Origin of the sequence: Streptomyces sp. NPDC059866 (genome assembly GCF_042731325.1) — a bacterium.
Classification (GTDB): domain Bacteria; phylum Actinomycetota; class Actinomycetes; order Streptomycetales; family Streptomycetaceae; genus Streptomyces; species Streptomyces flavusporus.
In genome coordinates, this window is the sequence record NZ_JBHWJT010000018.1 from 1 (window position 1) to 218730 (window position 218730).

Below are 218730 nucleotides of genomic sequence, written 5' to 3' on the forward strand. Positions count from 1 at the left end.
TCTTCGAGCAGGTGCAGGCGGCGGGACTTGGCGAACCACTCCTGCCGTGTGCGGTAACCGCCCGGCGCCTGCTTGGTGCCCCTCGCTCCCACGGGAACAGACAGCCGATGCGTGATCGTCGCAATCCCGGCCTGAAGGCCCTGGATGTGCGCGAGCTGACCACGCCGGGCGAGCGCCCACTGATCGTGCGTGGCCTTCGTGATCGACCCGGCCCAGCGCGAGGAGGACTCCTCTGTGAGAGTGCGCTTGCGCTCGGCCCACTGCTCACTGTCGTGCTCCAGCCCGGCCGCGCACCGCGCCTTCAGATCACGGGAGGCGAGCGAACCGAGCAGGTCACCGACCAGGCGAAGCACCTTCTCGTCCCCGGCGCTCAGGTGCTTGAGCCGGGTACGGATCGCCACCCCCGAAGGGCCCGGCACCACGAACGGCGCCGCCACCTCCCGCAGTCCCCCCACCCCTTCACCCCCGGCCCGCATCGAAGAAATCCGTCACCGCACTCAACGACCACCACCGGCGAAGGTCACGCATTCGACGCAAGAACTCTCGTTCCCCGCCAGGGAGTGGGCCTGCCGCCGCCCGGAGGCTCACTCATGCGTACCAGAACACGCTCAAGTGCCGTCCATCGCCACCTGTTCACAACCCCTCGACCTGCAGGACGCCGTCGACGAGCGGACCTATGACGACACCCTGGACGAGGGCTACTCGCCGCCGGAGAAGCCGCTCGGCGTCACCCGGCATGGCACCACGGCCGCGGAACAGTACGCCGGCGAGAGCCTCGACCAACGGCTCGCCCAGGAACGGCCCGACGTGGACGAACCCGCCGGGGACGACATCGGCGACCTCCCGGGCGGAGAGGGCGAACCGGTCGACCCGGAGTCCGGCACCGAACGCGCCGGCCGCCTGGTGGCCCCGGACGAGGGCCTGCGCTCCGACACCATGAAGGAAGCGGTCGCCGACGACCGGGGCGTCGACGCCGGCGCCGCGGGCGCCGAGGAGGCCGCCGTGCACGTCGTCGACGAGGACACGACCTGACCCGGTGCCCCCTCAGTCCGCGATCCGGTCGATCTGCCGGAGCTTGTTGGTGGCGTCCAGGGCGGCCACCTTGTAGGACTCCGCGAGCGTCGGATAGTTGAATACCGCATTGACCAGATAGTCGACCGTGCCGCCGCACCCCATCACGGACTGACCGATGTGGATCAGCTCGGTCGCCCCGCTGCCGAAGCAGTGCACACCCAGCAGGGTGCGGTCCTCGGGAGAGACCAGCAGCTTGAGCATCCCGTGCGAGTCCCCGACGATCTGCCCCCGGGCCAGCTCCCGGTAGCGGGAGATCCCGACCTCGAACGGCACCCGGTCCTCGGTGAGCTGATCCTCCGTCCGCCCCACGAAGCTGATCTCCGGGATGGTGTAGATGCCGATCGGCTGGAGGTTGTGCATCCGGCCCACCGGCTCCCCGCAGGCGTGGTACGCCGCCGCCCGCCCCTGCTCCATCGACGTGGCGGCCAGGGCCGGATAGCCGATGACGTCACCCACGGCGTAGATGTGCGGCACCTGGGTGCGGTAGTGCTCGTCGACCGTGATCCGGCCGCGCGCGTCCGCCGACAGGCCGGCCTTGTCAAGGTCGAGGTCGTCGGTCAGACCCTGCCGGCCCGCGGAGTACATCACCGCGTCGGCCGGGATCTTCTTGCCGCTCTCCAGCACGGTGAGGGCGCCCCGGGGATGACGCTCGACGGCGGCGACGGTCTCCCCGAAGCGGAACGTCACCGCGAGGTCCCGCAGGTGGTACTTGAGCGACTCGACGACCTCCACGTCGCACATGTCGAGCATCCCGGCCCGCTTCTCGACCACCGTCACCCTGCTGCCGAGCGCGGCGAACATCGAGGCGTACTCCATGCCGATCACGCCGGCACCGACGATGACCATGGAGCGCGGGACTCGTTCGAGGGCGAGGACATTGTCCGAGTCCATGATCGTCCGCCCGTCGAACTCGACGCTGGCGGGCCGGGCGGGCCGGGTGCCGGTGGCGATCACGATGTGCTCGGCGCCGATCAGCCGCTCATGGCCGGTGACCTCGCGCAGCGCCACGGTGTGCGGGTCGGCGAAGCGGCCGGTGCCGGCGAACACGGCGACGTGGTTGCGGGACAGCTGGCTGCGGACGACGTCGACCTCGCGGCCGACCACGTGCTGGGTGCGGGCGGTCAGATCGGCGACGGTGATGTCCTCCTTCAGGCGGTAGCTCTGCCCGTAGAGGTCGCGCTGGGTGAGGCCGGTCAGATAGAGCACCGCCTCGCGCAGCGTCTTGGAGGGAATGGTGCCGGTGTGGATGGAGACCCCGCCGACCATGTCGGGGCGGTCGACGACGGCGACCCGGCGGCCCAGCTTGGCCGCGGCGATGGCGGCCTTCTGGCCACCCGGGCCGGATCCGAGGACGAGCATGTCGTAGTCGGGCACCCTCCGGAGTCTGACAGCCCGGACACCTCTCCGACAGGGTGAACGGTCAACCGGCTGTACGGTCAACTGCCCGAAGGCACACGTGAGTCGGTGCCCACGCCTCACCGGGAACGCGTCCGGTGTCCCCCGGAAGCCCCTAGGGCAGCAGCTTGTCGATGGCCGCCGGTCCCTCCCGGTCCAGCTTGCGCCGGGCCCATTCAAGGTTCTTCGGGGTGAGGTCCTTGCCCGAGGCAAGCACCACGTCCTCCGGCGACACATCCGTGCCGGTGCGGGTGTGGAGCAGGGCATCCGGGGTGACGCGGTCCGTGACCGGCTTGGACGCGTCGGGCTGTGGCGTCGACATGATCTCTGCTCCTCCGGTCCGGGGTTGTGCTGCGAACCCGGTGCGGTCATCGGGTCCACTAACACCATTCAACGTCGGAGCGCACACTGCATCCGGAGCGGGTGATGCCGAGGTCAGAGGGCCGGCGGCCGAGGAGCGAGCACGAGCATCGTGACGTCGTCGCGTATGACCCGGCTGTGCCGCAGCAGGTCCGCCCACACCCGGTCCGTCAGGGCGGCGGGGTCGTGCTCGGCCAGGACGGTCAGCCGCTCGGTCAGCGGGTAGAAGGCGCCGGTCCGGTCACGGGCCTCGAGGACGCCGTCGGAGACCAGGACCAGTGTGTCGCCGGGCTCCAGGAAGACGGAGAGCGCGCCTTGCGGGGTGCCGTCGGCAAGGCCGAGACCGAGCGGCATCGACGGCTCGACCCCGAGGTCCGTGGCCGTTCCCGCCCGCAGCAGCACCGGGGGCGGATGGCCGCACGTCACGATCCGCACCGCACGCGCGTCGCGGGAGAATTCGAGCAGCAGGGCGGTCGCGAACAGCTCGGCGTGCCGGGCGCTCGCCGAGTCCACCCGCAGCCGTCGGTCGAGGCGGCCGGCGACCGCCTCCAGATCCGGCTGATCGAGCACCGCCTCCCGGAAGGCGCCCAGCAGGGAGGCGACCGTGCCCACGGCCGCCAGACCATGCCCCTGGACGTCGCCCAGCACGGCGCGGACCCCGTACGGGCCGTCGCGCACGTCGTAGAAGTCACCGCCGACCAGCGTCCCGCGCTGCGCCGCCCGGTACAGGCCCCAGCAGCGCACCGGGCCGACCCCCTCGGGCAGCGGCGGCATCAGCGCCCGCTGTGCGGCCTCGGCGGTGGTGCGTTCGATGTCGAGCTGGGCGTCGCGGTGACTGCGGACGAAGGCCACGAACACGCTCATCGCGGAGACGAAGACGATGGTCCACAGGTCGGTGTCGCCGGGCCGGTTCAGCTGGAGGGCCGGGATGTGCAGCAGCGTGATCGTCAGCGCGCCGAGGACGGCGGTCCCCAGCGGTCCGTACGACAGGATGGCCAGCGGCGGGATGGCGCCCAGCAGGAAGCCGACGTCGAGGGCATCGTCGCTGAGAGCCGTGGCCACGCCCACGCCCACGATCAGCGCGGCCGGCAGCACCCGCACCCAGCGTGGCGGTGGCGCGCCCCTGAGCCAGCTCTGCCGGTCCCGGTGCCGGAGAGGTGACAGGACGGAGGCCTTCTCCACACCACCACGCTGCTACGCCGGGGCGCGCGCCGCACGCCGAGCTGTGCCGGCGCCCCCACCGTCACCGGGTGCCGAGCGTGTCCTCGACCGAGGCGAGGATCTCGGTGACCCGCAGTCCGAATGCCGCGTCGCAGGGGTGCGGCCGGCCGGAGCCGGCGGCGGCGAGGAGGGCGTCGGCGGCGCGGGCGAACGCGGGAAGCGCCCCCTCGGAGCCCGCCGGAAGGGCCGTCACCCCCGCCGTGCCGCGCAGTTCTACGGTGGCCCCCGCCGCCGCGGGCGGAGCGGTGAGGCTGAGGGTCAGGGTGCTGGACGCGCCGGTGGCGTGGTGGAGGACCGCGTGAACGGTGTCCTCGGGACCGCGTGCCGCGGCCGCCACGCCGGTCACGTCCCCGAGGACCGGCAGCAGCACGGACAGGGCATGCGGACCGACGTCCCACAGGGCACCCTTCTCCCGCCGCCACGGCGAGGTCGCGAACGGGCTGTCCCCGGAGAACACCGCGCCCAGCCACTGCGCCCGCGCCACGAACCAGCCGTCCCGTCCGGCCTGTTCGGTGATCCAGGCCTCGGGGGCGGACTGGAAGCGCGTGGTGAAGAACACGACCGAGGCGACACCGGCGCCGCGCGCCGCCTCGACCACGGCACGGCCGTCGTCGACCGTCGTGGCGACGGGCTTGTCCAGCAGCAGATGGCATCCCGCCCGGGCGGCATGCGCCGCGAGCTCCGCCTGTACCGCCGGCGGCAGCGCCACGGCGACGGCGTCCACCTCCGCGAGCAGGGCGTCGACGTCGTCGTAGGCGCGGATGGAATGACGGTCGGCCAGTTCCTTCGCCGCCGCCGGGCGGCGCCCCCACACGCCGACGAAGTCCAGTTCGTTGTGCGCGCCCAGGGCGGGGGCATGCACCATCTGCGCCCACGGGCCGGTGCCGAGCAGTCCGATACGCATACGGGTCGCCTCTCCAACGCTGCCGAATCTCGCGACGACCGGCGCCACGAGGCCGGCCGGGTGCGAGCGTGTCACACGAACGGCGGACCCGGACACCAGGCCCGCCCTCGACGGGCTCGAAGAGGCGCCCGGGCCGCGGATCACCGCCGGCTGCGGCACGAGGGGGCGGCTGCTGTTCGCCGCCCGGGTCGACGGGCGGCCCCGCCAAGGGGTGCGCACGGACCGGCCCGAGCCGCCACGGCTCTCGCCATTCAGCACTCCGGCCACTGAATCCGTTCGCTTTCCTCTGTTGGACCGCCGGCCGCAAGCCCAGCCAGGCTGGGACATCTCCCGTACGACCGCCCCCCGGCCGTACGGACTCCATCGGTTCTGCGCGACAGGCGAAAGAGGTCATGAACCCATGCACACTCGCCGCATCGGTGACGTCGAAGTCAGTGCGATCGGCCTGGGCGCCATGCCCATGTCGATCGAGGGCCGGCCGGACGAGGCACGTTCCCTCGCCACCGTCCACGCCGCCCTGGACGCCGGCGTGACGCTGATCGACACCGCTGACGCCTACCACCGGGACGCCGACGAGGTGGGGCACAACGAGACCCTGATCGCCAAGGCCCTCGCCACCCACGACCGGGGCAAGGACGTCCTGGTCGCCACCAAGGGCGGCCATCTGCGCCCCGGCGACGGCAGTTGGACGCTGGACGGCAGCCCCGCCCATCTCAAGGCGGCCTGCGAGGAGTCGCTGCGCCGGCTCGGCGTCGAGGCGATCGGCCTCTACCAGTTCCACCGCCCCGACCCCCGCGTGCCCTACGAGGAGTCCGTCGGCGCGCTCCGCGACCTGCTGGACGAGGGCAAGATCCGTATGGCGGGCATCTCCAACGCGAACCCGGACCAGATCAGGCTGGCGGGCGACATCCTGGGCGGCCGACTGGTCTCCGTGCAGAACCAGTTCTCGCCCGCCTTCCGTTCCAGCGAGCCGGAGCTGCGTCTGTGCGACGAGCTCGGCATCGCGTTCCTGCCCTGGAGCCCGCTCGGCGGTATCCCCCGGGCCGGTGAACTCGGCTCGGCCCACGCCCCGTTCGCGAGGATCGCCGACGCCCACGGGGTGAGCCCACAGCGCGTCTGCCTGGCCTGGATGCTCGCCAAGTCGCCGGTGGTCGTCCCCATTCCGGGGGCCAGCCGGCCGGAGACGATCCGCGACTCCGCCGCCGCACCCGGCCTCGTGCTCACCGCCGGGGAACTGGCGGAGCTGGACGCCGCCTGAGCTCCCTCCGGTGCGGGCCGGGCAGCCCCATGCCGGGCCTGCACCATGCACACAGGCCCTTCTTCCCCCGACGATTCGCGCATGCACTGGCACGGGGAGTCACGCACTCCCTAGGATGTATTCCCTGTCAGGCCAGTCGAGTTGGCGCTCGGCACGAAGCAGGGGGATCGATGCACACCGACAAGCCGCTGTCCACGGAGATCGACGCCAACGTGCCGACGGCCGCGCGCATGTACGACCACTACCTCGGCGGCAAGGACAACTACGCCGCGGACCGCGCCGCCTGCGAGGAACTCGACAAGGTCGTTCCCAGCACGCGCCGGCTCGCGGTGAACAACCGCCGTTTCCTCCAGCGCGTCGTCCGCACGCTCGCCGCGGAGTACGGCATCCGGCAGTTCCTCGACCACGGATCCGGCCTGCCCACCCAGGACAACGTGCACCAGGTCGCACAGCGCCACGACCCCACCGCCCACGTCGTCTACGTCGACAACGATCCCATGGTGCTGGTGCACGGCCGGGCCCTGCTGGAGCAGGACGAGCGCACCTGCGTCATCCACGCCGACATGCGGGACACCGACGCGATCTTCTCGCACCCCGACACGCAGCGCCTGATCGACTTCTCGCAGCCGGTCGCCGTGCTGTTCAACTCGGTCTTCCACTGCATTCCCGACAGCGAGACCGACGGCCCGAAGGCGGTGGCCCGCCGGGTCGCCGAGCGGCTCGCACCGGGCAGCTACCTGGTGATGTGCCAGCTGGTCAGCGAGGACGCCGAGGTGCGTGCGTTCGTCACCGACTTCATGGACAAGGCGACGCAGGGACACTGGGGCCGGGTGCGGCAGGAGAAGGACGTCGCCGAGTTCTTCGAGGGCCTGGAGATCCTCGAACCGGGCCTGGTGGAGGTGTCCACCTGGCGCCCCGACTCCGAGGTGGTGCCCCGTCAGCTCACCCACGAGTGGATCGAGTTCGGCGGCGTCGGCCGCCTCCCGTAGGTTCGTCCGGGGTATCCGGTGACTCAGCCGGCGGGATAGCGATTCGCCATCGTCTCCTGGAGCAGTTCCAGGGAGGCCCGCGGTGTGAGTGCCTCGTCGGCCAGCCGGTCCAGGGCGACGCGGTACTCCTCCGTCTCGTCCCGGTCCTCGAGGAAGTTCGCGCTCCGGATGTGCTCCAGGTAGACGACGTCGGGCAGATCGAGACCGTCGAAGCGGAGATAGGTGACCGGGATCGCCGGGGCCGACGCGTTGGTCACGTCCAACGGCACGATCTGCACGCTGACATGGGGACGCTGGGCCATCTCGACCAGATGCCCGAGCTGCTCGCGCATCACCGCACGGCTGCCGAGCACGCGCAACAGCACGGACTCGTCGATGATCGCCCACAGTTGCGGAGGGTCCGCCCGGTGCAGCAACTGAGCCCGCCGGGTGCGCAGTTCGACCCGGCGTCGCACCTCGTGCGACGGTGCCACCGGCAGCCCGCGCTCCACGACCGCCCGGGTGTAGTCCGGGGTCTGCAGCAGGCCCGGCACGTACTGGATCTCGAACGTACGGATCGCGGCAGCCGCTTCCTGCAGCCCGACCAGCCGGTCGAACCACTCGGGCATCAGCCGCTTGTCGTAACGCTGCCACCAGCCGGGCTCCCCGGCCCGCCGGAGCAACTGCAGCAGTACCGACGCCTCGTACTCCTCCGCGTCGTACAGCTTCAACAGTGCGCGGACATCGCCCTCGGTCGGAGGCCTGCGGCCCTTGCCCGACTCGATGCGCGACAGCTTGGCGGGGCTGAATCCCAGGGCGCGTGCCGCCTGTTCCTGGGCCAGCCCGGCATCCTCGCGCAGGCCCGCCAGCTGGACGCCGACCAGCATCTTCAGCAGAGTCGGAGCGGGCTCCGCCCGGTCGAGATAGGGTCGGAGGCGGGACACACGCTGTGGCTCGGCGGACATCCTGGCTCCCTGCAGACCGGCAGAAGTGACTATCACGCTACCGCACTTGGCCGGTCTGCAGCAGGCGGGACGGCTCACATCAGATGGTCGAACTCGCCTTCCTTGGCGCCGGCCAGGAACGCAGCCACCTCGGCTGCGGTGTACACGAGCGCGGGCCCGTCGGGATCACGGGAGTTGCGCATCGCGACGCCTCCGTCGCCCAGGGCGGCGACCTCGACGCAGTTGCCCTCGGCGTTGCTGTGCCGGCTCTTGATCCACCGGGCGTCCAACGAACTCGCCCGCACTCCGTTCGGCATCACTGGCACCGCGACCTCCCTCAGTTCACGTTGCTGACTCCCTACCCGGATTCTCGTGCAATTTCTCGTGCAATTGCACGGAGGTGGGGTCGGTGTGGATAATAGCTACGGCGTCAACCCCCGTGGAGGCGCCCGATCATGACGCCGCATCAGGGAAAAGGCCAGGTCGTCGACCTGTCACCCGTACCGACATGACTGCCGCGGAAAGGCCCGACGCCATGCGCACCGCTTCGACGGGACAGCAGAGCACCGAGCGCACAGACCGCGAGACGCGGCCGGCGGGAGCTCCCCGCGCCACGCCCCTGAGAGCGCTGGGCGAGGTGCCGTGGCAGGAGATCCGGGACTCCACCGGCTGCGCGGCCGGCATCCCGCTGCTGCTCAACAAGATCGCCTGGGGCGGCGCCGACACCGCCGGGGCGGCACTCGACGAACTGCGCGACCGTGTCTGCCAGTACGGCTTCGTGGTGGAGCAGGCGACGGCCGCGACGGTCCCCTTCCTGTGGGAACTTGCCCAGCTTCCCCATGTGACCTGCCGTGCCCGGATCATCGAGCTGCTGAAGAACATCGCCGACGCCCGGCAGTGGGAGAACACCGCGACGGCGTATCCCAAGCTGCTCAACCACCGTGAGAACCACGTGGTCTGGGAGCGCGCCGCTCGTCAGGCCGTCCGTGCCCGGCGGGGCGTCGTCCGGCAGCTCCAGGCCGAGCAGGACGCCGAGATCGCCCGCGTGTCCACCGAACTCGCCCGGTCCCTCGGCGATTGAAGTGCTCTTCCGGATGAATCCGGGAGATTCCTGCCTACCTTGCGGTGGCGGGTTTGACGCCTCGAGTGCGCCTGACGACTGCCCTCCCGGCAGCCGGGATGAGTGCGTGGCCCATCCGGTACAGGTGCAAGAGGTTTCGGGCCGCGTTGTAGTCGGCGTTGCCCGACCAGCCGCAGTCCGGACTCTTGCATACGAACGTGGCCTGGTCCTCGCGGCTCCCCGGTGTGATGAAGCCACATGCGGAGCAGCGTCGGGAGGTGTTCGGGGCGGGGACCTTGTGCACAGTGCCGCCGTTGCGGGCAGCCTTGTACGTCAGCATGGTCACAGTGCGGCCCCGTGCCTCCTGGCTGATGGCACGGTTGAGGCCGGCCTTCTGGGCGACGTGCTTCCCCGGTTCCTCGATGGTGCCCTTTGCGGACTTGACCATGTTCGGGATGTGGAGTTGTTCCACCACGAGCGTGCCGTAGATGCGGGCGAGGGCCGTGGTGGTCTGGTGCTGCCAGTCAGTGGCCCGTCGCGTGGCTCTGGCGCGGAGCGTCCTGATCTGGTCGTAGGTATTCCGCAGCCGGTTGGAGGTGCGTTCCTTCGGTTTGCGGAAGCTCTTGCGGTGCGCGGCCCGCCGTTCCAGGCAAAGAAGCTTGGCCTTCTCCTCAGCGGTCAGCCACTTGTCGCGGTCGGCGGTGCCGTTTTCAGTGCGGGTGGGACGGCCGTGGTCCTGGTGGTTTCCGTCCGACAGGGCCAGGGGCAGGTTCACCCCGGCGTCGATGCCGACCTCGGGCCCCGCGTGCGGCTCCGGCTTGGCTTGGAGGGTCTGCACGCGGAAGGCGATGTGCCAGCCGAGGGCGTCCTTGACCAGCCGTGCCCCGGTGATCCGGTTCTCCTTGTTGGCGCGCTTGCCGACGGGGAGATCTTTGGTCCAGCGGAATCGGACCCGGCCGATCTCAGGAATGTTGACCATGCCCCAGCGGCGGTGCACGCGGGTGATGTTCAGGTCCCGTCCCTGCGGGATGTCCACGGACATCACCGTGCGGACACGGGCCTTGAAGTTCGGCTTGTCCGCCCGGCCGTCCCAGCAGTTCTTCCACGCTTGAAGGTAGGTCTTGAGGACCGCCTGGGCGGCCTGCGCCGGCAGCACCGCCAGCCAGTCGATGTCCTTGCGGGCCTGCCACTTCACCCAACGGAGTTCACTGCTGATGCGATCACTCTGTCCTTCGGTTTATGTCACCTCGCTGGAACCCTGTTACCTGTGAGACGGACACTTCTGGTCCGGCTCGTACTTCGCTGCGTCCTGCGGCGGGGCACCGCTGACCGTCGTACGCCAGTACATCGAGAATCAACAGCGTGCCATGTACTCGGCTCAGCCCCACAGTGCAGATCCACACTTACGCGCAGGTCAGAGCAGCTTTGGGATGCGCTTCACCTCCCTCGTGAACGACTCTGTTGAGGAATGCGGATTTCGGCTCGCGTGGCCGGGTCATGCTGCGAGGGCAAGCCGGGTGAGGTGCGATGCGGGGGTCGGGCCGAGTGGTGTGCTGTTCAGCCAGGCGTCGGTGCGGATGATGTTGAGTACGGTGGCGGACAGGACGTTCGCGAGGTGGGTCTTGGCATGCCCTCGGTAGGGGGTGCGACGTAGGCGGGTGCGGCGCACGGCCTGGGAGATGGTGCCCTCCACCCCAGCGTGCACGTCATACCGCTTCTTCCAGGCGTCGATCTCCTGCTCGGCTCGTTGGTGTTCCAAGATCTCTTGCTGCTTCCGGGGCAGGAGGGTCGGGCTGCGGCCGCAGCGGCCGGTCGCTGATGCCCTGGTGCAGTGTTCACGCAGAGGGCATGGACGGCAGTCCGCGGCGGAGAACTGCACCTTGGTGACCGGGTTCCGCTGGGCTTGACCTGACCGGACCAGCTGATACTGACCGCGCCCCCTGGGCAGGTCACCTTCTTTCGCTCCCAGTCGACGCGGAAGGCACGCTGGGACAGGCCCAGCCCCACCCCTACTACTTGTCCAGACCAAGTGGCGCACCCGGTCACCCGGTGTGGATGACCGTGACGAGGACGGTGACTGGTGCGCGTGAGCCGTGCTGGGCCAGGAAGGCAGACACGGCGGCGCGGACGTCTTCGCGTACCTGCTGGGCGACGTCCAGAACTCGGCGGCTTTCCTGTGTGGCGCAGCGTACTTCCACATGCCAGCCGTCTTCGGCTGTGCGTTCGATGCGGACGCCGGCCTCGGCTGGGAGGGTCGCGGCTCCGACCATGGCACGCCACGCGCGGGGAGCCGCGGCGGCCAGGTGGTCGGCGAGGGTCGGCTGTAGTCCGGCCACGCCGGAAACGTCGAGGGCCGCCCGAGCGGCGATCTGGCGGACGTCCCGGTCTGTGGTGGCGGAGGTCATCGCTGTTCGCTTCGTTCGGACGTCTCGCCACGGAGTGTGTCGGCAGGGTCCAACACAGTGTCGATCATCAGATCGACGCCGGTGACTGCCAGGCCCAGCTCGTGGTCTGCGGCATGCAGCACGGCGCGGCGTACCTGGGCGGCCCGGTCGGGCAGTGGCTGGTCGAGTGTGGTGGCCAGGGTCATGGTGACGTGGATGGCGGTGCCGTCTCCCATGGGGACGAGGCGGCAGCTGGCGGCTCGGGCACCGGGGACGCTGTCGGCGGCGCGGCGCAGTACTCTCGCGGCGGCACGCTCAGCGATCCGCAGGTCCTCGGCGGGGTCGTCCAGCGGCAGCATCGCGCCGAGACGGGCCTCTGCCCGTACGGCTTTCATGACCCGGTCGGCGAGGCTGTGACCGTCGGGGCGATCTTTGGCGCGGAGGGCGCGGGTGGCCCGGTCCAGGGCGGCCAGCCCTTCGACGGCCTGTTGGCAGTGTGGGCAGCGGGTCGTATGCGGGTCTGCCATGGCCTCGCTGTCGCGTGCCTGCTCCCAGGCGCGGCTGAGTGAGCGCCCACAGGGCAGCTGCTCGTCGCCCGCCAGCAGCTGCGCTTCGAGCAGCGGCGGAGTGCCGACCAGCCGGGCCTCGGCCGGCGGTTCGCCTCGGACGGGGTGCGGATCGTCTAGCGCCATGGGCCCATCGCCTCCTGCAACGCGCGTCGTGCGCGAAACAGCCTGCCGCGCACCGTCTGTTCACTGGTCCCGGTCACGTGTGCGATCTCCTCGTAGTGCAGGCCGTGCAGTTCCCGTAGGACCCAGCAGACCCGCTGATCGGGGTTGAGTGCGCGAAGTGCTTGGGACAGGGCGGCTGTGACCGCGTCCGCCTCGGCAGCGGCCTGCGGTGTGGCGGAGGCGTCGCGAGCGACGGGCTCGGGAACCTTTTCCAAGGGGACGGCACGGGGGCGGCGCAGGATGTTGAGACAGCGATTGGTGACGATGCGGTACATCCAGGTGCCGAACGAAGCCCCGTGGCGGAACTCCGGCAGCCGCCGCCAGGCGCTGAGAAAGGCGTCCTGGACGACGTCCTCCGCATCGGTCCGGTTGCCGAGAAGGTGACGGGCGAGTGCGAGCAGTGGACTGCTGTGACGACGGACCAAGACGGCGAACGCGTCATCATCCCCTTCGGAAGCCCGTACCGCGAGCACCCGGTCAGGGACCGCTGACGGGGCAGGAGCGCGCGGTCCGCAGCCAGCAGAGGCGCGGGGCCGGTCTGCTCGCCTTCCACCGCGGGCCTCCTGCCAGGGGCCGTTGCCCTGACATCCGCACACACCCATACATTCTATGTGACACACATCACATGAAAGGCGTGAGGAGTGCGGTTCCGATGTGTCTAATCCTTCGACGGGCACCACCCCGGTGCGCGCATGGACGCCTTCGGGAGGTCCTCATGTCCGACACCCTCAGCAGCCCCCTGGCAAGTGAGAGTCAGCCCAGCACCGCAGGCAAGGCACTGCGGGACCGCAGCGGCGTCGGCACCGCGCCCGAGACGCGGGGGCGCACGACCATCGCCGACAGCGTGGTGGAGAAGATCGCAGGAATGGCCGCTCGCGAGGTACCGGGCATTCACAGCCTCGGCGCCGGGATGGCCCGCACCTTCGGAGCCGTCCGCGACCGGGTCCCCGGCGGACACCCCAGTGTGACCCGCGGCGTGAGCGTCGAGGTGGGCGAACGCCAGGCGGCCGTGGACCTCGATGTGGTAGTCGAGTACGGCGTGTCCATCGTGGACGTCGCCGGCGACGTCCGCACCAACGTCATCACGGCAGTCGAACGTATGACAGGCCTGGAAGTCGTGGAGGTGAACATCGCCGTCGACGACGTCCACCTGCCCGACGAGGAAGAGCGGGAGGAAGCCGAGGCCCGCGTGAAGTGAACGCGGCAGCCTGCCGCCCAGGACTCGCGGCGGGCGGGGAACGCGGATCGACAGGGATTCGGGTGAGTGAGATGACCAGAGCGACGGTCGGGTTGCTGGCAGGTTTGGCCCTGGGCTTCGCCGCCTACTTTGGCGGCTTCTGGGCCTTCCTGCTTGTGGCCGCCCTGGGAGCGGTCGGTTTCGTCATCGGCCGCATCCTGGACGGTGACCTGGAGATGTCCGACTTTGTTCGAACCCGGCAACGGCGATGACCACGCGCCCTGCATCACCCCAGCCCAGCGGGCCGACGGACGCAACCCCGCCCCGTGTTCCGGCTGCCGAGCGCGGCGCGACCGTGATCCCCGACAAGGTGGTCGCCCGTATCACGGCCCGCGCCGCACACGAGGCGCTGGCCGGTCAGACGGGTACGAGCCTCGCCCACCTGGGGCTCACTCCGCCCCGTTCCACGGTCGCGGTCAGCGGCGGAACGGCCCGGCTGAGCCTGCTCCTGGATCTGCCCTACCCGACCGACATCGCGGGTGCCTCGCGCGAGGTGCAGCACTACGTCGGCCAGCGGGTGGCCCGGCTGACCGGCATGCGCGTCACCGAGGTCACCCTGACCATCCAGCACCTGGTTCCTTCCGGCGGCCTGGAGCACAGACGAGTGCGATGAACGGGTCGGCCCCGCCGGAAAGGAGGGCCCGACATGACACAGGACGGGGAGTCCTCCGCCGAGCCGGAGCAGCTCGTCAGAACCGATGAGGTCACATCCGTGACGGCGGGATTGCTGGCCCATCAAGGGCCAGACGCCGCGCGGCCCCAGTCAAGCAGCGTGGCCGACGGCACACGTGCATCGCGCCGTCTGTGGTCTACGCGCCGGATACCCACGGCGCTGACGGCCCTCGTCATCGTGGCCGGCGCCGGGATCTTGCTGTTCGACGTCGCCAGAGTGCGCACCGGCCACAGGGCTGCCGCCTGGCGCACCCGCCTGGCCCACGAACTGGCCACCCGGCCCCTGGACGACGTCTGGATGCTCACCGGCGCGGCTCTGACCGCAGCCCTCGGCCTGTGGCTGATCATCCTGGCGCTCACCCCGGGACTTCGCCACCAACTGCCACTCAACACGCCTGCCGGCCCGAACCCGGTGCGCGCCGTGCTGGACCGCGACGCAGCCGCCCTCCTGCTGCGAGACGCCGCCATGCGCGTCCCCGGAGTCAGCCGAGCCAGGATCCGGGTACGCCGACACCGCATCAAGGCCCGCGCGGACATACGCTTCCGCGACCCCGGCGACGTCGAGACCGATCTCACCGCCGCTCTGCACGAGCAACGCGACCGGCTCCCGCTGGTTCACCCGCCCCGGATCACCGTCCGCGTACGGCAACGCCGCAGCTGACCCGCCAGAGGACGCTGGAAACGGGTCGGAAGGAGGCAGGAGAACCATGATGAGGCAGTCCACGGTCAACCGGGCCCTGCTGGCTCTGGCCGGCCTCGTCCTGCTCGGCGGAGGCCTGCTGGTCCTCGTCGGCGGCTTCGACCTCTACCGGCGCTGGCACCTGTCGCCACCCGACGGCTGGCCCCTGGCCACCCCGCACGCCGTTCTGCTCAGCGCCGAAGACCGTACTCGCTGGACCGACGAGGCCTGGTGGTGGCCGGTGGTGATCGCCACCCTGGTCGTCATCGTCCTGCTCGCCCTGTGGTGGCTGTCGGCACAACTGCGCCGACCCCGCCCAGGCCGCATGCTCATCGGGGGAACAGCCCCTGCGGACGGTGTGGAACTGCACGACCACGCCCTCAGCGACGCCATCGCCACCGAGGCTCGCCAACTGCCCGGAGTCCAGCGCGCGAAGGTACGGATGGTCGGCCGCGTCCGCCGCCCCCAGGCACGCATCACCCTCACGCTCACCCCCGACAGCGAGCCCGGGCCTGTCCTGTGGGCCCTGTGCCACGGCCCTCTGGAACGCGCTCGCCAGTCCACCGGCTGGACCCAGCTTCCCGCCCAGGCGCGATTGCGCATTGCCACACACAAACCCCAGCGCGCCGAGTAGCAGCCCTGACTGGGGAATCGGGCCAGGTCCCCTTTTGTCGTCAACCGATCTCCAGGGACTGAACGCTGCCGGAGGAACTACTAGGTGGCTCGGCGGAGGCGATCGGCGACGGCGTGGCCAACGACGAGGTACACGAGGGCGGGTAGGCCGTAGTTGAGCAGTACCCGGAGCCATTCGGTGTCCATGGTGAAGAGGTCATGAGACCAGCCGGCCAGTAAGCGGCGTCCTCCACAAAGCTCACCAAGCCGTTCGACCGATTGGTATCGAGCAGAAACATCAGGATCCACAGGCCGAGGATCGCGGCGGTGATGTGAGCTGTGCCTGGGATCTGCGACGCGCGACCGTCCGTTTCGAGAGCTGGCAGGCTTCTCGCCTGTGGTGACCCCCGCCCGTCACTGAGCGGTCAGGTGAGAGCGGAGCCTGGCCAGGATCCGGCCGAGCAGGCGGGAGACGTGCGTCTGAGTGATTCCGAATTCGGTACCGATCTGGTGCTGGGTCATCTCACGGCCGAACCGCATGGCGAGAATCTGACGGTCACGCTCCGGCAGCCTTGCGATCACTGGTTGCAGGGCGGTCAGCTCTTCGACCAGTTCGAGGTCGTGCTCCTCGAAGCCGAGGAGGTCGGCCAGTTCGTCATCGGGCTCGGTTCCGTCGAGGGGAGCGTTCAGCGAGGCGGTGTTGTAGCTGTTGGCGGCCTCCAGCCCCTCCAGCACCTCTTCGGCATCCAGGTCCAGGTGTGCGGCCAGTTCGGCGACGGTTGGCGGACGGCCGAGGTCCTGTTCCAGGGCCACAGTCGCGGCGCGCAGAGTAAGGCGCAGCTCACGCAGTCGGCGCGGGACTCGCACGGCCCAGGTGGTGTCACGGAAGAACCGCTTGATCTCTCCCACGATGGTTGGCATTGCGAAGGTCGGGAACTCGACGCCGCGCGAGGGATCGAACCGGTTGATCACCTTGATCAGACCGATGCTGCCGGCCTGGATGACCGACTCGGCCCGCGAGTTGAAGCGACGGGCCGCGAAGTATGTTCTTCTCCAAGACCCGCGGCCTGCCCGTGATCACCGCCGGCGAGGCGGCATCCCTGGGCACCGTCGCGGACCTGACCATCGATGCGCACACCGCCAGCGTCGCGTACCTGCGCCTGTCCGGAACGTCAGGTCATGCGGATGCCCTTGCTTGGAACGCGGTGGAAGCGGTGGGGCCCGACGCGGTCATCGTGCACTCCCGCATTGCCGCCGAAGCAGCGCCGGACAAGGCTCCTGTCCACCATGAGGCCCTGGGCATCCGGGTGTTGACCGAGCATGGCGTCGAACACGGCACCGTCAAGGACATCGCCTTCGCCCCCACGTCCGGCCGCATCCTCACCCTCTACACGGCCCTCGGCGAGATTTCCGGAGACCGTCTGCTGGGTCTCGGCTCCTACGCCCTTGTGGTACGTGCTCCACGCTCCTGAGGTTGCGCGAGCCCTGGTTACGTGGCGGGCAGCACCGCGCGCACCGTCTTGCCGCCGCCGGAATCACACGCCACCGAAAGTCGACGGGACACCGCCCGCACCAGCGCGATGCCACGCCCGCTCTCCGCGGACAGAGACTGCTCCCGCAGGCACGGCCGGAGCGGGCTGTCGTCGTGGACCTCGATGGTGAGCTCGTTGGCGTCATCCACCGACAACCGCAACCGGCAGCAACTACGGCCGTGCCGAGTGGCGTTGGCCACCAGCTCCGAGGCCACCAGCACGGCATCGTCCACATCGGCGGAGTGCACGGCGGCTTGGTCCCGGGTGAGGAACTCCTGAGTCAGCCGACGGGCGCAGCAAGCGGAGTCCTCCTCACACGGCAGGTGGTATTCGACGCGTGCGGTACGCCGTCGGGCGCGCCAGTGCGCACGCATGGTGCTCACTTCCCCTCCGCAGAGGATGGCCGAAGCACCGCGGGGTGCGGCGCCGGGCGGGGGTGACAAGAGCGGCACATCCTTTGTTCCGCCCTTTCCCTTACCCGGTGCCCCGCAACCTGGTCATCGGACATTGTCCACGCGCGACGTACCGCACTTGACGTACGCATGCGACAACCTCACCGACCACCAGTATCCCGTGCGTCGCCCCGGCCCCCTCAGCGTGAGGCACCTCGGTCACGGGTCTGCCCGTCCCCGCGGTTGCGCCTTCCCCAGCTGCGACTGCTCCTGGCTCAGCGGGTCATGTCCCGCGGGGTGGTGTAGTCACGGCAGCTGTTTCGGTTCCGGTTGTGGGGTGATCTGCGGTTCGGGTGTGGTCGGCTTGTCGGTGAACAGCTCTGCCATGGACCTCCAGGGCGTGGTGGTGTCCGTGGACCCGGCGACCAAGAGTCACGAGAACGCGAACATGACGGCGTTCACGGTGGCGGGGCGCGGGTTCCCGGTGGAGACGATGTTCGGGGATGACCGGCCTCGCGGGTATCTGCTGCACTGCGAGCAGGACCGGTACACGCCGACACAGGCGATGAAGCGCGCCGCCACGCTGTACCACGAGCACCGCGCGGACTGCGTGGCCATCGAGGCGAACAACGGCGGCGACTACCTGCCCGCGCTCCTGGAGCAGGTGGACCCGACGGTGAACTGGCGGATCGTTCACGCCACGCGCGGGAAGCGTGCGCGGGCGGCCCCGGCGGCGCAGCTGTACGAGCAGACCAGGGTGTCGCATGTCGGTCCGGCTCGGCGGTTCGCGGAGCTGGAGGAGCAGATGACCACGTTCGTCGGCCAGGGCGGGACGGAGGACTCGCCGGACCTGCTGGACTCGGCCGTGTGGGCGCTTTGGGACCTATTCCTCGACCCGACCATCGCCGCCGCCGCGCGGCGGCGATGACCAGCGGCTGAGCGGTCGGCGCTGACGGAGGGCGGCATCGGGTCTGGGACGGGCGATTTTCGGTCGCTGTCGCTGCGTGTTGGGGCAAGCGTGGCGTGTGCGCACGCCGTGGTGGCGACACTGCGCCGTCGTATCAACGGCCCAGCGAGGACGTTCGCGCGGGCTTACGGCGGCCTGGTCCGCTGGCGGTCGGTGTTCACCTCAGGCCGGGCATCCTGGTCAGGCTGAGGTCTTCGGCTGTGACTCGCCGCTTTGGGCGCGCAGTTGCTCGTTGATGCGTTGGGCTTCCTCGAGTTGGTCTTCGAGGATGATGATGCGGCAGGCGGCCTCGATGGCGGTGCCCTGGTCGACGAGTTCGCGGGCGCGGGCGGCGATGCGTAGCTGGTATCGGGAGTAGCGGCGGTGGCCGCCTTCGGAGCGCAGGGGGGTGATCAGGCGGTGCTCGCCGAGGGCGCGGAGGAAGGCGGGGGTGGTGCCGAGCATCTCGGCGGCCCGGCCCATGGTGTAGGCGGGGTAGTCGTCGTCGTCGAGGTTGTCGGCGGGACGGGTATTGCGAGGGGGCATAGACCTCTTCTTTCGGGGGACGCGTCGGGGGGCCCGGGTGCCGTACGGCACCCGGGCCCCGAGCTTTCAACACCATCTACCGGCAAACTGCGCCGGCCTTCTGTGTCCGCAGGTTCCGCCTGGGAGGGCGGGGCTGCGGGGATCGCGGATGCGTGACCGGGGACCACCTTCCAATCCGGGGCCTGCGGTACCCGAGCGGACTTCTTTCTCGCCCGGGCGATCCTGATGGCGTCTGCTCCTTACCTTCGGTTACTCGGTTGTACTGCTGGATACCGCGGGTACTGCTCGCGGCCCCTGGGGCCGCGTCCTGCTTGACCTGCATGCACGGCAGTTCATCTCTGCCGCGCCCTCATCGACTTCCTGGGTACGACGGAAACAGTAACCCCGCAACAAGCCAATGTCTACTGTGGCCACGACAGGTTTTCTTCAGAGTCGATGCACGGAGTTCTGTCGCAAATACACCCAGAAGAGTGCTGTCCCGGGTTGAAGCCCCGCCCGGCGGGCACACGCTGAGCCTGGCGGCACAACCGATCCAGGGCCGGGTGGTAGCACATGACCGACACGAAGACGACGAGCTCGGAACCCCCAAGGCGCCTGTGGTTCTTGAGGGCGACAGCCCCGCCGGTATCGCTCGCGCCCGTTACGTCGCCCGCGCCTTCGCCGATGGCCTGGAACCGGCTCCGGCCCCCGGAACGGCGGAAACCCTCGCCCTCGTGGTCTCCGAGCTCGCCACCAACGCCCTGCGCCACGGCGGCGGCCGATACACCCTCGAACTCGCGGCCACCGCCGATGCGGTAAACGTCGCCGTCAGCGCCCTCAGCCCCGCACCCCCGCGGGAACGCGCCCCCGACCTCAACGGTGGTGCCGGCGGGTTCGTCGGGTCAGACCGGCGATGGAGTCGCCCTCGTCGACATAACGGCGAAAGAGCTCAGCCACCACGGCAGCCTCGGCATCATTGATCTCGTAGCGGGCCGCACACTCCGGGCTCTTGCGTACGAAGCGGTAGCCGAACGGCGCCCCGGACAGCACGTTCACCGATCCGGCCCGGGCCCGGTAGGTCTTCCCACGCCGGTAGCGCTCCATCGGCTGGGCCTTTTCGTACTCGGCGAACATGCCCTGGAACCGGACCAGCAGTTGGTCCTCGGGGCTGTCTCCGCGCGGCCCGCGTACGAACTCCACCCGCGTCCCCCCTCGGTGAACTCCTCGATCAGCAGGGCCTCGTCCTCGAAGACCCACTCCTGGGGCACCTCAAGCCGCATCCGCTCGGCGTACGCGCGCAGCGCTGCCGTCTGCGAGGCGATCGTCTGGTCCTTCTTCTGCCGCTGCGAGGACACCCTCCCGTAGATCGCCGCCGCGGTCACCGCCCACTCCTTCCTGCACCTGTGGTAGCTGCTGATCGCCTCGGATGCGGGCACGGCGCTGAGGCACCAACACCTCGTAGGTCGCACGCAGCTCCGCACCGGCATGCCGGGAGAAGACCCACTCCAGCTCCACCATCGGACGGTTCACGGCCCCGGCCGCCGTCCGGCGGCATCGTTGCGGAGGTAGTCGGCCATCGCCCGGGCCACCACCGAGGAGACGGTCGCCTCACTCCCACGGGCATGCTCACGGACCCGCTCGGCCAGCGAGCCGGGCAGCTTGACGGTGAACACCACAAGCGCCTCGGGGACGGCGACTCGACCTTGCGCCACGGCCTGCTCCGCATACCGGTGTGCCTGACGCACCGACACCCCGAAACGGGCAGCCGGCACACGCGCCGCCTCCGCGACAGATACCTCCACCGCGAGCAGGTCCGCGGCAGCGTTGACCCGCCGCGCGTACTCGATGCTGTCGACACGATCCCCCCGCACCATGTCATGAACGTACTACCCGTCATGACGCTGCCTCCTCTCGCCACGAGGCAGCTTCTCCAACCTTCGGTGACGCAACGTCACTTCGAAGACAAAGTTGCCCATTGCGTTGGAGGTGTGGCCGGGGGAGCACTGCGCAAAATCAGAGGTAGACACTCCACGTTTTCAACGCCTGCCGGTCTCACGCTGCGGACGCCCCGACATTCCTGCCGTCACCTGGTGTACCCCTGGCCGAACTGGGCAGAAAGCGCTTCCTGCCTCCTTGGCCCGGCTGACGGAGAGGACCACCGCGGATGGCGTCGTCGCACGAGAGACCGCTCGACCACCGCTACCGGGGCGAACACCCGATACGCACCCTCGCCTACCTGTTCCACGCCGACCGATGGCGACTGGCCGCCGCGGTCGGCGTCTTCACGGTCAAGCACAGCCCGGTCTGGCTGCTGCCGCTGATCACCGCGTCCATCATCGACACCGTCGTCCAGCACCAGCCGATCAGCAGGCTCTGGACCAGCACCGGGATCATCATGTTCATCCTGGTGGTCAACTACCCGCTGCACGTGCTGTACGTCCGCCTCCTGTACGGCAGCGTGCGCCGCATGGGCACCGCCCTGCGCTCCGCGCTCTGCACCCGGATGCAGCAGCTCTCCATCGGCTACCACTCCCGGGTCAGCGCCGGAGTGCTGCAGGCCAAGGTGGTGCGCGACGTCGAGACCGTCGAGCAGATGGTGCAACAGACCGCCGAAACGGGACTCGGCGCGATCACCGTCCTCACCGGAGGACTCGTCATCATCGCCATCCGCACTCCCGAGTTCGTCCCCGTCTTCCTCGTCGTCGTGCCCGCCGCCGCACTCCTCGTGGCCCGCCTCAGGGCCCGGCTGCGCACCCACAACGAGCACTTCCGCCACGAGGTCGAGACGCTCTCCTCGCGTGTGACGGAGATGACCCGCCTGATCCCGGTGACCCGCGCGCACGGCCTGGAGGGCAAGGCGCTGCGCCGCATGGACGGCACCCTGCGCCGGCTGCTGACCTCGGGGATGCGCCTGGACCTGGTCAACGGCCGGTTCGGCTCACTCGCCTGGGTGGTCCTCAACGTGGTCGGTGTCCTCGTTCTCGCCGGCGCCGCGCTGATCTCGTACTACGACGTCTGGGGCGTCACCGCCGGCGATGTCGTCATGCTCAGCGCCTTCCTGACCACCCTCACCAACTCCACGACGACCCTCACCGGCCTGGCGCCGGTCATCACCAAGGGCCTCGAATCCGTCCGCTCGGTCGGTGAGGTGCTCCAGGCTCCCGAGCTCGAGGGCAACGAGGGCAAGGCCGAACTCACCGCGCTGCGCGGCGCCGTCACCTTCGAGCACGTCTCTCACGCGTACGAGGACGGCGGCCGGGCCGCCGTACGCGACTTCAGTCTCTCGGTGACACCGGGCGAGACGATCGCCCTGGTGGGCGCGTCCGGCGCCGGGAAATCCACCGTGCTCAACCTCGTCATCGGCTTCATCCGCCCCACCTCGGGCCGGCTGCTGCTCGACGGGACCGACATGAACACCCTCGACCTGCGCACCTACCGGCGCTTCGTGTCGGTCGTGCCGCAGGAGTCGGTCCTCTTCGACGGAACGGTCCGCGAGAACGTCGCCTACGGGATGGACGACGCCGACGAGGAGACGGTCCGGGCGGCGCTGCGGGACGCCAACGCGCTGGAGTTCGTCGACGGGCTGCCGCAGGGACTCGACACCCTGGTCGGCGAGCGTGGGGCGCGGCTGTCCGGCGGGCAGCGGCAGCGGCTGGCCATCGCCCGCGCCCTGATCAGGGACCCCAGGGTGCTGGTGCTGGACGAGGCGACCTCGGCGCTGGACACCCGTTCCGAGGCGCTCGTCCAACAGGCCCTCGCCCGGCTGCTGCACGGACGCACCACGTTCGTGGTCGCGCACCGGCTGTCCACCGTGCGGGGCGCCGACCGGATCGTCGTGATGGCCGACGGCCGCATCCAGGAGATCGGCACGCACGAGGAACTGCTGCGCCGGGGCGGCGCCTACGCGGCACTGCACAACGGCCAGGCCGCCTGACCGTCCGCCGGAAGGGCCGGACACCTGTGCGGTAGGCGACGGTTCTGCGTCAAATGGGTGCCGGGTACCCAAGAAGACGAATGGTCCGGCTCCGTCCGGGCATACGGTGCGCAAAAGTCGAGAGAGGGGCGCCCTGTGCTTGTTCCGGACCCGAAGGTCGTCAGGAGGCTGCTGACCAGGTACGCATCGCTGCGCATCGCTCAGGCGGAGAGGGAGACGCCGACGAGGGCACGGGAGTTGGCGGACGTCAGTCACACCCTGTGCGTCCTGACGGGTGCGACCAGCATCCGCGAGGCGATCGCCCGGGCGGACGCCCTGCTGGCCGGCGGGAGCGCGCCGGACCCGGACGGGGAGAGCGGTCTGTCGCTGGCCGGGTGACGCCGTCCGCGGAACCGCTCGCAGCGTCAAGGAACCCTGGTGCCCGTGCCGTTGACCCGGTCCGGCCGGTCCGCGGCGGGCCGGGCCAGCCACTCCGCGATGGTGCGGGCGATCGGCTGGCCCGTGTCCACCTCCACGAAGCCGAACTGTCCGGACTGGTTGCACTCCAGGAACCACCACGTCCCGTCGGCGTCCTCCACGAAGTCGAAGGCGCCGTAGGACAGTTCCGCGTCCCGGACGTAGGTACGGACGCCGTCGGCAATGCACGTGGGGACGTCGGAGGGACGCCAGGGCAGGTCGTCCGTGGCGAAACGGACGTCGACCTCGTCCGGGTCGGCGTCGGGGGCGATCGCCTTGCGGGCGGCCAGCATCCGCTCGCCGACCACGGTGAGCCGGATGTCGGCCCGCTTGGCGATCCGCCGTTGCAGCAGGGTCGGGCCGAAGGCGACCGCGGCGAAGTCGGTGTCCGGCGCCACCCGGCTGGTCGGCACCGCCCTCGGCGGCTCCTGGGGATGCGCGCCGGAGACGGGTTTGACGACGAGGTCGGGGAAGCGTGCGGCGAAATCCCGGGCGGCCTGCGGGAAGGTCGTGATCAGGGTGGCCGGCACGGGCAGTCCGCTGCGCTGGGCGAGGCGGAGCTGCCAGGGCTTGTACCGGGCGCGGCGGGCCGCGTCCGGATGGTTCATCCAGCGGGCGGTTGAGCTGCGCAGCATGCCGTACAGCGCCTGCGAGGACTCCTCGGTGAGCCACGCGGACGGCTCGGCCACCCGCGTGGCCGGAGTTCCCGGCCGGCGCACCCACACGGACCGCAGCCCGTCCATGCTCACCAGCCGGCCCGCGGACCACAGATGCCCGCGGAAGGCGCCGTGCACATACTCGCCCGACAGCGCGGCTCCGCCGGTCAGGTCGGCGGGATCGAGGCGGACCACCGGGACTCCGGACGCGTTCAGGTGGACGACCACCATGTCTGCCGTCACGTCCTGGTCACACGTCAGGATCAGTACGGTCATCGTCGACGGTCCGTGTTCAGTCGTCGAAGTGCGTCTTCGAGCCTGCGGTGGACGTCGTCGTCCCCAGCTCCCTCAGCAACGCGAGATCGGTGGCGGCGATCCGGCCGTCGAACAGCACGTTCAACTGCAGGCCGGGATCGTAGGCGTACGGAGTGGCGACATCCAACTCAGCCGCCGGGCGTGCGTAGTTGAGCGCGAACGGTTGCATCGTCTCTCCCTCTTCGGTGCTGCCCCGGCCAGGCGTCGGCCTGCCGTGTCGTCGCTTAGCCCGTGGATCTCCGGGGCTTTCCATGGACTTATACGAATCGAACGGGTGATTGGTTTCCTTACGCTCCGTAGTGGTGGGCGAGTTGGCCGCTCTGAACCTGAGACGGAGGACGGCGCCTTCCGGTTGACTGATCGTGATGCACAGCACGGTGCACCCCGGGCGGCCGGGGGAGCACAGGGGGGTGATGGCGGGCGCGCGGGCCCGGTGTCGCCCCGAGCGGCCGCAACGGGGCGTGGATCCGTCGTGGAACGTGGGCGGTTGGAGGTCAGACGGGGTCGGCCGGGCGTCGTGCCGGGGCGGTGCGGTGGTCTCGTGCGGTCAGGGGCGTGCGCAGGGTGCGCAGGGCCAGGAGCAGTGCGCCGACGTCGTCGAGGTACACCGGATCGGGCAGCAGGTCGGCCGGGAGCACGAAGTACAGAACGGCCCCCCAGAACACCCAGGGCGGCCCGGTCGGCAGCCCGGCGCGCCGCAGTCCGCGCCGGGCCCGGACCAGCCGCACCAGCAGCCCGACGGCCACGGCGAGCACGACGGCGAGGATCACGGCGATGACGGCGAGCACTGCTGTGGTGGAATCCACGGGCCCTCCTCGGTCCGGTGCGCCGCCGGTGGACGCGCCTTTCCTTGAATTCCCGGATTCCGCCCTGATATTGCCTCCGTTATGCCGTTTGTGACCTATCGGCACACCCCGTACGACTATGCCGGTGACCGGAGTGCGCCGGTGACTGCTCCTCAGCCGCCGGAACCGCCCTCGGTACCGTCCGGTTCCGCGGACGACGCCGGACGCCGGAACTTCGCGGTCGCCTTGAAACGTCCGAAAGAGCGCGTCAACTGCTGGAGCGGGGAACCGGAGGACACCTCCTGCGGTGGCTCCGCCGTCGGCGGTTCCGGCAGTGCGGCGGACGACTCGCGGTACACGGCCAGCGCCTCGTTGGCCCGCTCGGCGGCCTCCCGGTACAGGTCCCGGGACCTCGTCATCGCCTCCAGGGCCTCGGCGTACATGGCCACCAGCGCCCGCTCGCGGGCGAGCTCCTCCTCCAGGGTCAGCAGGTGCCAGTCCTCCCGCAGCGAGGTGAGGACGCCGTCGGCACCCTCCGGCAGCGGCCGCGGCGAGGCGGCGTAACGGGTCAGCGCGTCGATGAGCTCGCTCGGTTCGCTGCCGTCCAGGAAGACACTGCGTACGGAGCAGGCGTCGACGTCGTAGTCGTCCGGGGCCGGCGAGCCGGGCAGCACCACGGCTCCGCCGCGCGGCACCTGCACACCGAACTCGCGCAGGGCCCAGTTCACGGCCCGCAGCTGGTGCGGCGCGGCGCGGTGCTCCACCACGCGGTGCCGCAGCCCCGGCGGCAGCAGCCGGGCCAGCGGCAGGCGTCCCAGCGCGTCGGGCGTCATGGCCTCGTGGACGACGACGTGGACGGACCACGCGCTGCGCGCGGCGCCCCTGAGCACGCGCCGCAGGTCCTTGTCGTCCGGGGGCAGGGGGTTGATGTCCCGCAGGCGCAGGTCCGCGTCGGCCTCGTGGTCCCAGGCGGCGTCGGGATCGTCCGGCCAGAACATGGTGGTGGGGGACGGCCAGCGCAGGTCCCACGGACGCTCCGCCTCGGCCGCCAGCACCCACTCCTGCCCGGCGGCCGAGCCGTGGGCGAGAGCCAGCCTGGCCCGCACGGTCACCGTCCCGTCCACCTCCCAGCGGGCCTCGAAGACGCGTTCGTGGGCGCCCTCGGACTCGGGCAGCTCCAGATGGTCGCGGATGACGCCGCTGTCCTTGAGGTGCTGGAGGTTGCGCCGGAGGACGTCTTCCGCGGCGGGCCCGACATGGCGGCCGCGAGCCAGCCAGACCGTGGGGGGAGTCATGGGGCGGACGGTGGTGGAAGGCATGGGGTCCATCTGTAACGGGGGCGTGGTGCGACTGCCAGTATCGTCGCCGCAGGTGGACGGGATCATCCCGGGGGTCACCCGGAACGGCCGTGTCGAGGACGGCGGCCGTCCGCCTGCGGCCGGGTGCATCGTCGGCGATCGTGGGCAGGAGGACATCGGCCGACCGCACTGCGACAAGGAGTGACCCATGAACGTGGACCTCGATGGGCGAACCGCGCTGGTGACCGGCTCCTCCCAGGGCATCGGAGCGGCGATCGCCGTGGGACTGGCCCGCGCCGGAGCACGCGTGGGCGTCAACGGACGCAACGCCGAACGCCTCGAACGGAGCATCGAGAAACTGCGGGCCGAGGCGCCGGAGGGAGACTTCGTGCCCGTAGCGGCTGACCTGGGCACCGAGGAGGGCGCCGCACGTGCGGTGGAGACGCTGCCCGACACGGACATCCTGGTCAACAACCTCGGCATCTTCGGCCCGGTGCCCGCCCTGGACATCACCGACGACGAGTGGCGCCGCTACTTCGAGATCAATGTGCTCTCGGGCGTCCGGCTGATCCGCTCGTACCTTCCGCGGATGATGCGGCAGGGGTGGGGCCGGGTGCTGAACATCGCGAGCGACTCGGCCGTCGTGATCCCCGCCGAGATGATCCACTACGGCATGTCGAAGACCGCCCTGCTCGCGGTGAGCCGCGGTTTCGCGAAGGAGGCGGCCGGCAGCGGTGTCACGGTGAACTCCGTCATCGCCGGTCCCACCCACACCGAGGGCGTCGAGGACTTCGTCTATCAGCTGGTGGACCGCGACCTGCCCTGGGAGGAGGCGCAGCGCGCGTTCATGCGGGACCACCGCCCGCAGTCACTGCTCCAGCGCCTCATCGAGCCCGAGGAGATCGCGAACCTCGTGGTGTACCTGAGCTCCCCGCTGGCGTCCGCCACGACCGGTGCCGCCGTGCGTGTGGACGGGGGATACGTCGACTCGATCCTGCCGTAGGCACGGGCGGACCGCTCACCAGCCGGTCCACAGCAGGTGGTTGACGAGCAACGCGACCACGGCCTGCGCCGCCAGCCAGATGCGGGGGCGGGGCAGGAACGCACAGGCGGCGAGGAGCCAGAGGGCGAAGGGCAGCCAGATACGCTCCGTCTCCGCCTTGCTCATCCCGGACAGGTCGGCGGCGAGCAGGGCGAGAAAGGCGCCGAGCAGAAGCACCGCGAGGCGGCCCTCGGCGACCGGCCCCTCCGCGTCACCCGGCCGGATCGGCAGACGGCGGCGCTGCCCGACGAGCGTGCCGCCCGCCCGTGCCAGCCCCGCCACCGTCGCGAGGCCCACGACGAGGACGGTGCACGCCGGGTTGGCCCACACCCAGTACCCGTACGGCCGGACGCCCCCGGCACCCTGGTTGTAGCGCTCGACCAGCAGGTGGTACGCCTCCCAGTAGTTGAACCCCGCAAGGGTGAAGACCAGCGGGAACACGGCCAGCCCGGCCAGGAGCGGCAGCATCACCGCGCGCCGGTTCCGGCCGAGGACGAACACCGCCAGACCGATGATCCCGATCAGCGTGAGCCCGTACGACAGATAGCAGGTCAGCCCGTACAGCAGTCCCGCCCCGCCCGCCGCGATCCGTGACCGGGCCCCCGGCGGCCTCGTCACCGCGAGCGCCAGCAGCGCCACCGACCAGGCGGCGACCGCCGTGAAGTACCCGTCGGCCGACGTGCCCATCCACACCGCGCCCGGCGCCAGTACCAGAAACGGCGCCGCCCGCCGCGCGAGCCCCTCCCCGGTCAGCACCCGCACCGTCACCAGTACGGCGATCACCGCCGTGGCCCCGACGGTGATGCACCAGACCCCGGCCCAGGCCCCGCCGCCGAGGCCGATCCGGTCGAGCAGCACGAAGGTGAGCGTGGCCGCCGGAGGGTGCCCGGCGATGTGCGCGGGCCAGTGGTCGGGGCCCTGGATCACGATGTACTCGGTGAAGTCCCGCAGTGTGGCGGGGATGTCCTGGAAGCGGTCGATGACCTGGAGGTACTCGTACCGCGTGGTGAGCCGCTGCGCGACACCCCGGTGCCAGCCGTCGACCAGGGCCAGCGACCAGGTCCAGGCCATGGCGGTGCCGCAGGCCACAGCCAGGAGCGCGCGCCACGGCAGCCGCGCGGCGAGGCCGGGCCCGTACGCCACCACGGCGATCGCCACCACGATCGCGGCCGGGGTGCCCGGCCCCGCGTGCGGCCCCCAGGAGGCGAGCAGCGGAGGCCAGTTGACGAACAGCGTGCCGTCGGTGTCCTCGATGTGGCGGCCGACCAGGACCGCCGCGACGACGAGCAGGACGGCGGCCAGGGCGGCGCCCAGGTCACGGAGAGGGGAGCGGATCACACGCAGGACGCTAGGCCGCCGACGCACCCACCAGGGCGTCCTGCACCCCGATGTCAGCGTTTCGTCATGAGTTGCGCGGTCTCTTCGGACGGGACGCGACCTACCGTCGAACCATGCACGACCAACGGCTTCCCTCGTCGCCCGGCTTCTGGCGCAGCCCCCTGCGCGGCCCCCGGTTCACCGCCGTGTTCGGTGTCGTGCTGCTCGTCGGCATCACCCTGCTGTTCGTGACCGGCCTGCTGTCGTACGCCGCCTACAACCCCGACCTGTCGCCGGTCAACGACCAGACACCGGACAAGGGGCTCCTCGGCTTCTACCTCTTCTCCTGGCCGACCGACCCGTACTGGCTGTACCGGCTCACCCAGGGCGTCCACGTCACCCTGGGGCTCACCCTCATTCCCGTCCTGCTGGCCAAGCTGTGGTCGGTGGTGCCCCGGCTGTTCGCGCTGCCGCCGGCCCGTTCGGTGGCGCACGCGCTGGAGCGGATCTCGCTGATCCTGCTGGTCGGGGGCGCCCTGTTCCAGTTCACGACCGGCGTGCTCAACGTCCAGGTGGACTACGTCTTTCCCGGCTCGTTCTACACGCTGCACTTCTACGGCGCCTGGGTGTTCTTCGCCGCGTTCGTCGTGCACGCCGCCCTGAAGCTCCCCACGGCCGTGCGCAATCTGCGCGGGCTGCGCGCGGAGGAGGGCGATCTGGTGTCCCCGCGGCTGGCCGAGCCGACCGTGTCCCGCCGCGGCGCCTTCGGGCTGGTCGGCGGTGCCTCGCTGCTGATGTTCGTCACGACGGCGGGCCGCAGCTTCGACGGGCCGCTGCGCGAGACGGCCGTCCTCGCACCGCGCGGGGGACCCCAGCCGGGCAGCGGCCCTGGCGGCTTCCAGATCAACAAGACGGCCGCGTACGCCGGAATCGACCGCCGGGAGACGGGTGACGAGGCGTGGCGGCTGGTCGTCACCGGCCGCTTTGGCGTCGTCCGGCTGAGCCGGGACGAGCTGCTGGGCCTCCCGCTGCACAGCGCCGCGCTGCCGATCGCCTGTGTGGAGGGCTGGTCGACCTCCGACCAGTGGTGGCGCGGCGTACGGCTGCGGGACCTCGCCGCCCTCGTCGGCCACGACGAGCCGACCGACGTGCTCGTGGAGTCCCTGCAACGGCAGGGCGCCTTCCGCCATGCCGCGATGCGCGCCAACCAGGTGGCCGCCCCGCGCTCCCTGCTCGCCCTGGACGTCAACGGCGAGCCGCTGACCCTCGACCACGGCTACCCGGCCCGGATCATCGTGCCCGCAGCGCCGGGCGTGCTGAACACCAAGTGGGTGACACGGATGACGTTCGGAGACCTGTGATGCGCCGCCCCACCCTCGTCCGACCGCACCTCGTTCTCGGCAGCCCGCTGCAACTGCTGCTGCTCGCCGCTTCGTTCGCGCTCGCCGGATACGCGGGCGTGCGGCTGCTCGCGGGCGACTGGCTGCGGGTGGCGCTGTGGTTCGTGGGCGCGGCCCTCGTCCACGACCTGGTGCTCCTGCCGCTGTACGCGGCCGCGGACCGGGCGGTCACCGGCGCGCTCGGCGCGGTGCGGCGCCGGGAGTGGATCCCGTACGTCCGTGTCCCGGCCGCCCTGTCCGGCCTGTTGTTGCTGGTGTGGTTTCCGCTGATCAGCGGTCGGGTCGACGAGCGCTACCGGCTGGTCTCCGGGCTGTCGGCGGACGGCTTCCTGGCCCGCTGGCTGCTGATCACCGCCGTTCTGTTCGGCGGTTCGGCACTGCTGCTGGTGCTCCGGCTGCGCAGGGCGACGAAGCAGCGTCCGCCGGCCGCCCACTGACCCTCCACGTCGAGCCACAGCGCGCGGGCGTACCGCAGCAGGGCCGGGGTGCCGAGCCGGGCCCACGGGAAGGGGACGCCGGCGGTGCCCCGCCCGTCGGTGACATGGACCTGGACCCGCTCGTCCACGTCCGCGGGAACCGTCTCGACGATCACCAGACCGCCCGGGGCGAGGAGCCGGGACACCCGGTCCAGCAGCGCGGGCGGGTCGCCTCCGATGCCGACGTTGCCGTCCATCAGCAGCGCGGTGCCCCAGCGCCGCTCCGCGGGCAGCGGCTGGAAGACCGACCGCCGCAGGACCCGGCCGCCCAGCCGTGCGGTGTGCGCGACCGCGGCCTCGCTGACGTCGATGCCGAGCGCGGTCCGGCCCCGGGCGGCGAGTTCCGCGACCAGCCGGCCCGGGCCGCAGCCCACGTCGAGCACGGCACCCTCGCAGCGGTCCAGGACGGTCAGATCCGCGTCGTCCGGGCGCGCACACCACCGCTCCACGTCCAGCGGGAGCAGCCAGCCGTCGGTGCGGCGCAGGAACAGCGGTCCGCGGCCGGTGCGCAGGGCGTGCGCATAAGGATCGGCCGACCAGGGGAGCAGGGCGGGCTGTTCGGTGTCGTCGGGCCGGGCGATCTCGTACGGGGCGGTCATCGGCCGGTGGCCGCATGCAGTCGGGCCAGCTCCGCGGCGAACCGGCCGTGCGGTGCCAGCGCGGCCACCGCTTCGGCGTCGGCTGCCGTGTCGACGTCCCGCAGCGGGGGCAGATCCCGCACCCGGAGCCCGGCGGCGACGAGCCGGTCGCGCTGTACGGCGCCGGTGGCCGGCGTCGACATCGGGACACCGCGCAGCAGCTCCGGGGCCGGCTCGGCGAGGCCGAGCGCCCAGAAGCCCCCGTCCTCGGCCGGACCGAAGTACGCGTCGCCGGCGGCGAAGTCCACGGTCAGCAGCTGCGGCGTCACCTGTGGGGTGTCCATCCCGATCAGCAGGGCAGGGCCGTCGCACCCGGCGAAGGCGTCCGCGAGCCGCTCGTCCAGGCCGCCCGCGCACTGCGGTACGACGTCGAAGCCGGACGGCAGCCAGGCACCGGGGGTCCCGTCGAGCACCAGGACCCGCCGCCGGGCCGGCGCGGAGGCCACCGCACGCAGGGTGTCCGCCAGGGCCGCCTCGGCCAGCACGGCCGCCTGAGCGGGGGTGAACGGGGGCGTCAGCCGCGTCTTGACCCGGCCGGGCCGCGGCTCCTTGGCGATGACGAGCAGCGTGGTCAACGGGGGGTCCCTCCCTGCGCGGACGGGGTGGTGCGCCCCTGCGTCGCGGGGGGTTCGGCCAGGACGCGGCGCATGTCCCGTACCGCCTGCCAGGTGCCCCGCCAGGTGCCCGTGACCTTGGACGCCCCGGTGCGGGGCAGGTAGGGCACGTCGTGTTCGGCGATGCGCCAGCCCGCGTCGGCGGCGCGCACCACCATCTGGAGCGGATAGCCGCTGCGCCGGTCGGTGAGCCGGAGGCCGAGCAGCGCCTCGCGCCGGGCGGCGCGCAGCGGGCCCAGGTCGTGCAGCCGCAGGCCCGTGCGGCGGCGCAGCATCAGCGCAAGCGCGATGTTTCCCGCCCGGGCGTGTACCGGCCAGGCGCCCCGGCCGTGTGGTCGGCGCCGGCCGAGCACCAGGTCGGCCGCACCGTCGTGCACCTCGCGTACGAACGGGACGAGGAGCGAGGGATCGAGCGAGGCGTCGCAGTCGCAGAAGCACACGATGTCGGCACCGGCGGCGGTCAGTCCCGCGTGGCACGCGGCCCCGAACCCGCGTCGCGGTTCGTGGACGACGGTCGCGCCGAGGGCGCGGGCGAGGTCGGCCGAGCCGTCGGTGGAGCCGTTGTCCACGACGAGGGCACGCCATCCGGCAGGGATGCGCTCCAGGACCCAGGGCAGTGCGTCGGCCTCGTCGAGACAGGGGAGGACAACGTCGACGGTCGGTGAGGGGGGAGGGGTCGTCACGGCTTTCACCCTACGAAGAGAAAACGGGCATATCGGGCTTCTGTTTCTTACGAAACGCGGACCTCGGGTCGCTGCCGCGGGGCGGGCCGCTCACCGGCCGCGCAGCCCGGAGCGCGCGAACTCCCGTATGCCGTCGGCGAATCCGACCTCGGGCTTCCAGCCGAGCTCGGACCGCAGTCGCGAGGAGTCCGCGGTGATGTGGCGGACGTCCCCCAGCCGGTACTCCCCGGTCACCACGGGCTCGGGCCCGCCGTACGCCGCGGCCAGCGCCCGCGCCATCTCCCCGACCGTGTGCGGTTCTCCGCTGCCGGTGTTGTACGCCACGAGCGCGCCCGGCGGGCAAGCCGCCTGAAGCGCCGCCACGTTGGCCGCCGCCACGTCCCGGACGTGGACGAAGTCCCGCCGCTGGCGGCCGTCCTCGAACACGCGCGGGGCCTCGCCCCGGGCGAGCGCCGAGCGGAAGAAGGAGGCGACCCCGGCGTACGGGGTGTCGCGGGGCATCCGGGGCCCGTACACGTTGTGGTACCGCAGGGACACCGCCGACCCGCCCGTGACCCGCGCCCACGCCGCCGCCAGATGTTCCTGGGCGAGCTTCGTCGTCGCGTAGACATTGCGCGGATCGACCGGTGCGTCCTCGCCGACCAGCCCGGGTGACAACTCCGCACCGCACGTGGGGCACCGGGGTTCGAAGCGTCCCGCCGTCAGGTCGGCGACCGCCCGGGGCCCGGGCCGCACCACTCCGTGCCGGGCGCAGTCGTACCGTCCCTCGCCGTACACCACCATCGATCCCGCCAGGACGATCCGCGGGACGCCCGCGTCGGCCATGGCCGTCAGCAGTACGGCCGTACCGAGGTCGTTGCGCGAGACGTACTCCACGGCGTCGGCGAACCCGGACCCCAGCCCGACCATCGCGGCCTGATGGCACACGGCGTCGACACCGGACAGGGCGCGGCGTACCGCGTCGATGTCCCGCACGTCCGAAGCGGGGTCGGCACGCACGTCGTACACGACGGGTTCGTGCCCGCCCGCCGCCAGTGCCTCGACCACATGGGACCCGATGAACCCGGCACCGCCGGTGACCAGTACTCGCATGGTCACACGCTAGGTCGACACGATGCCCGCACCGTCGCTCCGCGCCCGGCACGTCACAGGTCCGTAAGACCCCGGTGGCGCAGCTCGTCGTGGTGCCGGCGGCAAAGGTGAGGGGCCCGGCGGCACAGTCGCCGGGCCCCTCACACCGGGTTCGCCTCCGCGCTTACGCGCCGCTCTCCCGCAGCATGTCCTCACGCTCGACGATCTTCACGCGCTCCCGGCCCTGCGGCTCGCCCAGGGCCTTCTCCGCGGCGTCCAGCTTGTACCAGCCCTCCCACGTCGTGAAGCGGATGTTCCGCTCGGCGAGGAACGCGTCCACGGCCTCGGGCGCCGGCGCCGACGGGGTGTGCAGACGGCTGTTGGCGAAGTCGTCCAGCAGGTTGGACACCGTCTCGTTGGCGTCGCCCTTGGTGTGGCCGATGAGGCCGACCGGGCCGCGCCGGATCCAGCCGGTCACGTACACCGACTGCAGATGCGAGCCGCTCTCCTCGATGACCCGGCCGCCCTCGTCCGGGACCGTGCCCGAGTCGATGTCCCAGGGCAGCTTGGGCAGCTTGTCCGACAGGTAGCCGACCGCGCGGTAGACCGCGGTGACGTCCCAGTCGGTGAACTTGCCGGTGCCCTTGACGTTGCCGGTGCCGTCGAGTTCGGTGCGCTCGGTGCGCAGGCCGACGACCTTGCCGTCCTCGCCCAGGACCTCCGTCGGCGACTCGAAGAAGTGCAGGAACAGCTTGTGCGGGCGGTCGCCGACGTCGCGGATCGCCCAGTTCTCCAGGGTCTTGGCGACCATGTCGGCCTGCTTGTTGCCGCGCCGGGTCTCGATCGAGCCCTCGTCGTAGTCGATGTCCTCGGGGTCGACGATGACCTCGATGTTGGGGGAGTGGTCCAGCTCGCGCAGCTCCATCGGGCTGAACTTCGCCTGCGCCGGGCCGCGGCGGCCGAAGACGTGGATCTCCTTGGCCCGGTTGGCCTTGAGGCCGTCGTGGACGTTCGCCGGTATCTCGGTGGGCAGCAGCTCGTCCGCGGTCTTGGCGAGGATGCGCGCGACGTCGAGGGCGACGTTGCCGACGCCCAGCACGGCGACCTTCTCCGCCTGAAGCGGCCAGGTGCGCGGCACGTCCGGGTGACCGTCGTACCAGGAGACGAAGTCCGCGGCGCCGTAGGAGCCGTCCAGCTCGATGCCCGGGACGGGCAGGGCCCGGTCGGCCGTGGCGCCGGTGGAGAAGACCACGGCGTCGTAGAACGAGCGCAGGTCGTCCAGGTTGATGTCGGTGGGGTAGTCGACGTTGCCGAAGAGACGGATCTGCGGCTTGTCGAGCACCTGGTGGAGGGCGGTGACGATGCCCTTGATTCTGGGGTGGTCGGGGGCGACGCCGTAACGGATCAGTCCGAACGGCGCGGGCATCCGCTCGAAGAGGTCGATGGACACACCGGGTTCGGCGGCCACCTCGGACTTGAGCAGGGCGTCGGCGGCGTAGATCCCGGCGGGGCCGGCTCCGACAATGGCTACCCGCAGAGGGCGGGGCATGATCAGGTTCCCTTCGAGCGGTGACGTGCGACTCGAGGGGAAGCCTAAACTGAGGCAAGCCTAACCTGGTACGCGGGTCCGTTCTATGAGCTCATAAGCTGACCTTATGGGTCTCATAAGGTCTCCTCGGGGCTGTCGAGGCGCCCCCGCGCCGCCGGTCCGCGCCGACCCACCGTAGTGTTTTGCTTCTGCCTGTGGTGGTGAAGGAGAGTCGCGGTGGCATGCCGCATCTTGATCTGTTGTCGACGTTCCTGGAGATCTACCGGGCGGGATCGCTGTCCGCGGCGGCTCAGCGGCTCGGGGTGACCCAGCCGGCCGTCACCGGTCAGCTCGCCCGGCTCGAGGAGCAGATCGGCGAGCCCCTGTTCGTCCGTACGCACAAGGGCGTCACCCCGACCCAGCGGGCCGCCGCGCTGGCGTCCCGCATCGGTGTGCACGTCGACGGGCTGCGCGAGGCCCTGCACCCGGCCGATGCCGAGCCGCCCCTGCGGGGCACCGTGCGGATCGGCGGAGCGGCCGAGGTGATGACGCTGCGTGTGCTGCCGGTGCTGGCCGGGCTGGCCCGGCGCGGTGTGACCGTCCACGTGACCCTCGGGCTGGCCGACGACCTGCTCTCCCAGCTGGTCAACGACCGGCTCGACCTGGTCGTCTCGGCGGTACGGCCCGCCCGCGCCGCGGTGCTCGCGGTGCCGCTCGTGGACGAGGAGTTCGTCCTGGTCGCACCGCCCGCGATGGCCCACACGATCGATGCCGGCCGCCTGAGAACCGAGCCGGTGGCCGCACTGGCGCATCTGCCGCTGGTCGCGTACGCCGAGGAACTGCCCATCGTGCGCCGCTACTGGCGCAGCGAGTTCGGGCGGCGGCCGCCGAATCCCGTGGCCATGGTCGTCGCCGACCTCAGGGCCGTCCTCGCGGCAGTGGTCGCGGGTGCCGGAATCTCCGTGCTGCCGCGGTACATCGCCGCACCGGCCCTCGCTGCCGGGGAGGTGGTGCAGCTGCACCACCCGGAGGTGGCGCCGCTCAACACCCTGTACCTGGCGGTACGGCGGGGCGCTCCGGCGGGCCCCGCCGTCACCGTGCTGCGCGACCGTCTCCAGCAGGCCGCGCGCCGGTGGAACACCCTGTGACCGCTACTCGGCCACGCCGTCCGGGCCGAGCACGACCTTGCCGACGACGGTGCCGGACTCGGCGTGCCGCAGCGCGGCGGCCGCCTGCCGGAGCGGGTAGACCCGGTCGATCCTGGCCTCGATCGCCCCGGACCTGAGCAGGCCGAAGATCTGCGTGAGGTCTTCGCGCAGCTCCGCCCGGTACTGCCGCGGATGCCGCGCCTTGCCGGCCCACAGGTTGAAGAAGTGCGCGCTGCGGCCGTTGGGCAGCGCGTTCCACATCGCGAGCCGGGCGACGAGCTTCAGGACCGTGATCGTCCCGTTGCCGGCCTGGTCGCGGGTCGAGGCGCTGCCGTAGGAGACGAGGGTGCCGCCGGGGGCGAGCATCCGCCAGGAGTCCTCGATGCCCTTGCCGCCCACGTGGTCGAAGACGGCGGCCACGCCGTCGGGCGCCAGCTCGCGGACGCGGGCGGGGACGTCGCCGCGGTAGTCCACGGGGAGGGCCCCCATGCCGGCGACGGCCTGCTGGTTGCGGGCCGAGGCGGTGCCGATGACGGTGATGCCGTTGCTGCGGGCGAGCTGCACCAGCACGCTGCCGACGCCGCCGTTGGCCCCGTGCACCACGATGGTGTCGCCCGGGCGGACCTTCGCCGTGCGGTAGAGCATGCGCCAGGCCGTCGCGCCGTTGGTGACCAGTGTCTCGGCCTCCGCCGCGGTCACCCCGTCGGGGACCGGCACCAGATCCGCCGCGTCCAGCAGGACGTGGTCGGCCCATCCGCCGGTCTTGGTGAGAGCGGCGACCCGCTGCCCGACGGACAGCCCGGGTCGGCCGGGCGCCGGTGGGCCCAGCTGCTCGACGACGCCGACCAGGTCGTAGCCGGGCACGAAGGGGAACTTCGGCATGTCGTAGTACTTGCCGCGCCGCATCTGCTGCTCGGCGAAGGTCACGCCGCTGGCCTCCATCCGGACCACGGCCTGGCCGGGGCCGGGCTGGGGCAGCTCTCGTACCCGGAGTTCGAGGCTCTCGGGCTCTCCGACGGCGGGCAGGACGACTTCGGTGGCTTGCACGACTGGCTCCTTCTGTAGATGCACGGTAGATGTGTGGTCAACCACTCACTGACGAGGCCCGGGAAAGGGCGACTGTCGGTCCGCAGGGACCGGACGGCCGCCCGGGCGGGGTCGGTCAGTAGTGCGTGATGCCCGCCGCCAGGGTGCGGGTCCAGGGCGCGTCGACGGACTCGGCGTCGATGGAGACGATCAGATGGCAGAGCATGCCGGTGGCGAAGAACTGCTGGACCTGCTCCTCGCTGCCGCCGGACGCGCCCCGGACGTACTCGACCGCGCGGGCGTACCCGGCCCTGACCGCCTCCCTGACGGCGGGCTCGGAGACGGCCGCCGCCTGGGCGTGCAGCTGCACCAGCAGCAGGTCGTTGTCGCTGATGAGGCGGGCGTAGGCATCACCCATCGACTCGAGCACGGCCTCGGGGGCGCTGCTGCGGGCCTCGGCCGCTCCGCCTTCGAGGGCTGTGCGCACCTGGGTGAAGCAGTGCTCGACGACTGCGGTGAACAGCGCCTCCTTGTTCGGGAAGAGCCGGTAGACGTAGGCCTGCGAGATGCCGGCCGCCTTGGCCACTTCCGTGGTGGTGGTGCCGAAGTAGCCGCGGGCCGCGAACGCGCCGATGGCGGTGCGCAGGACCGTCTCACGGCGTTCCTCGGCGGTGGAGAGTCGGCGCTGTTCCGTCTTCATGTGAGTACTTAATCACTCACACTTGAGGAGTGTCAATGGTCCTTGGTCAGCCGTCTCGCTCGGGGCAAGGGGAAGGCCATAATTTTCCTAATGGCTTCCGTGTGCAACGAAAAATTCCCTGATGGACCATGGTCCGCATGTCGAAGATTCTGATGGTCATTTCGAGCGCGAACAGCATGCAGCTGGCCGACGGCTCCACCCACCCCACCGGTTACTGGGCAGAGGAGGTCGCCGCATCCCACGAGGTGCTCACCGCCGCCGGTGCCGAGGTTTCGATCGCCACGCCGGGCGGCGTCCGGCCGACGGTCGATGCCCTCAGCCTGGACGAGCGCGGCGGGGTGGCGGAGGCCGACGCGCAGCGGCTGCGTGCCTACCTCGACGGCATCGCCGACCAGCTGTCCGCGCCGCTCTCCCTCGCCGAGGTGCGGGCCGGCGACTACGACGCGATCTACATCCCCGGCGGCCACGCCCCGATGGCCGACCTCGCCACGGACGCCGACCTCGGCCGGCTGCTCGACGAGGCCGACGCCTCGGGCCGAACGGTGGCGGCCCTGTGCCACGGCGTGGCCGCGCTGCTCAGCGCCGGACGGCCGGACGGCGGCTTCACGTTCGCCGGCCGCACCCTGACCTCGTTCACCGACGAGGAGGAGCGCCAGGGCGGTCTGGGCGACAACACGCCCTACTACGTGGAGAGCAGGCTGCGTGAGCGCGGTGCCGTGGTCGAGGCCGGGCCCGCGTGGAGCAACACGGTGGTGCAGGACGGCAACCTGATCACCGGTCAGAACCCCCAGTCCAGCAAGGCCACGGCCGAGGCCGTACTGAAGACCCTCGCCGACTGACCGCCGGGCCGCGCCCACCCGGGCGCGGTTCAGCCCTGCACCGGCGTTCGGGCCGACAGTCCTCGGTTCAGGCACTGGGTCAGACGGGCCGCGATACTTCCGTCGGGATCCAGGCGGGGGTTGAAGATCGTGACGTCGATCCCGGTGGCCCGTTCGTCGGCCAGGGCCGTGTGCAGCACCTGCTCCAGCTCCGCCCAGCTCAGCCCGCCGGGCAGCCGGTAGTCGACGGCAGGCATGACCGCGTCGTCCAGAACGTCGACGTCGAGGTGGATCCAGTAGCCGGGGCCGGGAACGCCGGTGAGCCGGTCGACGGCCTCGCGAGCGGCCGTGGCAGCGCCCGCCGCACGCACGCCGTCGAAGTCGATCGCGTACAGCGAGGGCGGCAGCGGCTGCATCCCGAACACGGCGGCCTCGGTGGCATCACGGAAGCCGAAGGCGACGACGTCCTCGTCCCGCACCAGCGGTCCGCGGTCCTCGAGGTCGGCGAGCGGCCGGGGCCCGCGGCCCGTGGCCAGGGCGAGGTCCATCGAGGCCGCCTCGCCCACCGGTTCCGCTTCCGGCTGGTAGAAGTCGCTGTGGCCGTCGAGGAACAGCAGCCCGTGGCGTCCGCGCCGCTTGAGGGCGAGGAGCGCGCCGAGCAGGATGCTGCAGTCGCCGCCGAGGACGACGGGGAAGCGACCGGTGTCGAGAACGCCGGCGACCGCGTCGGCGAGCCGGACGGAGTACTCCGCGATTCCGGCACTGTTCAGGACCCCGGTGTCGGGATCCCGCCCAGGCGTGTAGGCCGGCGGTTCGACCCGGCCGGCCCGCACCGCCCCGGGCCGGTCCAGCAGACCGGCATCGAGCAGGGCCGCCGGCAGCTCCTGCACGCCGGTGGGTCGCAGTCCCAGCACGGACGGCGCCTCGATGATCGCCAGTTCCTGCACGTCACAGCCCCTTCGCCGATGGGCGGTGGCTCCACAGCCCATCGTCCCGCAGAACGCGGCCCACGCCCAGCCGACCCAGGTCAGCCGCCCCGTCCGGTCGGCAGTGCAGGAACAACCGGGGCTCCGGTACGGCATCGGGGTGAGCGGGAGTGAACAGCGCCTCGTCCTGCCGGAGCACCCGTGCGCAGCTTGCGGCCGTACCCGGGGGCACGGCAGGGTTCGGTGGCGTGACCACCTTGCTGATCGTGCATCACACGCCGTCGCCCAACTGTCAGGCGATGCTCGAGGCCGTCATCTCCGGTGCGACGACCCCGGAGATCGAGAACGTCCGGGTCGAGCGACGGGCGGCACTGTCCGCGACGGCGTCCGACGTACTGGCCGCCGACGGGTATCTGCTGGGTACACCGGCGAACCTCGGCTACCTGTCCGGCGCCCTCAAGCACTTCTTCGACCAGGTCTACTACCCTTGCCTCGACGAGACACGGGGGAGGCCCTTCGGCTACTACGTGCACGGCGGCAGCGATGTCACCGGAGCGGTGCGCGGCATCGAGTCGATCACGACCGGCCTGGGCTGGCGGCGTACCGCCGAGGCGGTGACCGTGACGGGAGAGCCGGACCGGGCCGACATCCAGGCGTGCTGGGAACTGGGGGCGACGGTGGCCGCCGGACTCATGGAGCCGTGACGATCGGCCACCCCTCAGCTGCCAGGTCATTCCGTGACCCGACTCGCCTCGGCCACCGGTCGCGGCGCCGGGTACCGGTCCGCCATCTGCACCATCAACAGCAGGAGCAGCGCGGCGAGCGAGGCCAGCGACGCGCACACCGCGGTGAGACCGGCGCTCCAGGGCGGCGCCACTGTGATGTGCAGGGCCCGGGACAGCCCGGCCGAGTGGATCCTGCCCTCGAGCAGCCCGGCCGCCGCCAGCGTCGCAGGCAGGGCCACACCCGCCATCAGCATCGGCACCGTGGTCCGAAGAGCCAGCAGGACAGCCAGCACCACGCACGCGCCGGACGCCCCGAGTGTGGCGACGTAGATGCTGGAGGTCGTGCCCTGACGGTGCAGCGGGAAGCATGCGGCGCCGCACACGACGAGGGCTGCAGCGGCCAGCCAACTCGGCCAGAACACAGGTCGCTTGGGCGGGGCAGGGGGGCGGTCACGCCGTATGCGGACGGTTCGCCTTCCGCGAAGCCCGAGGATGAGTTTGCTGTCCGCCACCGTGAACACCTCGGGGACGGGCGCGAGGGCGGCGCTCGGCATCGCGTCCTGTGCGGCGGGCCCGGATATCAGCTCCGGCCGAACCCCGTACGGTTCCCGCACCTGTTGCTGGGCCAGCCGTCCGATGAGCTCCACGAGCTCCTCGACCGGCCGACCCGTGGCGGCCGCCCGCACCGCTGCCTGTCCGCAGTGCGGCTCCAACGGCGTCTGGTGCAGCAACGCCATCAGACGTGTGACGTCCTCGACGCACCGGCCCTCGACCGCCGCGCGGATGGTTTCGTCCGCGCTGTCGGCCCCACGCGGCGGCCGGGTCAGTTCGGCGACCAGATGGGCGACGTCGTCCACCGGGCGGGTCACCGCGACGGCCCTCAGGACGGCGACGACCGTCTGTGCGTACTCGGGTGACTCCTCCATCAGCGTGACGAGCCGGACGACTTCCTCCAGCGGCCGAGCACTGACAGCGGCATGGACGAGGTCGAAGCCCGGATCGCCGTACGAGCCTCCGCCCGCAGCGCCCTCCTCGGGCCGGGGTGCCGTGGGGAGTTGGGGAGTGCTGTCGTCGGAGTGTCCCGGGGGACCGGCGTGCCCGGTGTTCTCCTCGGGTCCTGGGCCGATGGCCGAGGCCGGGCCGATCGCCGGGATGGTCCCGGACAGCGGTTCCGCCGAGGGGATGGCCTGGGTGAAGGCTATGGCGGGCTGATTCGACTGGGATGGTGAAGAGCGGGTGGTCATCCTGGGCTCCATGGGAGAGGTGCGGCCGCTCCTGCGCTGCCGAAGCGCGACGCGCGTTGTTCCGTCCCATTCCTAAGGCCCCGTCGGCTGCCTCGCCACCTGGGTACAGCGACCGTGTGATGTCCCGGTGGGGAGTTCGGTCGTCCTGCATGCCGGGCCGGATCTGTGGCCGAGGCCACGCCGCAGATGAGATCCGGGCCATGTGGGGCCGGCCCGGCCGCGGGCTACCGTTTGCACACCCCTGCTTCCCGCAAACACCTCGGACGGCCCGGCAGTGCTCGTAGACCTCTCCCCGCTCATCGCGGCGACCACCCAATGGCTGACGCGCGCCTACCCGGCGTCCGGCGGTGCCCTCGCCTCCGCCCTGTGCGAGGTGCAGGCACGGCAGGCCGTGACGGTCGCGGCGTGGCTGCGGTATCCGACGCAGATGGACGCCGCGCTGGTCGGGATGGCCGGGCCCGGAGGCTCGGCGCGACTCGACTGGATCACCGGCGCGGACTCGGACGGGGGACAGGACCCGGAGGGTGATGCCTGGCGGACCTGGGTGGACGAGGTCGTGGCGAGCTGGGCGGCCTGCCTGCTCACGGACGCCGAGCTGGCCGGCCTTGCGGTGACCGCGCTCGCCGACGGCGGACACACCGGGGGCACACCGGTCGAGTTCCGGCGCCTGATCGCACCCGACGAGCAGGACCGGCAGGCCGCTGCCCTGCTCCGACACCCCGACCTGCTCGCACCCGTGGCCGAGCTGCACCAGACCCTCCTTCTGGACCGCCTGGGGCCGGGACAGGCACTCACCGCCTGAGGCCGACGTGGCGGTGACGCCGGGGGCGGGCGTCCGGGGCCGGTCCTGAGGCGACGCAGGCGCTCCGGTGCCGAGACTGCGGCGGGTCCGCCGCCTGCGGGACGGCCGGGGCAGGTGTTCCGGCGTCCGGCCCGGCCGTGACGCCGTGCGGGGGACGGCCGGGGCAGGCGCTCGGCGGCCGAGGCCCACCCCGTGTGACGACGCCTGTGAGGCGACCCGCGTCGTCAGTCCGGCTTGCCGCGTCCCGTCAGTGCGTCGCGCAGCCGGTCGACCAGTCCGGTCCCCGGCGCCAGCAGCTTGTTCAGCGGAGGCGTGTCCGGGGCCGACGGATGCGGACGGGTCGGCGCCAGCATCTTCGCCTGGCGGACCTTGTCGCCCAGGTCGTCGAGCGCCTGCGGTGAACATGCGGCGCGCAGCTTGGGGAACAGGTTCTGTTCCTCGTCGGCCACGTGCGTGCGGATCTCACTCATCAGCAGGCCGATGAGGCGGTTGAACTCCGGATCGTCCGCATCACAGCTCTCCAGGTCCTTCATCAGCTGCTCGGCCCTGGAATGGTCCTCGATCTCCTTGTCGGCCAGGGCGTTTCCGTCCGGTACGTGCTCCCGGACCGCGGGGTAGAGATAGGCTTCCTCGGCCACCGAGTGCCGTACCAGCTCCATCGTGACCTGGTCGGCGTGGAGCTTGCGGTCCTTGTCACCGGGCGGCAGCCCCTCGATCCGGCCGAAGAGCTCCTCCACCTCCCGGTGATCGGTCACCAGCTCGTCGATGACGTTTCCCTCATGTGGCATGTCCATCGCCTCCAGCGTGGCTTCGGCGGTTCCGGATGACTCCCGCCGCTGCCTCCGAGTGCCCTGCCCCCGGAGGGCCAACCCGCTCGGGTGCGCGCCTCACGCCCGCCAGCTGTACCGCCGCTCGGGCCGCCCTGCCACCCCGTACCGCAGCGACACCTCGGCGTTGCCGGTCGTGTGGAAGTACTCCAGATAACGGCGCGCGCTCACCCGGGAGACGCCGGTCAGGGAGGCGCACTCGGTGGCCGAGAGCGTGCCGTCGGCGGAGCGCAGGGCGCGTTCGACCAGCTCGGCGGTCTCGACGCTCATCCCCTTGGGCAGCGCACCGCCGGCCGGCACCGGTGCGCTCGCCCCGGCCAGGACCCGGTCCACATCGGCCTGACCGCGTACGACGGTGGCCAGCAGGCGCCCGCGCTGGGCGACGTAGCGCTCCAGGCGGGCCCGCAGGTCCTCGAACTCGAAGGGCTTGAGGAGGTAGTCGACCACGCCGTGCCGTACGGCGCCGCGCACCGTGTCCGCCTCCCGCGCGGCGCTGATGACCATGACGTCGCAGTCGTGGCCGGCGGTGCGCAGCCGTGGGATGACGTCCAGGCCGAAGACGTCCGGCAGGTACAGGTCGAGCAGCACGAGGTCGGGGCGCAGTTCGTCGACGGCGTCGACGGCCTGCTCGCCGCTGCTGGCGACGCCGACGACCCGGAACGGCGGGATCCGTTCGACGAAGGTGCGATGGACCCGGGCCACCATGAAGTCGTCGTCGACCACGAGGACGTCGATCGCGTCCGCCGCACCGGACGATTCCGTCGTACTGGTCATCGGCCCGCTCCTTCCGCCACCGCGTCGGTGAGGTGGCTGACGGTCATGCGTGCGGTGAACAGGGCACCGTCGGGGGTGTTGGTCACCGAGATCTCGCCGCCGTGCCGCTCGCAGACCAGCCGGGTCAGCGCCAGGCCGATGCCGCGCTCGCCCTTCTGGGCGGCCTTGGTGGTGAAACCGTGCGAGAACACCTCCCGCGCGAGGTCGGGCGCAACACCGGGCCCGGAGTCACGGACCGCGATCTCGACGGTGGAGGCGTCCTGCCGCAGTTCGACCTCGACCCAGGCCCCGCGGTCACCGCCGTCGCCCGCCGCGGCCGCGTCCACGGCGTTGTCGACGAGGTTGCCGACCACCGTGGCCACATCGGCGGCGTCCTCCGGGGCGAGCCGGCCGAGTGCGGTGTCGTCCGAGATCCGCAGGCGGACCTTGCGTTCGGCGGCCTGCGATGACTTGGCCATGAGCAGGGCGGCCACGGCCGTGTCGCGTACGCGTCGGCTGAGCGTGACGTCCAGCGACTGGCGGCGCTGGTTCAGCGCGCGGATGTAGCGCACCACCTCGTCCTGTTCCCCGATCTGGATCAGCCCGGAGATGGTGTGCAGCTGGTTGGCGAACTCGTGCGCCTGCGCGCGCAGCAACTCCGAGGAACTGCGGAAGGAGCCGATCTCCCGCTCCAGCCGGGCCAGTTCGGTGCGGTCCCGCAGCGTGGTGACCGAGCCGAGGAGCCGGCCGTCCTTGGTCACCGTCATCCGGTTCATCACCAGGACCCGGTCGTGCCGGATGACGACCTCGTCGCGCTTGTCGGCCGGGCCCTGAAGGTCTCCGGCCAGCACGTCCCGCAGCCGCCCCTCGATGCCCAGGTCGGCCAGGCTCCGGCCCACGCAGTCCTCGGGCAGGCCGAGCAGGCGCCGGCCCATCTCGTTCACCAGGGTGAGCCGGTGCTGCGGGTCCAGGGCGACGACGCCCTCGGCGATCCCGTACAGCATCGCCTCACGATGCTCGGCCAGCCCGGTGATCTCGCGCGGCTCCAGGCCGAGGGTCTGCCGTTTGACCCGCCGGGCCAGCAACAAGGAGCCGGCCAGACCGAGACCGCTGGCGACGCCCAGGTAGGCGAGCAGATAGGAGGAGGCGCCGCTGAGCCGCTGCCACACCGTCAAAGAGGCCTCGCCGATCATCACCGTGCCCAGCTGCCGCCCGAGGCTCTCCCGCGCGGCCCCGAGCACCGGCACCTGCGCCACGAGTTCCCGTACGCCGTCCACCTCCAGCTCCCCCGACCAGCCGCGCCCCACGACGGCGCCCTCGCCCAGCGGCAGCGCGTCGCCGATCACGGTGGGATTCGTGGAGCTGACGATCCGGCCGTCCGCGTCGGCCACCGTCACCGAGGTCACCCCGGACTGGGACTGAGCGGAGTTGACCAGCGGCGCCAGGGCCTCCCGCGGCAGCGGCGCCACGAGCTGGCTGCGCACCAGGGGATTGGCGGCCAACTGCTCGGCCAGCGCGCTCACCCGGCGGCCCTCGACCCGGTTGAAGGTCGCCTCCGACTGGGCGAGCGAGACCGCGGCGACCGCCAGCAGCACCACCACGACGATGGCGAGCTGAAGCACCAGCATCTCGCCTGCAAGGGTCTGGCGACGGAAGGTGGCGACCACGACGGACTCGATCTCTGACAGCGGGGGCTCACGGACGGGGCTGCCTCATCATGGCGTCCACCTGCGCCGGAGGAAAGAGATCGGTCGGCAACCCGGCTGCTGACACAAAGACCAAAACCTCCGTTGGTTCCGGAAGCGAGACAGGCCGTCGACACGCAGGCACCATGTGGCCCACATCACCCTCCCCCACAGGGCCTTCCCGAACCGCATCCACGAACCGACAGGTGGTGGCACCAGTGCGCCTGCGCACCCCCCTCGCCCTGCTCGGGGCCGCCGTACTCCTGCTCCTGGGACCGCCCCTGCTGAGCACCGGCAGCGGCGCCGAGACCGGCACACAGATCCCGGGACTGCGCTTCATGGTCCCCAACACGCCCGGCGGCGGCTACGACATCACGGCCCGCACGGCCGCGAAGAACGCCGAGGACGCCGGGCTCACGCCCAACGTCGAGGTGTTCAACCTGCCCGGAGCCGGCGGCACCGTGGGCCTGACCCGCCTGGTGAGCGAGCACGGCAACGGCAAGCTCGCGATGTCGATGGGGCTCGGCGTCGTCGGCGCCGTCCGCTCCAACCACGCGCCCAAGACCCTCGCCGACACCACCCCGATCGCCCGGCTCACCGAGGAGCAGGACGTCGTCGTGGTCGCCAAGGACTCCCCGTACAAGACGATCGACGACCTCGTCGACGCCTGGAAGGCCGACCCCGGCAAGCTCCCCGTCGGTGGCGGATCCTCGCCGGGCGGACCTGACCATCTCGCGCCGATGCTGATGGCGCGGGCCGCCGGCATCGCCCCGAAGGAGGTCAATTACATCCCCTTCGACGGCGGCGGTGAACTGCTCGCCTCGATCCTCGGCAACAAGGTCGCCTTCGGTGTCTCCGGCGTCGGCGAGTACCTCGACCAGATCAGGGCGGGGGAGCTGCGGCTGCTCGCGGTCACCGGCCCCGAGCGCGTCGACGGCCTCGACGCGCCCACACTCCAGGAGGCGGGCTACGACGTGAACTTCACCAACTGGCGCGGCATCGTCGCACCGCCCGGTCTCTCCGACGCCGAGCGCGACAAGCTCGTCCGGCTGATCGAGGAACTCCACGACTCGCCCGAGTGGCAGAAGTCCCTGAAGCAGAACGGCTGGGACGACGCCTTCCTCACCGGCGAGAAGTTCGGCGCGTTCCTGGACGCCCAGGACCAGCGCGTGGTCTCGGTACTGAAGGAGCTGGGACTGTGACGACACAGACCACCGACACCCCTCCGGCGCCCGCGCCGGCGCACCGCTCCTGGCTGCGCGAGCACTCCGAACTCGGCGTCTGCGTCCTGCTGCTGGCCCTCGGCGTGCTGGTGCTGACCGACGCCCTCACCATGGACGTCGACATCGCCCAGCGCGGACCCGTCGGACCGAAGACCGTACCGATCGTCGTGGGCGCCGGACTGCTGCTCATCGCCGCCCTGCTCGCCGTGGACGTCCTGCGCGGCGGCCGCGGTCAGGCAGAGACCGGCGAGGACATCGACCTGTCCGAACCCGCCGACTGGCGCACCGTGCTGCTGCTCGCCGGAGTCTTCCTGGGCGCCGCCGTCCTGATCGAACCCCTCGGCTTCCCCATCGCGGGCGCCCTCCTCTTCTGGGGAGCCGCCTTCGCGCTCGGCAGCCGCCACACCGACCGTGACCCGCTCATCGCGGCCGGCCTCTCCCTCGTCACCTACGTCGTGTTCAACAACCTGCTCGGAGTGCCGCTGCCCGGCGGCCCCCTGATGGGAGTGCTCTGAGATGAACGCCCTCGACTCCCTGCTGGACGGCTTCGGTACGGCACTGACCCCGCTCAACCTCCTCTGGGCCGCCCTCGGCGTGCTCCTCGGCACCGCGATCGGCGTACTGCCCGGCATCGGACCGGCCATGGCGGTGGCGCTGCTGCTGCCGGTGACGTACGGGCTGGATCCCATCGGCGCGTTCATCATGTTCGCGGGCATCTACTACGGCGCCATGTTCGGCGGTTCGACGACGTCGATCCTGCTCAACACCCCCGGAGAGAGCGCCGCCGTGGTCGCCGCCATGGAAGGCAACCCGATGGCCAAGGCAGGGCGCGGCGCACAGGCGCTGGCGGCCGCCGCCATCGGCCACTTCGCCGGCGGCATGGTCGGCACGATCCTGCTGGTCGCGCTCGCCCCCACGGTCGCCGAACTCGCCGTCGACATCGGCGCCCCGGACTACTTCGCCATCATGGTCCTCGCCTTCATCGCGGTGACCTCCGTGCTCGGCTCGTCCCGCATCCGCGGGCTCGCCTCTCTGCTGATCGGCCTCACCCTCGGCCTGGTCGGCCTGGACCAGATGACCGGGCAGCAGCGGCTCACCTTCGGATCGCTCCAACTCGCCGACGGCATCGACGTCGTGATCGTCGCGGTCGGCCTCTTCGCCATCGGCGAGGCCCTGTGGGTCGCCGCCCACCTGCGGCGCAGGCCCGGCGAGGCGATCCCGGTCGGCCGCCCCTGGCTGGGACGCGGCGATGTGCAGCGGACCTGGAAGTCCTGGCTGCGCGGCCCGTTCATCGGCTTCCCCTTCGGGGCGATCCCGGCGGGCGGCGCGGAGATCCCCACCTTCCTGTCGTACGTCACGGAGAAGCGCCTGTCGAAGCACAAGGACGAGTGGGGCAAGGGCGCGATCGAGGGCGTTGCCGGACCGGAGTCCGCCGCGTCGGCCTCGGCGGCGGGGACGCTGGTGTCGATGCTGACGCTGGGCCTGCCCACCACCGCGGTCGCGGCGGTCATGCTCGCCGCGTTCCAGCAGTACGGCATCCAGCCCGGCCCGCTGCTGTTCGAACGCGAACCCGAGCTGGTGTGGGGCCTGATCGCCTCCCTGTTCGTCGGCATGGTGCTGCTGCTCGCCCTGAACCTGCCGCTCGCGCCGGTCTGGGCGAAACTGCTGCGCATTCCGCGGCCGTACCTCTACGCGGGGATCCTGTTCTTCGCCGCGGTCGGCGCCTACGCGGTGGGCGGCGAGGTCGTGGACCTGGTGATCCTGCTGGTCATCGGCCTGATCGGATTCGGTATGCGCCGCTACGGCCTCCCCGTGCTGCCCGCCGTCATCGGGGTCATCCTCGGCCCGAACGCCGAGCAGCAGCTCCGGCGCGCCCTGCAGATCAGCGACGGCAGCGTCTCCGGCCTGGTCGACACGCCGTTCGCGGTGACGGTGTACGCGGTGGTCGTCGTACTGCTGGCCTGGCCGCTGCTGAAGCGCTTCGTGCGCCGTCCGGGCACGTCCTGATGCGTGGCCGGGGGCCGCGAGTATGCGAGTGCGGCCCCTGGCCACCGCCGATCATGTGTCGTCCACCCGGCGCCGGTCCGCCTCGTCCCAGGCGCGGGTGTCGCGTGGCTCGATGTAGGGCTCGGCGTCGGGCGGGTGCCCGCCGACGATGGCCCGCTGGCGTGCGATCTCGGCATCGAACTCCAGGCCCAGCAGGATCGCCAGATTGGAGATCCACAGCCAGATCAGGAAGACGATGACGCCGGCCATGGTCCCGTACGTCTGGTTGTACGAGCCGAAGTTGGCGACGTAGAACGCGAAGCCGGCGGAGGCGATCAGCCAGATCACGAGGGCGAGGAAGCTGCCCGGGGTGATCCACCGCCAGCCCTTCACCTTGGCGTTGGGGCTCGCCCGGTACAGGATCGCGATCATGAACGTGACCAGGAGGACCAGCACGGGCCACTTGGCGATCGACCACACCGTCAAGGCGGTGTCCCCGATGCCGATGATGTCCCCGGCCCGGCGGGCCAGACCGCCGGTGAAGACCACGATCAGCGAGCTGATCATGGCCAGCACCATCAGGACGACGGTCAGTGTCACGCGGATGGGCAGGACCTTCCACGCCGGACGTCCCTCGGGAATGTCGTAGACGGCGTTCGCTGCACGCATGAACGCCGCCACATAGCCCGACGCGGACCACACCGCCAGCACCAGGCCGATGACGGCCACGATGGTGCCGGTGCCGGCGGTGTTCTGCAGTTGTTCCACGGCCCGGACGATGATGTCCCGGGCCGGCCCCGGCGCGAGCTGCCGGACGTTGTCCAGCACCTTGTCCGTGACCGAGGGACCGGCGATGCCCAGCAGTGACACCAGCACCAGCAGCGCCGGGAACAGCGACAGCACGCCGTAGTAGGTCAGCGCCGCCGCGCGGTCGGTCAGCTCGTCGTCCTTGAACTCCCGCAGGCTTCCCTTCAGCACCGCACCCCACGACCGCTTCGGCAGGTGCGTCGGCGTATCCGGTGCTGCCCGGTCCACCTCCGGCCCCGGCCCGGCCTCCTCCGGCGCCGGACTCCGGTCGCCGTGATCCTTCCGCCCAGGAAGATGGAGCTTCGTCATGCGTGCCGAGTAACCCTCGGCCCCGTACTTCAGTCGGCCGTCGCATGGGCTGCGGAGAGTGACGGACGATGGCAAGCCGTGGCGTCGGCGCCGAGCGGTGCCGTGGCTCTGGTCCGAACCACGACACCTCACGAAGCCGAATCCGCGGCGCCGGCTTCGTGTTCCATCCGCGTACCCCCGATGAAAGGTCGCCGATCGGGCTGGGTCAGCTTTCCGGGACGGCCTTGGCGCGGATGGTCTGGGCCACGTCGCGGAGCTTGACGTTGTGTGTCTGGGAGATGCGGCGCAGCACGTCGAAGGCCTCTTCCTCGCTGAGGTGATGGCGCTCCCGCAGGATGCCCATCGCCTCACCGATCGCATGACGGGTGTCCAGGGCGTGTTCCAGCTGGTCCACCGCGCGGGCACTGGCCAGGGCGACGGCGGCATGGGAGGCGAGCAGCCAGCCGGCCGTCTCGCTCTCCGGACCGAAGGCTCCCGGGCGGGAGGAGTAGAAGTTCAGGGCGCCGAAGTCCTCCTCCTGCGTGTAGAGCAGGAAGCCCATCATGCTGCCCACGCCCAGCTGCCGGGCCGCCGGCGCGAAACGCGGCCAGTGCGGCTGCGGCTTCGTCATGTCGGTGATGCGGAACAACCGCTCGCCGTCGGTACGCCGGGCGGCGTCAAAACAGGGGCCCTCACCCAGTTCGCCCTGCAGCCGGTCGGACTCCTTCCCCATCTCCCCGCACGAGGAGAGGGTCACCGCGCGCCCCTTGCGCAGGGTAAGGACACCCGCCGCCTCGCACCCCTCGATCAGCTCGACGGCACTCGAGGCGATTTCGTCCAGCGTGTCCTGCGGGGAGCTCTGCGCCAGCAGGTGCCGGGCGAGCCCCGCCATCTGTTCGGCGAACTCACGCCACTCCATCGCCCACCGTCCGCTCCTCGTACCTTCGCTGCGGAAGGAGGCCGAAGGTCGATCGTCGGGCCCGGCCCCCGCAACCCAACTGCTCACGCCGACCAGAGCGCCGACCCAGCCGCCCTCAGCCTACCGCTCGGCCGCGGCCCTGGAATCCGTGCACGACTCTGGGAACCTTTGCGCCGACTCGTTACCCTCCGCCCATGATTTCCACGGTTGTGTGGGGTACGGGGAATGTCGGCCGTGCGGCCATCCGCGCGGTCGACGCGCATCCGGCGCTGGATCTTGCGGCCGTGCTGGTGGCCGACCCCGCCAAGGTCGGCCGGGACGCGGGCGATCTGGGCGGGCTGGGGCGGCGCCTCGGGGTGTCGGCGACCGATGACGTGACGTCGGTTCTCGCGGCCGGGCCGCGTGCCGTGGTGTACGCGGCGTCGGGTGACATACGGCCGGACGGGGCGCTGGCGGACATCGGTCGAGCCGTTCGGGCCGGGGCGGTGGTCGTCACTGCGTCGGTGTACGGGATGTACGACGTGCGGGGCGCCCCGCCCGAGATCAGGGACCCGCTGCTGGAGGCCGTCTCGGCCGGCGGCGGGTCGCTGTTCGTGTCCGGGGTGGACCCCGGCTGGGCCAACGACACGTTGCCCCTGCTGATCAGCGGACTCGGCTCGCGCATCGACGCGGTCCGCTGCCAGGAGATCTTCGACTACTCCACCTACGAACAAGAGGAATCCGTACGGAATCTGGTGGGCATGGGCCGCCCGATGGACTACCAGCCGCTCATGCTCGCCGAGAGCGTGCCGACGATGGTGTGGGGCGGGCAGATCCGCATGATGGCCAAGGCGCTCGGCGTCGAACTCGACGAGATGCGCGAGACGCTGGAGCGACGCGCGCTCGAAACCACCGTCACCACCCCGACGATGGGGGAGTTCGAGGCCGGTACCCAGGGCGCGGTGCGCTTCGAGGTGCAGGGCATCGTCGACGGCCGGCCCCGTATCGTCGTCGAACACATCACCCGCATCCACGCCTCCTGCGCCCCGGACTGGCCCGCACCCCCCGACGGCGGTGCGGGAGCACACCGGGTGATCATCGAGGGCCGGCCCCGCATCGAGGTCACCGTCACGGCGACCGACGAGGGCGAGAACCGGTCGGCGGGCGGCAACGCCACCGCCGTCGGCCGGCTGGTGAACGCCATCGACTGGCTCACCGAGGCCAAACCCGGCCTCTATGACGCACTCGACGTCCCGCTGCGCCCGGCAGCCGGCCGACTGGGAAGGACCTGAGCGGTGACCCTGCGCATCGACATCCCCGACGGAGCGGACCCCATCCCGTACGTGTGGGGCGCGATGGTCCCCGACATCGGCACGGCCGCATCGAACTTCTCGCTGGCCGTGTACGCCCACACGACCCTGGGCCTGAACGAGTTCGAGGCCGCGCGGCTGCGCATCGCGCAGATCAACGGCTGCGCCTTCTGCCTGGACTGGCGCACCGAGCGGGACGGACGGAAGGTCGGCGAGGACTTCGCCGAGGCTGTCGCCTCCTGGCGCACCACGGACGCCTTCGACGAACGGACCCGGCTGGCCGCCGAGTACGCCGAACGCTACGCCGTGGACCATCACCACCTCGACGAGGAGTTCTGGAGCCGGATGACGGCGCACTACAGCCAGGCCGAGATCGTGGAGTTGAGCATGAGCATCGGGTCGTGGCTGGCGTTCGGCCGGCTCAACCATGTGCTCGGGCTCGACACGGTCTGCGTCCTGCCCCGGCCGTGAGGCGGGCCGAGGCCACGCGGAGACCTCGGCCCGCCGGAAGCGGGACGATCACAGATCAGCGGCGATGATCTCTTCGATGTTCCGTTCGGCGAGCGCCGTGATGGTGACGAAGGGATTCACGCTGGCGTTGCCGGGGATCAGCGAACCGTCGATGACGTAGAGACCCGAATGGCCGTGCAGACGGCCGTAGTTGTCCGTCGCCTTGCTGAGCACCGCACCGCCCAGAGGGTGGTACGTGAGGTGGTCGCCCCAGATCTTGTACGCGCCGAAGAGATCGGTCCGGTAGATCGTCCCCTCTTTGGCGTTGATCCGGTCGAATATGGACTTGGCCATGTCGATGGACGGCTGTTTCCAGGCCGTCTGCCAGTTCAGCTCCACTTTCCCGCTCGCCGCGTTCCAGGAGAACTGGGCGCGGTGCGGGTTCTTGGTGATCGACAGATAGAACGAGGCGTAGGTCTCGATTCCCGTGGGCAGCGGGGCGACTTCCGCGAATGCTCCGCCCGTGGCCCAGTTGTCGATTCCGGCGGTGGGAATGGCGGACTGCAGGGCGCCGGTCGGATCCCACATGTGGTTGGCGCGTCCGCACATGACGTTGCCGTTGTCGCCCCAGCCCTTGCCGACCTCGCCGTTCAGCCCCGGCAGCGCCCCGGTTGCCTTCAGCCGGACCAGCAGTTTGCTGGTTCCCACGCTGCCGGCGGCGAAGAAGACGCGGTCCGCGGTCACCGTCTTCGTCGCCGTGACGGCGCCGGTGGTGTCGAGTTGCTCGATGCCGACCAGATAGCCGCCGGTGCCCGCGGGAGTGACCGTCGTGACGCGGTGCAGGGGCGAGACGGTGACCTTTCCCGTGGCTCTGGCCTGGGCGAGATAGGTCTTCTGCAGGGTTTTCTTCCCGTGGTTGTTGCCGTACAGGATCTCTCCGGCCAGCGCCGACCTGGGGACCGTACCGGCGGCTTCCTGCTTCATGTACTCCCAGTCGTAGACGTCGGGCACGAAAAGGAAAGGGAAACCGGAACGCTCGGCGTGCTTTCGGCCGACGCGGGCGTACTGGTAGCACGCGGCGGTCTCGAACCACGCCGGGTCGATGGTGCTGACGCCGAGGCCGGTGTTGGCGCGCGGGTAGTACACGTCGTACATCTCGTCGGCGTCGACCGAGGGCAGGACGGCACCGAAGTTCTCCCGTTTCGGCGTGACGGCCATACCGCCGTTGACCAGTGACCCGCCACCGACACCACGTCCCTGATAGACGATGATCCCGCCCATGTCCTCGGCGTCCAGGATTCCGGTGTAGCGGGGTACGTCCTTGTCGAGCGGATAGCCCAGGAAGTTGCTCAGGGGTTGTCGGGTGCGGGTGCGCAGCCAGAAGGACCGGTAGTCGGGACGGGTGGTGTTGGCGAAGATCCTGCCGTCCGGGCCCGGGGTGTCCCAGGCCATTCCCATCTCGACGACGTGGACGTCGACGCCCGCCTGAGCGAGCCGCAGTGCGGCGACCGAGCCGCCGTATCCGCTGCCGATCACCAGGGCGGGAACGCGGGCATCCGGTGCGATGACGGCGCTGCTGCTTCGGGACGCAGCCGCCGAGGCGGAAGTGGGAATGTTGCTGCTCCCGATCGCAGCCGCACCAAGAACAGAACTGGTTCCAATGATGAATCGACGGCGGGAACTCCCTCTGTGATGGCCTCTGTTCTGGAGGTCAGCGCTCATACAGCACTCCTCTGCTTCGAGTGGTCGAAGCGGGTTTTACTGCCACTTGCGCGATAAGTCACGACACACCCGGAGGTAACTTGCTTTCTTTCTTCACCCCTTGACGAGGGGTTGGTCCGTACCTATGGTCTCGGCAGCGCGCGTGTTCAGTCCCCCACCTGTCGTTCACATAGAAGAACGGACTCGTATGGCACACGCCCCCGCCCGACACCGCCGCAAGTCCCGTGCGTCCCTCCTCACCCTGGGAGCCACCACCGCCGCTCTCGTGGCGGGACTGCTCACCTGGCCCGGCGCACCTCACGCCGACGCAGCCCCGGCCACCTTCGTCCACCCCGGAGTGACCGTCTCCCGGAGCCAGTTGGACTTCACCCGAAACAAAGTCAACTCCGGCGCCCAGCCCTGGAAGGGTGCCTTCGACCGGATGACGGCGAGCAAGTACGCCGACCTGAACCGCACACCCAGACCCCGCGCGATCGTCGAGTGCGGCTCGTACTCCAACCCCAACAACGGCTGCACCGACGAGCGCGAGGACGCGATCGCCGCCTACACCCACGCGCTCGCCTGGTACATCACCCGCGACGAGCGGCACGCGAAGAAGGCCATCGAGCTGATGGACGCCTGGTCGGCCGTGATCCGGGACCACACCAACAGCAACGCACCCCTGCAGACCGGCTGGGCCGGCTCCTCCTGGCCGAAGGCCGCCGAGATCATCAAGTACACGTACACCGGCACCTGGGCCAACTCCGGCCGCTTCGCCACCATGCTCCGCACCGTCTACCTGCCCGAGATCATCAACGGGTCCAACTCCAACGGGAACTGGGAACTGTCGATGATGGAGGCCGCGATCGGCATCTCCGTCTTCCTCGAGGACAAGGCGTCGTACGACAAGGCGATGGCGAAGTTCCGCACCCGCACGGCCGCCTACGTCTACCTCGCCTCCGACGGGGAACTGCCGAAGACCGTCCCCAGCCAGAACCTCGACACCCGCGAGAAGATCGTCAACTACTGGCAGGGCCAGTCCACCTTCGTCACCGGCCTCACCCAGGAGACCTGCCGGGACTTCACGCACACGGGATACGGCATCTCCGCGATCTCGCACGTCGCCGAGACCAGCCGGATCCAGGGCCAGGACCTGTACGGCACCGACGTGGGCGAACGGCTGCGGCACGCGCTCGGCTTCCAGGCCAAGTACGAACTGGGCGCGGCCGTCCCGGCCTGGCTGTGCCGCGGTTCCCTGCACCTCGGACTCGGCCCGGTGACCGAGGTCGGCTACAACGCGATGCACAACCGGCTCGGCCACGCCATGACCAACACCCAGGCGCTGACCGAGCGGAACCGCCCGGCCGGCAGCAACAACCTGTTCGTGGCCTGGGAGACGCTCACCCACGGCGACAACCCCGACTGAAGCGGTCAGGTCAGGTGATGTGGTGCACCACCTGGCTGGTCAGCTCGTAGCGGGCACCGACGATGGCGAGTTGACCGGCGCTCACCTTGGCGGCGAGGTCGGGCTCGGCCGCCAGCCGCGAACGGACGAGCCGTACGTTCGCGTCGATCGCCGCGTCGACGCGGGCGTCGCCCTCCTCGGTGTGGTCTATGGCCGGTGCTATCTGGTCGGCGAGGTACTGGATGTGGGCGGGCAGCGGCTCCCCGGACTCGTCGGCGTCCACGGCGGCCCGCACGGCACCGCACGACTGGTGCCCGAGCACCAGGACCAGCGGTATCGCCAGTTCGAGCACCCCGTACGCGATGCTGCCGAGCACGGCCTCGTCCAGCACCTCACCGGCCGTGCGCACGGTGAGCAGGTCCCCTAGCCCCTGGTCGAAGACCAGCTCCGGAGGAACACGGGAATCGACACACCCGAGCACCACCGCGAAGGGATGCTGACCCGACGTCAGCGCCTGACGGACGGCGGGCGTCTCGTCCGGATGCTGCTCACGATAGGTGCGCCACCGCACATTGCCCGCCGCCAGCTCCCGCAGGGCCTGGCCGGGAGTACTGGGACGCGGTCGCGCGGTCGAGGATGCGGCGGATGCGGGGGAGGCCACGGCGAAGCCTGCACCGAGGGCGGCGGCACCGGTCAGTGCGGTGCGCAGGAGAGCACGGCGGGCGGGAGTCACCGCGGCGGCTCTGCGGGGAGTGGAATCGGAGTTCACGGCGCAGAACGTATGCCCGAGTCCGGCGCCCGCTCGTTCACGCTACTGAATCATGAACCGGCATGGAGATTTCTTGGCCGCGGGTTGGTCTGTGTTTGGTGGGGTGCAGGGGTTGTCTTGTAACTCGGACGATCGGAGCCTGTTGTTCCTGTCAGGCCCCGGGGAGCGCGGCGTCCGGCGGGACCGTACGGCATCGCGCGCCTCGGTGAAGCGGCGGTCGAACGGCAGCGGCAGTCGCTCGATCCAGTCGGGCAGCATGATGCGCACGCCGACGCCGTTCATCACCACGGACAGGTCCTGGCGCAGCCGACGGAACGTCTGCTCGTCAAGGCTGCCCGAGAAGACGGTCTTGGCGAGCATGTCGAGCGAGAGCTTGACCATCGCCTCGCGCACCTCGAGGGTTTGGCCCGGCGCCCGGGCGTCGACGGCGGTGGTCGTCTCGCCGCGCATGATGTCGGCGTAGCGGGCGATCTCGGGACGGGCGAAGGCCGGCTGCAGCTGCCGTCGTTTGTGAACGTGTTCCTGCCCGGCGGCGGTGACCACGGAGTCGCCCAGCAGTTGGCCCGTCTTCTCGAAGAAGCGGCCCTTGGCGAGGCCGGAGCCGAGGTCGACGAGCATGGTGCGGATGAGTGCAGGATCCTGCACGATCAGCGTGCGGGTCCCTGGCTGGAGGGTGATCTCTACGAGTGGGCCGTAGTTCTCGCCGCTTTGGGTATGGGGGAGGCGCTACGAGCGTCACGGGTCGTGCTCTCTTCGAAATGATCACGAGCGCCCGTATCACTCCCTGATCACTACCCTGCGCAATCCAGCATCGGCGCGTGTCCTCCGCCACGCGGCTGCTCAGTCGATGACCGCCGTGGCCTCGACCTCGACCAAATGGTCGGGTACGTCCAGTGCTGCCACGCCCAGCAGCGTGCCCGGCGGTACCGGGGTGACTCCCAGCTTCGCGGCCGCGCGTGCGGCCCCTTCCAGGAAGAGGGGCATCTTGTCGGGGGTCCAGTCGACGACGTAGACGGTCAGCTTCGCCACGTCGTCGAAGGAAGCACCGACCTCGGCCAGAGCGGTGCCGATGTTGAGGTAGCACTGCTCGACCTGAGCGGCGAGGTCACCTTCGCCGACCGTGACCCCGTCGGCATCCCAGGCGACCTGCCCGGCGATGAAGACCAGCTTCGATCCGGTCGCGATCGACACCTGCCGGTAGGCATCGATCTCGGGCAGTCCGCTGGGGTTCACCAGGGTGATGGACATGCTGTCTGCCTCCTTGGCATGAGAGCCCGTGGGCTCGCTTCCACCGATCCAGGAAGCGTGTGCTCTCTTGTGGTTACTCAGGAACCGTAGGAGAGTTGCCGCTGACATGGAAGAACGCACTTTTCAGTGACTGGGGAACCGGATGGTGACCAAGCAGTTCAGGGGCTCGCCCGCGGATGCAGACCTGACGCGCGCGGACTCCTTGGCGCGGGAGATCTTCTCGGACGTGGCCAACAAGTGGGCGCTCCTGATCATCGACGCCCTGGGTGACCGCACGCTGCGCTTCAGCGAGCTGCGGAACGAGATCGAGGGCGTCAGCCACAAGATGCTCACCCAGAACCTGCGCATGCTGGAGCGCAACGGCCTGGTCGAGCGGTGCGTGTACCCCACCGTGCCGCCGCGGGTCGAGTACACCCTCACCGAGCCGGGCCGAGCCCTGCGAGAGCTGGTCCATGGGATGTGCGACTGGACCCACCAGTACCTCGGTCACATCGAGGCCTCCCGCCGCCGCTTCGAGGCCTGATGTGTGCAGGGAAGCGGCAGGGCCGCGGTGGCCGGAAGGGCGGGAGAGCTCGATGAGGCGCCGGTGCGGTGGGGCGTGGATGAAGAATTCCTCATCCGGCGCTCATCCTGCCCGCCCGGTGCCGACCGCAGGATCGGACGCATGGTCTTCTCTCGTCGGTTGGCGGCCCTCGCCGCGGTTGTGGTGATTCCCGTCGGTATCGCCGCGACCAGTTTCGCTCTCGCAGACAGCCCGCGCCCTTTGGAGGTTCCCTCCCAGGTGGACCTGGACAGTGGTTCCCCCATGGCCACGCCCACACCCACGCGGCCCGGGCCGACCCCGAGTGACGAGGCGGTCCCGAGGCCCGAAGTGACCGACAGCCCCCCGGATGACGACGATGACGATGACGACCGCAGCCGGCCCTCCGCAGACCACCCGGCCGGGGACGACGGAGCCGACGACGGAGCCGACGACGGCTGACGGACGGCGCAGGCGGGTCTCCGCCCGCCTCCGGATCGTGCTGTGGCTGCTGCTCGTCATGGCGGTCGCGCTGGCCTCGGTCGCCACGACCACGCGCTCGATCCTGCTGCGGGACGCACACCACCGGATCAACGGTCTGCTGGCCCAGGAGGCGGGTGAGTTCACCAACTTCGTGGACCGGGGCGTCGATCCGGCGACCGGCCGCCCGTTCACCGATCCGGCCCGGCTGCTGCGGGTCTTCCTGGAACGGCAGAACGCCGACCCCGACGAGGAACTGATCGGGCTGGTGGGCCGGTCGGACCGCGGCCCCGCGCAGATCTTCCAGCCGCGGGACATTCCCGTCGCCGTGCCCCTGTACGAGGACGCAGGCGCCCGGCGCCGGATCTTCGAGGCGCCCGGCTCCACCGGCACCCTGCACCGGCCGTCGGGCGAGATCCGCTGGGCCAAGGTCGCCGTCGCCCGGCCCGGCAGCGAACCGGACGCCGCGTTCGTCGTCGCCTTCCACCCCGAGCGCGAACGGCAGCGCGCGAACGCGGTGTTCCGCATACTGCTCGCGATCTCCGGAGTCGCCCTCGTACTGACCACCGGCATCGGCTGGGTCGTCGCCGGACGGATCCTGAAACCCGTACGACTGGTCCGTACGGCTGCCGCGCAGCTCACCGAGCAGGACCTCACCCGGCGTATCCCGGTGCGCGGCCGGGACGACGTGGCCGCGCTCGCCGAGACGTTCAACGCGATGCTCGACCGGCTGGAGCGCGCCTTCGCGGCCCAGCGCGAGTTCGTCGACGACGCCGGGCACGAGCTGCGCACGCCGATCACCATCGTGCGCGGGCACCTGGAACTGATGGGCAACGACCCGGCCGAGCGTGAGGAGACCCTGCGTCTGGTCACCGACGAGCTGGACCGGATGAGCCGCATCGTGGAGGACCTGCTGCTCCTCGCCAAGGCCGAGCGCCCCGACTTCGTCACCCCCGAGCCGGTCCAGCTGGCCGAGCTCACCGCCGACGTCTACGTCAAGGCCCGCACGCTCGGCGACCGCGACTGGCAGCTCGCCGAGGTCGCCGACCGCGAGGCCGAACTGGACCCCCAGCGCATCACGCAGGCGATGGTGCAGCTCGCGCAGAACGCCGTGCAGCACACCGCGCCCGGTCAGACCATCCGCATCGGCTCGCGCACCGACGGCCCGCGCGTGGAGCTGTATGTCGCCGACTCCGGACCCGGCGTCCAGTCGCAGGACACCAAGGTCATCTTCGAACGGTTCCGGCGCGGCACCGCCCGCCGCGGCGCCCGCGGCTCCGGTGCCGGGCTCGGACTGTCCATCGTCCGCGCGATCGCCGAGGCGCACGGCGGCCGCGTGCGCCTGCACGCCACCGAGGGCGGCGGCGCCACCTTCGTACTCACCCTGGAAGAGACACGCCCGTGAACAGGACCCGGAAAGCGGCAGAGGTACGCACGTGAACCGCATTCTCATCGTCGAGGACGAGGAACGCATCGCCTCCTTCGTCGAGAAGGGCCTGCGCGCAGGCGGCTTCACCACCACCGTCGTCGGCGACGGCGACACGGCCTACGAGTACGCCCTGACCGGCGGCTTCGACCTGGTCGTCCTCGACATCGGCCTGCCCGGCCGGGACGGCTTCACCGTCCTGCGCGAGCTGCGCGAAGCCCGGGTGACGGTCCCGGTGATCGTGCTGACCGCGCGGGACTCCGTACGCGACACCGTGGCCGGTCTGGAGGGCGGCGCCGACGACTGGATGACCAAGCCGTTCCGCTTCGAGGAGCTGCTCGCACGGGTGCGGCTCAGGCTGCGTACGGCGGCCAGGGCACCCGAGGTGACGGTGCTGCGCTCGGGCTCGCTCACCCTGGACCTGCGTACCCGCCGGGCCCGGGCGGGGGAGCGGACCGTCGACCTGACGGCCCGTGAGTTCGTGCTGCTGGAGCTGTTCCTGAGGCATCCGGGGCAGGTCCTGTCCCGCGAGCAGATCCTGTCCCACGTGTGGGGGTACGACTTCGATCCCGGGTCCAACATCGTGGACGTGTACGTACGGGCGCTGCGCAAGAAGCTGGGTGCGCAAGCGGTGGAGACGGTCCGCGGGATGGGGTACCGACTGCCGGTATGAGGCCGGCGTGTGCGTGAGGTTTCCTTCATCCGAGGCTCATTGCTCACTCACCGGCCGCGTGAATTCTCGATGACGTGACCCTGAACCTCCGTACGACCGCAGCACTGTGCGTGGCGCTGTCCCTGTGCGCGCTGCTCGCGGTCCCCGACAACTTCCCCGGCATGAGCGGGCAGGCCCGCCTCACCCTCGCCGTGTTCGCCCTGGCGACCTGCGCCTGGATCGGTACGCCGGTCGACGACACCTACATCGCGCTGGGTGCCGGGCTCGCGCTGACGGTGACCGGGGTGATCAGCAGCGCCACGTTGTTCGGCACGCTCGGTGACCCGACCGTGTGGCTGCTGATCTGTGCCTTCGTCCTGGCCGCCGCGGTGACCCGGACCGGGATCGCGGGCCGGGCGGCGGTGTTCCTGGTGGGCGGGGCGCGCACCGTGCGCCAGTTGGTGCACCTGACGACGGCGGCGCTGGTCGTCACGGCGTTCGCGGTGCCGGCCACCTCGGGCCGGGCCGCGCTCGCCCTGCCGGTGTTCCTCGCCCTCGCCAAGGCGTTCGCCGACCGCAGGCGCCTGGTCGTGATGCTGGCGTTGCTGTTCCCCACGGTGATCCTGCTGTCGGCGGTGGCGACGCTGATCGGTGCCGGAGCACACCTGATCACCGTGTCGGTGCTGTGGGAGGCGGCCGGCGAGCGGATCGGCTTCACCCAGTGGCTGCTGCTCGGGCTGCCCCTGGCCGTGGCCTCCTCCCACCTCGCCGCCGAAGCCGTGCTGCTGACCACCACGCGGCGTGCGGACCGCCGGGCTGCCGTGCACATCACCGCCGAGGAGATCCAGGAGCACAGCAAGAGCCCGGTCACCGGGCCCTGGACACAGGCCGAGAAGCGCTGTGCCCTGCTGCTGGGCACGGTGGTCGTCCTGTGGTGCAGCGAGTCGCTGCACCAAGTTCCGCCTGCGGTCGTCGCGTTGATCGGCGCGGTCGTGGCGTCCTCGCCCGCCCTCGGCACCGTACGGCTGAAGGACGCTCTGAAGACGGTGCCCTGGTCACTGCTGCTGTTCATGGCCGCGACCATGGCCATGGGCGTGGCGCTCGCCGACTCGGGCGCGGCGCGGTGGGTGGTCTCCGGCCTGCCCGCGGACGTCACCCCGGTGGTGTTCCTGACCGTCGTGGTCGTGGTCAGCACGGCGGCCCATCTGGTGCTGCAGTCCCGCTCCGCCCGCTCCTCGGTGCTGGTTCCGCTGGTGGTGGCAGCCGCCGTCGGCGCCGGAGTCAACCCGGTCGCGGCCGCGCTCGCCTCCACCGCAGCCGCCGGCTTCTGCCACACGCTTCCGGCCTCCGCGAAGCCGGTCACCCTCTTCGCCGACATCCCCGGTGCTCCCACCTACACCCCACGCGACCTGCTGCGGCTGTCCGCCGTCCTGGCACCGCTGACCGCCGCGCTCGTCCTGCTCTTCGCCGTCGCGGTGTGGCCGCTGCTCGGCGTCCCCGTCGTCCGTTAGGAGCTGGTCCCATGCTGACCCGTGTCGTCGTCGCCCCCAGCGGCTTCAAGGAGTCCCTGTCCGCCGAGGCCGCCGCCGACGCCATCGCGGCAGGCGTGCGCCGGGTCCTGCCGGACGCCTGGATCGACCGGATTCCCCTGGTCGACGGCGGCGAGGGCACGGCCGCCGCACTGTCGGCCGCGACCGGCGGACGGCTCGTCGCACTGCCCGCCACGGGCCCGGTCGGCGAGCCGGTCGACACACACTTCGCGCTGCTCGGATCCCGGGACACGGCGGTCGTGGAGATGGCCGCGGTCGCCGGCCTGAGCCTCGTCCCCCTGGCCCGCCGCGATCCCGGTGCCACCACGACGTACGGCGTCGGCGAGCTGATCCGCGCCGCACTCGACACCGGCGTACGGCGGATCCTCATCGGCTGCGGCGACTCGGGGACGTCCGACGGGGGCGCCGGCGTGCTGCAGGCGCTCGGCGCCCGGCTGCTGGACGCCGACGGCTGCGAACTCCCATACGGGGGAGGGGAGTTGACGCGGCTGAGCCGTATCGACCCGTCCGGACTGGACCCCCGCGTGAGAGAGGTGGAACTCCTCGTCGCCTGCAACCCGTACAACGTGCTGTGCGGTGAGCGGGGCGTGGCCCGTGTCTTCGGACCGCAGAAAGGGGCGACGCCCGCGCAGGTCGAGCAGTTGTCGGCCGGCCTGGAGAACTGGGCGGACGTCCTCACCCGCGACCTCGCCGTCACCACCACCGACCTCCACCACGGCCCCGGCACCGGCGCCTCGGGCGGCCTGGGCGCCGGCCTCGCCGCACTCGGCGCCCGGCTGCTGCCCCGCTTCGACGTGCTGCTGGACCACCTCGACCTGGACGCCCGCCTCGCCCGCGCCGACCTGGTCGTCACCGCCGAGGGCGCCCTGGACCACCAGACGCCCCGCGGCAAGGTCCCCGCCGAGGTGGCGCGCCGCGCCAAACTGCACGGACGTCCGGTGCTCGCCCTGGCGGGAACCCTCGGCGAGGGCGCCGACGACGTGCCCGGCGTGGACGCCTACAGCGCGATCCTCCCGGCACCGATGGCCCTCGCCGAGGCACTGGCAAGGGCCTCGGAACTCCTCACCGACGCCACCGAGCGCGCCCTGCGGATGATCCTGCTGGGGGCCCGGCTACCGGTTCACACGCGAGCGTCCGGGGGTGAAGCCACGGCCCATGGCTCCGATGACCTCAGTCACATTCGCTTCACGTGCGGCGATCCGCTCTGGTAGACGTGGCTCGGCCAGTACGTTCCCTGCGAAAGCACCGCACCATGAGTGACCGCTCCGACCCCGACCTCGTGACCTTCACGCTGGACCTCACCGTGGAGGAGGCCCGGCGGCGGGCGGAGGTGGTGGCGGCGCTCGGGCCCCACTGGGATCCCGTCGCCGCGCTGCGGTCGGAGGAGGCGGCCCGTTCCCTGCTGTACTCCGGTCTGGACGCCGAGCAGGAGCGGATGTACGCCATGCTCGTGGAGGCCGGCGTGCTGCCGGGACGGGACACGGGCGATGCGGCTCCCCATTGACCCGCAGGCGGACCGGGCCCGGCGGGCCTGGGTGCCCTGTCCCGGTTGTGACGACGCGCGCGACTGCGCCGCATGCGCCGGGGGCAGCAACTGCCTGGTGCACTGGCGCTACCTCATAGCGAACGAGGGCGCGCGAGTACACCTCCAGTGCCCGAACTGCACGCACACCTGGACCCTGGACACCCGCCCCGGCAGGCGCGGCAGACCCTTCTGAGGTGCATGCGCGGAAGGGGAACCGACACCACTCGGATCCGCGGTGGGCGAGGCCTGACCGTCCGTCGGGCGTCTATGTTGGGGCCCGTGTACTCCACGCAGGTCTCGTGGCATGTGAACGCCTCGCGTGCGGCCGTGTATCGGGCGCTCGTGGACGCTGACGCCGTCGCCCAGTGGCGGGTGCCGGACGGAATGAGCAGTCAGGTGCACGAGTTCGACGCCCGCGAAGGCGGAGCGTTCCGCATCTCGCTCACCTACGACATGCCGGTCGGCGCCGGCAAGACGGATCCGCACACCGACACTTACCACGGCCACTTCGCGAGGCTCGTGCCCGGCGAGCAGGTGGTCGAGGTCATGGAGTTCGAGACCGCGGACCTCGCACTGCGCGGCACGATGACGATGACCACCACGCTCACCGACGCGGACGGCGGGACGGACGTCCTCGTGGTGCACGAGGGCATTCCCGATGCAGTGCCCGCCGCCGACAACGAGACGGGCACCCGCATGGCCCTGGCACGACTCGCCCGGCTCGTGGAGGCGGGTGAGCGTCGTCCGGGCTGAGCCTCCGTGGCAGGGAACCTTCAGCGCGTGCCGGTCCAGTTGTGAGCCACGTCCACCACGACGCGATCGTTCAGCACCAGCACCCGGAAGGGCAGCCGCGCACGCACTCCGAGCCCGATCTGCGTCTCGCCCTCGAAGCTGCCGGCGAACCGTGCGTCCCTGAAAGTGCGGTACCCGGTGAGATCCACGCCCGGCAGCGGACGCCCCGCCCGGCCGGGATACGCCGGTGCGCCGGTTTCGGGATCGTAGCTGGGCGCGGCCACCCGCACCTCGAGCACGGCTTGCCCTCCGACGGGTATGGGGCGACCTGATCCGTCCTGGTGAAGGCGGTCGACGTACCTGACTGTGTAGCCGAGAGCGCTGCTGCCCGCGCCCGGGACATCGACGACCATACGGTCGTAGCAGGCCTGGCGGCCGGTCCTGACGTTCGTGACCGGCGCCGTCGTGGCGGAGGCGCGAGCCTTGTCCAGGCTGCCCCATCCGGTGGGGCACGCCGTGGCCGATGCGGTGACGGCCGGGGCGGCTGCGACCGGAGCCGCCGCCACCACCGACGTGGCGCCCATGAGCGCGAGTGTTACCCATGCTGTCGTTGTTCGCGCCATTGTGTTCCCCAAGGTGCGCATATGACTGTTATCAGATACGACACCCCAGATAGCCGAATGGTTGCGCCTTCTTGGGCGCGCCCTCGATCGCAGGAATGCACGAACGATCGTCTCGTCGAGTCATACGATCACGCGCTGTCAAGTCCCGGAGGGATGGAGTGAGCGTGACCGACCTGTCCAGCGCGTCCAAGACCGTCCGCGTTCTCGAATTGCTGGCACATCTGGACCCCCGGCTGTGGGAGATCGTCAATCCGCGCCAGCCCGTGTTCAGCGACGCCGTGGGTGTCCGCTCGACGGAAGCCGGCCGGCTGGGCCTCAACCCGCAGCCGCTGCCGCCCCGCGAGGCCATGCTGTTCGCCATCCGTGACATGTCCTTGGCGGTGGCGGAAGCCACCATCGCCGCCAGCATGGCCGGCGGCGATCCTTCCGAAATTCTCAGGGAGGTCGGGGACGACCTGTGCCCTGAGCCGCCCAGGATTCCCTGGCCGAGGAAGTGGCCGGTGCCGGTTCAGATGCAAGGACCGTTCCCCATCGACGCGACGCGCGTCAGGCCCGTGGTCCAGGCGACGGCTGCCCTGGTCTTCCAGACCTACGCCGACCGCACCACGGACGAGGTACTGAGCACCTCTTTTGCCCGGCTGGCCGACCGCCTGCTGGAGACTGCCGTGAAGGCAGCACCGCCGACCCCGACACCGTGACCTGACACAGGGTCCGTGTCAGGAGGGTCCGGGCTTGATGCGTCCGCGCCAGGCTCCCGATTCACTTCCGCGGTGCTCGATGTAGTCCTTGAAGCGCCGCATGTCTCCCTTGATGCGGCGATCGATCACTCCAGTCATGTCGGCGGCCTTCTCGGCGGCTCCGCTGGGTTCGACGTCCATCACCAGCTCCACGCGGGTGTGCGTGTCGTCGAGGCGCTGGAAGCGGACGGAGCCCTTCTGCTTGGTGTCGCCGCTTGTGGTACGCCAGGTGATCCGGTCGTCGGGTACCTGGTCGACGATTTCGGTGTCGAACTCTCGCCGTACGCCACCGATCTTGGTGATCCAGTGGTTGTGGCGGTCATCGAGCTGCCTGACCTCCTCCACTCCCTCCATGAAGTTGGGGAATTCCTCGAACTGGGTCCACTGGTTGTAGGCGGTGCCGAGGGGGACCTCGACCTCGACAGATTCCTTGACGGCGCTCATCTCGTGCCTCCTTGGCAATCGATGGCGGCAGGCTGCCGACGCCCGCCGCGCAGATCTCGGCACAGCATGCGAGTACCCGAGGATCACGGCTTCACCGCAGTGCGGTCGACTGAATGAGCGCCTGGTGCCGGACGGTCCGCTGCGCGGCGAGGCGGGCCTTGAGCAGACAGAACTCGTTGCCTTCGGGATCGGCGAGGACGTGCCAGGACTCCTGCCCGGTCTGACCGATGTCGGCGAGTTCGGCCCCGGCGGCCAGGAGGCGATCGAGCACTGTGAAGTCCAGGACCTCGCCCCAGAACCGCGCCAGTACCTCGGGGTCCCGGCAAGCGAGCACGAGCTCACTGATACGGCATGCCGTTGACGAAACCTGCCCTCAGCGTGGGAACTGCCGGGGGCCGCGCGCGGGTCTCGTGGGCTCCCGCAGCGAGAACACCCTCGCGACCGTACCGGGCGGGGCGAGCAGGGGCGAAGTGATTGCAGGCCCTCGCCCGGCCGGGCCCGCCAGGCAAGGGCCGTAGGCCGCGCAGTAGGGCAGCTGGCTTTGCGACACGTCCTAGAGGGCGCGAAGCCCGCTGAGCACCCGTTCGAGCAGCGTGACATCGGGCCCGCCGTCGCCGGACTGCGTACCGCCGGGCTGGTGGACAGCCACGAGTCCGGCCTCGGCCAGGTCCGCGACGAGAACGCGGGCGACACCGAGAGGAACGGGCAGCAGTGCGGAGATCTCCGCGACGGACCGCACCTCCCGGCACAGCTGGCAGATCCTGCGATGCTCGGGCAGCTGGTCGTTGAGCTGCGCAGGTTCCGCCGTGGTGTGTACCAGGGTCTCGATGGCCAGGTCATAGCGAGTCCGGGTCCGGCCGCGGGTCATGGCGTAGGGGCGCACCAAGGGGCTGCGTCCATGGCCCGCAGGGTTGCCCCGGCTGGACGGGGCGGGGCGGGACGCGTGACCGTCGGCCCCGTCGGCGTCGTGTGGCGACGGCATCAGATCGTCCTGCTCGAGGTGGTGCGGGAGGATGCCGGGGAGCCGCCGTGCGCCCCTGGCGCGGTCCTGCCACTACAACGTCTTGTCATCCCGCTCTTCTCCATCCGGACCGGTTCTCGTCCGAGGCTTGCTTGCCGGCGCCACCCGGCAGCAGCCACCCGCCGATCCCTCGCCCTCGAAAGGGACCCGGACTTCCTCATGCACGGTTCAGCCGCGCAGCGATTCCGTGGCCGATCAGCAAATACATGACGGCCGGAAGACCGTAATTGAGGATGGTGCGTAGGCCTTCTGTGTCCATTGTGAAAATATCCTGTGACCACCAGGCCAGCCAATCGGCCGTTCCGTGCACAAACTCGACGAAGACATTGGACTGATTGGCGTCGAGCAGGTGGAGCAGGACCCACAGGAGCAGGAATCCGGCGGCGATGTCGACGACGGTGCAGACGGCCAGGGCCACCCGCCGTGCGGTGGCCTCACCTTGGTCGGGGCGGCTTGAGCCGCCCTGCTGCTGGTCGTAGGTCTGGTATCCGGGAACCGGGTCAGTACTGCGCACAAGAAGTCCCATCCGACGTATTGCTGAGGGAAAACGCCCCGACCGACACGATGTCCCGCTTGCGGAGAAACGCGATCGACCGGGGGGCGGACGGGCTGTTTGCCCGCCCCCGTACGTCTGCGCCATACCGGCCCCGCCGTGTTACTCGCCCGCCCCGATATCCCAATTATGGGTACCTGTTCCGGCACTTCCCTAAATACTTGTGCCCGTTATCAATTTTGCGGATGGCTGTTGCCGGTGGCCCGCGCTGCGAGAAACCGCTGCTGGATTCGGCGGCCGTGCCGGGACAGGTCGGCACTCCCCTGCGGGGGGCTTGTGCGGCGGAAGGTCAGCCGTCGATGCCGACGTCCTGCGCGAAGGTGACGACATTGCCGGCGGGGTCGGCGATGGCTGCGACGCGGAATCCACCGGGGGTGTCCCGGACGGGCCCCATGTCCAGACCGCGCTCCGCGACGGCGGCAGCCTGAGCGTCGGTGTCGTCGACTCCCACCGTCAGCATGGCGGAGCCGGCGCGGTCGGGGTCGCGGAGCAACTGGATGGCCCCACCCTCGATGACCTGCCACTCCGCCAGGCCGTCCATGGGGTTGCGGTCGGCGGGGCGTCCCCAGAGGCGTTCGTACCAGCCGCGCGCGGATTCAAAGTCCACGACGGGCATAACCGCGTAGACGTTCCTGATTGCCATGGTGAGCACCCCTTTGTCCGCCTCGAACCATATGATGACTTGTCACACAATCACAGCCCTCCATGCCGTGAGTTCACAGATGTTCGCCGGGGCGGTGGACACGGCCCTCGCCGTCACGGCAACCCGTGCCCGCAACCGCGTGGGACACCTTCCAGACGTCGCCTCGACGGTACGAACGGGCTGCACGACAGTGCTGCGTACGACGACCGGATGGAGGAACAGCCCGGGCGGAGGCGGGGAAACGCGGCGAGGATCCTTCCGGGCATCGACCGAACTGACGACACTGCCGGGTCATGGACATTCTCCTCGTCGCGAGCACGTTCAACAGCCTGTCCCAGCGCGTGTACGCCGAACTGTCCGGCCTGGGGCACAGGGTGGACGCCGTACTCGCCTCCCACGGCGCGGCCGCGATCCGCACCGCCGTGCGTGAGGTACGCCCGGAGCTGGTCATTGCGCCGATGCTCAGGACGGCACTGCCCGAGGACGTCTGGCGCGAGCACATCTGCCTCATCGTGCACCCGGGGCCGCCCGGGGACCGCGGCCCGTCGTCCCTGGACTGGGCCATCGCCGAGGAGGCACCGCGGTGGGGGGTGACGGTCCTGCAGGCCGAGGCGGCGATGGACGCGGGCCCTGTCTGGGCGGCAGTGCCGTTCGAGGTGCCGCCGGTGGGCAAGAGCGACCTGTACCGCAACGAGGTCTCCGATGCGGCCGTCGCTGCGCTCCTGCTGGCCGTGCGGCGGTACGGTGACAGCTCGTTCAAACCGCAGCCGCAGAGCGACCCGTCGGTCCACGTGGTCCGGCGCGACCCCTTCCGCCAGGAGCTGCGGCGGATCGACTGGGAGGGCGACAGCACCGAGACAGTGCTGCGCAAGCTGCGCGGGGCCGACTCGCAGCCCGGGGTGCTCGACGAACTCCTCGGCCGGGAGGTGTTCCTGCACGGCGGGTACATCGAGGACGAACTGCGCGGACGCCCTGGGGAACTGCTCGCCACGCGTGCGGGCGCGGTGTGCCGGGCCACTCGGGACGGCGCGGTCTGGATCCCCGAGCTCAGACCGCGCAAGGCCTCCGGTGATCCGGCGCCCTTCCGCCGCCCGGCGGCCTCCGTGCTCGCCTCGATCCCGGTTCCGCCCCCTTCGCAGGGCGGCATCCCCGGCGTCCGGTCGCCGGAGGACGGCCTCTTCCGGCATGCCGGTGACCGGCCGCCGTGGCTTCCGGAGGTCGCGGCCCCGCTCGAGCACGTCCCCGGACGGCGAACCTGGACCGACATCCGCTACCGGCAGCGCGGCGACATCGGGTTCCTGGCTTTCTCGTTCCCCGGCGGGGCCATGAGCACCGACCAGTGCCGCAGGCTGCTCGCCGCATACCGGTACGCGCTCACACGTCCCACCTCGGTGCTGGTGCTCGGTGGTGCGCGCGACTTCTTCTGCAACGGCATCCACCTGAACGTCATCGAGGCATCCGCCGACCCGGCCGCGGAGTCCTGGACCAATCTCATCGCCATGAACGACCTGGTCGAGGCGGTGCTACGTACCACCGACCGGCTGGTGGTCGCGGCACTCGGCGGCAACGCGGCCGCGGGCGGTGCCATGTTCGCCCTCGCCGCCGACGAGGTGTGGTGCCGCACCGGCGCCGTCCTCAATCCGCATTACCGGAGGATGGGCCTGTACGGATCGGAGTTCTGGACGTACACGCTGCCGCGTCGGGTGGGCCCCGAGACGGCCGAGTGGCTGACGACCCAGGCCCTGCCGGTGAGCGCCGCGACGGCCGCCGACATCGGGCTGGTGGACCGTCTGGTACCGGTCTGCGCGCAGGACTTCACCGCCGAGGTGGCCCGGCTGGCGACGGCGCTCGCCGCCGCCCCGGACCTCGGACGGCGGATCGCGGCAAAGACGGTGGCACGCCGACGCGACGAGGCGGCACAGCCGCTCGCCGAGTACCGGCAGGAGGAACTGACCCGTATGCACGGCATCTTCTTCGATCCCGCCGCCCCTTACCACGCGTTGCGCTCCGCCTTCGTCCGGAAGACGCCGAGCGGCTCGGCCCGGCCGCTGGATCTGGCCGGCGAACCGGTCAACGGAGGCAGCCGGTGAGCCCGCACCCCGCCCGCCTCCTGGTGGCGGGCATCGGCAACATCTTTCTCGCGGACGACGCCTTCGGCCCCGAGGTGATCCGCGCCCTCGACAGGCGCCCGCTGCCGCCCGGCGTACGTGTCAAGGACTTCGGCATCCGCGGCCTGGACCTCGCCTACGAACTGCTGGACGGGTACCGCACCGCGGTCCTGGTCGACGCGGCTCCGCGCGGACACCGGCCCGGAACCCTGTCCCTGATCGAACCGGACCTCCCGGACGTCACGGCCCCGCCCGAAGCCCACGGCATGGACCCGGCCCGGGTGCTGGCCCTGGCCGCGCACCTGGGCGACGGGCCGCTGCCCCGCGTTCTGCTGCTGGCCTGCGAACCCCAGGTACGGCCGACCGGCGACGAGGACGTCGTCCCGGGGCTCAGCGCGCCCGTCCGGGAGGCGGTCGAGCCGGCCGTCACGGCGCTGCACACGATGGTCCCGGCTCTGCTCGCCGACCCCGCGGCCACACCGCCGTTGGGCCGCCCGGAGGAATCCGCCGAGCCGCGCACGGCCGGTCTCCCACGGGGGGCGGCCGGCGGCACGCAGGATCGGTAACGGTCCGCGGCTGTACCGTCCCGGTCCGCACCGAACCGCCCGGCCCGTCTGCGGTCGGGGGCCACGCCCACCACCGAAGCCCGACCCGCAGCCCGGTCCGTGCCCCTCCAGTCCTGTCCCGACCCTGAGGAGCGGCCGCATGTGTCAGTCCACCGACGTCAGACAGGCCGTCCTCGCGAAGAACGACGGCCTGGCCACCGCCCTGCGCGACGACCTCACGCGACGGGGAGTGATCGTGGTCAACCTGCTCTCCAGCCCCGGCAGCGGCAAGACGGAGTTGCTCGGGCGGGTGCTGGCCCGGGCGGTGCAGCGGGGCATCCCGGTAGCCGCGCTCACCGCCGACCTCGCCACGGAGAACGACGCCCGCCGGCTGGCCCGTTCGGGGGCTCCGGCGAAGCAGCTTCTGACCGACGGGCTGTGCCATCTGGAGGCCCGTCAGGTACGCGGCCACCTCGAGGGATGGCTGCCCGAGGACACCGAACTGCTCTTCGTGGAGAACGTCGGCAACCTCGTGTGCCCGGCGTCGTACGACCTCGGTGAAACCCTGCGGATCGTGCTGATGGCGGTGACCGAGGGCGAGGACAAGCCCCTGAAGTACCCGACTGCCTTCGGCTCCGCTCACCTGGTGGTGCTCACCAAGACCGACCTGGCCGAGGCCGCCGGTTTCGACGAGGACGCCTTCCACGCCCATGTGCACCGGGTCAACCCGGGCGTGGAGCTCGTACGGTCCTGCGCGCGCACCGGCGACGGCGTCGACACCGTCCTGGAACGTGTCCTCGCCGCACGGGACGGTGCGCCCGTGCACCGGCCTCCCCTCATGCCCCAGCCGCAGGGTCACGCCCACGAGCCCGGTGAAGGCCACGTCGTCCCGGGACATCCGCAACCGCACGCCACGTCCGCCCCCGCCTCATGACCGCTCCCGCCGCCGAGGCGGTGCGCCGCCGCATCACCGTGCGGGGCACCGTGCAGGGCGTGGGGTTCCGCCCGTACGTGCACCGGCTGGCCGCCGACCTCGCACTGGCCGGTTTCGTCAGCAACACCGCACAGGGCGTGCTCATCGAGGTGGAGGGGCCGCCCACGGGCGTCGCGCGGTTCTGCTCCCGGCTGGCCCAGGAGCCGCCGCCGCTGGCCGCCGTGACCGGTATCGGCGTGCAGGACGTCCCCGCAACAGGTGCCGCCGAAGGCTTCACGATCCGTCCCTCGGAGCAGTCCCGGGGACGCACCCAGCTCCCGCCCGACACGGCGACCTGCGCCGACTGCCTGCGTGAGCTGGCCGACCCGGCCGACCGCCGCCACCGGCACCCGTTCGTCACCTGCACCCACTGTGGTCCGCGCTTCACCATCGCCACGGCCATGCCGTACGACCGGACCGCCACGACCATGGCGGACTTCCCGATGTGCGCTGCCTGCGCGGGGGAGTACGCCGCCCCCGGCGACCGGCGTTTCCACGCCCAGCCCGTGGCCTGCCGGGACTGCGGGCCCCGGCTGCGCCTGGTGCCCGCGGCCGGCACCGATGTCCGCCCGGCGCGGGACGCGGATGCACTGGCGGCGGCCCGCGGGCTGCTGGCCGCCGGGCGGATCGTCGCCGTCAAGGGCGTCGGCGGCTACCACCTGGCATGCGACGCCGCCGATGCGCAGGCCGTCGCCGCCCTGCGCACCCGCAAGGCGCGGGGCGGCAAGCCGTTCGCGGTGATGTGCGCCGACCTGCCGACCGTGCAGCGGATCGCCCTGCTCTCCGGCGGCGAACGGGCCGCGCTCACCAGCCCTCGCCGCCCCATCGTGCTGCTGCGCCGACGCGCCGAGCCGGACGGCCTCCGGCTCGCGCCAGGAGTGTGCCCGGGCAGCCCGCACCTCGGCGTGCTGCTGCCCTACACCCCGGTGCACACTCTGCTATTCGGACTGCCCGGCGATCCTCTGGGCCCCCGCGTGCTCGTCATGACCAGCGGCAACCGCTCCGGCGAGCCGATCGTCACCGACGACGACGAGGCCCTGACCCGGCTGGCGGAGATGGCCGACGCCTGGCTCGTCCACGACCGCGGCATCGTCTCGCCCTGCGACGACTCGCTGCTGCGGGTGCGCCCCGACGGCACCGAGCAGGTGCTGCGCCGCTCCCGCGGATACGTCCCCCGACCGCTGCGGCTCCCGCTGACGGTCCGCCCCGCGCTGGCGGTGGGCGGCGACCTGAAGAACGCGCTCTGCGTCGGCGACGGCGACCACGCCTGGTTCGGCCCCCACATCGGTGACATGGGAGACCTGGCCGGCCTGGAGGCCGCCGCGCGCGCGGAGCGGCACATGCGGCACCTGACCGGCGTCACGCCCGCACTCGTCGCCGCCGACCGGCACCCGGGCTACCACTCCACCCGGTGGGCCCGCCGCCGCGCCGCCGGGCTGGCGCAGGCGCGGCCCGTACTCGTGCAGCACCACCACGCGCACATCACCTCGGCGATGGCGGAAGCCGGCCTCGACGGCACCATGCCCGTGATCGGCGTCGCGTTCGACGGCACCGGCCACGGCGACGACGGCACGGTCTGGGGCGGCGAGGTCCTGCTCGCGGACTATGCCGGATACCGGCGATTCGCTCATCTGACCCCCGCCCCGCTGCCCGGCGGGGACGCGGCTGTTGCCAACCCCTGCCGCACGGCACTGGCGCGGCTGTGGGCCGCGGGCCTGCCGTGGGATCCTCGACTGCCCAGTGTCGCTGCCTGCTCGCGCGACGAACTGACCCTGTTGGAACGGCAGCTGGCGAGCGGGTTCGGCTGCGTGCCCACGTCGAGCATGGGACGGCTCTTCGATGCCGTGTCCTCCCTGGCGGGTGTGTGCCACCGCGCGGGATACGAGGCGCAGGCCGCGCTGGAGCTGGAGGCCGCGGCCGCCGCGGCGTGGGACGCGGACACGGCAGCGTACGCCTTCGGGTTCGCGGCCGGAGCCGCCCCCGTGAGATGCGATCCCGTTCCGGTGCTACGAGCTCTCGTCGCCGACCTGCGCCGCGGCACCCCCGCCCCCGTGCTCGCGGCCCGGTTCCACCGGGGCGTCGCCGGGGCTGTCGCCGAGATCTGCCGCAGGGCGCGCTGCGCCACCGGACTGGCCGCCGTCGCCCTGAGCGGCGGCGTGTTCGCCAACAGCCTGCTGGAGCAGGAGTGCACGACGCTGCTGGCCGCGGACGGCTTCACCGTGCTGCGCCACGGCGAGGTACCGCCCGGCGACGGGGGACTGGCCCTCGGGCAGCTCGTGGTCGCGGCCCGGGAGCGGGACCGAAAGGAGCACGCGACGGCCGTGCCGTGAGGCCGTGCCTGACCGGCCCGATCAGGCCGCCGTACGACCGCAGAGCGCGGACGGCAGGCCGCAGACCGCACACAGCGACGAGACGGAGTGACCCATGTGTCTGGCAGTGCCCGGCAGAGTCGTGGCCATCGACGACCGTGCCGACCCGCTCACCGGGATGATCGACTTCGGGGGTGTGCAGAAGCAGGTGTGCCTGGAGTACGTGCCCGACGTGCGGATCGGGGAGTACGTCATCGTCCACGTCGGGTTCGCCCTGCAGAAGCTCGACGAGGAGTCGGCCCGGGCGTCCCTGGAGCTCTTCGAGCAACTGGGGCTGCTGGAGGAGGAGTTCGGCGACGCCTGGCAACAGGCGGCGCAGCAGGCCGGGAGCGACGCCCCGCACGTCCCCGCCACCGTCGAGCGCGGGGAGAGCGGGAGCGGGACCCGATGAAGTACATCGACGAGTTCAACGACCCGGATCTGGCGCGGCGGCTGCTGGACGAGATCCGCGCGACGGTCACCCGGCCGTGGGCGCTGATGGAGGTGTGCGGCGGCCAGACGCACTCGATCATCCGGCACGGCATCGACCAGTTGCTGCCGGACGACGTGGAACTGATCCACGGCCCCGGCTGCCCGGTGTGCGTCACCCCGCTGGAGATGATCGACAAAGCGCTGGAGATCGCCTCCCGGCCCGAGGTGATCTTCTGCTCGTTCGGGGACATGCTGCGGGTGCCGGGTACCGACCGGGACCTGTTCCGGGTCAAGGGCGAGGGCGCAGACGTCCGCGTGGTGTACTCCCCGCTCGACGCTCTCCGGCTCGCCCGCCGGTACCCGGACCGCGAGGTGGTGTTCTTCGCCATCGGCTTCGAGACCACCGCGCCCGCCAATGCGATGGCCGTCCACCAGGCCCGCCGGCTCGGGATCGACAACTTCAGCCTGCTGGTGTCCCACGTGCGGGTGCCGCCCGCCGTCGAGGCCATCATGACGGCCCCCGCCTGCCGGGTGCAGGGCTTCCTGGCCGCCGGGCACGTGTGCAGCGTGATGGGCACGGCCGAATACCCGGACCTGGCCGAACGCCATCGGGTACCGATCGTGGTGACCGGCTTCGAACCGCTGGACATCCTCGAAGGCATCCGCCTCGCCGTCCACCAGCTGGAGCGGGGCGAGCACCGCGTGGAGAACGCCTACGCCCGCGCCGTGCGCGAGGAGGGCAACCCGGCCGCGTTGCGCATGATCGAGGAGGTCTTCGAGGTCACCGACCGGTCCTGGCGAGGCATCGGGAGCATCCCCGCCAGCGGCTGGCGGCTGGCGGACGCCTACCGCGCCTTCGACGCCGAGCACCGCTTCGACGTCACCGGCATCCGCACCGAGGAGCTCGCGGTGTGCCGCAGCGGCGAGGTGCTGCAGGGCCTGATCAAGCCCACCGAGTGCCCCGCGTTCGGCATCGACTGCACCCCACGCACCCCGCTCGGCGCCACCATGGTCTCCAGCGAGGGTGCCTGCGCGGCCTACTACCTGTACCGCCGGATGGACGGCCCGGCCCCGCAGGGCTCCCGGGTCCCGCAGGAGGAGATGAACCCCGTTGGCTGAACTCGCCGATCCGTCGACCGTCGTCGACCCCGCGAACTGGACCTGCCCGGCCCCCCTGCGCGATCAGCCGATCGTGGTGATGGGACACGGAGGCGGCGGCACCCTCTCCGCCGAACTCGTCGAGCAGGTCTTCACCCCCGCGTACGGCAACGCCACCCTCGCCGGACTCGCCGACTCCGCCGTCCTCGACCTCGGTGGCGCCCGGCTGGCGTTCTCCACCGACTCCTACGTCGTCAGGCCGCTGTTCTTCCCCGGCGGCAGCCTCGGCGACCTGGCGGTCAACGGCACCGTCAACGACCTGGCGATGAGCGGCGCCCGGCCCGCCCACCTGTCCGCCGCGTTCGTCCTGGAGGAGGGCGTGGAGCTGGCCGTGGTCGAGCGGATCGCGCGCGCCCTCGGCACCGCCGCAGAGGCGGCCGGGGTCACGGTGGTCACGGGAGACACCAAGGTGGTGGAGGCGGGGCACGGCGACGGCGTGTACGTCACCACCGCCGGGATCGGCCTCGTCCGCGACGGCGTGGACATCCGCCCGCAGCGCGCACGGCCGGGCGACGCCGTCATCGTCAGCGGCCCGATCGGCCTGCACGGCGTGGCGATCATGAGCGTACGGGAAGGCCTGGACTTCGGCGTCGAGGTGGCCAGCGACACCGCACCCCTCGCCGACCTGGTGGCGGCCATGCTCGCGGTCACCCCCGACGTCCATGTGCTCCGCGACCCCACCCGGGGTGGGCTCGCCGCGTCGCTCAACGAGATCGCCCGCGCCTCCGGCACCGGCGTGCGGCTGCGCGAGCGGGACATCCCGGTGCCGGACGCCGTCGCCAACGCCTGCGGTTTCCTGGGCCTCGACCCGCTGTACGTGGCCAACGAGGGCCGCCTGGTCGCCTTCGTACCCCGCCCGGCGGCCGAGGAGGTGCTGGCCGCGATGCGCGCCCACCCGCAGGGCACGGGCGCCGCGCTCATCGGCGAGTGCGTCGCCGAGCACTCCGGCATGGTGGTGGTCTCCACCGGCCTGGGCGGTACCCGGGTTGTGGACATGCCTCTCGGGGAGCAACTGCCGCGCATCTGCTGACGCGTCCGGAACACGCCGAACGGCCCTGACGGCAGGGTGACTCCACCCCTGCCACCAGGGCCGTACCGTCGTGCGTCAGCTGTGGGCCGGTTCGATTCCGGTGATCTGAAGTTCCCGGCCGCTGCGCAGCGTCGGGGCGGGCCGGTCGCAGGCCGGGCACCAGAAGAACGGTGGCATGCCCACCGCGAACTCCTCGGCGCACGGCTCGCACCAGGCGCGGGCGGGCACCTGCTCGACGACCAGCCGCGCCGCGGCGAGGGCGGTGCCGTCGCGGGCCACCTCGAAGGCGAAGTCGAGGGCCTCGGGCACGACGCCCGCCAGCTCGCCGACCCGTACGGTCACCGCCGAGACGGAATGTGTCCCGTCCGCCCGCGCCAGTTCCCTGGCCTGTTCGACGATCGCGGTCGCGATCGACAGCTCATGCATGCGTGGCCCGGAGGCGGTTGCGGGGCCCGGGGCGGAAGCCGGCCATGCGCCACAGCCGGACCTCCCGCACGATTCCCGGGAACTCCGCGATCAGCAGTGCCAGGGCCGCTCCGCCCAGCACCGCCGCCTCCGCGATCAGAATCCGTTTGGCGTTCATCGCCGCTCCCTGCTCGCTCGTGTTCCTCGTGCCGTACCCGTCCGCGGGGCTCAGCCCGGGGAGATGCTCGGCATGCTCTCCATGACCCTGTTGTGCCGCTTCCAGTGGACCCCGGTGGAGCGGCGCGCGTCGGCCGTGCCGTCCGGGTGATGCCCGGCCTGGTGGTGACGCGGGCCCCGGTTGCCTTGGTGGAGGCCTCTCACGTGAGTGGGCGTACTGGGCTTCGCCTGGGGCCTGCCGACCTTGATCGTCCCCATGCCGTGCTCCTTTCCCTGGTGTTCCGCCGCCGCGTCGCGGTGGCGGCTCCTCTCGCCGCGCCGGTCACGGTCGTTCGGCCAGCCCGGCGAAGAACTCCTCGACGGCGGGCCAGACCCGGCCGCCGCCGGACAGCCCCCGCCACTCCCGGCGGACGAGCGCGACCAGCCGGAAGCACTCGTCGACCGGCACGATCCAGTGGTGCCGCAGGTTCCGGGCGGTGTTCACCAGCAGCGCCTCGACCTCGGGTACCACGCCCGCGAGATCCGGACACCGCCCCACCGCCTCCCGCCACGCCGAGGCGTCCACCTCCCACCGGGTGGCTCCCGCCGGACTCGGGTAGTGCGCGACGACCGTGCCGTCCTCCCGGGGCACGAAGAACGCCAGCCCGACCGGCACCCCGAGCGGCCCCGTCTCGACCGGCGGCAGCTTCACCCGCCGCTGCGGGACCAGCCGGTACTGGCCGTCGCCCGCCCCGTGCTCCGCGAACAGGATCGAGCACGCCGGGCAGGCGCACAACGCCTCCTCGCGGCCGGTGTCGTACAGGTGCCGGTGGTCGCCCGCGAGCGGCGCGGCGCACAACTCGCACCGCTCCTGCGGGCCGCCCGCCCGCCGGTCGGCGGAGGAGCGGATCAGCGCGGCCAGGGCACCGCCGGCGGTCACGTCGCCCCCTGCGACTGGGCGGGCCGACGCAGCAGCGAGTCGACGGGGACGAACGCGGGCGGCCGGGACTGCGTCTCCGGCACGGCCTCGACCGCCGTCAGCTCCGGCGCCGCAGCGAGCACGGCCTCCCGTACGGCTTCCTCGACGCCGGAGGACGCCGAGCCGCACCCGGAGCCGCAGCCGCCGGTACGCAGCCGCACGCGGGCGACCGGCCCCTCGACCCCGTCCAGGGCCACGTCGCCGCCGCGCTCCTGCACGGCGGGCCGCAGTCGCTCGACGGCGCGGGCGGCGCGGCGCTCGGGTGGCTCGGGGTGCAGATCGTGCAGCACCAGCAGGTGGCCGAGGAGTTCGTCCTCGGCCAGGCGCCGGGCCACGGCGGCGTCCGCGTGGTCCAGGACCCGGGCCAGCGCCTCGCCGTAGACCTCGGTGAGCGTGCGGACGGCGTCGACGGCCGTCTGCGCCATCGGACCGGGCGCGATCTGCACTTTCTCCAGCAGCTCGTCGATGCGGGCGATCCGCGCCGCCACCTCGCCGTCGTCCAGCCGTGGGGCCGGCCCGGCGCCGTCCCGCGGTGCCGCGACCGCCGCGCGGCCGGGCTCAGCCATGGGACGCCCCGTAGGTGGGGGAGTGCATCGTGGTGAGCGTCTTCCCCTTGCCCAGGTACATGTGCACACCGCAGGGCAGACAGGGGTCGAAGCTGCGCACGGTGCGCATGATGTCGACGCCTTTGAAGTCCTCCGGCCCGTTCTCCTCGAAGATGGGCTGGCCCTGGACGGCGTCCTCGTACGGGCCGGGGGTGCCGTAGCTGTCGCGCGGGCTGGCGTTCCAGGGGGTCGGCGGGTACGGGTGGTAGTTGGCGATCTTCTTGTCCTTGATCACCAGATGGTGCGAGAGGACCCCGCGCACCGCCTCGTGGAAGCCGACGCCGATGGCCTCGTCGGGCACCTCGAAGTCCTGGAACACCTTCGTCTCGCCGGCGCGCATCATCTGCATCGCCTCCTCCAGGAACTGGAAGGCCATGGCCGCGGCGTAGGCGACGAAGTAGGGCCGGGCGCGGTCCCGTTCGATGGTGTTGTTCCACTTCGGGATGTGCCACTCCAGTGTCGTCTCCGGCAGCTTCTCGCTCTTCGGCAGCGAGATCCGCACGCTGTGCCCGGTGGCCTTCACGTACGGGGTGTCGACCAGGCCGCTCAGGGCCGTGGACCACAACCGGGCGAGCGGGCCGCCGCCGGTGTCGAGGGCGAGGTGGGAGTCGCTGTCCTTGTGGTACCAGCGCGGGCTCATCACCCAGCTGTACTTGGCGTCGAAGTCGCGCTTCTGGGGCACCGGCACGGTGGTCTGGTTCCACGGGTGGCGCATGTCGACCGGGTTGCCGAGCGGGTCGTGGGTGACGAACGGCTCCTGGCCCTCCCAGTCCTCGTAGTAGGAACTGCCCAGCAGGATGCGCATGCCGAGGTTGATGTCGACGAGGTTGTTGGTGACCAGTTCGCCGTCGACGATGATGCCCGGGGTGACGTACATCGCCTTGCCCCAGTCGTTCATGTTCTCGTAGCGGTAGTCGACGACGGCCGGGTCCTGCCAGGCGCCCCAGCAGCCGAGCAGCGTGCGGCGGCGGCCCACCTCCTCGTAGCCGGGCAGCGCCTCGTAGAAGAAGTCGAAGACGTCGTCGTTCAGCGCCACCGCCTCCTTGACGAAGTCGATGACCCTCGTCAGGCGCGACAGATAGTCGGTGAAGGTGTTCGGCTGCGGCATCGTGCCGACGCCGGCGGGGTACATCGTCGACGGATGGACGTGGCGCCCCTCCATCAGGCAGAACATCTCGCGGGTGATGCGGCTGACCTTCAGGGCCTCCCTGTACACCTCACCCTCGAAGGGGTTGAAGGCGCGCATGACGTCGGCGATGGTCCGGTAGCCGTGGATGTCCCCGCGGGGCGCTCCGGTCCGCTCGGCGCGGGCCAGAAGGCTCGGGTTGGTCGCCTTGACCATCGCCTCGCAGAAGTCGACGAAGACGAGGTTGTCCTGGAAGATCGTGTGGTCGAACATGTACTCGGCGGCCTCGCCGAGGTTCACGATGTGCTCGGCCAGCGGCGGCGTCTTCACGCCGTAGGCCATCTGCTGGGCGTAGTTGGAGCACGTGGTGTGGTTGTCGCCGCAGATCCCGCAGATGCGGGAGGTGATGAAGCCCGCGTCGCGCGGATCCTTGCCCTTCATGAACACCGAGTAGCCGCGGAAGAGGGACGAGGTGCTGTGGCACTCCACCACTTCCTGGTTGGCGAAGTCGATCTTCGTGTAGATGCCGAGGTTGCCGATGATCCGGGTGATCGGGTCCCAGGACATGTCCACGATCTGTGGAGGTTTCCGCTCGGCGGCCCGGGTCCGGTCCTCGGTTGTGGTCATGTGCGTTCCTGTTCTCGCTGCTCGATGCGTCGGACGGGGGTGAGTGCCACGAGGGCTGTGGCCCGGCACGGGGTGCCGGGCCCCATGTCACGGGCGCCAGTAGGGGTCGTAACCGGACGTGAGCACCGGCTTGTTGTGGTGCCACTTCGGCTCGCGGTTGACGACGGCGTTGGTGATGCCGCGCATCCGCCGGATGAAGGCCCCGTAGGGCTTGACCATGAGGGAGGAGAAGCTGCCGCCGGGCGGCTCGTCCATGAACGGCATGAACGCGTCGGGGAAGCCGGGCATGGTGCAGCCGATGCAGATGCCGCCGACGTTCGGGCATCCGCCGATCCCCGCCATCCAGCCGCGCTTGGGCACGTTGCAGTTGACGACGGGACCCCAACAGCCCACCTTCACCTGGCACTTGGGGGAGTTGTAGTCCCGGGCGAAGTCGGCCTGCTCGTAGTACGCCGCGCGGTCGCAGCCCTCGTGCACGGTTTTCCCGAACAGCCACTGCGGGCGCAGCATCTGGTCCAGCGGGGGCGGCGGGGCGGCCCCGGCCGCGTGGTAGAGCACCCAGACCAGGGTCTCCATGAAGTTCTCCGGCTGGATCGGGCAGCCGGGGACGTTGACGATCGGGAGGCCGCCCTGCGACAGGAAGTCCCAGCCGAGGTAGTCGGCCAGGCCCATGCTGCCGGTGGGGTTGCCCGCCATCGCATGGATGCCGCCGTACGTGGCGCAGGTGCCGGCGGCGACCACCGCCCACGCCTTCGGGGCCAGCTGGTCGATCCACCAGTTGAGGGTCAGCGGTTCACCGGTCTGCGGGTCGTTGCCGAACGACGTCCAGTACCCGTCGCCCTCGATGATGTTCTGGTTGGGGACCGAGCCCTCGATGACCAGGATGAACGGCGAGATCTCGCCGCGGATCGCGGCACGGTACGGAGCGAGGAAGTCCTCGCCGCCGAGGCTCGGCGACAGCACCTTGTTGTGCAGGTTCACCTTCGGCAGGCCCGGGATGAGTCCCAGGACCAGGTCCTCGATCGCGGGCTGGCCGGCCGCGGTGAACGACACCGAGTCGCCGTCGCAGCTCATCCCCTCGGAAATCCAGAGGATGGTGATCTCGTCGAAGCCTTCGCGCGCCTCGGGGCGGCTCGGCTCGGTGGCAACGTCGTGCGTGCCGCTGTCGATGGTCATGTCGTGGGCCTCCGGTGCAGTCGGTCCCCGAGTCGGTTGGGCGCCGCGGCCACCGGCCCGGCGAGCGCGGGCGGACGGTCCTGGGCGTGAGGGTGCGGCCGGGCCGGTGCGGCCCGTCCGCCGCCGAGGCGGTCGTCGATCAACTCCTCGCCGTCGGGCAGCAGCTGCGCGGCGACCGGCGGATCGTCCGCTTCGCCGGCGTCGCACGGTCGGACAGCCCGGGGAACAGCCGGTCGGCGGTCCGCCGGTCCTGTGCCGGCATCTCAGGCCCGTCCATCGGACCCTCCTGTTCCCGGCCCGCCGGCCGGCCGTTCGGGCCGCTCCTGCGGCGGCCGTGATGGCTCGAGCGGCTCCGCCCGGCCCGCGGCGTCGGGGGGCACCAGGGGCTCCACGGGCTTGAGTTCGTCGGGCCGGAAGTAGTGGAAGCGGCCGTACCAGCCGTTCAGCTCGGCCGCGGGATCGTCGTCCAGCGTCACGGCGAGGTGGACGCTGCCGTCGACGTCCTGGAAGACGGCCGCGACCCGTGCGGTCCGCCCGGCCAGGAACATGTCCTGGGCGTCGGCACCCCGGCTGCGCGGGCGGAGCCGTACCCGGCTGCCGCCGCCCACTGGTACGCCGTCGACCGGCACCGTGTCGGTCGTAGGGGACACACCGTCTTCGGCGCCCTCCTGCCACCATGCGGGCCGGTCGGCCGTGGGGGCGGAGGCGAGCCCGGGGGAAGTCGTGGGTGCGGCGGCCGACGACAGCGGGGCGGGCTCCGGCGGCCCGGCCGGGGTCAGCGAGCGGATGGTGCCGTGCAGCCGGGCGAAGACCTCCGGCGGCATGGTCTCCACCCGGTCCAGGATCTGGGCGGCACGCGGGTCGGTGGCCCGCGCCTCGCGCTTCTCCTGGTCGGTCAGCAACAGCGTGCGCAGCGTCAGGATCTCGTCGATCTCCGCGGCGTCGTGCAGGTCGCCCGGGCTCTCCGGTGCCACCTGAGGGTGGTCGGGCAGGATGATCGGCGAGGAGATGAGGGAGGGGCCGCAGGCCCCGTCCCGGGCGCCTGCGGCGGTCTCGGGCGGTGGTCCGCCGAGGACGGGGAACGTGAACGCGTTCTGGCACGCTCGGGCGTGTCCGAGCAGGTCCGCCGGCGGGTCGATCAGCGAGACGAACTCCACGCCGTCGCCGCCGACGAGCGTGTGTGTGGCGATGAGCGCGCCACGCAGCGCCTCGTCGCGAACGGCCCGCGGGTCCGGCGCCGGTCCCGTGTTCTCGGTACGGATCCGAAGACGGCAGACCTCGTCCCCGATCCGCTCGGCGACGACGGTTGTGCTCGCCCGCACGGCGGCGCGCTGCCGCACTACGCGCCCAGCGCCCCCGAGGAGCCCTTCCCTCTCCTCTCCGCCGGGCGCACCGACCGGAAAGACGGACTCCTGCCCCAACAGGTCCTGCAGGCGTACGACGAGGTCCGTCTCGCGCGGTACCGCCTCGTCGAACGTCAGGTGCACCGTGCTGTCGTCCGTGCGCAGCGACTCGACAGGACGGTTCCTGCCGTCCCGGTCGGCCTCCTCCACCTGCTTGTGCTGCATCTGCAGGTACCGCACCCGCACGCGCACCACCGCTTCCGGCTGCCGGACCCGCAGCAGGCACTCGGTCTGCTGGTACCACGAGTCGGCAGATCCCGAGAGCCCGGGAGTGACGGGGCCCTCCCGCTCCACCCACTCACGGGGGAAGAGCACGCCGAACTGCCAGCGCACCCGGTTCTTGGACGACGAGCGGCGGTAGGGGTAGAGCAGGTAGCCCTCGTACAGGACGGCGTCGGCGACCGCGCCCAACTCATCGAAGTCACGCCCCGGGCACTGCGGGAGCACGGCCGCACGCGCTGCTGCGACAGCGCATGCGACGTCATCGTCGACTCCGGCCTGCGGCATGCCGCCTCCTCCGATCGGTAAATCCGCCTGACTCCTCCCACACCATGACATTCCTCACGCATGCCTACCTGGCCAGCGCGGCGGAATTGGGCTCTTCAGGGGGTCCAGGGCACCCAGGTGCGCGCACTGCCGGAGAAGCCCCAGGAAGAGGTGGTGGGGCCGGGCCGGGGGAGCCGGGCCTATCGGCCCACGCCGGCATCCTCGTCGGCAGCGGCGTCGGCCGTGCGGACGGCGACCGCGGGTTCAGGAGCGAGGCGTCCGGCCACCACCACGCCGTAGAGCACATGGTCGAGCGCGACAACCAGCCGCCACAGCATCCGCCGCTGCTTCGCGTGCTGCACGCCGAGCACCGGAGCGAGGGCCAGCTCGAAACCGAGCCAGACCAGCAGCCCGTAAGCGGGCCCGGTCATCGGCATGCTGCGCAGGCGAGCCGGCAGCAGCCCGAAAACGGCACCGCCGGTGGCGCCGTAGGTCCAGTGGGTCAGTTCCGTGACCGCCTCCCGGCGGTGCTCCCGCGACCGCAGGACCCTGGCCGGCGCGTACTTCTCCATGATCGCCTCCGGCGGTGACTTCTCCTGCGGTGCAAGGGTCGCGGTGACCGTGCGGACCCCCGTCATCGCCATCGCGGCCACCAGCCCCCGGGCGCCGGCCCGGACAATGGCGGACGGGCTTCGATCTCTCTTGGCCATGGTCGTCCTCGCCTTCCTGTAAGGATTTCTGTAGCCAGGAAATCAGCGCGTTGACGATCGCGCGCTGGGGGCCGACGGGGCCTGGGCGCGTCGCGCAGGCCTTGCCCGCCCCGCGGCGCCCGGCGGACCAAGCCCTCGGGGGCGAGGTGAGGACGGCTGCGCTGTCGCTCGGCTGTCCGCTCTCGCCTCGAGCAGGCTGCGCGCGAGCTGAGCAGGGACCGTGCCGCCTGTCTGAGGAGTCAGGCCAGTTCACGCATTGCCTCGCCGATCGCCGTCACCCCTTCGGCGATGATGCCTGTCGGGGTCGCGGCATAGCCGAGGACGAGGCCGGGGCGGCCGGGTTGTTGCCGGTGCCATGACAGCGGCTGGCATTTCACGCCCCGGGCCAGGGCCGCGGCGGCGAGTTCGGTGTCGGGGACGTCGGGCACGTAGGTGAGGGTCAGGTGCAGGCCGGCCGCCGCGCCGTGCACATGTGCGCCCGGCAGGTGTGCGGTGATGGCGTCGATCATCGCGTCGCGGCGGCGGCGGTGCCGGCCGCGCAGCAGCCGCAGATGCCTGTCGAGGGCGCCGGACTCCATCAGATGGGCGAGAACGAGCTGCGGCAGCACGGCGTTGCCCAGGTCGGCGAAGCGTTTCGCGTCGGTGAGAGCGTCGCGGTAGCGGGGCGGCGGCACCATCCAGCCGATCCGCAGGGCGGGCGCGAGCAGCTTGGACACGCTGCCCATGTAGCAGACCTGGTCGGCCAGCAGTGCGCGCAGCGCGGGCACCGGCGGCCGGTCGTAGCGGTGTTCCGCGTCGTAGTCGTCCTCCAGGATCAGTCCGCCGTCCTGCGCCCAGCGCAGCAGCTCGCGGCGCCGCTCGCCGCTGGTGACCACGCCGGTGGGGAACTGGTGGGCGGGGGTGAGCAGGACGGCGCGCGCTGTGCTCGCGCGCAGCGTGTCGACGCGGATGCCGTCGTCGTCCACCGGTACCGGTGGGGTGGCCAGGCCTCCGTTCTGCAGGTGTTGGCGGGTGCCGAGGGAGCCCGGGTCCTCCACCGCCACGCCGTCGATGCCGTCTGCGCGCAGCACGGGGTGGAGCAGGGTGAGCGCCTGCGCGGTGCCGGCGACGATCAGCACCTCGTCCGGCTCCACCCGGATGCCGCGGCTGCGTGCCAGCCAGTCGGCGACGGCGCGGCGCAACCGCGGGGCGCCGCGCGGGTCGCCGTAGCCGAGGTGGTCGAGCGACAACTCGGCCAGCACGGCCCGTTCGGCACGTACCCAGGCCGCGCGGGGGAACGCGGCAAGGTCGGGCTGGCCGGGGGTGAAGTCGACGCGGGCGTGGGCCGCGCGCAGCGCATCGAAGACGTCAGCACCGGGCGCGCGGGCGAACAGCGTGCCCGCCCGGGCGCTCCGCTCGCCGCCGCCGTCGCGGAGCGGGCCGGGCGGCCTCGTCCGTGCGGGTACTGCGGGTGGCGCGAGGGGTGCTGCCACCACGACCGTGCCGCCGCGGCGGCGCCCCTCGACATGGCCGTCCTCCGTCAGTTGCCGGTACGCCTCGGTGACCGCGCCGCGCGACAGGCGCAGTTCGGCGGCGAGGACCCGGGTGGGCGGCAGTCTGCTGCCCACCGCCAGTCGGCCGTCCGCTATCGCCTGCCGCAGCCGCCCGGCCAGCCAGTCCGCCTTGCCGCCTGCGGGCGCCTCTCGCGCGTCCAGCTGCAGGAAGTCGGAGCCGTACACGGGCGACCCGCCGTCCGCCGGCACCGCTGCCATCCCGCCGCCCTCTCCGGTCCCGTTCCTGCTGCTCACTTGGCCCATCGTGTCATCGGCCGCGGTGTCACCCGAGCGTCGGCCGGACCCGGTCACCGAACGTGAACTCCGGTGTGGACGGGGTCAGGACGGCTGTGACGGGGTCGACGGCCCAGTGTGCGGCGAGTTCCTGGGCGAGCGTCTTCAGCAGCTCCGGTACGGCCTGTGCGCCGCCCTCGTGCATCGCCTCGGCCACCACGAGGATCCGGCTGGTGTGCTCACCGACCGCCGAGTGGCCGCTCTGCCGGTTGGTCCAGCGGCGGGCGTGGGCCCGTCCGGCGGAGTCGGCGAAGGTCACCTCGCCGGGCACGGGATGCTCGGTTCCGCCGCCGAAGGCCGTGTAGTGCTCGTCGCCGACGGCGTGGCGGACCTCGAGCAGCGGGCCCGCGATGCGGTCGGCGTCCAAGACCGCCACCGGGACGGCATACGCCACCGAGACGGCGTTGCACAGGTCGACCACCGGGTGGATGCGCGGCAGTGTTCCCTCCTTGCGCAGCCGCCGCAGCAGCGCCTCCGCGGCACACCGGTACTGCGTCGGCCTGAGCCCCATCCTGGCGAACGCCCGCCGCCAGGCGAGCACTTCGGGGAAGGTGCCCTCGGTGGCGCCGGCCAGCCGGTCCGCGGCGCGGGCCGTCCAGGCAGCCACCCGCTCGCCGGCGTCCGCGGCGGACCCGACGCCGGTGGCACACAGCGTGCCGGCGGTGAGTTCGGGATAGTCGCGCCAGATGGCGTCCGCGTGCCGGAAACGCATGCTCATGCCACCGCCAGCCGCGCGCTCAGGCCCACGAAACAGGTAGCGAACACCCCGCGGATTCCCCTTCTCAGCTTCGGCCGGGCCAGAACCTGACGGCGCACGGCGGCGGCGCACATCCCGTAGGCGGCGAAGACGACGAACGTCACCAGCATGAACACTGTGCTGAGCCGGAGCATCACACCCAGGGAGCCTGGTTCGCCCGCGGGGACGAACTGCGGCAGAAACGCCACGAAGAACATCGTCAGCTTCGGGTTGAGCAGGTTGACCAGCACGGCGGAGGCGATCACGCGGTTCGCCGGACGCGGCTCGGCCCCCGCCTCGACGACCAGCGCATCGTCATCGCGCAGCGTCGCCCACGCCATGTACAGCAGGTAGCCGACACCGAGGTACTTCACCACCTCGAAGGCGACGGCACTGGCATGCAGCAGTGCGGCGAGACCGGTGATCGTCGCCACCAGATGCGGCACGACGCCCAGCGTGCAGCCGAGCGCGGCGACCACACTCGCCCGCCGGCCGTGGGACAGCCCGGCAGCGAGGGTGTACACCACGCCGGTGCCGGGGGTGACCACCACCACGAGGGTGGTCAGCAGGAACGCGATATTCAACGGGACATCTCCACAGGGGTTCAACGCCAGGGCCTCTCACCGTGCCCCACCCATGGCCCGGCCGACAGGGCCAAAGAGCACCGGTGTGAGTGGTCCATAGCGGGTCGGGCCGGCGGGCCGAATCCCGGCGCAGGAAGTGTCCGTCCTGGGGGGGGGGGCTACTGGGTGGGTGGGAGACGGTAGACCGAGACGTGCGAACGCGCGTCGGCGGTGAACTCGGTGCCGATCCAGTCCGCGTGCCTGGACTCGAGCTCGAACCCGGCCAGCTGAGCCATGAGATCGAGTTCGGCCGGCCAGATGTAGCGGTGCGGGCTGCGCTCCAGCCGGGCCTGACGAGTGTCGTCGAAATGGAAGTGGTGCGAGACGACGTGCTGGTGCAGGACGTCGTAGGTGTCCAGACCGATGTAGCCGGGCTCGGAATGCCAGACGGTGGCGGTCTGACCGGGCGGGAGCTTGCGCAGCTCGGGTACCCAGAGCTCGATCACGAACCGGCCACCGGGCGTGAGATGGCGGGCGGCGTTGCGGAAGCACTCGACCTGCTCGGCCTGGGTGAGCAGGTTGGAGATGGTGTTGTAGACGAGGTAGACGAGCGTGAACGTCCCGGGGGCCACGGCGGTCGCCATGTCACCGACGATCACAGGGATCGTCGACTCGTCCGCTCTGGTTCGCAGTTGACGGATCATCGGCAGCGACAACTCGATCCCGGTGACGGGCACCCCCCGTTCGGCGAGCGGGACCGCCACACGGCCGGTCCCGATGGCGAACTCGAGCGCTGCTCCGCCGCCCGCGAGTTCAGCGAGGCGGTCCACCGTCGGCACGAGGACCTCGGGCGCGAACATGCCGGTGCCGGGTGTGTCATAGCGTCGGGCCGCCTCGGCGTCCCAGATCTCCTCCTGTGCCATGCCGCCAACGTTGACCTTTCGGTCTCGGCGATGTCCAGTGATTTCCCGGCGTGCGGATCTGCCGGCGCGCCCGAGGGACGGCCGGCGGGACCGGTGTTGCCTGACCGAACGCGTAACTGATGGGCTACGCTCCGAACCCGCCAGCACCCCTTGCCCCGAGCACCAGGAGAACACGGCATGACTCTCGAGCCCAGCGGCCGGCTCGTACGCACCCCGACGGGCTTCGACCTGATCCTCACCCGCACCTACCGCGCCTCCGTCGACGACGTCTGAGCCAGCGTGACCGAACCGGAGCGCACCGCCCGCTGGTTCGGCCCGTGGCGTGGCGAGGCGGCGCCGGGTCGCACCATCGAAGTGCAGATGGCGTTCGAGGAGTCGACGCCCTGGTGCCCGCTCGTGATCGAAGCGTGCGAACCGCCACACCGGCTCGCGGTCTCGATGGAGGACGAAGCCGGCTCTTGGTCGTTGGAGCTGCTGCTCGCACAGACCGAAGCCGCCACCGAGCTCCGGCTGGTCCACCACCTCACCTCCACGGAACACCTCGGCGCGACCGGCCCGGGCTGGGAGTACTACCTGGACATGCTCACCGCTGCGCGGACGGGCGCGCCCCGGCCCGACTTCCAGGACTACTACCCCGCGCAGAAGGCGTACTTCGAGTCCCTGGCCTGAGCCGCGGTCGGCGTCATGGCTGCCGGACGAGCTGCCACTCCTGCGAGCCGTCCTCGACCGCGTTCTGCAGGGTCAGCCCCGCGCCGTGGGACGCACCGGTCAAGTACACGTCGGTGTTCTTGACCGCCTGGAACTTGACGTATCCGTCGTCGGTCTCGATGACGTTCCAGCTGCCGGTGGCGCTGTTGTCGACCCACTGGCCGATCCTCTGTCCGACCGTCGCGTTCCCTGTCCAGATGGCTGCCGCGCGGCCTCCGGACTTGTTCAGCAACGTCGTGCCGCCCTGCGGCTCGGTCACCATGTGCCAGTACTGGGTGTCCTTGTTCGCCGCTGAGCCGGCGTCCTCAAGGCGGACGTCAGGAACGTCTCCGTTGCCGATGTTCGCGTCGTTGGTCTTGTTCCCGGTGCCGATCACCTGGCCGGTCTTTCGGTTCACCAGCTGGTAGTAGGCGCCCTCCGAGCGGCCGAGATCGACCTCGGCGTAGCGAAGCGTCGAGGTGTCCTGGTTGTTGAGTATCGCGATGCGGCCGGTGCCCGCGACGTACTGCAGGTTGCGGCTGTAGCCGGCCCGCGAGGTCGTCTGGTACTCCTTCCACACGCCGTCGCTGCGTCCGCTCTCGTTGACCCAGACATTGCCGCTGCCGGCGGCGTTGTACACCAGGCGCCCGTCGGGGAGCCGGATGATGACCGGGCTGCCGTTCACCGCGAGAGGACGCGAACCGGCGTCGACGGGCAACGAGGTGACGGGGTTGCCCACCGAGCCGCGGTAGAACCGCAACGGGTCGTCGGCTATGGCATACCGGGTGTTGGTCCCGCCGCCCCAGTACTCGTACGGGAGCAGCCACTTGCCGTCCGTCGTCGGGACGACGTTCGTCATGCCCGGCCGTCCGCCCCCGATCTCCGTCTTGCCGCCGCCCATGTCCTGGGTCAGGTCCGCGACGTCGACGACGGACTCGCTCCACTGCGCGCTGCGGCCGTTCCAGGACTTGTGGACGAGGATCTGGCCGTGCGAGTCCGCGGCGGTGTCGTTGTCCGGATCCAGCTTCGGCACACCGGTGACGGGATCAAAGCCGAGGTAGTCGTTCTCGTCGGAGTAGTAGCAGACGAGCTTGCCGTTGTGGACCATCAGGTACGGCTCCCAGAGGGGATCCACCTGCTTGTACGTGTTCGCGGCGGCGACGTTCCGGCCGATCGCGCCCGCGCTGCCGCCCTGCCAGCCGCCGGTGGCGATGATGTTGACGACGTTCCATGTCACGCCGTCGTCGGTGCTGGAGTACAGGGCGATCGCCATGTCACTGCGGTCTCCGTCGTTGGACGGCGTCCAGTTCGGGTCGGCTGCCTTGTGCTCCTTGTAGTAGTGGTCGTCGCCCGACACGACGCTCGCGAGGAGCAGCGTTCCCTTCTTCAGGTTGCCGACGTCCTGCGGAAGTACGTAGAGATACGGGTTCGTCCAGTTGCTGGTGTACTTCGCGTACCGAGGATGCCTGGACAGGTACGCCGGTGCCTTGACCTCCGACAGCGGCTGCCACGTCGTTCCGTGGTCGTCGCTCTTGTAGACGGGGAGCGTCTGTCTGTCGGCGCTTCCCGTCTCCGGGACGACGGTGGACTTCTCGAACGACGCGACCAGCCGTCCGCTCGGCAACTGCGCCGACTTCGGGTAGACCGCGCAGTTGCCCCGCCCTTTCAGGCACGGTTCATCGCCGAGCTGGTACATGATCCCGCCCGTCGGGTTGTACGCCTGCGCGCTGCTCATGGGCAGGGCCAGCATCGCTGATCCGGCGACGAACGTTCCCAGAGCTGTCCCAAGTCTTCTTCTCTGCATAACCCCTCCTCGGGGATGGCCACGGTGATGCTCACGAAGGTCGGATCAGGAGACGAGTACGCGTACGTCCCAGGCGCCGAGGTCCAGCGCCGTGCCCGCGGGGACGGACGTGCCGTTCAGGACGTCGGTCAACGCCATGGGGGCGGAGACACGAGCGGGCTCCCAGCTCCAGTTGTGGACGACGTGGACGCGGCGCCCGTCGGGGGAGGTACCGGTCGTCGCGGTGACCGATTCCGGGAGGTCACGCCAGCCGTGGCGTGCGGAGGGTGTCAGCCATGCCGCCAGCGCGCGGGCGAGGGCCCGGCCGGGGACCGTGCCGACGCAGGTGACGCGGCCTTCGCCGTGGCGGCGGGTGGTGATCGTGGGCCAGCGGCCGAAGTGCGGGTGGTCGTATGCGGCGAGGACGTCGGCGTCGGTGACGGTCAGGCCGTCGGCCCAGCGGGTGGCTGTCGCCTCCTGCGGCAGCCGCAGCGGGCTGCCGGGCACGGGGTTCACCGGGATGTCGCGCGCGAGGTTGCTGAACTCGTCGTACGTGACGCCCGCGGCCTCGGTGAGGCGTCCGGGTGCCGGTGCGAGGCGGGCCCTGGCCTCGTGGTCGGCGTAGCCGGTGCGCGGGCCGAGGAGCAGGTGGCCGCCCGCGTGCGCGTAAGCCGCGAGCCAGTCGAGCGTCGCGTCGTCTGCGATGTACAACGCCGGAGCCACCAGCACCGGGTGGCGGCGTGCGGCCGCCTCGGGGGTCATCCCCTCCCCCAGCAGCTGCCGGGCATGCACGATCCGCACCTGCCTGCCCGCGTCAAAGGCGCCCCGATAGAACGGATCGAAGATCCGGTGATACGCGGCCGAGTCCGGCCCCCCGTCGGGGGTCGCGAGCGGCGGGTACTTCTGCATGAGCCACTTGCTCGGCGTCGAGTAGACCATCGTGATGTCGGCGTCCGGCTCGAGCCCGGCGACGAGCGGGCCGACCGCCTCGAACTCGGCGCCCAATCGGGCGAGTTCGGCGTACGCGCGGCCCGGCTGGCCGCTGTGGGGGAGAACACCGCCCCAGTAGGTCTCGGCGCCGAAGCGCAGGGTCTGCCACTGCCAGTACTCGATCATCCGCGCCCCGCGCGCCACATGCGCCCACGCGGCCTGCCGCCACTGGCCGTCGTAGGCGGGGCGGTTGTCCCAGGCGAAGCCGATGGAGCTCGCGTTGGTCTCGGTGACCAGGAACGGCTCCTGGCGGGAGGAGAACATCCAGTCTGCGGTCTGGTACATCGACCAGACGCCGGTGGTCTTCCACTTCTGCTCGTGGTCGTCGGGCGTGGGATCGGGGAGCAGAAGACCGTCCTGCATGTCGTAGTACGGGTTGCCGGAGGCGATGTCGAGCCGGGCGGACAGCTCGTCGTCCTCAACTCCCTGGCGTGTGTAGGAGATGCAGGTGGTGACGAACTGCTCGGGGCGGACGTACTCGCGGACGATGTCCGCCTGCCAGCCGATGAACTCGGTGACCTGCCGGGCCTGGAACTCCCGCCAGGCGACGTCGTACTGAGGCTGGATGTTGCCGTCCGGGGTCCACAGGTCCGCCCACGTCGACAGGCGGTGCGACCAGTACACCAGGCCCCACTCGCGGTTGAGGGTCTCGACGTCCCCGTACGTGGCGCGCAGATGATCGACGAAGCGCTGGAAGACGCCCTGGTTGTGGAAGAGATGCAGGCCCGGTTCGTTGTCCACCTGCCAGCCGATGACCGCCGGGTGGTCGGCGTACCGGGCGACGATCTTCCGGATGATCCGCTCGGCGTGGAAGCGGAAGGCGGGGTGAGTGAAGTCCACCTCCTGGCGGGCGCCCCATCCGAGGCGCTGTCCGGTGGCGTACTCCCCGGTGATCTCCGGGTACTGGCGGGCCAGCCACGGCGGCACGGCGTATGTCGGCGTGCCGATGACGACGGAGATGCCGCGCTCGTGGGCGCCGTCGAGGACCGGCTGGAGCCAGTCGAGGTCGAAGCGCCCGTTCTCCGGCTCCCAGGTCGACCAGACCGACTCGCCCACGCGGATCACGGTGAAGTTGGCCTCGGCCATCAGGTCGAGGTCGGTCTTGAGCCGTTCGTCGGGCCGCAGTTCGGGGTCGTAGGCGGGTGTGTACTCGTGGTAGTACGCGGCGCCGAACAGGACACGGGCGGGTAGATCCGCCATGAAGGCAACCTCCGGGAAAGTAGGGAGCGTTACTGCTTGACGCTTCCGGTGGCCAGACCGCTCTGCCAGTAGCGCTGGAGCATGAGGAAGGCGATGACGAGCGGCACGATGGAGATCAGGGAGCCGGTCACGACGAGCGGGAGCATGTCGCTGCTGGCGCCGGCCCCGCCGTTCTGCGCCTGGGCGGCCCAGGAGGAGAGGCCGACCGTGATGGGGTACAGGTTCGGATCGTTGAGCATGATCAGCGGCAGGAAGTAGTTGTTCCAGGTCGCCACGAGCGTGAAGAGCAGGACGGTCACCAGGCCGGGGGCCAGCAGCCTGAGGGCGATCCGGAAGAAGATGCGTGCCTCCCCGGCCCCGTCGATGCGGGCGGCTTCGAGGAGGCTGTCCCGGACGGCGTCGGCCGCGTAGACGCGCATCAGATACAGGCCGAAGGGGTTGACCAGCGAGGGCAGGATGATTGCCCAAGGGGTGTTGACCAGGCCGACCTCGGCGAACAGCAGATAGGTCGGGATCGCCAGCGCGGTGGCCGGGACCATGATGGCGCCGAGTACGAGGTTGAAGGCGGCCCGGTCGCCGCGGAAGCGGAACTTGGCGAAGCCGTACCCGGCGGCGGCCGCGAGCAGGGCGGCGCCGAGTGCGCTGACGACGGCGTACATGGCGGTGTTGAGCAGCCAGTCGACGAAGACGCCGTCGTCCTGGGTGAAGGTCTGCCTGATGTTCGCGAGCAGCTGCGGGGCACGGGTGAACCACAGGCCGAAGCTGTTGAACAGGTCCTGCGTGTTCTTGGTCGAGGCGACCAGCAGCCAGAACAGTGGGAGGAGGAAGTAGGCCAGGGCCGCCAGCATGGCGATCGTCAGCGGGGTGCTGCGGCGGGGGGTTGCGGACCGGTGCCGCTTCGGTGTGGTGGGGGCCGGGCCGGCCGGTGCGGTTGTGGCCTTCGGCAGCGTGGTGGTCACTTTGCCCTCCTGCGGTTCGCGGTGAGCAGCACGGCGTAGGAGGCGATGACGATGACCAGGCCCAGGAGGAAGGACACCGTGGCCGCGTAGTTGACCTGCTGGCCGGTGAAAGCGAGGGAGTAGGAGTAGAGGTTGGCGGTGTAGGAACTGCTGATGACGTCGGGGGCGATCTTCATCAGCAGGTTGGGTTCGTTGAACAGCTGGAAGCTGCCGATCACCGAGAACAGCAGGGTCAGCAGCAGCGCGGGCCGTAGCGCCGGGAGCTTGATCGACCAGGCGATGCGCCAGGCGCCGGCGCCGTCCATGGCGGCTGCCTCGTACAGGTCGTGCGGGATGGTCCGCAGGGCCGCGTACAGGATGATCATGTTGTAGCCGACGAACTCCCAGGTCACGATGTTCGCCAGGCTGCCCAGCATCCAGCCCTCGCTGAGGAAGTGCGGGGCCGGCAGGCCCAGGTTCCGGCTCAGCTGGGCGAACGGGCCGAAGTCGGGGCCGTAGAGGTAGCCCCACATGAGCGTGGCGACCACGCTCGGGACCGCGTACGGCACGAAGATGCCCAGCCGGATCACGCGCGCCAGCCGCAGCAGGCCGCTGTCCAGCGCGAGGGCGAAGAGCAGGGCCAGCAGCAGCATCAGCGGCACCTGGATCACGAAGAACAGTGCCACGCGTCCGACACCGTGGAGGAGTTGCGGGTCCTTGAGCGCGGTGACGTAGTTGTCCAGGCCGACGAACACCGTGCCGCCGATGAGCTGTTCCTGGAAGAGGCTGAGGTAGGCGGCGTAGCCGAGCGGGGCGAGGAACAGCAGGAGGAAGAGGATCAGGAACGGGGCTACGAACAGCGGACCTGCCGAGCTGCGGCCCACGCGTGAGCGGGCTTTGTGGGAGGCCGCCGGGGTGGCCGGCATCATCAGGCCCCCTTGACCGTGAAGCCCTGCTTCTTGGCGTACGTCGTGAGCCGGGACTGCCAGGTGCCGAGTGCGGCGACGGTGTCGGACTTGGCGGCGAGGGACTTGCCGACGGTCTCGGTCCAGTCGGTCGCCGCCTGGTCGAGGAACGGCGGCCACTGGAACGAGGGCGAGACCGTGTCGCTGATGTCGGCGAAGATCTGGTTGACCTTCTGGCCGCCGTAGAAGGCGGGTGCGCTGCCGGTGTAACTCGCGTCTGCGAGCAGGGCCTTGGTCGCCGGGAAGAAGAACTGCTTGGTGGCGAACATCTTGGCGCTCACCGGGTCGCTGTTGAGGAACTGGGCGAACTGCGCCGCCGCGATGGGGTTCTTGGTGGATGCGGTGACCGCGGTCGTGGAGCCGCCCCAGTTGCCGGAGACCGGCTTGGCGGCATCCCACTGCGGCAGCGGCGCCGCCCGCCAGTTGCCCGCGGTGGCCTTGGCCGAGCCGGACAGGAAGGCCGGGCCCCAGGCCGCGGTGAGCCAAGTGGCGTACTTGCCCTTGTTGAACCCGGCGTACCACCCGTCGGTGAAGTCCGGGTCGGTGCTGATGACGCCTTCCTTCGCGAGCCCGCCCCAGTACTCGCCGAGCTTCTTGGAGACGGCGTCGTCGACGCTGATGGCGAGAGTGCTCTTGCCCGAGGTCGTATACGGCCTGGCGCCCGCCTGCCAGAGCAGGCCGTGCCAGGCGGCGGGTTCGTTCGCCGCGAGGTTGGTCAGGTAGACGTCGGGGTCCGCCTTGTGGAGCCTCCGTGCGGCGGCCGCGAACTCGTCCCAGGTCGTGGGCACTTGGATGCCGTGCTGGTCGAAGATGTCCTTGCGGTACAGCATGCCCATCGGCCCGGTGTCCTGCGGGATCGCCCAGACCTGGCCGTCGGGGCCGCTGACCTGCCCCCAGGTCCAGTCGACGAACGTGTCTTTCAGCGCCGACGCGCCGTACGGGCTCAGGTCCAGCAGGCTGTTGGTGATCGTGAATGTCGGGATCGCCTGGTATTCGATCTGCACCATGTCCGGTGCGCCGGTTCCGGCCTTCAGCGCGGTGCGCAGCTTGGTGTAGTGGGCGACGCCCTGGCCGGCGTTGACGACCTTGACCTTGATCGCGGGGTACTTCTTCTCGAAGAGCGCGACCTCCTGTGCGATGTCCGGGACCCAGGTCCAGAACGTCAGCTCGGTCGGCGTCTTCATCGCCTTGTCGATGTCGGCCTGGCTGACCGGCTCGGCGGACGACGCGCCGCCGGTGCCGCCACCGCTGCCGCCGCACGCGGACAGCGCGGCGCCCAGCGACACCGCTCCCGTCGCGGTGAGGAAGAGCCGACGGCTCATGGGGGCAGACGCAGGGGCTTTGCTGGCGAAGATTCCGGGCATGGTGAACTCCCGCCGAGGGGCGTAGATGCGTCGGGGTGTTGGAGGTAGGAGACGGCGGCACGCAGGGCGAGGGCGTGCTGTACCGGGGGATGAGGTGGGGAGCGCGCGACGGAAAGGAGGCGGGTGCGGAGGGCTACGTCAGGTCGTACTCAGGTCGTACGTCGCTCATGTCCCGGGGTCGTCCGGGTCGGCGGGGGCGCGGTCGAGGCGCGGACGACCAGGTCGACCGGTGGGTCGCTCGCCGGGAGAGGGTCCGCGTTCGGGTTCTCGATGGCGTGCACAAGACGCTTGAGTCCTTCCTGCGCCACGGCGTCGAACGGCTGCCGCACCGTGGTCAGGGGAGGAGTCACATAGCCGGCGACGGGGATGTCGTCGAAACCGACCACGCTGACGTCGTCCGGAACGCGCCGTCCGGCTTCCGTCAGGGCGCGGATCAGGCCGATGGCCATGTCGTCGTTCGCGGCGAACACCGCGGTCACGTCGTCGTCGGAGGCCAGCGCACGGCCCGCCGCGTACCCGGACGCCGCCGACCAGTCGCCCTCCACGACCGGCGGTGCGTCCCGGCCGCGTGCGGCCAGTGCGGCCCGCCACCCCTCCAGCCGGTCCCGGGCGGCGTACCAGCGCCCGGGACCAGCGAGGTGATGGACCGTCAAGTGTCCCAGATCCAGGAGGTGTTCCGTGGCGACCCGGGCCAGCAGCTCGGCCACGACGCCCGCCGTCACCACCTGGGGGGCGGCGAACAGCGGTGGTGCGCCGAGTACGAGAACCGGCACGTCGACGCGGAGGGAGCCCGCGCCTTCGACGGTGCCGTCGGAGCCTTCGTCGATCGGCTCCGAGATGACGATGCCGTCCACACCCTGATCGAGGAGTGAGTCCACGGCACCGGCGACGCCCGCCGGGTCGCCCTCCATCGTGTTGACCACCCGGAGCGCGTACCCCACGTCCCGCACGGCCCGCTCGATGCCCATGAGCAGCGAGGCGGGACCGTACAGCGCCGTCCCGAGGGTGACCACACCGATGGAACGGGTCCGTCCGGACGCCAGCGCCCGAGCCGCGTTGTTCCGCCGGTAACCGAGTTCGTCGGCGGCTTGGAGAACCCTGCGGCGCACCTCGGTGGAGACGTACGGCTCGTCGTTGAAGACCCTCGACACGGTCTTCTGCGAGACCCCCGCCAGCCGCGCCACGTCCACGCTCCGCGGCACCGGGGAACTTCCGCCTCGTCCCGCACCCTGTGTCATGGCATCTCCCGATGGCCGCGCCGCATCCCCGACGATGCCGACGGTATGACGCCGACCGTATGACTGCGCTGTCATGTCTACGCAGTCATGGGAGACGCGTCAAGAGTTCGCGCACCACGTGGGTAACCCGCGTCCGTATGTCAGGCGCCGCGCGGCCGCCGGAACGCGACGGCCGCAGCCACCCCACCCAGCAGGCCGAAGAGATGCCCCTGCCAGCTGACCCCGGCAGCCGTCGGCAGGACGCCCCACAGGAGCGAGCCGTAGACCGCACCGACGAGGAGGCCCACGACGATGTCGCCGACGCGGCGATCGACGAAGCCGCGGATCAGCAGATAGCCGAAGAGACCGAAGACGACGCCGGACGCACCGGCGGTCGTGGAGTGCGGGGGAGCCGTGAGCCACACGCCCACGCCGCCGGCGAGGACGATCACGGTGACGACGGCGAGGAACCGGCGTATGCCGGACAGTGCGGCAAGGAAGCCGAGAACCAGCAGCGGCACGCTGTTCGCAGCGAGATGGTCGAAGCCGAAGTGCATAAAGGCGGCGGGCACGAGGTCCCGCAGCTCGCCGACCTCGCGCGGGCTGACGCCGAACGTGTCCAGGGCGTGGCCGCTCGCCGCGTCGACGACCTCGAGCACCCACAGCAGGGCGACCCAGCCGGCCATCAGCATGCCGGCGTCCCTGGCACGCGCCAGACGCGCCCCGGGCGCGGGGCGCGCCGCGCCGTGCTGCCCGTACTGCGATCCAGGGCCGTAGTGCGATCCGTACACCATGGCACCCCCTTGCTTCCCTTGTGTACTGCTCAACGCCGACAAGCCACAGCCCGGTTCCCGCCCTGTGGGCAGGCTCGGCCGTAAGGCGGCCCTGCTCGCACCGGCACGACATTGCTCCGTCCGAGTGGTGCATACCGGGGGACGGTCGTAGCGTCGGTACGTGCACGACGTGTGGATCAGGACGGGCCGGGAGCGGATATGCGGGAACTCGCGATGACCAAGGTGGCCGCGGTCTGTGCCGCCGCGACGCTCGCCGCGGTCATGGGTACGGCCTCCGCCGCCCCCGCGGCTGCGCCGTCCACGGCGCAGGCCGTGACACAGCCGTCTGTGGTCCCCGTGCTCGTCGACTGTTTCTGGGAGTCCCAGGTACGCCCTGCCGACTTCATCCTCGCCTGCGGTGACGGCAACAGCCGCCTCACCGCTCTGCGATGGTCGCACTGGCATGCCGGCTCGGCGGTGGCCGTGGGCCTCAACGCGGTGAACGACTGCCGGCCGTACTGCGCGGCGGGCCGGTTCCACTCGTACCCCGTCGTGGTTCGGCTCGACGATCCGCAACCGTGGAAGAAGCAGCCTCAGTTGCAGCGCTACACGCGTATGACGCTCACTTTTCCCGACGACAGGCCGGAGAGGTTGGCCCGGACGGTGACGTACCCGCTCTGGGACTGACAGTTCGCCCGGCCCATGGTTCGGACATCGTCACCGCTGGGGACGGCGCGCCGCAGGGCCTGACGGCGGTCCTGCCGCGGCCGGTTCGCTCACCACGTCCACGTCGCTCGCCCGGACGTAGGCGAGACGGTGGCCGAACTGGATCTGGTAGTACTCCTCCTCGCCCGTCACCACCTGGTTCGGTGTGTCGTCGGAGGACGACTTGTCGACGTGGGAACCGACGAGGCGGCCCTGTGTCACATACCGCTGGCCCGCGAGGAAGCTGTACGGGAGCGGCGATTCGGTCGGCGCCGACACCCCGTCCGGGTAGGCGTCCTCCTCCGGGAGAGCACGCCCGTACACCGTGACCTCGCTCAGGCCGTCCTTCGGCGTCACCATCCGGCCGGTCGTACCGACGGCCGTCGGATGGAGTCTGGGGTTCTTGAACCATGCTTTCCGGCCCTGGTACCAGATCGCCGTCCACTCGCCACTGCGCCCCGCGACCGCGAAGGACTGACCGGCCGAGACCCGCGAGCCCAGGTCGTTGACGTCCTCCGTGGACTCCTCCCCGTCCGGGCGCCGGCCCGGGTCCTGGATCAGCGAGGCGTCCTCCCTCGGCTCGGTGTGCAGGCGGACGGCGCTGGAGCCGTGCGGCTTGCACGGCACACCGTCGCCGGTGCATCCGGTGAACGGCGGCTTGTGGGTGGCGTAGTCGGGCAGCATGATCACCATGGCGCTGTCCCGCCCGGCCGTGGCACGCAGGGGTGCGCCGAGGAGGTCGAAGTAGTGCCGCCAGTCCCAGAACGGGCCGGGGTCGTCGTGCATATGAGGGATGGTCGAGGCGGTCGGGGACGGCACGTTGTCATGGCCGAAGATGTGCTGCCGGTCGAGCGGGATGTCGTACTTCTTCGCCAGGTAGCGCACGAGGCGGGCCGAGGTCCGGTACATCTGTTCCGTGTACCAGGTGTCGGGCTGCGTGAGGAATCCCTCGTGCTCGATGCCGATCGAGCGGGCGTTGACGAACTGGCTGCCGGAGTGCCGGGCCGCGTCCTTGGTCCTGATGTGCTGGGTGATGTGGCCGTCGCTGGAGCGGACCGAGTAGTGCCACGACGGCTCCGTCGGTTCCTGGATGGTCTTGAGCATCGACGGCAGACGTGCCTCGGTGTCGTGGATGACGATGGAGTCGATCTTCTGGTCCCTGGGCCGGTCGGCCGGGTCGTAGTTGCCGTACGCGTCGTCACCGATCTCGACGTACGGCGCTTTGAGCCAGGAACAGGACACCTCCGCCGGGCACTCGACGTCCTTCGGCCGCTGTGGGCCCTGCGGGCGGGGGGCGACGCCCGGGTTGGCGGGGAGGGTGACATGCTGACCTGCGTCGGTGGTGCGGTGCGCGCCCCGGCGGATCACCGCAAAGACGTCTTTCGCGTACGTCTGCCCCGATGCGGTGTCGCCCGTGCCCGGGAAGCGCGCAACCGCCTCCCACCAGTCGGCCGGGTCGGCGCTGAGCGGCTTGCCGAGCTGTCGTTGCGTCGCTGCCAGGAGGGCCGCACCGCCGCGCACGTTGGCTTCGGTGTCCGTCCGCAGCCGCTCCTCCGGGGCCCCGATCAGGCGGGCGGCGAGTTGCAGGTTGGCCGACTGCGCGGAGGCGCTGCCCCGGGCGTTCGCCTCGCGTGAGGCCTGCGGCCCCGCGAACGGCGAGGCACTCCCGCGGTGCGGTGCGGACTGGGCCCGGCGGGCGTCCACCAGGTGCATCGGTCCGTAGCCGCCGACGACGCTCGGGGAGCCCGGATGGGCGTCCCATCGCGACTGCAGATAGGACACGCCCATGAGCACACTGCGCGGCACACGGTATTCGTGCGCGGCGGCCGTGAAGACGTCCTGCAGACGCGGGTCGTCCGCCGCGCCGCCGTCGTCGTCCGCCGGCCCGCTCAGCAGCGGCACCAGCAGCGACATCAGGAGCGCCGCCGACGCGGTCAGCCAGAGGATGCGGCGGCGCCCCCGGAGGGCGCCGGGGACACGGGGGGCGGCACGTTCACTCATTGCAGGGGCCTCCGACCATGCTCGACGCAACCAGGACAACGGAGTTGCCCTTGGCACCACCCCTCGTACGTTTCCGTGCCCGACACGCCACGTCGCGCCAACTGTCACCGCCTTGGACCAGCCGCCCGGCAGAGGCCACCCGGTCGGCGGCAGTACGTCCGTCACGGCAGGGAGGGGGCGAAGTGCCCGTGCTGAACGGTGGAGTCCGGTACCGGCGGCGGGCCGGCTCAGTCCTGGACCGGGTCCACCTGCCAGTCGGGATGCCCCGGCATGGGCGGGGTCTGTGCCCCGTACAACCACGGGGTCAGGAACGGGGTGAGGTTCTCGCCGGCCACCTCGGACGCGAGCGCGACGAAGTCCCGCGTGCCGGCGGCCCGGCCCCGGTACGTCGTCACCCAGGACCGCTCGATCCGGTCGAAAGTCTCCTCGCCGACCTTCTCCCTCAAGGCGTAGAGCACCAGCGCCGAGCCGTCGTACCGCATCTGCTTGAACAGGGTCGGCTCGGTGGGTTCGGCGGGCGCCCCGTCGTCGTGGCGCCACTGGTCGTGCTGCTCGTACGCCGCCCGCATCGCGTCCTCGATGCTGATGCCACCGTGTGCGTCGGAGTAGAGACGTTCGTAGAAGCGGGCGTGCCCCTCGCTCAGCCAGAGGTCGGACCACTGCCGGATGGCGACGCTGTTGCCGGTCCAGTGGTGGGTCAGCTCGTGAACCAGGTCGCGCTCGGCGTCGACCTGGTCACCCAGCAGATCGGCCCTCGGCACGACGGAAAGCGACTGCGTCTCCAGCGCCACCGGCAGGTCGGTGTCCCCGACCAGCACGCCGTAGCGGCGGAACGGGTACGGGCCGAGCCGCCGTTCCAGCCAGGCCAGGTGCTCGGAGGTGAGCGAGCGGTAGGCCTCGGTGTCGGTGACCAGGCCACCGGGGACCGCGTCCCGGACGGGCAGTCCGCGCGGGCCGGTGCTGTCGACGAACGTGAACCTGCCGATCGCCACCTGGATCAGCTGGGCCGCGACCGGGTGCTCGGAGTCGTACGTCCACCGCAGTCGTCCGTCGGGGCGCCGGACGCGCTCGACGAGCCGGCCGTTGGCCACTGCGCTGAGGCCGGGCGGGGTGGTGATACGGAAGGTGACCGGCGCCCGCAGGCTGGGGTGGTCGTTCGCCGGGAAGATCATCTTGGCGCCGTTGGGCTGCGGACAGAGCACGGTGCCGTCGGGCGTGGGCACCCAGCCGTACGCCTGGATCGCGTCACTGCGGTGCCGTTGCTGCGTCGGATCGGCGGTGTAGACGACCTGAACGGTGAAGGCGCTGCCGTCGGGGATCGGCTGCGCGGGGGTGACGACGAGCTCGTCGCCGTCGCGTACGGCGGTCGCCGGTGCGCCGTCGACGGTGACCGTGTGCAGCGTGTTGCCCGCGAAGTCGAGGTTGAAGCGGGACAGTGCCTGCGTGGCGGTGGCGCTGATGGTGGTGCGGGCGTCGAAGGGCGTCCGCGGTGCCCGCCAGTCGAAGGCGATGGTGTAACGGCGCACCGTGTAGCCGCCGTTGCCGTCGAGCGGCAGGAGCGGGTCGCCGATGCCCGGGGCGCCGGGGGAGGGGGCCGGGCCGGACGACGCGCCGGACGGGCCGGGGGCGGGCGAGCCGGGGTGGGCGGGGGGCCGGTGACCCGCGAAGGGGAGGGTGTCGGTGAGCACGACGGCACCAGTGATCACGGCGGCGCCGGTGAGGGCGACGGCGAGGGCCGTGCGGCGGGTACGGAGGCCACGACGGGGGCGCTCCGTCCCAGCCGGTTCGCGCGGGGGGCGGGTGAACGACGCCTTCACCGGAGCACTCCGTGGGTGCCTCGGCTGCCGGCAGTCGCAATCTTCATGGCCGCACTATGCCAGCAGGCATCGCTAAATCCGATTATCTCCTGACTTCTTCCGCCGAACGCCGCCTGAATTCGCCCCGATTCGCAAGGGTCGCGAAGAGCCCCGTTCGTGTGACGCCGTCCGCGTCCGACAGTCGCGGAACGGAACACCACCCCACTCACCCCAACAGACCAACAATGCAGCGTAAAGGCCTTGTCCCGACTGGCCCGTCCCCCATTCGGAGTTGCGGCCGTACGGGGGTCATGAGTCGGTAGGAGTCGTGTCCTGCCGGATCTCACCATCAGGAGGAGACATGGGCACCAAGCAGAAGGGCCATTCGGCCGACAAGCTGTCCGTCGTTTTCACCGTCCGAGTGATCGAGGGCGGCGAGCAAGGGTTCCTGGATCTGTACGACAAGATCCGCAAGACCGTCGCCCGCACCCCCGGCCACATCGTCGAGCGGCTGGGAGAACCCGTGGACGACTCGCGTCAGTGGGTGATCACCAGTGAATGGGAGACGCCCGAGGCGTTCTTCGCCTGGCAGCAGAGCGAGGAGCACCGCGAACTGGTCGCTCCGCTGCGCCAGTGGGTCGACTCGACGCAGTCGCTCCGGTTCCGGGTCGTCAAGGAGACCGTGGGAGCGGCGTCATGACGCGTACGACCAACGGCCCCATAGCCGTACTCGGACTCGGCGCCATGGGCACCGGCCTGGCCACCCGCCTCCTCGACCAGGGAGTGCAGGTCCGGGTCTGGAACCGCACCGCGGAGCGGGTCGAACCGCTCGTCAAGGCGGGTGCCTTCGCGGCGGCCCGCCCCGCTGACGCCGCCGCAGGCACGAGCGCCGTCATCTGCTCCGTCGCCGACGGCGAAGCCCTCGGCACCGTGCTGCGCGGACCGGACGGAGTGCTGGCGGGCGGGCCCTACCCCGGGGTCCTGATCTGCGCCAGCACCGTCGCTCCCGACGAGGTCGTCCAGATCGCCGGGGACGTCCCCTCCGTTCTGGACGTCGGCATGCTCGGCAACCGTGACCACGCCCGCGACGGCGAGCTGCGGCTGTTCGTCGGCGGCGAGGAGCGGGTGTTCAACGCCGGCCGCCCGCTGCTGGAGATGCTGGGCAAGGAGGTCGTCCATCTGGGCGCACTCGGTTCCGGCATGCGGATGAAGCTGCTCCTCAACCTGCTGATGGGCATAGAGGTGCAGGCCCTGGCCGAGGCCAGCGAGCTGGCGACCGCCTCCGGAATCGACCGGCAGCTGGCCCTCAAGACGATCGCGGGCAGCGGCTTCGCCTCGCCGGTCATGGCGTTCAAGTCCAAGCGCCTGGCCTCCGGCCGCTTCGACAAGCCGGACTTCCGGCTGCGGCTGATGGCCAAAGACCTCATGCTCGCTTCCAAGCAGGCAGCGGCGGTCGGTCTGAGTCTGCCGCTGGCGACCGCCGCAGCCGAAACCCACGTCCGCGCCGCCGGGCAAGGACTGGGTGACGAGGACTGTGCCGCGGTCGTCCGCGCACTCACACCGAAACCGGGAAGCGATACATGATCATCGACATCCACGGGCATCTGTCCCCACCGGAGGCGGCCGAACGCTTCCCCATGCCCCCCAGCCTCACCGACGTCGACGGCATGCTTGCCGCTCGCGCCGAGGCCGGGATCGACCTGACCATCATCGGCAGCCCTGTCGGTGCCGGCGCGATGGCGCGGGTCCCGGGCGTGGACAACTACGCGCAACCACGCGACCGGCTGCGCGGCTTCCACGCCTGGATGTCAGGCCTGATCGCCAAGTTCCCGGACCAGTTGCGCGGGTACGTGTACGCCAACCCGTTCGGCGACGACGATCACCTGGAAGGGGTGCGGGAGACCCTGGCGGACCCTGCCTTCGTCGGGCTGATCACCACGTCCAGCGTCCACGGAGAGCTGCTCGGCTCCCCGCGTGCCGACTCCTTCTTCGCGCTGGCCGCGGAGGCGGGGGTGCCGGTCATGGTGCACGCCCCGGCCGAACCGCTCGGCACGGAACGGGTCGACGAGCTCGGTTTCGTCGAGCAGATCGGCCGGTTCGGCGACGTCACCACCGGCATGGCCATGATCGCGTTCGCGGGATGGCTGGAGAAGTACCCCGATCTGCAGCTGATCGGCGCAACCGGCGGCGGCGCGATGGCGCTGCTGCCGGAGCGACTGCAGACGGCGGCGCGCCCCCGGCACTGGGCCGGGGGGGCGCCGCCCCCCGGCCGGGCCGCGGCGCCGGCCACCGCCCCGCCGGCTGCCGACCCGGCCGCGGCGCTGAAGCGCATGTACGTCGACACCAGCCCGTTCAGCCCGGCGCACCTGAGCCTCAACGCGGAGGTGCTGGGGCCCGAACGGATGCTGTTCGGCACCGACTCACCGCCGATGGCGGCGCCGCTGGAGGACTTCATCCGCATGATCGAGAAGCTGCCGGTCGACAAGGCGTCCCAGCAGCGCATCCTCGGCGGCAACGCCGAGGCCGTCTTCGACCTGAGGAGTCGTCCGTGATCACCACGCAAGAGGCCGTCACCGCGGCCGAGCGGTGCACCCCGGAGTACCGGCGCAACCCGCACGCGGTGTACGCCCTGCTCCGGGAAGCGGCGCCGGTCTGCCCCATGAAACCGCCGCACGGCAACGAGACGTACCTGATCACACGGTACGAGGACGCGCGGGCCGCCCTGTCGGACCCGCGGTTGAGCAAGGACATGTACGGGGCCATGGACGCCTACCGGAGCATCTTCGGTGACTCGTCCGTGGCGCTGGACGACAACATGCTCAACTCCGACCCGCCCAAGCACACCCGGCTGCGCAAGCTGGTCAACTCCGCGTTCACCCCACGGCGCGTGGAGGCGCTGCGGCCGCAGATCCAGGACATCGTCGAGAGCCTGCTCGACGAGTGCCCGACCCGGGAGCCCTTCGACCTGCTGCCCGCCTTCGCGTTCCCGCTGCCGATCATCGTGATCTGCGAACTGCTCGGGGTGCCGGCGCAGGAGCGGTCGCTGATGCAGCACCTGTCCACCACCGTGGCGCAGACCGGTTTCAGCGAGGAGTCCAAGCGGGCCCAGCAGAAGGCCGAGGAGGATCTGCACGCGTACTTCACGGACCTCATCGCGGCAAAGCGCAGCCACCCGGGTGACGATCTGCTGAGCGCGCTCACCGCAGTCCAGGACAACGACGGTGGGCTCACCGAGAACGAGCTGGTCTCCACGGCGTTCCTGCTGATGTTCGCGGGCCACAAGACGACCGCGTACCTCATCGGCAATGCCGTCCACCACCTGCTGTCCCATCCCGCACAGCTCCGCGCCGTGCAGGAGAACCCGGAACTGGTCGGCCCGGCGGTCGAGGAACTGGTGCGCTACGACGGCTCCGTGGAGACCTCGACGTTCCGCTACGCGACCGAGGACGTGGAGTACGGCGGGATGCGGATCCCGAAGGGCGCCCTGGTCCAGGTCGCGCTCAGTGCGGCCAACCGCGACCCGCAGAAGTTCGACGCCCCGGACGAGCTCGATGTGATGCGGCCGGGGAACGCGCAGAACGCCCATCTGGGGTTCGGGCACGGCAGCCACTACTGCCTGGGAGCCCCGCTGGCCCGGCTGGAGATGCAGCTGGCTCTCACCGGCCTGTTCGGCCGGTTCCCGAGGATGACGCCGGCCGACCCCGCGGGCGAGGCGAAGTGGATGGAGGTTCCCTTCCCGGCCTTCCGCGGCCTCGCGGAGCTGTCGGTCGTGCTCGACCCTGCCGGGTGACCGACAGACCGATCCGCTCACAGCCACGCCGAACGGGCCCCTCCACCGAGGGGCCCGTTCGGCGTTCCCGGAAATGGTTGCAGCGGCTCGCAGTGACATCCGTCACGCGGACTTCGCGCGTCAACGTGGTTCGGTAGTACAAGGCGGCCGGGCGATATAGGGGGACTTGCCGCCTGGAAGCAGACATACGGCGCACCCGAGCCGATGGCGTGAAGGTGACCCGCTTCCTCCACACTGCCGCCCCCTCATGTACGGCTTCCTGACGGAGCGCCAGACCTTGCCGTGCTCCGGTGGGCCGGTTCAGCACACCCCTGCGCTCGTTTCAAGGGCCTTCGGCGACTACGACGCCAGGTAGTAGCGGCGCTCGTTGCCCCTCCTTCACTCGGGTTTTAACAATGACGGCCCCAGAAGGCGTCACCGCAGGTCAGGCACAGCGTCCGAGCACAGCTGACCCCACCGGAGGCACCCCCGCGACGACCGAGCGAGGTCCACATGAGGAAGCACCGCAGGAAGACGCGCCACCGGCACATAGCCATCGCTGCCGTCGCACTGAGCGCGCTGGCCGTACCGTCCGCCGCCATGGCCTGTCTGAACGATGAGGGCGCCGAGGGCGCCGAGTCCTACGGTCAGTGGGAGAACTGGAAGAACGCGTCCTCGCAGGAGCGGTGGCAGGGCCGCGAGTGGACCTCGCGGCCCGCGGCGCCGGCTTCGCAGGCACCCACCGCGCCGAGCTCGCAGGCACCCACCGCGCCGACCTCGACGGAAGCCTCGGAGCCAAAGACGTCCACCTCCGCGTCTCCGAGCACCACCGACGCGGCGGCCCCGGCGTCCGGTGCCGTGGCTCGCGTCGTGTCCCTGGTCAACAGCGAGCGCAGCAAGGCCGGTTGCTCGCCGGTGACCGTGAACGCGAAGCTCACGAAGGCCGCCCAGGACCACAGCGCGGACATGGCGAGCCACAAGAACATGTCGCACACGGGCTCCGACGGTTCCGAGCCGGGCGAACGGATCACGCGCGCCGGCTACAACTGGAGGACCTACGGCGAGAACGTCGCCTACGGCTACTCCAGCCCCGAGCAGGTCATGGCGGGCTGGATGTCCAGCCCCGGCCACAAGCGCAACATCCTGAACTGCGATTTCAAGGAGATCGGAGTCGGCCTCGCCCAGCCCGGCAACTACTGGACGCAGAACTTCGGCACGGCCCGCTGACCGCTCGACCGGCGCCACAGCCGGTTCCATGCGCCCGCCCCGGGACCAGTCCCGGGGCGGGCGCATGGAACCGGCAGCGAACCCGTCCCGGCAGCGGCCATGGGTCACTCCCGGCGAGCAGGGGGAGGCGGGGTGGTCCCGGGAGTCGGTGCTTCGTCTGTGCCGCGGTCTGTGTCGTGGTGGAAGCCGTTGGTGTGGATCATGTGCCTGAGGTGGTGGACCGGCCTGAGTACGGGCGCGCGTTGGATCACCACCATGGCGACGTCGTCGCCCGGGAGACCGCCGACATGAGCCATGAGGTCCTCGTGGATGTGGTGCAGCAGGGCTTCGGGACCGCTCCCGGTCCACCGGGCGACGCGTTCGGCCAGCGGATAGAAGGACCCGTCGGCGTCTCTGGCCTCGATCACGCCGTCGGTGTAGAGCAGCAGTGTGTCGTCGTCCTCCAAGGTGAACGGGTCGGGTGTGAGGCCGGTCCTGGGCAGCTCGCACATGCCCAGCGGGGGCCCGGGGTGGGGGGCGTACAGGGTGGTCACCTGGTCCCCGCGCAGCAGCAGGGGCGGAGGGTGCCCGCAGTTGATCATCTGGGCCAGGGAGCCCTCGTCGGGAATGTCGAGTATCAGCGCGGTGACGAAGCGCTCCTGCAACTCGTCGACGGCCTCGGCGTGAGGGGTGTGCTCGGACAGATGCCGGCGGATGCTGCCTTCCAGGGCGCTCGGGAGGTCGACCAGATTGCTGCATCGGTGGCCGGCCTCCCGGAAGGCGCCCATCAGAAGGGAGGCCTCGTTGATGGAGGGCAGACCTTTGCCCCGGACGTCACCGATGATCAGTCGGGTGCCGTCCGCGGTGCGCGTCGCCGCGTAGAGGTCGCCGCCGATCTGTGCCTCGTCCTCGGCGGCCAGGTACAGCGAGGCCATCCGCAGCGGGCCCATTCTGTGCGGCAGCGGCCGTAGAACCACCCGCTGTGCAGCTTCGGATACAGACCGCACCCGGGCCAACTGACGCACGCGCCGCTCGCGTTGCCGACAGAAGATCACCACCAGGAGCGAGATGACCGCCAGGGCGGCGATCTGCACCTGGTGATTGGGGGTGAACCCGCCACGCAGGACGGCGATGACGGTCTGGGCGGTCACGGCCAGTGCACCGATGAACGCGGTGAGTCGGGAGCCGGCGAACGACGGGGTGATGGCGGGTGCCACGACCAGCAGGGGCCCGAGATGGATGTGGCGCGGAGCCATGACGTCCACAACCGTGATCACGACGATCAGCGCAAGGGGAATCGTCACCAGCGCGTGGCCCGGTTGCCATGGCCGCCACAGATCCGCAAGGCGCCGCCGCAAACCCATACCTACAGTCTGCTCTCCTGCCGAGGCGAAGCAGTCCGCGGCATGCCCCGGAGCTCGGAGCTCCGGGGCTCGGGGCTCGGGGCTCGGGGCGCAACCTGAGGCAGGGGCTTTGAACCCCGACCATCTCGAGTCTCCTGTCGATTCCGTCCGCCCCCGTTCGTCGGTGGGGTGCAGGAAGCTCGTGAGGTACTGGGAGGCACCACCGTCGGCGCCGCACTCGTCATCTGCGTGTACGCCCTCGCCGAGGCCCGCCCCTCTTCGTACCGCTGCGGTTGCTGCGTTCACCCTCGGTGAGCGGCGGCAACCTGGTGGTGTTCCTGCTCGGCGGCTGCGCCTTCGGGATGTCGTACGCCCTGTCCCGGTACGGCCAGGTCGTGCTCGGCCTCTCGCCGCTGCGTTTCGGCCTCTACAACGTCGTGCTGCGCCGGTCCGGGCCGACGGTGCGGACCGAGCGGAGTCCGGGTGACACGGTGCGTCAAGTGCGTTCTTGATCACCTTCACCCGCCGCGCGCGCAGGGGCCGCGGCGGGTGGTGCTGAACTTGCGGGGCGTCGGCCGGACCCGCCGTCCGGCAACTCCTGGGCCCGGCCGCCGACTCGTATCCAGGCGGCAGAACTCCCACAGGTCGGCCCGCACTTGCGAGGAGGGAGGGCGCAGTGACCTGCAAGGCGATCCCGAGGTCCGCCCGACCGTCAAACGCAGCCTTGCCCGACCCCGGTTCGGGGCGGCGCCGCACATGCCGCTGGGATTCTCGTCCAATCCGGCCACGGACAGGGCGCCTTGGAGGAGTCAACGGCCGCCGATCTCGAGGACGCGGCCTCCCGCATGTGTCTGAGACAGCCGACTCGGCTGTCTGTACAGGAGTTGAAAGACGTCCTGACCATTCCCGGTGCGGACCTGTGCATGGTCGGCACATGGCAGCAGCCGCAAGCAGTGACGCGGGGGAGCTCGGCCTTCTCCGCGTCGTCGGCATACGCGGCCATTTCGGCGTGGTAGGGCGTACCCGTCGCTGGTGACGTCGTGCAGTGTGTGCGGCGCGGGCCTGCGGACGACGGCCTGCCACACTCCCGGATCGGCGTCGGCGTCGGCGTCCAGGCCGCCCTGCTGTCAATTCTGCCGGTATCAACGGATTTGCTCGTTTCGAGATGCCGCATCACGGGTGCGGAGCTAGGGTCTAAAAGTGAGAGCCGCATCCCGGGGCACGCCCCCGGTCGGCGAGGTACCTGCACAGTGAGGACCGCGACCGCAGCGCCGCCCCACGCAATATTGCGCGGCTGACAAGCGGCGTCGGCGGCCGATAGGTGCTTCTCAAAGTCATGCGGCGACGCCTATGACCGCGCCCCGCCCGCTCCGATTGCTGCGGCCGCGGCCATCCATCTCGTGCGGGAGAGTCGCGCGAGACGATGGAAGGAAAGGTATAGCCATGCGATCAACTCGCACGAAGCGTCTCATTGCGCTGTCCGCCAGCACCATCCTGATGGCTGGTGGTGCCGCGATCGGCGCATCGGGCGCGGCCTCGGCGGCCGTCCCGACCAGCTACGACCACAGCTACAGCGACTACTACAACAACAACGGGTGGGACGACGACGACCACGACAACGGGTGGGACGACGACGACCACGACGACGATGACGACAACGGCCACGACGACGATGACGACAACGGCCACGACAACGGGAATGGCCACGACAACGGGAATGGCCACGACAACGGGAATGGCCACGACAACGGGAATGGCCACGGCAACGGGAATGGCCACGGCAACGGAAACGGCCACGGCAACGGCCACTGACAGAAACAGTGGACGCCACCGCTGACAGTGGCAGCCGTATCACCGCGATGCGCGACTCCTCTCCGGGAGTCGCGCATCGCGTTCGCCCTCCCGCACCCGGCCTCAGCAACCTCGCTCGGAGTGCGCCGGTCTCAGCCCCGCCGGAAAGGAACGCCGGCAACAGCAGCGCCGCTGCACCGAGCGCCGATCGTGGGCCGCTCCGGCTCCGAGCCGCACAGCTCGCCGGCCGGCATTCCGGCGCGCGCGATCGGAGCGGAACTGGTCTGCTGGAAGTGCAGGGCTGCGGCCCCAGATCCGGGGAGAGATCCATATGAATACATATCGCGTCGCGCAGGTCGCGGCCCCTGGCGGGCCGTTCGAGATCGTTGAGCGTGAGGTACCGCAGCCGGGTCCGGGCCAGGTACGGGTGGCTGTGGACGCCTGCGGCATCTGTCACAGCGACGCCGCCATGGTCGACGCCGCGTTTCCGGGCATACGGTTTCCTCTGGTTCCCGGGCATGAGATCGCCGGGCGCATCGAAGAGCTCGGTGAGGGCGCGGAAAGCCGCGGCTGGCGCGCCGGTGAGCGGGTGGCGATGGGCTGGTTCGGCGGCAGCTGCGGCCACTGCACGCCCTGTCGGCAGGGCGACTTCATCGTGTGCGTGAATCTGAAGGTTCCCGGATGGGCATACGACGGCGGTTTCGCCGAGGCGGTGATCGCACCGGTGGATGCCCTCGCCCGGATCCCCGACGCGCTGGCGCCCACGGATGCCGGGCCCTTCGCCTGCGCCGGTGTGACCATGTACAACGGACTGCGGCGCAGCTCCGGACAGCCGGGTGACCTGGTCGCTGTACTCGGCCTCGGCGGTCTCGGTCACCTGGGGGTGCAGTACGCCGTAGCGATGGGCTTCGAGACCGTGGCCATCGCCCGCGGAGCTGCCAAAGCCGACTTCGCCAAGCAACTCGGCGCGCACCACTACATCGACAGCACGGCGGACACCCCCGTCGCGGAGGCGTTGCAGTCCCTCGGCGGCGCCAAGGTCGTGCTGGCCACCGCCGGCAGCTCCGACGCGATCACGGCGACCGTCGACGGGTTGTCCCATCGTGGCGAACTGGTGGTCATCGGCGCGAGCTTCGACCCGATGGGCATCAGCCCGGCCCAGCTGATCATGAAAGGCCTGATCGTGCGCGGCCATCCGTCCGGCACCGCGCAGGACGTGCAGGACACCATGGCATTCAGCGCCCTGCACGGGATCCGCCCGATGACCGAGATCATGCCGCTGGACCAGGCCGATGAGGCCTACCAGAAGATGCTCTCCGGCGCCGCACGGTTCCGTATGGTGCTCACACCCCGCTGAAAACACCCCGCTCACGTTCCAGCATCTCGAGGCGAAGCCGATCCATGACCACATCACGGGACCTGATGATCATCGCCATCGACGTGGCGCCCAACCACCCCGTGGAACAAGGCGACCTCTCGCTCGCTCTCGCAGGAGCCGAGGTGCTCGATCTCCTCGATGCCCAGGCCATCACCCTGGACGGCGAGCACATCGTGCCCGGCCACCGGCCGACCGCACCCGACTCCCTGCTGGATCAGGCCGCATCGTCACTGGTCCGCGAAGCGCCGTACGAGACGGTCGGCGACTGGCTGTGGCGCAGAGGTCGCGGTCTGTCCGGGGCGTATCTGGCGGCCCTTGAAGCGGAAGGACAGCTCCGTCGGCAACACCACCGCAGGAACCCCTTCCGGACCAGCAGTGTCGTGCCGGCCGATACACCGGACCACCGTGCGGCGGCACAACACTGGGCCTCGGACGAGCCCACCCTGGCTGCCCTGGCGGCCGCCATCGGGATCCATCGCCGGGCCGGGGAGGACTCTGCCGACTCCCCGAGTGCGCACAACGACGCTGTGGACACCGTGCTGGCCGCCGTGCACGACGCACTGGTGCAACTGGAGGCCATACGGCAACGACGTGCCATCGAGCAGGCCGCGTTCGACAACATCTGGCGCGGCGAATGACGACCCTCGGTTGTTCCTGCCGGGACCGGGACGGATCTGTCAGGGCTCGGCGATGTCCTCGCGGAGGCCGTCGGAGAACTCCCACCAGGCAAGAGGGAGCCAGTCGCCGTTCACGAACCCGTCGACAGTTGCGCCACGGCCGCGGACGGTGACCGTGGTGCCGGGCGGGTACGAGGTGCCGGACAGGCCGAGCACAGGGACGAGCAAGGTTCCGAGCCGCTGTGCCATCACGTGTCCCGACCTCCCTTCACGGGTCTCGGTGCGAAGCGCGATACGCAAAAAACGATGCGCGATGAGTGTTCTTCCGAGATTACCGGCTTGCCCCAGCCCGCGGGCAAGAGAACCATGAGGAGTAGGTCACACAAACGGGGGCGCTCCCGCGGACAATCCGCGTGCACATCACCGGTCAGGAGATGGAAGAGATGAAAGCCGTCGTCTACAAAGGACCTTTCAGCGTCGCGATCGAGGATGTCGACAAGCCGACCATCCAGCAACCGAACGACGTGATCGTAAAGATCACATCCACGGCGATCTGTGGCTCGGACCTGCACATGTACGAGGGACGTACGGCGGCAGAGCCCGGAATCGTGTTCGGCCACGAGAACATGGGAATCATCGAGGAATGCGGCCAGGGCGTCACCTCCCTCAAGGAGGGCGACCGTGTGGTCATGCCCTTCAACGTCGCCTGCGGGTTCTGCAGGAACTGCGTCGAGGGGTACACGGGTTTCTGTGAGACCGTCAACCCCGGTTTCTCGGGCGGGGCTTACGGCTATGTCGCCATGGGCCCGTGGAAGGGCGGTCAGGCGGAATATCTCCGCGTTCCGTTCGCCGACTTCAACTGTCTGAAGCTGCCGCCGGGAAACGAGCACGAGACCGACTTCATTCTGCTCGCCGACATCTTCCCCACCGGCTATCACGGTTGTGAACTCGCCCAGGTGCGCCCGGGCGAGAGCGTCTCGGTGTACGGCGGCGGGCCGGTCGGGCTCATGGCCGCGTACTCGGCGCTGCTCCGCGGCGCGGCGAAGGTCTTCGTCGTCGACCGGATCCCCGAGCGGCTCGACAAGGCTCGGGAGATCGGCGCCGTCCCGATCAACTTCGCGGAGGGCGACCCGGTGCAGCAGATCAAGGACCAGACGGACGGGGCCGGCACCGACAAGGGCGTCGACGCCGTCGGCTACCAGGCGATGTCCAAGGACGTCGACCACGAGGAGCCCGCGACGGTCCTGAACTCGCTCGTCCAGACGGTTCGCCCCACGGGTGCCCTCGGTGTGCCGGGCCTGTACGTGCCGGCCGACCCCGGAGGCCCGGACGAGCAGGCCAAGAAGGGCATGCTCCTCGTGTCCATCGGCAAGCTCTTCGAGAAGGGCCTGCGGATGGGTACGGGCCAGTGCAACGTGAAGCGCTACAACCGGCACCTGCGCGACATGATCATCGAGGGTCGGGCGAAGCCGAGCTTCGTCGTCTCCCACGAGGTGTCGCTGGACCAGGCACCGGAGGCCTACGACAAGTTCGACAAGCGCGTCGAGGGCTACACCAAGGTCGTCCTGCATCCGTAGGGCGCCGTCCGCATGCGCTGGTGAGGACTCGACGAGCTCGTCGGCGACCTTGAAGTCACGGCGTCGGAGACCGCCGGTGCGTGCTTCCGGGCCCTCACCGGGCCATCCCGCCCCCGTCATGCCGTCGGAGCCGGTCAACCATGCGCTCCGGGCACGGCGGGGGCCTGCTGTGCCCTGGGAGGCGTGCAGGACCTGGGTCAGTCGACCGGCCACGTGTGGGCCGGGGCGTTGAGGTGCATGTAGTCGATGTACTGCTGCGTCATCAGCCGCAGGGCCTCGTGGCGGCCGGTGTGGGTGGAGGCGTCGATGTGGTGGAACATCTCCTTCTGCCACACCGCTCCGTTACGGCCGGTGACGCACCGCTGGTCGATGATGCCGAGCAGCGGCTCTCGCCAGGCTTCGTCCATGCCGGAGCGTTCCAGCCCCCGGTGCGCCAGCGGCAGCAGACGCCGCAGGACGAGTTCGGGCACCGGCACCTCGCCCATGCCGGGCCAGTACAGCCGCGCCTCCATGCCGTGCCGCGCCGCCGTGTGCAGGTTCTCCTCGGCGGCCGAGAAGGACATCCGTGACCAGACCGGCCGCTCCTCCTCGACCAGGGCGCGGGTGAGCCCGTAGTAGAAGGCGCCGTTGGCGAGGGTGTCGGCGACGGTCGGGCCGGCGGGCAGTACTCGGTTCTCCACCCTCACATGGGGTTTGTCGTGAGCGACGGCGTAGACCGGACGGTTCCAGCGGTAGATGGTGCCGTTGTGCAGGGTGAGCTCGGCCAGTTCGGGGATGTCGCCGCGGTCCAGCGTCTCCGCGGGGTCCTGCTCGTCGCACAGGGGCAGCAGTGCCGGGAAGTAGCGCAGGTTCTCCTCGAAGAGATCGAAGACGCTGTTGATCCATCGCTCTCCGAACCACACCCTGGGCCGCACTCCCTGCACCTTGATCTCCTGCGGACGGGTGTCGGTGGCCTGCTCGAACAGCGGGATGCGGGTTTCGTGCCACAGTTCCTTGCCGAACAGGAACGGTGAGTTGGCGGCCAGCGCGACCTGGACCCCGGCGATCGCCTGTGCGGCGTTCCAGTAGTCGGCGAACTCCTCCGGGGACACCTGGAGGTGGAACTGGGTGCTGGTGCACGCCGCCTCCGGAGTGATCGTGTCCGCGTAGGTGCGCAGCCGGTCGACACCGTCCACGTCGAGGCGCAGGTCCTCGCCCCGAGCCATGAAGATCTGGTCGTTGAGCAGTCGGTAGCGGGGGTTCTCCGACAGCGCCGCCTCGCCGACGTCCTCAGGCCGCAGTGTGGGAAGGATGCCGACCATGATCAGGTGTGCTCCGACCGACCGGGCGCGTTGCTCCGCGTGGTTCAGCGCGCCGCGGATCTCGGACTCCCAGTCGTCGGGGCCGCCCGCCGTCAGCCGGCGGGGCGGAATGTTGATCTCGAGGTTGAAGCGGCCCAGCTCGGTCGACCAGGCGGGGTCCGCGATCGCCTCGAGCACATCGACGTTGCGCATCGTCGGCTCGGCCTCGTCGTCGACCAGGTTCAGCTCGATCTCCAGTCCCACCTGGGGCCGCCCGGACTCGAACCGTGACTCGCGCAGCATCTGCGCAAACGCGTCGAGGCACTCCTGCATCTTGATCCGGTACCGGCGGCGGTCCTCGCGGGTGAAGACCAACGCCGGGACGTCCCGTCCCATCGGCCCTCCCGGGTTCCCGTCCTCGGACACCTCTCACCTTCCAGCGTCGCACCACCGGGCGACCCTGACCAGGCGGGATGTGGATCACTGCAGCGACGTACTGCTCGTGCCAGGTGCTGCCCGGGCCTCCCTCCGACCGGTGATTGTCCACCGCCGGAGCGGGCACCCGTGCGCACTGTGGGGATACGGCGGCGCGTTCTGATTGTCGGGTGGAGCAGCTTCCGGGACGGGGAGGCGACCGCCGGGGACGTGTTGGCCCTGCGCCGGGTGGAGGAGGTACTTGTGCGGGCGGGGCTTGCGTACGACGTGGTCTGGAGCCCGGTTTTCCGGCCGGAGGCGCTGCACCTGGAGCAGGTGCGGCCCGGGGAGTACTCCCACCTGGTGTTCGTCTGCGGACCGCTGCACGGGCCGCAGATCGAGGCGTTGCACCGGCGTTTCGCACACTGTGTGCGGGTCGCGGTCGGGACATCCGTCATCGATCCCGCCAGTGCGGCCGTCACCGGGTTCCACCAGGTGCTGGCGCGCGACGCCCCGGGAGCCGAGCCGGTGGTGGATCTGTCGGCCGGGGCGCCCGCCGACCCGGCCCGGCCGGTCGTCGGGGTGATCCTCACGCACGGCCAGCACGAGTACGGGCCGCAGCGGCGGCACGCCGAGGTCGCTGCCGTGGTGACCCGCTGGCTGACCGGCAAGGACTGTGCGCGCCTGGAGCTGGAGACCCGCCTCGACACGCACGACTGGCGGCTGTGCGCGACACCGGCCCAGCTGTCGTCCGTCCTCGCCCGGCTGGACGTGGTCGTCACGGACCGGCTGCACGGGCTGGTTCTGTCACTGCGGGCGGGTAAGCCCGCGCTCGTGGTCGACCCGGTCGCGGGCGGGGCGAAGGTGACCGCGCAGGCGCGGGCCTGCGGCTGGCCCGCGCTGCTCGCGGCCGAACGGCTCGACGCAGCAGGGCTGGACCGCTGGTGGGAGTGGTGTCTGACCGCGGGGCGCGGGACCGCCCGGCGGATCCAGCAGCAGCTCCGGCAGGGCGACGTCGTACGGGACGGCACGGACGAGCTGCTTCAGGCCCTGGGGCCCTGCTCCGTCGGGTAGTTGGCCCCGCGGCTCCGCCCTGGCCGTCATCCGGCGACCGTGTAGGAACGCGCTCCCGTTCCGGCGAGACCGCCGCTGTCGACGATCAGGTACTCCGGGCGAATGGGTCGCCCGTCGAGCCAGCTCTCCAGGATCTCCCGGGTGCCGGCGGCATAGCGAGCCTGCGCGGAGAGGGTCGTACCGGACACGTGCGGTGTCATCGCCTCGTACGGCATCGTGCGCCAGGGATGGTCGGGTGGTGGCGGCTGCGGATACCAGACGTCACCGGCGTACCCGGCCAGCTGACCACTGTTCAGGGCCCGCACCACGGCCTCGCGGTTGACGATCAGCGCACGTGCCGTGTTGACGATGTACGAACCCCGCTTCATGGCCCCGATCAGTTCGTCGTCGAAGAGGTTCTGCGTCTGCGGGTGCAGGGGGGTGTGGATCGACAGCACGTCGACCGCGGGGGCCAGCGACCGGGCGTCGGGATGCCAGGTCAGCTCCAGCTCCTGCTCGATCTCCTGGGGCAGCCGGTGCACATCGCAGTAGTGCAGCGTGACGTCGAACGGCTTGAGGCGGCGCAGCACCGCCAGGCCGATACGGCCGGAGCCGAGGACGCCGACGTCCATTCCTTCGAGGTCGTAGGCGCGCGAGACGCTGTCGGCGATGTTCCAGCCTTTCTTGGTGGTCACCCACTCGTGGGCGGGCAGGTAGTTGTGCACCAGGGTGAGGATCTGCATGACGGCGTGCTCGGACACGCTGATGCTGTTGCTGTAGGTCACCTCCGCCACGGTCAGGCCGTGGGCGATCGCACTCGGCAGGTCGACGTGGTCCGACCCGATCCCCGCGGTGATCGCCAGCTTGAGCTGGGGAGCGGCGGCGATTCGCTCGGGGGTCAGATAGGCGGGCCAGAAGGGCTGCGAGATCACCACGTCGGCGTCGGGCAACTCGCGGTCCAGCGTGGAGTCCGCGCCCTCCTTGTCGGACGTGACGACGAACGTGTGGCCCCGCTCCTCCAGGAAGCGGCGCAGTCCCAGTTCGCCCGAGACACAGCCGAGAAGCTGTCCCGGGGTGAAATCGATGGCTTGCGGGGTGGGCGCGGTCTGACCTCCCGGGTAACCGGTGATGGCGGGAATCTCGTCGCGGGCGTAGTCGGGTGGATAACCGCCCACCGGATCCGGATAGAGCACCGCAATAATCTTTGCCATGGCCGTCCTCCATCGGTGGGGCCATTGCTGCGGTAAACCGGTCGGGCATGTAAACCGGTCGGCACCGACGATCTTGAATTTTAGTCGAGTGGGAGTAGGCGCTGCAAACCCCGCGGGCAGTGGCCTGCTGAGCTGATGCGGAGCGGCAACGCCGTTGACCTGCCGTGCATCAGCTCTTGGTGAGGTAGTCGATGCGTCCGTCCTCCCACTGCGCCACGAGGGTGGGGCCTTGTCCGGCAATCCCTGCCTCCGCGGCCTCTGTCACGAACACCTCGGCCCGGTACACCCTCTCCTCCTGTGCGGGCCCGACTTTGAGGTCATTGGTGTTGAGGCAGTCGAGCACGAGTTTCAGCTTCTTCTTCCCGGTGAGGCTTCCGTCGCAGATGTCGCCGTCCCGCCCGGCCGGGCTGCCGAGGCTGACGAGTTCCCCCTTGTCGTCCACGGTGAGCGTGTAGAAGGAATTCTGGCTGGCGATCGTGTGATTGAACCAAGTCCCCTTCAGCACGACCTCAGGGCTCCTGGACGGCTGAGAACCCGACGCGCTCGGCGTCCCGGTCCGAGCCGGCGACGCCGTGCTGCTCTCGTCGGCCGGGGCCCCGTCCAGCCTGTCTCCTCCTTCCGTACAGCCCACCGCCATGACCGCGCCGGCCAGCACAAGGGCAGCCACGCCGCCACGCCGCTTACGGGTTCGGTTGTCCATGGCACCTCTCGATCGCTCTCACCCGGGATGGGGCTGTCCACCGGACTCCAACGACCGGCCCGATCCACCGGACACGTCCTGACGGATCAAGCCGCGGCTGCGGCGCGCCGTCGCATCAGGCGGGGGCGCAGGCCGAGCAGGAGCGCGGCGACGGCGGCCCACAGGGCGAGCGTGATCGCAGGGCCTGTTGCGTGCGCGCCGTTGAAGTAGCTCAGGTCGGTGATGGCGCGGACGGCGGCGCCCGGTGGCAGCAGGGCGGAGACGGCTCGGGCCGCGGCGGGCAGGAGGTCGGCGCCGATGACGGCACCGCTGGTGGCGTTGCCGAGAGTGAGGAGCAGCAGGGTGGCGACGGGGACTCCGATGGGGCCGAGATACGTGCCGAGGAGTTTGGTCGTGAAGGCGGCGGCGGCTGCCAGGAGCGTGAGGGTGAGGATCAGCGGAACGACCGGGGCCGGGACTGCTCCCAGCACAGGTCCGGCGACGATCGCGGCGACCGTGCCGATGGCCACAGAGGCGCCGGCCAGCAGCCGGAACCGGTGGCGCAGGTTCAGGTGCCCGGCCAGTCCGAGGGCGTTCGAGCCGAGGACGAAGCCGGCCAGGGTCACGCCGAAGGCCACATAGAAGCCGGCCAGTCCCCGGGCGTCGAAGTGGGTCAGGGGAACGACGTCCTCGGTGGTGAGGTGCTTGCCCGCGCCGTGGGCGTAGGCGCCGACGAGGGTCTTCACCGCCGATGTGGTGGACGGGCCGTCGGCTCCCGCGATCTCCAGGCGCAGTCCGTCCGGGCCGTCGGTGCTGAGGGTGGCGACGACGTCGTGGCGCTCCAGCGCGTCGCGGGCGGCCCCGGTGTCGGCAGCCGGGTGGATGTCGACGCTGTCGCCGAGGGCCTGGTGTATCTCGCCCGGCAGGTCCGGTGCGGTGACGGCGATGGGGACCTGATGGGGCTGGGGGTCGCGCTGCAGACCGACGTAGCAGCCGAGGAAGGCCGCCACGACGACGAGGGCGATCAGTGTCGGTTGGAGCCAGGACCTCACCGGCGGCCGGCGGCGAGCGGCGTTGTGGGGCTTGGGCGAGGGCTCAGTCGCTGCCGAGAGTGTGTGGTCGCGCTCGGGAGCGGACGCTGCGGGGGTTTCCATGAAGGGGCTTTCTGACGGAGGGCGCGGGGTGCGCGGGAGGTGGGACGAGGGGTGCGCGCGCCGCGACTACAGTTACGAGCATATGCTCGTATTTATGGGAGGGCAAGGAGTTACGAGCATAAGCTCGTATCATGGTGGGGAAGGCTCTGGAGGAGATCATGACCGCTACGCCGACGAACCCCGCCGACGCGTGCAACAACCTGGCACTGCGCAAGGCGGCCCGGTACCTCGGCGCGACCTACGACAAGGCGCTGGCCCCGGTCGGTCTTCGGGCCACGCAGTTCAGCATCCTGCAGAAGCTCAGCGCGCACGGGGACGTGACGATCAGCAGCCTTGCCGAAATGATCGCCATGGATCGCACGACGCTGGCGACGAACCTCAAGCCGCTCGCCCGCGAGGGGCTGGTGACCGTGGAGCCGTCGGCAGCCGACCGCCGCGCACGGATCGTCACCGTCACGCCGGACGGCCTTTCCCGGCTGAAGGCGGCGCTGCCGCTGTGGAAAGCCGTGCAGGCCCAGTTCGAGGAGGAGTTCGGCGCCGACGAGGCAGCCCGGCTGCGTGCATCCCTGAAAGCCGTTCTCGACACCGGCTTCAAGCCCTGGGCCGAGTGAGACACGGCTGCAGGAGGTGCCGGCCGGCAGCAACAGGAGCAGCAACGCGCCGGGTGGGACTGGGAGTTGGGTCTGGCGGGAGGGTGCGGGACGAGGTGGGTCGTCGGCGGTGTGGGGCGGTCCGGTGCGGCGTAGGATCTGGCCCGTGACCAGCACACCCGCCTCGACGCAGCATCTGCGCGACCTCGCGCGGCTGCGTCGCGTTCGTGACCGGATCGATCGGGAGTATGCGCAGCCGCTGGACGTCGAGGCGCTCGCCCGCGGCGTGCACATGTCGGCCGGCCATCTCAGCCGCGAGTTCCGGCGCGCCTATGGCGAGTCGCCGTACAGCTACCTCATGACGCGGCGCATCGAGCGCGCGATGGCGCTGCTGCGCCGTGGCGATCTCAGTGTCACCGAGGTCTGTTTCGCGGTCGGCTGCTCGTCGCTGGGCACCTTCAGCACGCGCTTCACCGAGCTGGTCGGCGTACCGCCCAGCGTCTACCGGCGCGAGGCGGCGCGCGCGACGGCGGGGATGCCGTCGTGCGTGGCGAAACAGGTGACCAGACCGATCAGGAATCGAGAAGCACCGACCCCGAGCCGTGGCTAGCGTGGCTGCCATGGACATCACCATTCACGCGAGCTTCCTTCCGCACGACGACCCGGACGCCTCCCTTGCCTTCTACCGCGACACGCTCGGCTTCGAGGTCCGCAGCGACGTCGGACAGGGCAAGATGCGCTGGATCACGGTCGGCCCCGCCGGCCAGCCCGACACGTCCATCCTCCTGGCGCCGCCGGCCGCCGACCCCGGCATCACCGACGACGAGCGCCGCACCATCGCCGAGATGATGGCCAAGGGCACCTACGGCTGGATCCTGCTGGCCACCCGTGACCTCGACGGCACCTTCGAGCGGGTGCAGGCCGGCGACGCCGAGGTCGTCCAGGAGCCGACCAAGCAGCCGTACGGTGTCCGCGACTGCGCCTTCCGGGATCCCGCGGGCAATCTGATCCGCATCCAGGAGAAGAGCTGAGCCGTCCGGCGATCGCAGCCCGGAACCGACCCCGCGTATCGACTCCCCCCGGCACAACCTTCGGCAAGGAGATCCGGGGGGCGGACACGTCGGCGTAGGGTGCGCGGTGTTTCGCTGTTCCTCGTGTAGGCGACCCCGCGTGAGAGATGGAGACGAAGACAAGCATGGCCAAGACGACGGACGCGCAGTCGCCTGTGCTGCACGCTGCCGACAGCCACGATCTGATCCGCGTGCACGGCGCGCGCGAGAACAACCTCAAGGACGTCAGCATCGAGATCCCGAAGCGCCGGCTGACGGTGTTCACCGGCGTGTCCGGCTCGGGCAAGAGCTCGCTGGTGTTCGACACGATCGCCGCGGAGTCGCAGCGGCTGATCAACGAAACCTACAGCGCTTTCGTGCAGGGCTTCATGCCGAACCTGGCCCGGCCCGAGGTCGACGTGCTGGACGGGCTGACGACCGCGATCATCGTCGACCAGCAGCGGATGGGTGCCGACCCCCGCTCCACGGTCGGCACCGCCACCGACGCCAACGCGATGCTGCGCATCCTCTTCAGCCGGCTCGGCGAGCCGCACATCGGCCCGCCCGGCGCGTACTCCTTCAACACCGCCTCGGTCCGGGCGAGCGGGGCGATCACGGTCGAGCGCGGCACCAAGACCAAGGCCGAGAAGGCGACTTTCGAACGCACCGGCGGCATGTGCACGCGCTGCGAGGGCCGGGGCACCGTCTCCGACATCGACCTCACCCAGCTCTACGACGACTCCAAGTCGCTGTCCGAGGGCGCGTTCACCATCCCCGGCTGGAAGTCGGACAGCCAGTGGACCGTGCAGCTCTACGCCCAGTCCGGCTTCGTCGACCCGGAAAAGCCGATCCGCGAGTACACCACGAAGGAGACGCAGGCCTTCCTCTACGGCGAGCCGGTCAAGATCAAGGTGAACGGCATCAACCTCACCTACGAGGGCCTGATCCCGAAGATCCAGAAGTCGTTCCTGTCCAAGGACAAGGAATCGATGCAGCCGCACATCCGGGCGTTCGTGGAGCGGGCGGTCACCTTCACCACCTGCCCCGAGTGCGACGGCACCCGGCTCAGCGCAGGGGCCCGGTCGTCGAAGATCAAGGGGATCTCCATCGCCGACGCCTGCGCGATGGAGATCCGCGACCTCGCCGAGTGGGTCCGCGGCCTCGAGGAGCCGTCGGTGGCGCCGCTGCTCACCGCGCTGCAGCAGACCCTCGACTCGTTCGTGGAGATCGGCCTCGGCTATCTCGCGCTCGACCGGCCGTCGGGCACGCTGTCGGGCGGTGAGGCGCAGCGCGTCAAGATGATCCGCCACCTCGGTTCCTCACTCACCGACGTCACCTACGTCTTCGACGAGCCCACCATCGGCCTGCACCCCCATGACATCCAGCGGATGAACAACCTGCTGCTGCGGCTGCGGGACAAGGGCAACACGGTGCTCGTCGTGGAGCACAAGCCGGAGGCGATCGCGATCGCCGACCACGTCGTCGACCTCGGCCCCGGTGCCGGTACGGCGGGCGGCACCGTCTGCTTCGAGGGCACCCTCGAGGGGCTGCGGGCCTCCGACACCGTCACCGGCCGCCATCTCGACGACCGGGCCGCCCTCAAGGAGTCGGTGCGCAAGCCCACCGGCGCGCTGGAGATCTGCGGCGCGACGGCGAACAACCTGCGGGGCGTCGACGTCGACATCCCGCTCGGGGTGCTGACCGTCGTCACCGGCGTCGCCGGCTCCGGCAAGAGCTCGCTCGTGCACGGTTCGATTCCCGCCGCCGAGGGTGTGGTGGCGGTCGACCAGGCCCCGATCCGCGGCTCCCGGCGCAGCAACCCGGCGACGTACACCGGACTGCTCGACCCGATCCGCAAGGCGTTCGCGAAGGCCAACGGCGTGAAGCCGGCGCTGTTCAGCGCCAACTCCGAGGGTGCCTGCCCGACCTGCAACGGCGCCGGCGTCGTCTACGTCGACCTGGGTATGATGGCCGGCGTCGACACGCCCTGCGAGGACTGCGAGGGCAAGCGGTTCCAGGCATCGGTGCTGGAGTACCACCTCGGCGGCCGCGACATCAGCGAGGTGCTCGCGATGTCGGTGACCGAGGCCGAGGAGTTCTTCGGCTCCGGCGAGGCGCACACGCCGGCCGCGCACAAGATCCTCGACCGGCTCGCCGACGTCGGACTCGGCTACCTCACCCTCGGTCAGCCCCTCACCACGCTGTCCGGCGGCGAGCGGCAGCGGCTGAAGCTGGCCACGCACATGGGGGACAAGGGCGGCATCTACGTCCTCGACGAGCCGACCACCGGCCTCCACCTCGCCGACGTCGAGCAGCTGCTCGGCCTGCTCGACCGGCTCGTCGACTCCGGCAAGTCGGTCATCGTCATCGAGCACCACCAGGCGGTCATGGCGCACGCCGACTGGATCATCGACCTCGGCCCCGGCGCCGGCCACGACGGCGGCAGCATCGTCTTCGAGGGCACCCCCGCCGACCTCGTCACCACCCGCTCCACCCTCACCGGCGAGCACCTGGCGGCCTATGTCGGCATGTGAGGCGGGGCCCTTGCGGACACTGTGAGAGGACGGTCCTCCGGCCGGCGTACTGCAGCCGGCCGGAGGCGCCGAACCGGCCCGTCGCCAGATGCTCGCCTACTACGCGTTCACCGGCGCGCATCTCGTGATGATCGTCGGCGTCATCCTGGTCGCGGCGGGGATCACCGACGCCATTCACCACTTCGACGGTCATGCACACCGGTGGTGGCCGGGCTGCGGCACAGCGGTGTTCCTTCTGGGCCTCGCGGCCTGTGGAAGGGCCTGCCTCCTCGACGCACTCACCCCCTTGTGATTCACTGTTCAACTAATGAAGTGGTGCTACGAGGAGGTCGCACCGTGCGGGAGCTTGGACTGGTCGATACGGTGGGGATCCTGCGTCGGCCCGGCGTACGGTCCCGGTACAGCAGCGCGGGGCTCGGATGGGAGCACCTCTACGTCTCCTCCCAGCAGGAACAGTCCTACCGGGCGACGTTCGCTCCCGCCCCCACCCATCTGCTGATCCTTCATCTCAGCGGGCCCGTCACCGTACGGCGTGGTCAGGGCAGCACGGCGCGGTCACGGGCGATCCCGGCCGGTGGCCTGTTCCTGCAGCCGGCCGGCCGGGAACTGAGCGTGGAGCTCGGAGGCGGTCTCGACACGGTGCACGCCTATCTGACGGACCAGGCGCTGCGCGAGGCCAACGAGGGGCAACCGGTCGAGCTGTCCGAACAACTGGGTGTCACGGATCCGCTCGCCGAACAGCTCATGATCGCGCTGGACGGTGTCGTGCGCCGCTGGGAGCCGTCGGCCCGTACGTACGTGGACCATCTGACGGGCATGCTCGCCGCGCAGCTCGCCCGGCGGCACGCCTCCCGTCCCGCCGGGCCGTCGCCCGCCCGCTCCGGGCTCTCCGACCGGCAGCTCGCCGCCGTACGGGACCTCATGCGGGAGCGGCTCGCCGAACCTCTGCCGATCACGGACCTGGCCGCAGCGGCCTCGCTCAGTTCCAGTCAGTTCACGCGCCAGTTCCGCGCGAGCACGGGGCAGTCGCCGCACCAGTACCTGCTGGGGCTGCGTCTGGAGCACGCATGCCGGCTGCTGCGTACCGGGTCCGCGCCGATCGGGCAGGTGGCGATCGAGTGCGGGTTCTCCCACCAGGAGCACCTGACCAGGGTGATGCGCGCCCGCCTGGACACCACACCGGCCGTCGTGCGCCGCGAGGGATGACAGGGGCGGCAAGCGCGACTTCTCCGGGTCGGCGTTCCTGGACCAGCTCCAGCGCTTGTCCCCCCGCCCCGGTACAGAGCGCCGCGAGTCCCTGGCCCGCGCCGGCCGCAGCCGGTGGTGGGTGACGGCGCCCGTGATGCGCGCACCGGAGGCGCCCAGCACCTCCGGCACACCGCTCAGTCCGAAGCCGCGCCGACAGCGAAGCACTGACTGTCCGTCACCTCGGCCAACGCCTCTGCGGCTGCGGCCACTTGCTTGTCCGTGCTCACCGCCCCAGGACCCGGCGCAGGGCGGTGAGCAGTGCGTCGTGCGCCGCCTGCGCGGTCTCGGGAGCGGTGGAGCGGCGCCAGGCCACGTAGCCGTCCGGGCGCACCAGCAGGACGCCGTCCTCGGCGATCTCGCTCACCCTGCTCCATTCGCCATAGGTGTCACGGGAGTTGTCGTCGCCGATGCGCACGGACCGCAGCGGTACGCCGAGTTCGTCGCGGCATGCGTCCGCTGCCGTGTCCCAGACCCCGCCCGACAGTCCGGTCAGCACGGTGAACTCGCCCTTGCCGACGACGTCGAGCGTGGAGATCCGCTCGCCGCTGCCGTCCACGAGCCACGCGTGCGGAAGTTTGGCGCCCGGCCGGGTCGTCGGCCGGGCCACCAACTCCGGGTCCTCCTCCCAGACCTCGGCAGGACAGTCGTCCGGAAGGACCGCCCCGGAGACGTAGCGCTGGTTCATCTCGACACCGTGCGCGTTGAACTCGTAGTTCTTGAGCTGGACGGCCTCCTCCAGCAGGCGGCGCTGCTTGGCGCCCTCGGTGGTACCGGCCCGCAGCGCGGCGAGCCCGTCGGCGATGGTCTGCTCGTCGCTGTCGGCGCCTACGCCGAGCGTTTCGAAGATGGGCCCGAACTGGTCACGGCTGAGGTTGGCGCGCTCGACGATCTGCCGTCCCACCGGGGCGCGTTCGGCCGTGTAACTGTCCAGCAGCGCCGGTCCGGCCTCGCCGCGGATCACCATGGCGAGCTTCCAGGCCAGGTTGTAGGCGTCCTGGACGGAGGTGTTGGAGCCGAGACCGTTGGACGGCGGGTGGCGGTGAACGGCGTCGCCCATGCAGTAGACCCGCCCGGACGAGTAGGCGGAGGCGTAGGTGTGGTTGACGGTCCACAGGGAGGTGGACGTGATCTCCACCGGCAGGTCCGGGGCGCCGACGAGGTCGCGTACGATCCTGCGCGCCTCCTCCTCGTCGACCGCGGGCGGCGGCTGCTCGATGTCGTAGCCCCACACCAGCAGCCACTCGTTCCACGGCCGGACCATGCGGACCAGACCCATGCCGATACCGCCGGTTGCCGCGCCGGGCCGCAGCACCCAGTACAGGACGCTGGGACGGTGGGCGCAGTACTGGGCGAGGTCGGCCTTGAAGACGATGTTCATGCTGCCGGCCTTGCCCATGCGTCCGTCCATCGGCAGGCCGATCTGCTCGGCGACGGTGCTGCGTCCGCCGTCGGCGCCGATCAGATAGCGGGCCCGTACGGTGAACTCGTCGCCGCGGACCCGGTCGCGCAGCCGGGCCGTGACGCCGTCCTCGTCCTGTGTGAGGCTCAGGAACTCGGTGTCGAAGCGGACTTTGGCGCCGCGCGCCGCCGCGTTGGTGGTGAGGATCGGCTCCAGGTAGGTCTGCGGCAGGTCGATCATCTGGCAGGGGCTGGTGGACGTGTACTCGGTCAGGGAGCGCGGTCCTGTGCCCCAGGTGCGGATCCGTGCTATCTCCTCGCCCGCGAGCGCGGTACACAGCACCGTGTCTCCCATGAGGTGGGACGGGCTGCCCTGCGCCAGCGCCTCGGCCTCGACGCCGAGGTCGCGCAGCACCTCCATGGTGCGCTGGTTGGTGATGTGCGCTCTGGGGGTGTTGGCGAGCCAGCCGTATTTGGTGACCTGGAGAGTACGGATGCCGTAGGTCGCCAGCAGCAGGGCAGCTGCTCCGCCGGCCGGACCGCTGCCGACGACGAGGACGTCGGTGTCGTAGGAATGCGTACGGGGCATGGTGGGCTGCTCCTCGGTCAGTCGGCCAGGCGGGCGATGCGGAAGGTGTGGTCCAGGCGGCGCCACTCCCCGTCGACGGTGCGGCCGTCGGGGGCGGGCCCGGCCTGCGGGGCGAAGTCGACGATGAGCTGGTCCTTGACGCCGAAGACCGTGTCGCTGTCGAGGAAGGCGCCGCCCGCCACGAACAGCTGCGTGATGAGACGGCGGTGACCTGGCGCGTCGATCATGAAGTGGAGGTGCGGTGCGCGGTAGGGGTGGCGGCCGACCGCGGTGAGCATCTGTCCCACGGGGCCGTCGTCGGGGACGGGGTACTCCGAGGGCAGGATCGACCAGAACGTGAGCCGCCCCTCGGAGTCGGTGCGCAGCCGCGCCCGCAGGACGGGGCCGTCCAGATCGGGGAGCTGGAGGTCGTAGAAGCCGTCCTCGTTGGACTGCCAGACGTCGACGACCGCGTCCTTCACGGGCTCACCGGCCGTGTCGGTGATCGTCACGTCCACCCACAGCGGGGTGCCGGGCAGGCCGCCGGAGATGTCGCTGCCATGCGCGGCCTCGGGCGGGCCGTCCACGTAGAAGGGGCCGAGGACGGCGGACGGGGTGGTGTCGGGGCTGCGGGAGTTGGTCAGCAGATCCACGGCACTGGAGACGCCCAGGACATCCGAGAGCAGCACGAACTCCTGCCGGGTCGGGCCGCTCAGTTGTCCGGTACGGGTGAGGAAGTCGATCGCGTAGCTCCACTCCGCGTCGGTGACGTCCTGCTCGGCCACGAAGGAGTGCAGGTGCCGTACGAGGCCGGTGAGCAGGGTGCGGACGCGGCCGTCGGACGCCTGCGCGAAGCTCGCCACGACCTGCGCGGTGAGCTCGGCCAGCGTGGACTCGGTGGTGGGGGGGCCCTCGGGGCGGCGCCCGTGCCAGGCGTCGGCCAGCAGGCCCTCGATGCCCTCGGCGGTCAGCTCCCGCGGGTTCGGGTACGGCGTCGCCACGGCCAGCTCGGCCGCGCGGGCCAGACCGGACTCCGGCATGCCCAGATCGCGCAGCGAGGTCGGCCCGCCCAGCGAGGCGATCAGGTCGTACACGCCGCTCGCGGCGTCGGGCACGTCCAGTGCCCGGGCGATGCGGCGCATCGCGTCCGGAGCCGCGGACGCGTTGTAGGCCATGGCGTGCGGCAGGATCACGGTGTGCGTCTCGGCGTGCGGCAGGTCGAAGCTGCCGCCCAGGGTGTGGCACAGCTTGTGGTGCAGGCCCATGCCGACCGTGGCCAGGCACGTCCCGGCGAGCCAGGCGGCCTGCAGCAGGTCGGCCCGCGCCGCCCGGTCGGCCGGGTCGGCGGCCAGACGGGGCAGCGCCCGCGCGATGCGGGAGATCGCGTCGAGGGCCTGGCCGTCGGTGACCGGATCGGCGTCCGCGGAGTACAGCGCCTCCACGGCATGTGCCATCGCGTTCACACCGCTGGTGACCGACATGGGCAGCGGCAGGGAAAGCGTGAAGTCGACGTCGTAGACGACGGTCTCGGGCAGGATCGCTGCCGACGACTGAGTGACCTTGCGCCCGTCGCGCGTCTCCCCGAGGACGGGGGTCACCTCGGAGCCGGCGTACGTGGTCGGCACAACCACCTGGGGCAGGTCCGTGCGCAGGGCCAGCGCCTTCGACAGACCCGTCGTCGAACCGCCGCCCACGGACACGAGGCAGTCGGCGTCCGCCTCCCGCAGTACGGCGAGGGCCCGTTCCGTCACCTCCACCGGCGTGTGCATGACGGCGCCGTCGAACTCCGCGGCCACCAGGCCGCCCAGTGCGTCCCGGACCCGCGCGGACGCCTCCGCGAGCGGAGAGCTGGACAGCAGCAGCACCCGGGAGCCACCCAGCCGCCTCACCTCCTCGGCGAGCCGGCCGACGGTACCGGAACCGAAGACCACCCGTGCGGGATGGGATGTGTGCACGAACGTCCGCATGGAGCATCGCCTCCGCGTGTCGGTAGGGCTGCGGTTGTGTCTGGCCACCGAGTCTGCGGGTTACGTGCGGGTGAACTCCTGCACGATCGATGCATTCCGCTGCACGAATGACGCGTCGGGGCCAGGCGGCTGCCGCTCCAGGGAGGGCCGCCCCGAACCCCGATCCGCTCTGCCGGACGGCTGTCAGCCCGCCCGGCACGTCCATCAGAGCTCTACGACGATGGATCCAATCGCTTCCCGCGAGGCAGGACGGGTGTAGCCGTCCTCGAAGTCGTCCAGGGCGAACCGGCTGTCGATCACCGGCCGCAGCCGGCCTCCGGCGGCCGGCTTGCCGACCTCCTTGAGGGCTGGGGTGACGTTCTCGTCGCTGTCGGCGTGCAGCCCGTGACCGGCGATGTGCCGGTCGGCGGCGATGAGATCCATCAGGTCGAGCACCGGCTGCCTGCCACCGGTGAATCCCAGCGAGACGAGCATGCCGTGGCGGCGGGCGTTGCGGAGCAGTTCGCCGAAGCGCGCACCGCCGACCGGGTCCAGGTCCAGATCGACGCCTTGGCCGTCGGTGAGGCCGACGGCCTTGTCGATGTCCTGCGAGGGCAGGTCGATCGCCGCCGTCGCCCCGGCCCCGATCGCTCGGCGTGCCTTGTGCGCGGAGGAGACCACGGCGATCGGCCGTGCGCCGAGCGCCTTGCTCGTCTGCACCACGGCGTGTCCGACTCCTCCGGTGACCCCGCAGACGAGAGCGGACTGTCCCGGTTGCACCTGCACGACCCGGGTCAGGGACAGGTACGTGGTCAGGTAGTTGACCGTCAGCGCCGAGCCCTCCGCCCAGTCGAGACTGTCGGGCAGCTCCAGGAGGCGTTCGTCGTTGACGACGACCACCATGGCCGGGAGCCTGAACTACCCGGAAGCCGCCCGCCTCGTGGAGCGCCGCCGCGACCCGAGATCCCAAGTCGACCGCCACGGGGCGTACGAAGACGGAATCCCCGGTGGCCTGCGGCCACACCCGGGTGCGCCCGAGTCGTCCGATCGCCTCCTGGTAGAGCCGTTCGGCCTTCGCGCCCTGCCGGGCGGAGCGCGCGAATGGGCCCTCGGTCCCTGGGCCCGGTCGTGGTCCTCACCAGTGGTTACGGTGGCCGGGCGGTCCGTCGCCCGGTCACCGGGCCGACTTCGAGCGTCTACGCTTCCTCGCTCATTCCCAGGGCGTTGCTGAGCATGGCGATGGCCTGGGCGACGGCCGCGCGTGTGGCATGGGTGTCGCTGAGCGGGTTGAGCATCATGAAGTCGTGCGTGATCCCGTCGTAGCGGACCGTGGTCACGCCGACTCCCGCGGCGCGGAGCTTGGCCGCATAGGCCTCGCCCTCGTCGCGCAGGACATCGGCCTCGTCGACGATGACGAAGGCCGGCGGCAGCCCGGAGAGCTGGTCGAGATCCGCCTTCAGCGGAGAGGCGGTGATCTCGCTGCGCTGCGCACGGTCGGGCACATAGGCGTCCCAGAACCACTCCATGGCCTTGGCCGTGAGGAAGTAGCCGGTGGCGAAGTCGGAGTACGACTTGGTGTCCATGTCGGCGTTGGTGACCGGGTAGTACATGGACTGCTGGACGAAGCGGACGTCGCCGCGTTCCTTGGCCATCAGTGCCAGTGCGGCGGTCATGTTGCCGCCGACCGAATCGCCCGCAACCGCCATACGGTCCGGGTCCAGGCCGTGAGCGGCCCCTTCTCGCATGACCCACTGCGCGGCGGCGTAGCCCTGCTCGATCGCCACCGGGTAGTGCGCCTCCGGCGAGCGGTCGTACTCGACGAACACGACAGCCGCTCGCACCCCGTCCGCCAGCTCGCGCACCAGCCGGTCGTGGGTGTCGGCGTTGCCGAGGATCCAGCCTCCGCCGTGCATGTAGAGCACGACCGGGAGGGGAGACGCGGCGTTCTGCGGGCGGACGATACGGACGCGGACGTCACCGACCTCGGCGGGAACGGTGATCCACTCCGAGTCGACGGGGAGCTTCTCGATCGGCTCCGCCTGGATGTCGTCGAGCACCTTGCGGGCCTTCTCCGGACCGATCTCGTACAGGAACGGCGGTTGCGAGGTGGCGTCGACGATCTGCTGCGAGGCGGGTTCCAGAACGAGGGTGCCGCCGGACTGGACGGTCATGACGATCTCCTTGCGATCTCGGGATGGCTGCTGACCGGGAAGGACGCCGAGGATGCGTGCCCGGCTGGCCCCGGTACGCGAGTGCCTCGGACGGCTTCGGATGAACAGGCACGGCAGCGGTAAGCGCGATATCACAACAGCGTCTCCCGCCCCGGTGGTGATCGCATCCGTCAGGCCCCTGCAGCGGTCCACGCGGCATGTGCCCTCGTCAGCGGGAGACGGCCGCCGATATCGCGTGCAAGCGGAGCGCCGGCTGAAACTCCAGGGCGCGCCCCTACCGCCGGGGCCGCTGCCCGGCCAAAGGGCGCCTCATGGAGCTCCATCGGCCGGGTTCTGGGAACGACACGGCAGGCTGCGTATCAGCGCTTCGCCCGCCACTCCCCGCCGAACTCGGCTCCCACCCGTACGACTGAGTCAATCGTAGCTGTCGCGGCTGGGACGGTCCCTGCCGTCCCTGCTACCGGGTCCAGCCGGACGGGATCGGCCGCCCGCGCCGGAGGCGGTCAGGGGCGGCGGCGGGTGCCGGGCACGCCGGTGACGCGCCACTCCGCTCCATTGGGGCGTCCTTCCGGGCACGGCCACCCTGTGGGCCGCTTCGACCAGGCCGGCGGCGCCGGCGATGCCGCGTTCCAATGAAGCCGACCTTCTTGATCGTCACCTTCGTTGCGATGTTCTTTCGTCGGTACGGGTGAGAAACGAGGGCTGGAGACTTCCGCGCGCTCAGCGGACGATGTCGCGCGCCAGCTCCCAGAGGCGTTCGGCATTCGCCGGGTCCAGCGCGTAACGGGCCACGCCGGGAACACCGAGCTGAGTGGGACGGGCGTCTACCACCGGCGCCTCGTTGACATCCTCGAAATAGCGGCCGCCGCCCCTTCGACCAGCGGCGACGCGGCGAGGAACACGCTGGTCGCGGCGCCCTGCTGGACCGTCTTGCGGTAGGGCTCCGGCGTCCGCAGGCCGCCGGTGTGCCGCTGCAGGTTGGTCGCGATCGCACCCGGGGTGCAGGGCGTTGGCCGTGATGCCCTCACCGGCCCAGCGGCGATGCGCCTCGACGGCCAGGAGGACCTCTGCGGTCTTGGAACCCCTCCGAGCAGGTCCTGCGCAGCATCGCCCGCGCGCTGCTGCTGGACGACGAGGCCACTGCCTACCTGCTGCAGATCGCCGCACCGGCGAGTCCGCGGCGCAAGCGGCCCCGCAAGCCCGAGAGGGTCGGCGAGGGCCTGCGCGCCCTCATCGACACCTGGCCGCTCACCCCGGCGTACATCCACGGCAAGTACATGGACGTACTCGCCGCCAACAGCCTCGCCGTCGCCCTCTCACCGTTCAACGCCCCGGGCCGCAACGGCATCCTCGCCGCTTTCCTGGACCCAGAGATGCGGGAGTTCCATCAGGACTGGGAGGACATGACCGCCCGGATCGTCCCTTATCTGCGCTCCGTCGTCGGCGCGGACGTCGACGACCCGCGCCTGGTCGAGATCCTCGGTGAGCTCTCCCTGCGCAGTGAGCGGTTCCGCAGGCTCTGGGCCCGGCAGGACGTCAAGCACAAGACCAGCGGTACCAGCCTGCTCCTGCACCCCCAGGCCGGTCCTCTGGAACTGCGTTACGAAAAGCTGCTGGTCCCGGGCACCGGCGGGCAGACACTGATCACATACCATGCAGAGTCCGGCAGCGCTTCCGAGGAACGGCTGCGCCTGCTCGCCAGCATGCGCGCCCCGAGGCACGTCGCCGGTACACCGGCGGCAGACCGACCCGTCCCCGGCGCACCACGCCGTGACAAGCGTGGGGGACACGCATCCGGCCCCCGCACGGCTGCCTGAGGCCCTGACCAAGGAACGCGCAGAGCGGGATACCCGCACCTGCCCGGCTTGACGGCGCGCTCGGCCGCGGCTGAGGCCCTGGCCCTGGAACGGCTTGAGAAACCCAGCAGCCCGTCTGTCACCTGAATGCGCTTCCTGAAGTGCCCGTTTGCCATGGCACTCCGACGATCGAAAGCCGGAGATGCCAATGGAAGGCAGGCAGATGAGCGCATCCCTTTCCACGGTCCCTGTCGGTTTCATACGCGGCGTGGGCTTGCTCGCGGCGTTCACTGCGACGTGCGGTGCGGCCGTGTCACCAGCCTTCGCTGACGGCACGGCACTCGGGACCGGCGACAAGCCCACCGTTGTCCTCGTGCACGGCGCGTTCGCCGACGCGTCCGCCTGGACCGGGGTGGTCGAGCGGCTTCGCGCCGCCGGGCATCCGGTCATGGCTCCGGCCAACCCACTCAGGGGCCTGCAGTACGACGGTGTCTACATCGCGAGCGTGCTGCGCAGCATCAAGGGCCCGATCGTCCTCGTCGGTCACTCCTACGGCGGTTCGGTCATCAACGAGGCGGCCCTCGGCAGCCCCAATGTGAAGGCGCTGGTGTTCGCTGCCGGTTTCCTCCCCGCGAAGGGTGAGAGCGCGGGCGAACTCGCCGCCAAGTACCCCGGCAGCACCCTGGGGCAAACCCTGAGCAGGGTGCCCTTCCCACTCCCCGGCGGCGGCACCGGAACGGACCTGTACATCAAGCAGGACCTGTTCCACAAACAGTTCGCTGCCGACGTCCCGTCGTCGAGGGCCGCCGTCATGGCCGCCACCCAGCGTCCGGTGGCCGACACGGCCCTCATGGACAAAGCAAGCGGAGAGGCCTGGAAGACCATCCCCTCGTTCGACCTGATCGCGAGCGACGACAAGAACATCCCGGCCGCGGTGCAACGCTGGATGGCCAAACGGGCCAACGCCGTCTCCGTCGAGGTGCCGTCCTCGCACGCCGCACCTGTCTCGCACCCCGAAGAACTCACCCGTCTCATCGAGCGAGCCACAGGCGTCGCCTCGTCGTCCTCGCCGAGCCTCGCGGCCACCGGTCGCGAGCACACCTGGATGCTGGTCGGCCTGGCCGCGGGCACGACAGCGCTGGGGGCCGGTCTCGTCATGGCGATGCGTCGACGTAGGAACGCCGCTGCATCGTGTCTGTCGGAGTGACTGTAAAAGCGCTCAGCGCAACCGAGGGCTCTTCGGGACAGCCCGCTGGTCACCTTCTGCTTGGTTAGTGCCTTCCTGTCCCGGCCATCGCGATCGAACTCGCCGGTCGCCAGGCACAGGGGAACGTCACGCGCCGGTCGACGGCGCGGTCATTCCTCGACGTCGATCACGATCTTGCCTTCAGTGGTGCCGCTCTCCACGGCGGCGTGGGCGTCGGCCACGGTGGCCAGGGTGAAGTGCCGCGGGTCGAGCCGGGGCATGAGGGCTCCGGTGTCGGCGAGGGTGGCTGCCTCCCGCATGATCTGTCCGTGGTGTTCGCGTCCGCGGCCGGTGAGCATGGGCAGCAGGGTGAAGATTCCGGAGTAGGTGGCCCCCCGGAAGGACAGGGGTGCGAGACTGTGGCTTCCCCAGCCCAAAGCGCTCACGACATGGCCGGTGTAGGTGCGGACCGCGGTGAAGGACGCGTCGAGTACGGCACCGCCAAGGGTGTCGAAGACGATGTCGAAACCTTCTCCGCTGGTGTGCCGGGCGACGTACTCCTCCACGGTCGTGGTGGTGTAGTCGATCGGAACCGCCCCCAACTGCTCGACCGATTCCGTCTTTGCGGGCGATACGGTGCTGAAGACCTGGGCGCCCCGGGCGCGGGCGATCTGGATCGCCACGTGGCCGATGCCGCCGGCTCCGCCGTGGACAAGGACCTTCTGACCCGGGCCGACCTGAGCCCGGTCGACCAGGCCCTCCCAGGCGGTGATGAAGACCAGGGGCAGCGCTGCGGCCTGCCGCATGCTGAGCGAGGCGGGCTTTCGGGCCAACAGGCGGGCGTCGACAGCCGCGTACTCGGCCAGCGAACCCTGCAGATCGCCTACGCCCCCGGTCAGGCCGTAGACCTCGTCCCCGGCGGCGAAGCCGGTGACGTCGTCACCGGCCTGCTCGACTACGCCGGCCAGGTCCAGCCCGAGCACTGCGGGCAGTTCACTCCGGGCGTGAGCGGCCTTCCCGTCCCGGATCTTCAGGTCCAGCGGGTTGACTCCGCTGGCCTTGACCTTGACCAGAACCTGGCCCGGGCCGGCGACGGGCTTATCGGTCTCCTTCAGCACCAGCGGGGTGTCGAACTCTTCCAGAATCAGTGCACGCACGGTGCCCTCCTTGTCTTGCGGACGGCCGGGACCGCCTGTCCGTCCGTTCCGCTCCCCCGGTACCGGGGGCGGTTCCGCTGCCGGTCAGACGAGGAGTGCAGCAATCACGGGTATGGCGCCCGCGTCGATCCCACCACTGCATCGTGTGCACGCAGGACAGGGTGCTGCCACCGCGCCGCAGGTCATGCCCCACCCAAGGTGCCCGGTTCCGGTCTCCGTTGCCGTCCGGTCATGGCCACAGGACGGGAATTCGTCCGAATCCGCTACTCGTAGCCGCCAAGTGGTGGTGCGGGGCGGTTGTCGCGGGGCGGGTCACTCCAGGGCCCTCAGCGCGGCCTCGGCAACCGCCATCAGTGACTTCCGGTCGGGCTCGATGGCACCCATGACCCGCAGGCCGTGCATCGTCACGACGAGATACCGGGCCAGGTCCCGGGCGTCGTGCGTGTCGGCCAGCTGCCCATCCGCCTGAGCCTCCGCGATGACCTGGGAAAGTGCGCCCTCCAACGAGGCTGTCGTCGACCGCACATGGGCGGCTACCTCCCGGTCGCGGGCGACCCGCTCCACGGCGGCACCGACGATCAGGCAGGCTTTTCGGCCGCCGTCACCGACGATCTCGTCCACCGTGGCGACCAGGACTTCACGCAGCAGTTCACGGGCCGGCGCACCCCCACGGAGCAGCTCGATCATGGGTAGTGCGTACCGCTCCCGGTAGCGGTCCATGGCCGCCAAGTACAGGCCCTCCTTGCTGCCGAAGGCGGCATACAACGAGCCGCGGCCCACGCCGGTGGCGTCGACCAGGTCCTGCACCGACGTGCCCTCGTAGCCCTTGCGGCGGAAGGCGTTCATCGCCGCCTCCACAGCCCTTTCGGTGTCGAACTCCCTTACGCGTGCCATGACCGCATCATATCAGGAATGAGAGATAAAGAATTCCTGTCCTCGGAATGGGTCCATTGATCAAAGATTTTTTGACTCTTCGTTCCATATAGGGTCTACTGGTGGACGTCACCTGATCGCGACCGGCAGCACGTCGCTCCCGTAATGAGCGCCTGATCGTTCGTACGAAGCCCAGGACTCAATGACCCTTCGTCCGCGTACTGGCGCGGCGCCGAAAGGACACACAGCATGGACAAGCAGGAATCCCGCATGCCCTTCGCGTGGCGTTCACGTGTGGCCGGCGCAGCCGCGGTGGCCGCGCTGCTGGCCGGCGGGGGCGCGGGCGCGGCAGCCTGGGCCTCCCAGCCCGCGTCACCGGAGCACCACCCGGCGCAGTCCACCGCCGTGCCCGACGCGGCCGTGGTGCAGCGGCTGGCCGACATCGAGGACATCCGTCAGGTGAAGGCGCGTTACTTCCGCTACCTCGACAGCAAGCAGTGGTCCAAGCTGGCTGCCCTCTTCACCGCCCACCCCACCATCGACGTGGGCGCGAAGTACGACAGCGGCAAGGAGCTCGCCGAGAAGACGGCAGCGCTGCTGGGTGAGGCCCCCACCGCCCACCAGGGATTCCTGCCGGAGATTCAGGTGCACGGAAACCGCGCCACGGCGGTCTGGGCGATGGAGGACTACGTGAGTTTCCCGCCCGGCTCCAGGTACAGGAACGGCTTCCACGGCTACGGCGAGTACCACGACACATACAAGCGGATCAACGGCCACTGGTACATCGACAGCACTGTCCTGTCCCGGTTCCGGGTGGACACCGTTCCCAACTGGACGCCGTCCACCGCGCCGAAGAAGTAACAACAAACCCCATCCCCATGAGCCCGTCAAGGCCCATTCGCAGGAGTGACAACATGAGCACCATCGGTGTCGGCATCATCGGCGGCAGCCCGGGCGGCTGGGCCTCCATCAGCCACATCCCCGCCCTGAAGGCAGTGCCGGACTTCGAACTGCGCGCCGTCAGCACCTCGCGCCAGGAATCCGCGAACGCCGCCGGGAAGGAGTTCGGGGTCGAGGCCGCCTTCGACAACCACGCGGACCTCCTCGCCCATCCCGGGGTCGACGTTGTCGTGGTCGCGGTCAAGGTTCCCCACCACCGGGAGCTGATCTCGGCGGCGATCGACGCCGGCAAGACCGTCTACGCCGAATGGCCGCTCGCCCTGAACCTGGCCGAGGCCACCGAGCTGACCCGGCGCGCCGAGGCCGCCGGAGTGCGCACCGCCATCGGCCTGCAGGGCCGCTACCACCCCGAACTCCGCTACGCGCGCCGCCTGATCGAGGACGGCCGGATCGGCCGGGTCATCGGCACCACCATGGTCGGCTCCGGCATGGTCTGGGGCCCGGAGACCACCCGGGCACACGCGTACTGGTACGACCGAACCCAGGGCGCCACTCCGCTGACCGGCGCCGCCCTCCACGCCATCGACGCGCTCAACGTCACCCTCGGGGAGTTCGGCCACCTGTCGGCCAACCTCGTCCTGGGCCGCACGCAGGTCACCGTGACCGACGACGGCAACACCGTCGTCCCGGTGACCGCCCCGGACCAGATCTCCCTCATCGGCACCCTGGACAACGGCGCCGCGGCCTCGGTCTTCTACCGCGGCGGCACCTCGCGCGGCGACAACTTCCGCTGGGAGATCAATGGCACCGACGGGGACCTGGTGCTGACCGCCCCGTGGGGCAACCTCCAGGTCACCGACCTCACGCTCCAGGCCGGCTTCGGCAAGGACACGAGCGTCTCCGACGTCGAGGTCCCCGCCGCGTACTCCGCCGACATCCCCGCAGGCCTCACCGGCCCGGCCAGGAACGTCGCCGCGCTCTACACGCACCTGGGACGGGACTTGCGCGAAGGGACCCGCACGGTCCCCGACTTCGCCTACGCCCACACGCGCCACCAGCTGCTGGACGCCATCGACCGCTCCTCCGCCGAAGGCGCCGCACAGACCCTGGCCTGACCGGCCTGACCCCGGCGGGAACGCCGTGTGCACCTGGACAGCCCCATGCTCCGAATACGTAACGAACGGTCAAGATCGCGAGGGATCATGAAGACAGTAGGCGTAGCCCGATTCGGGGGGCCGGAAGCCCTGCGGGTCTTCGAGGTACCCGAGCCCCACGCCGGTCCCGGCCAGGTGCGCGTCCGAGTGCACGCCGCATCGGTGAACCCCGGCGACCGATACCTGCGCAACGGCTCACTCGGCCGCAACAGTGCCACGCCCCCCTACGTCCCGGGTATGGAAGCGGCAGGGGTGCTCGACGAGATCGGGGCGGGCACAGTCACCGATCTGCGCATCGGGGACCGAGTGATGGCGATGACCGTGCCGACCGAGCCCGGCGGCGGCGCCTACGCCCAGTACCTCACTCTGCCCGCGCAACGGGTGACCCGCGCACCCGAGGGAACCAGCCATGCCGAGGCGGCGACGCTGCCCATGAACGGCCTGACCGCCCGGCGGGCACTTGACCTGCTCGGCCTGTCCCCTGGGCAGACCGTCGCGGTCACCGGCGGTGCGGGCGTGGTCGGCGGATTCGTGATCCAGATGGCCAGGGCCGAGGGGATCACGGTGGTGGCGGACGCGTCGCCGACGGACGAGGAGCTCGTGCGTTCGCTGGGGGCCGACCGCGTAATACGCCGTGGACCCGGCGTCGCCCGGCGCATTCTCGACGCCATGCCGGAAGGCGTGGACGGACTGGTGGACGCGGCCGTCATCGGCTCCGCGGCGGTGGCCGGGGCCGTCCGCGACGGCGGCGTCATCGTCACGCTCCTCGGCGAGGGGCCGCACGCCATCAGCCCGGCGGAGCTGCGACGCCGGTCCCTGCGTACCTCCATGGTGTTCGTTCCGGACTACCTCGACGACCGTGCCCGGCTGGACCGCCTGCGCTCTCAGGTCGAAGCAGGGGAACTCACCTTGCGCATCGCCCGCGTCCTGCCTGCGGAACAGGCCGCCGAGGCCCACCAGCTTCTTGAGGCCGGCGGCGTCCGCGGTCGGCTCGTGCTGGCGTTCTGACCCTTCTCCGCACCAGCACCACATCAACCAACTGCTGAGGCCCTCTTCCTTCATGTCTGCGACATCCGCGCATCCGCATCCGCGCCGCTGGACCGGCTGGTCAACGTCCCGATCGCGGCCATCGGCATCATCGGCGCGGTCACCGTGGTGCAGGACGTTTCCACAGAAGGCAAGCGCACCCGCCTCGACGTATCCGGCGCGATCCTCGCGACGTGGGGCCTGTCGCCCTGGTCTTCGGCTTCGCCGAGGCCGAGAGCCGCGGCGGGGAGGCCGACCCGACCATCACGATGCTCATCGGGAGTGTGATCTTGCTGGTCAAGGGCTACTCCCCGATCGAAACCGGTGTGGCGTTCCTGCCGCTCGCTGCCGCCCAGGCCTTCGGCTCCATGCTCATCGGCACGCGACTTTCCGGCAGGACGCGCCCCGGCTTGCTGATGAGCGGCGGCTACCTGGTCACCCACCGAATCCTCCAAGGTCCCCGAGATGGCGATCTGACACTGAACCCCCCCTGCAAGCCACCCAGCCCAACGCCGGAACAAGGGCTGCCCCACTCGTGATCGGCGGGCGGCGATCATGTTGTCCGGCCGACGTCAGGAGCTGGTGAGGACGACGAGTTGCTGGGTCGCCCGGGTCATCACGACATAGTGGTCGACCGCTCCTTCGATGCCCTCGCCGAACGCCTCCGGGTCGATGAGGACGACCAGGTCGAACTCGAGCCCCTTCGACAGCTCCGGGGTCAGCGACCGGACCCGGGAGGTCGCCCGGAACGTGGAGTCGCCGATGACGCAGGCGATCCCCTCGGCATGTGCGGCGAGCCAGGTGTCGAGGATCGAGTCCAGATCCGACACGGATCCGTGGACGACGGGGACGCCGCTGCTGCGGATGGAGGTCGGCACGTTGGCGTCCGGGAGCACGGCCCGGATGACCGGCTCGGCTTCCGCCATGACTTCTTCCGGCGTCCGGTAGTTGATGCTCAGGGAGGCCAGGTCGATCCGGTCGAGCCCGATCCGCTCGAGCCGTTCCTGCCACGACTCGGTGAACCCGTGCCTGGCCTGGGCGCGGTCCCCGACGATGGTGAAGCTCCGGGACGGGCACCGGAGCAGCAGCATCTGCCACTCCGCGTCGGTCAGTTCCTGAGCCTCGTCCACGACGATGTGCGCGAACGGACCCGCGAGCAGGTCCGGTTCGGTGCCGGGCAGTGCGCTCTCGTCGATCAGGCTGTCCTGCAGGTCCTGTCCGCGCAGCATCGTCACCGCGCCCTCACCGTCGGCATCGGCCGCGATGATGCTGTCGATGACGCCGGCCATGCGCTCTCGTTCGGCGGCGACAGAGGCCTTGTGCCGACGCTTGCGTCGCGACGCCTCCGGGTCGCCGAGCCGCTGCCGTGCCGCGTCCAGGAGCGGCAGGTCGGACACCGTCCAGGCCTGGGGGTCCTCGCGCTGCAGCTTCGACACGTCATCGCGGCTGAGCCAGGGAGCGCACATCCGCAGGTAGGCGGGCACCGACCACAGGTCTCCCACGAGGTCGGCCGCTTCGAGCAACGGCCATGCGCGGTTGAAGGCCGTGAGCAGCTCCCTGTTCTGCCGCAGCGACTTGCGGAGCAGGTCGGGTGAGACGTCGCCGTCGTGCTTGTCCACGAGGATCGTGAGCAGTTCCTCCCAGACCTGGTCGCGCGCATCGTTGTGCGGAGTACCGGGTTCTGCCGCTTCGAACGCCACGGCCCAGTCGTCGGCGCTCAGCCGGATGTCGGACCAGTGGGTCGTGACCGTCATCCCCTCGGCGGGCGGCTCCTCGTAGAACCTGACGGCCGTTTCGATCGCCTTCACCAGGTCCGCGGACGACTTCAGAAGGGCCACGTCCGGGTCGGCCTCGATCGATGCTGCGGCTCCCTCGGCGACGAGGTCCCGCAGGATGCAGGTCTGCACGCCCTCTTCTCCGAGGCTGGGGAGGACGTTGGCGACGTAGTCCAGGTAGGGCCGGTGCGGACCGACGAACAGCACGCCGCCCCGGCGGTGACCGAGGCGAGGGTCGGAGTAGAGGAGGTAGGCGGAGCGGTGCAGAGCGACGACGGTCTTTCCCGTACCCGGTCCGCCGTCGACGACGAGAGCGCCGCGGGATCCCGCGCGGATGATGGCGTCCTGGTCGGCCTGGATGGTGCCGAGCACGTCTCGCATCTTTGCCGACCTGTTGCTGCCCAGGCTGGCGATGAAAGCGGACTGGTCGTCGAGCGCGGCGTGCCGTTCGAGCCCGTCGGCGGTGAACACCTCGTCCCAGTAGTCGCTGATCCGGCCGCGGGTCCAGCGATACCTGCGGCGGCTTGCCAGACCCATCGGGTTGGCGTGGGTGGCTCCGAAGAACGGCTCGGCGGCGGGGGAGCGCCAGTCGAGCAGCAGCCGACGGCCCGCGCTGTCCGTAAGGCCGAGTCGTCCGACGTACACGGGCTCGGGGTTGTCCGCGCTCACCATGTGTCCGAGGCACAGGTCCAGACCGAAGCGACGCAGTGCGCGCAGGCGAGCGGTCAGCCGGTGGATCTCCATGTCCCGGTCCATCGCCTGCCGGCCCACGCCGCCGGGTGCCCTGCGCTCGGCATCGAGGAGGTCGGACAACTCGGCGATCGCCTGCTCGAGGCTCTCCGCGATGGCCGCGAAGTGCTGCTCGTCGTCGGCGATCAGCGTCGGGTCGGCCTTCAGGGAGAGTCGCTCGGGAAGGTCGAACGCACTGGTGGTCAGGGGGGTCACGTCATCAGCTCCGATCCGAGGCCGCGCCCGCGAAGTCCGGCGGCGTCCGGCCCAGGCCAGCGATTCTGCGGCACGACCGGGGCCTTGCCGCAAGCCCCCCTGTGCGCTATAACTTGAGAGTGGCAAGGAGTGGTTGACTCCTTGCCTTTGTTTTTGTCGCCCGACGACCCGCCATGTCTGTGAATGCCAAGACCGCCCCGCGTGCGGCCAGACGTCCCAGACCGCACGCTGGTGACATGGCCGTCGTACAGCCCATCGTCATCTACCCGCCCGCCGGGGACGGCGGGCGGCGGGTCCGTGTGAACGACCGGTTCGTCGGGATGGCGTACGGGCTGCTGGACATCGTCGAGTTCCTGCGCCTCGGGGGCCTGGAGGATGTCGACGAGGGATGGTTGCGACAGTCCGGGCTGGTCGAATGGCGTGGCGGTGGGCCCGATGAATGGAGTACCGATCGGCACGCCGACGGTCCGTGAAGGGAACCTCGGGGTTCACCGGATGCTCCCCGCGTTGGCGCTCCTTCGGACGAGTCCTATGGTGAGAAGGGGTGCGCAGGCTTTTCCCGCGAGCAGTTCATGAGCGGAAGGACATGATCATGTCCCAGGCCACCCGTCACCGTCCGCATCGGCGCAGGCACGACGGTGCCGCAGGCGTCACGGCCACCATCAACCGGGCAGCGAGCGCCGCCGGCGCGGCGGGCCGGGCCGCGGCGGATGCGGTACGGCACCCCCAGGCCGTGGTGGAGAGGTTCCGGCAGCTGCCTCAGGCGCTGCCGCTGGTCCAGCAGGCGGTGGCACCCATCCTGACCGGACGGGTGCGCGACTGGCGTGGGGAGTACGCCTACACGCTGGGTGAGCAGGCATTCATCTACGGTTTTCCGTACATCTACAACGCCCGGCTGCGTCACCAGTGGGTGACACAGCCGCGTGACCCGGCAACGGTGCCGTACGCCCCGGTCAACCATTTCTGGCACGCTCAGCGGCTGCTGGACGCCTCGTACCGGGACGGCGGATGTCCGAACAACGACACCCTGTACTCGACCGCATGGGTGGACCTGCGCAGCGAGCCCGTTGTCCTCTCGCACCCGGACATGGGTGATCGCTATTTCGCCTTCGAGCTGATGGGCATCACCTCCGACAACTTCGACTACGTAGGTCAGCGCTCCACGGGATCGAAGGCCGGCCATTTCGCGATCGTCGGTCCGGACTGGAGCGGAGAGCTTCCCGAGGGGGTGCGGCGCGTAGCGACCGCGCCGAGCCCGTGGATCCTGATCCTCGGCAGGACGCTGGTCGACGGCGAGGACGACGTGCCGAACGTACAGGCGCTCCAAGCGCAGTACCGGATCACTCCGCTCAGCTTCTTCCGCAGCGGCGGCGCTCCCGTCGACCCGGCGCAGCTCCCGGCGAGCCGCGACGTGCTCGCGCCGGTGGACCCCGCGCAGGATCCGCTCGGGCCCTGGAAGACACTCAACGCCATGCTGGCCGAGAACCCGCCACCGGCGCACCACGCGATCCTGCTCAAGCAGTTCGCCGAGGTCGGGATCGGGCCCGGTCTCGATGTCGAGGCCCAGCCGGAGGCGGTCAAGCAGAACCTCGTCCGGGCTGCGGCTGTCGGTCTGCCGGTGCTCAAGCAGCAGATGATCAGCGGGGAGTGGGCACGTCCGGTGAACGGGTGGCGTTACCCGCCACCGCAGATGGGCCGTTTCGGCGACGACTTCCTCAAGCGCGCTGCCGACCAGTCGTTGTTGGGCATCATGGCCAACGATCCCGACGAAGCGGTCTATCTGCTCAACTACCACGACGCGGACGGGAACATGCTGTCGTCCGGCCGGTACGAACTGCGCTTCAGCGCGGGCTCGATGCCACCCGTCGATGCCTTCTGGTCCCTGTCCGCGTACGGCGGCGACATGAACCTGATCCCCAACCCGGCCGGCCGCTACTCGGTCGGGGACCGCACCCCCGGGCTCGTCGTGGACCCCGACGGTGGCCTGACGATCCACCTGCAGCCCGCATCACCGGGAGAGGGCCGCGAGCCCAACTGGCTGCCCACGCCCGAAAGCGGCACCTGGTTCGTGGTCCTTCGCATGTACCGGCCGCACCGCGAGGTCGTGGACGCGGCGTGGGAGTGTCCTCCACTCACCCGCGTCGACTGACCTGTCCCAGGCGCCGGCCCCGGCTCTTCCCCGACACGCCTCTCAGCCGGCTGTGTGCGGTGAGGGTGGCCCTCAACCTGCCCGGGTTGAGGGCCAGTCGGGGCGGCCGGGGAGCGGTGGGACTGTCGCGGTGCAGGGGTTGGCCTCCCTGGGGATCCCAGCGGTCGGGGTCGAAGCGGTGCGGGGAGGTCGCGCAGTGCCTCCGCCGCGGCCGCACATGGCGGCCCGTCCACGCCGCGTTCCGGACACGCACTGTCCGCCACGCCGAGACATGATGCACTGTTTGTGATATGAGTCACATTCAATGGTTGACCCGAGTTGCGGACCGTGCAGGTGGTTACGCCTTTCGTCCCCTATGCCGGAATTTGGCGTGCGCTCGGTGAGAGTGGATCCGGAAATTCCCCCTCCTTTGTTGATTGACTGAATTTGCGCCCTGGTGCGGCTTGGTTGACGCCCTAGCCTGTTGGGGACCTTCAAGGGCACGGGGGAAGGAAGCCTGAATGAAGGAAGCTTCAACTGTTGTCGGGAACCAATCTCCGCACGATGAAGCAATCACCGAGGTCCGGGAGCGACTCCAGGAAGACCTGTCCAGGGTCCGGAAATCGCTCTGCTCTCTTGTGGTTCCACCGAATCACCGGATTCAGGGTCCCATCATGTACGCCGTGGAGAATACGGGGCGTCTGCTGCGGCCCACTCTCGTACTGCTTTCCTCGTATCTGCTGGAGGACGGATGGCAGGGAGCCACGCCTCCGCAGGTGATTGACGGAGCCGCTGCCGTCGAAATCCTGCATTTGGCCACTCTGTGCCATGACGATGTGATCGATGGCGCGCAGGTGCGGCGGGGGAGGCCCAGTGCGAACGCGAAATACGGTGAAGCCGTCGCGTTGCTCACCGGCGATTACCTGCTCGCGCGCTGTATGCAGACCGCCGCGTCCCTCGGCATGTCCCGTATGACGGTGATGGCGGACACGCTGATCGACGTGTGCGTGGGGCAGATGCTCGAGTCCAGCCAGCTCTACGATCCCTTTCGTACCGAAGAGGAGTACTTTGCCGCCATCTCGGGCAAGACCGCACGCCTCCTGCGGACGGCCGCCGCGATGGGCGCCCTGCAGTCGGGAGCGAGCGAGGACGCCCAAGCGGCGCTGGAGAGTTTCGGGCACAACCTCGGCATGGCGTTCCAGATCTGGGACGACATCCTCGACATCTGCAGCCGGGAAACGGGAAAGCAAGCGGCGAAAGACATTCTCAACGGCGTGTACACGCTCCCGGTGATCTACGCCGTCAAGGATTTCCGGGATCGCCTGCAATCCCTGCTGCGCCTGCAGCAGCTTTCCGGTGAACAGTGTCAGGAAGTGATTTCCCTGGTGCACGAGTCCGGTGCGATCGGCAGGGCCGCTGACGTGGCCCAGCGATATGTGTCGGATGCCCTGTACGCCGTGGAGTCCCATCCGGCCACCGCGAAGCACGCCCCGGTCGTACGGCAGTGCCTGCGTGATCTCGTCGACACCTTCGCGTCTCAGCATCCCGCCCTCCAGGCACTGCGGGACACCGCGCAACCGACACCTGAAGGCCTGCCTTAGGCGACGTGACCGAAACGCGAAACACGGCTGGTCACTAGCCGGAAAGTGAACTGGACTCGGGTGTATTCCGGAGGGTGTTCTGTGCCAGCGCTGCGAAGCGATTTCATCACCGATTACGACGTTCTCGCCGACACATGGTGGGACCCCCGCGGGCCACTCGCCCCGCTGGGCTGGATCGCGCGCGCCCGCGCCGGCTTCGTCCCCGTTGCCGAGCGCACCGGGGCGTGGCTGCTGGATGTCGCCTGCGGGGGCGGGCTGTTCGGTCCCCACCTGGCCGGCAAGGGCTATCGCGTGGTCGGCGTGGACCTGTCGGCGCTGTCGCTGAACGAAGCACGCAAGCACGGGTTCGACGAGGTCGTCCGGGCCGACATCGCCCGACTCCCGTTCGCCCAGGGGGCGTTCGACGTCGTCACGGCGGGGCAGTGCCTCGAACACGTACCGGACCCCTTCGCGGTGGTGAGGGAGGCATGCCGGGTGCTGCGCCCCGGGGGCACGCTGATCGTGGACACGATCGCCGACACCCGGCTGGCCCGGCTGGTCGCCATCGCCCTGGCCGAGAACGCGCCCCTGCCCGGCCGGCCACCGCGCGGCACCCATGACCACCGGCTCTTCGTCAACCGGGCCCGGCTGACCCGGACCGCGCGGTCGCAGGGTGTGGAGCTCAGACTGCTCGGCCTGCGTCCGCACCTTCGTGACGGGATGCGGTACCTCGCCGGGCGGCGCGAGGACGTTCGCATGATCCCCACCAGTTCCACCGGCGTTCTCTATCTCGGAGTGGGCAAGAAATGGTGACCATTACTCAGTGGCCGGCCGGGAGCGCGGTGCGCACCTGGCTGGTCGGCGCCCGGTTGAAGACCCTGCCCGTCACCATGGCACCGATCGCCGTGGGCACGGCGATCGCCTCCTCGCTGGGCCACTTCAGCTGGTGGCGGGCCGCCCTGACCCTGTTGTTCGCGCTGGGCTTCGTCCTCGGCACGAACTTCTTCAACGACTACAGCGACGGGGTGCGGGGCGCCGACGACCACCGGGTGGGTCCCGTCCGGCTGGTCGGCTCCGGGCGGGCGTCACCCCGGCAGGTGCTGCGCTGCGGCCTGGTCCTGTACGGCATGGCCGCCCTGGCCGGAGTGGTCATGGCGGTGACGATCTCCTGGTGGCTGCTGGCGCTCGCGGTGGTGTGTGCGCTCGGCGGGTGGTTCTACACCGGCGGCTCCCGGCCGTACGGCTACCGCTCGCTGGGCGACGTCGGCATCTTCCTCTTCCACGGGGTCATCGCCGTGTGCGCCACGGCGTACATCCAGCTCGGCCGGGTCCCCCTGCTGGCCCTCGCCGCGTCCGTGTCCATCGGTCTGCTCGCCTGCGCGCTGCTGACGACGAACAACCTGCGCGACATCCCGACCGACACGGCCGCCGGCAAGATCACCATCGCCGTGCGCCTCGGCGACCGGCGCACCCGCGTGTACTACGTGCTCTGCCTCGCCCTCGCCTTCGCGTCCGCACTGCTCCTGGCAGCCTCCCGCCCCTGGGCGCTGCTGGTGCTCGGCGCCGTCCCGTTCGCCGTCTTCCCGCTGCGCCGGGTGCTCGGCGGGGCGCGCGGCAGTGACCTGATACCGGCCCTCGAGCACACCTGCCTGCTGCTGCTGGCGTTCGGGACCCTCCTGGCGATCGGCCTGGCGCTGTGACCGGCCGGGGAAGGAGGGGGGTGCAGATGACACCGGAGCACGAAGTGCTGGTGATCGGCGCCGGGTTCTCCGGGATCGGCACGGCGATCGGGCTGCTGCGGGCCGGCATCGACGACTTCGTGGTGCTGGACGAGCAGGACGATGCCGGCGGCTCCTGGCACGCCAACCGGTACCCCGGCATCGCCGTGGACATCAGCGCCTTCTCCTACTCCTTCACCTTCGAACCCTTCGCGTCCTGGTCGAGGGCCTTCCCTCCCGGCGAGGAACTCAAGGCCTACGCGGACCACTGTGTCCACAAGTACGGCCTGCGGCCCCATCTCCGTCTGAACGCCCGGGTCGTACGCGCCGAGTACCACGAGGCGGAGCACGTCTGGGAGGTCTTCCTGGCGGACGGAACCTCGATGACGACGCGGTTCGTCATCTGCGCCACCGGATGGCTCACCAAGCCGAAGGCACCCGACATCGAAGGACTCGACCGGTTCACGGGCGACGTGGTGCACACGGCTCGATGGGACCCGTCACTGGATCTCACCGGACGTCGCGTGGGCCTGATCGGCACCGGCGCATCGGCGATCCAACTGGTCCCCGAGATCGCCCCGTCGGTGCAGCAGCTCCACGTCTACCAGCGGACGCCCACCTGGGTCTTCCCGAAGCCGGACGTTCCGGTGCCGAGAGCCGTCCGCAAGGTGTTCGGAGCGGCGCCGTGGACTCAGCGCACCGTCCGGCTCCTCACGGACACCGTGACGGAACTCAGTTTCGTCATCGCCATGATCCACTACCGGCGGTTCCCCTTCCTGGTGCGGGCCGGGGAAGCGGTCTCCCGGCTGTACCTGCGCAGCCAGGTCAAAGGCGACCGCGATCTGATGGACCGGCTCGCGCCCGCCTACCGACTGGGCTGCAAGCGGCCGTCCTTCGGCAAGGGTTACTGGCGCGCCTTCACCCGCGACAACGTCCAGCTCGTCACCGAACGCATCGAGCGCATCACCGAGACCGGCATCAGCATGGCGGACGGCGACGAGCAGAAGTTCGACGTGCTGATCCTCGCCACCGGGTTCCACGTCCTGGACAACCTGCCGCCCTTTCCCCTGCACGGGCTGGGCGGCCGGGAGCTGAAGGAGTTCTGGAGGGCGGAGCGCTTCCAGACGTACGAGGGCAGTTCGGTCAAGGGTTTCCCGAACCTCTGGTTCATCGTCGGGCCGTACTCCTTCACCGGCGGATCCTGGTTCGGCATGATCGACTATCAGGTCACCCATGCCCTGCGGGTGATCGGAGAGGCCCGGCGACGGCGTGCCACACAGGCCGTCGTCCGGCCCGAGAAGCACGACAGGTCCTTTCACCGGGTGCTGCGCCGGCAGCGGAACACGGTGTTCCTCCACGGCAGTTGCCGCGGCACGCACAGCTACTACTTCGACGAGCGCGGCGACGCACCCGCCGTCCGCCCGTCGTCGACCTACGAGGCAGCCTGGCGAGCCAGGCACTTCGACCTCGACGACTACCGCTACGACCGGGCCGATCCGGTGCTGCCACATGACCGGACGGAGCCCCACCACTTCGGAGGCCGATGGCATGCGACTGGGTGATGTGCAGGGAAGGGACCGGGCGCTGTGCACCCTCTACGGGCTGTTCGCCGTCGGCGGCTGCCTGGTCATGGGGACGTTGGCCATCGTCTTCGTCGTGCGCAACGCCGACGCGGGACCGCTCGGTGTCATCGAGAACTTCCTGCGCGATGCGACACGGAATCTGGCATCCCAGTTCATCTACGCGGACCTGGCGTTGATCTGGGCGGCGCTGGCGGCATTCATGATCATCGAGGCGCGCCGGCTCGGCATCCGCCACGTGTGGGCGTACATCGTCGGAGCCCCGGCACTGGCGCTCGTGGTGAGTTTCTCCGTCTTCATGTACGTCCGCCAGCTGAAGATCGCGGCCCTGAACGACGCACCCGCCGAGCCCACATCCACCGCCATGACCACCCACGCGACGACGAGGGGGACCCAGCGATGACGACCACCGACGCCGGCGCGTTCGTCCCGGGAGTCGAGCGCTCCCTGGCCCTGGCGGTCCATGCGCTCCGCGAGCGCCAGGACCCCACCGGGTACTGGAAGGGCGATTTCGAGACCAGCCTGATCGGTGAGTCCGGTGAGGTCATCCTGCGGCATTACCTGCGCCTGCCGAAGGACGAGACGGTGGCCGCCGCCGCGCGGACGATCCTCAGCGAGCAGACACCCACGGGCGGCTGGGCGTCGTACCACCAGGGTCCTGACGAGCTGCTGCTCTCCGTTTTCTGCTACGTCGCCCTGCGTCTGGCCGGTCATGACCCCGACGAACCGGAGATGCGCGCGGCGGCGGCCTCGGTCCGCGGCAACGGCGGTATCGAGTCGGTCGACAACCTGATCATGCTGGCGTGGCTGGCCCTGATCGGGCTGTGGCCCTGGCGCGACATCCCGCTCATCCCGCCGGAGATCGTCCTGCTGCCCACCTGGTGCCCCGGGAACATCTACCAGATCGGTGCCGCCGCCCGCGGCATCGTCGTCGCCAACAGCCTGTTCATGGCACGCCGCCCCGTCGTCCCCGCAGGATTCGGCATTCGCGAGCTGTTCGCCGACCCCGGCGCCCGGCGGCTGCCGAGGTCCTTCGCGGTACGGTGCGCGACCACCCTCAGCCACTGGTACGCCCGCCGTCCGATCGGTCCGCTGCGCCGCCGGGCGATCCGAAAGGAGTCGAGGTGGCTCATCCGCACCCAGGAGAAGGACGGCAGCTGGGGCGGCAACTGGCCGCAGACCGCCAACGTCGTCATGGGTCTGGACGCGATCGGCTTCCCCCAGGACCATCCGGTCGTCACGGCGGCGATGGCCGGGCTCGACCGGTACGTGGTCGAGAAGGACGGGCAGCGCCGCATCGAGATGTGGACCTCCGTGGTCATGGACACCGCCCTCGCGCTGTCCGCGAACGCCATGGCCGGCGGCCCCGAGGAGAAGGCCGCGGCCGAACCGGCGGTGCGCTGGCTGCTCGCCAACCAGGTGACCGAACTGGGTGACTGGGCGGTGCTGACCGACAACCCCGTTCCCGGCGGCTGGCCGTACGAGTTCACCAACAACGCCAACCCCGACGCCGACGACACGGCGTTCGCCGTCGCCGCGCTGCGCCGCGTCCACCCGCGCGGCACCGACCCGGCGGTCGACGCCGCGTGCGAGCGGGCCCGCCGGTGGCTGCTGTCCCAGCAGGGCGAGGACGGTGGCTGGGCGGCCTTCGAACCGCTGCGCTGGCGGCTGCCGGGACGCGACAAACTGGCCAGGATCGGATTCCTGGAGGCGCCGTCGGCCGACATCACCGGGCACGTCCTGGAAGCGCTGGGCGCCGACGGCCAGGCTCACACTCCCGCGGCCCGCCGCGGCATCGAATGGCTGCGCCGCACTCAGCAGCCGGACGGGTCGTGGCCCGGCTGGTGGGCCTGCTACCACCTGCACGGCACCAGCGCCGCCGTCACCGGCATGGCCGCGTGCGGGGTTCCGGGCAGCGACCCGGCCATGGCCCGGGCGTGTGACTGGATCGTCGCACACCAGCAGAGCGACGGCGGCTGGGGTGAGGACATCCGCGCGCTGCACGACCCGGCATGGATCGGGCGGGGCGACAGCACTCCCTCGCAGACGGCCTGGGCCCTGCTCGCGCTCATCGCCGGCGGCCGCGCCGACAGCGGGCCGGTGCGCGCGGGCCTGGACTTTCTGATCCGCACCCAGCAGGCCGACGGCGACTGGGCCGAGCCCTGGCACACCTGGGTGGTGCACCACGACGGCCTGTACTGGCGCGACAGCCTGCTGCGCCTGATCTATCCCGTCATGGCGATGTCGGCCTACCGGGCCGCCGTCGACGGAACGGAGCTGCGATGACCGGCGCCGGCGTGACCGTGGTGGGAGGCGGCCTCGCCGGGATGACGGCGGCGTGGACGATCCGCGGCCTCGGCCTCCCGGTACGGCTGCTCGAAGCCGGGCCCGAGCTCGGCGGGATGGCCGGATCACGGGTGATCGACGGCCGGGTCGAGGACCACGGGGTGCACATCTTCCCCGCCTGGTACCGCAACACCCTGCGGCTCGTGGCGGAACTCGGCATCGCCGGCAACCTGCGCGAGACCAAGAACTTCCACCAGCTGCTGCCGGGCGAGTTCCCCGCCTTCCGTACCGCGGTCACCCCGGCCGCCGATCGGCTGCTGTTCCACTACGGCGTGATCGACCTGCTCGCCCAGGAGTACGGTGCCCGTGACGAGTCCCTCCACGACTTCCTGCGCAGCCGCCGGTATCTGACCGAGGCGGCGATCGCCGACATCGAGCACCTCTTCGTCGCCTCGAGCGCGGCGGAGAGCGACGCCGTGTCGGCGGCGGGCTTCCGCGGCAGCATCGCAGCGTTCGCCCGGCACCCCGGCCGGGTGCGGATGCCGCGAGGCGACCTCCAGCAGTGGTTCATCGGCCCCTTCCGGCAGCGGCTGGAAGCCGACGGCGTGGAGGTGCGCACCGGGAGAGAACTCATCGAGGTGTCGGTGCACGCCGACCGGCTGCAGGCCCTCACCGTACGCGGCGACGACGGCACCGCCGTGACCGAAGACGTCACCGGACATGTCGTCCTCGCCGTCCCGCACGGACGCCTGTCCGCCCTGGGCAGCGACCTCACCGGAGCACTTCGACCACCGTACGGCGTCGACGAGTTGACGTCCCGTCCGCTCGGAGCACTCCACCTGTACCTGCGAAGGCGGCTGCCGGGACTGCCCGACGAGCACATCCGCCTGGTCGGATCGCCGCACGCGATCACGCTCATCGATGTGGGCCGGGCATGGGGACGACACCGCACCAGCGTGCTCAACTGCGTGGTCGGCCGTGCCGCCCGGCTCGCGGAACTGTCCGAGGCGGACGCGGTCAAAATCCTGGTGGACGAGCTCATGACCTTCCTTCCGGAGCTCACCTGGGACGACATCGAACACGTCTGCTACCAGCCGCACTTCACGGCACCGTTCTTCGCGCCGGGACCCGGCTCGGGTCGCTACCGGCCGCAGAGCACCACCGCACTGGCCAACGTGCACATCGCCGGCGACTTCTGCGCGGCCCCGCCGGGCGTGGCCGGTATGGAGAGCGCCGTGCGGTCGGGACTGACGGCCGCCGAGTCGGTCCGCAGAGCACTACGGCCCGAACTGCCCCCGGTACGGATCGATCGCATCGGCGACATCAGCCCGTCGGCCGCTCGCGGTCTGCGGATGGCGCTCGCCCCCTTCGCCGCGGCCGTCCGGTCGCTGGCCGGCCGCACACGACGACGGAGGTGACCCCTTGAACGGCAGGATCGCCCTCGTGACGGGAGCCGGGGGCGGCATCGGTACGGCCGTGGCCCGGCTGCTCGCCGAACAGGGCGCCACGGTCGTCGGCGTGGACCTGGACCGCGACCGGCTGTCCGCCACGGTCGAAAAGCTCACCGCCGACGGGCTGCCGGTACAGGGCCGGCCGGCGGACGTCACGTCGTCCGCCGAGGTCGAGGCCGTGGTGGACGCCGTGGAACGGGAGTCGGGACCGATCGACTACCTGGTCAACGCCGCCGGGGTACTGCGCCTCGCCGAAGCCGGACAGCTCAGCGACGAGGACTGGAACGCCACCTTCGCGGTCAACAGCACCGGCGTCTTCCACATGTCCCGGGCGGTCGTCAACCGCATGATTCCGCGCCGGCGCGGCGCCCTCGTCACCGTCGCGTCGAACGCGGCGGGCACCGCCCGTACGCAGATGTCCGCGTACGCCGCGTCCAAGGCGGCGGCCACCGCCTTCACCAAGTGCCTGGGCCTGGAGGTCGCCCGGCACAACATCCGCTGCAACCTTGTCGCTCCCGGCTCCACGGACACCCCGATGCTGCACGGCATGCACACCGACGGGGCCGCGGTCGCCGCCTCCGTCGCCGGGAACCCGGCCGCACACCGTACCGGCATCCCGTTGGGCAAGGTGGCACGTCCGCAGGACGTCGCCCACGCCGTGCGCTTCCTGCTGTCGGACGAGGCGGCTCACATCACGATGCACACGCTCACCGTCGACGGAGGGGCGACCCTGGGCGCTCCGACGTAGCGGACCCGCGCTTCCCTCTCCGTACAGCACGAAAGGACGAACCACTGCATGTCCGGCATACCACCGATCGAGCCCTATCCGCTGCCGCTGCCGGACGACCTCCCCGCACCGGTCGTCGACTGGCGGGCCGACCCGCGGCGTGCCGTGCTGCTCGTCCACGACATGCAGGACTACTTCCTCACACCGTTCCCGCAGGACTCCTCACCCCGCACCCCGCTCATCCGCAACGCGGCACTGCTGCGGCAGCGCTGCGCCGCCCTCGGCGTCCCCGTCGCCTACACCGCCCAGCCCGGTGGGATGACACCGCACCAACGCGGCCTGCTGGCCGACTTCTGGGGACCCGGCATGCGCACAGCACCCGAGCACCGCCGGATCGTCGCGGCCCTCCAACCCGCCCCGGGTGACTGGACGTTCACGAAGTGGCGCTACAGCGCCTTCTTCAACACCGACCTGCTGGCCCGGATACGGGCCACCGGCCGTGACCAACTCCTCCTGTGCGGTGTCTACGCGCACGTCGGCGTGCTGATGACCGCGATGGACGCGTTCAGCCACGACATCCAGCCGTTCCTGGTGGCCGACGCCGTTGCCGACTTCTCCGCCGAACACCACCGGCTGGCCCTCCGGTACGCCGCCCAGCGGTGTGCCGCCGTCGTCACCACGGCGGCCCTGTGCGACACCCTCATGGCGGCCGTGGCGGAGGAAACGCGGTGACCGGGAAACACCCACCCACGGCCGGACCGGCCCACACCCAGGACGCCCGCGACCTCCTCGCCCGCGTCCTGGACGGCTCCGCGCCCGCCTTCGCCCTGCTGCACCGCCCGCAGGCCACCGGCCCGGAGACCATAGAGGTCCTGCTGACCGAAACGGCTCACTGCGCCGCCCTGGCCGACCTGCCGCTGCCGGGGGAAGCCGCCCCGGAAGGCGGCCACGAACTGCTCGCCCTGGTCCCGTACCGGCAGATCACCGAGCGCGGATTCACCGCCCACGACGACAGCGAGCCTCTGATCGCGATGGCGGTCACCGCCCAGCAGACCCTGCCGCTCGCCGATGTCCGGCTGCGGCTGCCGAACGAGCCGGTCAAGATCGACCAGGACGGGTTCGACGTATCCGACCAGGCGTACGCGGACATCGTGCGTCGCGTGATCGCCGACGAGATCGGCACCGGCCAGGGCGCGAACTTCGTGATCAAACGCACCTTCACGGCGTGGCTACCGGGCTTCTCGACTGCCGGAGCCCTCTCGGTCTACCGCCGGCTGCTGGAGCGGGAAAGGGGCGCCTACTGGACGTTCCTCGTGCACACGGGCGACCGCGTCCTGGTGGGTGCGACCCCCGAGCGGCACATCAGCGTGCGCGACGGCAGGGCCGTCATGAACCCCATCAGCGGCACGTACTGCTATCCCCCCGGCGGCCCCACGCTCGACGGCGTGCTGTCCTTCCTGACGGACCGCAAGGAAACCGACGAGCTGTACATGGTGGTCGACGAGGAACTGAAGATGATGGCCCGGGTCTGTCCCTTCGGCGGACGCCTGACGGGCCCCTACCTCAAGGAGATGGCCCGCGTCGCACACACCGAGTACCTCATCGAGGGACATACCGACCGCGACGTACGCGACGTCCTCCGGGAGACCCTGTTCGCCCCGACGGTGACCGGATCGCCGCTGGAGAACGCCACCAAGGTGATCAGCCGCCACGAGCCGACCGGGCGCGGCTACTACAGCGGGATCGCTGCACTCATCGGGCGGGACGCGGGCGGCAAACGCACCCTGGATTCGTCCATCCTGATCCGCACGGCCGACATCACAGCCGACGGCCGCCTGCGGATCGGCGTGGGAGCAACCCTGGTGCGTCACTCCGACCCCGAGTCCGAGGCCCGGGAGACCCGGGCCAAGGTGTCGGGGCTGCTCGCCGCGCTCGCCGAGCCCGCACCCAGCCGCTTCGCCACCCATCCCGACGTCCAGGCCGCGCTGGCGGGCCGCAATGCCACCGTCGCGGGATTCTGGCTGGACGAGCCGGAGAACAGGGCCCATGTGTCGGCCGAGTTGGCAGGACGTCGGGTCCTCGTCGTCGACGCCGAGGACACCTTCACGGCGATGCTCGCCCACCAGATCCGCTCCCTCGGGGTGGAGGCGACCGTGTGCCGGTTCGACGAGGTCTACGACACGGCGGCGTACGACCTGCTGGTCCTGGGGCCGGGACCCGGCGACCCGGGACAACTGGGGCACCCGAAGATCGCACATCTCAGGTCGACGATGTCCCGGCTCCTGGCGGCGAGGCATCCCTTCCTCGCGGTGTGCCTGAGCCACCAGGTGCTGAGCGCGCTGCTCGGCCTCTCTCTGGTACGCCGCCGGGTCCCCAACCAGGGTGTGCAGCACGAGATCGACCTGTTCGGACGGCGCGAACGGGTGGGCTTCTACAACACGTACACGGCATGCGCGGCGGCCGACGTCATCGAGCACCCGGACGTCGGCCGGGTGACGGTGAGCAGGGACCGTGCCGGCGGCGAGGTCCATGCCCTGCGCGGACGGTCCTTCGCCTCGGTGCAGTTCCACGCGGAGTCCGTCCTGACCCAGGACGGACCGCGGATCATCGGTTCGCTGCTCACCCGACTGGTGCGGCCGCGCACCCCCTAGGCCGGCCGCGGCATCAGCCGAGAAGGGACACAGGCAGCGACATGGCACACGCACTCATCGCGGGCGGCGGCATAGGCGGCCTCGCCACCGCTGTGGCGCTTGCGCGCTGCGGTCACCGCGTCACCGTCCTCGAACGCGAGGACACCTTCGCCGAGATCGGCTCGGGCATCCAGCTCGCTCCGAACGGCTTCCACGCCCTCAACCTGCTCGGTGTGGGGCAGGACGTGCGTGACCGGGCGGTATTCGTCGACGAACTCCGCCTGATGGACGGCCTGACGAGCGAGAAGATCGCCGGCATGCCGGTCAGGGAGCGGTACCGACAGCGCTTCGGCAACCCCTACGCCGTGGTGCACCGCCGGGATCTCCACGGCCCCCTGCTCTCGGCATGCCGGGCGAGCGAGGGCATCGAGCTCGTCGCGAGCGCCGCCGTGCAGCGGTACGTACAGAACCCGGCAACCGTGACGGTGACCACGGCGGACGGCCGGACCTTCACCGGCGACCTCCTCGTGGGAGCCGACGGCATCCGCTCGGCCGTTCGCGCACACCTGGTGCGCGACGGCGCTCCCCGGGTCTGCGGACACACCATCTACCGCTCGGTGATACCGATCGAGAAGGTGCCGCGGCGACTGCGCTGGAACGTGGTGACCCTGTGGGCGGGCCCCGCCTGGCACTTCGTCCACTACATCATCGGCCGTGGCGAGTACCTCAACCTCGCCGCGACCCTCGACGACGGCGCCCGCGAGTCCGTCTCCGGACGCCCGGTGCGGCGGGCCGTCGTGCTGAGCCGCTTCCAGGAGCTGGGGGAAACCGCCCGGCTGCTGCTGGAGTTGGGTGAGCACTGGCGGCAATGGGTGCTGTGCGACCGCGATCCGGTCGACGTCTGGACGGACGGCCGGGTGGCGCTCATGGGCGACGCAGCCCACCCGATGCTCCAGTACGCCGCCCAGGGCGCCTGCCAGGCCCTGGAGGACGCCGTGGTCCTGGGTGACGTCCTCGCAGACGCCACCGCCGACGACGTGGCGCAGCGCCTGGAGGAGTACAACGCCGTGCGACGCGAGCGGACCGCGCGCACCCAACTGCTGGCCAGGGAGATGGGCACGCGCGTCTACCATCCCGCGGGGGAGGAGGCGCAGGCCCGCACCGCGATGCTGCGTTCACTCACCGAGGACGACCTTTACGAAAAGGTGCACTGGCTCCATGGCGCCCGGGACTTCACCCGGTCCCGACATCCCTGACGGAAGAAGCCCGGGTGGTTGCTCAGACGGTCCGCCTGGCAGACATCAGGATGCTGTCAGCCGACAGTCTGTTGATTTCCGCTGCGACCGGCATGACGGAGGGGTGAGGATTTCGGCTATGGGGTTGTCGACGTCGTTTACGGAACTGTTCGATGTGGAGCATCCGATTGCCCTGGCCCCGATGGGCGGGTCGGCCGGTGGCGCCCTGACGGCGGCGGTCTCGCGCGGCGGCGGTCTCGGACTGCTGGGCAGCGGGAACGGGGACCAGGACTGGTTGGCCCGTGAACTGCCCGTCCTGGCCGACGAGGGCGCCGGGAAGCCGTGGGGCATCGGCTTTCAGACGTGGGCGATCGACGTCGATGCGGTCGCGCGGGCGCTGGAGCACAGGCCCGCGGCGGTGATGTTGTCCTTCGGCGACCCCGGTCCGTACGTGGAGCGTATCCGCAGCGCGGGCACGGCGCTGATCATTCAGGTCACCGATATGGAGGAGGCCCGGAGGGCGGTGGATCTGGGCGCCGATGTGATCGTGGCGCAGGGCACCGAAGGGGGCGGGCATGGAGCCCGGTACGGGCGGTCCACGCTGCCGTTCGTTCCCGTCGTGGTGGACTTGGCGGCACCGGTGCCGGTGCTGGCGGCCGGCGGGATCGCCGACGGCCGCGGCGTGGCGGCCGCCCTGGCGCTGGGAGCTGCTGGAGCACTGCTCGGCACCCGCTTCCAAGCCACGACCGAGGCGCTGGTCGCCTCCGCGACCGCCAAGGCAATCGTTGAGGGACGTGGGGAGGACACCGAGCGCAACAGGGTGCTGGACATCGCCCGCGGCTCGCGGTGGCCGGCGCAGTACACCGCGCGCACCCTTGGCCACCCTTTCCTCGACGGATGGCGGGGCCGCGAGGACGAACTCGCAGCTGCCCCTCATGCCCAGCAGGCGTACCAAGACGCCGTGGCACGCGGCAGGATCCCCGCCCTGCCGCAGTGGGCCAGCGAGGCCATCGACCTCATCAACGACCTGCCGTCCGCGGCCGAGCTGGTCGGCACCCTGGCCGCCCAGGCTGAGGACGCACTGGCCCGAGCCGGCCGGCGGTGACCGTGATCGCCGGGAAGCAGCGATCACGCCGGACCTCCAGCCCCTCACGGTCGACGACCCCAGCTGCACACCGGCCTTGAGCTCACCTTGGTAACCGGCCCCCAGTGGGGACTTCCTGCCGGCCGCACCTCCCGGAGGCGGGCGCGTGGGCGAGTTCGTTCGTGATCTCGGCGCTGATCTCGGTGCTGGTCAGTGTCCTCGTGGGGAAGTCAGAGCGTTGCGGGTCCTCACTGCGCCTGCGGCGAGAGAGGTGTCAGCTGCCGATGAGAAGTGCCGTGAGACGGGCCGTGCCCGCGGGTACGGCGAGCAGCGTGCCGAGCGCGGTCCGCTCGGTCCGGGCCGGCGATCCGGTGTCGCCGGGTTCCGCCTCCGCGCCCACCAGCAGCACCTGCCACGGCCCCGGCGCACCCTCCGCCTCGACCGTGACCGCGCTGCCGTCGCGGCTCGTCCGGAAGACGGCTGCCGCGCCGTCCCGGGCGCCCGGGGCCGGGATCCGTGTCGTGACCGTCGTACCGTCGACCGGAGCGTGGACCCGCAGTGTCACCCCGTGCGCCCAGTCGTACTCCGCCGCGTCGTCGCTCTCGCCGTACGGGATGACCGAGCCGGGCCGGGCGAGCAGGGGGAGGCTGTCGAAGCCGTACTGCTCACGCCGCCAGCAGGGCCCCTGGATCTGCTCGCCCGACAGCAGATGGGTCCAGGTGCCGTCCGGCACGTAGTAGTCGACGGTGCCGTCCGCCGAGAAGACGGGAGCGACGAGCAGGTCGTCGCCGAGCATGTACTGCCGGTCGAGGGTGTGGCAGGCGGGGTCGTCGGGGAACTCCAGCACCATCGCCCGCATGACCGGAGTGCCGTGCTCCGCCGCCTGCTGGGCCGCGCGGAACAGGTACGGCATGAGCCGGTGCTTGAGGCGGGTGAAGTCGCGGGTGACCGCGACCGCCTCCTCGTCGTAGTCCCACGGCACCCGGTAGGACTTGCTGCCGTGCAGTCGGCTGTGCGACGACAGCAGGCCGAACTGCACCCAGCGCTTGAAGACCTCGGGCGTCGGCGTGCCCTCGAAGCCGCCGATGTCGTGGCTCCAGAAGCCGAAGCCGGACAGGCCCAGCGACAGCCCGCCGCGCAGCGATTCGGCCATCGCACCGAAGTGGGACTCGCAGTCGCCGCCCCAGTGGACCGGGAACTGCTGGCCGCCGGCCGTCGCCGAGCGCGCGAAGAGCACGGCCTCGCCCGCGCCCCGTGCCTCGCGCAGCACGTCGAAGACGGTCTCGTTGTAGAGCTGCGTGTAGTAGTTGTGCATCCGCTCCGGGTCGGAGCCGTCGTGCCAGACCACGTCGGTGGGGATGCGCTCGCCGAAGTCGGTCTTGAAGCAGTCGACGCCCTGCGCGGCGAGCGCGCGCAGCTTGCCCGCGTACCACTCCCGCGCGTCCGGATTGGTGAAGTCGACGAGGGCCATGCCCGCCTGCCACAGATCCCACTGCCACACGTCGCCGCCTGCCCTGCGGACCAGATAGCCGTGCCGTTTGGCCTCCGCGAACAACGCGGACTTCTGCGCGATGTACGGGTTGATCCACACCGACACGCGCAGCTCGTGCTCGTCCTTCAGGCGCCGCAGCATGCCCTCGGGGTCCGGGAAGACGTCCGGGTCCCAGGTGAAGTCGCACCACTGGTACTCGCGCATCCAGAAGCAGTCGAAGTGGAACACTCCGAGCGGGATGTCGCGCTCGGCCATGCCGCGTACGAACCGGTTCACCGTCTCCTCGTCGTAGGAGGTGGTGAACGAGGTCGACAGCCACAGCCCGAACGACCAGGCCGGCGGCAGCGCCGGGCGGCCGGTCAGCGCCGTGTAGCGGTCCAGGATGTCCTTGGGCGTCGGGCCGTACACGACGAAGTACTCCAGCGACTGGTCCTCGACGCTGAACTGCACCTGCCCGACGGCCTCCGAGCCGACCTCGTAGCTCACCTTTCCGGGATGGTTGACGAAGACGCCGTAGCCGCGGTTGGTCAGATGGAACGGAACGTTCTTGTACGCCTGCTCGCTCGCGGTGCCGCCGTCGGCCTGCCAGATGTCCACGCTCTGGCCGTTCTTGACGAAGGGGGTGAACCGCTCGCCGAGCCCGTACACCAACTCGCCGACACCGAGCGACAACTGGCCCAGCGAGTGGTGGCTGCCGTCGCCGGTGACCGCGAAGCCGGTCCCGCGCGCCTCGGCGGAGGTGAGGACGCGGCCGTCCGCGGTGAAGTCCAGCCGCCACGGTGCCGCGGTGTCCACGCGCAGGGACAGCTCCCCGGCCGTCAGCTCAAGCAGCGAACCCTCGCGGGTGACCTTTGCCGTGTGGCCCGGCTCGGCGCGCAGCGCGAACTCCGGGCCGCGCTCGGCGGCGCCCGCGTGGTGGGTGGAGCGGACGCCGATCACTCCCTCGGCGGGGGACCAGCATTCGACGGTCAGCAGCGGGCTGTTGAGGGTGTGGCCGCGCTTCGTCACGTGCCGCACGGGCGCGTAGAGCGTGAACCGGTCGTCGGTGACCTGTACGTCGGCGACCTCGGTCGCGTACGACGCCTTGACGCCGTCGCGCATGAGCCAGTAGCCGTCGGTGAACTTCATGAGGGGTCCTTAACGAGGGGTGGTGCGGCTGCCGGGAGCGGCGGGTCAGGCGCCGCCGCGGGTGCGGTGGGCGGCGATCAGTCGCTGGTACCAGTGGTAGCTGTCCTTGGGCGTGCGCGCCTGCGTGGCGTAGTCGACCCGGACGATGCCGAAGCGCTGGCCGTAGCCACGGGCCCACTCGAAGTTGTCCAGCAGCGACCACACGTAGTAGCCGCGCACGTCGACGCCCGCGCGCAGCGCGGCGGCGAGCGCGTCGAGATGGCCGTGGAGGTAGTCGATCCGGTCGGTGTCCCGGACCCGGCCGTCGGCGTCGGTCGTGTCCGCCTCGGCCGAGCCGTTCTCGGTGATCAGGATCGGGGGCAGCGCCGGGTAACGCTCGGTCAGGTCGACCAGCAGGTCCGTGAAGGTGTGCGGGACGACGGGCCAGCCCATGGTGGTGTGCCGGACGTCGTCGCGCCAGCTCTCCTCGGCCCGGACGTCGACCGCCGTACGGGTCGCCGGGTCCGGGTCGCGGTACGGGGCGTCGGCGACGGTGATCGGCCGGTAGTAGTTGATGCCGACGAAGTCGAGCGGCGCGCCGATGAGGTCGAGGTCGCCCTCGCGCCGGTACGAGCCGTCGCCGGAGGGCAGGAGCTCGCTCCACGTCTCGGCCTCGTGCTCCGGGTAGCGTCCGGCGAACAACGGCTCGAACCACACGTCGTTGTGCAGTGTCTCCACGCGGCGTACGGCGGCCAGGTCGGCGGGGGAGTCCGTGGCCGGCAGCAGCCGGTCGGGGTTGAGCGTGATCCCGACCTCGCGTACGCCCGCGGCGCGCAGCTCGCGCACGGCGAGCCCGTGGCCGACGAGCAGATGGTGGGCGGCGGCGAGCGCGCCGCGGCCCTCGCGGGCGCCCGGCGCGTGGGCGCCCGCCGCGTAGCCGACGAAGGCGCTGCAGAACGGCTCGTTGAGGGTGATCCAGCGGTCCACCCGGTCGCCGAGCCGGGCGGCGACCAGGCCGGCGTACTCGGCGAAGCGTTCCGCGGTCTCGCGCACCCGCCAGCCGCCGCGGTCCTCGAGGGCCTGGGGGAGGTCCCAGTGGTAGAGGGTGGCGGCGGGCGAGATGCCGGACGCGAGCAGTTCGTCCACGAGCCGGTCGTAGAAGTCGAGACCCGCCGTGTTGACCGGGCCCGACCCGTCCGGCTGGATGCGCGGCCAGGCGATGGAGAAGCGGTAGCTGTCCACGCCCAGCTCGCGCAGCAGGGCGATGTCCTCGCGGTAGCGGTGGTAGTGGTCGCAGGCCACGTCACCGGTGGCGCCGTCCGCGACGCGTCCCGGCTCGCGGCAGAAGGTGTCCCAGATGGACGGGCCTCTGCCGTCCTCGTCGTACGCGCCCTCGATCTGGTAACTCGCGGTGGCGGCGCCGAAGAGGAAACCGTGGGGGAACTCGGGGAGTTTCATGATGGGTTACAGCCCCTGCCGGCTACTTGACGGACCCGCCGGTGATCCCGGCGGCGATGTACTTCTGGGCGACGACGAGCAGGATCGCGGCCGGCACGGCCGAGAGCACGGCGGTCGCCATGACCGCGCCCCAGTCGCTGACGTGTGCGCCGACGAACTGGTAGATGCCGAGCGTGATGGGCCTGACGTCGTCCGTGGTGTTGAGGGTCAGCGCGAACATGAAGTCCGACCAGGCGAAGAGGAAGGTGAACAGGCCCGCCGTGATCAGGGCGTTGCGGCTCATCGGCAGCACGATCCGGACGAACGCGGTGAAGCGGTTCGCCCCGTCCACCATGGCGGCCTCGACGACCTCACCCGGGATGGACACCATGAACGCCCGCAGCAGCACGATCGCGAACGGCAGACCGAGTGAGGCGTCCGCCAGGATCAGCCCCAGGTAGGAGTTGACCAGGCCGAGCTCTGCGTACGCGCTGTAGAGGGCGTTGGCGATGACGATGCCCGGGACCATCTGCGTGATCAGCGTCGTGAAGACGATGCTCTGACCGCCGCGCAGCCCGAACTGGGCGAGCCCGTACGCGGCGGGCGCGGCCAGCGCGAGACACACGACGACGGCGCCCAGCGCGACGACGAAGCTGGTGAGGAGCGAGCCGCCCTGGGTGCTGATCGCCGTGTCGAAGTTCTTCAGGCTCGGTGAGGCGGGAAACCACTCGGTGGCGGCGATGCTCGACTCGGGCTGGAGGGCGGTGTTGACCATCCAGTACACCGGGAAGAGCAGTACGGCGAGGATCAGCAGCGCCGCGGTGGTGTTCCACGCCGAGCGAAAACGGAGACGGTTCGCCGGTCGGTTCATCGGCGCCTTCATCGGTCGGTTCATCGTCGGTCACTTCCCCTTGCCGAAGTCGGCGCGGTTGGCCCGCAGGTACAGCACGGCGAAGACCGCACTGATGAGGATCAGGACATTGCCCACCACGGCGCCCTGGCCGAAGTCGAGCTGCAGGAAGGACAACTGGTACGTGACCGTGCCCAGCGTCTGCGTGGAGTCCGCGGGACCGCCCGAGGTCAGCGCCAGGATCAGGTCGAGGATCTTCACCGTCGACATGAAGCCCAGCACGAGCACGACCGTGATCACCGGCCGGAGCATCGGCAGCGTGATGCTGCGGAACGTACGCCATGCGCCGGAGCCGTCCAGCGACGCTGCCTCGTACAGCTCGCGCGGTATCTCCTGCAGACCGCCGTAGAGAATCACCATGTTGAACGGGATGCCGATCCAGATGTTGACCAGGATCGCCGACAGCAGCGCCACACCGGGGCTGCTGAGCCACGGCACACCGTCCTGCGGGGCCAGGCCGACCGCGTGCAGGGCGGTGTTGAGCATCCCGTGGTCCTGGTCGAGGATGCGCCGCCAGACGACGGCGGAGACGACCATGGGCACGAGCCACGGCAGGAGCAGGATGGCGCGCACGAACCCGGAGAGCCGGAAGCGGCGCGAGAAGAACACGGCGAGCGCGAGGCCGATGGTGAACTGGCCGACCAGCGAGCCGACGGTGAAGACGGCCGTGTGCCACAGGGCGTCGGTGAACAGCTCGTTGGAGAAGACGGCCCGCCAGTTGTCGAGACCGTTGAACGGGGCCTCGCCGGTGAAGTACGTCTTCGGCGTGTAGTGCTGGAAGCTCATCACGATGTTGCGGACGAGCGGATAGCCGAAGAAGAGCGCCATGTAGGCGAGCGCGGGGAGGACGAAGAGCCAGCGGAGCAGTCCGCGGCCCCGCGGGGCACGCCCGGTGGCGGACTTCGCCTTGGCGGCCTCCGTGCCGGGCGCGATGGAGGTGATCGTGGTCATGGCCGGTTCCTCACTTCCCCGCCGAAGCCTGCTGCTGGGCCCGCTGCAGGGCCTGTTCGGGACTGGTCCGCCCGGTCAGCACGGACTGGAAGGCGCCCGCGAGCGCGTCTCCGACGACCGGCCAGCCGGTGCCGACCTTCGCGGTACGGGAGCGGGCCGTGGTGACCAGGTCGGCGAAGGCGGCGAGCTTCGGGTTCTGCTGCGCGTACGCCTCGGCGGCGGCGGAGCGGGTGGGCACGTTGTTGACGGACTCGCCCCACTGGAGCTGGTTCTTCTCGGAGTTGAGGCAGTTCAGGAGCTTGCCCGCGTTCTTCTCGCGGGCCGGGTCCTCGTCGTTCTTCGGTACGGCCATCACGGTGCCACCGATGGGCGGCACCGCGGCTTTGCCCGCCTCGGGCACCGGAATGCTCGCGACCGCCCAGTCCACGTTCTTCTGGGCGCTGAGGACCGGCACCTGCCACGGCCCGTTGATCATCATGGCGGCGCGGCCCGCGACGAACTGGTCGTTGACGTCCTGCTGGTTCCAGTTGACGACGGACTTCGAGGCGGAGCCGTCCGCGACCAGGTCCTTCCACAGCTGGAGGGCGGCCTCACCCTTGCCGTTGTCGAGCTTGGCCTCGTCACCGCCGGCGGACCAGAAGAACGGCAGGAACTGGTAGACGCCGTCCGCGTTGGGGCTCGCGCTGAAGGCCATCCCGTACGTGTCGCCGGCGGTGAGCTGCTTGGCTGCGGCCCGCAGCTCGTCCCAGGTGGTGGGCGGCGCGATGCCCGCCTTCTTCAGCAGCGCGGTGTTGTAGATCAGCGCGAGGGAGTTCACGGAGCGGGCGATGCCGTACTGGGTGCCGTCGTACGAGCCGAGGGAGGTGGCGCTCGCGGAGAAGCCGGAGGTGTCGACCCCGACTTCGTCGAGCGGCCGCAGGCCCTCCGTCTGCGCGAACTGCGGCAGCTCGGAGCCGTCGAGCTCCAGGATGTCGGTGAGCGAGTCGGAGGACGCCATCCGCAGCGCCTTCGAGGCGATCTGGTCGGCGGGCACGCTGATCTGCTCGACCTTCAGGCCCAGCGGCTCGGCGCAGCGGTCGAAGAACCGCTGGTTGGCGCCGTGTTCGGCGGTGTCGGTGGCCGAGTTGAGCACCGTGACGGTGCCGGGGTCGGGCTCGGCGGCGCATCCGGTCAGTCCCAGCGCGAGGGTGCTCGTGGCGAGCACCGCGGCGAGGGCGGGGAGAGGTATGCGTGGTCGTCCGGTTGGGGACGGCATGATCGGTTCTCCATTACATGTGCGGCTCTGGACATGCGGGGGGTAGGGCGAGGGGTGCGTGGCCGGCCGCGCCGAACGGGCGGCCGTCGTGGTCAGCCGGACGGGGGCGGGGCGATGGCGGGCCCGGCCATCCGCGGCTCGATGAGGTGGTGCGGCGCGTCGGCGGGCGCGGTCGGGGCAGGTGCCGCTGTGGGCTCCTGGGACGACGGCGGCCGGCCGTCGCTGCCGGCGCTGATCGCGTCGATGGCGAGCCGGGCCACGGCCGTGGACATCTCCGCGACGGGCAGGTCGATCCGCGGCAGATGCCGGATGCCCAGCTCGTCCGGGAGGCTGCCGACGAGGACCACGGACAGGTCCTCGGGGACCCGCAGCCCGGCCGAGGACACGGCGTCCAGCAGGTGGGGGAGGAGGATCAGGTCCTGGACGACCAGCGCGGTCGGCGCGGGACGCACGGCCAGCGCCTCGCGCAGCCGGCGCCCGAGCCTTTCCGGGTCGCGGTGCGAGGAGAGCACGCGCACCTCGGCCCCGGTCTCGGCGGTCGCGCGCCGGGCGCCGTCGAGGCCGCGCACCGCATAGCCGCGACGCGCGGCCATCTCGTGCTCGGCCGACGACAGGAAGACGATCCGGCGGTGGCCGGCCGCCGCGGTCTCCCGGACGGCGAGGGCGACCGCCACCTCCCAGTCGAGATCGGTCCAGGGCAGCGCCGCGTGGTCGTCGTGGCCGAGCAGTGCTGCGGGGAAGCCCAGCTCGTGCAGGACCCCGATACGGGGATCGCGCTCCTCGACCGCCATCAGCACCGCCGCGTCCGCGAGCCCGCTGCGGGCCACGCGGCGCAGCGCGCCGGCGCCGTCGCCTTCGGTGATGAGAAGCACATCGTATCCGTGCCCGCGGGCGGCGTCGGTGACATCGATGGCGAACCGGCCGTCGATCGCCCGGTACTCACCGGGCACACGCGGCACGGCCAGTGCCAGCACGTTGGTGCGGGAGCTGCGCAGTGTGCGGGCGCTGGCGCGCGGGTGGTAGCCGAGCTCGTCGATCGCCGTCTGCACCGCGCGCCGGGTGTCCTCGGAGATCTTGCGGGATCCGCTCAGGACGTAGGACACGGTGCTGGGCGCCACGCCCGCCCGCTCGGCGACGTCCTTGATCGTGGCCATCTCCGCCTCCGTCCGCCCGCCTTCGGGCTCCTCGGATTCATCGAATCCATCGAATCGATTCGATGAACGGCGCGACTTTAGGCAGATGAGCTCGGGAAGGGCAATACCCTTGGCGTTATGTCCGGTTTGTGGTCGAGGAGTTGCCGAGGGGCTGCCACGTCGGATCGACCGACGCCGTCACCGGGTGGTTGACGCATGACCGGTGGCTGCTCGCACCACGGTCAGGCCGCACCGGTATGGCTCGTCGAGCTCGCCGTCGGGGAAGAGCCGTGCCAGGGCGGTGCGGTTCGCGTCGAGGAGTGCGGCCCGCTCGACGGGGTCCATGACCACGAAGTGCGAGTGGGTGCCGAGGTTGCGGAGGTGCTCCTCGACGGTGATCCGGCGTGACCACGTGATCTCGCGGGTGGCCACCTGGACCGGAAACGGGGCGAACAGCTCGGCCACGGTTGTCGGGAAGCTGCGGGTGAAGGGTGCGAGCCGGGCATCCTCCGCCGCGACCCACGGGACACGGACGTCGGCCTGGTTCCACCACAGGGCCAACACGCCGTGCGGGCGCAGCACGCGCAGCGCTTCGGGGACGGAGCGGGCCGGGTCGGTCCAGTGCCAGGCCTGCGCGTAGGCGATCAGGTCGAAGCTGCCGGCGGCGAACGGCAGGCGGTTCCCTTCGCCCCGCACCAACGGGACCTCCGGCTCGGCCCGGCGCAGCTCTGCCCCCATGCCGGCGCCCGGCTCCAGGGCGACGACGCGGGCGCCGCGCTCACGCAGCAGCCGGGTGGCGATACCGGTGCCGGCGCCGCAGTCCAGCACGTCGGCGTCGGCCAGCGCTCGGCCGGCGAGTTCCTCCACGGCGTCGAAGAGGGCCGGCGGATAGCCCGGGCGGGCGGCAGCGTACTGCGTGGCAACGCTGTCGAAGGACAGGGCGCGGTCTTGGTTCGCGTGGGATGCCATGGCCGCGATCCTTCCGGGCGGACGGAGCACGCGGAAGACGACTGCGCCTGAGTACCCGTACTCAGGCCGATTGTGTCGCTTGGCTCTGACGCGGCCGGTCCGTGTTGCCCACGATGGAGTGCTCCCCGCGTCGAGAGAGGTGTTCATGGGCCGTGACCTGCAGCTGCGCGCTGCCACTCCGGAGGATCTGGAGTGGATCTACGAACTGCGTCACCGGGTGTACGCACAGGAGTTGGGCCAGCATGCGCCGGATCCGGCCGGGCGGCTTCGTGACGGGCTGGACGGCGACAACGTCTATCTGGTCGCGGCGCGAGGAGCGGACCGCATCGGCTTTGTCAGCCTGACGCCGCCCTGGTTGGGGCGGTACGCGCTGGACAAGTACCTGACCCGCGACGAGCTGCCGTTGCTGACCGAGGACGATGTGTTCGAGGTGCGCATCCTCACCGTCGAGCCGCGCTGGCGGGCCTCCGCAGCGGCACCGCTGCTGATGTACGCGGCGCTGCGCTGGATCGCCGCCCGGGGCGGCCGCCGGGTGGTGGCGATGGGGCGCACCGAGCTGCTCGCCATGTACCTGGCCGCCGGTCTGCGCCCGGTCGGCCGTACCGTTCACAGCGGTGCGTTGACGTTCGAGGTGCTGACCGGCAGCGTGACCGAGCTGACGAAGGTCACGATGGACCGTTACCGCACCACGCTGGAGCGTCTGCGGTCCGCAGTGGACTGGCAGTTGGACGTGGCGTTCGCACCCCGGCCGGACGGCTGCGAACACGGCGGTGCCTCGTTCACCGCCATCGGCACGGACTTCCGCAGTCTGAACCGGCGTCATCAGGTGGTCGCGGCCGACGTGTTGGACGCCTGGTTCCCGCCGGCCCCCGGCGTGCGGGCGGCGCTCGCGGAAGATCCGGCCTGGGCCGCCCGGACCTCGCCGCCGACCGGCGCCGAGGGCCTGCTGGCGGAAATCGCCACGGCCCGGGCACTGCCCGCGGAGACACTCGCGGTCGGCGCCGGTTCATCCGACTTGATTTTCAGGGCCTTCGGCCGGTGGCTGACCCCGCAGAGCAGGGTGCTGCTGACAGACCCGGGCTACGGCGAGTACGCCCACGTCACGGAGCGGGTGATCGGATGCCGGGTGGACCGGTTCCGGTTGCGCCGCGAGGACGGCTGGCGGATCGATCCGGCCCGGCTGTCCGCAGCCGTCGGGTCCGGCCGCTACGACCTCGTGGTGGTGGTCAACCCGAACAACCCGACCGGACGCCACGCGCCGGCCGCTGAGTTGCGCTCGGTGATCGCCGCCGCACCGGCCCGGACCCGCTGGTGGATCGACGAGGCATACCTGGGCTACGTCGACCTGAACGAGTCGCTCGCCGGCCTCGCCGCGACGGACCCGCGAGTGGTGGTCTGCACCTCACTGTCCAAGATGTATGCGCTGTCCGGCATGCGGGCGGCGTACCTGGTGGCCGAGCCGAACACCGCGTCGCAGCTGCGCCGTTGGACGCCGCCCTGGCCGGTCAGCCTCCCGGCGCAGCTGGCCGCGGTGGAAGCCCTGCGCGACCCGGCGTACTACAGCGACTGCTGGCGTCGCACCCACGCGCTGCGCCGACAACTCGCCGCCGACCTGGCCGGGTTGGACCAGGCCGTGGTGGTCGAAGAGGCCGTGGCGAACTTCCTCACCGTGACCCTGCCGTCCGGCGGGCCGAGTGCCGCACAACTGGTGCACGAGTGCCGCCGCCACGACGTGTACCTGCGTGACCTGTCGCCGTTGTCGTCGGAGTACCAGGGGCGCACCGTGCGCATCGCGGTCCGGGACACCGCCGAGAATGCGCGCATCGTGGCCGCGTGTCAGGCCGCCCTGGACGTACTGCGGCCGCGTTCGGGCTCGCTCGTCTCGAGGCCTGAGATGCGTGGGATGCCTGAGGGAGTTTCCGCCTTCGGATCCACTCGATGATCACCGTGGCCTCCCTGGCGCCCTACCTCGGTGGGGCGTTGGCGCTGGGCGGCATCGCGGTGGCGGCATCCCGGCGCCGCGAGCTGCTGATCCGGTGGTGCGCCTGGGCGGTCGGAGTGCCGCTGGTCACCGGCGCGTTCTGGCTGGGCCGGCCGGGCGCCGCGGGCCTCGCCATCGTGGTCGGGGTGATTGCGGTGCTGGAGTTCGGCGGGCTGATGCTGCTGGGCCGGGTGGACCGGGTGGTGCTGGCCGCGGCGGTGGCAGGCGTGGTGCTGGCCGCCTGGCTGGCGCCCGGACAGGTGCTCCGGGTGGTGGCGATCGGGGCGCTCGCGGTGGCCGCGGTGCCGCTCCTGGCCGGCGACGCCGAGTACGGCCTGCGCCGGCTCGGCGCCGGCCTGCTGGGCCTTGCCTGGCTGAGTGCGCTGGCCGCGCTGGTGCCGCTCGGGGCGAGCGCGCTGGCGCTGTTCGTGGCGGTCTCGGTCGCCGACATCGCGGCGTACTTTGCCGGTCAACGGCTGGGCGGGCCGCGGCTGTCGCCGCTGTCACCGGCCAAGCGGTGGAGCGGGACGCTGGCCGGGGCCGCGGCCGGTCTCGGCGTGCTCGCCGTGCTGTCCGCGCTGAGCTGGCCGATGGCGGTGGCGGTGGCGGTCGGCGGCCCGGCCGGCGACCTTCTCGAATCCATGATCAAAAGAGGTGCGCAGGTGAAGGACGCCGGCCGCTGGCTACCGGGCTCCGGCGGCCTGCTGGACCGGATCGACTCGCTGCTCATCGCGCTGGCCGTCCTGCTTGTTCTGCGCTGACCCCGGGTGATCCCGTCAAGGCCGGCCCAGGCTGTGACCGACGCTTGTGGGCATAGCGTTGGACACAGTGTCCGATGACGTTTAGGGTCCTCCGTGAGCGCTGTGGGGCGCCTGCTGTTTCTGACTGATCTGAAAGCGGATTTTTCGTGGCTGATGGGGTTTCCCGTCCGACCCTGCTCCTGGTGCACGGGGCATGGCACGGCGGGTGGTGCTGGGAGAAGTCGGCGTCGGTACTTCATGCCGACGGGTGGCGGACGCGAGCGGTCGACCTGCCCAGTGCCGGCGGGCGGGCGGGAGTGCAGGACGACGCGCAGGCGGTGCTCGGCGAGCTGGAGCGCATCGAGGGCCCGGTCGTGGTCGTCGCGCACTCCTACGGAGGCATACCGGTCAGCCAGGCCGTCGCCCGGGCCGGGAACGTGTCGCGGATCGTCTACCTGGCGGCGTACCAGCTCGATGCCGGCGAGAGTCTCCTGGGGTTCCATGGCGCGCCCGCTTCGCCGGGGCCGCGCGACATCGAGGCCGTACCGGATGATCCGGTCGGGCTGTTCTACGGTGACGTGCCTCGGACCGAGGCCGAGCAGGCCGCCGCGCGGCTGGTGCCGCAGAGCGCACAGTCCTTCAGGGACGAGCTGACTCGGGCCGGGTGGCACACCGTCCCGTCGACGTACATCGTCTGCGAGGACGACCGGGCCCTGCCCGTGCAGAACCAGCAGACGCTGGCGGCCAGGTCCGATGCGGTCCACCGCATCAAGAGCAGCCACTCGCCCTTCCTGTCCAAGCCGGGGGAGCTCGCAGCTCTCCTGTCGGAGATCGCCCTCGCGTCGCAGCCGTGCACAAGGAGAACGTCGTGAACAGCAACATCGGCCAGGAGGAGACGGGCGCCCCCTCCAGGGAAGAGATCAGGGCCGAACTCGTCGGACGGGCCATCGCCCTGCAACCGCTGCTGCGGGACCAAGCGGCGCGCGGCGAGTCGGAGCGCGTCCTGCCGACGGAGGTCGTCGACGCCCTGACCGAGGCGGGCGTCTTCCGGCTGCTGACGCCGAGGCGGTACGGCGGCTACGAGACCGACCTGCGGACCCTGACCGAAGTCTCCGAGGCCCTCGGGGAGGGCGACGGCTCGGCGGCCTGGGTCGGGATGATCATCTCGGTGACCAACTGGCTGGCATGCCTCTTCCCGGACAAGGCCCAAGAGGAGGTGTTCGGGGCCGATCCGGATGCGCGAGTGACCGGCGTGGCCGCGCCGGCGGGCATGGGGGAGCGGGTGCCCGGCGGCTGGCGCGTCAGCGGGAGGTGGTCGTACAACTCCGGTGCCCCGCACGCCACTTGGGCTGCGGTCGGTGCACTGCTGAAGGACGACAACGGAGCGGTCACGGACCAGGCACTCGTGCTGATCCCCGCCTCGGACCTGGATGTCGAGGACACCTGGCACACCGCGGGCATGAAGGCAACCGCCAGCAACACCCTGACAGGGCGGGATGTGTTCGTGCCCGAGCACCGCGTGCTGTCGGTTCCCGCGGCCGCGGAGGGCGTGTATCCGCGCGCGTCCCAGGACGAGACGCTGTACGGCTCGACGTTCGGCCCGATGCTGTTGCTGTGCCTGGTCGGACCGCTGCTCGGACTGGGGAAGGCCGCCATGAACGCGGTGGTGGAGGCCGCCGCGGCGAAGCCGCTGTCGTTCACCGTCCACAGCCGGCAGGCGGACTCGGTGGGTGTCCAGCTGCAGACGGCCGAGGCGGCGCTGAAGCTGGAGACCGCCCGCCTGCACACCTACCGGGCCGTGGACGAGGTGGACCGGGCCGCATCCTCCGGCGCTCCCCTGGACTACGCCGCACGTGCGCACGTCAGGGCACGGGCCGGCTTCGCCGCACAGCAGGTGCTCGAGGCGGTCGGCACCCTGCTGAACGTGCATGGCGCGTCCTCGTTCGCCGACGCCGGCCCGCTGCAGCGCATCTGGCGTGACGCCAACGTCGCGGCGCGGCACGCCGGCCTGGTCCCCGCGGTCGGCCTGGAGGTCTACGGCAAGTCCCTCCTTGGCGTCAGCGAGCGGGTGAGCCTGATGCTCTGAACCGTTCCTATGGGAGTTGGCCGGTGTTGGCCAAATCACCATGGACCGGGCCTGTGGGGGCCTGGTGACCTCGCGTACGGTCTTCGAGGTCGGGGAACAGCACGAGCTGGTCACCTCGGCGTGGTCGGGTCTTGGCGCCCTGGTGGGGCGTGCCCGCTGTCCTGGGTGGGCTCGTGGTCCCGCGTGGCCTGGGGAGGGGTGCGGTCTGGCCGGTAGCTCTCCGCTGTCCGATCCTCTGGTCGGGAGCGGTCACACCTGGCCGACGCCGGACCCTGTGGCCCAGGCCGCGTCTGCCGATCGCCACGGCGGCACCGTGGTGCCTGGTGACGGTGGTCTGGGTCTGCTGCTGGAGCGAGGTCTTCCAGTACTTCTCGCCCCAGATGCTGGTGTAGGCGGGGTCGACGGCGATGACGATGAGGCCCTGGTGGTAGGCCATGCCGCGCAGTCGTTCGCGGAAGCGTGCGGTGGGGATGCCCGCGACCGTGCGGCGGAAGCGTTTGCCGTGCCGTCCGCGGCCCATGGTCTCGCGGCCGGTGGCGCGGGCGTCATCGAAGCCGAGGTTCTCGATCACGATGCCTGCGCAGCCGTGCTCGTGAGCGAGGACGGTCAGGCGGGTGACCGCTGCGCGGAGGCGGCCGTCGCGCCGGCCGGTGGGGCCGGTCATCTCCAGCGGGATGGTGATGGGGTCGCCGACCGGGTTGCCGTGCTCGTCGAGGACGGTGGCGGCGAGGTGGTCGGCGTTGAGGTCGACGCTGAGCATGCGCGTGCCCGAGGCGCGGATCTCCTCTGGTGTGGGCAGTACGGTTGTGTCGGTGGACCAGGAGGCGTCCAGGTACCAGCGGCCGCGGGCCGGGTCGTGGGCGATGTCGTAGCGGACGGCCCGGTTTGCCGTCACGCGGTCCATCCACTCCTCACGCCGGTGCGAGAACCGCACGGTGCAGGTGAGCCGGTAACGGCCGCGGGGTGCGTTGGCCAGGTGCCGCAGCGGCTCGGGCAGCACCAGGCTCACGGTGCCGTCGTTGGGGTCGACGGTGATGGTGTAGTTCCCGAACGGGGCCGCGGATTCGCCGTCGGCGGTCAGGAACAGGCGTGACGCCTCCCACCGCCGGCGCCACTGGGCCTCGGTGAGCTGGGATTCGGCGAGATTGTGACGGGCCTTCAGCAGCCGCCTGCCGCCCGTGGTGATGGCCGGGCGACCGGACGCGATGCGGGCCTCGACGGCCGCCAGGCGGGTCTTCAGCGCCAACAAGCGGCGCTGCTTGTGGAAGCGCTCGTTCTGGTCGGCGTAGCCCCGGACCTTCCCCACGCGCTTCTGGCACGGCACAGCCAGGCGGCGCTCGATGGTGCCGATGGCGCGACGCAGGCCGGCGGCCTCGTCGTACAGGCACCGTAAGGAGAGCTGGTACTGGTCCTCCGAGACGCGGGTCATCGCCCCCGCCCACCGCGAGGACGACACGGCCGTGAGCGCCTCCTTGCGCGCCGCGCGCTGGTTCCGCTTTACCGGCACCTGCCCGATCGCCACCCGCGCGGCGAGGTCGGCGCGCTGGTGACGGCCCAGGTGGGAGCCGACGAGCGTGAGGACCTCGGCATCGGCGGCGCTCAGGCGCAGGCGGTCACGGATACGGGCCCCGGCCGGGGCGGCCACGGTGAAGGGGGCCGTGATCGGGCGCAGTGCGCGCTTCCTCCGGCGCTTCGCCATGCCCACACCCCTCCCTTCCCGTCAGCTTCTCCAACCGGCAGGTAAAACCCTATGCGCGTCCAACAATGGCCTACAAGTCACTTCCCTCGATCGTGGACTTCACTGCCCGCGTCAACGCGCGCGCCTTCGCCGAACGCGCCCCGTACAGGCGGCCGGAGAACGAGGTCACGATCGCGATCATGTCCCGCGCCAGGTCCCCGCCCTCACCGCCGTCCAGTTCCTCGTCCCCGCCGACGATCTCCAGCCGCACGCCCCACGATGGCAGCACCACCTCTGCCAGCAATGCCGTACCGAACCGCGCCAGCCGCTCCTCATGCGTCACCAGCAAGGCGGTCACGGCCTCGTCCTGGCACGCCTGCAGTGCCCTGCGCAGCCCCTTGCGCTTGTCGGAGAACCCTGATGCCACATCGGTGAATACCCCCGCCACCGGACGCTGCCCGGCCGCCGCCCGCAGCCGCTCCACCTGCCGGTCCAGATCCCCCTCGGCCCGCTGCCGGTGAGACGACACACGCCCGTACAGCACCACCGCACCCTCCGGCCGCACCGGCCGCCCACGACGGCGGGACAAGGCATCCAGGTCCCCCACCCGGAAGACCCGCCGACCACCCGGCGACCTCCGGTCCTCCAGCACACCCTCAAAGGTGTAGCGGCGCAGCGTCCGCGTCGACACGCCCAACCGCTTCGCGGCCCTGCCCGCAGAGATCCAGTCGTCGGCCTTTTCACCCATGCGAGTGACTGTATGGCCAACCGTGACCCACAACCGAATCAACAGCTCTCAACCCGACCCCGCGGCGGCGAGCTCCCGGAGCGGTGTGGGCAGGACCGCCAACCGGTGACCTGCAGACACACCGCCCGTCCGGTTCCTTAGGATGCGTGTATGCCTTCCACCACGCGACGACCCTCCAGTGCGGCCGACCGGCGGGCCGCCCTCGAAAAGCGGATCCTGGCCGTGATCGAGGAGTGTCTGCGCGGCGGTGTGACCTACACCGAGCTGAGCGTGGAGCAGATCGCGCACGCCGCGGGGATCTCTCGTTCGACGTTCTATCTGTACTTCCGTGACAAGATCGACGTGCTGCTCCGGCTGAGCGGCTCCCTCAAGAAGGAGAGCTACGCGATCGCGGCGTCCTGGCGGCCGACCGGCCCCGACGGCGGCCTGGACGGCCTGGCCCGTACGTATGAGCTCATCCTGCGCCATTACCGCGAACATGCGGCCCTGCTCGCGGCGATCAATGAGGTGGCCGCGTACGACCCCTTGGTCCGGGAGGCGTGGACGGCCGACCAGGACCGCTTCATCGACAACCTCGTGACGGTCCTGCAAGAGGAGCAGCAGGCCGGCCGTACCCCCGCGGACATCGATCCCGAACTCGCGGCCAAGGTGATCGTCCAAGGAGGCGGTCAGGTCATCGCGCAGCAGGTGGCGGGCGGCGACGGCAGCGACGACGCCGTCGTGGCCCGCGAGCTGGCCCGTGGCTACTGGTACGGCGTGTACCGCCGCCCGGCAGGGTGACTGGTCGCGTCAGCGTTTGAGGGATGCGGCGTCCCCCATCACGATCACCGGGTTCTGTTCGGGTTCGAGGGTGCGCAGGAGTTCCCTCATGTGCTGCTGCGCCATGCTCACACAGCCGCGCGTGGGCCCGCCGTGGTCGACGTGCAGCCAGATGCCGCCGCCCTTGCCGGCGCCGAGAGGGCGGGTCCAGTCGAGGGGGGAGGTTCCGGGCTTGCGGTTGTAGTTGATCGCGACGACGTAGTCGAAGGATCCCGCGAGCGGTTCGCCCTCGAGGCCCGTGCCGCCGATGGTGAAGCTCTGCGACTGGTCGTACGGCAGCTCGGTGCCGGGATCGGCGAGCAGTCCGCCGGCGTCGGTGAGGGTGAACACGCCGATGGGCGACCGGAGGTCACCGAGGCGGTGGTTGTCTGTCCAGCCCTTGAGAGCGTTGTGGGCCGGCCAGGTGGCCCCCGGCTCCCAACTCGCGCCGGTGCGCCGGTACAGCACCACGTTCGACTCCGAGGAGTTCTTGCCCCGGCCGGTGACCAGCACCACCTGGCGCGCGTTCGCGGGGACGTCGGCCAGCGTCCGCGGACCCAGGCCCGGTAGCTGCTCGAGGACGGACACGGCGGACGCTTCGCTGTCCGCGGATGTCCGCCCGGGCATGGCCTGTGTCGTGCCGGCGGCGGCCGATGCGCTGTGCGCGCCGGCGGACGCCGGCCGGGCGGCGTCGGCCGACCCGACGCCCGTCCCCGCGCACCCGGCGAGGGTGACGGACAGAGTCAGGACGGCTGGTATCCCCAGACGGTTCAGGCCCGGGACAGTAGAAGTCGTTGCCGGAAGCCGCCGTCGCGACGAGCGACGGATCGATGAAGTAGCCATGGCCATCAGCCTGGATGTGACTTGTGAGGAACTGATCAGCTCCGACTCAGGACGTCGGACCGGTTCGGACGCCGTGATGACGGCTTGCGGCGGCGGTGCCTTCGTAGCACGGCCAAGGGCGTGCGCCCGGCCTGGCATGCGGATATCAGGAAGTTGTCAGGGCGTGGGAAGGCCCTCACCTGGTCCTGTAAGCCGATCGCACACGCTTAGAGTCGGCTGCGTGTGCGCCCATATTCTGATTGCGGAAGACGATGAGATGCAGGCCGAGTTGATACGACGGCTGCTGCTTCAGGACGGCCACAACCCTGTCGTGGTCACCGATGGCCGGGCTGCCATCGACGCAGCCGAAAGCCGCCGACCCGACCTGGTCGTCCTGGACCTGATGCTGCCCAAGGTCGACGGTCTCGGTGTGTGCCGTGTGCTGCGCCGGCACGGGGACATACCCGTTCTCATGCTCACCGCCCGCTCCACCGAGGACGACGTGCTGCTCGGCCTGGAGCTCGGCGCGGACGACTACATGACCAAGCCGTACAGCCCACGGGAACTGCTGGCCCGCATACGCACCGTGCTGCGCCGCACCCTCCGCCCCGCCGACGACTCCCCAGTGCTCCGCGCGGGCGGCATCACCGTCGATCCCGCACGGCACGAGGTCACCTGCGACGGCATCCCCGTCCCGTGCACTCCCGGCGAGTTCGCCATCCTCCACGCCATGACCGCGGCACCCGACCGGGTCTTCTCGCGCCGTCAACTGCTGCAGCTCACCCGGGGCCACGACCGCGCCTCCACCGAGCGCGCCATCGACGTACACATCATGAACCTGCGCAAGAAGATCGAGCCCGACCCGCGCAGGCCCGTCCGGCTGCTGACCGTCTTCGGCGTCGGTTACAAGCTCACCGGACTGCCGACATGAGGCGCGGCCCCCGCATCCCCTGGCGCAAGAGCCTGTTGGTCCGGCTTCTTCTCACCTCCATGACGATCGCCGTTCTCTCCGTCGGCGCCACCGCCTGGCTGGCCGTGGAGACCACCACGCGGGCCATCCAGGAGGAGCGCGGCCAAGTGCTCTCCGACGACACGGACATCCTGCGTCAGCTCAGCGGCTTCGCCGCGACCCACGCCGACTGGAGCGGAGTGCAGCCCTCGGTTCGCGCGCTCTCGCGCACCATGGGCCGGCGCATCGCCCTGACGACCGAGACCGGACGCACCATCGCCGACTCGGCCGCCGCCGGCACCGCCCTGCCCGCCCGCGCATCGGCCACCGTCGACCCGCTGACCACCGACACCTACACCGAGCCAGGAGCCCAGCTGGCTGGGATCGACCCCCGGGCGGTGGGACCGTATCTGCTCACCGCGACGGAACGGACATGGGTGAAGACAGTCGCCGAGAAGCGTCTGGTGTGTATGCGCCGGTACACGAGCGACGGCAGCCTCCAACAACTGCCCAGCGGCCGTACGGTAGTCATCGCCCCCGACGGCGGAGCGGCCTCCGTGCCGCTGGAGTGCGCCGACGGAGTCCTCAACACACCCACGCGCACCGAGCAGAAGGCACTGGACGAACTCAACGTTCTGGCCAAGCGCTGCTTCGACCTCGATCCCAAGAAGGGGCGGGACGCCACACCGGTGGGAATCGGGGGTGAACTCATCGCCGGCGTCGACACCCCGGCGGGCGACCGTGCCCGCGGGCTCGGTGTCAGCCGGCAGACGCAGACCTGTGTCGACAGCGCTCGCCGCACACAACTCGACCCGTACGTCGCCCCGAGGGCCAGACTCTATCTGGGAAACCTGGGTGGGCAGCCCGCAGGCTTTGACCTCTCGCTCACCAACAAGGCCAAGATCATCGGCGTCACGGCGTTCGTCCTCGCCGTCACCATCGCCATGACCACTGTCGTTGCGATCCGCCTCGTCCGTCCCCTGCGAGCCCTGACAGTTGCGGCCCAGCAGCCGCCGCAGCGGCACGCACGCGTCGCCGTCACCACCAAGGACGAGACCGGCTATCTGGCCGCCGCCTTCAACGACCTCACCGCGCGCCGCGAACAGCTGGAAGCCCAACGCAAAGCCATGGTCAGCGACATCGCCCATGAACTGCGGACGCCGCTGACCAATATCCGAGGCTGGCTGGAAGTCACCCGCGACGGGCTGGTCGAGCCGGACCCAGACCTCATCGCTGCGCTGCACGACGAGGCACTGCTTCTGCAGCACATCATCGACGATCTGCGCGATCTCGCCGCAGCCGACGCCGGCACCCTGAAACTGCACCGCGAACCGGTGCGCGCGGACGACCTCGTCGCCCAGGCGGTGTCGGCCCACAGCACCCGCGCCGAAAGCGCGGGCATCCGCCTGCACGCGCACGCCGACCACGGCCTCTGGCTGGACGTCGACCCGGTGAGGATGCGCCAGGTTCTGGGCAATCTCATCTCCAACGCACTCCGGCACACCCCCACGGGCGGTACGGTCACGTTCACCGCGCGGGACAGTGGTGACCTGGCCGTTCTCACAGTGGAGGACACGGGCAGCGGCATCGCACCCGAGGACCTGCCCCATGTCTTCGAACGCTTCTGGCGAGCCGAGAAGTCCCGCAGCAGACACACCGGCGGTAGCGGACTGGGCCTGTCCATCGTCCGCCAGTTCGTCGAGGCACACGGCGGAACCGTCACCGCCGACAGCGAGCCCGGTAAGGGAGCGGTGCTCACCATCCGGCTTCCATGCGCCCGGTGCGAGGTATTCGCGGTTTCGGGGGAGTGAAAGGCGCTCTTCTCGCTCGGGCGGGCCGGAGTGGGCTGTTGCGGGCCCGGCCGACGAGCACCGACGCCCACGGGACCACGCGGCCGGCCGCGTGGTCCCGTGGGCGTGACGTCAGCTCTAAAACGGTCGCGGCGCCAGGCGGCGCGATCAGGCGGGCACTCGTTCGGCGGCCTTGAGAATCGTGGAGCGGGCCTGATGGCGACGCTCGTAGTCCAGCACCCGACGGACGTGGATCGGTTCCGCGTCGCCGAGCCGCTTGACGATCTCGTTCGCGGTCATGCTGTCGTAACCAGGCCAGGGCACAGGCTCGAGCAGCTCAGCGACCTTGCCCAGGACGGCGGCGCGGCCCGCGTGAAACCGTTCGTAGACGCCGACCGTGGCGAGATCCGACTGGGACAGGTGCGGGAGCCGGTCCAGGACCGCCCTGGTGCTCAGCTTGCGGTAGTCGGGGATCGGCAGCTCGTCCTCCGCGATCAGCGCGCCCTCCGGTGCGCCCAGGAACCGATCCGCGCCCGGCATGCGCTCGGCCGTCTCCCGCAGCCAGCTGCTCCAGTCGCGGACCGCCTGTGCCGCACCTCCGGCGCTCGGGCCCTCAGCGGTCTCGGCGGTCTCGGCGGCCGCCACAGCTGCTTCGGCATGCTGTTCCACACTGTTGGCGAGCTCTTCCAGCGCCTCCTCGTCGTCACGGCGGATGGAGCTGAGCAGCTCCGAGCTGGTGGCGTCCTCGGCCTCCTGGGCGATGCGCTCTGCGGCCCGGCAGACCGCTAGGGCCAGCGCGGTGACTGCATACTCGTCCTCGGCGTTCTTCAGCAACTGCTGCTCCGATGCCGTCGCCCGGCCCCGGAGCACGACGCCCGGGACCGACATCGCCACGTCGATGGGCAGCCGTGCTGCCTGCTCGGTCAGGCGCCAGGCGTTCCCCAGGACGGTGGGCACCACTCCGCGGGGCTGCAACGTGGCCAGGCGTTCGTCGATGCGGTACACGTGGCCCCGGGCGTCGCCCATGCGGCGTTCCAGGACCTCCCGGTACTCACCGGGGGGCGTGACCGTGAGGTGGGCTTTGAAGCGGTCGGCAAGCGACTCCTTGGCCTCCCGGACCTCGCGCAGCGCGGGAACAAGCATGTCTGTGGCTACGGCCATCACGATTCCTTCGGATGTGTCGATGGTCGGCAAGAATCGGCCGGAAACCGGCCCCGCCCCCTCACCCACCGTGCCCCGAAACCGTCGGCCCCGCATCTCCCCGCCGGGGCGCCCACGGCATATGTCGATCTACACCCAGCCGCAGCAGCAGCTCGGGCAGCGGGTTCAGCAGCCCGTGCTTCGGTCTTGGCAAGAAACCCGACCCACCACTGCGGGACCGACGGTTCGGCGGTCGACCGAAGGGCACGCGTTCCGGGAATCGCGCCGACTTGCGCGATGTTTTTTATGTAGTTCTATAGATCCAGCGTGTTCCGCCACCCAGGGTAAGTGCGGTTCATGCAGGGAAGGTGATCGGCCACGGGCATTCCTTTCGGGCCGCAGCTGACGGTGCCGGGGCTGTCGCCGGCGCGCGGCGTGGGTGTCGAGGCGGGCAGGGCGGCGGTGCGTCTGGCCCGGCTCCCGGTCGACGTGGCCACGGACGGTTTCGGGCAGCTGATCGGGCTGTTGGGGCGTGCCACGCCCTGGCGGTCGACGGGCCCGGGTGATCTGCCACGCACCGATGCGGGGATTCCGGTGCTGTTGGTGCATGGGCTGGCCGACGGGGCATCGGTCGTCCCGCCGCTGCAGCGCGAGCTGCGCGGGGACGGTGTGGGCCCCTTCATCCCGGTCGCCTGCAACGCGTTCGGCCCGGACATCCCCACGGCGGCCCGGAAGCTGGGCGACCAGGTGGAGTCGGCGTGTGCCCACGGCGCGGGGCGGGCCGCGGTCGTGATCGGGTACAGCCTGGGCGGGCTGATCGCCCGCTACTACGTGCAGCGGCTCGGCGGTGACGCGTATGTGCCGCTGGTGATCACGCTGGCGACGCCGCACGGCGGGACCGCAACCGCCCTGCTGGCCCCGGCCCATCCGCTGCTGCGCCAGCTACGGCCGGGAAGCGAGTTGCTGGTCGAGCTCGCCGAGCCGGCCGCGGGATGCCGCACTCGGTTCGTGGCGTTCTACAGCGACCTGGACGAGGCCGTCATCCCCGCTGCCCGGGGCCGTATCGACCATCCTGACCTCAAGGCCCGCAACGTGCTGGTGCCAGGTGTCGGCCACCTGACGCTGCCTCTTCACCGGCCGGTCGTCGACGAGATGCGCGCGCTGCTGGCCGCGGCCCAGGTCGCGTTCGCCGTGTGGCCCCCGCAGGGAAGCCCTCCGTAGCGTGGTGGGTCGGTCGCCCAGGGCGCAGTCGTCGTTTCCCGTGACAGGAGGGGCAAAACGGAGGAGGCTGAAAGACAGCTGGTAAGGACGTCAGCACCTGTGCGGACGGACAGCATGGCCTTTTCGCCCAGTCCCAAGAGCGGGTCGACAGTACGCCCATATCGTCCCGACGACGAACCGGGGGTGCGTGAACTGATCGATGCCGACCGGCTGCCGGGGCAGCCCCGCTGCACCCCGGAGAGGCTGGCCGCTGCACGGCGTGGGCTGGTTCCCCCGGCCGGCTGGGCGGTACCGGCTCGGGCGCAGATCAGCGTTCTGGCCAGTGCCGGGGACCGCCCTGAGGGCGTCATCGCGTATCTGTCCTGGCTCGATGTGCACACCGGTTTGATCTGCTGGCTCCACGCCCACGAGGAACCCTCCGCCCTGCGCGCCCTGATCGGCCATGCCCTCGCCGCGCTCGCCCCCTGCCCGCTCATCGAGGCATTCGTCGGCGGTCCGCCAGGCCCGCTGGGGCCGGGCGGCCTGCCCCGCGCCCACCGCGGCGCCACCCACGACGCCCTGCTGCGCAGCGGCTTCACCGGCCGTCGCCAGGGCTGCTACCTGTACTGTGCGCTGTCTGCCGAGTCCGCGCCGGCCAAGCCGGTCGCCGACGTCGTCCCCTGCGACTTCCCCCCGGGCCAGCGACTGATCGTCCGCGAGGCGGCCGAGCCAGTTGCAGAGGCCGTGGTCAGCGTGGGGCCCGACGGCACTGCGACCGTGTACTGGATCGAGACCCTGCCCACTCACCGCCACCGTGGCCTGGGCCACAAACTGCTCGGCCAGGCCCTGGCCCTGCTGGCCGAGGAAGGAGCCACCGAGGCCGCCCTCGTCGTCGACGACCCCCCGCACCCCGTCCACGACAGCCAGGCCGCACCCCGGCTCTTCGACTCCTTCGGCTTCACCTCCGTCGACGAGCTGTGGACCTACCAGTGCCGACGCCCCGACCCCCGCGGCCTGCCGCGTGGGCCCGGGGGCGTGACAGCGGCCGTGAAAGGGCCACGGCACGACTGCACCCACCCCCTGCGGGCTCCCTCCGGTGTCCCTGAAGCCGGTCCGTGCCGCGTCTTCCCGCCCGCCGGGCACCCGCGCGAGGTGAGCGGTCGACTGCGCCGAGGCGGCCGGTGAGTTCGACGAGTGTCCGCGTCCGGCCGACGTGACGGCTCTGTCCTGGCAGTCCGTGCCCCGCCATGCCGGCGGACCGGGGTCACCGGTCCTCGTGAGCGAGGCGACGAGTCATGAGGGGAGCGGCCGGCGCGATCGGCGCAGGGGGATGAGCCACAGGATGACGGTGCCCAGCAAGTAGGCCAGTAGTGCCTCGCCGGGCAGGCCGAGGGGGCCGTGGTCGGCGCGACCTGCTGTGGTGATGCCGAAGAGCCCGACGAGCACCATGGCCAGTCCCGCGTACGTCAGTACCAGGCGTGCGAGTTTCCCACCTTGGTGGATGTCGCGGTGTACTGCGTCGCCGTCTGGTCGCCGACCACGTCGTTCTGCCCGGCCGAAGACGGCCACGAGCACCGTGAGCATGAGGAGCAGGCATGCCAGCCAGGGCAGCCGCCACAGGAACCAGTCGGCTGAGCCGACCGGCGGTTGGGCCATCAGCCCTGGCGGGTACAGAGCGACGGCCGCCAGCACGAGAGCGGCCATATGCCACAGAAACACCGTCAGGACCACACTGTTGACAGCCACCACCATGAACCATGGGCGGCGCCTGCCCAGCCAGCGATCGGCGCGTCGGCGCAGCAGGAGCGCGAGGCCGATCTGGGTGGCCGCGAGCGCGAGCAGGGCAAGGGTGGGCGGCGCGGTGTTCTGCACCGGTTCGCCCGGGACGGCGACCATGCTGACCGGATACGGTCCCACCGCGGTGAGCAGCACGAGCGCGAGCAGGCCGCCCGCCGTCACCACCTGTGCCGGCCGTCGGCGGTCGGTGAGCCTGCCGTCCCGCCAGACGAAGCCGACCTGGTAGACAGCCAGCCACACGAGCAGGTAGTTGGCGGCGGCGTAGGGCAGCCCGAGCAGGAACCTGGCCGCGTCGGCCGCCGCCACCGCGGTGACCAGGACCACCGGCACGATCATCCCGACCCGCTGATGCAGTGGGTACAGCACCGGAGTGAGGACCACGACGGCGACGTAAGCGGTGAGGAACCACAGCGGAATCGAGGCCAGCCAGACGGCGGTGCCCACGAGTGGGGGATCCGTGCCGAGGAGGCGGGCGAGCAGCGCGGACGCCGTCAGGGTGACCAGGAACACCGTCGTGGGGCCCAGCAGGCGGGCGCTGCGGGTGATCAGCCAGCCCGCGACGTCACCTCCGCTGCGACGGTGGGTCAGGAGCGATGCTCCGTTGGCGTAACCGCCCACCAGGAAGAACAGCGGCATGACTTGGAAGAGCCAGGTCAGCGGGTGGCTCCACGGCACGGCCACCAGCGCGCTGAATCCGCTGAGACCATCGGCCTCGCCGTAGGTCACGGCGACGACCAGCCAGTGGCCGAGCACGACCACCGTGATCGCCACGGCGCGCAGCAGGTCGATGTACCGGTCACGCTGCGGTGGCGTGTTCTCGGCCGCCTTGCGGAGATCGCTCAGCACCGGACCAGCTCTCCGTTCCCGGCCCCCACAAGGGCCGGTACTCGCAGGAGTTTCGAGTGTTGCTCACCAACTGCCCGCTGTCGCCCTGCCGTGCACGAATCCATCGACGCCGAGGGCGGCGGCATCCGGAGCAGGACTCAGGATGCGGCCGCGTGTTGCGGCACCACCGCGACCGGGCAGTCGGAGTGCTGGAGCGCGGCGTGCGGCACGCGGCCGAGGGGCAGTGCGACAGGCCCGTGGCGCCGAGGGGCGCCGAGGACAAGCAGGTCGGCCCTGGCCGAGTGCGTGATGAGGACGTGGTGGGCCGGGCCCTCGGCGGTGACGCGATCCACGACCACGTCGGGGTGGTCGCGTTCCGGGGCGCGCAGGACGTCGTCGAGCAGGACCGACGCCTGCTCCTCGTAGCGGTGGGCGGGATCCCCGACGAGCAGCGGATGCGCCAGGGGTCTGTGGGCGGGGCGACGCCAAGCGCGTACGGCGTCCAGCGCGCAGCGCCGTGCTTCGGCCTCGCGGAACGCGAACCGTATCGCCGCCGTGCTGGTCGCGGCATCGCCCACGCCGACCACGATGCGGTCATTGGCCCCTTGCCGGTTGTGCGGGGTGCCGCGTACCACGACCACCGGGCTGGAGGCATGCGTGGCCAGGGAGCGGCTGACCGAGCCCAGCAGCGCGCCCCTGATCGGCCCTCTGCCCCGGCACCCGGTCACGACGGCGGTGGCGCGGCGCGCCTCGCGCAACAGCGCCGCCTCGGCGTCGTCGGGAACGATGTCGACCGTGATCTTCACGTCCGGATTGCGCTGCCGAACCCGTTCGGCAGCGCGGCCGACGATGTCCTGCGCGAGGGCGTGCTCCGAGGGAACCTCTTCGGACTGCATGATGACGGGGCCTTCGTAGCGCTCCCACAGGCAGGCGTACACGATCCGCAGCGGCAGGCCGTGCAGGGCCGCCTCGTCCGAGGCCCAGTCGGCCGCCCAGAGGCCGGCCTCCGAACCGTCGACGCCCACGACCAAGGGCAGCGTCATTGATCCCACCGCCTTCAGCACGCGCCAGGACGATGACTTCATTGTCCCGCACGTCGTTGCGTACGCCCTACTCGGAACTCTCTTCCCGGACCTGGTGGGCTCCACAGCAGCAGGAGGAGTGCTCCACGAGCTCACCGTTCTCGGTGACTCCGAGACTCCGAACCGGGGGTAGGAGCCACGTCACATCCGTCCGGTGGAGCGGATCCGGGCTGACCCGCTGGGCCGACTTCGGGCGCGTCGGCCCGCACCGCGACGAAATCCCTGCCGTGGCGGTGGAGCCTTTCTCACCGGCGGCGTCCGGGACGGCACCGGCCGCCGCGCGGCAGCCCCCGCAGGCGCCCTGGTTCGTGCGCATGATCCTCCCGGTGGTGATGGCGAGGGCGGGGCGCCTCACCGTCTGGCCGGTGGTTCGGCGACCTCTGCCTGGGCGGGCCGCAGGAGCTGGTCGCCGACCCGGTAGCCGGGGCGCAGGATCGCGGTGCAGGTGGGCCGTTCGACGTGGTCGGAGCGGGTGCAGGAGACGGCCTCGTGCCAGGCGGGGTCGAAGGGGTCGCCCGCCGTGCCGAAGGACTGCAACCCCAGGGCGGTGAGTTCGCCTTCCAGAACGGCGGCGACGTGTGCGAAGCCGCCGGTGACGTCCCCTTGCCTGCGGGCCTGGTCGATGGCGTCGAGGACGGGAAGGAGGCCGGTGAGCACGTTGGCCACGGCTATCTCGCCGACCGCGTGGCGGTCGCGGCGGACCCGCTTGCGGTAGTTGTCGTACTCGGACATCACGCGCTGCAGGTCTGCTGTGCGCTTGCGCAGCTGCGCGCGCAGGAGGTCGGCCTCGCCTGCGTCCCGGTCGGTCCGCGGGGCAGGCTCGACGTCGCCACGGCGACGGGGCTCCAGGCTGGTTCCCGGATCCCGCCGCCGGTTGTCGCGGACGATCGACAGCGGGTGCTCGCCGCGGCGGGTCATCACGTTCCCTCCTGCCGCTTGTCGTCGTCGACGATTTCGGCATCGACGACTTCCTCGTCCTGCCCGGCGGCGCCTGCCTCGCCGCCGCCCGCGCCGCCGGTGGCCTGCTGGCCCTGAGCCTGCGCATACATGGCGGTGCCGACCTTCTGAGCCGCCGTCATCACCTTCTCGGTCGCCTGCCGCAGGGCCGCCGTGTTGTCGCCGTCGGCCGGCTGGGCCTTGAGGGCCTCCTTGAGCTCCGCCAGCGAGCTCTCGACCTCGCTCCTGACGTCCCCGGGGATCTTGTCGGCGTTGTCCGTGAGCAGCCGTTCGGTCTGGTAGGCCACCTGCTCCGCCTGGTTGCGGGTCTCGGCGGCCTCACGCCGGCGCCGGTCCTCCTCGGCATGCTGCTCGGCCTCGCGCATCATGCGGTCGATGTCCTGCTTCGGCAGCGAGGAGCCGCCGGTGACGGTCATCTTCTGCTCTCTGCCGGTGCCGAGGTCCTTCGCCGTGACGTGCATGATGCCGTTGGCGTCGATGTCGAAGGAGACCTCGATCTGCGGGACGCCGCGCGGCGCCGGGGGCAGACCGGTCAGCTCGAACATGCCGAGCCTCTTGTTGTACGCCGCGATCTCGCGCTCGCCCTGGTAGACCTGGATCTGCACCGACGGCTGGTTGTCCTCGGCCGTGGTGAAGATCTCCGAACGCTTCGTCGGGATCGTGGTGTTGCGCTCGATCAGCTTGGTCATGATGCCGCCCTTGGTCTCGATACCGAGGGACAGCGGGGTCACGTCGAGGAGCAGGACGTCCTTGACCTCGCCCTTGAGCACACCGGCCTGCAGGGCGGCGCCCACCGCCACGACCTCGTCGGGGTTGACGCCCTTGTGCGGGTCCTTGCCGGTCAGCTCCCGCACCAGATCGGTCACCGCCGGCATCCTCGTCGAGCCGCCGACCAGGATGACGTGGTCGATGGCGGACACCTTGATCCCGGCGTCCTTGATCGCGTTGTGGAACGGCGTCTTGCACCGCTCCAGCAGGTCCGCGGTCAGCTGCTGGAACTGGGCGCGGGTCAGCTTCTCGTCCAGGTGCAGCGGCCCTTCGGCGGAGGCCGTGACGTAGGGCAGGTTGACCGTGGTCTCGGAGGACGACGACAGCTCGATCTTCGCCCGCTCGGCGGCCTCGCGCAGCCGTTGCACGGCCATCTTGTCCTTGGTCAGGTCGACGCCGTAGTTGTTCTTGAACTGCTTGGCCAGGTGGTCGACGATCCGCTGGTCCCAGTCGTCACCGCCCAGGTGCGTATCGCCGTTCGTCGCCTTGACCTCGACGACTCCCTCACCGATCTCCAGCAACGACACATCGAAGGTGCCGCCGCCGAGGTCGAAGACGAGGACGGTCTGGTCATTCTCCTTGTCGAGGCCGTAGGCGAGGGCCGCGGCCGTGGGCTCGTTGATGATCCGCAGCACCTTCAGCCCGGCGATCTCCCCGGCCTCCTTGGTCGCGGTGCGCTGGGAGTCGTTGAAGTACGCCGGAACCGTGATGACCGCATCCGTGACGTCCTCTCCCAGGTACGCCTCCGCATCCCGCTTGAGCTTCTGCAGCACCCGCGCGGAGATCTCCTGCGCCGTGTACTGCTTGCCGTCGATGCTTCCCGTCTCCGGGAACCGCCACTGCGCATCACCCATGTGACGCTTGACGGAGCGCACGGTGCGTTCCACGTTGGTGACGGCCTGGCGCTTGGCGACCTCACCGACCAGCACCTCGCCGTTCTTGGCGAAGGCGACCACGGACGGGGTGGTCCGTGCTCCCTCCGTGTTGGTGATGACGGTGGGCTCTCCGCCCTCCAGCACGCAGACCACCGAGTTCGTCGTGCCGAGGTCGATTCCCACTGCACGTGTCATGGGTCCTCTCCTCCATCTGCGTCCCACACCGAGGGCAGATGCCGGCGCCTGGTGAAACGGGGCCGTCCAGCGACCGGCCACCGGAGCGGTTGCGCCACCTCGACCGGCGTCGCCACCTGCGGATTTGGAGTACACCTCACTAACAGTCTGGATAAAGTCCGCGTCTTGAGTTGTCAAGAAGTCCCAGTTCCTGCCTGCTTGGGTGCTTTCGTGACGGGTGGCAGGCGTCGGGGAAGGGATTGCAGTGCAGCAGCCGCAGGACGGCGGGGTCGGCGCCAAGGCCATGATCCCCGCAGCCAGGTTCGGGGCGGATCCCGGCTGCGTCCCCATGGCCTGCGCTGCGGGCTCCGGCACCCGAGCCGCCGGCAGCGGCCTCGCCGGCCGTGCGCCCGCCTGGTGTGCCGGTCACCCGGACGGGTTAGGCCCCAGCTCACCGTTGACGTCCGGCCATGAGCCTGTCACCTGCCGAAAGCGGGCGGCCCCCACTCGGGACGGTGGTGGCCGCCAGGCGAGCTTCAGCCCCTTCCCACACCCTGATCACGGGGCCTGGCTCCACGCCAGGCATCCGTCCGGCGGACAGGGCCTCACCCTGCTGTCCCACGAACCAAGGGAGTACGGCAATGACAGTGATGACGGACGCGCTCGTCCCGGCGCTGGAAGACGTCCGGGAGGCCCACGCCGCGGTCATCGACCGGTTCCGCGCCGACCTGGCCGTCACCCCCGCCGGCCCGTATCGCCAGACCCTGCAGCGCCACGTCGCCGGTACCGAGGACAGCCTGGCCCGTCTCGACGACCACGCCCGCGAGATCCGCCCGCGGACGCTGCTGCGGGACACATCCGAGATCGTCCGCAGTGTCTCCGACGGCGCGGTCCGCACAGCCAGAATCCCGCTGGAGATCGGCATGCTGATCGCGAGCGGTCCTCTGCGCTGGGGGCGTCAGGCCACCGAGCGTGAGCAGCTGAAGAACGCGGAAGGCGAATACGCCGCCGTTGCCCGGGCCCTGATGACCTGCCGGGCCGCGGAGAGCATCGCCGTCCTCGCCGATGACGAGGAGGCCGTGGACCTTCTCGCCGCGCTGCGCCGCCAGGACGAGCAGCTGCTGCAGACGCTGCAGGACACCGTCGACGAACAGGCCAGGGCCCTGGCCGCCGCAACCGCGAACGGCAGCCGGCCGGACCAGGACAACGGCGGCACCACCGCGGCGGCCGCAGAGCTCGTGCGTACCGTCGTAGCCCGGATCCGCGAGGCCACCCGGACCGGCGGGCAGCAGACCCCCCGAACGGCCGCCGGGACAGCCCGGGAGATGCCGAGCGTGACGCGGCTCGCCGAGCACGTACAAGGCGCCGACACCGGGCTGCTCCGCCCGGCGTCGTATGCCCCACGCCGCTCGGGATCGCCCGGCGTGTTGTAGGCGGCAGGACGTCGGCGAGGCGATCCGCTGCTGCCGGATCCTTTGACCGGGCGTCCGAATGGAGCTACCGCATCAGCCTGCGACAGGCGGAGGTGATCTCCCCGGCGGACGCATCACATGGGACGTCGAGGACCACTCAGTGGCCGCTGCCCGGGCACCGGCCGAGCCGCTCCGATGTCGCGTACGTGGGCCTTGGAGGACACTGGACGCATCCAAGGCACTGTGGTGAGTGAGAGCTGATCATTATGCGTGCGTCGCATGTCACCGGCCGCAGTGACCCGGCTCATGGGCCCCTGGCGCGGGAGCGGGTTCACGTTCTGGTCGATCAGCAGGGCTTGGTGACCAGGTGGAGCCCGGCGGCCGAGAGGCTGCTCGGCTACCCGAAGGATGCGGTACTGGGGCGCTCGGCAGTGGACCTGCTGGTCGGGATGGCTGCCGCTGGGCGTCCGTCGGCCCGTGGCGAGGGCTTCGCCGTTGTGCTGCGGTGCCGCGACGGCGGCTTGCTGACGTGCCGATTGGCCGTCCGGCCCGAGCGCGTGGGTGACGCGGGCACGGGCTGGGAGGTGATGCTTGCGCCTGCCGAACCGGACGGGCCGGCGGAGCTCGATCGGGCGCTTCTCGAGACGCTCTTCACCCTCTCTCCCATGGGCTTGTTCCTCCTTGACCCTCAGCTGCGCCTTGTCCGGTTCAATCCCGCGGCCGAGGGCATGCAGGGCACCTCGGTCGAGGAAGCTGTCGGCCGGCGTCCGACGGAGGTGTGGCCCGGATTCGGCGTGGAGACGGTGGAGCGGGTCATGGAACAGGTGCTCGCCACAGGCCAGCCGGTGATCGGCGTCGAGAAGCGGGTCCGTCCCCCGGGCGATCCACGGCACGAGCACGTCTATTCCGCTTCCGTTTTCCGTCTGGAGGACGCTCAGGGCCGGATCCTGGGCGTTGCGGACGCCACTGTCGATGTCACCGACCGCCACCTGGCCCAGGAGCGGCTGTCCGTGCTCGCCCGGGCCAGCACCCGGATCGGGTCCACGCTCGACGCGTTGGACACAGCCCACGGCCTGGCGGAGGTGTCGGTGCCTGTGCCGGCCGACAGCGTCGCGGTCGATGTGCTGGAGGCGGTGCTTGCGGGCCAGGACCTGGATGCGGGACCCGTGGGACACGATGCCGTGCTGCGCCGGGCGGCTTCCCGTTCCCGGGAGGACGAGTCCCGGGGGCCGGCTGCGGACGACGATGTCGCGGTCCCACGTGCAGCCGTCATCGAGGCCCTGGCCGATCTCGAGCCGCGTCTGGTCGACCCGCTGTCCTCGCTGGGGCGGCAGATGGTGCAGGGCTTGAGGACGCCCGGGCGAACCGGCGAAGAAGTCCACTCGCTGATCGTCGCGCCGCTGGTCGCTCACGACCGGGCCCTCGGGCTCGTGACGTTCTGCCGCTGGGGAGAACGCAGGCCCTTTGAGCGCGATGATCTGACCCTCGCCGCGCAACTCGCCCGGCGCGCGGCCGAGTGCCTGGACAACGCCCGCCGGCACCTGCGCGAGCACCACTCCCTGGTCGCGCTGCAGCACATCCTGCGCCCGAGCGGGCTTCCGCCACAGCAGGCGCTGGAGGTGGCGCACGCGTACGTGTCCGCGGGATCCGGTGGCGACTGGGTCGACGCCATACCGCTCTCCGGGGCCCGGGTGGCCCTCGTGGCCGGCCGCGCGCCGGGTCGCGGCATAGAGTCTGCCGCCACGGCAGGACGGCTTCGGGCGGCAGTGCACACCCTGTCGGACCTGGACCTGGAACCTGATGAACTGCTCGCCCGGCTCGATGACATGGTGCGTCGGACGGGCAGGGCGAACGGCCTCACGGGGAGCGACGACCAGCCATCTTCCGTACAGGACACGGAAACGTCTGCCCACGGGCCGGAGTGCGGCGCCACGTGCCTCTATCTGATCTACGATCCCGTGTCCCGGCGCTGCTCGGTATCCACCGCCGGTCACCCCTGTCCCGTGGTCGTGCGTCCGGACGGCACCGTAGGGACTGCCGACGGTCCGGCCGCCGACTCGTTGTGCTGCCCCGGTTCGCCGTTCGGCAAGGAGGACTTCGAACTTCCCGAGAACTCGACGCTCGTCCTGTACACCCCAGGGCTGCTCCAGCGGGCACAGCAGCCGGACGACCCGGGCGGCCAAGAGCGCTTGACCGCCCTGCTCGCTCGTTCTCCCGGCTCTGTGCAGGCGACATGCAGAACGCTGACCGACGCACTCGTCCCGGCTCGGCCCCACGACGATGCCGCCGTCCTGGTCGCCCGCACACACGCGCTGGACTCGGCCCACGTCGCGTCGTGGGACCTCCCGAGCGATCCGGCCACGGTCTCCACAGCCCGCTCCCTCGCCACCCGGCAGCTCACCACATGGGACATGAGCGACGCCGCATTCGCCACCGAACTGATCGTCAGTGAGCTCGTCACCAACGCGATCCGGCACGGCAAGCCGCCCGTGACACTTCGACTCGTGCGCAGCCACGTCCTGACGTGCGAGGTGTCCGACGGCAGCAGCACCTCTCCGCGGCTGCGGCACGCCCGCACCACTGACGAGGGCGGTCGCGGGCTGCTCCTCGTCGCACGGTGCTCCGACCGGTGGGGGACCCGCTACACGAACGAGGGCAAGATCGTTTGGGTTGAGCAGAACACAGACGGCACAGCGACGTAGCCACGACGGCGACGATTCACTGGCACTCCCTTCGCGACCGCCCCTTGCCGAGCGAGACTGGTAGGAGACGGACACCGCGCTGATCCGGTCCCTTTGTACGCCCCGGCGTACCGGCTCGGATGGAGGACCGCCTGCTTCGGTTCGCAGGAGATGGCGATGAACGGCTCGGTACGGATGGGACGAGTTCTGGGGGTGCCGCTGCGCATCCACTGGACCGTGCCCCTGCTCGTGGTGCTCTTCGGGTACAGCCTGGGCAGCCAGACGCTCCCCGCCTGGACTCCGGACCAGTCGAACGCCGCCTACACCGTCGCCGGCCTGGCGGGGGCCCTGCTGCTTCTGGGCAGCCTGCTGGCTCATGAGGCCGCGCACGCCGTCACGGCGCGGAGGAAGGGCATCCCGGTCCAGAGCATCACGCTCTGGGCACTGGGCGGGATGACCGAGATGGGCAAGCCGCGCGCGGCCGGGGCGGCCTTCCTGGTGGCCGTGAGCGGGCCGCTCACCAGCCTGGTCGTCGGTGCGGCGGCGCTCGGGGCGGGCATCGGGCTGGACGTGCTGTCCGGCTGGGTGGTGCCGTCGGCCGTCCTGGTCTGGCTCGGGTGGGTGAACTTCGTCCTGGGCGTGTTCAATCTGCTGCCGGCCGCACCGCTGGACGGAGGGCGGGTGGTACAGGCGCTGATGTGGTGGCGTACCGGCGACCGCGACCGGGCCGAACGAGCAGCCGCACGCAGCGGCCAGGTCCTCGGCATCCTGATGATCGCCGTCGGCTGGATCTCCCTCCTGCGCGGCGCCTTGAGCGGTCTGTGGCTGATGCTCCTCGGCTTGTTCGTCCTGATCGTCGCCGGCGCGGAACGCCGACGCGCCGCACTCGCCCCGGCCCTGCGCGGCGTGCGAGCCGCCGATGCCATGTCGAGTCCGGTGGAGACCTGCCCGGACTGGTGGATCGTGGAACGCTGCGTCGAGGAGGTGGCCCTGCGCGCCCGCCATTCGATGCTGGCACTGATCGACTTCGAAGGGCGCCCCAGCGGCCTGCTCGCCCTGCCGCGGCTCGCGAGGATCCCCGCGCCGCAGCGGGGGACACAGCGCGTGCGTGACGTGGCGACCCCCCTGTCGCAGTGCACGACCTGCGCGCCGGACGACCTCCTGGACGACGTGCTCGAAAGGCTCCGCCCGGTCAGTGACATGTGCATCCTCGTCACCGACGGACCGAACCTGGTGGGCATCATCACCATGCGTGACGTCTCTCGGATCGTCCAGCGCCACGCACTGCGCGGGACGGACAGTCGTTGAACGGCGGTGTACGCGGATGTGCCGCAGACGTCGGTGTACGACCTGCACAGCCACGCGGTGCCGCGCTCGGCTCCGGCACTGAGTGGATCAACACGAAGGCCGTCGTCGTGAGTCCGGGGGACAGGCCCTGGGTCAGCAAGCTCGGCGCCCACTGCTGCGCGGCCGGCCCACTGAGCCGACGTCGACGTCTGCTTCCTTCGTCGATCAACGAACATGCCGGGATATCCGTTCGCCCTGGCCTGCGACCAATGGCTAGCGTCTCGGCGTGGACATCACAGATCCCAAAGACGTCGTCCGGCGCGGGTACGACGCCGTGTCCCTGCGCTACGACGAGGCGTACGGTGCCGAGACGAAGTACCAGTCACTGCTCGGTGACCTGTGCCGGCGGATCCCGGCCGGTGGCACGGTGCTGGACCTGGGCTGCGGTAGCGGGGTGCCGGTCGCACGTACTTTGGCTGCCGCCGGATACCGGGTCACCGGCATCGACATCAGCGAGGTGCAGATCCGCCGGGCCCGGGAGCAAGTTCCTCAGGCGGAGTTCGTCCACGCCGATGCCACGGCGGCAGTCTTCGATGCCGCGTCCTTCGACGCGGTCGTTTCCTTCTTCGCCCTGATACACATTCCGCTGGCCGAGCAGCCGCCCCTGTTGCGGAAGATCGCCGGGTGGCTGCGCCCGGGAGGCTGGTTCGTGGCCACCACGGGATACACCGCTTGCACCGGAACCGAGGAGAACTGGCTCGGCGGCGGTGCCCCGATGTGGTGGAGTCACGCGGACGCCGCCACCAACCGTGAGTGGATCAACGAGGCCGGCCTGACAGTCGAGCGTGAGGAGTTCGTCCCGGAGGGCGACGGCGGGCATGCCCTGTTCTGGGCACGCCGACCCTGACGGTCCACGTGGGCACGATGCGCCGTCCGGACTCGCCTCTCACCCTGCCGTGAGCTCCCCGAAGCATCCCGGGCCGGACAGGCCGCGGGCTTGCGGGTCAGCGTCGATAGAGCTGCCACATGGCAAGTTCGTCATCGTGCGCGCGCAGGCGTTCGACGGCCTCCATGGGGGTGCGCTGCTCGGTGAGTTCGTAGAAGAAGAACAACGGGGCGAAGACGCTCGCATAGCCGAACGGGGCGCCGCGCGGGGCGATATACATGCCGGCGCCGGCGTCGAGGAAGGCGTCGGCGAGTGCCGGCTCCCCGGTGTCGCAGCCGGTGACGAGGGTGACGCTGCCCGGCAGGTGGACATGTTCGCGTACTCGGTCCGGGCCGACGGCACCGTTGAACGGCTGGAATCTGGCCAGTTCCTCGGCGACATCGTCCATCAGGATGCGTCCCTCGTCGCCGTGGCAGGACACGATCACATACGGTGCGATCGGTCGGCTGCCGTCGAGTGCCGCCACCAGATGGCGGGGCTGGCCGACCCGGAGATAGTTCACGTGGACGCCGAAGACTTCCAGCCCGTCACGCAACGGATGCGCGAACCCGCCCTCGATGTCGATCAGGTCGACCTCGGTCCAGGCCAGGCGACCTGCCTGCACCTCACGCACGCGCGACGGACGCTGAGTTGCCAGCCACTCCTGTTCGTCTCTGTGCATCATTCGCCCAAGATGCCACGGCCACAGCCGTCGACCCCGCTGATCACGCAATTCCGGTGAGAGCAGCGAAACGTGGCTGGCCTGCGTACCGGTACGGTCATGCCGTGGTCTCGGTGCACAGTGTGAGGGAGGGTCTGGGTGAAGGTAGTTCTGGCGGGGGGAACCGGTCAGGTGGGTGGCATCCTGAATCGTGTGCTGACCGCCGAGGGCCATGAGGTCGTGGTTCTGACCAGACGGCCGGTGGGCGACCGTGACGTCCGGTGGGACGGCAGAACGCTCGACGCTTGGACGGAGACGATCGACGGCAGTGACGTCGTGATCAATCTGGCCGGCCGCAGCGTGAGCTGTCGCTACACCGAGGCCAACCTCCGCGAGATGATGGACTCGCGCGTGGATTCCACGCGTGTGGTGGGCGAGGCGATCGCGGCTGCCCGGCGGCCTCCCGGGGTCTGGCTGCAGATGAGCACTGCCACCATCTACGCCCACCGCTTCAACGAGCCCCACGACGAGGCGACCGGGGTGATCGGTGGCACCGAACCCGGAGTTCCCGGCTACTGGGCCTTCAGCGTTGAGATCGCGAAGAAGTGGGAGCAGGAGCAGGAGCGGGCCAGGACGCCGCATACCCGCAGGGTGGCCCTGCGCTCGGCGATGGTGATGAGCCCTGATCGTGGTGGCGTCTTCGACTACCTGCTGTGGCTGGCGCGCCTCGGCCTCGGCGGGTCGGTCGCGGGCGGCGCGCAGTACGTGTCCTGGATTCACGAGCGGGACTTCGTCCGCGCGGTGGAGTTTCTGATCGACCGGGAAGATGTCGCTGGACCGGTCAATCTCGCGGCCCCCGGCCCCCTGCCGCAGCGGGCGTTCATGGGCGCGCTGCGCAGGGCCTGGGGCATCCCTGTGGGCCTGCCGGCGGCGAAGTGGATGGCCGAGATCGGCGCCTTCGTGCTGCGCTCCGACACCGAGCTCCTGCTCAAGAGCCGGCGGGTGGTGCCGGGGCGACTGCTCGAAGCCGGATTTGTGTTCGACCACCCCGAGTGGCCGCAGGCCGCGGCCGACCTCGTGCGGTGGGTGCGTCAGGAGCGATCCCGCACCTGAGCGGTCCGGGGAGTCGGCCGGCACCGGCACACACAGTCAGGAGCCCGTCCTTGCCCGACGCTACGGCGACAACGTTCCGGCGCCCACGCCGCAGACCAACTCCCACCCGCCACGACGCAGCCGCCATGGCGATCGGCCGGCGCGCCCCGGGACACCCGATCCGGCCGGGGGTACCTCCCAGGCTCTTGAGGCACTGGGGGAGGACGGCAGCGCCCCCGCAGCGCCAGAGCGATGCTGCGGGGCATCGGACCGTCCGGGCCCGACCGGGCACCCCGGGGCGTGAGGGAAACCCCCGCATCCTCGGACCACGGACACGATCCGTGTGCGCCGGACACCGGGCGAAAGCTGTGGACCAGAACACCCCACACCGTTCGAGGCGTTCGACTGAGCATGAGTTCCGGCAACAGGACTCACTCAGTCTCCAGGAACGGTCAGGTGGTGCAGTCCGTCCTCCAGCAGCGTGAACGCGTGCTCGGCGTCCTCCACGGCACCCGCATAGCGCTCGTCGGCGGGTTCCCCGTACGCCAGGCGTTCGGCGTTGTCCTGTGCCAGCGCCCACTGCACCGCGACGATCTGGACGGCAGCAAGCCGCGCGGTGAGTTCCGGAGTGTCTGCCGTTTCCTGCAACGCCTGGGCGAGTGCGCGTTCGGCGCCGGTCTTGAACCCTTCCATCCGGGCCACCAGCGAGGGCGCGTCGAGGATCATCCGGTGGACCCTCCGCACCTGGGGATGGTCGTTGAGCCCGCTGATCGGGTCCCGCTCGCGCAACCCGGTGAGGAAGTGCTCGCGCAGTGCGGTCAGCGGGGCGGTGCCAGGCGGGCGGGCCCGCACCACCCGGGCGGCTTCGGTCTCGTGGTCGGCGAGACGATGCACCACGAGGTCTTCCTTGGTCGGGAAGTACGCGAAGAGTGTGCGTTTGGATACTTCCGCAGCCTCGGCCACCTGGGCCACCGAGACCTGGTTGAAGCCGTGTTCGAGGAACAGCGTGATCGCCGCCTCGGAGATCGCCGCGCGGGTCCGCTGCTTCTTGAGTTCCCGTAGTCCTGGCTTGCCGTCCACGACGCCCACGGTAGCAAGGAGTTTCCCCGAGGAGATATCTGCACCTGGTATACATTTACTCCAAGGCGAGAGATGGGATGGAGTGAAGGTGTTGGCCGAGATCGAGACCGAGGTCGTCGTCGTGGGCGCCGGCCCGGCCGGGCTGATGCTGGCGTGCGAACTGGCTCTGGCCGGGGTCGAGACCCTGGTGGTGGAGAAGCTGCCCCAGCGCATCGAGCAGGTGAAGGGCGGCGCGATTCAGCCCCGCACCGCCGAACTGCTCCAGACGCGCGGGCTGCTGGAGCCGTTGCTGCAGCGGGCCGTGCCGACTGAACCGGCAGGCGGGCACTTCGCGACCCTGCCGGTGCCCTTGGACTGCACCCCATGGCAGACCAGGCACCCTTTTCCGATCGCGATTGCCCAGTGGGAGATCGAGGAGGTACTCGAGGAGCGGGCGACCGCCGGCGGCGCACGGGTTCTGCGCGGCACCGCGGTCTCAGCAGTCGAGTCGGACAACGACGGTGTGACCGTGACGGCGGACGGCCTGCGGGTGCGGGCGCGCTATCTGGCGGCGTGCGACGGCGGCCACAGTACGGTGCGCAAACTGCTCGGGCTGCCGTTTCCCGGCAGGCCCGGGACCCATCAGGCGGTGCTGGCGGACGTCCGTCTGTCCGCCGTTTCGTCGCTGGTGCCGCAGCAGTTGGGGCACATGAGCACTCTGACCCGTCAGGGTGGCGGCTACTGGGCCATGCTGGCCCCGCTCGGCGGTGACCGGTACCGGTTCACTTTCGGGCGCGCGGACCGAGCGGACATCGACCGCGACACCCCCGTCACCCACCAGGAGATCACCGCCGCCCTGCAGGCGGTGTACGGCGAGGAGACCACCCTGGGCGCGGTGGACAACTCTTCTCGGTTCTCCGACGCCACGCGGCAACTGGAGCACTACCGCGCGGGCCGCGTCCTGTTCGCCGGGGACGCCGCACACATCCACCCGCCGCTGGGCGGCCAGGGCCTCAACCTCGGCATCCAGGACGCGATCAACCTCGGCTGGAAACTGGCCGCGGCCGTCCAGGACCGGGCGCCGAGCGGCCTCCTGGACAGTTACCACACCGAGCGGCATCCGGTCGGAGCCCAGGTGCTGCACCACACATCGGCACAGCGGGTCCTGGCCGACCCGCACCCGAGCGAGGACGTGGCCGCCCTGCGCGACATCTTCATCGACCTGATGCGCCTGCCCGACACCAACCGTCATCTCGCAGGACTGCTGTCCGGCCTGTCGCTGCGCTACGAGCTGCCCGGCGAGCATCCGCTCACCGGACAGCGGATCCCGGACATCGACCTGGTCACCCCAGCCGGCCCCACCCGGCTGTCGGCGCTGTTCGGCGCGGGGCACGCCGTACTGCTCGATCTGGAGGGAGCCGTCCCGGCCGATCTCCGGCTCCCGGAACGAGTCGACCTCGTCCGTGCCACCTGCACCGACGGTGTGGGCGCTGCCGTCCTGCTCTTCCGTCCCGACGGCTACGTCTGCTGGGCTGCGGACCACCCCGCCGCCTGCGGTAAAACCCTGCTCTCCGCAATCGCCGGCAACCTGACGGAGGCGCACTGAGCCTCCTGTCCACGGAGCTGCACACCGCGGCGGCGGCGTGACCGGCTGCCGGTCTTCACCGACGATCAACTGCGCCGTCTCGAGGTGCCGTTGCCGGTCATCACGGGAGCGAAGGGCCGGATGCCGAACTCCTCGAGCCGGTCCGGCGGAGGGGACCGGGCCGTGCGGTCCGAGCTGGTCGGTTCGGCATCGGCCGCCGAGTGACCAGTTCGGCCGGTTGGGCCTTTCCGCTCACTGGCCCGACGGCGCCCGGTGTTCCTCCGGGCGCCGCAGACAGACGAGTGGCGACCTGCCGGGTGAGTGTGGTTACGGGATTGCGCTCAGGCGGTGGTGCGGAACGGCCCGGTGACCTCGTAGGTGATGCCGCCGGAGGAACTGCCGGACGTGCCGCGCTGGCTGGAGAAGTACAGCCGCTTGCCGTCGGGGGAGAAGGCGGGGCCGGTGATTTCGGAGCCGGACTGGCCGGTGATGCGCAGGAAGGGGGCGACGATGTCGTTGGGAGTGATGATGCAGATCTCCATGTTGCCGCCGTCCTCGGCGACGAACAGGTCGCCGGAGGAGCTGCCGGTGACGTTGTCGACGCCGGTCAGCGGTGCGGTGCCGTTGGTGACCAGGCTGTCGTCGTAGGCGAGCTCGTAGGTGCTGTTGAGCAGGTTGAGCTGCCAGACGCGGTTGTCGCCCTTGGTGGTGAACCAGACGGTGTCGCTCGCGTAGTGGCAGCCCTCGCCGCCGTTGAAGATCTTTGCGCCGGAGACCTGGTCGCGGGTGTAGGTGGGGGAGCCGTCCGGGTCGGGCACGTTCGTCCAGGTGAAGGAGCCGGAGGTGCCGGTGCCGGCGACCAGTACCTGGAGGGTGCCGGAGGCCAGGTTGCCCCAGGTGGTGGGGATGAACCGGTAGAAGCAGCCGTCCGACTCGTCCTCGGTCAGGTAGATCACCTTGCGTACCGGGTCGGCGGCGGCCGCCTCGTGCTTGAAACGGCCCATCGCGTCGCGGCGGATGGCGGCGTTCGCGCCCCAGGGATCGGTCTCGTAGACGTAGCCGCGGCTGACCTCCTCGCAGGAGAGCCAGGTGTTCCACGGGGTGGCGCCGCCCGCGCAGTTGGTGCGGGTGTTGGACAGGATGCGATAGGCGCCGGTGACGGTGCCCGAGGAGTTGAACTTGACGGCGCTCGCGCCGCCGCCGGTGCCGAGTTCGGAGTTGGAGACGTAGATCCAGCCCGTGCCGTCGGCGAAGCAGGCGCCGCCGTCGGGGGCGCCGTGCCAGGTGTAGGAGGTGCCGGGGACCGTCTGGCTGGAGCGGGCGATGACTCTGCTGGTGAAGCCGTTGGGCAGCATGATCCCGTTGGCGTCGGCGGCCAGCAGGCCACCGTAGGGGCTGGTGCCGTTCTGGGCCGGGGCCGCGTAGGCGGCGCCGTGCATGAGGGTGCCGCCGAAGACGGCAGCCGAGGTGCCGATCACTGCACCACGCAGAAAGCTGCGACGTTCCACAGGTACTCCTTCGTCGAAGAAGGGCGAACGATGGCTCGTTGAGCGCCGCCGACTGGTCACCGGGGACCCTAGGGCCCCTGGCAGGGGGCGGTAAGGATTCCTTGGACCAACTCCTCCCGGACAACTGGTGAGTAGTTTTGACGCAGAAACGATCAGTCAGTCATCAAATGAACCATCAGGGAATTCCCCCGGACCAACTGGTGCAGATCCTTGAGGGGAAGCGGGCCAAGGAGGCCGGGCCGTTGGCGAATCCGCTCACGGATGCTGTGGGATGTCGTCAAGCCGCCGCGCCGATCTCCTCCTCTGATGCGGCGACGCCATCCGGGTGGCACCGGCCCGGCTGGAGGAGGCCGACGCCGACCGGCTGCACACCGACTGCTTCGCCGTCCGGGACCGATCCCGCGCGTAGGCGCCCGCCGTATTCGCAATGCTGCGGGCCCACCTGCAACACCGTCCCCACCCCGTCACGAGTCGCGCTGCCTTCGACGACTTTGCCCGGAGGACGAGCACACCAGAGGCGGCTGTGGCACCGTGGACTCAGGCCTGGTCCGTCACTCCCCCCGTGGTGACGGGCCAGGCCTCACTGCATGCTCCAGGAAACGCATGTGGCCGAACCCGACCTCCTCGTCATCGACGTGGAGGGCGCGGACGACGGGACTGTCCAGGACATCTCTGCCCAGGACATCTCCGGCCCGGCAAGGAACACGAGGAAGCTCAGTGCAATGATCGACAACGCCTGAACGGTGGCGTCCGGCTGCACCAGATTCAGCACCGCCGGACCAAGGACCACGCCGACCACGATCTCGAGGACGGGGCCCGGAGGGGAACTCGGGCCCCGTTCCGCGGTGCTGTGGACTGCTGGCCCTTCTAGGCTGATGGGGCGATCTCCGGTCGCCTTCGGGGGCACGGCCATCCGGCAAGTGTCACGCTGGTGCGGCCCCCTCTCCGGGTCCCGGGCCAAGCGGAACTCCTCGCTCGGAAGACGCAGAGGCAGCGCCGGCCTTCGGCCCGCCCGCTTACTGCGTCCGGTGCCGCCGGGTCAACCTTCCCCGAGACCGGTGGCGCACCCCACGGCACGGGGCGCGCACGTGTGATCACCCCGACTCGGCCAAGGAGGCCAACCGATGGTCGCCAGCAACCCAGTTCTCCTCGGCAACGCCGGTGGCGTGGGCCGCACGGTCCTTGAGCAACTGCGCGCGCAGGACGTGCCCGTACGTGCGATGGTGCGCCGCGACGACGATCGTGCCGCTGAGCTGCGTGGGCTCGGCGCGGAGGTCGTCCTCGGCGATCTGACCCGGCCCGAGAGCGTCGCGGCCGCGCTGGAAGGCGTCGGCAGGATGTACTTCGCGATGCCCGTATCGCCGGACCATCTGCTGGCAGCCACCGTGGTGGCCAGCGTGGCGCGCGAGCACGGAAACCTGGACGCCCTGGTGAGCATGTCCCAGATGACGGTGTCGCAGATGACCGCCACCAGCACTGCGGAGTCGCACCAGCAGCGCCTGCACTGGCTGGCGGAACAGGTACTGAACTGGTCGGGCCTGCCGGTGGTACACATCCGGCCGACGTCTTTCCTGGACAACCCACTGTTCACCACGCTGCCGGCCCGCTCGATCCGGGAGAACGGCACGATCGCGCTGCCGTTCGGCACCGGGCGCACCTCGCCGGTCGCTGTGGAGGACGTCGCCCGAGTGGTCGCCACCGTGCTGCGCGACCCGGCCCCACACATCGGACACGTCTACGAGCTCACCGGCCCGCGCACGGTCGACATGACGGAGATGGCCGAGGAGTTCTCGCGGGCGTTGGGCTCTCCGGTGTCCTATGTGGACGTGCCGCTGGACCGGTGGCGGGCCGAAGTCCTCGCCAAGGTGGGCCTGCCGTCGCACACCGAGGAGCACATCGCCACCATGGCCCGACTGCACCGCGAGAACCGCTACGACCGCGCGACGGACGACGTACAGCACGTCACGGGCGTACCTGCTCGATCGGTCGAGGCGTTCGTGGCCGCTCGCAAGGACTTCTACCTGGGCTGAGCCGCACCGGCCGACACGTACAACGCCGACGAGTGGCTCGTTCGAGTGCGGCTCGCGTGGCGGCCAGGGAAGTGCGGCCTCGTGGTCGGCGTACAGCACACTGTGCCCGCACCCGCTCCGGTCGACCTCCGCGGTCCCGACGCTCTGTGCACTACTGTCGACGGCATGAGCGAAAACTCCGAGCGTTCCGTCGTCGTCGAGCGAACCAGCACAGGCCACTTCGTCGCGACCAACGCCCGCGGCGGATCGATCAGTTTCGGTACGGCCTCCGATGCCGGCCGGGAGACCGAGTTCACCCCGGTCGAGCTGTTGCTCGCCGCGATCGGGGGCTGCACGGCCGCGGACGTCGATATCTCCACCAGCCGCCACGCGGAGCCCATCGGGTTCTCCGTCGCGGTGACCGGCGACAAGATCAGTGACGAGCTCGGCAACCGCATGACCAACCTCATGGTCACCTTCACCGTCGCCTTCCCGGACGGTGAGGGTGCGGATCGCGCCCGCGCGATTCTTCCCCGCGCGGTCAAGACCTCCCATGACCGTCTCTGTACGGTCAGCCGCACGCTCGAGATCGGCACGCCCGTGACCGCGACGATCAACAGGACGCAACCAAGCTGAGTCTCGCCGGCGGCAGGCGTCACCCGTCCGCTGCTTCCTCGGCCTCCCAGCGCAGCAGGTCTCCCGGCTGGCACTCGAGCACCTCGCAGAGCGCGGCGAGCGTCGTGAAGCGCACCGCCTTGGCGCGGCCGTTCTTGAGCACCGCCAGGTTGGCGGGTGTGATCCCGACGCGTTCCGCGAGTTCGCCCACGGACATCTTCCGTTTGGCCAGCATCACGTCGATGTCGACGGCGATCGGCATCAGATCACCTCAGCCAGCTCGGCCTGCATCTGCGCCGCCTCGATGTCACGCGCGACGGCCTGGGCGAGCAGCATCCGCAGCACGAGCACGATCAGCGCGACCCCCAGGACCGCCAGGGCGGCCCCGCCCAGCAGGAGCACCATGCCCGGGGGCACGGCCTCACCCGGCGCCAGGACCGCACCGAGCGCGAACACCAGGAGCGCGGCCGTCACCATCGCGCCGATCACGAAGTGCACGTACCGGAAGGCCGCGTGGGAGAACACCGTTCCCCGTCGAACCATCGTCACCAGTCGCCACACGCAGACCAGGACGACCTGGACCGTCACCATCCCCAGCACCGCGATCACGAGGGTCGGAGTGCGCACGTGTGCGATGTCCGCGTCGAGATCCTGCAGGTCGACAGCCAGCAGCGGCACCATCACCGCCTGCACGAACACCGAGCCGGCGAGCAGCACCACCAGCACGGCGCGCAGCGCAAGCACCGTCAGCTTTCCCATTACCTCTCCCTACGATCGAGCAACGATGGGAATCTATCGATATTCGATAGATGCGGCAAGGGGTGGGCCGACGAGGTGGGACGCCGGTACAGACGGCAAGGGCGCCGGGCATGTCGAGCAGGGCCGCCGAATATTCCGTGCCGTGCCGGTCGCTGAAGGTGCAGACTCGCTCCATGGCAGACATGGGGGCGTTCCGGGACGCAGTCAGCCGCTGGGCGGCCGGCGGTCCCGGCGGAGCGGCGGGTGATCTGGCTGTGCAGCTGGGGGTGCGGACGGCGGTGCTGCTGGAAGGACTGAGTGATCTCGCGGCCGTCGAGGCGCTGGCCGCCCAGCGTGGCCGGGACCTGGCCGCCGAAGGGGTGTGCGTCGTGGCGATGGGCGGTGCGATGAGCGTCGGCCGTTACGCCGGTCTTCTCGGGCCGCCCGGTCTTGGCCTGCGCTTGAGGGGACTGTGCGACGAGGGCGAGCAGAGCTTTTACGACTGCGGCTGGAAGCGGGCCCGGGCGCCGCAGCGGGGCTTCTTCGTGTGCGTGGCGGACCTGGAGGACGAGCTCATCCGTGCGCTGGGCACGGCGCGGGTCGAGGAGATCATCCGGGCGGAGGGCGACCTGCGTGCCTGGCAGACCTTCCTGCGCCAGCCCGCACACCACGGTCGGCCCCGGCAGCAGCAGCTGCGGCGCTTCCTCGGCACGAAGAAGGGCCGCAAGATCCGCTACGGCCGTCTCCTGGTGGAAACCCTCGACCCCGAACAGGCGCCGGCCCCGCTCGACGACCTCCTCACGAGCCTGTGACCGACGCCGGGCGTTCGTTGTCAGGACTCCGGCGACGGAGGCCGGACTCGGCGAGGTGCGGCGGGTGCGTCGCGAGCGCCGGCACGCGTTGGTGCCGATGATCGCCGAGGTGGGTCTCGGCCGGGCGACCGTGCCGTTCCTCTTCGTGCAGACCATGCACCCGGGCACGATCCGGCTCGCAGGCGACACCGCGGTCGGCCGTGCATACATCGCGGAGGCCGGGCTCATGCGCGACGGCAGCTCGCACTTGAACGGATCGTGACCGGCGCGGGCAGTTCGACGAGTACGAGGGCAGGGCGCACCTGGACGGCGACGATCCGTCGCGGTCGAGCGCCGAGCTCACGATCCAGGCGAAGAGCATCCGGACCGTAACCAGAGGCGCGACGACCACCTGCGCAGCAAGAGGTCTTCCTGGACGTGGACAACCGCCCGACCATCAGCTTCATCTCGATCGGGGTGCAGCAGGTTGGCAAGACCAACGTCAAGGTCACTGGTGACCTGACCATCCGCGGCGTGACCAAGCAGGTCACCGTGGGCTTCGAACTGACCGGTGCCGAGAACGATCCACAGGGCAGGTTCCGGGTCGGCTTCCACGAACCGTCCTCTCAGGTATCGAGGACGTGCGGCAGGCCCAGCCGGTAGCGGATGTGGTCGGCGGCCTTGAGCTCGGCGAATCCGGGTGGTTCGACGCCGCCGAGGAGACGGACCTCGTCGGCGCCGTCGGCACCGGCGGCCTCCAGCACGGCGTTGGCGGCTCGGCGGCCGGTCTCGTTGGCGGTCTCCATGGATGTGAAGTCGAGGTTGCTGTGGGCGCGCACGTGGTCACCGGCGAGGAAGAGGTTGGGGATGGCGGTGACGGCTTCGGATCGCAGGTGCCAGGAGGAGACGTCGTTGAGGAAGTAGGTGTCGTCGTTCTCGAGCCTGCCGACGGCGGCCTGGGTGACGGCCGGGTCGAGGAACCAGGAATGGACGATGCCGTCGGGGAGGATGACATCGCCGTTGTCCTCGAGGCCTGCCTTCATCTGCGCCCAGACCTCCTCCGAGATCTCCTTCGGGGTGCATTCCTTGGCCGGTCTGCCGTAGAGGGGGCCGGGTGTGTCCCAGTCGGAGATGACGACGGAGAGGGATTCGGCGGCCGTGCCGTCGCCCCAGGTCTCGGTGAAGGGATCGGACCAGAAGCGGGACTGCCCGACCGGGGCCAGTGCCCACGGGGAGTCCATGAGGGCGAGGTGGGAGACGGGGCCGCGGAAGGTCTCCTTGAGGTAGTACATGATGCCCTGGCACCACGTGGTGCGCAGTCGGTCCATCTTGGCGAGTTGAGGATCGGCCGCCCGGATCTCGGGAGACCACAACTGCCGTACACGGTCCACGGGGAGAGCGGCCACATACCAGTCGGCGTCGATCCGTGCGGGACCGGCCGCGGTGCGGGCGTGAGCGGCCGTGATGCGCCCGTCGGAGCCCAGTTCGAGGGCTTCGACGAGATGCCCGGTGACGAAGCGGACGCCCAGCGATGTGAGGTGCCGCACCCACGGGTCGATGAAGCGTTCGCTGGTGGGGCCGTCGAGGATCCGGTCGAAGGGGCCGTCGGGCCCCATCCCGAGCATGGAGTAGAGGATCTTCGAGATGCCCTGTCCGCAGGTCCGGGTGCTGGCGGTCTCCGGCCGCAGAGCCTCGATGACCTTCGCCGAGCCGCCCCACATCACCTGGTAGAAGTCCGACTTGCCCTCGTATTCGATGAAGTCGAGCCAGCCGGTGTGCTCCCACTGCCCGAACTGGCGCTCGTCGCAGCTCGTCATGAGGATGGCGAGTTTCCGGCCGAGCAGCACGCACTCGTGGGGGAGGAGCTGGGGCATGGTGCGCAACAAGCCCTCGATCACGAGGGGGAGGGTGGCGGGGTCGAGGGTGCGGGTGTCGGGCGGGATCGTGGGGAGGTAGAGGTCGCCCTTGCCGTTCTCTCTGTTGAACGCGAAGTAGGGGACGGTGACGAGGTTGTCCCAGACGCCGTGTGTCCGGTCGCCGAAGGGGATGCGCCGCATGGTGTCCGGAAGGTTGGTGTAGAAGCCGAAGAAGCCTCGATGGCCGTGTTCACCGGGCAGGTCGCGGCGGCCACCGGTGGCCGTGCCGGTCACCGGCAGGCTGCGCGCCTTACCGCCCCACTCCGCTCGCCGGTCGTACACGGTGACGTCGAAGCCTCGCTCGGCGAGCTCGTGGGCCGCGGTCAGGCCGCCGATACCACCGCCGAGTACAGCCGCTCTCGTTCGGGTCCGCTGTGCCGCGGTCGCCTTCGCAGGCCGGAGTCCGAACGCTCCGGCTGCCGCCAGCGATCCACCCCAGCCCAGTACCTGCCTGCGTCCCGGCATCGCATCCTCCCCCTCGGCGGCGTCGTCGCCGGGACGCTAGGGGGGCACCCGCAAGATCGGAACGCTGGGCTCGCCATGTTCGCATCTTCCGCACATCGGTGAATCAGTGGGCTTGGTGCCGCACTTGGTCTGCACGAGCCTCGCACGCACGAAGGGCCTCTCCACCTGTCGCGCGCACTGCTCCGACCCTGCGGATGGACCGCAAGCCTGTCCGCACGTACACGCGCGACCGCCGTCGAAGACCTCGAGGCCGTAACAACCGTCGGCTGACCATTGCCCTGCTCCAGTGGCATCGTCGAAGGCGTCGCCGGCCGTATCAAGCGCACGGTGGTTGCCGGCACGGCGGGCGTTCCTGCCGCACCTTCGGGGACGGGCGCAGTTCGAGCTGGGGCGGCTCGACGAGGCGCTGGCGTCGGCGCGGGAGTGTGTGGCGGCGTGCCGCCGTCTCATCCCGTGCGCCGGGAGCCGGCGCTGGGTGGTCTGCCGGGCGCGCTGCGTACGTACGCGTTGGTGTGGGTGGCCCTCGGCCGTACGGAGGAGTCCGTGGCCGCCTATGACGGGTACGCCGGGCTGCTGCGGGCCATGTCGTTGCGGGAGCTGGGGGCGCGTGCCGCTGGTGCGGGCGCGCGCGTGCTGAGCGAACTGACCTCCGGATTGCGGGAGTTGGGCAGGTGTGAGGAAGCCTTGACGATCGGCCGTGAAGGGAGGGATGCGGCCGACGGCGTACTCGTGTGGACCTTGCCTTGAGGCCGTGCGGCAGCCGTCCCCCTACAGCCCCGAGGCCGGCCCGCCGCCTCGGCACAGGCGCTGAGCGCCAACCGCGGCTTTTCCAGGCGGGACCCGGCCTCCGGGCGGCTGGTGCGGTCCGGAGAAGGTCCGGCGGCGGGGTCCCCGGTCAGGGGTGAGCCGTCGGCCTCAGCTGGACACCGCGCACTGACCGCGGTCGGCGGTCTTCGGTCCCTCCGCGGTGGGACGGACGTCGAAGTCGAAGATTCCGGTCGGGAGGTAGAGGGAGCAGCAGGCGTTGGGGATGTCGACGATCCCGCTGATGCGTCCCTCGATGGGGGCTGCGCCGAGGAGCAAGTAGGCCTGCTCTCCGGTGTAGCCGAACCTCTTCAGGTACTCGACGGCGTTGAGGCAGGCGCGGCGGTAGGCGACCGTCGCGTCCATGTAGTAGTTGGTGTCGGTGTCGTGGTCCACGGAGATCCCGATGAAGGAAAGGAACTCCGAGTACCGCGGTTCGACATTGCCCGGCATGAAGACGGGGTTGGTGCTGATGCCGTACTTCTCCATGCCACCCTTGATCAGATCGACGTGGAAGTCGATGTAGCCGCCCATCTCGATGGCGCCGCAGAAGGTGATCTCACCGTCTCCCTGGCTGAAGTGCAGATCACCGCCCGACAGCTTGGCGTCCTTGACGTGCACGGGGTAGAAGACGCGCGATCCGCGAGTGAAGTTCTTGATGTCGTGGTTGCCGCCGTTCTCCCGTGCGGGAACGGTGCGCGCTCCTGTCTGGGCGATGCTTTCGGCTTCCGATCCGGTCGCCTTGCCGACGAGGGACTGATCGGGGTCGGGCGTGAGTCCCAGAGGCGGGATCCGGTCGGGGTCCGTGTCGATCAGGGCCTGCTCGCGCCTGTTCCACCTCTCCAGCAGCTCCGCTGAGGGGGCTGTGCCGAAGAGACCGGGGTGGGTGATGCCGGTGAAGTGGACACCGGGCAGGTGCCTGGACGTCGCCACTTGCCCGTGGAAGTCCCATATCGCCTTGTAAGCGTCCGGGAAGTAGTCCGTCAGGAAGCCTCCACCGTTGGCCTTGGCGAAGACGCCCGTATATCCCCAGCCCTGACCCGGCGCGTCCCCGACTTGCTGCGGTACCGGCCCGAGGTCGAGGATGTCCACGACAAGCAGGTCGCCCGGCTCCGCGCCTTCGACGCCTATCGGCCCACTGAGCATGTGTGTGGCCTTCAAGTCGACATCGCGCACGTCATTGGCAGAGTCGTTGTTGCCGATCTGCGCGTCGGTCCATTCGCGGCATTCGACGCGGAACTCGTCCCCCGGGCGGACCATCGCGACGATCGGGACGTCAGGATGCCACCTGTTGTGTCCAGGTACAGTCTGGTCGCGCATCGACCGGGACTGGTCGACGCTGAAGATTACTTCAGGCATGTGAACTCCTCATATTCTCTGTACCGGTGAAGGGGTGCGACGTAGCGCCCGGGGGCGCCGGGGCCCCAGCACCGGGGATGCCCCGGGTAGCCCCTCATGCCTCTTCTTGCGTCTCCCTCAACCACCTCCTGCGCTCGGAGCGACGAGTGTCGGTGTCGGCGGCGATCGTCCGGCCAGGCGGAACCGCTAGCCGGGGCTGCCCGCCGGGTAGCTCGGAGCGCCGTACTCCTCGGCAGGCCTGCCGGGCCCCCTCCGGCGGAGCACGAACCACAGCGCGGCGAAGACCAGCACGCCAAACGCGCCCAGCGCGATCGCGATCTCATAGAAGTTCTCGGCAACCCAGTAACCGGACAGCAGCAGGAATGCTGGTATGACGCCGGTCACCCAGCCTTCTATCGCGGTCACCCAGCCGACGTAGGGCGTCAGCGCCTCCAGTTTCAGTCCCAGTAGCAGGAAGAAGAGGAACCAGAGGAAGGCCCAGTAGAGCCATATCACTCCGAACGGCTGATCGCCGAACTGCCGGAAGCTGACGAAGGAATAACCCAGGGCCACGATCGACACGAACAGCGAGTAATAGCCCACGCCCGTCGTGTCGAGCCCCATGAGCAGTCCCACTCCCACATACAGGTACGTGAAACCGAAGAGGAAGATCCCCGATGCCAGCAGAATTCGGTCGGGATCCTGATTTGCGGCGATGATGAGATAGGTGGGTGTCACGACCTGAAGCCCGCCCACGAACAGGTTGAATATGGCGGCTGCCCGGCTGTCCACCTTGCCCAGCAGCATCAACCCGTTCAGGAACAGCACCGCGCCAACGAAGAGAAGTCCGACGTTGGCCAAGGGGACACACCTCCCGATATTCCGCTCTCGCGAGCGATGCGCCCGCCGGGCGGTCATGCGACCGAAAAGCAGTTGTGTGCGATTCCGCGCAGTGCTTCGAGGCGGTACGGTCGAGGCCGCCCCGCGCCCTCCCGAAACGGGCGTACCGACCGATCCGGCCGGTGCGCGATTTCCCTCTCAGGGCCGAGGAAGCCGGGCGACCGCCGGATGGACCGGTCTCCGCGCAGCAGCCTCGGGAGGCACCCGCGTGACCACCGCGGGGTTTTCCCGGGACTTCTCCTCTTGCTCGCGCAGGCCTGCGACGGCAGGCGACCTGAAGGCGGTCGCGGGCGACGAGTACACACGCCGTGCCGTATTCGAGCACTGCGGGCAGTCCCGCTCGGCGGGCGCGGTGCCGATCGGCAGCTGTACGTCGAACGATCCGCACCGATTGCAGGAGTACTCGTAGGTCGCCATGAGGAGTCATCTCCAGCTGGCCGCGCTTCCAGCCCAGCCCAGGCCATGCGCGCGGATCTGGTCGCGATCTCTCAATTCCAGGCAACGCCTCGGAGGACGGCGTGTCAAGGCGAGTCGAAAATGCTCTGGGCGCCGCCCTGGGCTGCCGTGCGAAAGGGGCCGGACACGACGCGGGCACCCAGGCCGCGCGGCGGTGGTGCATGTGCCGTGTCCGCTGAATTCCCCGACGCGGTCGGGGCGTTGCCCACGCGGTGATTCAGCCGGTCAGGGGAGTGGTTCGATGTGCGGCGCGGCCTGACGTCTGCGTGCCGGCCTCCGGCGAGGGAACGGAGGGGAGGGCGCCCACCCTCAGGATCTCGACTTCACGACATCACCGTTGCGGAGATCACCTACAGCCGCGCTGATCTTCGACCGGGACGCCGTGGCACGCGCTTTGGAGAGCGGTCATCTGGCGGGCTACGACGGTGACGTCGTCCGGGAGAGCCTGGAGCGCTGGTTCGACAACTGCCCGATCCGTCAGGAGTACCTCATCGTGGAGGACGGCAGGCTTGCGGGATCCGGGACGGGGCTCGCTCATACACGGCCGACGTACAGGATGGGAGCCGGCGGGACCATCGCCGCCTGGGCAGCGGCAGCCCCATACGACCTGGCCGGATGCCGTGCCCCGGCGTACGTGTCAGGGCGAGCCCGCTATCGCGCACGCGCGGCACGGGGGTCGGCCGCAGGTGCACTGCAGGATGCCGTCCAACACCTCGTGGTCGTGGTAGAGGCACTTGTCCTGGCAGGTGTGGCGGGGGATGAAGCCCCCCTGGAGTTCGTCCGGCCAGGGTTCTTCGCCCTCCCGGCAGCGGACAAACCGTTCGGGATCCGTGGAGTGCAGCCGATGCATGCTCTCTCGGGCCTCGCCCTCCAGGGCGTGTGTTTCGGCGACCATGCCTTTGAGCTGGTCGGCGAGACCGGAGAACCTGGCGTCGCCGGTTCTCACATGGGCGGCGCTCAGGGCCATGACAGCGTTGCCCAGGAACCGTCGAGCGTCCTGGAGATCGGTGACGTGATGCAGTTGGATGCCGGTCACGCCTCTGACCCATACGGCGTCTTCGCTCACTTGTCCACCTTCCGGGCTCGAGTTGCCCACTGGTGATGCCGACGTGTGGAGGTACGCCGCATCTTCCTCATGAGCGCTGAAGTCTCTGGACGGGCGGCTGTCCGACAGGTCGCCGGTTGACCCGTTCCTGTTTCGTGGCCGATCCGCCGCGCTGCGGAAATCGCCTATAAGGCTTGTATGCTTCCAAGGAGGTTAAAGTCTGCGATTCTTATCAGTCCAGTCGTTTAGTGGTGAACTAGCTCACAAGTGCCGTGTCTCTGTTTTCCCGGCCGAGGCGGGGGTGTCGGGGCCTCAGGGAGGGGATGACGATGCCGAGGGTGCCGGTCCCGGGAGCGACGACGGTCTGCTCATTCAACGCATCGCAGCTCCACCCGCGGTGTCGGTCGGTGGCTCATTTCCCGGGCGGGCCTGGTGGACGGAACCAGCCCGTCCTGACCTCGATCTTGCATGAGGGTCCAGCTTGCTGACGGTCCCTTTCGGCTCGTTCGGGGCGGAGATTCGTGCAGGTGGGCAGGCTGGTGGCCCGGCTGTCGCGTCGGGTGGACGCCGGGTTCCACAGCTCCGGTCGGGCGGTGCTGCTCGTGGGGACGGGAAGTTGCTGGTCAGCCGGGGGTCGGGACACCGTCGGATCGGAGACCACCGGCCCGAACACCGCCGGCTCGGCTCGCAGCACGCCCACGTCTGCCGGGCAGTCTCCGCCCAGCGCGACCGCGAGCGCCACATCAAGCAGGCCTTTGCCCGGATCATGCACCGCCCGCGGCTTGCGCCACGGCGCCAACGCCACCGATATCGCCTGACCCAGGCCGGCCTTGCGGACCGTCTCCACCAGCAGCAGCACTCTTCGCGTTTCTGGTCACCCGCTGGATGCCCTGCCGCGTGAAAGCGCGAGGCTAGCCCTTCGAGGCCGGTTTCCAGTCCTGGACGAGGAGCCCGAGCAGCACCTCGTCCAGGAACTCGCCCATCACCCAGGCCGAGGAGCGCAGCACGCCCTCGCGGACGAAGCCGTTGCGCTCGGCGGAGCGCAGCATCGCGGCGTTGTCCGACAGCGTCTCGATCTGCAGCCGCTGCAGGCCGCGCACGACGAAACCGTAGTGGCACAGCACCGCGACCACGTCGGTGCCGTAGCCCTTGCCACGGGAGGACGGCAGCAGCCCCAACCCGATGTGCGCGGACCGGTTGTGATTGTCGATGCCCCACAGCGTCGCGGTGCCGACCAGCGTGCCGCCGTCCAGCTCCACCACGGAGAAGGGGACGAGCCCCTCCTCCTTGTCGTCCACCACGAGCCGCGAGTCCTTCGAACCTGGCGTGATCGGCCGCCACGGCCGGCCCTCGGCCCGCGAGGCGTTGACCACGTCGTCGTAGAGCTCGGCCCGCAGGACCGGGATGTCGTCCTCGTGCCGGGCCCTCAGCCCGACCTTGCTGCCCCTTAGCATGCGAGCTTCTTATCCAACCAGGCTGGCCGGCGGCAAACCAATAAAGTCAGAGGTCCGGGCGCCTTCGCCACGGTTGACGGCAAGGGCAGTGTGACGTCCATGGTGAACACCTCCAGCAAAGGACTCCTGAACGCCGTCCTCGGCGGCACGCTGGAGGCCACGGCGGCGGGCCGGAGCAGCAAGGGGAACGGTCGCGGCTCACAGTGCGCTGCGCGCATCGTCCTCGTGCACCGTACGGCCTGGTTGCCGCTGCGCGGGAGGCCGGGCTTGGTACGCCGGTGGCGCGTCATGGGCAGCTATGGCCTGCTCGGCCCAGATGACCTTGCCCCGCGGGGTGTACCGAGTACCCCAGCGGTCGGCCACCTGGGCGACCAGGAACAGTCCGCGGCCGCCCTCATCGGTGGTGGCGGCGTACCGCAGATGCGGCGAAGTGCTGCTGCCGTCGGACACCTCGCAGGTCAGGGTGCGGTCGCGCAGAAGGCGCACGTGGATGGGCGGCGAACCGTGGCGGATGGCGTTGGTGATCAGCTCGCTGAGCACGAGTTCCATGCCGAAGGCGAGGTCGGACAGGCCCCACTCCTCCAGCTTCTGTGACACAGCGGCGCGCATTCCGGCAACGGCGGCGGGGTCGCAGGGCACGTCCCAGTCCGCGACCCGGTCAGCCGGTGTGGCGAGCGTGCGGGCGACGAGGACTGCGATGTCGTCCTTGGGACGCCCGTGGAGGAGTTCGTCCACCACGGCCTGGCAGTGTTGGTCGGGAGAGCGGTCGGGGTGCCGGGCGAGGGCCTCGCGCAGCATGTCCATGCCGACGTCGAGATCCCGCGCGCGGTCCTCGATGAGCCCGTCGGTGTAGAAGACGATCTGGGTGCCTTCCGCCAGTTGGAGTTCGGCAGTCTGGAACGGCATGCCGCCAAGGCCCAGCGGCAGGCCCGTCGGCACGTCGGCGAACGTCACGTCGCCGTCGGGGCTCACCAGGGCGGGGGCCAGGTGTCCGGCACGTGCCATGACGCAGCGGCGCTCGACCGGGTCGTAAATGGCATAGAGGCAGGTGGCGCCGATGACGCTGGAGTCGCGGTCCGAATCCGACTCGTCCTGGTCGATACGGCTGACCAGATCGTCGAGACGGCTCAGCAGGTCGTCAGGGGGTAGGTCGAGGGTTGAGAAGTTGTGCACGGCGGTGCGCAGCCGGCCCATCGTGGCCGCCGCGTGCAGACCGTGGCCTACGACGTCGCCGACAACCAGCGCCACCCGGCCGCCGGGCAGGGGGATGACGTCGAACCAGTCGCCGCTGACGCCCGACTGGGCGGGCAGGTAGCGGAAGGCGACCTCAAATGCGTTCTGCTCGGGCAGCGCGCGCGGGAGCAGACTGCGCTGGAGGGCGACGGCGAGGGTGTGCTCGCGGGTGAAGCGGCGGGCGTTGTCGATGCTGAGCGCGGCGCGAGCGACCAGTTCTTCGGCCAGGGACAGCTCCTCCTCGTCGAAGGGCTCGGGCTTGCGGGAGCGCCAGAAGGTCGCCACGCCGAGCATGACGCCGCGGGCTTGGATCGGGACGGAGACCAGGGAGTGGATACCGCATGCCTGGATCCTCTTCAGCCTCTCGGGGGCCTGCAGATGGAGCCCCGTGGCGGTGCCCAGATCGGACACGAGCTCCGAACGGCCCGTGCCCAGGCCGCGGGCGTGCGGTGTTGAGGGAATGAAGTCGATCAGGCAGCCGACCTCGCAGAAGGGATGATCCTTCAGGATGCCCTTGACGGCGGTGCGCCGCATATCCGATCCCTCATCGACCGGATCCTCGCCGTGCAGCACTGCGTCGACCAGGTCCACGGTCACAAAGTCGGCGAACCGGGGAACAGCGATGTGGGCCAGCTCCTCGGCCGTACGCGTCACATCGAGGCTGGTGCCGATACCGAGTCCTGCGTCGTACAGCAGTTTCAGGCGCTCGCGGGCCATCTCGGCCCGGCCGGACAGCGCCCGCAGCTCGGTGGAATCGCGCAAGGTCATCACCGTGCTGCCGGCGCAGCCGTCGGGTCCGGCGGGCCTCTGGTTGACTGCGAGCAGGCGCTCCCCGGCGACATGCACCTCGTCAGTGGCCTTGCGTCCGGAGGTCAGCAGTTCCCGAATGCCGCTGGTGAGGCCCGGCAGCTCCGCCACCGGCCTGCCCTCGGCGCCCTGGGGCAGGTCGAGGAGCTGCGAGGCCTCGTCGTTCGCCAGCAGCAGCCGAGCGTCCGCGCTCACGATGAGCACACCTTCGCGCACGGAGTGCAGGACCACGTCGTGATGCTTGTACATCCGCGCCATCTCGTCCGGGCGCAGGTTGTGCGTCTGCCGCTGCAGCCGCCTGCCGACCAGCGCCGTTCCGGCTGTGGTCACCACCAGGCCGGCCGCTCCGGCGCTCAGGATGAGGGGCAGCTGCCGCTCCGCGTGGCTGGCGACAGTCTTGACCTTCAGCCCGGCGGAGACCAGCGCCACCACCTTGCCGTCGCCGTCGTTGACCGGGACGGTGGCCTGCACCTCGTGGCCCAGCGGCCCGTGGACGCTCTCGGTATGGACGCGGCCCGCCAGCGACGGGTCGATCCGGCCCACGAAGCGCTTGCCGATCCGGTCCGGCTGGGGATGGGTGTACCGGATGCCGTGGGTGTCCATGACGACGATGAAGTCGACGCCGGCCGACTTCCGGCCCGCCTCACTGAGCGGCTGCAGCACCTTCGACGGCTCCGGGGCCCGCAGCGCGGACAGGATGCCGGGGGAGTGGGCGAAGGTCTGGGCGACGGCAACGGAGCGGCGCTCGGCCTCCGCGCTGCCGGCCCGCTGCGACTGCAGCACCTGCGCCACCACGGCACCCACCACCAGCAGCGCTATCAGCGCCACCTGCAGGAGAAACACCTGGCCAGCGACGCTTCGCGGACTTCTGCCAACCAGAAGCCGCGGGGATATGCCACGAAAACGGTGAAAAACGTTCACTGGGCCCTATTCCTACATGAAGAACGTCCCCATGGCTATGGCCCTGCTCGAGTTGGAACCGGAGCAGGGCGTCGCAGGGCGCGACGGCCGTCCCACGCCACGTGACCTCGCCCTCCCGGGGATGCCCAAGCGTCGGGCTCCACCGGAGTGACCCACTCGCCTCGCCCTCGGCGACGCGGCGCCCGTGGCCGACCGTCCGGGTCACTGGATCGCGGCCGCGGGCACCTGGATCTGCCTGCTGACGGCCGACGGCACCGTGGTCCGGCTCCTGAACGGCATCACCGTCCCCAGCGACCCCGCCGTAATCGATGCTGACCATCGCCTCTCCGTGATCGGGCCCGGCCGGGATCCATGTCGCGATATAGCGTTAGTCTTCTGCTTGCGTCGCTGCCTGCGTCGCGCGGAGACGTTCGACAGGACCAGGACGGAAGCATGTCGGGAGAGATTTCGCCCACCGGGAAGGGCTCCGGCTCCGGCTCGTCGCCCGAGCTTCGGGCCTCTCATGCGGACCGGGACCGGGTGGTGGATGTGCTGCGTATCGCGGCGGGGGACGGCCTGCTGACCGCGGACGAGTTGGACGAGCGCCTGGAGGCTGCCCTGTCGGCGCGGACTCTGAGCGAACTGGCCGCGCTCACCGTTGACCTGCCGCCCGTATCGGCTACGGTCGGCGCGACTGGAGCAGAGGTCAAGGACGTAGTTCGGATCGAACAGGTCCACAGCGGCGCGGTCGAGCGCGTGGGGCGCTGGGTGGTGCCGCGGCGGCTGGAGCTCGCGGTGTACTGGTGTGAGGTGACGCTTGACTTCACTGACGCCGTGATCACGCACGACACCTTGCGGATCGACGTGGACATGGCGGGGAAGACCCTGACGCTGGTCACGAGGCCGGGCATCGTGGTCGATACTGATGATCTGCGGCTGGTACACAGCAGGGTCAAGTACCGTCAGGCTCCGACGGGTCCTGATACGCCGGTCACTCTGCGAGTGGAGCTGGTCGGTCAGAAGGCCCACGGCCGCGTGGTGGTGCGGCCCCCGCGTCGGACGTTCGGGCAGTGGCTGCTGCGCAGGCCCGCATCCCTTTCTGCAGGCGATTGACTCCATCGTTGCGGCCGTGGGAGTCGCCATTGAACCGAACCAGGGGTGTACCGCCTTTCGGTGCCCAAGTGCGGGAGCGGTGCGATGTCATCGAGAGGCTCAGTCAAGATTTTCGTGATGGGGTGACCGGACGTCACTTCGTTGGGCCAGGAGGACGCGTTTGCGGAGGAGGGCGAAACCGGCTCTGCCATACATCTGTCGTTTGAGCATCTTGATCCGGTTGATGTGGCCTTCGACAGCGCCGGAACTCCAGGGCAGTGCAAGGCCCGCCATGACAGCTCTCTGATCGCGCCGAAGGCCGTCGGCAAAGGCGTGCAGGGCTGGCAGGTCGTCGGTGTGGACGGCGTCTGTCCATGCAGGGAGATTGTCTCCGCGGAGGTCGCAGAGCATCCGCGCGAAGGCATGCACGTGGTTGCGCGTGGCAGTCAACTCCGGGCAACGGGCGAGCACTCCGGCCAGTTGGCGCTCTTCATCAGCCTGCAGATGCTGGGGATTCCACATGATCCAATTGGTGATCTGCTGCGGTTTGAGTACCGGGGCGGGCGACCGGATCGAGCCGAGGCCGGTCCGAAGCCGGCG

General features: G+C 70.4%; 211 protein-coding genes and 9 pseudogenes. 107 read left to right on the forward strand and 113 right to left on the reverse strand.

What is annotated here, in order from left to right; genetic code table 11:
* Window positions 1-455: pseudogene (locus ACFV7R_RS26690) on the reverse strand (IS200/IS605 family accessory protein TnpB-related protein); the annotation flags it as partial.
* Window positions 456-612: 157 nt separating this feature from the next.
* Between ACFV7R_RS26690 and ACFV7R_RS26695 the strand changes: the two are divergent.
* Window positions 613-1032 carry a DUF5709 domain-containing protein gene (locus tag ACFV7R_RS26695; RefSeq protein ID WP_385267807.1) on the forward strand — a complete coding sequence of 140 codons (420 nt, stop codon included), beginning with the start codon at window positions 613-615 and terminating at the stop codon, window positions 1030-1032.
* Between the two features lie 12 nt (window positions 1033-1044).
* Here ACFV7R_RS26695 and sthA read toward each other — a convergent pair whose 3' ends face one another.
* The 4 genes from sthA to ACFV7R_RS26715 all read right to left on the reverse strand — a co-directional run bounded on the left by sthA (window position 1045) and on the right by ACFV7R_RS26715 (window position 4954).
* Window positions 1045-2448: a Si-specific NAD(P)(+) transhydrogenase gene (gene sthA, locus ACFV7R_RS26700; protein WP_385267809.1), complete on the reverse strand. Its 1404-nt coding sequence runs from the start codon at window positions 2446-2448 to the stop codon at window positions 1045-1047.
* A gap of 136 nt (window positions 2449-2584) precedes the next feature.
* Complete coding sequence (locus tag ACFV7R_RS26705; protein ID WP_129803102.1) at window positions 2585-2791, reverse strand: hypothetical protein; 207 nt, start codon at window positions 2789-2791, stop codon at window positions 2585-2587.
* Between the two features lie 113 nt (window positions 2792-2904).
* The gene (locus ACFV7R_RS26710; RefSeq protein ID WP_385267811.1) at window positions 2905-4011 is read right to left on the reverse strand and encodes a PP2C family protein-serine/threonine phosphatase; all 1107 of its coding nucleotides are present in this window, start codon (window positions 4009-4011) and stop codon (window positions 2905-2907) included.
* 61 nt (window positions 4012-4072) lie between these two features.
* A complete protein-coding gene (locus ACFV7R_RS26715; protein WP_385267813.1) occupies window positions 4073-4954 on the reverse strand; it encodes a Gfo/Idh/MocA family protein in 882 nt (293 codons plus the stop codon).
* A 400-nt stretch (window positions 4955-5354) separates the two neighbouring features.
* On the opposite strand from ACFV7R_RS26715, the gene ACFV7R_RS26720 reads away from it, so the two are divergent.
* Both ACFV7R_RS26720 and ACFV7R_RS26725 read left to right on the forward strand, forming a co-directional pair.
* Entirely contained in the window at window positions 5355-6212 is an 858-nt protein-coding gene (locus tag ACFV7R_RS26720) for an aldo/keto reductase (protein WP_385267815.1), read from the forward strand.
* Window positions 6213-6382: 170 nt separating this feature from the next.
* Window positions 6383-7201: an SAM-dependent methyltransferase gene (locus ACFV7R_RS26725; protein WP_385267817.1), complete on the forward strand. Its 819-nt coding sequence runs from the start codon at window positions 6383-6385 to the stop codon at window positions 7199-7201.
* A gap of 23 nt (window positions 7202-7224) precedes the next feature.
* Here ACFV7R_RS26725 and ACFV7R_RS26730 read toward each other — a convergent pair whose 3' ends face one another.
* Both ACFV7R_RS26730 and ACFV7R_RS26735 read right to left on the reverse strand, forming a co-directional pair.
* On the reverse strand, window positions 7225-8145 hold the full coding sequence (locus ACFV7R_RS26730; protein ID WP_385267819.1) for a helix-turn-helix domain-containing protein: 921 nt from the start codon (window positions 8143-8145) through the stop codon (window positions 7225-7227).
* A gap of 74 nt (window positions 8146-8219) precedes the next feature.
* Window positions 8220-8441, reverse strand: a complete 222-nt coding sequence (locus tag ACFV7R_RS26735; RefSeq protein WP_129803141.1) for a DUF397 domain-containing protein — start codon at window positions 8439-8441, stop codon at window positions 8220-8222.
* A gap of 218 nt (window positions 8442-8659) precedes the next feature.
* Here ACFV7R_RS26735 and ACFV7R_RS26740 point away from each other — a divergent pair, with 218 nt between their 5' ends.
* The gene (locus ACFV7R_RS26740; protein WP_385268176.1) at window positions 8660-9205 is read left to right on the forward strand and encodes a hypothetical protein; all 546 of its coding nucleotides are present in this window, start codon (window positions 8660-8662) and stop codon (window positions 9203-9205) included.
* A gap of 34 nt (window positions 9206-9239) precedes the next feature.
* Here ACFV7R_RS26740 and ACFV7R_RS26745 read toward each other — a convergent pair whose 3' ends face one another.
* Window positions 9240-10379, reverse strand: a complete 1140-nt coding sequence (locus ACFV7R_RS26745; RefSeq protein WP_385267821.1) for an RNA-guided endonuclease InsQ/TnpB family protein — start codon at window positions 10377-10379, stop codon at window positions 9240-9242.
* 79 nt (window positions 10380-10458) lie between these two features.
* Between ACFV7R_RS26745 and ACFV7R_RS26750 the strand changes: the two are divergent.
* A pseudogene (locus ACFV7R_RS26750) lies at window positions 10459-10545 on the forward strand (transposase); the annotation flags it as partial.
* 134 nt (window positions 10546-10679) lie between these two features.
* Here the strand turns inward: ACFV7R_RS26750 and ACFV7R_RS26755 are convergent.
* Genes ACFV7R_RS26755 through ACFV7R_RS26770 form a run of 4 tightly spaced genes read right to left on the reverse strand, consistent with a single transcriptional unit; the run spans window position 10680 to window position 12772 of the window.
* A complete protein-coding gene (locus ACFV7R_RS26755; protein ID WP_385267823.1) occupies window positions 10680-11222 on the reverse strand; it encodes a transposase in 543 nt (180 codons plus the stop codon).
* Between the two features lie 4 nt (window positions 11223-11226).
* On the reverse strand, window positions 11227-11589 hold the full coding sequence (locus ACFV7R_RS26760) for an Asp23/Gls24 family envelope stress response protein (RefSeq protein WP_385267825.1): 363 nt from the start codon (window positions 11587-11589) through the stop codon (window positions 11227-11229).
* Entirely contained in the window at window positions 11586-12260 is a 675-nt protein-coding gene (locus tag ACFV7R_RS26765; RefSeq protein ID WP_385267827.1) for a hypothetical protein, read from the reverse strand. Before ACFV7R_RS26765 ends, ACFV7R_RS26760 begins: the two co-directional genes overlap by 4 nt.
* Window positions 12251-12772, reverse strand: a complete 522-nt coding sequence (locus ACFV7R_RS26770) for an RNA polymerase sigma factor (protein ID WP_385267829.1) — start codon at window positions 12770-12772, stop codon at window positions 12251-12253. The genes ACFV7R_RS26765 and ACFV7R_RS26770 overlap by 10 nt, the downstream gene beginning before the upstream one ends.
* A gap of 242 nt (window positions 12773-13014) precedes the next feature.
* On the opposite strand from ACFV7R_RS26770, the gene ACFV7R_RS26775 reads away from it, so the two are divergent.
* The 5 genes from ACFV7R_RS26775 (at window position 13015) to amaP (ending at window position 15521) form a co-directional block, all read left to right on the forward strand.
* Entirely contained in the window at window positions 13015-13497 is a 483-nt protein-coding gene (locus tag ACFV7R_RS26775) for an Asp23/Gls24 family envelope stress response protein (RefSeq protein ID WP_385267831.1), read from the forward strand.
* A 71-nt stretch (window positions 13498-13568) separates the two neighbouring features.
* On the forward strand, window positions 13569-13748 hold the full coding sequence (locus tag ACFV7R_RS26780) for a DUF2273 domain-containing protein (RefSeq protein ID WP_385267833.1): 180 nt from the start codon (window positions 13569-13571) through the stop codon (window positions 13746-13748).
* Window positions 13745-14149 carry an Asp23/Gls24 family envelope stress response protein gene (locus ACFV7R_RS26785; protein WP_385267835.1) on the forward strand — a complete coding sequence of 135 codons (405 nt, stop codon included), beginning with the start codon at window positions 13745-13747 and terminating at the stop codon, window positions 14147-14149. The genes ACFV7R_RS26780 and ACFV7R_RS26785 overlap by 4 nt, the downstream gene beginning before the upstream one ends.
* Window positions 14150-14182: 33 nt before the next feature.
* The gene (locus ACFV7R_RS26790) at window positions 14183-14869 is read left to right on the forward strand and encodes a DUF6286 domain-containing protein (RefSeq protein WP_385267837.1); all 687 of its coding nucleotides are present in this window, start codon (window positions 14183-14185) and stop codon (window positions 14867-14869) included.
* A 46-nt stretch (window positions 14870-14915) separates the two neighbouring features.
* The gene (gene amaP / locus ACFV7R_RS26795; protein ID WP_385267839.1) at window positions 14916-15521 is read left to right on the forward strand and encodes an alkaline shock response membrane anchor protein AmaP; all 606 of its coding nucleotides are present in this window, start codon (window positions 14916-14918) and stop codon (window positions 15519-15521) included.
* Between the two features lie 80 nt (window positions 15522-15601).
* Here the strand turns inward: amaP and ACFV7R_RS26800 are convergent.
* Both ACFV7R_RS26800 and ACFV7R_RS26805 read right to left on the reverse strand, forming a co-directional pair.
* Window positions 15602-15885, reverse strand: a pseudogene (locus tag ACFV7R_RS26800) (hypothetical protein).
* Between the two features lie 28 nt (window positions 15886-15913).
* Window positions 15914-16528: pseudogene (locus tag ACFV7R_RS26805) on the reverse strand (SigB/SigF/SigG family RNA polymerase sigma factor); the annotation flags it as partial.
* Window positions 16529-16542: 14 nt separating this feature from the next.
* On the opposite strand from ACFV7R_RS26805, the gene ACFV7R_RS26810 reads away from it, so the two are divergent.
* Window positions 16543-16971: a PRC-barrel domain-containing protein gene (locus ACFV7R_RS26810; protein ID WP_385267841.1), complete on the forward strand. Its 429-nt coding sequence runs from the start codon at window positions 16543-16545 to the stop codon at window positions 16969-16971.
* A 17-nt stretch (window positions 16972-16988) separates the two neighbouring features.
* Here ACFV7R_RS26810 and ACFV7R_RS26815 read toward each other — a convergent pair whose 3' ends face one another.
* Window positions 16989-17405 (reverse strand): ATP-binding protein, encoded by a 417-nt coding sequence (locus tag ACFV7R_RS26815; protein ID WP_385268178.1) that lies wholly within the window; start codon window positions 17403-17405, stop codon window positions 16989-16991.
* Between the two features lie 388 nt (window positions 17406-17793).
* On the opposite strand from ACFV7R_RS26815, the gene ACFV7R_RS26820 reads away from it, so the two are divergent.
* Window positions 17794-18351 (forward strand): hypothetical protein, encoded by a 558-nt coding sequence (locus ACFV7R_RS26820; RefSeq protein WP_385267843.1) that lies wholly within the window; start codon window positions 17794-17796, stop codon window positions 18349-18351.
* A 219-nt stretch (window positions 18352-18570) separates the two neighbouring features.
* On the opposite strand, the gene ACFV7R_RS26825 is transcribed toward ACFV7R_RS26820, so the two are convergent.
* Together ACFV7R_RS26825 and ACFV7R_RS26830 are read right to left on the reverse strand one after the other, a co-directional pair.
* Window positions 18571-18915: a MerR family transcriptional regulator gene (locus ACFV7R_RS26825; RefSeq protein ID WP_385267845.1), complete on the reverse strand. Its 345-nt coding sequence runs from the start codon at window positions 18913-18915 to the stop codon at window positions 18571-18573.
* Between the two features lie 852 nt (window positions 18916-19767).
* Window positions 19768-20094 carry a hypothetical protein gene (locus tag ACFV7R_RS26830; protein WP_385267847.1) on the reverse strand — a complete coding sequence of 109 codons (327 nt, stop codon included), beginning with the start codon at window positions 20092-20094 and terminating at the stop codon, window positions 19768-19770.
* Window positions 20095-20109: 15 nt separating this feature from the next.
* On the opposite strand from ACFV7R_RS26830, the gene ACFV7R_RS26835 reads away from it, so the two are divergent.
* The gene (locus ACFV7R_RS26835; protein WP_385267849.1) at window positions 20110-20259 is read left to right on the forward strand and encodes a hypothetical protein; all 150 of its coding nucleotides are present in this window, start codon (window positions 20110-20112) and stop codon (window positions 20257-20259) included.
* Between the two features lie 161 nt (window positions 20260-20420).
* Here ACFV7R_RS26835 and ACFV7R_RS26840 read toward each other — a convergent pair whose 3' ends face one another.
* Window positions 20421-20768, reverse strand: coding sequence for a hypothetical protein (locus ACFV7R_RS26840; protein ID WP_385267851.1), 348 nt, complete (start codon window positions 20766-20768; stop codon window positions 20421-20423).
* 290 nt (window positions 20769-21058) lie between these two features.
* On the opposite strand from ACFV7R_RS26840, the gene ACFV7R_RS26845 reads away from it, so the two are divergent.
* Window positions 21059-22828: an ABC transporter ATP-binding protein gene (locus ACFV7R_RS26845; RefSeq protein WP_385267853.1), complete on the forward strand. Its 1770-nt coding sequence runs from the start codon at window positions 21059-21061 to the stop codon at window positions 22826-22828.
* 135 nt (window positions 22829-22963) lie between these two features.
* Window positions 22964-23206: a DUF5133 domain-containing protein gene (locus ACFV7R_RS26850; RefSeq protein ID WP_385267855.1), complete on the forward strand. Its 243-nt coding sequence runs from the start codon at window positions 22964-22966 to the stop codon at window positions 23204-23206.
* A gap of 26 nt (window positions 23207-23232) precedes the next feature.
* Here the strand turns inward: ACFV7R_RS26850 and tgmB are convergent, their stop codons facing one another.
* The 4 genes from tgmB to ACFV7R_RS26870 all read right to left on the reverse strand — a co-directional run bounded on the left by tgmB (window position 23233) and on the right by ACFV7R_RS26870 (window position 26359).
* Complete coding sequence (gene tgmB, locus ACFV7R_RS26855) at window positions 23233-24216, reverse strand: ATP-grasp ribosomal peptide maturase (RefSeq protein WP_385267857.1); 984 nt, start codon at window positions 24214-24216, stop codon at window positions 23233-23235.
* Between the two features lie 16 nt (window positions 24217-24232).
* Window positions 24233-24424 carry a putative ATP-grasp-modified RiPP gene (gene tgmA, locus ACFV7R_RS26860; protein ID WP_129803094.1) on the reverse strand — a complete coding sequence of 64 codons (192 nt, stop codon included), beginning with the start codon at window positions 24422-24424 and terminating at the stop codon, window positions 24233-24235.
* Between the two features lie 325 nt (window positions 24425-24749).
* On the reverse strand, window positions 24750-25061 hold the full coding sequence (locus ACFV7R_RS26865) for a hypothetical protein (protein ID WP_129803093.1): 312 nt from the start codon (window positions 25059-25061) through the stop codon (window positions 24750-24752).
* A 152-nt stretch (window positions 25062-25213) separates the two neighbouring features.
* On the reverse strand, window positions 25214-26359 hold the full coding sequence (locus ACFV7R_RS26870; protein ID WP_385267859.1) for a hypothetical protein: 1146 nt from the start codon (window positions 26357-26359) through the stop codon (window positions 25214-25216).
* Between the two features lie 52 nt (window positions 26360-26411).
* Here ACFV7R_RS26870 and ACFV7R_RS26875 point away from each other — a divergent pair, with 52 nt between their 5' ends.
* The gene (locus ACFV7R_RS26875; protein WP_276322890.1) at window positions 26412-26543 is read left to right on the forward strand and encodes a hypothetical protein; all 132 of its coding nucleotides are present in this window, start codon (window positions 26412-26414) and stop codon (window positions 26541-26543) included.
* Between the two features lie 3 nt (window positions 26544-26546).
* Window positions 26547-27341, forward strand: a complete 795-nt coding sequence (locus ACFV7R_RS26880) for an SDR family NAD(P)-dependent oxidoreductase (RefSeq protein WP_385267861.1) — start codon at window positions 26547-26549, stop codon at window positions 27339-27341.
* 15 nt (window positions 27342-27356) lie between these two features.
* Here ACFV7R_RS26880 and ACFV7R_RS26885 read toward each other — a convergent pair whose 3' ends face one another.
* Window positions 27357-28718 carry a hypothetical protein gene (locus ACFV7R_RS26885; RefSeq protein ID WP_385267863.1) on the reverse strand — a complete coding sequence of 454 codons (1362 nt, stop codon included), beginning with the start codon at window positions 28716-28718 and terminating at the stop codon, window positions 27357-27359.
* Between the two features lie 113 nt (window positions 28719-28831).
* Here ACFV7R_RS26885 and ACFV7R_RS26890 point away from each other — a divergent pair, with 113 nt between their 5' ends.
* Window positions 28832-30058, forward strand: coding sequence for a molybdopterin-dependent oxidoreductase (locus tag ACFV7R_RS26890; RefSeq protein ID WP_385267865.1), 1227 nt, complete (start codon window positions 28832-28834; stop codon window positions 30056-30058).
* Between the two features lie 331 nt (window positions 30059-30389).
* Here the strand turns inward: ACFV7R_RS26890 and ACFV7R_RS26895 are convergent, their stop codons facing one another.
* The 5 genes from ACFV7R_RS26895 to ACFV7R_RS26915 all read right to left on the reverse strand — a co-directional run bounded on the left by ACFV7R_RS26895 (window position 30390) and on the right by ACFV7R_RS26915 (window position 35128).
* The gene (locus ACFV7R_RS26895) at window positions 30390-31172 is read right to left on the reverse strand and encodes a class I SAM-dependent methyltransferase (protein ID WP_385267867.1); all 783 of its coding nucleotides are present in this window, start codon (window positions 31170-31172) and stop codon (window positions 30390-30392) included.
* Window positions 31169-31786: a DUF2064 domain-containing protein gene (locus ACFV7R_RS26900; RefSeq protein ID WP_385267868.1), complete on the reverse strand. Its 618-nt coding sequence runs from the start codon at window positions 31784-31786 to the stop codon at window positions 31169-31171. The genes ACFV7R_RS26895 and ACFV7R_RS26900 overlap by 4 nt, the downstream gene beginning before the upstream one ends.
* Entirely contained in the window at window positions 31783-32517 is a 735-nt protein-coding gene (locus tag ACFV7R_RS26905) for a glycosyltransferase family 2 protein (RefSeq protein WP_385267870.1), read from the reverse strand. Before ACFV7R_RS26905 ends, ACFV7R_RS26900 begins: the two co-directional genes overlap by 4 nt.
* Before the next feature lie 81 nt (window positions 32518-32598).
* Window positions 32599-33600: an NAD-dependent epimerase/dehydratase family protein gene (locus ACFV7R_RS26910; RefSeq protein ID WP_385267872.1), complete on the reverse strand. Its 1002-nt coding sequence runs from the start codon at window positions 33598-33600 to the stop codon at window positions 32599-32601.
* 163 nt (window positions 33601-33763) lie between these two features.
* Entirely contained in the window at window positions 33764-35128 is a 1365-nt protein-coding gene (locus ACFV7R_RS26915; RefSeq protein WP_385267873.1) for an FAD-dependent oxidoreductase, read from the reverse strand.
* A 221-nt stretch (window positions 35129-35349) separates the two neighbouring features.
* Here ACFV7R_RS26915 and ACFV7R_RS26920 point away from each other — a divergent pair, with 221 nt between their 5' ends.
* A complete protein-coding gene (locus tag ACFV7R_RS26920; RefSeq protein WP_385267875.1) occupies window positions 35350-36255 on the forward strand; it encodes a LysR family transcriptional regulator in 906 nt (301 codons plus the stop codon).
* A gap of 3 nt (window positions 36256-36258) precedes the next feature.
* Here the strand turns inward: ACFV7R_RS26920 and ACFV7R_RS26925 are convergent, their stop codons facing one another.
* The gene (locus tag ACFV7R_RS26925; protein ID WP_385267877.1) at window positions 36259-37302 is read right to left on the reverse strand and encodes a medium chain dehydrogenase/reductase family protein; all 1044 of its coding nucleotides are present in this window, start codon (window positions 37300-37302) and stop codon (window positions 36259-36261) included.
* A 115-nt stretch (window positions 37303-37417) separates the two neighbouring features.
* Window positions 37418-37981, reverse strand: a complete 564-nt coding sequence (locus ACFV7R_RS26930; RefSeq protein WP_385267879.1) for a TetR/AcrR family transcriptional regulator — start codon at window positions 37979-37981, stop codon at window positions 37418-37420.
* Between the two features lie 137 nt (window positions 37982-38118).
* Here ACFV7R_RS26930 and ACFV7R_RS26935 point away from each other — a divergent pair, with 137 nt between their 5' ends.
* Window positions 38119-38820: a type 1 glutamine amidotransferase domain-containing protein gene (locus ACFV7R_RS26935; protein WP_385267881.1), complete on the forward strand. Its 702-nt coding sequence runs from the start codon at window positions 38119-38121 to the stop codon at window positions 38818-38820.
* 29 nt (window positions 38821-38849) lie between these two features.
* Here ACFV7R_RS26935 and ACFV7R_RS26940 read toward each other — a convergent pair whose 3' ends face one another.
* Window positions 38850-39746, reverse strand: a complete 897-nt coding sequence (locus ACFV7R_RS26940) for an arginase family protein (RefSeq protein WP_385267883.1) — start codon at window positions 39744-39746, stop codon at window positions 38850-38852.
* A gap of 227 nt (window positions 39747-39973) precedes the next feature.
* Here ACFV7R_RS26940 and ACFV7R_RS26945 point away from each other — a divergent pair, with 227 nt between their 5' ends.
* The gene (locus tag ACFV7R_RS26945; protein WP_385267885.1) at window positions 39974-40429 is read left to right on the forward strand and encodes a flavodoxin family protein; all 456 of its coding nucleotides are present in this window, start codon (window positions 39974-39976) and stop codon (window positions 40427-40429) included.
* 26 nt (window positions 40430-40455) lie between these two features.
* On the opposite strand, the gene ACFV7R_RS26950 is transcribed toward ACFV7R_RS26945, so the two are convergent.
* A complete protein-coding gene (locus tag ACFV7R_RS26950; protein WP_385267887.1) occupies window positions 40456-41694 on the reverse strand; it encodes a hypothetical protein in 1239 nt (412 codons plus the stop codon).
* A gap of 274 nt (window positions 41695-41968) precedes the next feature.
* Here ACFV7R_RS26950 and ACFV7R_RS26955 point away from each other — a divergent pair, with 274 nt between their 5' ends.
* A complete protein-coding gene (locus ACFV7R_RS26955; RefSeq protein ID WP_165396532.1) occupies window positions 41969-42496 on the forward strand; it encodes a hypothetical protein in 528 nt (175 codons plus the stop codon).
* A 224-nt stretch (window positions 42497-42720) separates the two neighbouring features.
* Here ACFV7R_RS26955 and ACFV7R_RS26960 read toward each other — a convergent pair whose 3' ends face one another.
* The 3 genes from ACFV7R_RS26960 to ACFV7R_RS26970 all read right to left on the reverse strand — a co-directional run bounded on the left by ACFV7R_RS26960 (window position 42721) and on the right by ACFV7R_RS26970 (window position 45743).
* Complete coding sequence (locus ACFV7R_RS26960; protein ID WP_385268180.1) at window positions 42721-43284, reverse strand: hemerythrin domain-containing protein; 564 nt, start codon at window positions 43282-43284, stop codon at window positions 42721-42723.
* A 99-nt stretch (window positions 43285-43383) separates the two neighbouring features.
* Window positions 43384-44097 carry a response regulator gene (locus tag ACFV7R_RS26965; RefSeq protein WP_385267889.1) on the reverse strand — a complete coding sequence of 238 codons (714 nt, stop codon included), beginning with the start codon at window positions 44095-44097 and terminating at the stop codon, window positions 43384-43386.
* Window positions 44094-45743 carry an ATP-binding protein gene (locus tag ACFV7R_RS26970; protein ID WP_385267891.1) on the reverse strand — a complete coding sequence of 550 codons (1650 nt, stop codon included), beginning with the start codon at window positions 45741-45743 and terminating at the stop codon, window positions 44094-44096. Before ACFV7R_RS26970 ends, ACFV7R_RS26965 begins: the two co-directional genes overlap by 4 nt.
* A 236-nt stretch (window positions 45744-45979) precedes the next feature.
* On the opposite strand from ACFV7R_RS26970, the gene ACFV7R_RS26975 reads away from it, so the two are divergent.
* The 3 genes from ACFV7R_RS26975 to ACFV7R_RS26985 are packed head-to-tail and all read left to right on the forward strand — an operon-like array spanning window position 45980 to window position 48991.
* The gene (locus ACFV7R_RS26975; RefSeq protein ID WP_385268182.1) at window positions 45980-46963 is read left to right on the forward strand and encodes a Bug family tripartite tricarboxylate transporter substrate binding protein; all 984 of its coding nucleotides are present in this window, start codon (window positions 45980-45982) and stop codon (window positions 46961-46963) included.
* Entirely contained in the window at window positions 46960-47499 is a 540-nt protein-coding gene (locus ACFV7R_RS26980; protein ID WP_385267893.1) for a tripartite tricarboxylate transporter TctB family protein, read from the forward strand. Before ACFV7R_RS26975 ends, ACFV7R_RS26980 begins: the two co-directional genes overlap by 4 nt.
* Before the next feature lies 1 nt (window position 47500).
* Window positions 47501-48991 (forward strand): tripartite tricarboxylate transporter permease, encoded by a 1491-nt coding sequence (locus ACFV7R_RS26985; RefSeq protein ID WP_385267895.1) that lies wholly within the window; start codon window positions 47501-47503, stop codon window positions 48989-48991.
* 51 nt (window positions 48992-49042) lie between these two features.
* On the opposite strand, the gene ACFV7R_RS26990 is transcribed toward ACFV7R_RS26985, so the two are convergent.
* Window positions 49043-50086, reverse strand: a complete 1044-nt coding sequence (locus ACFV7R_RS26990; protein WP_385267897.1) for a YihY/virulence factor BrkB family protein — start codon at window positions 50084-50086, stop codon at window positions 49043-49045.
* 205 nt (window positions 50087-50291) lie between these two features.
* Window positions 50292-50984, reverse strand: coding sequence for a GAF and ANTAR domain-containing protein (locus ACFV7R_RS26995; protein WP_385267899.1), 693 nt, complete (start codon window positions 50982-50984; stop codon window positions 50292-50294).
* Window positions 50985-51178: 194 nt separating this feature from the next.
* On the opposite strand from ACFV7R_RS26995, the gene ACFV7R_RS27000 reads away from it, so the two are divergent.
* Both ACFV7R_RS27000 and ACFV7R_RS27005 read left to right on the forward strand, forming a co-directional pair.
* The gene (locus ACFV7R_RS27000) at window positions 51179-52255 is read left to right on the forward strand and encodes a dihydrodipicolinate reductase (RefSeq protein ID WP_385267901.1); all 1077 of its coding nucleotides are present in this window, start codon (window positions 51179-51181) and stop codon (window positions 52253-52255) included.
* 63 nt (window positions 52256-52318) lie between these two features.
* Window positions 52319-52744 (forward strand): carboxymuconolactone decarboxylase family protein, encoded by a 426-nt coding sequence (locus ACFV7R_RS27005; protein WP_385268184.1) that lies wholly within the window; start codon window positions 52319-52321, stop codon window positions 52742-52744.
* A 48-nt stretch (window positions 52745-52792) separates the two neighbouring features.
* Here ACFV7R_RS27005 and ACFV7R_RS27010 read toward each other — a convergent pair whose 3' ends face one another.
* Window positions 52793-54445: a GMC oxidoreductase gene (locus ACFV7R_RS27010; protein ID WP_385267903.1), complete on the reverse strand. Its 1653-nt coding sequence runs from the start codon at window positions 54443-54445 to the stop codon at window positions 52793-52795.
* A gap of 187 nt (window positions 54446-54632) precedes the next feature.
* On the opposite strand from ACFV7R_RS27010, the gene ACFV7R_RS27015 reads away from it, so the two are divergent.
* Window positions 54633-55850, forward strand: a complete 1218-nt coding sequence (locus tag ACFV7R_RS27015) for an alginate lyase family protein (RefSeq protein ID WP_385267905.1) — start codon at window positions 54633-54635, stop codon at window positions 55848-55850.
* 10 nt (window positions 55851-55860) lie between these two features.
* Here ACFV7R_RS27015 and ACFV7R_RS27020 read toward each other — a convergent pair whose 3' ends face one another.
* The 3 genes and pseudogenes from ACFV7R_RS27020 to ACFV7R_RS27030 form a co-directional block, all read right to left on the reverse strand.
* Window positions 55861-56598 carry a carbonic anhydrase gene (locus tag ACFV7R_RS27020; RefSeq protein ID WP_385267907.1) on the reverse strand — a complete coding sequence of 246 codons (738 nt, stop codon included), beginning with the start codon at window positions 56596-56598 and terminating at the stop codon, window positions 55861-55863.
* Window positions 56599-56640: 42 nt separating this feature from the next.
* Window positions 56641-57291, reverse strand: a pseudogene (locus tag ACFV7R_RS27025) (cytochrome P450); the annotation flags it as partial.
* 147 nt (window positions 57292-57438) lie between these two features.
* Window positions 57439-57846: a RidA family protein gene (locus tag ACFV7R_RS27030; RefSeq protein WP_129803065.1), complete on the reverse strand. Its 408-nt coding sequence runs from the start codon at window positions 57844-57846 to the stop codon at window positions 57439-57441.
* Window positions 57847-57988: 142 nt separating this feature from the next.
* Between ACFV7R_RS27030 and ACFV7R_RS27035 the strand changes: the two genes are divergently transcribed.
* The 9 genes from ACFV7R_RS27035 (at window position 57989) to ACFV7R_RS27075 (ending at window position 64752) form a co-directional block, all read left to right on the forward strand.
* Window positions 57989-58369, forward strand: coding sequence for a winged helix-turn-helix transcriptional regulator (locus ACFV7R_RS27035; RefSeq protein ID WP_385267909.1), 381 nt, complete (start codon window positions 57989-57991; stop codon window positions 58367-58369).
* 141 nt (window positions 58370-58510) lie between these two features.
* Window positions 58511-58828 carry a small secreted hydrophilic protein gene (locus tag ACFV7R_RS27040; protein WP_385267911.1) on the forward strand — a complete coding sequence of 106 codons (318 nt, stop codon included), beginning with the start codon at window positions 58511-58513 and terminating at the stop codon, window positions 58826-58828.
* A complete protein-coding gene (locus ACFV7R_RS27045) occupies window positions 58752-60251 on the forward strand; it encodes an ATP-binding protein (RefSeq protein WP_385267913.1) in 1500 nt (499 codons plus the stop codon). Before ACFV7R_RS27040 ends, ACFV7R_RS27045 begins: the two co-directional genes overlap by 77 nt.
* 31 nt (window positions 60252-60282) lie before the next feature.
* Complete coding sequence (locus tag ACFV7R_RS27050; protein ID WP_129803062.1) at window positions 60283-60945, forward strand: response regulator transcription factor; 663 nt, start codon at window positions 60283-60285, stop codon at window positions 60943-60945.
* A 74-nt stretch (window positions 60946-61019) separates the two neighbouring features.
* Window positions 61020-62435: an SLC13 family permease gene (locus ACFV7R_RS27055; RefSeq protein WP_385267915.1), complete on the forward strand. Its 1416-nt coding sequence runs from the start codon at window positions 61020-61022 to the stop codon at window positions 62433-62435.
* Between the two features lie 11 nt (window positions 62436-62446).
* A complete protein-coding gene (locus ACFV7R_RS27060; protein WP_385267917.1) occupies window positions 62447-63685 on the forward strand; it encodes a glycerate kinase in 1239 nt (412 codons plus the stop codon).
* Window positions 63686-63726: 41 nt separating this feature from the next.
* Window positions 63727-63978, forward strand: coding sequence for a DUF6400 family protein (locus ACFV7R_RS27065; protein WP_385267919.1), 252 nt, complete (start codon window positions 63727-63729; stop codon window positions 63976-63978).
* Window positions 63962-64192 (forward strand): hypothetical protein, encoded by a 231-nt coding sequence (locus ACFV7R_RS27070; protein WP_385267921.1) that lies wholly within the window; start codon window positions 63962-63964, stop codon window positions 64190-64192. Before ACFV7R_RS27065 ends, ACFV7R_RS27070 begins: the two co-directional genes overlap by 17 nt.
* An 86-nt stretch (window positions 64193-64278) precedes the next feature.
* Window positions 64279-64752: an SRPBCC domain-containing protein gene (locus tag ACFV7R_RS27075; protein WP_385267923.1), complete on the forward strand. Its 474-nt coding sequence runs from the start codon at window positions 64279-64281 to the stop codon at window positions 64750-64752.
* Between the two features lie 20 nt (window positions 64753-64772).
* On the opposite strand, the gene ACFV7R_RS27080 is transcribed toward ACFV7R_RS27075, so the two are convergent.
* Window positions 64773-65315, reverse strand: a complete 543-nt coding sequence (locus ACFV7R_RS27080; protein ID WP_385267925.1) for a hypothetical protein — start codon at window positions 65313-65315, stop codon at window positions 64773-64775.
* Between the two features lie 203 nt (window positions 65316-65518).
* Between ACFV7R_RS27080 and ACFV7R_RS27085 the strand changes: the two genes are divergently transcribed.
* A complete protein-coding gene (locus ACFV7R_RS27085; protein WP_385267927.1) occupies window positions 65519-66052 on the forward strand; it encodes a hypothetical protein in 534 nt (177 codons plus the stop codon).
* Window positions 66053-66070: 18 nt separating this feature from the next.
* On the opposite strand, the gene ACFV7R_RS27090 is transcribed toward ACFV7R_RS27085, so the two are convergent.
* The 5 genes and pseudogenes from ACFV7R_RS27090 to ACFV7R_RS27110 form a co-directional block, all read right to left on the reverse strand.
* Window positions 66071-66535, reverse strand: a complete 465-nt coding sequence (locus ACFV7R_RS27090) for an SRPBCC family protein (protein ID WP_385267929.1) — start codon at window positions 66533-66535, stop codon at window positions 66071-66073.
* A 91-nt stretch (window positions 66536-66626) separates the two neighbouring features.
* Window positions 66627-66881, reverse strand: coding sequence for a VOC family protein (locus tag ACFV7R_RS27095; protein ID WP_385268186.1), 255 nt, complete (start codon window positions 66879-66881; stop codon window positions 66627-66629).
* A 207-nt stretch (window positions 66882-67088) separates the two neighbouring features.
* Window positions 67089-67514 (reverse strand): annotated as a pseudogene (locus ACFV7R_RS27100) (DUF742 domain-containing protein); the annotation flags it as partial.
* A gap of 199 nt (window positions 67515-67713) precedes the next feature.
* Window positions 67714-68082, reverse strand: coding sequence for a hypothetical protein (locus ACFV7R_RS27105; protein WP_385267931.1), 369 nt, complete (start codon window positions 68080-68082; stop codon window positions 67714-67716).
* A gap of 316 nt (window positions 68083-68398) precedes the next feature.
* Entirely contained in the window at window positions 68399-68752 is a 354-nt protein-coding gene (locus ACFV7R_RS27110; RefSeq protein WP_385267933.1) for a VOC family protein, read from the reverse strand.
* A gap of 293 nt (window positions 68753-69045) precedes the next feature.
* On the opposite strand from ACFV7R_RS27110, the gene ACFV7R_RS27115 reads away from it, so the two are divergent.
* The 7 genes from ACFV7R_RS27115 (at window position 69046) to hypE (ending at window position 77346) form a co-directional block, all read left to right on the forward strand.
* Window positions 69046-70842, forward strand: coding sequence for an enoyl-CoA hydratase-related protein (locus tag ACFV7R_RS27115; RefSeq protein ID WP_385267935.1), 1797 nt, complete (start codon window positions 69046-69048; stop codon window positions 70840-70842).
* On the forward strand, window positions 70839-71426 hold the full coding sequence (locus ACFV7R_RS27120) for a hydrogenase maturation protease (RefSeq protein WP_385267937.1): 588 nt from the start codon (window positions 70839-70841) through the stop codon (window positions 71424-71426). The genes ACFV7R_RS27115 and ACFV7R_RS27120 overlap by 4 nt, the downstream gene beginning before the upstream one ends.
* Window positions 71427-71565: 139 nt before the next feature.
* Entirely contained in the window at window positions 71566-72339 is a 774-nt protein-coding gene (hypB, locus tag ACFV7R_RS27125) for a hydrogenase nickel incorporation protein HypB (protein ID WP_385267939.1), read from the forward strand.
* On the forward strand, window positions 72336-74708 hold the full coding sequence (hypF, locus tag ACFV7R_RS27130; protein WP_385267941.1) for a carbamoyltransferase HypF: 2373 nt from the start codon (window positions 72336-72338) through the stop codon (window positions 74706-74708). Before hypB ends, hypF begins: the two co-directional genes overlap by 4 nt.
* A 94-nt stretch (window positions 74709-74802) precedes the next feature.
* The gene (locus tag ACFV7R_RS27135) at window positions 74803-75138 is read left to right on the forward strand and encodes a HypC/HybG/HupF family hydrogenase formation chaperone (RefSeq protein ID WP_385267943.1); all 336 of its coding nucleotides are present in this window, start codon (window positions 74803-74805) and stop codon (window positions 75136-75138) included.
* Window positions 75135-76277: a hydrogenase formation protein HypD gene (gene hypD, locus ACFV7R_RS27140; RefSeq protein WP_385267945.1), complete on the forward strand. Its 1143-nt coding sequence runs from the start codon at window positions 75135-75137 to the stop codon at window positions 76275-76277. Before ACFV7R_RS27135 ends, hypD begins: the two co-directional genes overlap by 4 nt.
* Window positions 76270-77346 carry a hydrogenase expression/formation protein HypE gene (gene hypE / locus ACFV7R_RS27145; RefSeq protein ID WP_385267947.1) on the forward strand — a complete coding sequence of 359 codons (1077 nt, stop codon included), beginning with the start codon at window positions 76270-76272 and terminating at the stop codon, window positions 77344-77346. Before hypD ends, hypE begins: the two co-directional genes overlap by 8 nt.
* A 75-nt stretch (window positions 77347-77421) precedes the next feature.
* Here hypE and hypA read toward each other — a convergent pair whose 3' ends face one another.
* The 13 genes from hypA to ACFV7R_RS27210 all read right to left on the reverse strand — a co-directional run bounded on the left by hypA (window position 77422) and on the right by ACFV7R_RS27210 (window position 89067).
* Complete coding sequence (gene hypA / locus ACFV7R_RS27150; protein WP_385267949.1) at window positions 77422-77772, reverse strand: hydrogenase maturation nickel metallochaperone HypA; 351 nt, start codon at window positions 77770-77772, stop codon at window positions 77422-77424.
* Window positions 77765-77929 (reverse strand): hypothetical protein, encoded by a 165-nt coding sequence (locus ACFV7R_RS27155; protein ID WP_385267951.1) that lies wholly within the window; start codon window positions 77927-77929, stop codon window positions 77765-77767. The genes hypA and ACFV7R_RS27155 overlap by 8 nt, the downstream gene beginning before the upstream one ends.
* 50 nt (window positions 77930-77979) lie before the next feature.
* Entirely contained in the window at window positions 77980-78186 is a 207-nt protein-coding gene (locus tag ACFV7R_RS27160; protein WP_385267953.1) for a hypothetical protein, read from the reverse strand.
* Between the two features lie 64 nt (window positions 78187-78250).
* A complete protein-coding gene (locus tag ACFV7R_RS27165; protein ID WP_385267955.1) occupies window positions 78251-78847 on the reverse strand; it encodes a DUF5947 family protein in 597 nt (198 codons plus the stop codon).
* Window positions 78844-79452, reverse strand: coding sequence for a NifU family protein (locus ACFV7R_RS27170; RefSeq protein WP_385267957.1), 609 nt, complete (start codon window positions 79450-79452; stop codon window positions 78844-78846). The genes ACFV7R_RS27165 and ACFV7R_RS27170 overlap by 4 nt, the downstream gene beginning before the upstream one ends.
* Window positions 79445-81244 carry a nickel-dependent hydrogenase large subunit gene (locus tag ACFV7R_RS27175; protein ID WP_385267959.1) on the reverse strand — a complete coding sequence of 600 codons (1800 nt, stop codon included), beginning with the start codon at window positions 81242-81244 and terminating at the stop codon, window positions 79445-79447. The genes ACFV7R_RS27170 and ACFV7R_RS27175 overlap by 8 nt, the downstream gene beginning before the upstream one ends.
* 87 nt (window positions 81245-81331) lie before the next feature.
* Window positions 81332-82420: a hydrogenase expression protein HypE gene (locus ACFV7R_RS27180; protein ID WP_129803039.1), complete on the reverse strand. Its 1089-nt coding sequence runs from the start codon at window positions 82418-82420 to the stop codon at window positions 81332-81334.
* Between the two features lie 263 nt (window positions 82421-82683).
* On the reverse strand, window positions 82684-84330 hold the full coding sequence (locus ACFV7R_RS27185) for a hypothetical protein (protein WP_385267961.1): 1647 nt from the start codon (window positions 84328-84330) through the stop codon (window positions 82684-82686).
* A gap of 179 nt (window positions 84331-84509) precedes the next feature.
* A complete protein-coding gene (locus tag ACFV7R_RS27190; protein WP_385267963.1) occupies window positions 84510-85019 on the reverse strand; it encodes a hypothetical protein in 510 nt (169 codons plus the stop codon).
* Window positions 85020-85258: 239 nt separating this feature from the next.
* Entirely contained in the window at window positions 85259-86770 is a 1512-nt protein-coding gene (locus ACFV7R_RS27195; RefSeq protein WP_385268188.1) for a PLP-dependent aminotransferase family protein, read from the reverse strand.
* Between the two features lie 64 nt (window positions 86771-86834).
* Window positions 86835-87563 carry a B3/4 domain-containing protein gene (locus tag ACFV7R_RS27200; RefSeq protein ID WP_385267965.1) on the reverse strand — a complete coding sequence of 243 codons (729 nt, stop codon included), beginning with the start codon at window positions 87561-87563 and terminating at the stop codon, window positions 86835-86837.
* The gene (locus ACFV7R_RS27205) at window positions 87560-88165 is read right to left on the reverse strand and encodes a LysE family translocator (RefSeq protein WP_385267967.1); all 606 of its coding nucleotides are present in this window, start codon (window positions 88163-88165) and stop codon (window positions 87560-87562) included. The genes ACFV7R_RS27200 and ACFV7R_RS27205 overlap by 4 nt, the downstream gene beginning before the upstream one ends.
* 158 nt (window positions 88166-88323) lie before the next feature.
* Complete coding sequence (locus tag ACFV7R_RS27210; RefSeq protein WP_385267969.1) at window positions 88324-89067, reverse strand: class I SAM-dependent methyltransferase; 744 nt, start codon at window positions 89065-89067, stop codon at window positions 88324-88326.
* Window positions 89068-89346: 279 nt separating this feature from the next.
* Here ACFV7R_RS27210 and ACFV7R_RS27215 point away from each other — a divergent pair, with 279 nt between their 5' ends.
* Complete coding sequence (locus ACFV7R_RS27215) at window positions 89347-89736, forward strand: SRPBCC domain-containing protein (RefSeq protein WP_385267971.1); 390 nt, start codon at window positions 89347-89349, stop codon at window positions 89734-89736.
* Between the two features lie 13 nt (window positions 89737-89749).
* On the opposite strand, the gene ACFV7R_RS27220 is transcribed toward ACFV7R_RS27215, so the two are convergent.
* The 7 genes from ACFV7R_RS27220 to ACFV7R_RS27250 form a co-directional block, all read right to left on the reverse strand.
* Window positions 89750-91558, reverse strand: a complete 1809-nt coding sequence (locus ACFV7R_RS27220; protein WP_385267973.1) for a hypothetical protein — start codon at window positions 91556-91558, stop codon at window positions 89750-89752.
* A 45-nt stretch (window positions 91559-91603) separates the two neighbouring features.
* Window positions 91604-93727, reverse strand: coding sequence for a beta-galactosidase (locus tag ACFV7R_RS27225; protein WP_385267975.1), 2124 nt, complete (start codon window positions 93725-93727; stop codon window positions 91604-91606).
* Window positions 93728-93756: 29 nt separating this feature from the next.
* Window positions 93757-94686 (reverse strand): carbohydrate ABC transporter permease, encoded by a 930-nt coding sequence (locus tag ACFV7R_RS27230; protein ID WP_385267977.1) that lies wholly within the window; start codon window positions 94684-94686, stop codon window positions 93757-93759.
* On the reverse strand, window positions 94683-95594 hold the full coding sequence (locus ACFV7R_RS27235; RefSeq protein ID WP_385267979.1) for a carbohydrate ABC transporter permease: 912 nt from the start codon (window positions 95592-95594) through the stop codon (window positions 94683-94685). The genes ACFV7R_RS27230 and ACFV7R_RS27235 overlap by 4 nt, the downstream gene beginning before the upstream one ends.
* Window positions 95594-96952, reverse strand: a complete 1359-nt coding sequence (locus tag ACFV7R_RS27240; protein ID WP_385267981.1) for an ABC transporter substrate-binding protein — start codon at window positions 96950-96952, stop codon at window positions 95594-95596. The genes ACFV7R_RS27235 and ACFV7R_RS27240 overlap by 1 nt, the downstream gene beginning before the upstream one ends.
* A gap of 191 nt (window positions 96953-97143) precedes the next feature.
* Window positions 97144-98184, reverse strand: a complete 1041-nt coding sequence (locus ACFV7R_RS27245; RefSeq protein WP_385268190.1) for a LacI family DNA-binding transcriptional regulator — start codon at window positions 98182-98184, stop codon at window positions 97144-97146.
* A gap of 188 nt (window positions 98185-98372) precedes the next feature.
* Entirely contained in the window at window positions 98373-98903 is a 531-nt protein-coding gene (locus ACFV7R_RS27250; protein ID WP_385268192.1) for a rhomboid family intramembrane serine protease, read from the reverse strand.
* 300 nt (window positions 98904-99203) lie between these two features.
* Here ACFV7R_RS27250 and ACFV7R_RS27255 point away from each other — a divergent pair, with 300 nt between their 5' ends.
* On the forward strand, window positions 99204-99671 hold the full coding sequence (locus ACFV7R_RS27255) for a hypothetical protein (RefSeq protein WP_385267983.1): 468 nt from the start codon (window positions 99204-99206) through the stop codon (window positions 99669-99671).
* Window positions 99672-99701: 30 nt separating this feature from the next.
* Here the strand turns inward: ACFV7R_RS27255 and ACFV7R_RS27260 are convergent, their stop codons facing one another.
* Together ACFV7R_RS27260 and ACFV7R_RS27265 are read right to left on the reverse strand one after the other, a co-directional pair.
* Window positions 99702-101690 (reverse strand): N-acetylmuramoyl-L-alanine amidase, encoded by a 1989-nt coding sequence (locus ACFV7R_RS27260; RefSeq protein WP_385267985.1) that lies wholly within the window; start codon window positions 101688-101690, stop codon window positions 99702-99704.
* A 227-nt stretch (window positions 101691-101917) separates the two neighbouring features.
* On the reverse strand, window positions 101918-103507 hold the full coding sequence (locus ACFV7R_RS27265) for a M1 family metallopeptidase (protein WP_385267987.1): 1590 nt from the start codon (window positions 103505-103507) through the stop codon (window positions 101918-101920).
* A gap of 340 nt (window positions 103508-103847) precedes the next feature.
* Between ACFV7R_RS27265 and ACFV7R_RS27270 the strand changes: the two genes are divergently transcribed.
* The 5 genes from ACFV7R_RS27270 (at window position 103848) to ACFV7R_RS27290 (ending at window position 108482) form a co-directional block, all read left to right on the forward strand.
* A complete protein-coding gene (locus ACFV7R_RS27270; protein ID WP_129803178.1) occupies window positions 103848-104186 on the forward strand; it encodes an antibiotic biosynthesis monooxygenase in 339 nt (112 codons plus the stop codon).
* Window positions 104183-105070, forward strand: coding sequence for an NAD(P)-dependent oxidoreductase (locus tag ACFV7R_RS27275; RefSeq protein ID WP_385267989.1), 888 nt, complete (start codon window positions 104183-104185; stop codon window positions 105068-105070). Before ACFV7R_RS27270 ends, ACFV7R_RS27275 begins: the two co-directional genes overlap by 4 nt.
* Entirely contained in the window at window positions 105067-106038 is a 972-nt protein-coding gene (locus ACFV7R_RS27280; RefSeq protein WP_385267991.1) for an amidohydrolase family protein, read from the forward strand. Before ACFV7R_RS27275 ends, ACFV7R_RS27280 begins: the two co-directional genes overlap by 4 nt.
* The gene (locus tag ACFV7R_RS27285; RefSeq protein ID WP_385267993.1) at window positions 106035-107276 is read left to right on the forward strand and encodes a cytochrome P450; all 1242 of its coding nucleotides are present in this window, start codon (window positions 106035-106037) and stop codon (window positions 107274-107276) included. Before ACFV7R_RS27280 ends, ACFV7R_RS27285 begins: the two co-directional genes overlap by 4 nt.
* 492 nt (window positions 107277-107768) lie before the next feature.
* Window positions 107769-108482: a CAP domain-containing protein gene (locus tag ACFV7R_RS27290; RefSeq protein ID WP_385267995.1), complete on the forward strand. Its 714-nt coding sequence runs from the start codon at window positions 107769-107771 to the stop codon at window positions 108480-108482.
* A 104-nt stretch (window positions 108483-108586) separates the two neighbouring features.
* Here the strand turns inward: ACFV7R_RS27290 and ACFV7R_RS27295 are convergent, their stop codons facing one another.
* Window positions 108587-109825: a PP2C family protein-serine/threonine phosphatase gene (locus tag ACFV7R_RS27295; protein WP_385267997.1), complete on the reverse strand. Its 1239-nt coding sequence runs from the start codon at window positions 109823-109825 to the stop codon at window positions 108587-108589.
* 290 nt (window positions 109826-110115) lie between these two features.
* Between ACFV7R_RS27295 and ACFV7R_RS27300 the strand changes: the two genes are divergently transcribed.
* The 4 genes from ACFV7R_RS27300 (at window position 110116) to ACFV7R_RS27315 (ending at window position 113611) form a co-directional block, all read left to right on the forward strand.
* The gene (locus ACFV7R_RS27300; RefSeq protein ID WP_385267999.1) at window positions 110116-110316 is read left to right on the forward strand and encodes a hypothetical protein; all 201 of its coding nucleotides are present in this window, start codon (window positions 110116-110118) and stop codon (window positions 110314-110316) included.
* Window positions 110317-111247: 931 nt separating this feature from the next.
* On the forward strand, window positions 111248-111616 hold the full coding sequence (locus ACFV7R_RS27305) for a hypothetical protein (RefSeq protein ID WP_385268001.1): 369 nt from the start codon (window positions 111248-111250) through the stop codon (window positions 111614-111616).
* 310 nt (window positions 111617-111926) lie between these two features.
* The gene (locus tag ACFV7R_RS27310; RefSeq protein ID WP_385268003.1) at window positions 111927-112952 is read left to right on the forward strand and encodes an alcohol dehydrogenase; all 1026 of its coding nucleotides are present in this window, start codon (window positions 111927-111929) and stop codon (window positions 112950-112952) included.
* Between the two features lie 44 nt (window positions 112953-112996).
* The gene (locus tag ACFV7R_RS27315) at window positions 112997-113611 is read left to right on the forward strand and encodes a GPP34 family phosphoprotein (protein WP_385268005.1); all 615 of its coding nucleotides are present in this window, start codon (window positions 112997-112999) and stop codon (window positions 113609-113611) included.
* 39 nt (window positions 113612-113650) lie between these two features.
* Here the strand turns inward: ACFV7R_RS27315 and ACFV7R_RS27320 are convergent, their stop codons facing one another.
* Entirely contained in the window at window positions 113651-113842 is a 192-nt protein-coding gene (locus tag ACFV7R_RS27320; protein WP_129803187.1) for a hypothetical protein, read from the reverse strand.
* Between the two features lie 191 nt (window positions 113843-114033).
* Here ACFV7R_RS27320 and ACFV7R_RS27325 point away from each other — a divergent pair, with 191 nt between their 5' ends.
* The gene (locus ACFV7R_RS27325; protein ID WP_385268194.1) at window positions 114034-115167 is read left to right on the forward strand and encodes a glutathione-independent formaldehyde dehydrogenase; all 1134 of its coding nucleotides are present in this window, start codon (window positions 114034-114036) and stop codon (window positions 115165-115167) included.
* A gap of 197 nt (window positions 115168-115364) precedes the next feature.
* Here ACFV7R_RS27325 and ACFV7R_RS27330 read toward each other — a convergent pair whose 3' ends face one another.
* Window positions 115365-116843 carry a glutamate-cysteine ligase family protein gene (locus tag ACFV7R_RS27330; RefSeq protein WP_385268007.1) on the reverse strand — a complete coding sequence of 493 codons (1479 nt, stop codon included), beginning with the start codon at window positions 116841-116843 and terminating at the stop codon, window positions 115365-115367.
* 168 nt (window positions 116844-117011) lie between these two features.
* Between ACFV7R_RS27330 and ACFV7R_RS27335 the strand changes: the two genes are divergently transcribed.
* Complete coding sequence (locus ACFV7R_RS27335; RefSeq protein WP_385268009.1) at window positions 117012-117935, forward strand: polysaccharide pyruvyl transferase family protein; 924 nt, start codon at window positions 117012-117014, stop codon at window positions 117933-117935.
* A 26-nt stretch (window positions 117936-117961) separates the two neighbouring features.
* On the opposite strand, the gene ACFV7R_RS27340 is transcribed toward ACFV7R_RS27335, so the two are convergent.
* The 3 genes from ACFV7R_RS27340 to ACFV7R_RS27350 form a co-directional block, all read right to left on the reverse strand.
* On the reverse strand, window positions 117962-119125 hold the full coding sequence (locus ACFV7R_RS27340; protein ID WP_385268011.1) for an NAD-dependent formate dehydrogenase: 1164 nt from the start codon (window positions 119123-119125) through the stop codon (window positions 117962-117964).
* A 169-nt stretch (window positions 119126-119294) separates the two neighbouring features.
* Entirely contained in the window at window positions 119295-119630 is a 336-nt protein-coding gene (locus ACFV7R_RS27345; protein WP_385268013.1) for a hypothetical protein, read from the reverse strand.
* A gap of 281 nt (window positions 119631-119911) precedes the next feature.
* Window positions 119912-120958, reverse strand: coding sequence for a hypothetical protein (locus tag ACFV7R_RS27350; RefSeq protein WP_385268015.1), 1047 nt, complete (start codon window positions 120956-120958; stop codon window positions 119912-119914).
* Between the two features lie 131 nt (window positions 120959-121089).
* Here ACFV7R_RS27350 and ACFV7R_RS27355 point away from each other — a divergent pair, with 131 nt between their 5' ends.
* The 6 genes from ACFV7R_RS27355 (at window position 121090) to ACFV7R_RS27380 (ending at window position 126337) form a co-directional block, all read left to right on the forward strand.
* The gene (locus ACFV7R_RS27355; protein ID WP_385268017.1) at window positions 121090-121569 is read left to right on the forward strand and encodes a MarR family winged helix-turn-helix transcriptional regulator; all 480 of its coding nucleotides are present in this window, start codon (window positions 121090-121092) and stop codon (window positions 121567-121569) included.
* Between the two features lie 145 nt (window positions 121570-121714).
* Window positions 121715-122158 (forward strand): helix-turn-helix transcriptional regulator, encoded by a 444-nt coding sequence (locus ACFV7R_RS27360; RefSeq protein ID WP_385268019.1) that lies wholly within the window; start codon window positions 121715-121717, stop codon window positions 122156-122158.
* Window positions 122159-122168: 10 nt separating this feature from the next.
* On the forward strand, window positions 122169-122579 hold the full coding sequence (locus ACFV7R_RS27365) for a VOC family protein (protein WP_385268021.1): 411 nt from the start codon (window positions 122169-122171) through the stop codon (window positions 122577-122579).
* A gap of 164 nt (window positions 122580-122743) precedes the next feature.
* Window positions 122744-125131, forward strand: a complete 2388-nt coding sequence (locus tag ACFV7R_RS27370; protein ID WP_385268023.1) for an ATP-binding cassette domain-containing protein — start codon at window positions 122744-122746, stop codon at window positions 125129-125131.
* Between the two features lie 88 nt (window positions 125132-125219).
* Entirely contained in the window at window positions 125220-125423 is a 204-nt protein-coding gene (locus ACFV7R_RS27375; protein ID WP_385268025.1) for a hypothetical protein, read from the forward strand.
* Window positions 125424-125467: 44 nt separating this feature from the next.
* Window positions 125468-126337: a helix-turn-helix domain-containing protein gene (locus tag ACFV7R_RS27380; protein ID WP_385268026.1), complete on the forward strand. Its 870-nt coding sequence runs from the start codon at window positions 125468-125470 to the stop codon at window positions 126335-126337.
* Between the two features lie 265 nt (window positions 126338-126602).
* Here the strand turns inward: ACFV7R_RS27380 and ACFV7R_RS27385 are convergent, their stop codons facing one another.
* The 5 genes and pseudogenes from ACFV7R_RS27385 to ACFV7R_RS27405 all read right to left on the reverse strand — a co-directional run.
* Complete coding sequence (locus ACFV7R_RS27385; RefSeq protein WP_385268028.1) at window positions 126603-128366, reverse strand: FAD-dependent oxidoreductase; 1764 nt, start codon at window positions 128364-128366, stop codon at window positions 126603-126605.
* Between the two features lie 17 nt (window positions 128367-128383).
* Window positions 128384-130312 (reverse strand): maleylacetate reductase and hydroxyquinol 1,2-dioxygenase domain-containing protein, encoded by a 1929-nt coding sequence (locus ACFV7R_RS27390; RefSeq protein ID WP_385268030.1) that lies wholly within the window; start codon window positions 130310-130312, stop codon window positions 128384-128386.
* 204 nt (window positions 130313-130516) lie between these two features.
* Entirely contained in the window at window positions 130517-131194 is a 678-nt protein-coding gene (locus ACFV7R_RS27395) for a zinc-binding alcohol dehydrogenase family protein (RefSeq protein ID WP_385268032.1), read from the reverse strand.
* Between the two features lie 293 nt (window positions 131195-131487).
* A complete protein-coding gene (locus tag ACFV7R_RS27400) occupies window positions 131488-132462 on the reverse strand; it encodes an alpha/beta hydrolase (protein WP_385268034.1) in 975 nt (324 codons plus the stop codon).
* A 720-nt stretch (window positions 132463-133182) separates the two neighbouring features.
* Window positions 133183-133542: pseudogene (locus ACFV7R_RS27405) on the reverse strand (oxidoreductase); the annotation flags it as partial.
* A 140-nt stretch (window positions 133543-133682) separates the two neighbouring features.
* On the opposite strand from ACFV7R_RS27405, the gene ACFV7R_RS27410 reads away from it, so the two are divergent.
* The gene (locus ACFV7R_RS27410) at window positions 133683-134279 is read left to right on the forward strand and encodes a hypothetical protein (RefSeq protein WP_385268196.1); all 597 of its coding nucleotides are present in this window, start codon (window positions 133683-133685) and stop codon (window positions 134277-134279) included.
* A 202-nt stretch (window positions 134280-134481) separates the two neighbouring features.
* Entirely contained in the window at window positions 134482-135465 is a 984-nt protein-coding gene (locus tag ACFV7R_RS27415) for an alpha/beta fold hydrolase (RefSeq protein WP_385268036.1), read from the forward strand.
* 149 nt (window positions 135466-135614) lie between these two features.
* Here ACFV7R_RS27415 and ACFV7R_RS27420 read toward each other — a convergent pair whose 3' ends face one another.
* Complete coding sequence (locus tag ACFV7R_RS27420) at window positions 135615-136601, reverse strand: zinc-dependent alcohol dehydrogenase family protein (protein WP_385268037.1); 987 nt, start codon at window positions 136599-136601, stop codon at window positions 135615-135617.
* Window positions 136602-136913: 312 nt separating this feature from the next.
* Window positions 136914-137495, reverse strand: coding sequence for a TetR/AcrR family transcriptional regulator (locus ACFV7R_RS27425; RefSeq protein WP_385268038.1), 582 nt, complete (start codon window positions 137493-137495; stop codon window positions 136914-136916).
* Between the two features lie 228 nt (window positions 137496-137723).
* On the opposite strand from ACFV7R_RS27425, the gene ACFV7R_RS27430 reads away from it, so the two are divergent.
* The 4 genes from ACFV7R_RS27430 (at window position 137724) to ACFV7R_RS27445 (ending at window position 141093) form a co-directional block, all read left to right on the forward strand.
* The gene (locus ACFV7R_RS27430) at window positions 137724-138335 is read left to right on the forward strand and encodes a nuclear transport factor 2 family protein (protein ID WP_385268040.1); all 612 of its coding nucleotides are present in this window, start codon (window positions 137724-137726) and stop codon (window positions 138333-138335) included.
* Between the two features lie 53 nt (window positions 138336-138388).
* Window positions 138389-139489, forward strand: a complete 1101-nt coding sequence (locus ACFV7R_RS27435; protein ID WP_385268042.1) for a Gfo/Idh/MocA family protein — start codon at window positions 138389-138391, stop codon at window positions 139487-139489.
* An 87-nt stretch (window positions 139490-139576) separates the two neighbouring features.
* Window positions 139577-140536: an NADP-dependent oxidoreductase gene (locus tag ACFV7R_RS27440; RefSeq protein WP_385268044.1), complete on the forward strand. Its 960-nt coding sequence runs from the start codon at window positions 139577-139579 to the stop codon at window positions 140534-140536.
* 212 nt (window positions 140537-140748) lie between these two features.
* The gene (locus tag ACFV7R_RS27445) at window positions 140749-141093 is read left to right on the forward strand and encodes a hypothetical protein (RefSeq protein ID WP_385268046.1); all 345 of its coding nucleotides are present in this window, start codon (window positions 140749-140751) and stop codon (window positions 141091-141093) included.
* Between the two features lie 33 nt (window positions 141094-141126).
* Here ACFV7R_RS27445 and helR read toward each other — a convergent pair whose 3' ends face one another.
* On the reverse strand, window positions 141127-143274 hold the full coding sequence (gene helR, locus ACFV7R_RS27450; protein WP_385268048.1) for an RNA polymerase recycling motor ATPase HelR: 2148 nt from the start codon (window positions 143272-143274) through the stop codon (window positions 141127-141129).
* Window positions 143275-143510: 236 nt separating this feature from the next.
* Here helR and ACFV7R_RS27455 point away from each other — a divergent pair, with 236 nt between their 5' ends.
* The 14 genes from ACFV7R_RS27455 (at window position 143511) to ACFV7R_RS27520 (ending at window position 159714) form a co-directional block, all read left to right on the forward strand.
* Entirely contained in the window at window positions 143511-143747 is a 237-nt protein-coding gene (locus tag ACFV7R_RS27455; protein WP_385268050.1) for a hypothetical protein, read from the forward strand.
* A 119-nt stretch (window positions 143748-143866) separates the two neighbouring features.
* Window positions 143867-145423: a DUF1254 domain-containing protein gene (locus tag ACFV7R_RS27460; RefSeq protein ID WP_385268052.1), complete on the forward strand. Its 1557-nt coding sequence runs from the start codon at window positions 143867-143869 to the stop codon at window positions 145421-145423.
* A gap of 500 nt (window positions 145424-145923) precedes the next feature.
* Window positions 145924-147003, forward strand: coding sequence for a polyprenyl synthetase family protein (locus tag ACFV7R_RS27465; RefSeq protein WP_385268053.1), 1080 nt, complete (start codon window positions 145924-145926; stop codon window positions 147001-147003).
* Between the two features lie 81 nt (window positions 147004-147084).
* On the forward strand, window positions 147085-147795 hold the full coding sequence (gene ubiG, locus ACFV7R_RS27470; protein ID WP_385268054.1) for a bifunctional 2-polyprenyl-6-hydroxyphenol methylase/3-demethylubiquinol 3-O-methyltransferase UbiG: 711 nt from the start codon (window positions 147085-147087) through the stop codon (window positions 147793-147795).
* A complete protein-coding gene (locus ACFV7R_RS27475) occupies window positions 147789-148682 on the forward strand; it encodes a 1,4-dihydroxy-2-naphthoate polyprenyltransferase (protein ID WP_385268056.1) in 894 nt (297 codons plus the stop codon). Before ubiG ends, ACFV7R_RS27475 begins: the two co-directional genes overlap by 7 nt.
* Before the next feature lie 26 nt (window positions 148683-148708).
* Window positions 148709-150262: a flavin-containing monooxygenase gene (locus ACFV7R_RS27480; protein WP_385268058.1), complete on the forward strand. Its 1554-nt coding sequence runs from the start codon at window positions 148709-148711 to the stop codon at window positions 150260-150262.
* Window positions 150249-150683, forward strand: a complete 435-nt coding sequence (locus tag ACFV7R_RS27485; protein ID WP_385268060.1) for a DUF2834 domain-containing protein — start codon at window positions 150249-150251, stop codon at window positions 150681-150683. The genes ACFV7R_RS27480 and ACFV7R_RS27485 overlap by 14 nt, the downstream gene beginning before the upstream one ends.
* The gene (shc, locus tag ACFV7R_RS27490) at window positions 150680-152566 is read left to right on the forward strand and encodes a squalene--hopene cyclase (protein WP_385268062.1); all 1887 of its coding nucleotides are present in this window, start codon (window positions 150680-150682) and stop codon (window positions 152564-152566) included. Before ACFV7R_RS27485 ends, shc begins: the two co-directional genes overlap by 4 nt.
* Window positions 152563-153984 (forward strand): FAD-dependent oxidoreductase, encoded by a 1422-nt coding sequence (locus ACFV7R_RS27495; RefSeq protein WP_385268064.1) that lies wholly within the window; start codon window positions 152563-152565, stop codon window positions 153982-153984. The genes shc and ACFV7R_RS27495 overlap by 4 nt, the downstream gene beginning before the upstream one ends.
* Window positions 153985-153988: 4 nt before the next feature.
* Window positions 153989-154765 carry a 2,3-dihydro-2,3-dihydroxybenzoate dehydrogenase gene (locus ACFV7R_RS27500; protein ID WP_385268066.1) on the forward strand — a complete coding sequence of 259 codons (777 nt, stop codon included), beginning with the start codon at window positions 153989-153991 and terminating at the stop codon, window positions 154763-154765.
* Between the two features lie 48 nt (window positions 154766-154813).
* The gene (locus ACFV7R_RS27505; RefSeq protein ID WP_385268068.1) at window positions 154814-155476 is read left to right on the forward strand and encodes an isochorismatase family protein; all 663 of its coding nucleotides are present in this window, start codon (window positions 154814-154816) and stop codon (window positions 155474-155476) included.
* Window positions 155473-157395, forward strand: a complete 1923-nt coding sequence (locus ACFV7R_RS27510; RefSeq protein WP_385268070.1) for a chorismate-binding protein — start codon at window positions 155473-155475, stop codon at window positions 157393-157395. The genes ACFV7R_RS27505 and ACFV7R_RS27510 overlap by 4 nt, the downstream gene beginning before the upstream one ends.
* A 41-nt stretch (window positions 157396-157436) precedes the next feature.
* A complete protein-coding gene (locus ACFV7R_RS27515) occupies window positions 157437-158630 on the forward strand; it encodes a 3-hydroxybenzoate 6-monooxygenase (RefSeq protein ID WP_385268072.1) in 1194 nt (397 codons plus the stop codon).
* Window positions 158631-158748: 118 nt separating this feature from the next.
* Window positions 158749-159714 (forward strand): NAD(P)H-dependent flavin oxidoreductase, encoded by a 966-nt coding sequence (locus tag ACFV7R_RS27520; protein WP_385268074.1) that lies wholly within the window; start codon window positions 158749-158751, stop codon window positions 159712-159714.
* Window positions 159715-159967: 253 nt separating this feature from the next.
* On the opposite strand, the gene yicI is transcribed toward ACFV7R_RS27520, so the two are convergent.
* The 7 genes from yicI to ACFV7R_RS27555 form a co-directional block, all read right to left on the reverse strand.
* Window positions 159968-162313, reverse strand: a complete 2346-nt coding sequence (gene yicI / locus ACFV7R_RS27525; protein ID WP_385268076.1) for an alpha-xylosidase — start codon at window positions 162311-162313, stop codon at window positions 159968-159970.
* Between the two features lie 45 nt (window positions 162314-162358).
* A complete protein-coding gene (locus tag ACFV7R_RS27530) occupies window positions 162359-163750 on the reverse strand; it encodes a GH1 family beta-glucosidase (protein WP_385268078.1) in 1392 nt (463 codons plus the stop codon).
* A 22-nt stretch (window positions 163751-163772) separates the two neighbouring features.
* On the reverse strand, window positions 163773-164600 hold the full coding sequence (locus ACFV7R_RS27535; protein WP_385268080.1) for a carbohydrate ABC transporter permease: 828 nt from the start codon (window positions 164598-164600) through the stop codon (window positions 163773-163775).
* A gap of 30 nt (window positions 164601-164630) precedes the next feature.
* Window positions 164631-165590 (reverse strand): carbohydrate ABC transporter permease, encoded by a 960-nt coding sequence (locus ACFV7R_RS27540; protein ID WP_385268082.1) that lies wholly within the window; start codon window positions 165588-165590, stop codon window positions 164631-164633.
* A gap of 10 nt (window positions 165591-165600) precedes the next feature.
* Window positions 165601-166845 (reverse strand): extracellular solute-binding protein, encoded by a 1245-nt coding sequence (locus ACFV7R_RS27545; protein WP_385268084.1) that lies wholly within the window; start codon window positions 166843-166845, stop codon window positions 165601-165603.
* A gap of 92 nt (window positions 166846-166937) precedes the next feature.
* Window positions 166938-167999 (reverse strand): LacI family DNA-binding transcriptional regulator, encoded by a 1062-nt coding sequence (locus tag ACFV7R_RS27550; RefSeq protein ID WP_385268086.1) that lies wholly within the window; start codon window positions 167997-167999, stop codon window positions 166938-166940.
* 177 nt (window positions 168000-168176) lie between these two features.
* Window positions 168177-168947, reverse strand: coding sequence for a class I SAM-dependent methyltransferase (locus ACFV7R_RS27555; RefSeq protein WP_385268088.1), 771 nt, complete (start codon window positions 168945-168947; stop codon window positions 168177-168179).
* Between the two features lie 145 nt (window positions 168948-169092).
* Between ACFV7R_RS27555 and ACFV7R_RS27560 the strand changes: the two genes are divergently transcribed.
* From ACFV7R_RS27560 to ACFV7R_RS27575, 4 genes are all read left to right on the forward strand, one after another.
* Window positions 169093-170889, forward strand: a complete 1797-nt coding sequence (locus ACFV7R_RS27560) for an aminotransferase class I/II-fold pyridoxal phosphate-dependent enzyme (protein WP_385268090.1) — start codon at window positions 169093-169095, stop codon at window positions 170887-170889.
* A complete protein-coding gene (locus ACFV7R_RS27565) occupies window positions 170886-171689 on the forward strand; it encodes a phosphatidate cytidylyltransferase (RefSeq protein WP_385268092.1) in 804 nt (267 codons plus the stop codon). The genes ACFV7R_RS27560 and ACFV7R_RS27565 overlap by 4 nt, the downstream gene beginning before the upstream one ends.
* Before the next feature lie 146 nt (window positions 171690-171835).
* On the forward strand, window positions 171836-172540 hold the full coding sequence (locus tag ACFV7R_RS27570) for an alpha/beta fold hydrolase (protein ID WP_385268094.1): 705 nt from the start codon (window positions 171836-171838) through the stop codon (window positions 172538-172540).
* The gene (locus ACFV7R_RS27575; RefSeq protein WP_385268096.1) at window positions 172537-173754 is read left to right on the forward strand and encodes an acyl-CoA dehydrogenase family protein; all 1218 of its coding nucleotides are present in this window, start codon (window positions 172537-172539) and stop codon (window positions 173752-173754) included. Before ACFV7R_RS27570 ends, ACFV7R_RS27575 begins: the two co-directional genes overlap by 4 nt.
* Window positions 173755-173761: 7 nt before the next feature.
* Here the strand turns inward: ACFV7R_RS27575 and ACFV7R_RS27580 are convergent, their stop codons facing one another.
* Both ACFV7R_RS27580 and ACFV7R_RS27585 read right to left on the reverse strand, forming a co-directional pair.
* The gene (locus ACFV7R_RS27580; RefSeq protein WP_385268098.1) at window positions 173762-175453 is read right to left on the reverse strand and encodes a hypothetical protein; all 1692 of its coding nucleotides are present in this window, start codon (window positions 175451-175453) and stop codon (window positions 173762-173764) included.
* Window positions 175454-175523: 70 nt separating this feature from the next.
* A complete protein-coding gene (locus ACFV7R_RS27585; RefSeq protein WP_385268100.1) occupies window positions 175524-176180 on the reverse strand; it encodes an IS607 family transposase in 657 nt (218 codons plus the stop codon).
* A gap of 150 nt (window positions 176181-176330) precedes the next feature.
* On the opposite strand from ACFV7R_RS27585, the gene ACFV7R_RS27590 reads away from it, so the two are divergent.
* On the forward strand, window positions 176331-176960 hold the full coding sequence (locus tag ACFV7R_RS27590) for a TetR/AcrR family transcriptional regulator (RefSeq protein WP_385268102.1): 630 nt from the start codon (window positions 176331-176333) through the stop codon (window positions 176958-176960).
* Window positions 176961-176969: 9 nt separating this feature from the next.
* Here the strand turns inward: ACFV7R_RS27590 and ACFV7R_RS27595 are convergent, their stop codons facing one another.
* Window positions 176970-177821: a L,D-transpeptidase family protein gene (locus ACFV7R_RS27595; RefSeq protein WP_385268104.1), complete on the reverse strand. Its 852-nt coding sequence runs from the start codon at window positions 177819-177821 to the stop codon at window positions 176970-176972.
* A 220-nt stretch (window positions 177822-178041) separates the two neighbouring features.
* On the opposite strand from ACFV7R_RS27595, the gene ACFV7R_RS27600 reads away from it, so the two are divergent.
* Window positions 178042-178731 (forward strand): response regulator, encoded by a 690-nt coding sequence (locus ACFV7R_RS27600; protein WP_385268106.1) that lies wholly within the window; start codon window positions 178042-178044, stop codon window positions 178729-178731.
* Window positions 178728-180560 (forward strand): sensor histidine kinase, encoded by a 1833-nt coding sequence (locus tag ACFV7R_RS27605; protein ID WP_385268108.1) that lies wholly within the window; start codon window positions 178728-178730, stop codon window positions 180558-180560. The genes ACFV7R_RS27600 and ACFV7R_RS27605 overlap by 4 nt, the downstream gene beginning before the upstream one ends.
* Window positions 180561-180707: 147 nt before the next feature.
* Here ACFV7R_RS27605 and ACFV7R_RS27610 read toward each other — a convergent pair whose 3' ends face one another.
* Window positions 180708-181700, reverse strand: a complete 993-nt coding sequence (locus tag ACFV7R_RS27610; RefSeq protein ID WP_385268110.1) for a hypothetical protein — start codon at window positions 181698-181700, stop codon at window positions 180708-180710.
* 414 nt (window positions 181701-182114) lie between these two features.
* On the opposite strand from ACFV7R_RS27610, the gene ACFV7R_RS27615 reads away from it, so the two are divergent.
* Both ACFV7R_RS27615 and ACFV7R_RS27620 read left to right on the forward strand, forming a co-directional pair.
* Window positions 182115-182900: an esterase/lipase family protein gene (locus tag ACFV7R_RS27615; RefSeq protein WP_385268112.1), complete on the forward strand. Its 786-nt coding sequence runs from the start codon at window positions 182115-182117 to the stop codon at window positions 182898-182900.
* Between the two features lie 183 nt (window positions 182901-183083).
* Window positions 183084-184064: a GNAT family N-acetyltransferase gene (locus tag ACFV7R_RS27620; protein WP_385268114.1), complete on the forward strand. Its 981-nt coding sequence runs from the start codon at window positions 183084-183086 to the stop codon at window positions 184062-184064.
* A gap of 108 nt (window positions 184065-184172) precedes the next feature.
* Here ACFV7R_RS27620 and ACFV7R_RS27625 read toward each other — a convergent pair whose 3' ends face one another.
* From ACFV7R_RS27625 to dnaK, 4 genes are all read right to left on the reverse strand, one after another.
* Window positions 184173-185522 (reverse strand): acyltransferase family protein, encoded by a 1350-nt coding sequence (locus ACFV7R_RS27625; protein ID WP_385268116.1) that lies wholly within the window; start codon window positions 185520-185522, stop codon window positions 184173-184175.
* Between the two features lie 137 nt (window positions 185523-185659).
* Window positions 185660-186544, reverse strand: coding sequence for a universal stress protein (locus ACFV7R_RS27630; RefSeq protein ID WP_385268118.1), 885 nt, complete (start codon window positions 186542-186544; stop codon window positions 185660-185662).
* A 390-nt stretch (window positions 186545-186934) separates the two neighbouring features.
* Window positions 186935-187501 (reverse strand): nucleotide exchange factor GrpE, encoded by a 567-nt coding sequence (gene grpE, locus ACFV7R_RS27635; protein ID WP_385268120.1) that lies wholly within the window; start codon window positions 187499-187501, stop codon window positions 186935-186937.
* The gene (gene dnaK / locus ACFV7R_RS27640) at window positions 187501-189378 is read right to left on the reverse strand and encodes a molecular chaperone DnaK (RefSeq protein WP_385268125.1); all 1878 of its coding nucleotides are present in this window, start codon (window positions 189376-189378) and stop codon (window positions 187501-187503) included. The genes grpE and dnaK overlap by 1 nt, the downstream gene beginning before the upstream one ends.
* Window positions 189379-189998: 620 nt before the next feature.
* Between dnaK and ACFV7R_RS27645 the strand changes: the two genes are divergently transcribed.
* The 4 genes from ACFV7R_RS27645 (at window position 189999) to ACFV7R_RS27660 (ending at window position 195644) form a co-directional block, all read left to right on the forward strand.
* A complete protein-coding gene (locus ACFV7R_RS27645; protein ID WP_385268127.1) occupies window positions 189999-190790 on the forward strand; it encodes a hypothetical protein in 792 nt (263 codons plus the stop codon).
* Window positions 190791-191035: 245 nt separating this feature from the next.
* A complete protein-coding gene (locus ACFV7R_RS27650) occupies window positions 191036-193471 on the forward strand; it encodes a SpoIIE family protein phosphatase (RefSeq protein WP_385268129.1) in 2436 nt (811 codons plus the stop codon).
* A gap of 156 nt (window positions 193472-193627) precedes the next feature.
* Entirely contained in the window at window positions 193628-194758 is a 1131-nt protein-coding gene (locus tag ACFV7R_RS27655) for a site-2 protease family protein (protein ID WP_385268131.1), read from the forward strand.
* A 265-nt stretch (window positions 194759-195023) separates the two neighbouring features.
* Complete coding sequence (locus tag ACFV7R_RS27660; RefSeq protein WP_385268133.1) at window positions 195024-195644, forward strand: class I SAM-dependent methyltransferase; 621 nt, start codon at window positions 195024-195026, stop codon at window positions 195642-195644.
* 97 nt (window positions 195645-195741) lie between these two features.
* Here ACFV7R_RS27660 and ACFV7R_RS27665 read toward each other — a convergent pair whose 3' ends face one another.
* The gene (locus ACFV7R_RS27665) at window positions 195742-196347 is read right to left on the reverse strand and encodes a hypothetical protein (RefSeq protein ID WP_385268135.1); all 606 of its coding nucleotides are present in this window, start codon (window positions 196345-196347) and stop codon (window positions 195742-195744) included.
* A 135-nt stretch (window positions 196348-196482) separates the two neighbouring features.
* Here ACFV7R_RS27665 and ACFV7R_RS27670 point away from each other — a divergent pair, with 135 nt between their 5' ends.
* A complete protein-coding gene (locus tag ACFV7R_RS27670) occupies window positions 196483-197436 on the forward strand; it encodes a TIGR01777 family oxidoreductase (RefSeq protein ID WP_385268137.1) in 954 nt (317 codons plus the stop codon).
* Window positions 197437-197850: 414 nt separating this feature from the next.
* Here ACFV7R_RS27670 and ACFV7R_RS27675 read toward each other — a convergent pair whose 3' ends face one another.
* Complete coding sequence (locus ACFV7R_RS27675) at window positions 197851-198495, reverse strand: TetR/AcrR family transcriptional regulator (RefSeq protein ID WP_385268139.1); 645 nt, start codon at window positions 198493-198495, stop codon at window positions 197851-197853.
* An 88-nt stretch (window positions 198496-198583) separates the two neighbouring features.
* Here ACFV7R_RS27675 and ACFV7R_RS27680 point away from each other — a divergent pair, with 88 nt between their 5' ends.
* Entirely contained in the window at window positions 198584-200080 is a 1497-nt protein-coding gene (locus ACFV7R_RS27680) for an FAD-dependent monooxygenase (protein ID WP_385268141.1), read from the forward strand.
* Between the two features lie 320 nt (window positions 200081-200400).
* Here the strand turns inward: ACFV7R_RS27680 and ACFV7R_RS27685 are convergent, their stop codons facing one another.
* The gene (locus ACFV7R_RS27685; RefSeq protein ID WP_385268143.1) at window positions 200401-201567 is read right to left on the reverse strand and encodes an alkaline phosphatase PhoX; all 1167 of its coding nucleotides are present in this window, start codon (window positions 201565-201567) and stop codon (window positions 200401-200403) included.
* Between the two features lie 587 nt (window positions 201568-202154).
* Between ACFV7R_RS27685 and ACFV7R_RS27690 the strand changes: the two genes are divergently transcribed.
* A complete protein-coding gene (locus ACFV7R_RS27690; RefSeq protein ID WP_385268145.1) occupies window positions 202155-202307 on the forward strand; it encodes a DUF6207 family protein in 153 nt (50 codons plus the stop codon).
* Here the strand turns inward: ACFV7R_RS27690 and ACFV7R_RS27695 are convergent.
* Window positions 202277-202480: pseudogene (locus ACFV7R_RS27695) on the reverse strand (hypothetical protein); the annotation flags it as partial. The gene ACFV7R_RS27690 and the pseudogene ACFV7R_RS27695 overlap by 31 nt on opposite strands.
* A 211-nt stretch (window positions 202481-202691) precedes the next feature.
* On the opposite strand from ACFV7R_RS27695, the gene ACFV7R_RS27700 reads away from it, so the two are divergent.
* Window positions 202692-203597: an NmrA family NAD(P)-binding protein gene (locus ACFV7R_RS27700; protein WP_385268147.1), complete on the forward strand. Its 906-nt coding sequence runs from the start codon at window positions 202692-202694 to the stop codon at window positions 203595-203597.
* A gap of 165 nt (window positions 203598-203762) precedes the next feature.
* The gene (locus ACFV7R_RS27705) at window positions 203763-204212 is read left to right on the forward strand and encodes an OsmC family protein (protein WP_385268149.1); all 450 of its coding nucleotides are present in this window, start codon (window positions 203763-203765) and stop codon (window positions 204210-204212) included.
* A 19-nt stretch (window positions 204213-204231) separates the two neighbouring features.
* Here the strand turns inward: ACFV7R_RS27705 and ACFV7R_RS27710 are convergent, their stop codons facing one another.
* Window positions 204232-204453 (reverse strand): helix-turn-helix transcriptional regulator, encoded by a 222-nt coding sequence (locus tag ACFV7R_RS27710; RefSeq protein WP_224738923.1) that lies wholly within the window; start codon window positions 204451-204453, stop codon window positions 204232-204234.
* On the reverse strand, window positions 204453-204950 hold the full coding sequence (locus ACFV7R_RS27715; RefSeq protein WP_385268151.1) for a DUF2975 domain-containing protein: 498 nt from the start codon (window positions 204948-204950) through the stop codon (window positions 204453-204455). The genes ACFV7R_RS27710 and ACFV7R_RS27715 overlap by 1 nt, the downstream gene beginning before the upstream one ends.
* A gap of 173 nt (window positions 204951-205123) precedes the next feature.
* On the opposite strand from ACFV7R_RS27715, the gene ACFV7R_RS27720 reads away from it, so the two are divergent.
* The 3 genes from ACFV7R_RS27720 to ACFV7R_RS27730 all read left to right on the forward strand — a co-directional run bounded on the left by ACFV7R_RS27720 (window position 205124) and on the right by ACFV7R_RS27730 (window position 206383).
* Entirely contained in the window at window positions 205124-205741 is a 618-nt protein-coding gene (locus ACFV7R_RS27720; RefSeq protein WP_385268153.1) for a TOPRIM nucleotidyl transferase/hydrolase domain-containing protein, read from the forward strand.
* 64 nt (window positions 205742-205805) lie between these two features.
* Window positions 205806-206003: a hypothetical protein gene (locus ACFV7R_RS27725; protein WP_385268155.1), complete on the forward strand. Its 198-nt coding sequence runs from the start codon at window positions 205806-205808 to the stop codon at window positions 206001-206003.
* Between the two features lie 155 nt (window positions 206004-206158).
* On the forward strand, window positions 206159-206383 hold the full coding sequence (locus tag ACFV7R_RS27730) for a YceI family protein (protein ID WP_385268157.1): 225 nt from the start codon (window positions 206159-206161) through the stop codon (window positions 206381-206383).
* Here the strand turns inward: ACFV7R_RS27730 and ACFV7R_RS27735 are convergent.
* On the reverse strand, window positions 206347-208101 hold the full coding sequence (locus tag ACFV7R_RS27735; protein ID WP_385268159.1) for an FAD-dependent oxidoreductase: 1755 nt from the start codon (window positions 208099-208101) through the stop codon (window positions 206347-206349). The genes ACFV7R_RS27730 and ACFV7R_RS27735 overlap by 37 nt on opposite strands.
* A 435-nt stretch (window positions 208102-208536) precedes the next feature.
* Here ACFV7R_RS27735 and ACFV7R_RS27740 point away from each other — a divergent pair, with 435 nt between their 5' ends.
* Window positions 208537-208848, forward strand: coding sequence for a hypothetical protein (locus ACFV7R_RS27740; RefSeq protein ID WP_385268161.1), 312 nt, complete (start codon window positions 208537-208539; stop codon window positions 208846-208848).
* A gap of 168 nt (window positions 208849-209016) precedes the next feature.
* Here the strand turns inward: ACFV7R_RS27740 and fmdA are convergent, their stop codons facing one another.
* The 7 genes and pseudogenes from fmdA to ACFV7R_RS27775 form a co-directional block, all read right to left on the reverse strand.
* A complete protein-coding gene (gene fmdA, locus ACFV7R_RS27745; protein ID WP_385268163.1) occupies window positions 209017-210264 on the reverse strand; it encodes a formamidase in 1248 nt (415 codons plus the stop codon).
* Between the two features lie 186 nt (window positions 210265-210450).
* On the reverse strand, window positions 210451-211104 hold the full coding sequence (locus ACFV7R_RS27750) for an AmiS/UreI family transporter (RefSeq protein WP_385268165.1): 654 nt from the start codon (window positions 211102-211104) through the stop codon (window positions 210451-210453).
* 177 nt (window positions 211105-211281) lie between these two features.
* Window positions 211282-211560 (reverse strand): FmdB family zinc ribbon protein, encoded by a 279-nt coding sequence (locus ACFV7R_RS27755; protein ID WP_385268166.1) that lies wholly within the window; start codon window positions 211558-211560, stop codon window positions 211282-211284.
* Between the two features lie 676 nt (window positions 211561-212236).
* Window positions 212237-212665 (reverse strand): hypothetical protein, encoded by a 429-nt coding sequence (locus tag ACFV7R_RS27760; protein ID WP_385268168.1) that lies wholly within the window; start codon window positions 212663-212665, stop codon window positions 212237-212239.
* A gap of 613 nt (window positions 212666-213278) precedes the next feature.
* Window positions 213279-213503, reverse strand: a pseudogene (locus ACFV7R_RS27765) (transposase); the annotation flags it as partial.
* Window positions 213504-213555: 52 nt separating this feature from the next.
* The gene (locus tag ACFV7R_RS27770; protein ID WP_385268170.1) at window positions 213556-214098 is read right to left on the reverse strand and encodes a GNAT family N-acetyltransferase; all 543 of its coding nucleotides are present in this window, start codon (window positions 214096-214098) and stop codon (window positions 213556-213558) included.
* Between the two features lie 198 nt (window positions 214099-214296).
* Window positions 214297-217017 (reverse strand): SpoIIE family protein phosphatase, encoded by a 2721-nt coding sequence (locus ACFV7R_RS27775; RefSeq protein WP_385268198.1) that lies wholly within the window; start codon window positions 217015-217017, stop codon window positions 214297-214299.
* A 474-nt stretch (window positions 217018-217491) separates the two neighbouring features.
* Between ACFV7R_RS27775 and ACFV7R_RS27780 the strand changes: the two genes are divergently transcribed.
* Entirely contained in the window at window positions 217492-218151 is a 660-nt protein-coding gene (locus ACFV7R_RS27780; RefSeq protein WP_385268172.1) for a DUF1707 domain-containing protein, read from the forward strand.
* A 99-nt stretch (window positions 218152-218250) separates the two neighbouring features.
* Here ACFV7R_RS27780 and ACFV7R_RS27785 read toward each other — a convergent pair.
* A partial coding sequence (locus ACFV7R_RS27785; RefSeq protein ID WP_385268174.1) for a transposase occupies window positions 218251-218730 on the reverse strand: 480 nt, incomplete at its 5' end.

Bases quoted from the DNA above. Each gene is read 5' to 3' on its own strand.
- ACFV7R_RS27255 (WP_385267983.1), top strand. From the start codon at position 99,204: ATGCGGGAACTCGCGATGACCAAGGTGGCCGCGGTCTGTGCCGCCGCG.
- ACFV7R_RS27610 (WP_385268110.1), bottom strand. From the start codon at position 181,700: ATGGCCGTAGCCACAGACATGCTTGTTCCCGCGCTGCGCGAGGTCCGG.
- ACFV7R_RS27280 (WP_385267991.1), top strand. From the start codon at position 105,067: ATGATCATCGACATCCACGGGCATCTGTCCCCACCGGAGGCGGCCGAA.
- ACFV7R_RS27275 (WP_385267989.1), top strand. From the start codon at position 104,183: ATGACGCGTACGACCAACGGCCCCATAGCCGTACTCGGACTCGGCGCC.
- ACFV7R_RS26840 (WP_385267851.1), bottom strand. From the start codon at position 20,768: ATGGTGCGGGGGGATCGTGTCGACAGCATCGAGTACGCGCGGCGGGTC.
- ACFV7R_RS26760 (WP_385267825.1), bottom strand. From the start codon at position 11,589: ATGACCTCCGCCACCACAGACCGGGACGTCCGCCAGATCGCCGCTCGG.
- ACFV7R_RS27770 (WP_385268170.1), bottom strand. From the start codon at position 214,098: ATGCTAAGGGGCAGCAAGGTCGGGCTGAGGGCCCGGCACGAGGACGAC.
- ACFV7R_RS27195 (WP_385268188.1), bottom strand. From the start codon at position 86,770: ATGGCAGCGGTGCCGGCGGACGGCGGGTCGCCCGTGTACGGCTCCGAC.
- ACFV7R_RS27270 (WP_129803178.1), top strand. From the start codon at position 103,848: ATGGGCACCAAGCAGAAGGGCCATTCGGCCGACAAGCTGTCCGTCGTT.
- ACFV7R_RS27030 (WP_129803065.1), bottom strand. From the start codon at position 57,846: ATGTCCATCACCCTGGTGAACCCCAGCGGACTGCCCGAGATCGATGCC.
- ACFV7R_RS27015 (WP_385267905.1), top strand. From the start codon at position 54,633: ATGGCACACGCCCCCGCCCGACACCGCCGCAAGTCCCGTGCGTCCCTC.
- ACFV7R_RS27370 (WP_385268023.1), top strand. From the start codon at position 122,744: ATGGCCAAGACGACGGACGCGCAGTCGCCTGTGCTGCACGCTGCCGAC.
- amaP (WP_385267839.1), top strand. From the start codon at position 14,916: ATGATGAGGCAGTCCACGGTCAACCGGGCCCTGCTGGCTCTGGCCGGC.
- ACFV7R_RS27415 (WP_385268036.1), top strand. From the start codon at position 134,482: ATGAGCGCATCCCTTTCCACGGTCCCTGTCGGTTTCATACGCGGCGTG.
- ACFV7R_RS26890 (WP_385267865.1), top strand. From the start codon at position 28,832: ATGCACGACCAACGGCTTCCCTCGTCGCCCGGCTTCTGGCGCAGCCCC.
- ACFV7R_RS27710 (WP_224738923.1), bottom strand. From the start codon at position 204,453: ATGCCGATCGCCGTCGACATCGACGTGATGCTGGCCAAACGGAAGATG.
- ACFV7R_RS27220 (WP_385267973.1), bottom strand. From the start codon at position 91,558: ATGCAGAGAAGAAGACTTGGGACAGCTCTGGGAACGTTCGTCGCCGGA.
- ACFV7R_RS27545 (WP_385268084.1), bottom strand. From the start codon at position 166,845: ATGCCGTCCCCAACCGGACGACCACGCATACCTCTCCCCGCCCTCGCC.
- ACFV7R_RS27550 (WP_385268086.1), bottom strand. From the start codon at position 167,999: ATGGCCACGATCAAGGACGTCGCCGAGCGGGCGGGCGTGGCGCCCAGC.
- ACFV7R_RS27035 (WP_385267909.1), top strand. From the start codon at position 57,989: ATGGTGACCAAGCAGTTCAGGGGCTCGCCCGCGGATGCAGACCTGACG.
- ACFV7R_RS26920 (WP_385267875.1), top strand. From the start codon at position 35,350: ATGCCGCATCTTGATCTGTTGTCGACGTTCCTGGAGATCTACCGGGCG.
- ACFV7R_RS27690 (WP_385268145.1), top strand. From the start codon at position 202,155: ATGCTCCAGGAAACGCATGTGGCCGAACCCGACCTCCTCGTCATCGAC.
- ACFV7R_RS27440 (WP_385268044.1), top strand. From the start codon at position 139,577: ATGAAGACAGTAGGCGTAGCCCGATTCGGGGGGCCGGAAGCCCTGCGG.
- ACFV7R_RS26785 (WP_385267835.1), top strand. From the start codon at position 13,745: ATGACCACGCGCCCTGCATCACCCCAGCCCAGCGGGCCGACGGACGCA.
- ACFV7R_RS27400 (WP_385268034.1), bottom strand. From the start codon at position 132,462: ATGACCGTCCAGTCCGGCGGCACCCTCGTTCTGGAACCCGCCTCGCAG.
- ACFV7R_RS27630 (WP_385268118.1), bottom strand. From the start codon at position 186,544: ATGACGCTGCCCTTGGTCGTGGGCGTCGACGGTTCGGAGGCCGGCCTC.
- ACFV7R_RS27305 (WP_385268001.1), top strand. From the start codon at position 111,248: ATGCGATCAACTCGCACGAAGCGTCTCATTGCGCTGTCCGCCAGCACC.
- ACFV7R_RS27460 (WP_385268052.1), top strand. From the start codon at position 143,867: ATGTCCCAGGCCACCCGTCACCGTCCGCATCGGCGCAGGCACGACGGT.
- ACFV7R_RS27340 (WP_385268011.1), bottom strand. From the start codon at position 119,125: ATGGCAAAGATTATTGCGGTGCTCTATCCGGATCCGGTGGGCGGTTAT.
- ACFV7R_RS26765 (WP_385267827.1), bottom strand. From the start codon at position 12,260: ATGGCGCTAGACGATCCGCACCCCGTCCGAGGCGAACCGCCGGCCGAG.
- ACFV7R_RS27175 (WP_385267959.1), bottom strand. From the start codon at position 81,244: ATGACCACAACCGAGGACCGGACCCGGGCCGCCGAGCGGAAACCTCCA.
- ACFV7R_RS27005 (WP_385268184.1), top strand. From the start codon at position 52,319: ATGGTCCCCGACATCGGCACGGCCGCATCGAACTTCTCGCTGGCCGTG.
- ACFV7R_RS26730 (WP_385267819.1), bottom strand. From the start codon at position 8,145: ATGTCCGCCGAGCCACAGCGTGTGTCCCGCCTCCGACCCTATCTCGAC.
- ACFV7R_RS27715 (WP_385268151.1), bottom strand. From the start codon at position 204,950: ATGGGAAAGCTGACGGTGCTTGCGCTGCGCGCCGTGCTGGTGGTGCTG.
- ACFV7R_RS27665 (WP_385268135.1), bottom strand. From the start codon at position 196,347: ATGATGCACAGAGACGAACAGGAGTGGCTGGCAACTCAGCGTCCGTCG.
- ACFV7R_RS27430 (WP_385268040.1), top strand. From the start codon at position 137,724: ATGGACAAGCAGGAATCCCGCATGCCCTTCGCGTGGCGTTCACGTGTG.
- ACFV7R_RS27465 (WP_385268053.1), top strand. From the start codon at position 145,924: ATGAAGGAAGCTTCAACTGTTGTCGGGAACCAATCTCCGCACGATGAA.
- hypA (WP_385267949.1), bottom strand. From the start codon at position 77,772: ATGCATGAGCTGTCGATCGCGACCGCGATCGTCGAACAGGCCAGGGAA.
- ACFV7R_RS27735 (WP_385268159.1), bottom strand. From the start codon at position 208,101: ATGCCGGGACGCAGGCAGGTACTGGGCTGGGGTGGATCGCTGGCGGCA.
- ACFV7R_RS27530 (WP_385268078.1), bottom strand. From the start codon at position 163,750: ATGAAACTCCCCGAGTTCCCCCACGGTTTCCTCTTCGGCGCCGCCACC.
- ACFV7R_RS27780 (WP_385268172.1), top strand. From the start codon at position 217,492: ATGTCGGGAGAGATTTCGCCCACCGGGAAGGGCTCCGGCTCCGGCTCG.
- ACFV7R_RS27520 (WP_385268074.1), top strand. From the start codon at position 158,749: ATGGGGTTGTCGACGTCGTTTACGGAACTGTTCGATGTGGAGCATCCG.
- ACFV7R_RS26725 (WP_385267817.1), top strand. From the start codon at position 6,383: ATGCACACCGACAAGCCGCTGTCCACGGAGATCGACGCCAACGTGCCG.
- ACFV7R_RS27070 (WP_385267921.1), top strand. From the start codon at position 63,962: ATGCGGCTCCCCATTGACCCGCAGGCGGACCGGGCCCGGCGGGCCTGG.
- ACFV7R_RS26790 (WP_385267837.1), top strand. From the start codon at position 14,183: ATGACACAGGACGGGGAGTCCTCCGCCGAGCCGGAGCAGCTCGTCAGA.
- ACFV7R_RS27235 (WP_385267979.1), bottom strand. From the start codon at position 95,594: ATGATGCCGGCCACCCCGGCGGCCTCCCACAAAGCCCGCTCACGCGTG.
- ACFV7R_RS27485 (WP_385268060.1), top strand. From the start codon at position 150,249: ATGCGACTGGGTGATGTGCAGGGAAGGGACCGGGCGCTGTGCACCCTC.
- ACFV7R_RS26735 (WP_129803141.1), bottom strand. From the start codon at position 8,441: ATGCCGAACGGAGTGCGGGCGAGTTCGTTGGACGCCCGGTGGATCAAG.
- ACFV7R_RS26720 (WP_385267815.1), top strand. From the start codon at position 5,355: ATGCACACTCGCCGCATCGGTGACGTCGAAGTCAGTGCGATCGGCCTG.
- ACFV7R_RS26990 (WP_385267897.1), bottom strand. From the start codon at position 50,086: ATGACGAAGCTCCATCTTCCTGGGCGGAAGGATCACGGCGACCGGAGT.
- ACFV7R_RS27540 (WP_385268082.1), bottom strand. From the start codon at position 165,590: ATGACCACGATCACCTCCATCGCGCCCGGCACGGAGGCCGCCAAGGCG.
- ACFV7R_RS27390 (WP_385268030.1), bottom strand. From the start codon at position 130,312: ATGCGGACGTTCGTGCACACATCCCATCCCGCACGGGTGGTCTTCGGT.
- ACFV7R_RS27455 (WP_385268050.1), top strand. From the start codon at position 143,511: ATGGCCGTCGTACAGCCCATCGTCATCTACCCGCCCGCCGGGGACGGC.
- ACFV7R_RS27585 (WP_385268100.1), bottom strand. From the start codon at position 176,180: ATGGGTGAAAAGGCCGACGACTGGATCTCTGCGGGCAGGGCCGCGAAG.
- ACFV7R_RS26895 (WP_385267867.1), bottom strand. From the start codon at position 31,172: ATGACCGCCCCGTACGAGATCGCCCGGCCCGACGACACCGAACAGCCC.
- ACFV7R_RS27535 (WP_385268080.1), bottom strand. From the start codon at position 164,600: ATGAACCGACCGGCGAACCGTCTCCGTTTTCGCTCGGCGTGGAACACC.
- ACFV7R_RS27155 (WP_385267951.1), bottom strand. From the start codon at position 77,929: ATGAACGCCAAACGGATTCTGATCGCGGAGGCGGCGGTGCTGGGCGGA.
- ACFV7R_RS27435 (WP_385268042.1), top strand. From the start codon at position 138,389: ATGAGCACCATCGGTGTCGGCATCATCGGCGGCAGCCCGGGCGGCTGG.
- ACFV7R_RS27115 (WP_385267935.1), top strand. From the start codon at position 69,046: ATGGACATTCTCCTCGTCGCGAGCACGTTCAACAGCCTGTCCCAGCGC.
- ACFV7R_RS27180 (WP_129803039.1), bottom strand. From the start codon at position 82,420: ATGACCATCGACAGCGGCACGCACGACGTTGCCACCGAGCCGAGCCGC.
- ACFV7R_RS27160 (WP_385267953.1), bottom strand. From the start codon at position 78,186: ATGGGGACGATCAAGGTCGGCAGGCCCCAGGCGAAGCCCAGTACGCCC.
- ACFV7R_RS27480 (WP_385268058.1), top strand. From the start codon at position 148,709: ATGACACCGGAGCACGAAGTGCTGGTGATCGGCGCCGGGTTCTCCGGG.
- hypB (WP_385267939.1), top strand. From the start codon at position 71,566: ATGTGTCAGTCCACCGACGTCAGACAGGCCGTCCTCGCGAAGAACGAC.
- dnaK (WP_385268125.1), bottom strand. From the start codon at position 189,378: ATGACACGTGCAGTGGGAATCGACCTCGGCACGACGAACTCGGTGGTC.
- ACFV7R_RS26825 (WP_385267845.1), bottom strand. From the start codon at position 18,915: ATGCCCCCTCGCAATACCCGTCCCGCCGACAACCTCGACGACGACGAC.
- ACFV7R_RS27590 (WP_385268102.1), top strand. From the start codon at position 176,331: ATGCCTTCCACCACGCGACGACCCTCCAGTGCGGCCGACCGGCGGGCC.
- ACFV7R_RS26780 (WP_385267833.1), top strand. From the start codon at position 13,569: ATGACCAGAGCGACGGTCGGGTTGCTGGCAGGTTTGGCCCTGGGCTTC.
- ACFV7R_RS26965 (WP_385267889.1), bottom strand. From the start codon at position 44,097: ATGACCAGTACGACGGAATCGTCCGGTGCGGCGGACGCGATCGACGTC.
- ACFV7R_RS27135 (WP_385267943.1), top strand. From the start codon at position 74,803: ATGTGTCTGGCAGTGCCCGGCAGAGTCGTGGCCATCGACGACCGTGCC.
- ACFV7R_RS27200 (WP_385267965.1), bottom strand. From the start codon at position 87,563: ATGAGCATGCGTTTCCGGCACGCGGACGCCATCTGGCGCGACTATCCC.
- ACFV7R_RS26910 (WP_385267872.1), bottom strand. From the start codon at position 33,600: ATGCGAGTACTGGTCACCGGCGGTGCCGGGTTCATCGGGTCCCATGTG.
- ACFV7R_RS26995 (WP_385267899.1), bottom strand. From the start codon at position 50,984: ATGGAGTGGCGTGAGTTCGCCGAACAGATGGCGGGGCTCGCCCGGCAC.
- ACFV7R_RS27755 (WP_385268166.1), bottom strand. From the start codon at position 211,560: ATGGCGACCTACGAGTACTCCTGCAATCGGTGCGGATCGTTCGACGTA.
- ACFV7R_RS27365 (WP_385268021.1), top strand. From the start codon at position 122,169: ATGGACATCACCATTCACGCGAGCTTCCTTCCGCACGACGACCCGGAC.
- ACFV7R_RS26985 (WP_385267895.1), top strand. From the start codon at position 47,501: ATGAACGCCCTCGACTCCCTGCTGGACGGCTTCGGTACGGCACTGACC.
- ACFV7R_RS27515 (WP_385268072.1), top strand. From the start codon at position 157,437: ATGGCACACGCACTCATCGCGGGCGGCGGCATAGGCGGCCTCGCCACC.
- ACFV7R_RS27225 (WP_385267975.1), bottom strand. From the start codon at position 93,727: ATGGCGGATCTACCCGCCCGTGTCCTGTTCGGCGCCGCGTACTACCAC.
- ACFV7R_RS27505 (WP_385268068.1), top strand. From the start codon at position 154,814: ATGTCCGGCATACCACCGATCGAGCCCTATCCGCTGCCGCTGCCGGAC.
- ACFV7R_RS26915 (WP_385267873.1), bottom strand. From the start codon at position 35,128: ATGCCCCGCCCTCTGCGGGTAGCCATTGTCGGAGCCGGCCCCGCCGGG.
- ACFV7R_RS27000 (WP_385267901.1), top strand. From the start codon at position 51,179: ATGATTTCCACGGTTGTGTGGGGTACGGGGAATGTCGGCCGTGCGGCC.
- ACFV7R_RS26950 (WP_385267887.1), bottom strand. From the start codon at position 41,694: ATGACCACCCGCTCTTCACCATCCCAGTCGAATCAGCCCGCCATAGCC.
- ACFV7R_RS27650 (WP_385268129.1), top strand. From the start codon at position 191,036: ATGCGTGCGTCGCATGTCACCGGCCGCAGTGACCCGGCTCATGGGCCC.
- ACFV7R_RS27385 (WP_385268028.1), bottom strand. From the start codon at position 128,366: ATGCCCCGTACGCATTCCTACGACACCGACGTCCTCGTCGTCGGCAGC.
- ACFV7R_RS27705 (WP_385268149.1), top strand. From the start codon at position 203,763: ATGAGCGAAAACTCCGAGCGTTCCGTCGTCGTCGAGCGAACCAGCACA.
- grpE (WP_385268120.1), bottom strand. From the start codon at position 187,501: ATGACCCGCCGCGGCGAGCACCCGCTGTCGATCGTCCGCGACAACCGG.
- ACFV7R_RS26870 (WP_385267859.1), bottom strand. From the start codon at position 26,359: ATGCCTTCCACCACCGTCCGCCCCATGACTCCCCCCACGGTCTGGCTG.
- ACFV7R_RS27475 (WP_385268056.1), top strand. From the start codon at position 147,789: ATGGTGACCATTACTCAGTGGCCGGCCGGGAGCGCGGTGCGCACCTGG.
- ACFV7R_RS27080 (WP_385267925.1), bottom strand. From the start codon at position 65,315: ATGGGCGCCACGTCGGTGGTGGCGGCGGCTCCGGTCGCAGCCGCCCCG.
- ACFV7R_RS26845 (WP_385267853.1), top strand. From the start codon at position 21,059: ATGGCGTCGTCGCACGAGAGACCGCTCGACCACCGCTACCGGGGCGAA.
- ACFV7R_RS27395 (WP_385268032.1), bottom strand. From the start codon at position 131,194: ATGGTGGTCGTCGTCAACGACGAACGCCTCCTGGAGCTGCCCGACAGT.
- ACFV7R_RS27190 (WP_385267963.1), bottom strand. From the start codon at position 85,019: ATGGCCAAGAGAGATCGAAGCCCGTCCGCCATTGTCCGGGCCGGCGCC.
- ACFV7R_RS27555 (WP_385268088.1), bottom strand. From the start codon at position 168,947: ATGGCATCCCACGCGAACCAAGACCGCGCCCTGTCCTTCGACAGCGTT.
- ACFV7R_RS27315 (WP_385268005.1), top strand. From the start codon at position 112,997: ATGACCACATCACGGGACCTGATGATCATCGCCATCGACGTGGCGCCC.
- hypF (WP_385267941.1), top strand. From the start codon at position 72,336: ATGACCGCTCCCGCCGCCGAGGCGGTGCGCCGCCGCATCACCGTGCGG.
- ACFV7R_RS27645 (WP_385268127.1), top strand. From the start codon at position 189,999: ATGACAGTGATGACGGACGCGCTCGTCCCGGCGCTGGAAGACGTCCGG.
- ACFV7R_RS27375 (WP_385268025.1), top strand. From the start codon at position 125,220: ATGCTCGCCTACTACGCGTTCACCGGCGCGCATCTCGTGATGATCGTC.
- ACFV7R_RS27700 (WP_385268147.1), top strand. From the start codon at position 202,692: ATGGTCGCCAGCAACCCAGTTCTCCTCGGCAACGCCGGTGGCGTGGGC.
- ACFV7R_RS27210 (WP_385267969.1), bottom strand. From the start codon at position 89,067: ATGGCACAGGAGGAGATCTGGGACGCCGAGGCGGCCCGACGCTATGAC.
- tgmB (WP_385267857.1), bottom strand. From the start codon at position 24,216: ATGACCGTACTGATCCTGACGTGTGACCAGGACGTGACGGCAGACATG.
- ACFV7R_RS27250 (WP_385268192.1), bottom strand. From the start codon at position 98,903: ATGCTGATGGCCGGCTGGGTCGCCCTGCTGTGGGTGCTCGAGGTCGTC.
- ACFV7R_RS26705 (WP_129803102.1), bottom strand. From the start codon at position 2,791: ATGTCGACGCCACAGCCCGACGCGTCCAAGCCGGTCACGGACCGCGTC.
- ACFV7R_RS27720 (WP_385268153.1), top strand. From the start codon at position 205,124: ATGGCAGACATGGGGGCGTTCCGGGACGCAGTCAGCCGCTGGGCGGCC.
- ACFV7R_RS27010 (WP_385267903.1), bottom strand. From the start codon at position 54,445: ATGAGCGCTGACCTCCAGAACAGAGGCCATCACAGAGGGAGTTCCCGC.
- fmdA (WP_385268163.1), bottom strand. From the start codon at position 210,264: ATGCCTGAAGTAATCTTCAGCGTCGACCAGTCCCGGTCGATGCGCGAC.
- ACFV7R_RS27185 (WP_385267961.1), bottom strand. From the start codon at position 84,330: ATGCCGCAGGCCGGAGTCGACGATGACGTCGCATGCGCTGTCGCAGCA.
- ACFV7R_RS27425 (WP_385268038.1), bottom strand. From the start codon at position 137,495: ATGGCACGCGTAAGGGAGTTCGACACCGAAAGGGCTGTGGAGGCGGCG.
- ACFV7R_RS27295 (WP_385267997.1), bottom strand. From the start codon at position 109,825: ATGGGTTTGCGGCGGCGCCTTGCGGATCTGTGGCGGCCATGGCAACCG.
- ACFV7R_RS27330 (WP_385268007.1), bottom strand. From the start codon at position 116,843: ATGGGACGGGACGTCCCGGCGTTGGTCTTCACCCGCGAGGACCGCCGC.
- ACFV7R_RS27350 (WP_385268015.1), bottom strand. From the start codon at position 120,958: ATGGAAACCCCCGCAGCGTCCGCTCCCGAGCGCGACCACACACTCTCG.
- ACFV7R_RS26715 (WP_385267813.1), bottom strand. From the start codon at position 4,954: ATGCGTATCGGACTGCTCGGCACCGGCCCGTGGGCGCAGATGGTGCAT.
- ACFV7R_RS27310 (WP_385268003.1), top strand. From the start codon at position 111,927: ATGAATACATATCGCGTCGCGCAGGTCGCGGCCCCTGGCGGGCCGTTC.
- ACFV7R_RS27605 (WP_385268108.1), top strand. From the start codon at position 178,728: ATGAGGCGCGGCCCCCGCATCCCCTGGCGCAAGAGCCTGTTGGTCCGG.
- ACFV7R_RS26880 (WP_385267861.1), top strand. From the start codon at position 26,547: ATGAACGTGGACCTCGATGGGCGAACCGCGCTGGTGACCGGCTCCTCC.
- ACFV7R_RS27260 (WP_385267985.1), bottom strand. From the start codon at position 101,690: ATGAGTGAACGTGCCGCCCCCCGTGTCCCCGGCGCCCTCCGGGGGCGC.
- ACFV7R_RS26810 (WP_385267841.1), top strand. From the start codon at position 16,543: ATGTTCTTCTCCAAGACCCGCGGCCTGCCCGTGATCACCGCCGGCGAG.
- ACFV7R_RS27110 (WP_385267933.1), bottom strand. From the start codon at position 68,752: ATGGCAATCAGGAACGTCTACGCGGTTATGCCCGTCGTGGACTTTGAA.
- ACFV7R_RS27565 (WP_385268092.1), top strand. From the start codon at position 170,886: ATGATCACCGTGGCCTCCCTGGCGCCCTACCTCGGTGGGGCGTTGGCG.
- ACFV7R_RS27290 (WP_385267995.1), top strand. From the start codon at position 107,769: ATGAGGAAGCACCGCAGGAAGACGCGCCACCGGCACATAGCCATCGCT.
- ACFV7R_RS26935 (WP_385267881.1), top strand. From the start codon at position 38,119: ATGTCGAAGATTCTGATGGTCATTTCGAGCGCGAACAGCATGCAGCTG.
- ACFV7R_RS27060 (WP_385267917.1), top strand. From the start codon at position 62,447: ATGCTGACCCGTGTCGTCGTCGCCCCCAGCGGCTTCAAGGAGTCCCTG.
- shc (WP_385268062.1), top strand. From the start codon at position 150,680: ATGACGACCACCGACGCCGGCGCGTTCGTCCCGGGAGTCGAGCGCTCC.
- ACFV7R_RS27560 (WP_385268090.1), top strand. From the start codon at position 169,093: ATGGGCCGTGACCTGCAGCTGCGCGCTGCCACTCCGGAGGATCTGGAG.
- yicI (WP_385268076.1), bottom strand. From the start codon at position 162,313: ATGAAGTTCACCGACGGCTACTGGCTCATGCGCGACGGCGTCAAGGCG.
- tgmA (WP_129803094.1), bottom strand. From the start codon at position 24,424: ATGCAACCGTTCGCGCTCAACTACGCACGCCCGGCGGCTGAGTTGGAT.
- ACFV7R_RS26960 (WP_385268180.1), bottom strand. From the start codon at position 43,284: ATGCCACATGAGGGAAACGTCATCGACGAGCTGGTGACCGATCACCGG.
- ACFV7R_RS27045 (WP_385267913.1), top strand. From the start codon at position 58,752: ATGACGACCGCAGCCGGCCCTCCGCAGACCACCCGGCCGGGGACGACG.
- ACFV7R_RS27090 (WP_385267929.1), bottom strand. From the start codon at position 66,535: ATGAGCGCCGTCAAGGAATCTGTCGAGGTCGAGGTCCCCCTCGGCACC.
- hypD (WP_385267945.1), top strand. From the start codon at position 75,135: ATGAAGTACATCGACGAGTTCAACGACCCGGATCTGGCGCGGCGGCTG.
- ACFV7R_RS27325 (WP_385268194.1), top strand. From the start codon at position 114,034: ATGAAAGCCGTCGTCTACAAAGGACCTTTCAGCGTCGCGATCGAGGAT.
- ACFV7R_RS27495 (WP_385268064.1), top strand. From the start codon at position 152,563: ATGACCGGCGCCGGCGTGACCGTGGTGGGAGGCGGCCTCGCCGGGATG.
- ACFV7R_RS27595 (WP_385268104.1), bottom strand. From the start codon at position 177,821: ATGGCTACTTCATCGATCCGTCGCTCGTCGCGACGGCGGCTTCCGGCA.
- ACFV7R_RS26775 (WP_385267831.1), top strand. From the start codon at position 13,015: ATGTCCGACACCCTCAGCAGCCCCCTGGCAAGTGAGAGTCAGCCCAGC.
- ACFV7R_RS27105 (WP_385267931.1), bottom strand. From the start codon at position 68,082: ATGGGACTTCTTGTGCGCAGTACTGACCCGGTTCCCGGATACCAGACC.
- ACFV7R_RS27170 (WP_385267957.1), bottom strand. From the start codon at position 79,452: ATGGCTGAGCCCGGCCGCGCGGCGGTCGCGGCACCGCGGGACGGCGCC.
- ACFV7R_RS26815 (WP_385268178.1), bottom strand. From the start codon at position 17,405: ATGCGTGCGCACTGGCGCGCCCGACGGCGTACCGCACGCGTCGAATAC.
- ACFV7R_RS26930 (WP_385267879.1), bottom strand. From the start codon at position 37,981: ATGAAGACGGAACAGCGCCGACTCTCCACCGCCGAGGAACGCCGTGAG.
- ACFV7R_RS27655 (WP_385268131.1), top strand. From the start codon at position 193,628: ATGAACGGCTCGGTACGGATGGGACGAGTTCTGGGGGTGCCGCTGCGC.
- ACFV7R_RS26740 (WP_385268176.1), top strand. From the start codon at position 8,660: ATGCGCACCGCTTCGACGGGACAGCAGAGCACCGAGCGCACAGACCGC.
- ACFV7R_RS27040 (WP_385267911.1), top strand. From the start codon at position 58,511: ATGGTCTTCTCTCGTCGGTTGGCGGCCCTCGCCGCGGTTGTGGTGATT.
- ACFV7R_RS27355 (WP_385268017.1), top strand. From the start codon at position 121,090: ATGGTGGGGAAGGCTCTGGAGGAGATCATGACCGCTACGCCGACGAAC.
- ACFV7R_RS27240 (WP_385267981.1), bottom strand. From the start codon at position 96,952: ATGAGCCGTCGGCTCTTCCTCACCGCGACGGGAGCGGTGTCGCTGGGC.
- ACFV7R_RS27580 (WP_385268098.1), bottom strand. From the start codon at position 175,453: ATGGCGAAGCGCCGGAGGAAGCGCGCACTGCGCCCGATCACGGCCCCC.
- ACFV7R_RS27065 (WP_385267919.1), top strand. From the start codon at position 63,727: ATGAGTGACCGCTCCGACCCCGACCTCGTGACCTTCACGCTGGACCTC.